A 230,686-nucleotide genomic window follows, 5' to 3' on the forward strand; every position below is an offset into this window, starting at 1 on the left:
AGGTGTGAAAAACGTAGAATTCTTTCTTTTTAGATTAACTACAATTTTTGCATAAACACAACTTTTAGGAATGATCCGTTTGAAGTACCATACCGACCTTTTTTTGACAAAAAGAAGTTATTTTGGTTATTTACTGCTTTCTCTTCTAATACTTTAACACAGAGTTCCGCTGAGATTACACGGAGACTCACAGAGTTGTTTTGACACGAATTTTTACGCTTACAGGATAACTAAAAGAGGGTATTTTTAAATGGTTGGCAAGAACGAGCTATAAAATAAAAAAACCTCCTGAAAATCAAACGATTAACAGGAGGTTTAGTACTGAAGACGGGACTTGAACCCGTACGTCCTAATGGACATTGGATTTTAAGTCCAACGTGTCTACCAATTCCACCACTTCAGCATTGGTATATTTTTAAGAAAGTTTCAGAGCGAAAGACGGGATTTGAACCCGCGACCCCCACCTTGGCAAGGTGATGCTCTACCCCTGAGCTACTTTCGCAGTCATTTTAATGAACGTGCAACATTGCTATTGCGGGTGCAAATTTAATACTTTTATGTAAATACCAAAGCCTTTTTTAAAATTTTTTCAATTTATTTTTAGGCTTGCTTTTTCTTCACGAGCATACGTTTGATTTCATTCAGTTTCATAAGCGCTTCTACCGGTGTAAGTGTATCAATATCAGTATGTAAAATTTCCTCCTTAATATTTTCTAATAAAGGGTCGTCTAAATTGAAAAAACTGAGCTGCATATCATCTTCTATCGATTTTACCTTATCGGTGAGTTCTTCGCTAGAATGTGACTTTTCCAACTTCTTTAAAATTTTATTGGCACGATGTAAAACCTGTTGCGGCATTCCTGCCATTTTAGCCACATGAATACCAAAACTATGCTCACTACCACCTTCTACAAGCTTTCTTAAGAAAAGCACGTTATCTTTTAATTCCTTAACCGATACATTAAAGTTTTTTATGCGTCCGAAGGTTTCACACATTTCATTCAACTCATGATAATGCGTAGCGAAAAGGGTTTTTGGTTTTGCAGGATGTTCATGCAAATATTCGCTAATGGCCCAAGCGATAGAAATCCCATCATAAGTACTGGTACCACGGCCAATTTCATCAAGAAGCACCAAACTACGATCGGAGATATTATTCAAAATCGAAGCTGTTTCATTCATTTCAACCATAAAGGTGGATTCACCCATAGAAATATTATCGCTAGCTCCTACTCTTGTAAAAATCTTATCTACCAACCCTATTTTAGCTTCTTTTGCTGGCACAAAACTGCCTATTTGCGCTAACAACACAATTAAAGCGGTTTGCCTTAATATTGCCGATTTACCAGACATATTAGGCCCGGTAATCATAATAATTTGCTGCGACTCACGATCTAAGAACACATTGTTCGCGATATAAGCCTCACCTAAAGGCAATTGCTTTTCAATAACGGGGTGACGCCCATCTTTGATATCTAAATCATGAGATTCATCAATTATTGGGTAAATATAATGGTTATCTTTTGCCAATTGTGAAAAGCCGCATAAACAATCCAATTGCCCGACGAGGTAGGCATTTTGTTGAACTGGCTTAATATACTGATTCATCCATGTAACCAAATCTGCAAACAGTTGCTGCTCGATGGCTTGAATACGATCTTCGGCACCTAAAATTTTGGCTTCATATTCTTTAAGTTCTTCAGTAATGTAACGTTCGGCATTGACTAAGGTTTGCTTTCTAATCCATTCTTCAGGCACTTTATCTTTATGTGTATTTCGAACTTCAATATAATAGCCAAACACATTGTTTGAGGCAATTTTAAGCGATGTAATTCCTGTGCGCTCACTTTCACGCTCCAACATATTATCTAGATAATCTTTCCCTGATTTAGACAAACCACGTAACTCATCTAATTCGGCGGAAAAACCTACCGCAATACTATTCCCTTTCAATACATTTACGGGTGCATCTTCATTTAAGGTCGTCTTTATTTTATCACGTAGAACATCGCAACTTTGAAGCGTATCTCCAATAATTTTCAAAGAATCATTGTCACAATTGGAAGCCATTTCTTTTATTGGCACAATAGCTTCTAAAGAATTTTTAAGCTGAATAACCTCTCGCGGATTTACTTTCCCTGTAGCTATTTTTGAAATTAAGCGTTCCAAATCGCCAATTTGCTTGATGTGATTTTGAATTTTCTGAAGCACAGATTCTTCCGCAGATAAATAACTCACCACTTCATGGCGCTGTTTTATCTTCTCAATATTCTTTAAAGGCAATGCTAACCAACGCTTTAGCAACCTTCCGCCCATAGGCGAAATCGTCTTATCAATCACATTTAATAAGGTAACTGCGTTGTTATTGGTTGAGTTATAAAGCTCTAAATTCCGAATGGTAAAGCGATCCATCCACACGTAATCGTCTTCAGCGATACGCGAAACCGAAGTAATATGCTGCAGTTTATGATGTTGGGTTTCTCCTAAATAATGTAGAATTGACCCCGAAGCGATAATGCCTTCGTACAAATCTTCAATTCCAAAACCCTTAAGCGTTTTGGTATCAAAATGTTTTATAAGTGTTTCGTAAGCATAATCGGTTTGATACACCCAATCTTCTAAATAAAACGTATGAAAATCGTCGCCAAAGGTGTTATTAAACAGACTGCGCTTTTGTTTGGAGACTAGAACTTCACTCGGACTAAAATTCTGAAGTAATTTATCAATGTATTCGGCATTTCCCTGTGAGGTTAAAAACTCTCCTGTAGAAATATCTAAAAATGAAATACCGATGTTCTTTTTATCAAAATAAACCGAACATAAAAAGTTGTTCGATTTAGACACTAAAACCTCATCATTAAGAGCAACACCTGGCGTCACCAATTCGGTCACTCCACGTTTTACTATATTTTTGGTTTGTTTCGGGTCTTCTAACTGGTCGCAAATCGCGACACGCTCACCGGCCTTTACCAGTTTTGGTAAATACGTATTTAGCGAATGATGCGGAAACCCGGCCAATTCAATTTCACTCTCACTCCCTGCACCACGTTTGGTTAAAATAATTCCTAAAATACCTGCTGTTTTTACGGCATCAGACCCGAAGGTTTCATAGAAATCTCCCACCCGAAACAACAATAAAGCATCTGGATACTTTGCCTTTATAGCATTGTATTGTTTCATTAACGGCGTTTCTTTTTTAGTTTTTTTCGTCATAATGCTGTTTTCATTCCCTTAGAAATTCACCCAAGGTCATGTTGTTTTTAAGTCTTATTTTTGCGGAAATTGCAAGATTGCTAATGTAGCGTTATTTTGATTTTTTATAAAATCATGACCTTACAAGTTATTTACAATTAAAAATAGATTTCAACAAAGATACAGGCTTGAACATAGCAGCACTTATCTTTTCATTAAAATGAAAACCATGCGTAAATTAAAAAATAGCGAATTAGACCGATTGACTGTAAACGACTTTAAAACTGCCGAAAAAACCCCAATCATAATCGTTTTGGACAACATAAGAAGCTTGAATAACATTGGTTCTGTTTTTAGAACAAGTGATGCTTTTTTAATTGAAAAAATTTACCTCTGTGGCATTACGGCCACACCACCTCACAAAGATATTCACAAAACAGCTTTAGGAAGCACCGATACGGTAGACTGGGAACACGTTGAAAACACAATGGATTTAGTTGAAAAACTTAAAGCTGATGGTGTAAAAATATGCGCCGTTGAACAAGCTGAAAACGCGACCATGCTCAATGATTTTAAAGTTGAAAAAAACACCACTTACGCACTTGTTTTCGGAAATGAAGTTAAAGGCGTTGCTCAAAATGTAGTTTCAGTAAGCGATACGGTTATTGAAATCCCGCAATACGGCACCAAGCATTCTTTAAATATTTCGGTGAGTTGTGGTGTTGTGGTTTGGGATTTGTTTAGTAAACTCAGTGCTAAGTCTTAATAAGTGACTAAAAAAACAAAACAACCTTGGCCAACCAAAGCGGTCATGGACCAAATCTACGACTTGAACCTTTGGGGCGGCAAGGAACATGATTTTTATTCTGGAGACGGCTCGCATAATCCTGAAATCATCAACCCGTATTTAGAGGCTGTTTCTGCATTCTTAAAAACCAAAAATAATACGCTCACGGTTTGTGATTTAGGCTGTGGTGATTTCAATATTGGCAAGCAACTGCTCCCCTTTTCAAAAAAGTATATTGCTATTGATATTGTTGAAAAACTTATTGACAGAAACGAAAGTCTTTATAAATCTGATAAGCTCGAATTTCACTGTTTAGATATCGCCAAAGATCCTTGGCCAAAAGCAGACTGTATCATTTTACGCCAAGTTTTGCAGCATTTATCAAACAAAGAAATACTACAAGTGCTTGAAAAAATTAAGGCTTACCAATACGTTATTCTAACGGAACACATCCCGGGAGGTGACTTCATCCCGAATAAAGACATCATTTCTGGACAAGGCATCAGGCTGAAACAAAATAGCGGGGTTAATCTTCTAGAAGCGCCATTCTTTTTGAAAATTAAATCTGAAATCTTATTAACCGAACACTTCCCTGAACAACACAAAGGACGTATTGTAACGAAATTATATACGCTTTTTTAAGACTTTTGATAAAGACAAGTAGTTACCTATAAATTTAAAAAGTAAATTTATAGTAGAATGTCAAATCGAGCGCAGTCGAGATTCTTTTTTTTATGAATGCATCGCTCTCGACTGCACTCGAGCTGACAACAGTGCTTTATTGAATGTTCTATTTTTAAATTAACACGAAGCAATTTGCTCCAAAACCCACAAATAATCGGCGCGGTTTCCAACAAAATCACGGTTAGAAACATCAATAATTTTGACATTAAAATCCGTTTGTGTTTTTAAGAACTCTAGATAACCGGCGTTGATTTTCTCCAAATAATCATTCTGAATATTTTGCTCGTAATCACGTCCGCGTTTTTTAATATTTTGCTGAAGTCTTTCTGTATTTTGATGTAAATACACGTATAAATCGGGTTTTCGCAACTCTTTATACATTAAGTAGAATAACTTACGATACAGGTTAAACTCATCTTCCGCTAGGGTGATTTTTGAAAAAATAAGCGATTTAAACACATCGTAATCGCTGACTATAAAATCTTTAAACAAATCTAACTGCGATAAGTCATCTGAAATTTGCTGATACCGATCGGCTAAAAAAGACATTTCTAAAGTAAAGGCATAACGATGTGCATCTTCGTAAAACTTAGGCAAAAACGGATTATCAGCATAGCGTTCTAATACAAGCTTGGCATTAAAATCTTCAGATATTTTTGTGGCTAAACTGGTTTTCCCAGAGCCAATATTACCTTCAATAGCCAGGTAATTGTATTTTGAAAGTTCAAACTTCTTACTTGGATTCTCTAAGCGCATCTCCAACGCTTCCAAAACAGAATCGTCTGGGCAAGCCTCTAACAACTCCGCAATTTTTGTCTTCAAAACAGGGTGTTCCTCATGAGCGGCTATATCATTTAATGGTAAGAGTACAAACTTTCGTTTCGCCATTTCAGGATGTGGCAGCTGCAAGGTTTCGGTGCTAATAATTTCAGCTTCAGCTAAAACAATATCCAAGTCAATCACTCGGGCTTCATAACCACTTTTTTGAGTTCTTACACGGCCTAAATCAATTTCAATTTTCAGCAGTAATTCTAAAACTTCTTGGGGTTCTAAAACACTTTTTAAAGCCAAACAGCAGTTTAAAAAATCGTCACTTTCAAAACCAAAAGCAGGCGATTTATACACTTTAGAAATACAAACCACATACCCAATCTGCTCATAAATGGCTTGAATGGCGGCTTGTAAATTTTTAAATTTATCACCTTTATTGCTTCCTAAAGCAATATAATATGTCATTGATTTTTGCATAAGAGCGGCAAAATAACTAAAACAATTTTTAATACTTTATATTTACAACACGTATTTATCCACAATCACTATGTCTTTAAGAGATAAACTTGCCGCACAACGTATTTATTTGCTTTTGGGTGGATTGTTTATAACGTCGTTAGTGGTTTCAAACTTAATCTTTCAAAAGTTTTTTTATTGGCACCCTATAGATATTGAAATTTTTGGTAGCAAACTTTTTGAAATTTCAGTTGGTGTACTGCCCTATCCCATCACCTTTTTAATAACCGATTTAATTAGCGAAATCTATGGTAAAAAGCGCGCTAATGATGTGGTGGTCGTTGGTATTTTTGCCTCGCTTTTTTCTCTTTTAATTATTCATGTTTCGAGTTTAGTGCCTGCTACACCTTGGTCTTACGTTGATGATACCATGTTTAATACTGTTTTTGGAAACACATCAATCGCCGTTTTTTCGAGCATGATTACTTATTTATTCGCTCAGTTTATTGATATTCAAATTTATCATTTCTGGAAACGCCTAACTTTTGGCAAACATCTATGGCTTCGCAATAATTTTTCGACCTGGTTTTCACAGTTTATAGACACGTTTACTATCGTGTTTTTACTGTGTTCTTTCGGAATTATTGAATGGGAAAATTTTAAAGGCCTCGTGCTTAGCGGTTTTTTATTTAAAGTTCTTATTGCCGCATGCGACACCCCGTTTTTATACCTGGGTGTTTTTCTGTTTAGAAAACGTTTCCGTTTAAAAGTAAATCAAGAAATAGACTTACTCTAAGGATTGCTTCAAAATGAAATGAGTTAATATTTAACGGTTATCAGCGTATGTGCTTTTCGCAAAACAACTAACTTTGTTCTCCCTAACCCAACATCAGATCTTTATTTATGAAGAAAATTCTAAAAATTGCTGGAATCATCCTAATTACTATAATTATCGCATTAATAGCGATTCCGTTTATTTTTCAAGGCCGCATTCAAGAGCTTGTAAAACAAACTATTAACAAGAACATCAATGCTCATGTAGAGTTTAGCGATGTTGACCTCAGCTTTATAAGGAATTTCCCTGAAGCAGGGATTAGTGTTACCGATTTGGTAATCACAAATTTTGAACCTTTTAAGGACGAAACTTTAGCCATTGCTAAAACCATTTCCTTTACCATGTCGGTTAAAGAGGTGTTTAAAAGTGCCGACGAAGCCATGGTAATAAACTCCATTTATATTGATGAAGCGCTTATCACTTTAAAAACCGATAAATTCGGAAATAGCAACTACGATATTGCAAAAGAATCAGAAGATGTTAACGCTTCCGCGGAAGAACAACCTAGTAATTTTGCCTTCAGCATTAAAGATTATCAAATCAAGAATAGTGCTTTCACTTATATTGACGAACTATCAAATACTACGGCTCATATTTCTGAATTCAATCATGAAGGCCACGGCACATTTACTTCCGAAGTTTCAGAACTAGATACTGAAACTGCATTAAATCTTAGCGTAACTATAGATAGCACCAATTATTTAAACAATAACCCCATAAAGTTAGATGCCTTAATTGGCGTTGATTTAAATAACAACAAATACACTTTCAAGGAAAATAAAGCGCAAATCAATCAGCTACCTATTCATTTTGATGGTTTTGTTCAGCTCCTTGATGAAGGTCAAAACATTGATATTACCTTTGAAAATCCGGAATCTGATTTCAAAAATTTCTTAGCGCTTATCCCTGAAACTTACTCTAAAAGCATTGAAAACGTTGAAACCACTGGTGATTTTATCGTAAAAGGTATGGTAAAAGGACAACTTACCGAAACCACAATCCCTACTTTTGATGTAAGCATCACATCTAACGACGCTTCTTTTAAATATCCAGACCTACCTAAAGCTGTAAAACATATTAGCATCCATACACTTATCAAGAATACTACTGGAAATGCAGATGATACTTATGTTGACATCAATAGGCTTGATTTTCAAATTGACCAAGATGTGTTTAAAGCTTCAGCACACTTAAAAAATCTAACCCAAAATATGTTAGTTGATGCCAATATCAATGGGGTTTTAAATCTAGCCAACATCAGTAAAGCCTACCCTGTAGATTTAGATCAAAATCTCAGTGGTATTTTAAAAGCTAAAGTGAATACAGCTTTCGATATGAATGCGATTGACACCAATGCCTATGAACGCATAAAAAGCAATGGCTCTGTAGATCTTACTGGTTTTGAAATGACTTCGGAAGACTTTGTAAAACCCATACAAATTTCACAAGCGAATTTAACCTTTAATCCAGGTACGGTATCTTTAAATCAATTTAAAGCAAAAACAGGCGAAACCGATTTAAACGCTACCGGAACAATTAACAACCTATTAGGTTTTGTATTTAGCGACCAAACTTTAAAAGGTAATTTTGATTTAAATTCTTATCTTTTTAAGGTGAATGATTTTATGTCTGAAACCCAAGAAGAAACAGAACAATCTACTGAAACTACAACGACTACCGAGGCTATAAAAATTCCAGCATTTTTAGATTGTACCATAAATGCTAAAGCGAATATGGTCGTTTACGACAATTTAAATTTAGAAGATGTTACAGGTACTCTAATTATAAAAGATGAACAAGTGACTCTTCAAAACGTGAGCTCACGTATATTTAACGGAAAGCTTGGTCTTTCTGGTAACGTATCTACAAAAACAGAAGTACCTAGTTTTAATATGGCTTTAGATGCCGATAGTTTTGATATCGCACAATCGTTTAAAGACCTTGAGTTACTTAGAAGTTTAGCCCCAATAGCGCAAATTTTTCAAGGAAAACTAAATACGAATATTAACATCTCAGGAGATTTAAACAATAATTTTACGCCAAAGCTAAACAGTCTTACTGGTCAAGCTTTAGCTGAATTACTTTCCACTCAAATTAATAAAGATGAAAACGGGTTAATAAGCAAGCTTGATAACGCTGTAGATTTTATAGATTTTGAAGATATTAATATCAATGATATAAAAACCAAACTAGAATTTGCGAATGGAAAAGTTAGTGTTTCACCTTTCGATTTAAATTATAAGGACATTGATATTACAGTTACCGGTGCACACGGTTTCGATAAAACCATTGATTACAGTGCCGTTTTTAACGTTCCTGCCAAGTATTTAGGAAGTGATATAAACCGCTTGATTGGTAAAATTGACGATTCTAAGGTAGATAATATGTCTATTCCAATTACAGCAAACATCACTGGTAGTTATACGAGTCCGAATGTAAAAACCGATTTAACAAGTGCTGCTAAAAACTTAAGCAATCAGCTTTTAGAAATTCAGAAAGAAAAATTACTTAATCAAGGTAAAGATGAAATCAACAATTTAATTGGTGATGTTATTGGCGGAAATAAAACCAAATCAGACTCCTTAAAGCAAGACCAAAGTAAACACGTTGAAGATGTTTTAAATGGCCTTATAGGTTCTAAAGAAAATACAGATACCACCTCAAATAAGACTAATGACTCTAAAAAAGTGATTAAAAATGTGTTAGACGGTTTCTTAGGCGGAAAGAAAAAAGAGTAAGTCAATTCAAAATAAGCTTAGTCTCCCTCTTTTAAAAGATTCAAAAAATACAAAAACCCTTCAAATTGATCAAAAATCAGTCACTTTTGTTCACTTTGAAGGGTTTTTCATAGCAATAAACGGATTTATTAGGTTTTTCGCCACAAAAAGCTTATGTTAAAGGTTCGACATAATCTTAAAACATCTACATGAGGCAATTAAAAATTACAAAGCAAGTTACCAACCGCGAGTCCAAATCTTTAGACAAATACCTTCAAGACATTAGTAAAATACCGTTAATCACCGCCGAAGAGGAGGTTGAATTAGCGCAAAAGATCAAAAAAGGGGACCAAAAAGCTCTAGATACACTCACAACTGCTAATTTACGTTTTGTAGTTTCAGTCTCAAAACAATATCAAAATCAAGGCTTAACTTTGCCCGATTTAATCAACGAAGGCAACGCTGGCCTGGTAAAAGCGGCGAAACGGTTTGACGAAACTAGAGGTTTTAAATTCATCTCTTATGCCGTTTGGTGGATTAGACAAGCAATTCTTCAAGCTTTAGCACAACAATCTCGAATAGTTAGATTACCTTTGAACAAAATTGGTTCTATTAATAAAATTAATAAAGCTTATTCATTTTTAGAACAAACCCATGAAAGAGCGCCTAGCGCTCAAGAGATTGCTACAACACTTGACCTTACCGTTAGTGATGTAAAGCAATCTATGAAAGTTTCTGGAAGACACGTATCCATGGATGCACCGTTGAAAGAAGGCGAAACTTTTAGTTTATATGATGTGGTTAAAGGGAATGAAGGTCATGCACCCGATTCCGATTTAATTAAAGAATCATTAAACGCTGAAGTAAATCGTGCTTTAGAAACGCTTTCAGATAAAGAGGCTCAAGTTATTAGATACTATTATGGTATTAGCGTAAAACAGCCTAAAAGCCTCGAAGAAATTGGAGATGCTTTTGGAATAACAAGAGAACGAGTAAGACAAATAAAAGAGCGCGGCATTCGTAGATTACGTCACGCTTCAAAAAGCAGAGTACTAAGAACTTATTTAGGGTAAAACCTAAATATTAAAATTATAATTTATTAAATACGAGTCATGTTAAAAATCATTGTAAAAGACGGCGAAAACATAGAGCGTGCCTTAAAACGCTACAAAAGAAAACACAGAAATATTAAAGTAATGCAAAACTTAAGAGACGGACAGTTTTTTACAAAACCATCTGTAAAAAGACGTCGTCAAGTTCAAAAAGCAGCTTATATTCAAGGTTTAAGAGATCAAGAAGATATATAAATCTTCACTCTAAAATTTATATTAAAACCCATTTATAATTTATTTTATAAGTGGGTTTTTAAGTTTTATTGAATTACAGAAATATTAACCACCAAACCTTCGTTAGCACGAACATTAAAAACAGTATCATCTTCAAAAATGAGATACTGACCTTTAATACCTACCAACTTTCCTGAATACTGGAGTTCTTTTTTAATATTTAAACTCTTTGGCTTCTCTGGGTATTGATGCACAGGAAAATCCAAATGCGTTTCCGAATTGTTCTGGATGAAATAATCTTTAGCTTCCGCAGGAATATAATCTGACAAACGTTCACGCCATTCTACTAAGTTTTCATCATCAATATCATTTTTTAGCATTTTACGCCAGTTGGTTTTATCAGCCACATGAGCTTTTAACGCCACCTCGGTAATACCTGCCAAATAACGATTAGGCACCTCTACAATTTCTATCGCTTCGTGTGCCCCTTGATCAATCCAACGGGTTGGCACTTGTGTTTTTCTAGTTACGCCAACCTTCACATTACTAGAATTCGCCAAGTATACAATATGTGGCTTGAGTTGCACGGCCTTTTCGTATTCTAAATCGCGATCTTCTTTACCCAAATGGGCCGTACTCAATTCAGGATGCATGATCCAATCGGCAGCCTGTGGCACCTCAAAAAAACACTGTTTATCAAAACCTTGTCTATAAATGGGCTTATCCATCCCACAGTTTAAACATTGGTATTTAACAAACTGGATGTTGATGTTTTTGTCCAACAATTGGTTCATATTCAAAAAGTCATTTTCGAACACTAAATAATATTGTATCGGACTAGAAAATTCCGTCTCCATTTTTGTCAAAACACCTTGGTAGGTCATAAAAAAAAGTATTATTTTTAAAGCTTAAAGATAAAATAAATTATGTCAATACCCATAGTTAATTCCATTGCATCTTGGTTTTTAAAAAAGCGTTTTCACCAAATAGAATTGTTTTTAAAATACCCAAATGAAGTACAAAACGAATTGCTATTAAATTTAATTGAATATGCCAAAGACACCGAAATTGGTAAAGAACATGATTTTGCATCTATAAAAAACTACAGAACTTTTGCCGAGCGTGTTCCCATAAAAAATTATGACGGTTGGCAAAATGTGATTGAACGCTCAAGACAAGGCGAAGGCAATATTTTTTGGCCAACTCCAATAAAATGGTTTGCTAAATCTAGCGGAACCACCAGAGCCAAAAGTAAATTTATTCCCGTAAGCGAAGAATCTCTTGAAGACTGCCATTACGCAGCTAGCAAGGACTTATTGTGCATGTATTTAAACAATAATGAAGACGCTCAATTATTCACAGGAAAAAGTTTACGCTTAGGCGGAAGCAAACAATTGTACAAAGAAAACGGTACGGCTTACGGAGATTTGTCTGCTATACTTATAGATAATATGCCCTTCTGGGCTGAATTTAGTAGCACACCAAGCAACAAAGTATCTCTAATGAGCGATTGGGAATACAAAATGCAAGCCATAGTTGATGAAACTAGAAACGAAAATGTAACGAGCCTGGCTGGGGTTCCTTCATGGATGCTTGTTTTGTTAAATAATGTTTTAGAAACCACAGGGAAGAAAAACTTACATGAGGTCTGGCCAAATCTGGAAGTGTATTTTCATGGCGGGGTAAGCTTTACACCCTATACAGATCAATACAAAAACATCCTCCCAAATAAAAATTTCAAATACTACGAAATATACAATGCTTCAGAAGGTTTCTTTGCCATTCAAGACCAAAACAATTCGAAAGATCTCTTATTAATGCTTGATTACGGAATTTTCTATGAATTCATTCCAATGAATATCTATGCGACTTCCGAAGAAAAGGCCATTCCGCTTAGCGAAGTTGAATTGCATCAAAATTACGCCGTAATCATCACGACAAACGCTGGATTATGGCGCTATAAAATTGGCGATACCGTAAGATTTACTTCTTTAAGCCCTTACCGTATTAGAGTCTCTGGACGCACAAAACACCACATTAATGTGTTTGGGGAAGAACTGATTATTGAAAACGCCGAAAACGCCCTAAAAACCGTTTGCAACCAAACAAATTCTGAAATTGTAGAATACACAGCAGCACCTATTTTTATGCAAGGCAAGGAAAAAGGCGCTCACGAATGGCTGATCGAGTTTAAATCACCTCCTAGCGATATGAACACTTTTAATGATTTATTTGATGACGCACTGAAATCATTAAATTCAGATTACGAGGCCAAGCGCTACAACAACATGACATTAAACAGACCTACCATACATATTGCTCGAAAAAATCTTTTTTATGATTGGCTTAAGCAAAATAATAAATTAGGAGGACAACATAAAATACCGAGACTTTCAAATACAAGAGAGTATATAGATGAACTTTTAACTCTAAACACATAGATATTGTAAATAAATACTTATAAATATTTCCGTATAACGATTTATGTCACAGTTAATCTATAGCATATTAATTTCACACCATACTACTATATCTTTACGGGGAACCAACGATTAACTTAACCCTTTTAATATGAAAACGAAACTTTGTTTTCTGGTATTTCTTGTTACTAATATAGTTATAAGTCAAGATACAACGATTAATTCTGCCCAGAGCTCATCACCATCACCTCCTACCAGTATTGGTGAAAACGGCTTTAATTTTGAAATTACACCAACTTTTGAGAACACCGAATTTTCTGAAATTGGCTCTGGATTCTTTAAAGAGAAATTTATTATGGTGTCCTCAAAAAAAATAGGTGGATTATCTAAAATTGATCATAAAACCGGTGAAGCTTACAAAGACTTATACTGTTTAGATATCAATGCCGAAGACGGACTAATAAGTAGACCTCTTTCTTATTCAAGAATTTTAAACACCCATTTTAGTGAAGATCAAATCACATTCTCTAAAAATGAAAATACTGTATACTACACCCGTAGTTCTCATGAAAACTCTTTAGAATTCAAGCTCTACAAAGCAGATTTAGAAGAAAACTCTAACGGGAACTGGATAAACGAATTGGCTTTAAGTGTTAATCAGCCTAATGTGTCCATTGAAACGCCTTTTACAAATCGTGCTGGAGATAAATTATTCTTTTCAGCCAATTACCCTGATAGCCATGGAGGGTTTGACCTATATGTTTCAGACATCAACCCTGACGGCACCCTAGGAACACCTAAGAATCTAGGCAACATTATAAATACATCAAAAGACGAAAAATACCCAGCACTTTCCATGGAAGAAAAGTACTTATTCTTTGCCTCTAAAGGCCATAATAATTTAGGTGGGTATGACATTTTTAGAAGTAAAATTTCTAACAGCGGCATCAAACAACCAAGAAACCTTGGCACTACAATTAACACCCCTAAAGATGATATCGCTTTCTTTCTGGCCACTAAAGAGCAAGGCTATGTATCATCAAACAAATCAGGTGGAATTGGCAGCTATGATGTCTATATTGTTACTAACCATGATGTGTTACAATCACTTAAAGGATCAGTATCAGATTTAGAAACGAACATAAAATTACCAAATGCCGAATTAATCTTGTTTGATGATGACGGAGTAGAAATTGCTAGAACATTATCTAACGAAGTAGGTGCGTTTGAATTTACCGTAACACCTTTTGAAGAATACACTATTAGCACCAGTAAATCGGGCTTTGTAACAAGTACAGAACCTTTCGTAGCAAACCATAAGGAAGATAAATACAAATATGCAAAAGAAGTTAAGCTTCAACCTACCGTGCCAGTTATCGTAGATTCAAAAATTGTTTTAGAAAACATTTATTTTGATTTCAATAAATGGAATATCAAAGAAGAATCGTTTGTGACTTTAAATAAAGTTGTTAAGATTTTAAACAATAATCCGGAGATGAAATTAGATATTCAGGGCCACACCGATAACAGAGGTAGCGCCAGTTACAACCTGTTATTATCTAAAAGACGTGCAGCCTCTACAGTGAAATACCTGATAGAACATGACATTGCAGCAAATCGCTTAAAATCTGAAGGATTTGGAGAAACAAAACCACTAATTAATTGTAACACCAACTGTTCTGAGGAAGAACATCACACCAATAGACGTATCGAATTTTTAATCGTGAAATAAACATAAAAACACAATCACGATAATTCTTAAACATAAAAAAACCACACGAAAACGTGTGGTTTTTTTTTAAATATAATTAAACTTTAAGATTAAGAAACCGCTTTTAGTTTCTTTAAAGTTGTTTTGGTTAATTTCTCTTCGGCGTAAGCCTTAGTAACATTTAACTTCTTCTCCTTACTAGAAGGTAATTCAAACATGGCATCGGTTAAAATCTCCTCACAAAGAGAACGTAAACCACGAGCTCCCAATTTATACTCAATTGCTTTACCTACAATAAAATCTAATGCACCATCAGTAATAGTAAAGTCTATATCATCCATGGTAAACAACTTCTTGTATTGCTTTATAATGGCATTTTTAGGCTCTGTAAGGATAGCTCTTAAGGTTTCAGCATCAAGAGGATCCATATAAGTTAAAACAGGCAAACGACCGATAATTTCAGGGATTAAACCAAAATCTTTTAAATCCTTCGGAATAATATATTGTAATAAGTGATCTTGATCTACAACATCATCAGACATTGATGCGCTATAACCAACGGCTTGCATATTTAAACGTTTAGAAATCACACGATCAATACCATCAAAAGCACCACCAGCAATAAATAAAATATTTTCGGTGTTTACTTCAATAAATTTTTGATCTGGGTGTTTTCTTCCGCCTTTTGGTGGTACATTAACAACCGTTCCTTCTAAAAGCTTTAAAAGTGCTTGTTGCACCCCTTCCCCAGAAACATCACGTGTAATAGACGGGTTATCACTTTTTCTAGCGATCTTATCTATTTCATCTATAAAAACGATGCCTTTTTCAGCATTCTCTAAATTATAATCTGCCGCTTGTAATAAGCGTGTTAGGATACTTTCAACATCTTCTCCTACATAACCAGCTTCCGTTAAAACAGTAGCATCAACAATAGCTAATGGTACGTTTAACATTTTCGCGATGGTTTTAGCCATTAAAGTTTTACCGGTTCCGGTTTGTCCCACCATCATGATGTTACTTTTCTGGATTTCGATATCATCCTTTGTAGCTGGCTGTAATAGTCTTTTGTAATGATTGTAAACGGCAACTGACATTACTTTTTTCGTAACATTCTGACCAATAATATATTCATCTAAGAAATCCTTAATTTGCTGAGGCTTTCTTAATTTTAATTCTGCAGATAGATCACTACTATCACTTTGCTTAGATTCTTCCAAAACAATACCATGCGCTTGTTCGATACATCTATCACAGATATGTGCATCAAGACCAGCTATTAACAAGTTTGTTTCAGGCTTTTTTCTACCACAAAATGAACATTCTAATTCTTCTTTCGCCATTTAATCTAAATATTTAAGAGATCAAATTATCATAAATCCCTCTATAACAATTCTTTAAAATTACAAATTTTTTATTTAATTACGAGCTAATATCTCATCAATCATACCGTATTCCTTAGCCTTGTCAGCCTTCATCCAGTAATCACGATCACTATCTTCATAAACTTTGTCGTAATCCTGACCAGAATGCTTACTAATTATTTTGTAAAGCTCTTCTTTTAAAGTAATGATTTCTCTTGCTGTAATTTCAATATCACTCGCTTGACCTTGTGCTCCACCTAAAGGTTGATGTATCATAACACGAGAATGAGTTAACCCACTACGTTTTCCTTTTTCTCCTGCACATAACAATACCGCGCCCATAGAAGCCGCCATTCCTGTACAAATTGTAGCAACATCTGGCTTAATAAACTGCATGGTATCATAAATACCTAATCCTGCATAAACACTTCCTCCTGGAGAATTAATATAAATTTGAATGTCTTTATTTGCGTCTGTACTTTCTAAAAACAACAACTGCGCTTGTACAATGTTAGCCACTTGATCGTTAATTCCTGTTCCTAAAAAGATAATTCTATCCATCATTAAACGCGAGAACACATCAAAAACAGCAATATTCATTTGGCGTTCTTCAATAATATTTGGAGTCAAGCTTTGAGGATACATGCTACTTATTATTTTGTTATAATATGTGCTGCTAATCCCTTGATCTTTTATCGCGAATTTTTCAAATTCCTTTGCGTAATCCATAGTTTTCCTTCTTATTGTTTTATTATACTATTGACTTACAGCAAACTACACTGAAAGCCTTTAAAAAAACGATTTTATGTTAATGCAAAATCGCTTAAACCTTCCGGTTTAAGCGATTAAAGATAAGCATTTATTCTTTTACTTATTTATCACCATAAACTTCTTTAACAAAGTTTTCGTAACTCAATTCTTTAACCTTAAGGTTTGCTTTTTCTTTATAAACGGACAATAATTTTTGACTAATTAATTGTTCTGAAATACGACGCGCCTCATCTTGGTTACCTAAAACACGAGCAGCAATATCATCTAACTCTTTATCAGAAGGGTTCATTTGACCAAATTGAGCCATTTGCCCTTTAATCATTTCTTTAGCGTGATTTTTAATATCGTCCATAGTTACTTGAACGTCATTATCGGTAATCAACTTTCCTTCAATTAATTGGTAACGTAAACCTTTTTCAGATTTTTCATACTCTTCTTTAGCTTGATCTGCATCAATTTCCTTTTCACCTGCAGTTTGCATCCATTTCGTTAAAAACTCTGCTGGTAAATCGAATTTTGTGTTTTCTACTAAATATTCAGTTACGTCGTTTAATAATTTTTGATCGGCTTGTTGCACGAATTGCTTTTCAGCATCTTCTTTAATTTTAGCTTTTAATTCTGAAACTGATTTTACTTCACCTTCACCAAAAAGTTTATCAAATAATTCTTGATCTAAATCTGCTAACTCACGGGCGTTAATTTCAGTAATTGTAAAATTTACTTCAATATCTAAACCATGAATATCGTCATGACTTAATTTTAAAGCATGCATTAATTCGTGATCATCGTCGTAAAGACCTTTTGTTTTTAATGTAATAACATCACCAACTTTAGCGCCAACAAATTGTTTAGCAGTGGCTTTTCCTTTAAATTTATCTAAAGTTAAAGTTACTGTGTTATCAATTTCTTTTTCTTCGTTAGTGAATGCTCCTGTGATTTCACTGTCTTTTTCAACAGCATCTTGAGGCACTAATTTCCCGTATTGTTTTTGAATACGTTCAATTTGCTCATCAATCATTTTATCATCAGCAACGATATTATATTGTGTGATGGCTTTTTTACTTTTTAACTCTACATCAAATTCTGGTGCAAGACCTAATTCGAATTCAAATGAAAAACCTTCAGCATCCCAATCAATTTCTTCTTGAGTTCTTGGTAATGGTTGCCCAAGTACGTCTAATTTTTCCTCGGTTAAATATTTGTTTAAAGCTTCTTGTAATAACTTGTTAACTTCATCAACTAAAACAGCTTTTCCGTACTGTTTTTTAACCATGCCCATTGGAACATGACCTTTTCTAAAACCTGGAATGTTTGCTGTTTTACGGTAATCGGTTAAGATTTTCTCTACTTTATCGCTATAATCTTCCTTAGCGATATCCACTTTAACAACAGCATTTAATGCATCAACGTTTTCTCTTGTAATATTCATTTTAAATGATATAAAGCCTTAAATCAGGCATTTAACAATAAGGTTTCTTCTAAAAACCTAAAAAATATAAATCCCTACTTTTCTGGGAAAGCCAATTTCAATTGAACTATAAAATTCATTTTTAGTCACTAAAATTGGGATGCAAAAATAATATATTTTTACATCCTATGCAAAGTTTTTAAAGGCTTGATTTTTAGTATGCTTTAATCGTCATTTAGAAGTGAATGCAGGATAGATTCTAGAATCGCTAATAGAACACTAAAAAGAATAGCAGTCCAAAAACCATCTACCTCAAAACCTGTTATGAGATTACTTGCAATTAAAATAATAAAAGCATTAATCACCAACAAGAACAAGCCTAGGGTTAGAACCGTTATTGGCAATGTGAATACAACTAATAAGGGTTTAACAAAAATATTAAGTACCGCTAAAATTACAGCTACGATAAGCGCAGTCATATAGGTATCAACTTGGACACCAGGTAAAATATTAGCTAAAACAACCACACCTAGTGCGGTAAGCAACAAGTTTAAAAATAATTTCATGATTTTAAAGTTTTTATGATTCTAAATTTACACAAAAGCCATCACCTCTGCATAAAAATCTTCTGGATTTTCTGCATGCAACCAATGTCCTGCATTAGAAATGGTTTTAATTCGCGCTGTTGGAAAATGCGTTTTGATAATACTTTCATCGCCAACACCAATATATTCTGAACGGTCTCCTCGTAAAAACAAGGTGTCTTTGTTAAAGGTAGCATGGCTTGGCAGGGCCTCGCCAACTTCAGCAACTTCGTTGTGTAGCACCTCTATATTTATACGTAAACCAAGTTGTCCTTTTTCAACCCAATACAGGTTTTTAAGCAAAAACTGACGGGTACCCAAATCTGATACATATTCACTTAGAATTTTATCCACTTGTCCTCTACTCTTAACCTCATCAAATTTAATCGCGCTTAAGCCGTTCAAAATCGCATCGTGATGTACTGGATAAAATCTTGGAGAAATATCGGCAACAATTAATTTAGAAACGAGTTCTGGGTATAAAGTTGAAAACAACATAGCCGTTTTTCCGCCCATCGAATGCCCGAGTAACACTATATCTTCCAAATTATGGTGGTCGCAATAGGCTTTTAAATCTTCAGCAAGTACTTCGTAACTAAAAGCATCATCGTGAAAACTACGTCCGTGATTACGCTGATCTACTAAATGCACTTCATATCCGGCCTCACTAAACTGTACACCTAAAGTTTTCCAGTTATCGCTCATACCTAAAAATCCGTGTAAAATAACAAATGGCTTTCCTTCTCCTAAAATAGTTGAATGTAATATCATTTTTTATGTCTTTATTTCCGCGAAAGCGAAAAACAATTTCAATTTCTTTTTTTATTTTTTGCCCGTCACCTTGAATTTAATTCAGGGTCTCATCGTCAATTATTGAGATGCAAAACTATTGAAATGCCAAATCAAGTTCGGCATGACGTAACGCACACCTTACTTCAGCTTATTCAAATACATTTGAATCACGTTCTCTACACCTAAATACAAACTTTCAGTAATTAAAGCATGCCCAATAGAAACCTCCAACAAGTTAGGAATTTCATCTTTAAAAAACTTAATATTTTCTAATGATAAATCGTGCCCTGCATTAAGACCTAATCCTAATTTACTAGCTAATTGTGCGCTTTCAATATAAGGTTGAATCGCGGCTTTATTCCCTAAGCTATACTGGTGCGCAAAGACCTCGGTGTATAATTCAATACGATCGGTTCCTGTTAATTTAGCGCCTTCAATTTGCTCCAAAACAGGGTCGACAAAAATAGAAGTACGTATCCCGTTATTTTTAAATTCCTTAATAACATCAACCAGAAAGTCTTTGTGTTTAATGGTATCCCAACCAGCATTACTAGTAATGGCATCTTCAGCATCTGGAACTAGTGTTACCTGAGTAGGTTTTACTTCCAACACTAATTTCAAGAAAGATTCTACAGGATTACCTTCAATATTATATTCGGTGTACACTTCTGGTTTTAAATCGCGGGCATCTTGATAACGAATATGTCTCTCATCTGGCCTTGGGTGAATGGTAATCCCTTCGGCACCAAAACGCTGTGCATCTTTTGCAAATTGCACGACGTTAGGCACATCGCCACCACGGGAATTTCTTAAGGTTGCGATCTTATTGATATTAACACTTAACTTTGTCATAAATACATTTTAAAAAACAAAAATACAAAGTAGAACAGCCTAACATACTTTTTTTTTGATTAATTTGCAGTCCAATTCAGCAGGAATCATGAAACTTTTAGAATTCATCATAAACGATATAAAACCGCTAAACATAAGCAGTAACGTGCGTGATTTGCAATTACTATTTAATCAGCTTACCTTTTCACACATACCTATTAAAGATGAAAACGGTATCTATTTAGGTACTTTTTCTGAAGCTGACGCCTATTGTTTTGAAAAAGAAAAACCTTTGGCTGAGTACAAATATTCATTGGAAAACTTTTTTGTTCGCGACACCACACTTTGGCTAGATGTTTTGGAGGTGTTTGCTACGAATTCCACGAATATCATGCCTGTACTTAATGAGAAAAACGACTATTTAGGATATTACGAGTTAAATGACATTATCAGTTTATTTAGTGAATCTCCATTTTTCACAGAGGCAGGAGGCGTTTTAGTCATTGAAAAAGGTACGAATGATTATTCCTTTAGTGAAGTAAGCCAAATAGTAGAATCTAATGGTGGAAAAATATTAGGGGCTTTTATTTCAAAAATGAATACCGATTTAACACAAGTTACTTTAAAAATTGGTCAAACAGGATTAACAGATATCATTCAAACTTTTAGAAGATACAGTTACAATATCGTGTCTGGACACGAAGAAGATGGCTATATTGAAAGCCTAAAAGAGCGTTCAGATTATTTAAAAAAATACTTAAATATTTAATATATGAAAGTTGCCGTTTTCGGACGATTTTACAATAAAAATACATCTGTTTCAGTAGAAAGATTATTTAATTATCTCTTGAAAAAAAACATTGATGCTTATATTGAAACTGAATTTTTCAAGATTATAAAAAAGGAATCTGCAAAAATAAATGATTTCAGTTCCTTTAAAACCTTTGAATCTTTAGATACTTCTTTTGATTTCTTGGTGAGTATTGGTGGAGACGGTACCATTTTAAGAGCCATTACTTTCGTAAAAGATATCGATATTCCTATTGTAGGTATAAATACTGGACGCTTAGGTTTTCTGGCAACTATTCAAGTGGATGTTATTGAAAGTGCTATGCAAAATATTATTGATGGTAATTATAAAATATCGCAACGGAGCTTACTTTCGGTAGAAACCTCTCCAAAAAACGAAGACATCGCTTCTTTAAGTTTTGCTTTAAACGAAGTGGCAGTGAGCAGAAAAAACACAACTTCCATGATTACTGTTGAAACCCATTTAGATGGTGAATACCTCACATCGTATTGGAGTGATGGGCTAATCCTTTCTACCCCAACAGGTTCTACAGGTTATTCTTTAAGCTGCGGAGGCCCTGTTATTACACCGAGTACGAATAGCTTTGTCCTTACCCCGATTGCCCCACACAATTTAAGCGCTCGTCCTTTAATCATTCCAGATTCTACAGAAGTTCACTTAAGAGTTAGTGGTCGTGAAGAAAATCATTTAGTCTCCTTAGATTCCAGAATCGCTACTTTGGATAACGGTACTTTAATTAAAATTAAAAAAGCCGATTTCAAGATAAAAATGATTGATCTTTTAGATGAAAGTTTCCTAATTACCTTGCGAAAAAAATTACTTTGGGGTGAAGATAACCGAAACAACTAACCTAACTAATCTATTCCTATAAAAGCAATAATTATTAAGAAATGCTGTTTTACATTAAGACATTTTAGCTCAATGTACTACAAACTAATCTAATTTATTATATTTGCAAACTTTTGAATTTTTATGAGGCATTTAACCCTATTGATAATAAGCATATTAAGTATCCAATTTGGCCAAGCTCAAATACACGAAATTGGAGCCTTTGCAGGAGGCAGTAATTTAATTGGAGATATTGGTGCTACAGATTATATTGCACCAAACGCACCTGCTCTGGGTCTATTATACCGTTGGAATAGAAGCAGCAGGTATTCTTGGAGGGCATCAATAATTTATTCTGATCTTAAGGCATACGATTCTGAATCTGATGACCCAAGACGTATTCAAAGAGATTATGATTTCGATTCTAACTTACTAGAAATCTCTGCAGGTATGGAGTTTACATTCATCGATTTCGATTTACATTCTGGAGAAAAAGTGTGGACACCGTATATATATACAGGAATAAGCTCTGCACGTCATGAAAATTATTATTACTTAAATGGCTCACAAACATCTGAAGGTGAATCAAGTTGGGCTTTTGGAATACCAATAGCTTTAGGTATAAAAGCTAGAATTATTGGCAACTTTGTTATAGGGGTTGAAGTGGGTGCGCGATATACTTTTTCAGACGAAATTGATGGCAGCATGCCAAAATCAGACGCTATAAAGCCGCAATATCAAATAGGAAATATAAACAATAACGACTGGTACATGTTTTCAGGTTTTACCCTAACATATACTTTTGGGGAAAACCCGTGTTATTGCGTAAAATAAAAATGGATTTAAAAAATAAAATACTAACCAATACCTTACCTAAACACATTGCCATCATCATGGATGGAAATGGACGTTGGGCAAAACAACAAGGAATGATGCGTGCTTTTGGCCATGAAAATGGCACAAAATCGGTTAGAACAACTGTTGAAGCATGTGCCGAACTTGGTATTGAAAACCTAACACTCTACGCTTTTTCTACAGAAAATTGGAACCGACCAAAATTAGAAGTAAAAACACTAATGAAGCTTTTAGTTTCTTCATTGACAAAAGAACTAAAAACACTTCAGAAAAATAACATCAAACTTTGCGCTATTGGCAACCTAAATTCATTGCCCAAAAAAGTTTTTAAAGAATTATCTGAGGTTATAGAAAATACAAAGGATAATACACGAATGACGCTCACTCTCGCCTTAAGCTATGGTTCTAGAGATGAAATCATAAACGCGGTAAAAGAAATTAGCATTAAAGTTAAAAATAATATAATTTCGCCCGAAAATATTGATGAATCAATTATTAATGAGCATCTTTACACGCAAAATTTGCCAGACGTGGATTTACTTATCAGAACCAGTGGAGAACAACGCATAAGTAATTTTCTATTATGGCAAATTGCATACGCCGAATTACATTTTACAAGTGTCTTATGGCCAGATTTTACCAGACAACATTTGTATGAAGCTATTATTGAATATCAAAAAAGAGAACGACGATTTGGGAAAACTAGTGACCAACTTAGTTAATAGAACTTCTATATTAACATTTTTGAAATATTGTACTTCTATAATTCTTTTTATAGGTTGCTTTAATGCTGAGGCTCAAGACCCTAACACGAAGTACGTTTTAGGTGAAATTACCGTAGCCGGAAACACCTCTTTTAACGAACAAACTATAATTACTTACTCTGGATTAAGCAAAGGCAAAGAAATATTTGTTCCAGGTGAGGAAATTAGTAATGCCATTAAAAAGCTGTGGGGCTCTAAGTTATTTAACGATATCGAAGTTTATGTTACAAAGGTAGAAGGTAACGTTGTTTCTATTGAAATTAGGTTATCTGACTTACCGCAACTTAATGATCTAAAAATTAATGGTGTTAAAAAAGGTAAGAAAGAAGATATAATCAAAGAAAACAACCTTAATAATGGGGTAAAAGTAACTGAAAACTTAATTACAACTACCAAAAATTTCCTAACCAAAAAATATAAAAAAGAAGGATTTTATAACACCAAGATTCATATTAATACCCTCGAAGTAAAAGACTCTATGACAACGCCTAGAGTTAATATGGTTTTAAATATTGATAAAGGTGAAAAAGTAAAAATTAAAGACATTACCTTTTTTGGTAATGAAGTTTTAGAAGATAAAAAACTTCGTGCCAGTATGAAAAGCACAAAGAAGAAAAATTTTCTTCGTGTTTGGAAACGTTCAAAATTTATTGATTCTGCGTATCAAGCCGATTTAGGTCATGTTATTGACACCTATAAAAAGAATGGTTATAGAGATGCACGAATTCTATCCGACAGTTTAATTGTAAACGACGATAAAACAATTTCTCTTGAAATTAATGTTACTGAAGGCGAACAGTACAAATTTGGTGAAATTACCTTTATTGGTAACACCGTTTATTCCGATGCTTATTTAAAAAGACTACTTCGCATAAACAAAGGTGACACTTACAACAGTATATTATTACAAGAACGTATTGCAGACAACTCTAAACCAGACGCTTTTGATATTACCAATCAATATCAAAACAATGGGTATCTATTCTCCAGCGTAAACTCTGTTGAAGTTAACGTTGAAAACCATGTTATTGATACAGAAATCAGAATTTCAGAAGGGAAACCAGCATATTTTAATAGTGTTACTGTAGTAGGAAACGACAAGACCAACGATCACGTAATTTATCGAGAAATACGTACGCGTCCAGGGGAATTATACAGTAAAGCAAATGTAGTACGTACGGTAAGAGAACTTGGTCAATTAGGCTTTTTCGATGCTCAAGAATTATCACCAAACTTCCTTAACCCAAACCCTGTTGAAGGAACTATCGATATGGAATATTCGGTAAAAGAAACAGGATCAAGCCAGATTGAATTACAAGGTGGCTATGGTGGGGGTGGCTTTATCGGTACACTTGGTTTATCATTTAATAACTTTTCAATTAAAGACATCTTTAAAAAGGACGCCTACAAGCCAATTCCAATGGGTGATGGACAGAAATTAGCACTGCGTTTACAAGCTAGTCAATTCTATCAAACCTATAGCTTCTCGTTTTCAGAACCTTGGTTAGGCGGTAAAAAGCCCGTTCAATTTTCGGCGTCATTATCGCATACAAAACAATTCGGACAGGATTTCACTGATTATTCTGTTGACAAAAGTAGAAGTTTTAACATTACAGGTATCACATTCGGTTTGGCAAAACGACTTAGTGTCCCAGATGATTTCTTCACATTGTCGCAAGCTATTGGTTACCAACGCTACGACTTAAATAATTACAATACCGGATTATTTGAATTTGGCGACGGTTACTCAAACAACTTATCATACACCATCGGACTAACAAGAAACAACACTAGTGTAGACCCTATTTATCCAACAGGAGGCTCTAGTTTCTCTGTTAGTGCTAAACTTACATTACCGTATTCAGCACTTAATAACGTAGATTATGAAGCCCTTAAAAACGAAAGGGATGAAAATGATGTCATTAGAAATGATGTGAACAGCAACCCTGATGAAGTATTAGCTGCTAATGACAGAATTTCAGAAATAGATCAAGAACGTTACAAATGGTTAGAGTTTTATAAGGTCAAATTCAAAGGTGAGTGGTATACACAAATCACTAAAGATTTGGTTTTAAGGCCAAGTACAGAGTTTGGATTCTTAGGAGCTTATAACAATGATAGAGGTGTCATTCCTTTTGAACGTTTCTTCGTTGGAGGTTCTGGTTTAGGAAACTATAGCTTAGACGGAAGAGAAAACGTACAATTACGTGGTTATCCAGACAACTCCTTATCAGGACAAGATGGAGGAACCATTTATAACAAGTTCTCTTTAGAATTACGTTACCCAATTACCTTAAAAGCATCTGCTAAAATATTTGTTTTAGGTTTTGCTGAAGCAGGTGCATCATATGATAATTTTAAAGACTATAACCCATTCGATTTATATAGATCCGCTGGTGTAGGACTTAGAATATTCATGCCAGCATTTGGATTATTAGGTATAGATTTCGGTTATGGCTTCGATGCTTTACCTGGAACAACGGTAAGCCACGGTTGGGAAACGCATTTCATTATTGGACAACAATTTTAATAGTTAATATTATTTTGGCACGGTATTTTCTAATAACACTTTAATGTTTTGCATGTGAATTAAAATTTTTAAGATTATATTTCGTTAATTTTGAAGATTGTATTCTAAAAACCAAATACTAAACATTAACCAAATGAAACGAGCCTTGTTAAAAAAAGTAAACCTTAATAAAAACAACATAAGCCCGTTGCGTGTTACCAATAATAGAAACATGTTGAAATACATTAATAACAACGTTCTTTTTTTACTGATATTAATTTTTACCGCAAGCAGCATAACATCACATGCACAACGTGGCGTTAGGATAGGCTATATCGATACGGAGTATATTTTAGAAAATGTACCTGAATATCAAGAAGCTTCAAACCAATTGAATCAAAAAGTTGAAAAATGGAAAAATGAAATCCATGAAAAACTAAAAGCTGTTGAACAAAAACGAAAAGATCTTACCACCGAAAAAGTACTTTTAACAGAAGAACTTATTCATGAACGTGAGGAGGATATCGACTTTGAAGAAAGTGAAATATTAGATTATCAACAAAAGCGATTTGGCCCAAACGGTGATTTGTTTATACAAAAAAAGCAGCTCATGCAGCCCATTCAAGATCAAATTTTCGCTGCAGTACAAGACATTGCTGAAGGTAAAAAATATGACTTTATTTTTGATAAATCTTCTGACGCAACGATGCTCTTTTCTGCAAAACGTTATGATTTAAGTGAACAGATATTAAGAAGCATTACTAGATCTGCTAAGAGAAATCAAGCACAAAACAGAGCTCAACGTAGAGCAGCAGAAGAAGAGGAATTAATTCCTGAAATTAATGAAGAACTAGATGCTAGAGAACAAGCTTTAGAGGATAAAAGAACAGAACGCGATAGTATTGTTGATGCACGTAGACAAGCTGCCTTAACTACTAGAGAAGCGAAAAAGCAAGCTGCAGCCGAAAGACGTCAGCAAATTATAGAGGAAAGAGAAAGAGCTCAACAAGCTAAAATTGATGAAAGAAATGGTGTCACTCCACAAGAAGAAACACCAAACTCTGAAGCTTTAAAAAGTGAGACTCCAAAAGATAACGCTCCTGAAACGAAAACTAGAGAGCAACTCATAGAAGAGAATAGACAAAAGAAGTTAGCCGATCGTGAAGCTAGAAAAAGAGAATTAGAAGAAAGAAAACGAAAAATATTAGAAGAACGCCAACGCGTAAATGACAGTATAAACCAAAACAAATAATCAATTTATAACACAATTAATACTATTTAAAATGAAACAATTAAAGAATCTATTTTTAGCAACTGCATTATGTATTGTAACAGTTAGTTTTACACAAGCACAAAGCAAGATTGCTCATATAAACACCCAGGAGTTAATTGCTGCAATGCCTGAAGCTAAAGCTGCTCAAACTGAAATTGAAACTTTAGGTAAAACTTACCAAACTGATATTCAAGCTTCAATTACAGAGTACCAAAATACAGTTAAACAATACGAAGCTGAAGCTGCAACTAAAACAGATGAAGAAAACCAAAAAAGAGGTTTAGAGTTACAAGAAAAGCAACAACGTATTCAACAATTTAGATCTGATGCACAACAAGACATCGCTAAAAAAGAAGCTGAATTATTTAAACCAATTCAAGAAAAAGCAATGAAAGCTATCCAAGAAGTTGCAAAAGCACAAGGATACCAATATGTCCTTGACAGAGCATCTGTAATCGTTGCAGATGGAAAAGACATCTTAGCTGACGTAAAGAAAAAAATGGGCATCTAATTAATAAGATTAGATTTCAAAATAAACTATAAAAAAAGCTGCCTTAATGGGCGGCTTTTTTATTTTTGTTAAACAATGAACACACAACCAATTGGCATTTTTGATTCTGGTGTAGGAGGGACTTCCATTTGGAAAGAAATCCAAACGCTTCTACCGTATGAAAACATGATCTATCTTGCCGATAGTATCAATGCGCCATATGGTCCTAAAGGGAAAGAAGCTATTATGGACCTTAGTATTAAAAATACTGAATACTTAATCAATAAAGGCTGTAAACTCATTGTAGTGGCTTGTAACACCGCCACAACGAATGCTATTGATTATCTTAGATCGAAGTATGATTTGCCCTTTATAGGTATCGAACCAGCCATCAAGCCTGCCGCATTACAAAGTAAAACACATACTATTGGTATACTAGCCACGAAAGGCACATTAAGCAGTGAATTGTTTCATAAAACGTCCCATTTATTTGCCAATAATGCGAACATTCTTGAGCAAGAAGGTCATGGTATTGTGGAACTTATTGAAAGTGGAAAGTTATATACTGATGAAATGAAAGCGCTTCTAAAAATCTATTTAAATCCTATGATAGAAGCCGGCATAGACTATTTGGTTCTAGGCTGCACCCACTATCCGTATCTCATTCCTTTATTAATAGAATTTTTACCTGAGCATATAAAAATAATTGATTCTGGTGAGGCGGTCGCCAGGCAAACCAAAGCCGTTTTAGAGCATCATAACTTACTAAATGAAAGTTCAATTTTAGGTAAAACTGATTTTTTTACTAACCGAAAGCCCGAAGTTATGGCTTCTCTTTTAGGTGAGTCACAAAAGGTTTCTTATCTCGATTTTTAGAATATAGCTTGCGTTAGCGGTTGCAGCGGCATCCTTTTTGTGCTAATCCTGAAATATCTCCAAACCAAAGTATAGATTCAATAACATTATATTTACAGGGATTCATTAAAAAGAAAGGCACAAAAAGATATAGCGGAAGACGCGACCCTTGTGGTAACGCCCAAACTAAATATATGCTTAGATTTTACTCCTTAAACCAACTGGAGTATTTAATATAATTATCGGCAATACGGTTTATTTCACCAGAAATGAGTGCTTCACTAATATCTTTTACTTTCTTCGCTGGCACACCAGCATAAATACTACCCGCTTCTACTCTGGTATTTTTAGTAACTACGGCTCCTGCGGCAATAATACTATTGCTTTCAACCACGCAGCCATCCATAACAATACTCCCCATACCAATAAGAACATTATCATGTATCGTACAACCATGAACTAAAGCATTATGACCAATAGAAACGTTGTTTCCAATATTAGTTGGAGCAGTTAAGTAAGTCGCGTGAATAACTGCACCATCCTGAACATTAACTTTGTTGCCCATTTTAATATAGTTCACGTCACCACGTATCACGGCGCTAAACCAAATACTACCTTGATTACCCATAGTGACATCACCAACAATGGTCGCATTTTCAGCGATAAAACAATCTTCTGGTATTTGTGGAGATTTTCCGTTTACTGGCATTAATACTGGCATAAATCAATTATTTTAGTGAGGTCACAAAGATAGCTTTTAATTTACTGCGGGACAATGACACTCATAACGTTTAGGAGCACAATTGAAATTATACCCTAAAGATAATTGATGAAATCCGCCATTAGTGAAAACCACATCATTTGTTTGATAAGTGTAGGTATAGGCAAACATAAACTGATTGTAATTAACACCAACAATTGGTGTTATTTGATTAAGTTTCTGACTATTTACACCTCCAGAATCGGTTAAGTATTCAGCACCATCTAAACTTTGTCTGTATGATAAACCCGCCCAAAATTGGCCGAAATCCATACTTTTATATGCCTTAGCATTAATATCGATAATACTTTCTTTGGTTCCAGATTTGTACTGATATAACACAGAAGGTTCAAAGGCCCATGAGCTTCCAAATTTATTATACACGTAACCGGCAGACAATAAAAAACGCCTTAAATTACTAGTAATTTGAAGATCGTTATTAACACCTGAGTTATTAAGTAAATTTTTTACGGTTGCATGAGCATAAAAATCTAAATAGTGGTATGAAAATCCGAAATCAAGATTAAAGTTCGTATCACTCTGAACAATGCCATCAATATTAGGGTCAAGAACTGGAATATCATTTAAGAATTCTGACTCATCCAATTGATATTGAATAAATCCAGCACTTAAACCGAATGAAAGCATATTCAAGTCGGTAGCACTTCTAGAAAACATTAAATGGTGCGCGTATGTTAGGTATCCACCTTTTTGAGAATGATAGCCATTTTTATCCGCGTAAACAATACCACCAATAGCAGATTGAGATTCCCCTAGTTTACTATTTACACTCAGTGTTAATAATTTTGGAGCATCTTCATGTCCAAACCACTGTTGTCTAGCCGTCACTCTAATTTTAGCACAATTTGCGGCGCCAGCCATTGAGGGGTGAATCAAGTAATAGTTATCACTTAAATAATCAGCATATATGGGCATGCCCTCTTGGGCGTAAATAACCTGAGCACTTAGTAGAGCAACAAAGGTAACAATGAACAATTTTAATTTCATAATATAGTTAAGTAGGTGGTTAGTTAAAATAGTTAACAAACATAGTAATTTAATTGTAGTCGTCTTCCTATGTTTCTGATTTTAACAGATTAAACCACTACACATATACTTATTATTGGTTGCCTTCTTGAGTTTTAACTTAAACAAAAAACAACTAAGTCCACAAAAGTCTATTATTTTGATTTTCTTAAAGTTAAAACCGATTCAAATATATTAATATCTCTTGTTTACTTTTAGTATTTTTGCCAAAAACAAACAAAATGAACACTTTCAAGGTTTCCGTACAAGAAACGACCAATAATGCGATTGTTAAATTTGAAGTCAATCACTTTATTACACAGCACCAAAGTTTCGAATTTAATAATATAGATGAAGCCAAAACATCGCCTTTAGCCCAACAATTATTTTATTTGCCTTTTGTTAAAAAGGTATATATATCTGGAAATTTTATCGCTGTTGAACGTTATAATATCGTAGAATGGAATGACGTACAAGATGAAGTTGCCGAACAAATTGAAGCCTATCTTAATGATGGCGGTATTGTTGTGGAAGACACAGCGGCACCTAAAAAGGTACCTGTTACCGTCTATGCGGAAAGCACTCCAAACCCTTCTGTAATGAAGTTTGTGGCAAACAAAAAGATAGTCAATGCGCTTTTTGAATTTACATCTATTGACGAAGCTAAATTATCGCCATTAGCGACTGAGTTATTTCATTTTCCGTTTGTAAAGAGTGTGTTTTTAGACGAAAACTACGTATCTATTACAAAATACGACATGGCCGAATGGCAAGATATAACCGTAGAAGTACGTGAATTTATTAAAACCTATATTGAAAACGGGAAAGAAATTGTAGCTCCAAATGCTGCTGAAAGTCTTGAGAAATCAAACGAGCAATTGGATACTCACTTTGACTCCTTAGACGATACTTCAAAAGAAATTATTAATATTCTTGAAGAATATGTTAAACCTGCTGTGGCTAGTGATGGTGGTAATATTCAATTCATCTCCTATGATGCTGAAACAAAAAATGTAAGCGTGTTATTACAAGGCGCTTGTAGTGGTTGTCCATCTTCTACCTATACTCTAAAAAGTGGGATTGAAAACATGCTAAAAGAAATGCTTCCAGGAAAAGTATCTATGGTTGAAGCTATTAACGGATAATAAAAAAGCGTTCCTTTACTGGAGCGTTTTTTTTGTGCGCTATTTTCAAATCAAATACGACAATATGACTATTACTACAGCCGTTCTTATCACTATAATTGCCTTATTACATTTTTACTTTTTAATTCTAGAAATGTTTTTCTGGGATAAGCCAAAGGGCATTAAAGCCTTTAAGTTAGAATCGCAGGAATTTGCTAAAAAAACAAAAGTGTTAGCCGCAAACCAAGGTTTATATAATGGTTTTTTAGCTGCGGGCTTATTGTTTTCAATTTTTGAAAGTAATTTAAGAATCGCCTCTTTTTTTCTTTTTTGTATTTTTATTGCCGGAATTTATGGCTTTTATTCTACGAAAAATAAGGTCATCCTTTTTGTACAAGCCCTACCTGCTATACTTGTTTTTTTGTTTTTTACCTTTTTTTAGTAAATCTTAACCATTTTTTCATCATTTAATAGATGAATTGTTCATAATTGTTAATATTTTTGAACTAAACTTAATTTTAAACAACATGATGGAATTCGAAGAAATTGATATTGAAAAATGGCTAGATTTAGCACTAGAGTACGGACTTAAACTCCTTGGAGCTATAGTCATATGGATTATAGGGTCTTGGATAATCTCAAAACTATTAAAAGGTATTAGAACTGTAATGGCCAAAGGCAATTACGATGAGAGTCTACAGGGTTTCTTAACCAATCTTGCGGGGTGGGCTTTAAAAATCGTTTTAATAATTGTCGTTCTAGGCACTTTAGGTGTAGAGACCACTTCATTTGCTGCCATTCTTGCTGCCGCAGGTTTAGCTATTGGTTTAGCATTGCAAGGTTCGTTATCTAATTTTGCTGGTGGTGTTTTAATTATGATTTTTAAGCCATTTAAAGTAGGTGATTTAATTGAAGCTCAAGGAGAAATTGGTGGCGTAAAAGAAATTGCCATTTTTACAACTAAACTTACTGGTTTATCTAATAAAGAAATCATCATTCCTAACGGTTCGTTATCTAACGGGAACATTGTAAACTATACTGTTGCAGGAACACGTCGTGTGGACTTAGTTTTTGGCGTTGATTATGCAGCAGATATTAAAAAGACCAAAGAGGTTTTAATGGGCGTTTTAAAAGCACATCCTTTAGTAATAAACGACCCTGAGCCAACGGTGAATGTTTTAGAATTAGCAGACAGCTCAATTAATTTTGCAGTAAGACCATGGTGTGCCTCTGGAGATTACTGGACGGTTTATTTCGATGTTACTGAAAACGTAAAAGAAGCACTTGATGCGGCTGGAATTGAAATTCCTTACCCACACCAAGTTGAAATTCATAAAGAAGCTTAAGACTTTGGTTTCGGCTTTAAAGCCACAAAATCTTTTAAGTAATAAGGTTCAAAATAAGCGACATCTTCGGTGTCGCTTTTTTTATACTTACTATTAGCGATAGCACCCATATCATTTGACGACGGTAATTTACCTTCTACAAACCTTGCATTGGGGTGCTTAATAAGTGTTTTTGTTTTTTCTACACCAGTACCAACAAAATAAACCAGACCTTTATCTAGATAATCACAAAAAGCGCTTTCGTCTAAAATTTCAGCTTGCGTTTCGCGTATTTCTTTATAATCAGAATTGTAAATAGCTGAATAAACTTCCATACGCCTGGCATCTAACATAGCTACAATAACGCCACCTTCTTCTGCTTTAACTTGATGTGCTAATGCTTCTAAAGTAGGCACAGAAATTAAAGGCTTATCTAAACCATAACATAATCCCTTGGCCGCAGAAACCCCAATACGCAAACCGGTGTAAGAACCGGGTCCCTTACTTACAGATACGGCTGCAAGCTCCTTGGACGTTATTTGTTCTTCTTTTAAAACCGCATCAATATAAACATGTAAACGTTCAGCATGAGAATAATTTTCATCGTTATCCTCTTTTAAAACTATAGTTTCGCCGTCTTTAGAAAGTGATACCGAACAATTCGTTGTTGCAGTTTCAATATTAAGTATGTAAGTGTTCAAATTAATCTGTTATTGGTTTTCCCATGTAAAAGTCTAAAACTTTTGTCTTAAAAACAAAATCATATTTTGCATTTATTAAAGAAGACTGCGCATTGACATATTTCACACGTGATTGTTCTAAATCAAAAGACGTAATAATACCTGCATTAAAACGTTCTTTTGTGTTTTCAAGGGCAATTTCCTGAGCTTCTAACGCCTTTTTAGACGCCACATAAGATTTAAAAGCGCCTTGGGCATCGGTAAAAGCGCGTTGTATATTAGATTCTAAATCAATTTTAGCTTGGTTCAAATTTAACAAACTATTTTCTTCATCAATTTTCGACTTTGCAACATTCGTTTTATTTTCAAACCTAGAAAATATTGGAATGTTAACGCTTACTCGGAATCCATTAGATTTCTGAGAGTCAAGTTGATCAAAAAAAGCCGGCTCGTCATCTGTTAGATTCGAAAAGAAGGCGCTTGAACCAAAATTATAACCACCTGTAACACTCGGGTAATATCCACTCTTAGAAATCTCTGAATTCAATTGTGCAATTTCAATGTTTTTTTCGGCTACTCTAATTTCATTTCTGTTTTCTAAGGCATAGTCTAAAACCGGCTGAACATCATTATAAAGTAAAGTACTAGACGGTAAATCAACATCCATAACAGCCACTTCAAAACCATTATAAGACACTTGTAAAAGCTGTGATAAACTTAATAGCGCTAAATTATAATTGTTCTCTGCCAAAGTCACTTCCTGAGCATCTAAACTTACAGTAGCTTCAGCATCGTAAATATTAGCTCTTGGTTGCACCCCTGCCTCTACCAAGTCTTTAACCTGAATTAATTGGTTGGTGCTAAAAGCTTGTTGCGCCTTTGCTATTTCTAAACGTTCTTTATTAAAAAGCACATTCAAATAGGCATTAACCACATTTAATGAAATATCATCTTTTATGCGGTCAAGCTCTAACTGATTGCTTTCTAAACTCAACTTGGATTGTCTATACAAATTGGTTAGTCTAAACCCATTAAAAATAGTCTGATTTAAGCCAATACCAACATTGGTACTATTTGATGTTCTATTTACAAACTGTCCAGAGAACACCTCTTCGCTACCAAAAGTCGTACTGTGCCCCATACTTCCGCTTACACTTGGTAAAAACTGACCTTTAGCAGCAATGACATCTTGTTCGTTTTGTAATAAATTATTTTGTCCTTGCTTTACAGTAATATTGTTCTCTAAGGCATAATCAACACATTCTTGAAGCGTCCAAATTTTTTGTTGCGCAAAAGAAACCGAAGCAGCTAAAAGAAAACCTACTATAATTTTATTTTTTAGTACTTTCATAATTAATGTTTCTTACCTTTTTTGCCTTCTTCTTCATTATCCTCTGAAGCCTTATTCCATACTTTTATCTTATCACCTTCTTTTACGCCCTTTACGATTTCAACATTGATACCATCAGATAAACCCAATTCAACATCTTCTTTTTTGTAGTTGTTCTCACCGTCTAAAATTTCAACAAAAGGTTTTTCAGTGATGCGGTTATACTGTAAAAGAGCTTCACGAATAGCCAAGACTTTTTCCTTATTTTCTAAATCAATTTCTGCATTGGCACTATACCCCGCCCTAATATTCGATTTTAAATCAATTTCTACATCGGCTTTAATTGTAAACTGAACGGCACCATTCTCTTCAACACCTTTAGGTGCAACAAAAGTTAATTTTGCAGGGTATTCTTTATCTTGAATTGCCCCTAACACCACTTTAATGGCTTTACCTTCTTGTATTTTCCCTACTTCAGCTTCATCAACTTTACCTTCAAAAATCATTTTACTCATGTCGGCAATCGTGGCAATGGTTGTTCCGTCATTGAAGTTATTACTTTCAATAACTTGATTTCCTTCGCGAACAGGAATCTCTAAAATAGTACCCGAAATTTGTGCAACAATACTGGTATTTGCAGAATTTCCGCCAGAAACAGATCCTTGTTTAATAATTTGATAATCATTTTGTGCCTGTTGATAAGACTCTTTGGCTTGCATGAAAGATAATTCGCTATTCTCAAAATCTTGTTTTGAAATTACACCTTTATCAAACAAGCTCTTATTTCTATCGTATAAGATTTTCGAATTTTCAAAAGACAATTTAGCGGTCGCAATTCTACTTTTTGCACTTACTAAATTTTGTTCATTAGGCACCACGCGAATTGTAGCAATTAAATCACCTTTTTTTACGATATCACCTTCTTCTACCTTAATTTCATCTACAATTCCAGAAATTTGAGGTTTTAGTTCAATCTCCTCCTCTGGATTTAACTTTCCTGTAGCCACAGCCTTGGTATTTATAGACGTGTAAAATGGCTCTTCCACCTTGTATTCTGTAATATCTTTTGAGTTGGAATCTTTAAAATACTTTAATACAAAAGCTAATAGTACGATAACTACTATGGCTAAAATAATTTTTACGGTTTTATTCATTGTGTTGCTAATTTATTCTTCTCTTAATGCTTCAATTGGTTTTATGCTGGTGGCCTTAGTTGCTGGAATTAAGCCTATTAATGTTCCTAAAATAACGAGTATGAGTAGTGCTGCAAAAACAACACCTATAGACACCGAGGCATTCACGATAGCTGCATCATCGCCTTGGCCGAAAAAGTGATCCAATGCAATTAATATCCAGCCTCCTGATATGATTCCGAACAATCCTGCTACTAATGTGATAAAAACGGCCTCCACTACAATTTGTCTTTTAATCTCGAAAGGTGTAGCGCCTAACGCTCTTCTTAGTCCGATTTCCTTGGTACGTTCCTTAACAGTAATTAAAAGGATATTTCCAATAGCAAAAACACCTGCTATTAAGGTGGCAATCCCAACAAACCAAGTTAAAAACTGCATTCCTGTTAAAAAGCCCGTCATTTTAGCAAACTCCTTCCCTAGATTAAAACTACCAAAAGCTCTGGAATCATCTGGGTGAATGTGATTTAAGTTCTTTAATAACAATTTAGAATCTTCTTCTATCTGCTTGATGTTATATTCCGGTTTTCCTGTAATCATCATCCATCCAATTTCATCACCGCGGTTATATATTTGCTGAAAAGTAGTAAATGGTATATGAACATCTGTTGAAGGTCCCATATTAACATTACCAGTTTCGAACATACCGACCACCTTAAAATTGATACCGTTAACTTCAATGTATTTTCCAATAGGATCTTCATCTACTTCGAAAAGCTGCTTGTAAGCGTCTTCAGAAATGACAGCGATTTTTTTCCTATCGTTTATATCATTTTGGTTAATAAAACGTCCATGAATTAACTTTTTCTTCTGTAATTGATCTAGCAAAGGATAGTCGCCTGCCATTTGAAAACTACCTGATAAGAAGTTTCTAGTAATTATAGTGGACTGCTGACTCCTAGGAAGTACAAACTCTATGCCTTCAACATTATCTTCTATTTTTTTAGCATCGGTAAGTGATAATTTTACGCGTCTGCCTTCTTGAAAACCTTTAAAAGGCATTCCCGTACTTTGACCCCATACAAAAACACTGTTTGTAGCAAAGCTTCCGAAGAGTCTGTTAAATGAGTTTTCTAGTCCTCTAGCCGAACCCAACAAACCAATTAAAAGCAGGATACCCCACCAAACACCAACCATAGTAAGAATAGACCTAAGTTTATTTTTACTTAAGCTATCGAAAACTTCTTGCCAGGTATCTCTATCGAATAAAAATCTAAGCATAATTAATCGTTTCTTAGGGCTATAATTGGTTTAATCTGTGATGCTTTTTTTGCTGGTAAATAACCTGCAATGGCTCCGGCAATAATCAAAGTAAGCGTGGCTCCAAAAACCAAACTATTACTAACTCCTGGGTCTTTTATAAAGTAAACTTCTAGACTCGGGCCAACAAGTTCTAAGACCCCAACACCTAAGAGGAGTCCAACATATCCAGCTATGGTTGTGATAATAATAGATTCAATTAAAATGATGGATATAATGGAGCGCGGTGTAGCTCCTAGTGCTTTTCGTATGCCTATTTCTTTAGTACGTTCTTTCACAACAAAAATCATGATATTACTTATACCCACAATTCCCGCAATTAAGGTTCCGAAACCTATAACCAAAATGATCATCGTTAAACTTGTAGTCATTAATTCGACCTGCTTAGTACCTTCAGCCATGTTCCACATCCTAATGGCACGTTGATCATCCCGCGCTACATCAAATTTGTCTTTTAAAACTTTTGTGATGGAATTACCAAAGGCTAGAGCTTGGTCATTACTCATTTCAGGGTTATAAGTTAAATGTAATAAATCTACAAAATCATTATTCCCATATACAAATTGAGTTGTGGTAATGGGCATGTAAATAACACTCTCCTCACTATCACCTTCATCATCGGTAAACACTCCAACAATTTTATATTGAATTCCACTAAGGTTGATATACTTTCCTATCGGATTTTCCTTGTAAAACAATTCATCTTCTACAACTTTACCTATAACAACAACTTTGGCGTTGTTATTTAGGTCATTTTGATTGATGTAGCGCCCTGATTTAACGACATTATTCTCGATAAACATATATTCAGGATAAACGCCACGAAGTTCATAATCATTCTTTTTTCCTCTAAAAGAAGCACTAATACTTTTATTTACTTTTGAAGTAATAAACTGCACTTTATCACCATACTTTTCTTTTATTAACGCTCTATCTTCATTCTTAAATTGAATTTTCCTACCTGCCTGAAGCCCCTTATAAGCCTTAGTTGTTTTTCCTGGAAAAATAATGATGGAGTTGTTAGCATCGGTACCAAAAGCTTCTTTAAATGTGTTTTTCAAACCATTTGCAATACCAAATAAAATCGCAAAAAGTAAAATGGCAAAAGCTACGGTAAAACCAGACATTAAACTTCGCGTTCTGTTTTTATTGATACTCTGAAATATTTCGCGCCAAAGATCTATATCAAACATATTGCTCTGCTCTTACCTGATTTACTTTAGTGTCTTCCAGAATGATTCCATCACGTAATCGTACAATACGCTTACACATATTGGCTATATCTTCCTCATGCGTTACCATTAAAATGGTTTTTCCTTCATCATTTAAATGCTGAATAAAGGCCATAATTTCATGAGACGTTTTAGTATCTAAAGCCCCAGTAGGTTCATCGGCTAAAAGTAATTTTGGATTTGCGGCTAGAGCTCTGGCAATCGCAACACGTTGTTTTTGTCCTCCGGAAAGTTCTTTTGGTAAATGGTGCCCCCACGCAGAAAGACCAACTTTTTCTAAGTGATATGATGCTTTTTCTAAGCGTTCTTTACGCTTTAAACCTTGATAGTATAATGGCAACGCGACATTTTCTAAGGCATTTTTATAGTTTATCAAGTTGAAAGATTGAAAAATAAACCCTAAAAACTTATTTCTATAAACGGCTGCTTTTTTCTCGGTAAGATTTTTTATGGGTAGGCCGTCAAGAATATATTCACCTTCGTCGGCTTCATCAAGCATACCAATAATGTTGAGTAATGTTGATTTTCCAGAACCTGAAGATCCCATTATGGCAACCATTTCACCTTCTTCAACAGAAAGATCAATACCTTTTAACACATGCAAACTGGAATCTCCAATTTTATAGGATTTATGGAGTTGGTTAATTTTCAACATTTCTTAAAGTGGTTTTTGGTAATAGCTTTACAATAAGACTAACTACACAAAGAAATGTTACAATTATTAGTAAAAAAATTAATTGTTATTTCTTTAACGTATTATATTTCTTATATACAAAATAAATCATGCCCGCTACTAAAATATAAGGGAAAGCCATAAGGTACACAATACCGTCGTTAATACCTTCAGCGGTTGATTGCCCTTCTTCACTTTCTAAAACAGCGCGACACATGGCACACTGTGCATGCCCTTGAACAAAACTAAAAAGCGTAAAAACGAATATAACAAGACGTGTTTTCATATAAAATAACTTAAACGTAATACGGTGAAATCATGATATATACAATAACACCAGTGACAGCAACATACAACCATAACGGAAATGTAATTCTTGCGATTCGCTTGTGTCTTTCTACCTGATTAGTAATCCCTCTAACAAACGTAATGAGTACAAAAGGAATCACAACAATAGATAAAATGATGTGTGTTATTAATATAAAATAATAAATATACTTCACAAAGCCCTCGCCACCAAACTTCGTAGAATCACTGGTCATGTGATAAGCGACGTACATCACCAAGAACAATGCTGAAAGCACCATAGCTGTGGTCATGAGTTGCTTGTGAAGTTTTACATTTTTTTTCTGAATGGCTATAAATGCAAAAACCAAAATTAAAGCTGTAAGCGCGTTTGTTGAAGCATAAATTGGAGGCAAAAAAGACAAAGGTTCTACATTAGGTATTTTTACGCCGAACAAAACAGCAACGACCACAGGAATAAGCACAGACAAAGCGATAATTAACTTGTTGTATTTCTTTTCGTTTAATACTTGTTGTTCTTGACTCATGATATTGGGACTCGGTTATTCTATTTATTCGTTTAGTAATTTTTTAATATCAGCTTTTAGAGCACTAATTTCTTCTTGAACGCCATCTTCATCAATTTGTTCTTTTTCTGAAACCACACCTCGATAATAGATAATAGGGTTTCCGAATTCATCTTTTCTTGAACGGATAAAACCATTTTTATCAATTAGTGCAAAATTCCCTGAATGTTCAAAACCACCAACCACATCGGCGTCTTCAGCACTATATAAATTAAAACCTTCATTCGATAATTTATAGATGGCTTCTTTATCGCCAGTCATTAAATGCCAATTGGGGTTTGTAATGCCATAAGTTTCCGCGTAAGCGTTTAAAACCTCCTGGGTATCATAATCTGGATTTATGGTGAATGATGCAACGCCAAAATCATCAAAACCTTCAAAGGCATTTTGAATTTGAATCAGGTTGGCATTCATACGCGGACAAATTGTTGGGCAGGTTGTAAAAAAGAATTCTACCACATAAACTTTGCCTTCGTAATCTTTATTCGTTATGGTTTTTCCCTTGTGATCGGTAAATGAAAACGCAGGCACTTTTTTAGCTTCTCCATTGATTTCAATAAAACTTAAATCTGAAATGTTTCCAGTTTTTTCTGAAGCCAAATCACTTCTACTCTCATTTCTTATCACATCTTTATTAGTAATTCTATCTACAATTTTCGGAATAAAAAGAATTCCGAAAACAAGAATAATGAACGCTATGCCTATGTATGAATAATTATTTTTCTTCATCTTGAGTATTTAAATCGTTAGCACGTCTGGTATCCGAATTAAATTCGCCTTTTCGTTTTTGTCTGTACTCGGTAAAAACAATACGCAAATCGTCGCTCATTTTATTTTTAATTTCAGCAACTTCAATACAATCGTAGGCATTTAAAGTGTAAACCGGTTTGTTTTTTTCAAGCTCTCTATCGGTTCTATCGTCTAAACGACCACGTTGGTTTAAGTCTTTGTCGACAATAAAAATATAATCGGTAGATAAATCTGGTTTCAAGTCTTCTCTACTTTTCAAACTAAAAAACACACGCTTTATATCGCTTGGCTTTCCGAAAACAAAATGCCAGAATCTTAAATCTTCATAAGAGCTAATTTCGGCTTTTAAATCCTTTACAGCATCTTCCGTGCCTTGAGGCATAAGAATAACTATTTGAAAGCGTTTAAAACCCTTAAACTTGTCGTAAACCAGTTCTTTTAAGTTAGATGCCGCAATAGTTTGATTTATGGGGTTTTCTCCTAAAAAGCCAAGTATCGTAATATGGTCTTTTAAAAGCACTTTCTCTTCAGTATCTGAAGTGAATTGCTCTAAATCTATAACCGATTCGTTCACGATATCAAGTGGTTGATAATTATGTGTGGCTGGATATAAAAACAACAGAAAAGTCACTGGAAGAAAGAATAGCACTGCTAAAATCACGTATCTACTTACTTTTTTATAATCCATTGAATAATAGTCTTTTTATTTGCTTTTACGCCGCCGCAAAAATAGAAAAAGGTGGTTAAAAAACCACCTTTACATCCTTATTTAACACTTAATCTGTACCTGAAATGGGTACAAACAATATCTTTAAAAATCTGTTTTGATATATCCGTTATCGTATACATCGAATACATAACCACCTTCTTGTAATAAGATGAATACTAAGTAAGCAATTAAGAAGATTCCTGTCCAAACTACAGCACGTCTTAATCCTGGAGTTTCATCACGCATGTGCATAAAATCCCAAGTAATGTAATAAGCTTTAACTATGGTTAGAATGATAAAAATCCAGTTTAAAGCTTTCATACCTAAAACTTGACCCATTAAAATTTCTGGTTTAATAATACCTAGAATTACTTCGATTACCGTAACAATGGTTAAGAATATTAAAACTCCCCAAATTTTTTGAGTATTTGATTTGAATTTTAATGCGCCTCTAAAAATCTCTAATTTATGTTCGTGTGCCATTTTTTTTATGATTTAAAAGATTTCCTTCTACAAGGAAATGACAAAAAATATTAATTATTAAACTAGGTAGAAGAATGTAAATACAAATACCCAAACTAAATCTACAAAGTGCCAGTATAAACCAACCTTTTCAACCATCTCATAACTTTTACGTTTTTCGTAAGTTCCAACAACTACGTTGAAGAAAACAATGATATTTAAAATCACCCCTGAAAATACGTGAAATCCGTGAAACCCTGTAATGAAGAAAAAGAAGTCGGCAAATAACGGAGAACCATATTCGTTCTCTTGTAGATTAGCCCCCTCAACAACCTTTACGCCGTAAGTTTGGATTAATTTAATTGATTCATCTCTAGATAAAACAGTTTTATGACCTTCTTCGGTTAACTTTTGAGTTCTAACCAAAACGTTATCATTAGCTTTTAAACCGCTTAATACTTCTTCAACAGTAAAACTTGGTAATGTTCCTTCAGAAACAAACCATAAACCATTTTTATTCTCTTGTTGAACACGTTCAGCATGTGCATCTGCAATGGCAAAATCACCAATTGCAACACGATGTCCTTCAGTATCTACAAATTGTAAAATGTTACCACCTTTTGTTTTTACAGCACCGTACTCACCTTTAATAAATGTATTCCACTCCCAAGCTTGAGAACCCACGAAGATTAAACCACCTATAACGGTTAAGAACATGTAAATAGTTACTTTACTTTTATTTAAATGATGACCTGCATCTACAGCTAGTACCATAGTTACAGACGACATAATAAGTACGAACGTCATAAAAGCCACATAATACATTGGTGCATCTACACCGTGTAAAAATGGAAAGTGAGTAAAAACTTCATCGGCGATAGGCCATGAATCGATAAATTTAAATCTTGAAAATCCATAGGCTGCTAAGAACCCTGAAAACGTTAATGCATCTGAAACGATGAAAAACCACATCATCATTTTACCATAACTTGCTTTTAAAGGCTCGTTACCCCCTGTCCAAGTCTGGTTGTCTGGTCCAGCGTTTACAACTGTAGTACTCATATATAATGGTTGTTATTTAAAAGTTGCACAAAAATAATCATTTTATTCATCTGACGAAATATACACCTTGAAATTTTAAACTATGATAAATATCAGTTTCCCTGAGGTTTAATCGTTAAAATTATCAAAAATTTCAAAAAAAGAATCCTTTTATCTTACAAAGTATAGAAATAAAAAGAGGTAAACCCATAGAATATCAATGAAGTGCCAAAAAGTAGCGGCCAATTCAAATCCTAACATATTTGTTGCGCTATACTTCTGTTTAAATTGATTAAAAATTACAACCAATAAACAAATAAGTCCGACAAGTACGTGTATAATATGCACTAAGGCTATTAAATAAATGTAAGACATAGTTACATTACTTGTTGGCCCAGTAAAATTATATCCTAAATCAATAATTTGTTGAAATCCTGAAAACTGATTATAAATAAATACAATTCCTAAAACAAGTGTAGTTAGCAACCACAACATAGCTCCTTTTGAAGAACCTGATTTAAGTGCTTTTTTGGCTAAAATAAAAGTAAAACTACTTAATACAATAACTGCCGTACTAATTAAAAAAGCACTAGGCAACTGAAAATCTTTTAACCAATCGGGTCTGCTACTACTCACAACGAATGCACTGGTCCAACCAGCAAAAGACATCACTAATGAAATGATTCCAAACCAGAGCATCATCTTTTTTGCTCTGCCAATTTTTTCTTCTTTAGTTCCTTGCGTTAAATCCATGGTTATCTAATAAATTTATCTAAAACATAAACAATTTGAATCAATGTTATGTACAACACACTAACTAACATCAACTGTCTTGCCGCTTTTTCGGTCATTTCTTTAAACAATCTCAATGCATAATGCAGCATGAATAAGCCCAACAAAAATACGATTACCGCGGCTACGATAGACAATTGTAAGGCACCTGTAAATCCAAATACAGGAATTATAGACACAATTATAGTCCAAATAGTGTACCTGATAATTTGCCCAGCAGTACCTTTATCTTGCTTCCCTGTTGGCAACATAAAGAAGCCTCCTTTTTTATAATCTTCAAACAAAAACCAACCAATAGCCCAAAAATGAGGAAATTGCCAAAAAAACTGCAAGGCAAAAAGTGTTCCTGGTTCTATTCCAAAATTATCTGTAGCCGCAACCCAACCTAACATAAACGGGATAGCCCCTGGAATAGCACCAACAAAAACAGAAATTGGTGTTTTTGTTTTTAAAGGGGTATAAACACAGGTATACAGAAATATAGAAATCGCACCAAACATAGCGGTTTGCTTATTGATGGTGTATAAAATGATTATTCCTAGTAAAGTGAATATGGATGCAATAACAAAGGCTGTATTTACAGACATACGTCCTGCAGGGATAGGTCTGTTTTTAGTGCGATCCATCAACGCATCTAAATCCTTTTCAATAATTTGATTGAAAGCATTTGAAGCACCAACCATAAAATACCCACCAAAGGCAAGCAAAGTAAGCACTTTTAAATCGATAACATCAACACCTAATAAATAACCAGCAAGCGATGAAAACACCACACTTAAAGACAAGCGCATCTTGGTGATTTCTTTAAAATCGGAAATAACTGTAGGTTCTTTAATGGCTGTATTGGAGCGACTCAATGTAAACTTTGTTGATGGTTTTGCTAATGCGAGTGCAAAGATACTCTATAAAAGCATTTTAGCAAGCCGAATAAAGTTAAAATAGCTGTACTGTAAACCGGAAGCTTTCTTAAAAATCGAAATACCAATTAAACAAGTCGGATCGCACACCAAAAGTAAACCATACGGTATTGTTTTTATAGGTCGTAGATGTCGTTGCTTCTGGATCAAAATCCCTAAAGGTCACATCACCAAAAATCTTCATATTTGAAGCAGCATTTAATAAATATCCCGCTTGGAAGTTCCCGTTGAAAATATTGGTTTTAATACCTTGACCTACTTCCACCCCGGTATCGAACGGACGATCGTTATAATTTCTATAAATATCACCACCGTAACTATAGTTATCAACACCATCATTAAAATCGAAACCACGAACCCCAAAAATAAGTTTAGCATTAGCAAACCAACGTTTATAATGGTATCGCCCTATTACAATCGCTTCACTAAAATTCGAGTTCCATAAATGTGCCATCGTCTGATTGCTATGTGCATAATTTAAAACAATGGTGTTATGAGAATAGGTATAAGGTCGCACACGATTATATTCAAACTGAAGTAATAAATTATCAACTTTAAAAGCATCGTAATATTTAATTCCTAACTGATAACCGTACTTATTCTTCCAGCTTTTTTCGCCTCCCGTGATATCACCAAGAGAAAATTCATCTAAAACAAACTGGCCATAAATATTAATATTGTCATTCCATTTATACTTTGCTGTAGCACCCATAAGTGCATTTCCAGCACCCTGTCCAGTTTCAAACTCTACAGCTCTATAGAATATAATAGGGTTTAAGTAATTAACATCAAAACCTCTGTTATTAGCATTATCCCATACAACAGATTCAAAAAGGCCAACATTTAAACGTTTAGACACGTTCCAGCTTAAGTAGTGATTAGCGATATATTTTCTTTTGAAAGCTTTGTCCTCTTCAACTTCTGGACGCACGTCTGTTAACCACATCCAGGTGTTTGTATATTTCATTTTCCAAAACGTAGTGTTTATTTTGAAAAAAGGGTGCGGACTTGCAACATCACTTAAAACAAGCGAACGGTAACCATCCCCTATAAAATTTTTACCATGACCGAACTGAAAATTAAAATAATTTGATGGCGTATATGACAGATAAGCCTCGGCTACGGGATAATCGTATGCATCGGTTTTATAACGCTTAGCAATCCCTCTACCAGGGATAATCGCTGGGTCTGGACCAAAACCTTTAATACTTTCAGCATAACGATTAAAGTAATCAGCAAATCGGCCTTGACTTTCTAAAAAGGAGGTATAAAAACTAAATTTATCCCCAAAACCACCCTGGATAACAAGACCTCTAGTATTATTATAAGTGTAATTAAAATCGGCATCGGTATCTTTTCCAACTTGTAAATCAAAAACGGGATCGATGGTAAACCAATAATTATCGGTTTGGAGTTCTACAAAATGTTCATTCCAAAGCTTACGCCCCACCCAAGTTTTTCTATCCTGAAGTAATTTTTCATTTTCAGCATTAAAATCGTAATACTTCGCGACTTCAGAGTAAATAAAAGGCTTAGCCCCAGTATGACTATTAGTTCCAACGAGATTCATCTCTTTGTCAAATTTCGCGTACTGACTATGTACAAAAGGAATATTTAACTGACTTTTATAATTAGGCTTATCAAATCGACGCGTTTTTAATGTAACACTATCAAACTCACGTTTCGCTTTTTCTTCTAAAGCACTAATTTTATTAACCTTTGCTAAGTCTTGAGAGGACACCTTATGATTTACTAAAGGAATTTTTATAGGAAAAGAATACTGTTTAAATGTTTTTCTTGAGCTATGTGTTGCTGGTTTTACTGTAGGAAATTCAGAAAAAACACGAATAGTTTCTTTCTTCAATTCCTCATAAAAAGCATCAATATAAATAACACGAAAAGCACCTAATGTATCTACTTCAAAAAGCACAACGACTTCACCTTTATAATTTTCGTTATAAACACGTTCTGGAACCTTGAAATTATTATAGATATGATTAAAAACACTTTGATCAAAACACTGCTGTAGTGAATCTATTGAAACCGATTCACATTCTGGAAAAATGGGTGGTCTTTCTTTTGAAAATGTTTGCTGAGCGAAACTTTTAAGCTGAACTATAAGTAGGAGTAGTACAATGAATTGCTTCATGTTTGTTTAGATCGGATTGTTTTAGAGGCGAAAGATACTATATTTTTTATATTCCTAATTTAAAGTTAAAGCATTAAGTCAAATTACGGAATAAAAAATGCTAGAAGCCTATCAAAAAAGAAATCCCGTTACAATAATTGTAACGGGATTTTATATTTAAGCTTTAGAGATGTTCTAAGCGCTAGAATCTAAGTTGTAAATTAATCTTGAACTTGGAAAATAATTGGTAAAGAATATGGAACGTTTACCGGTTTACCACGTTGCTTACCAGGCTTCATCTTTGGTAATAAATTAATTACACGAGCAGCTTCTTTTTCTAAACCTGGGTGCGGCGCTCTTGCTCTAACTCCAGTAATAGAACCTGTTTTATCAATCTTGAAAATCACATTAATACGTTGTCTTCCTGATAAACCTAACTCACTAGCTAACTCTGTGTTAAACTTTTTATTTACAAATTGAGAAATCTTTTTAGACATACAGTCTCTTTTCTCATTGTTACTACCTTTTTCACATCCAGGAAAAACTGGTACGTTTTCAATAACTGAAAATGGTACATCAATATCTTCTTCTACTTCTTCAACCTCTACTTCTTCAACCTCTACGATCTCAGTTTCTTGATCTACTTCTGTAGATTCGATTACAGTTTCTTCAACCTCTACCTCATCTTCAACGATTTCGATTACCTCTGGTGCCGCTGGTGGCGGTGGTGGTGGCGGTGGTGTTTGTATTTGTTCTGTTAATGGAATATCTTCTTCTAATTCCTCATCCATATTTACCATTCCAATATCTATATCTTCCTTGTCGTAAGATTTATAGTTTATTGCATAATTCGTAAGAAATAGCATTAATGCTAGGCCAACAGCAAAGTATAATGAACTGTTACGTCCAACGTTTGCTTTAGGATTTTTTTTAAGTTCCATAATTTAATTCGTTTATCAAGATTGCTAAAATAACTATTTATTTACCAAAATAACAAGCGTTTCAAAAGTTTTTAACGCAGGATTTTGTTTTTAACCATTAGTAACAGAGATGCTAATAAGGCGCCAATTGTATTTGCGACCATATCGTAAACATCCAAAGCTCTAGAAACTGTCATTGTATCTTGCAGTACCTCAATAAGTATACCAAAAATTACTGCTAAAATGAGGGCATACAAAATGGCTTGTTTTTCTTTAAAATTAAAATTTAGAAAGAAAGTACCAAACCATAACATGGTTAACAGCCCGTAAGCTAAAAAATGAAAAATCTTATCACCAAAAGAAACACCAACATCTGGCAGGTCTTTAATAGTAATAAGACATACTGTTGCCAACAATATGGTATATCCCACTGTTGCAACAGGAACAATAATTTTAAGCACCAATAAGAGCTTTATAATCATCGGCAGACATCAAGCCTTCTGCTTGAGAAAGATCTGAACATTTCACCTTAATCATCCATCCTGCACCGTAAGGATCAGAATTTACATTTTCAGGTTCATCTTCTAAAGATTCATTAAACTCAATGATTTCACCTGATAATGGTAAAAACAAATCAGATACCGTTTTAACGGCTTCTACCGTTCCAAAAATCTCATCTGCGTCTAAGGTTTCATCTAGAGTTTCTACCTCCACATATACAATATCTCCTAATTCACTTTGTGCAAAATCTGTAACGCCTATTGTAGCGATATCGCCTTCTAATTTAACCCATTCGTGATCTTTAGTGTACTTTAATTCTGAAGGAATGTTCATCTCTAATATTTTAAGTTAATAATAAACAACAAATGTATTTATTCAAATGTTAAATTCAAATAGCATATATGTTAATTCCCGAAATTATATCGGATAGTAATACCCGATCGCACAGTTGTTTGTGGGAATGCCGTTGAAATAGCATAGTCGGAGAAGGTATAATCGAAATAAAAGATACCTGTTAGGTTTTTGCTAAACGCATAATCGGCGGTATATTTCACACCCCAAATGGTCTGGCCAGATGTAATTTGATTATTATCCAAATCCAAATACCTTACAATCGTTTTATTATCTCTTACCGAAACATCGGCTTTCATATTTAAATCACTAATAATACGCTTTTGTGGACCAGCTAATTTCGAGCGGATTCGTAGATCTTTGATACGATACCCTAAACCTAAAATGTATTCGTTACCATGAACTTCGGTCATTAAATTATTATCAAAACTTAATGATAATAACCTATCTTTTTTCATCTCAGCAAGAATTTTAACCGAGTTATTCATTTCCATATCAAAACGAAACAAGGGGCTAAACATTTCAGTTAAATTGATATTCGTGTATAATGTTTGGTTTTTATAATTCCCTGATTGATCTAAAGCTTCTTGTGGCTGATTTGCATAAGGAACTCCCGGAATAGGTTTTTCATTAGCTGCCGAATCTAAATTCAAATTTAAATTAGTCGAAAACTGGTTAATAGTATAGGTAGATCTGTAACCATGAGTTAACGAGAAACGTTTAAAGTTTTTCTTAAACCATGAAAATTTCATAAACCCAGTATACTTTAAATCCCAGTTTGGAATCGGCACGTCTCTAAAAGACTCTGTAGTAATACTCTCGGCATCTTTTCCCTGATAAGCTGCTAAAAACGATGGCAGCAATACTTTTTGGTTACTCTTACCAAACCCTAAAGGATAGCCTTCAGCATCTCTTGCATAGTTATTTGTACCATAAAACTCTTGAGCTAAACGTTCTGCTATTTTTAATCGATTTGTTCTAAAGTCACTAAAGGCTTCAGACGTGTTCTCGTCACTAGGCTGAAATGCTGTTTTAATTAATAAGGTTGAGATATTAAAATTACCAAACGTATTTGGGGTTAATTCGTAATACTCATAATTTTCAATTTTATAATTTTCAGCATAATTATTATAGTATGCACGCGAACCAACGATGTCAATTTTTAAATCACGAACTGGTTGTAAGCTTGCAGAGACATCTAATTGCTTCGTTTCTGTTGTGGTGTACTGCTCATTAAATTCTGGAAAAACAGTAAGCCAACCATTTCTTGCCGCCAAATGCCTTACATCATTCTGTCCTCCAAAAATAAATCCAACACTTGGTTTTAAGGTCCCTACAAAACCTGGAGACTGAAGATACCCTGGTAAATAAGTACCATTGTTTTCAGAATAGTTTATTTGAATACGCTTGACGCTTGTTATTATATCGATTCCTGCATTTAATATTTTAGTACCCGTTTGGCCGCTTGATTTTGGTTTTGAATTATCTTTAGACTCACCCTGTTCATCAACTGAAGGTCCACCAGGAGTACTACGTCTTCTCGCTCTGCTTATTGGTTTTTTAGTTAAACCAATATATTTATATAAACGATTCATATCCATTGATGAATTAATATTATGAACATTGGAGTTCTGAATCGTGTTTCCTAAATCATAAAATGCGCCATTAAGCTCTACATTCCCATACAGATCGGAACCTTTTTGCCATTGAAAACTTCCTGTGTATTGATAGGTGACGTCTAAGAAGCTAAAGGTTGGTATTTTATTAAAAGGCAATTGGTAAGTAATCCCTAAGTTATTTGATTGCCTATTAGGATCCCCAAAATCTAACATGCCATCCCAGACACCTAGACTATTATCTTGTTCGCCCGCTATTAAATCGTCATTAACAAAATAGTTTCTTACAATATTATTGTTTGTGGCTGTAAAATTAAGTTGTAGCGATTTGGTTAAATTATAATTAATAGCATATTGAAAATCGAACATATAGTTTCTTCTATATAATTCTTCGATTGCTATATTACTTCCAGTAAGATCTACTTCTCTAAATTTTTGCCTATTAAATTGTCTGTTTAAATCACTGTTAACCGTAAAACTGGCAGGAAGGAGATTGAAATTAAAATCTTTTAAAATTTTCCAATACTTCCCTACAAACAAGGAGTCGTTCTTTTTAAAAGGCTCAACAACTAAAGGCTCGAAATTATGCGCATAATTAGCTCCTAAACGCAGTGTTTTATTGACTGAGTTTTCAATTTCAAAATCACGATGCTCTACTTTGTTATAAGAATAGTTAAGTGTTAGATTCTCTACATCATAAAACCGTGGTTTAGCATTTGTGGTTCTTACTTTTCGGACACCAATAAAATTGATACTTTGCCTGCTGGTATGATCTTCAGACTGTTGTTTAATATTCTCTTTTTCAGTATCACTATTTGCAGCATCTAATCGAGATTCTAAAGTTAAATCTTTATACAACTGATCGTATTTAGGTGTGATCAATTCTTCACTTTGACCATAGTTAAAAGGTACTTGTATACCCCATGTTTTAGGCAATAATTGTCCAACATTAACATTAGTAACAACATCGTATTGCTGTACATCTTCCAAACTACGTTGACTAGGTCCCTGCTCTAAAGAACCAAAACCAGACGTACTTTTTCTTCCTGTAGCGCTAACATTTGCAAAATCTGCAATATTAGAATCCATACTTAAAATAGCCGCCCAACCTCCTTCATTTTCTAAGTCTGACAATCGCAATTCATTAAACCAAATTTCGCCGCATACATCAATTGAACTCGTATTTTTAACACCCACCATGAGTGTTCTAATATCTCCAAAGTTCGGATTACCTTTAATCGCTATACGGTGTTGCCCTAACACATAACCCGAGAAAGGATCACTAACAGGTACGACATCATCTCCCACAACATCGTAAAATGCTAAGTCGGAATTTCCATTAGATATACTTTCGGCTTTAATTCTACCAAGCATATCAATAGCAAGATTAATCTCGTTATTTTCTGGCCATAATTCGGATCCAGAAACTTGCAACGGAACCTCTATTTGATAATAGTTTTCTGTAAGATCATTACCCATTCGAATGAACCCTACCAAATCTCCATCACCTAAACTTCCAACAGCTACATCTTGATCTTCAGCATGGATAAACATACGCATACGTTTGTATTGACGCATATCTAAATCAATATTCTTATAAACTCCTCTAGAATCTTCAACTTCTAAACCACAAACCTCTACCACTAATGATTGTTCATTCTGACGCACAACTGTGTTGTTGTTAAACAATTGTTCTGGCTCAATACCTGGAGGGCTTTCGTAGCGCCCTTCATTTTCTAAAGTTCCAATAACACCAACAGAAAACTCGGTATTTGGATCTGATGGATCGGCATCATTTTCATCTAATGGTAAAGTATAACGTCTCCAGTCAGACCTAACTAAATCTAAAGTTCCAAAGCGAAAAACTGTAGGTTCAGTAAACTCCTTTAAGTATATTCTCGAAAAACGCACCGATCTTAAATCTGAAATATTCCCTACGGGTTTGGCATGCGCGCCTTCAACAGGTACCCTAAACTGATACCATCTCACGTTAGCCGATTGCCCATTGGGTAATTGACGAGGACGCTCCTTATAATCTCTCAAAAATTGTTTTAAAGGATTACTATCTGGTATGTTATTAAACTCAGCCTCTGTAGTTGGCAAGTTTTGTCTGGTTAAGTCTAACTCATATTCAAAATAACTATCAATCGTATTCATGGTGTTATCACGATTAATGTCCTCAACATCAGGTTGGGTATTTGCTCCTCTATCGGTATTAGAAAAACCATCAGGTGTATTACCATCTACACCGTTATACTTTTTATAACGATCGAAAATATTTCCATCTGTATTTAAAAAGTAAGTATAGTTATCATTTGATGGATCTTCACCAAACTGGGCTCCAAACGCACTAGCTTCTTCAGCATCGCTATAACCATCATAACCAACGTCTTGGTTTGTTCGTTCTTCACCTGTACTATCAAAAGCATATACTAACGATTGATTTTGCGGTGTTACCGTTCCCCAAGCAGTAGGTTGTAAAAAAGTAATATCGCCATCTTTGGGTAGTCCGTTTTCATAAAGCTTTTTACCATCTTTGATAACATCCTCTGAGATATTCCCTAAGTTGAAAACCAACTTTCCACCTGGGTTATTTGGGTTTTCTTGAAATGGATCTTGTACCCAAAAATCGATATACTCAACATTTTGCTGTTCAAAATCGGTTGATGTAATTTGTCTTGTTATCCCGGCCCAGCTATCTACTGGATTACTAATTACACCACTTGCAGCATTAGGGTCAAAATTATAAGGCCCTCTTTCATTAGGATAATACGCTAAATCTAGTGTGAATAGTACGGTGTTCTGACCCTGTACTAAATCTCTATCTGGGAAAAGCTCGTTTATAAAAACACGACTGGTATACAAACCTGAGACATCATCATCAGTCATACCGTCTGGTCGCTGACTACTATAAAAAACAGGATCGATAGAGTACCAGTTTAATAGGCCTCTTTGATAACCATTTTGAATGCCATTATCATCTTCATTCGGGTTACTAGGAACATTTAAATCTAAAGGTCTGCTGGATAGAAACCATGAAAGCTGTGATTTTAAATCGATACCGTTTTGGGAACCTTCAAAATCATCTACATAAGAAGTAGCTTCTCCATTTAAATCAGTACCCTTAGGCGCCCCCGGGGATAAATATGCAAATTCACCTCTAACCGACACATTAGATTCTACATCGGTATCGATATTTGGTAATTTATTGACTAAACGTGTTAAAAAAGGCACCTTAGTCGCATAATTTCCATTAACACCAAAAATAGAGTTGTTAATGGATTCTGTACCGTAATTCGCTTTTTGTGTTACTGGACGCTCATTTAGATTCAAGAAGGTACCACCTAAAATAAAATTTTCATTGAATTTATGTTCTACATTTAATCCAGTAAAACGTCTTGTTTGTTGCCCAAAAACAGCATTATTTTCGGTTGAAACTTCAATAGGCGTATTGGAGGCTTTTAAAGCTTCATCTAATATTTGAACCCTTCCTAATTGATAATTTACGGTATAATCTATGCCTTCAACTAAAACACGCCCGCCAGCCGTAACACGTACCGACCCACGTGGTACATTAAATGAACCAATTGGAATTCCGTCACCTCCTGTAGATTTATAACGTCCTTTTAATTTGAACTTATTTTTTTCTACAGACTCTAAAGCCCTTGTTTTAGTATCCTTATAAAGGATATCGTATACATATTTTTTCTGGTTATCATTATAAGTAAGGTCATCACTATAATCTCCACCTCCTAAAATATCAAATAAATATTCACCAAAAGGCTCTGCACTAGTAAACACAATTTTTCCATTGGTAGGAATAACAGTTATACCAGGAACAAAATCGAAGAAACCATCACCTCGTGTTTGTGGATCGTTATTAAAATTTAACTTATCTAAATTAAAAACTCTTAATAATGGTACATTTTGAATTAAATCCTTTTCATCTGTATTTGGACCAATCGGATTTCCATTAATATCGTTTGCAAAAGATCCGCTTACCGGTGTTATATAGTTTAAAGGAGATGCTTCGTTATAAAAAATATTTAATTTAAAATCCTCTTCCGATAAATTATATGCCCCTGTATCGTAGATATTTTTCATCATTAAATCCCAAACCGGCTGATCGACATTCGTAACACTACTCTTTAACATTTTAAGAACCAAACTCGAGTTTACGACATTTGTAACATTACCGTTGGCATCAGTATCTACATCGGTGGCATCAACGCCATCATTAGCGAACTCTCCAACTTGATACACTTTCCCTGAAATGGTATATTGAAAGGCCACGGCTAAAACTTCGTCATTACTCAATCGTTGATTTAGCGAAATATACCCAAGTTCAGAATTTAAGGTAAATTCTTGTCCTTCTGTTAATTTTCTAGCATTTTCTAGTTTCGCATAATCAGCCCCTTCGTTAACGTTAGGCACTAAAATACCTGCTTGTGCTGTTGCTATATCTCTAATAGCCTCTGTAAGTTGCGAGCCTGCACCACCAATGTTTGTAGGGTCAAAATCATTATTAGGGTTATCAGGAAACGCATTTGGATTAGTCACATTTACAAAACCTGCTGGTGGCGTTTGTAAACCAATACGCCCAGCCTCCCCTAAATCTTGAAATGCAACAACATTTCTCACATTTTCAGTTCGGTTACTTCTATTTGTTACCCAAACTTCCAAACGTTTTATTTGCAACCCCTTATTGTTTATAAACGGATAATTTGCTAAAGATGCGTCGTAAGTATCTCTAAAATATTGTGCTAAGTAAAAGTGTCTATTTTCGTCGTAATCTCTAATAAAAACATCAAATTCTTCTAATGTTCCACCTCCTTGAGCAACCACGGTATTTGATTGTGATTTTTGCTCGGAAAATACCCCAGTAACCGTTGTTTTTCCAAACTGAAGCTGTGCTTTTACACCAAATAAACTTTGTGCCCCAGTAATTAACGAACTACTTAAAGGCATACTAACGTTTCCAACTTCTATTTTCTGAATGATGTCATCTTCGGTTGGCGTATATTCTAATTTGATTAAATTCTGAAAATCAAAGGTAGATTGTGTATCATAATTCGCGTTAATTTGTAGGCGTTCTCCAACCTTTCCTACCAAACTCAAGCTAATTCGTTGATCGAAATCGAATGTAAAATTACTCCTATTTCTAGGTGAAAACGAAGGGTTATCTTGTCTGGAATATAAAATTCCTAAATCCATTTCTACCGAACCTTGAGGAATAATTTCTATGGTATTTCCACCAAAGATAGATTCAAAAAGGCCTGAGTTTATATAAAATTCAGGTAATAAATTTTTACGTCCTTCTTCCGAACCATCTTTTTTACCATCAAAAGCATCTATTTTTTCTTTATAGTAGGCTCTTAAATTTTCTCTGGCAACTAAAGCGTAATATTCTTTAGGAGATAATATTATTGGAAAGCGAAGATTATACTCTCCAATTTTTTCGGTGTAGATATATCGGTTTGAAACAGGATCGTATGTGTATTTTGATTCGACACTAGAAGGTGTTGGTGTTTTTAAATTACCAACATGATATCCAGGCTGTAACGAATCTTGAGGTGTTTCTTGAGACCACACACCTGTTGTGAAACAAAGCACAAAAATGAATAAAAAACACGATTTAATTGATTTATAAAATTGAAGGTTAGTTATTTTCAAAATGAATTATAAATTTTTTAAAGCCTGCTTAATGATGGTTTCGACATTAGCATCTGGTTGGGCTATCATAATCTTATCTACTACACGTTCGGCTTGTTTTTTAACAAAACCAAGCACTTCTAAAGCAGATAACGCTTCATCTTTGTTGGTATTGCCTTGTGAAACAGAAACTTCATCAATATCATAAATCTTTATGATCTTATCTTTTAGTTCGATAATAACACGTTGTGCTGTTTTAGCACCAATCCCTTTTATAGATTGAATCAATGCCACATCTCCAGTAGCAATTCCTTCTCTTACTTGCTTAGGTGTTAAAGAAGATAGCATCGTACGGGCAATGCTTGATCCAATACCACTTACAGAAATTAATAGTCTAAATATTTCACGCTCAGCAAGACTAGAGAAACCATACAAAGTATGCGAATCTTCTTTGACCTGAAGGTGTGTGTATAACTTTAATAATTCGCCTTCTGGAATTTGAGAATAAGTGTGTAGAGAGATATTAAGCAAATAGCCCACGCCGTTACAATCTATAACAACGTGGGTTGGGTTTTTCTCTGTGAGTTTACCTTGTATGTGGGTTATCATTTATGTCAGTTGGTTATCGACCAAATGTAATAAAATTATTTTCAATGGAAAGCCTAAGAATTACCCTTTTCAGCATCTCGTCGTTCTTTTTGCTGCGCATCAATCACTGCCATAGCGGTCATATTTACAATTTCGTCTACACTAGCACCTAATTGAAGAATATGAACAGGTTTACGCATCCCCATCATGATTGGTCCGATAGATTCTGCTTCATTCAATTCTTTAAGTAATTTATAGGTAATATTAGCCGAATCCAAATTTGGAAAAATTAAGGTATTTACCTTTTCACCAACGAGTTTAGAAAATGGAAATTTCTCTTTTAGCATTTCATCGTTAAGTGCAAAATCGGTTTGTAATTCACCATCTACAATCAAATCTGGATTAAAACGATGTAAATTAGCCACTGCTTCCCTTACTTTAGAAGCCTTAGGACTTGGTGAAGACCCAAAATTAGAATACGAGATCATCGCGATCACAGGCTTCATCCCAAACATTTTCACCACTTTAGAGGTCATTTGAGCTATTTTTGTAAGCTCTTTAGCATCTGGGTCGATATTAATTGAGGTATCACTTAAAAATAAAGGTCCTCTTTTAGTCATCATGACATTGGTAGTCGCCACTCGATTCACACCTTTATCCATCCCGATAAGCTCTAACATTGGTTTTACAACCGTTGGATAATTTCGAGAATATCCTGAAATGAGAGCATCAGCATCCCCTTCATTCACCATCATAGCAGCAAAATAGTTACGCTCGCGCATTAATCGTTGTGCTGCATAGTAAGTTACGCCTCTACGTTTGCGTTGCTCCCAATATACTTTGGCATATTTATCTTTTCGTTCGTTTTCTTCTTCAGACTTCGGATCTATAATAAGGACGTCTTCAGCATCGAATTCAATTTCAACCATTAAGTTTTTTATCGTTTCTCTTCTTCCTAATAAAATAGGAATAGCAACACCTTCTTCATAAGCAATTTGTGCTGCCTTAATCACTGCTAATTGATCGGCTTCAGCATAAACAACACGTTTAGGGTCTAGTTTAGCTCGGTTTAATAACAGCCTTACTAATTTATTATCAGAACCTAATCGCTCTCTTAATGTATCTTTATACCCTTCCCAATCGGTAATTGGTTCTTTTGCCACACCGCTTTCCATCGCAGCTTTAGCTACTGCTGGTGGTACTTCTGCGATTAAACGTGGATCGAATGGTTTTGGAATAATATAATCTTTACCGAAGGTTAAACGTGTTTCACCGTAAGCGATATTTACTTGTTCTGGAACAGGCTCTTTGGCCAATTGTGCTAAGGCCTTTACGGCCGCCATTTTCATGGCTTCGTTAATTTTTGTAGCTCTAACATCTAAAGCACCTCTAAAAATAAAAGGGAAACCAAGCACATTATTTACCTGATTAGGATGATCACTTCGCCCAGTAGCCATAATAATATCTTTACGCGTGGCAATAGCGATATCATATTTCACTTCAGGATCTGGGTTAGCCATTGCAAACACAATGGGCCTTTTGGCCATAGCCAAAAGCATTTCTGGTGATACGATATTAGCCATAGACAAACCAATAAACACATCGGCATCCACCATAGCTTCATCAAGTGTATCTATTTTTCTATGTGTAGCAAACTCTGCTTTTTCCGAAGTTAAATTATCGCGATCATCACGAATAACACCTTTACTATCTAGCATTACCATATTTTCACGCTTCGCACCAAAGGCTTGATATAAACGTGAACACGAAATGGCGGCAGCTCCCGCACCACTAATAACTATTTTTACTTCTTCAATTTTTTTATCTGCTATTTCTAAAGCATTAATTAAAGCGGCCGCTGAAATAATAGCTGTACCATGTTGATCGTCGTGCATGACTGGAATATCAAGTTCAGCTTTTAAGCGTCTTTCAATTTCGAAAGCTCCGGGCGCTTTTATATCTTCTAAATTAATACCTCCAAAAGTTGGGGCTATGTTCTTTACAGTAGCGATAAACTCCTCAACATTTTCTGTATCCACTTCAATATCGAAAACATCAATATCAGCAAATATTTTAAAAAGCAAACCTTTACCTTCCATAACAGGTTTTGAAGCTTCGGGCCCAATATTACCAAGACCTAAAACGGCAGTTCCGTTGGAAATCACGGCAACCAAGTTTCCTTTAGCCGTATATTTGTATGCGTTTTCTTTATCTTTTTCAATTTCTAAACAAGGTTCGGCAACACCAGGAGAATAGGCTAACGACAAATCTCTTTGCGTGGCATATTTTTTTGTTGGAACAACTTTAATCTTACCAGGAGTTGGTTCGGCATGATATATAAGGGCTTCTCTACGTTTACTTTCTTCGCTCATTAGAATTGTATTTTGTGACTAACAAATATAACAATCCTAAAAAAGAATCGCTCATTCTTTGAGAAAATTGATATTTCTTTTTAAGCCTAAAAACTTGGTGCGTTTTACTGGAGATTTTTTAAATACTTTTTGAAAGGTGTCTTCTGTAATTTCTTCCCAATCTTTTTTGGTCATGGAAAGTAATTCTGGGTGCGGATTAAACAAAGGTTCGCTATGCGCTTTTGAAAACCGATTCCACGGACAAACATCTTGGCACACATCGCAACCAAACATCCAATCGTCAAACTTATCTTTAAAATCCGTTGGGATATTTTCCTTGAGTTCGATAGTGAAATAAGAAATACATTTACTACCATCAACCACATAAGGTTCGGTAATGGCCTGGGTAGGACAAGCATCAATACAGGCAGTACAGCTACCGCAATGATCGGTGACTCTAGCGTCGTAGTCTAAATCTAAATCGATAATTAATTCAGCAATAAAATAGAAAGACCCCACTTGTTGTGTTAATAAATTACTGTGTTTTCCAATCCAACCTAAGCCTGATTTTGCAGCCCAAGCCTTATCTAAAACAGGTGCCGAATCAACAAAAGCACGGCCTTCAACTTCACCAATTTCATCTTGAATAAAATGCAATAATGATTTAAGCTTGTCTTTGATTACGAAATGATAATCGGTACCATAAGCATATTTTGAAATTTTAAAACTATTGGTGTTTTGTTTTTCTTCTGGATAATAATTTAGCAATAATGACACTACACTTTTTGAGCCTTCCACCAATTTGGTAGGATCTAAGCGCTTATCAAAATGGTTTTCCATGTATTGCATTTCGCCATTCATGTTGTTATTCAACCATTTTTCCAATCGAGGTGCTTCATCTTCTAAAAACTGGGCTTTACTAATCCCACAAGACAGAAACCCGAGTCGTTTGGCTTCGGCTTTAATGAGTTGTGTGTATTTAGATTTGTTTTCTAACATAAAGGCCTCAATCGAATAAAACGAAATTTTTTAATGTAAAAAAAATAGTATATATTAAAATTACAGACCCAATAATCTAGCATCAACAAAAAATTCTGATCTAACATTTATTTTATGATCTGAAGTAATAATTTGGTCGGTTACTGTGGCAAGTCTTAAGCTAAATTCATCTTTTTTAAGATAGTTTTGCAAATCGTCATTTGAGGTGTCTAATTCAATGACTGTACTACCATCTTCGTGAATAATGTCTTTCCAAGCGATAAGCACTTCTTCCTCATTTTCAGCAGAAATATATATTTCAATCGCATTAAGAAAATCGAAATTACCATGATCTGGACTATCTATGTTTAGCGTCATTTTAGTCAACTCAATATACTCTATAAGGTCTTTCGCTGTATTATTGTTTTCGAATTTAGACTCAGTATTCGAGCTAATTTCAGGAGTAAAGGCATTAAATGGTAAATCTATTACTGTTGAAGATTCAATAACTACTTCCTCATTGTAAACAATGGTGAACTGCGTTAATTCATCAATTTTATCACATCCGAACAAGAGTGTAAACAATAGGAATGAAGTAACTATTTTGAAATATTTCATTTGAAATGTAGGTTATCTGGAGTTATGATTTTTAAGGACATGAACTTACGAACTAAAACAGACCGCCTTGTGTTGGCCCTTTTACACGCCCTAAGTGTTTATAGGCTTCTTCGGTGACTTCTCTCCCACGTGGCGTCCGCATGATAAAACCTTGCTGGATTAAAAAAGGTTCGTAAACTTCTTCAATGGTTTCAGGGCTCTCACTTACTGCTGTAGCAATAGTTGTAATACCAACGGGACCACCTTTGAATTTATCAATGATGGTTGACAAAATTTTATTATCCATTTCATCTAGACCGTGCGCATCCACATTTAAAGCTTCTAAGGCGTATTTAGCAATTTTGATATCAATACTACCATTTCCCTTAATTTGGGCAAAATCACGAACGCGACGTAGTAATGCATTGGCAATACGCGGTGTTCCTCGACTTCTACCAGCTATTTCAATTGCTGCTTCCATGGAAATAGGAACATCTAAAATGCTCGCACTTCTTTGAATGATCGTGGTTAATAGATCCGTTTTATAATATTGCAAGCGACTTTGAATACCAAAACGTGCACGCATAGGCGAGGTTAACAATCCAGAGCGCGTTGTTGCCCCAACTAATGTAAACGGATTCAAATGAATTTGAACGGTTCTTGCATTAGGTCCAGATTCAATCATGATATCAATTTTGAAATCTTCCATGGCTGAATATAGGTACTCTTCTACAATCGGACTTAAACGATGAATTTCATCTATGAACAATACATCACGTTCCTCAAGATTTGTTAGAAGCCCTGCTAAATCACCAGGCTTATCTAAAACAGGTCCTGAAGTGATTTTAATACCTACACTTAATTCATTGGCCAGAATGTTAGCCAAAGTCGTTTTCCCTAGACCTGGAGGGCCATGGAATAAGGTATGATCTAAAGCTTCACTTCTTAAATTAGCAGCTTGAACAAAAATTTGTAAGTTCTCTAAAACCTGATCTTGACCGGTGAAATCATCAAAAGATAGTGGTCTTAACTTTTTTTCTACATCAAATTCTTCAGGAGAAAGGTTCTCGTTTGTTGGATCAAGGTTTTCGTTCATGGGCACTTCCTATAAAAACAGGAATCTTATTAGTTTAACCAGAGGCTTCTTTCATCATGTAAAAAGTATCCCCTGTACTTTAATATCATACTCTAAAACACAAAAATACGATTTATCAAATATAATAGCATTAACCAATTAAAATAACTGGTATAAACAAAAAGCCTCTCCAAATTGGAAAGGCTTTATATATTGTTATGGAATTCTATTTTAGAACTTCCTTTAGTTTTAATTAGTGATGTAGAGCCACTTCACCTTCCTTAAAAGGAACATTTTGAGGAACGAAATCTACATCGTAACCTGGTTTACTGTAATCGTAAGCCCAACGGTAAACGTGAGGAATTTCTCCTGGCCAGTTTCCATGAATATGCTCTACTGGAGTAGTCCACTCTAAAGTCGTAGCTTTCCATGGGTTTTGAGTAGCCTTCTTTCCGAAGAAAATACTACTAAAGAAATTGTATAAATAAACGATTTGAACAACACCTCCAACTAAAGCAAATATTGTAATAATAACATTTACATTGGCTAAATCATCAAACAATGGAAAGTTACTGTTTGTATAATATCTACGTGGTAATCCAGCCATTCCAATAAAATGCATTGGGAAAAATACGCCATAAGCACAAACTGCTGTTAACCAAAAGTGAATATACCCTAAGTTTTTATTCAACATACGACCGTACATTTTAGGGAACCAATGGTAGATTCCTGCAAACATACCGTAAAGTGCCGATATACCCATTACTAAGTGGAAGTGAGCTACTACGAAATAAGTATCGTGAACATTAATATCTAATGCTGAATCTCCAAGAATTATACCTGTAAGACCACCTGTAATAAACGTTGATACAAAACCAATTGAGAACAACATCGCAGGATTCATTTGAAGGTTTCCTTTCCATAAGGTCGTAATCCAGTTGAAGGCTTTCACCGCAGATGGAATCGCAATTAATAAGGTTGTAAATGTAAATACAGAACCTAAGAACGGATTCATACCTGAAATAAACATGTGATGTCCCCAAACAATAGTTGAAAGGAAAGCAATGGCTAATATCGAAACAATCATCGCTCTATATCCGAAGATAGGTTTACGTGAGTTCGAAGCCATAATTTCAGAAACCAGACCCATTGCAGGTAAGATTACAATATATACCTCTGGGTGACCCAAGAACCAAAATAAGTGTTCGAATAATACCGGTGACCCCCCTTGGTAATGTAATACTTCACCTTGAATGAAAATATCTGATAAGAAGAATGAAGTTCCAAAACTTCTATCCATGATCAATAATAAAGCTGCCGACAACAATACTGGGAAAGAGACAATACCAATGATAGCGGTTACAAAAAACGCCCAAATAGTTAAAGGTAATCTTGTCATAGACATCCCTTTTGTACGTAAGTTCAAAACAGTAACCACATAGTTAAGCGATCCTAATAATGACGAAGCAATAAAGATAGCCATAGATACTAACCAAAGTGTCATACCCATACCTGAACCACCCTGTGCCATAGGTAAAGCACTTAACGGCGGATAGATTGTCCAACCAGCTGCTGCTGGTCCTGCTTCAACAAATAATGAAATAATCATGATTACACTTGATAAAAAGAATAACCAATAAGATACCATATTTAAGAAACCTGAAGCCATATCACGTGCTCCAATTTGCAATGGAATTAATAAGTTACTAAACGTACCACTTAATCCAGCCGTAAGTACAAAGAATACCATGATGGTACCGTGAATGGTCACTAAGGCTAAATAAATATCTGCATCCATTACACCATCTGGTGCCCATTTACCTAATAATGCTTCAAACAATACATTAGGCTCTTCTGGCCATGCGATTTGCATACGAAACATCATAGACATTAAAACTCCAATAACTCCCATAATAGTACCTGTTACTAAGTACTGCTTGGCAATCATTTTATGATCCATACTAAATATATATTTAGTAACGAAAGTCTCTTTATGATGATGTCCGTGGTCGTCGTCGTGAGCGTGAGTATCTGCGTGTGCTGACATAATCTTATATCGGTTTGGTTTCTTGTTTAATTAGTTAATTAGAGAATTCTTGAATTCCTTTTGTTCTGCAATCCAAGCGTCGTATTCTTCTTGAGTTTCTACCACAATCTTCATTTGCATGTTGTAGTGTGATTTACCACAAATCTTATTACAAATAAGTAAGTAATCAAATTCATAACGTTCTAAAGGCTCTTCTCCTTTAGCTACAAGTGGTTTACTGTTTTCAACTCTAATGTCGTTAATGCGTGCCACTTTTTCTTGAATTTCAGCCGTTTGACGCATCTCAGCCGTCGTCTTTGTAGGTGTAAACCCAAACTGAGTAATCATTCCAGGTACACAGTTCATTTGCGCTCTAAAGTGAGGCATATAAGCTGAATGTAAAACATCTTGCGAACGCATTTTGAACAAAACAGGCTGTCCTACAGGTAAGTGTAATTCAGTAGTTATGATATCATCTTGAGCATTAGGATCAGCTTCATCTAATCCTAAAATATTAGCACGATCAATATCAATTAAACGCACGTTAGCTTTACCTAAAGTATTATCGGCTCCTGAATATCTAGCTTTCCAGTTAAACTGTTGTGCATATAATTCAACAACTAAAGGATCTTCACTTTCATCAATACTTGTAATACTAATCCAAGTGTTCAATCCATAGATAATTAAACCAGCTAAAACAATTACAGGAATGATTGTCCAAATCATTTCCAGTTTATTGTTATCAGCAAAGAAGAAAGCTTGTTTTCCTTTTTCACCTTTATATTTAAAAGCGAAGTAGTGTAACAAGAATTGAGTTATTGTTTGAACGAAGAAAATTAAAACTAATGAAATAATCATTAGGTTATCAATTGTTGCTCCGTGTTCTGATGCTGCATTTGATAAAAGTGGTAAATCACCCCATTTAACAACACAAACAATAGTTATTATGTAAATGAAAGCTAAAAAGCCCATCATTAAATAACCATTTAAGGTATTATCTTTATCAGTGGCTACTTGAGAGTTTTCTGTTTTAGCTTGTGCTAAATCAAAAATCTTAACCATTTGCCAAATGGCAATTAAAATAAATACTAAAACTATAATTGTTAATAAAGTAGTCATGTGGTTCTTCTTTCTTCTTTATTTAAATCTTATTAATAATGGAAATCTTCACTTTCTTTCATAAATGGATATCCTTTTGCAAGTAATGACGTCTTAGATAAAGACGTGAATACAACAAATATGAATAAACCACTGAACAATAAGACAGAGCCAATTTCAGGAATTCCTATAAACCATCTATCTCCAACGGTAGCCGGCATGATCATATTGAATATATCAATATAATGTCCTACAAGAATCACAACACCAGTCATAACAACAAACCAGTTCATACGTTTGTAGGTTGCATTCATTAACATTAATAATGGGAATACAAAGTTTAATACAACCATTCCGAAGAACGGTAATTTATAATCATTAATTCTAGTGATAAAATAAGTTACCTCTTCAGGAATATTAGAATACCAGATTAACATAAATTGTGAGAACCATAGGTAAGTCCAAAAGATACTAATACCAAACATAAATTTAGCAATATCATGTAAATGGTTTTCATTAACAAAAGCTAAATATCCTTTAGATTTTAAATAGATGCTCATTAAAGCTATAACAGTAATACCACTTACAAACATAGAGGCAAATACATACCATCCGAATAATGTAGAGAACCAGTGCGGATCAACACTCATGATCCAATCCCAAGACATCATAGATTCTGTATAGATAAAGAATACTAAGAACCCAGCAGTAATACGGAATGACTTTTTAAAGTTGCTAATATCACCAGGTTCTGCGTTATCTTGAGCAATTGAGAATTTACGAGCAAAGTGACGGTAAGCCGCCCAACCGGCGATAAAAATCAAACCTCTAATAGCGAAACCTCCAATGTTTAACCAACTTGCTTTACCTTGAATTAAAGCATCATGAGCCACAACATCTGGGTCCATCCATATAAATATGTTGTAATGTCCTATGGTACCAGAAGCAACCGCGATAATTAGAACAATTAAAGCGCCAGGCAGCATGTAAGCCGTAATGGCCTCCATAACTCTAAATAAAACTGGTGACCAACCTGCTTGAGAGGCAATTTGTATTGCATAAAAAGCTAAAACGCCTAGTGCAATCATAAAAAAGAAAAATGCGGCTACATATAAAGCAGACCAAGGTCTATTTGCTATTTGGTGTTGTACGTGAGTGATGTGCTTAGCATGTGCGTCTTCAGCGTGTACTGTTTCACCATGGGCAGCATCTCCATGAGCCTCTTTGCTTGGTGCTGCATGATGTGCATCGGCTTGACCATGTCCACCACCGTGATGTGATTCTTCTGCAAGTAAGTGTTCAACTTCCTCAAAAGATTTATGAGATGTCATAAAACCATATCCAACACCTAATGCTCCTAAAATCATTAGAATGAAAGAAAATGTCTTTAATTTATTTGAAAATGTATACATATCTATAATAATCTTATCAATCTTACTTTTCTAAATCTGCCTTTAATTGTAACACATACGCTACTACTTGCCAACGTTCTTCCTCTTGCAATTGGTTTGCATAAGATCCCATGGCATTCTTTCCGTAATAAATCGTGTGATAAATACTTCCAGCATTAATCGCTCTACCGGCATCATCATAACTAGGGATACCTAATATTTTTTCGCGTTTTACAAGGTTACCTTGTCCGTCACCTTTTCCACCATGACAAATTCCACAGTAAATATCGTATAATTCTTTACCTCTGTTTAAATCAACTTGTGTAGAATCTAAAGGACTCATTAACGTTTCTTTAGCCAAAGCATAGCCTTCTGTTGAATTTTCAATATCAAAAGGGATAAAACCACGAGCTACAGAACCCTCAGCAGGTAATTGTGCTTCAAAGCCATCTTTAAACGCTGCTTCACCATAAGTTTCATATCCTACAGATTCATACATGTTAGGCATGAACTGATAGTTTGGTGCTGTACTCTTGTTACAAGAAACAGCTACAAAAACAACTGCTACTACTAATATTTTAATTAAGCTTTTCATTTGTAAACTTATATTGTTTTTTTGTCAAATGTAATTCGCAAAACATTTTATTTATAAAAATCTAAAAATAAAATTAGTTTATGCTCATTTCATATGTTTTATTAATGGGCTTTATCAACTAAATTAACTTCTACTGCTCCCGTTCCTGCAAGCAATGTTTCAAGGGCCTCTTGGTTACCATCAACGGCAATTTCCATTAAGAAATGATCGTCGGTAGTTCTTGGGTCTGGATTTTCAGCTTCTTTAAAAGGCCAAATTCTACTACGTAAGTAAAAAGTAAGCACCATTAAGTGGGCTGAGAAAAATACCGTAAGCTCAAACATAATAGGTACAAAGGCTGGTAAATTTTCTAAGTAGCTAAAGCTTGGCTTACCTCCAATATCTTGAGGCCAATCTTCAATCATAATGTAATTCATCATGACTGTAGCTACAGTTAAACCTATTAAACCATAAATAAACGCAGTTATGGCAATACGTGTTGGTGCCAATCCCATAGCATGATCTAGTCCGTGAACTGGGAAAGGTGTATAAATCTCTTCTATATGATAACGTTCTGCCTTTACTTTTTTAACAGCAGACATTAAAACGTCATCGTCGGTATAAATAGCGTGAATTACTTTTGAAGCTTCCATATGCTACTTTTAGTTTTTTGGTTCTTGATTAATCGGTCCTGAAGTTCTTGGATCTGCACCAGTTCCAGATAAACTTTGTCCGCTTTCTCTTAATGTCTTGTACTTGTCTCCTGAAGATTTTAAGATAGTCTTAACCTCTGCTTGTGCAATTACAGGGAATGTTCTTGCATACAATAAGAAAAGTACAAAGAAGAATCCTATTGTTCCAATGAAAATTCCAATATCAACAAATGTAGGTGAAAACATGGTCCATGATGATGGTAAGTAATCACGGTGTAACGAGGTTACAATAATTACAAAACGCTCAAACCACATTCCTACGTTTACTACAATAGATATAAAGAAAGAGAACATGATACTTGTTCTTAATTTCTTGAACCACATAAATTGTGGAGAGAATACATTACAAGACATCATCATCCAGTATGCCCAAGCATAAGGACCAGTTGCTCTGTTTAAGAAAGCGTATTGCTCATACTCTACACCAGAATACCATGCGACAAACAACTCTGTAATATAAGCTACACCCACTATAGAACCCGTAATCATAATTACAATATTCATTAGTTCGATGTGTTGTACTGTAATATAATCTTCTAAGTTAGCCACTTTTCTCATAATAATAAGAAGTGTGTTTACCATAGCAAATCCTGAGAATACCGCCCCTGCAACAAAGTAAGGTGGGAAAATCGTTGTATGCCATCCTGGAATCACCGATGTGGCGAAATCGAAAGATACAATCGTGTGTACAGAAAGTACTAAAGGTGTTGCTAAACCAGCAAGCACTAATGATACTTCTTCAAAACGTTGCCAATCTTTAGCACGACCAGACCAACCAAAACTTAATAAAGCATAAATTTTCTTTTGGAAAGGTTTAATAGCGCGATCTCTTAACATCGCAAAATCAGGTAATAATCCTGTCCACCAGAACACTAATGATACCGATAAGTAAGTTGAAATCGCGAATACATCCCAAAGTAATGGTGAGTTAAAGTTAACCCATAATGATCCGAATTGATTAGGAATTGGTAATACCCAATATCCTAACCATGGTCTTCCCATGTGAATAAGAGGGAACAATCCTGCTTGCATAACCGCGAAAATCGTCATGGCTTCTGCTGAACGGTTAATTGCCATTCTCCATTTCTGACGGAATAATAAGAGTACTGCCGAGATCAGGGTTCCTGCGTGACCAATACCTACCCACCAAACGAAGTTGGTAATATCCCAGGCCCATCCAACAGTCTTGTTAAGACCCCAGACACCAATACCTGTAGTAATGGTATAAATAATACATCCAACTCCCCAAAGGAACGCTACAAGTGAGATACCAAAAACTATCCACCATTGTTTATTTGCTGTTCCTTCTACAGGTCTAGCCACATCCACAGTAACGTCGTGGTATGATTTTTCGCCTGTAACTAAAGGTCTTCTAATAGGTGCTTCGTAATGAGACGCCATAATTATATAATTGTTCTTTAATTAGATTTATGCTTCCGTTGTATTTCTCACTTTTGTTTGATATTGTACGTTAGGTTTTGTTCCTACGTGCTCTAACAAGTGATACATACGATTATCTTCTAAAGTTTTTGCAACTTTACTTTCTTTATCATTGATATCTCCAAATACCATCGCTCCACTGCTACAAGCTGCAGAACATGCTGTTTGGAACTCACCATCTTTAATAACGCGTCCGTCACGCTTAGCATCAAGAATCGTTTTCTGTGTCATTTGAATACACATAGAACATTTCTCCATAACACCACGAGAACGTACTACAACATCTGGGTTTAAAACCATACGTCCTAGATCATCATTCATGTGATAATCAAACTCGTCATTCTCATTGTATAAGAACCAGTTGAAACGACGTACTTTATACGGACAGTTGTTTGCACAGTATCTTGTACCTACACAACGGTTATACGCCATATGATTCTGACCTTGACGACTATGAGAAGTTGCTGCCACAGGACAAACCGTTTCACAAGGTGCATGATTACAGTGTTGACACATTACGGCTTGAAATGCTACCTGAGGATTGTCAGAAGGCTCTTCCATTTCACCGAATCCACCTAGAGAACCTTTATCTCCAAATAACCCTGAGAACTCATCCTTTTTAATGTTATCGCCTTCAAAAGTTTCATCAGAAGAATAGTATCTATCAATACGCAACCAGTGCATATCTCTACTCTTTCTTACTTCTTCTTTTCCAACTACAGGAACATTGTTTTCAGCATGACATGCAATCACACAAGATCCACAACCTGTACAAGCATTTAAGTCGATAGATAAATTGAAGTGATGTCCAACAGAACGATCAAATTCATCCCATAAATCAACATCTGGAGAAGTTACTGGTGTTTCTTCGTGATTTAAAGAAACTACAGGAACCGCATTCCAATGTGCTTTATCTTTCGTATTGAATATCTCTAAAGTTGTTTCTTTGATGATATCGCCACGTCCCATTAATGTATTATGAAGCTGAACGCAAGCAAATTCATGCTCACCTGAAGCTGCTTCAACAGTTACATTTTGAGTGGAATTAAAATTGTGATATAATGCAAAAGCATTAACACCAGTTTGCATTTCTTCTTTTAAACCAGCTGTTCTACCATATCCAAATGATAAACCAACAGAACCTTTAGCCTGACCTGGTTGTATTAATACTGGTGCTTTAACAGTAACCCCATTTACAGTAACATTAGCATAACTACCGTTTAAACCACCGTCTGCAACGTGTCTATTCTTTAACCCTAGTTCCTCAGCATCAGCTTTTGAAACCGTTAAATAGTTATCCCAAGATACCCTTGAAATAGGATCTGGAAATTCTTGTAACCATGGGTTATTGGCTTGTTGACCATCACCCATTCCTGTTTTAGTATATAAACTTAATTCTAATCCTGTTGATTTTGCAGAAGCTGCTAGAGCTTGAGCCGCACCAGAAAAAGCAGTCTGTGTTGTTTCAGTATCTTCATCAACTGGAGCTTCTTCAGCAACTTCTTCTTTAGCTGAATTATTCACAAAGAACCCATCGTGTAAGGCTTTGTTATAAGAAGCGCCACCTAGAACACTTTCATTCCAAGTTGATTTGATATAATCGCTATAAGATGCCGAATTACCAGTCCATGCTAATAAAGCATCTTGGAATTGTTTCGTATCAAATAACGGACGAATAGCAGGTTGTGTTAAACTGTATTGTCCAGTCTTAATTTCAACATCACCCCAAGACTCTAAATAATGTGGTGCTGCAGCTAAATATTGCGCCTGTGAAGATGTTTCATCTTCTTTCATAGAAAACGCAATAGACAATTTTGTTTTCTTTAAACCTTCAGCAAAGTCTGCTGCATTGGCTAAAGTATATAATGGGTTAACGCCACTCATGATGATTGCACCAACTTGACCTGCTTTCATATCAGAAATTAGTTGCGCAACGGCATTAGCATTACCTTGTTTTGTTTTTATAACAACTTCTGGTTTAAACGCCTTACTAGCTAAATAAGCATTAAGCTCTAAAACAGTAGTTTGTGCATTCACATCCTGAATACCAGTAACGACAACCCCATTACTACCAGCCTTTTTAAGTTGAGAAGCAGCAGCTTTCACAGCAGCCTCAACATTTGCAGGTAAGCCTTTAACAGAAACATTGTTTCCAGTCACCAAGCTATATAATTTGGCTAGTGCTAATTTTTGTTGATTTGGTGTTGCCGGAACACGTTTATCAGCATTAGCACCAGAAAGTGACATATTAGATTCAAACTGAATATGACGTGACATTTTTCCGTTAGCCGGAATTCTGTTTTTAGCATAAGCCGCATCAAATCCGCCACCTTGCCAATCTCCTAAGAAATCAGCACCAACAGAAACGATAGTCATTGCTTGACTAAAGTCATAATCTGCTAATCCTCGTTTGTTATATTTCTTTTGAAAAGCTTGTACAGCTGCAAATTCAGAAACCGCATCATAAACCACATGATTTACATTGCCATAAGCTTCTTTAAATTCTGCAACCAATTTATTAGTTGAAGGACTGGCATACGTTTGTGTTAATAACACGATAGATTGACCAGACGCTTTTACACTATTTAAAGCTTTCGTTGTTTCAGCATTAAAATTACTCCAAGAAATAGAAGCACCATCTTTTTTAGGTCCTTGTACTCTTAGGCTGTCATACAAACCTAAAACTGATGCATTAACTCTTGCATTCGCACTACCATGACTAGGCGCCATAGTATTGTTTTCAATTTTTATTGGACGACCTTCACGTGTTTTCACTAAAACACTAGCAAAATCAAAACCATCTGCAATTGTTGTTGCATAGTAGTTTGCCACACCAGGAATAATCTCTGTTGGTTGTACAACATAAGGAATCGCCTTTTTAACAGGACCCTCACAAGCTGCTAAAGAAGCCGCTGCTGTACTAAAACCTACATATTTCAGGAAATCACGACGCGTAGTAGAACTAGCTTCTAACGTATCTTTATCTCCTAAAAACTCATCGGTAGGAATTTCTGCTACAAACTCGTTTTGTTTAAGCGCCTCAACAATAGAGCTATTTTCGTTTAGCTCTTCAACACTTTTCCAGTATTTCTTGTTTGATGACATATTATATAATTGAATTACTTCTTATTATTATTAATTTGTGTTTTCCGCTTTCGCAGAAGAAAAAGCGTTAGCCTAGTAGTGACATTTACCACATTCTAAACCACCCATTTCAGCAGCTGTTAAAGTCTCTACGCCGTACTTCTTAGATAACTCAGCATGGATTTTCTCATAATACGCATTATCCTTCACATCTACATCAGTATCTCTGTGACAGTTAATACACCAACCCATTGTTAATGGTGCATGTTGATAAACAACTTCCATTTCTTGAACAGGACCGTGACAAGTTTGACACTCAACCCCAGCAACAGTTACGTGCTGTGAGTGATTAAAGTATGCAAAGTCAGGTAAGTTATGAATACGCACCCATTTTACTGGACTAGATTCTCCTGTATATTTCTGATCAGCATCACTCCATCCAGCAGCTTTATATAATTTCTGGATTTCGCCGTCATAGAATTCTTTAGAGTATTCCGCTGAAGTTTCACCATTGTACTCATAAACTGACTTATGACAGTTCATACAAACGTTTAGCGATGGAATTCCAGAAGTTTTACTTACTCTAGCAGAAGAGTGACAGTATTTACAATCAATACCGTTATCACCCGCGTGAATTTTGTGTGAGAAATGAATAGGTTGCACTGGCTGATAACCTTGGTCAACTCCAACTTGCATTAAATAACCAAATGCGAAATATGCACTAGTAAGCAAAAAGAAGATAGCAACAACAATCATTAAAAATTGATTTTGCACAAACGCTTTCCATAACGGAGTTCTACTTGTTGCTGGTTCTAACTCGATATTTTGAGCAGCAGCAAAACGACGTAATGTTTTATTCACCAAATATAACCCGATGGCCAATAAAATAAACAAGATAGCTAAAGCCCCTAAGATAAGTTCGTTTGAAATACCATCAGAAGATCCTGCCGCAGCAACTGGAGCAGCACCCGCAGCCGGAGCTGGAGCAGCTTTCTTTTCTTCAGCAGTATACGCTAGAATATCATTTAAATCTTGGTCAGACAACTGAGGAAATGCCGTCATTGCAGCACCACCATACTCGTTGTAAACCTTGTTTGCATACGAATCACCAGACTTTATAACACCTGAACTGTTACGAATCCATGCATGAATCCAATCACGATCTAAACCCTCATCCTCAGACAAACGTGTTTCCACGTGACGTAAGGCCGGACCAGTCATTTTTTTATCCAATTGATGACAAGCAGCACAATTGGCATTAAATAAAGATTTCCCTTTTGCTGCATCGCCTTCCTGAGCTGAAAGCGAGCTTGTAAACGCTAATAATACAATTAAGCTTAAACGAAGAAAGTTTCTACTTAATTTACGGTGAATCACCTTTCTCATATTGTTGGTTAAATTAACTTCTTAACTTTTGGTATGACTTTTGTCATTTTATAAACGAAAAACCATAGCTTTAAAATCTCTCGCAAAAGTAATATTTAAACTCGATTACCAAAATACTAAAGAACTGTTAACAGTTAATTTAGAGAGATTCTAAATAATAATTTTACCCACTTTTAAGTTTAATAAATTTACATTTGTAGAAATACATTAGAAATATGATTTTGAAAAAATTTAGCTCGATATTTTATATAGGCGTATGCGCTTTATTTACAACATTTTACACGAATGCCCAGGAAGGCCAGGTTACCATTAACCAAGATGCAAACATTCCAAAATTACTAGAATTAAAGAAAAGTCTGAACGACGAAGATACCGATCGTTACAAAATTCAAATCTATAATGGTAATCGACAAGATGCATATACCGCTAAAAGCGCGTTTAGTTCAGTTTTTTCTGAATGGACTCCAAGCATCCACTTTGAGCAACCAAACTTTAAAATATGGGTTGGTAATTTTAGAACGCGATTAGAAGCGGATCGTGCCTTAAAAAAAATTAAAAAAGAGTTTTCAAGCGCTTTTATTTTCAAACCTAAAAAATAATAAAAACACATACAATATTAAATAAAAAGGAGGTCCTGATCTCCTTTTTTAATAGTATGCCCAAGCAATAAAAAAGGATTATTTAATAACTTATTCTTGCTTTTCATAATAATCAATTTTTAAAGGAATAATTTTCCCTTCGTCATCAAAAGTAATTTCATCAAAACATACCGATCTTCGGAAACCATTTTGAGATAATGTTTGATCATGGTAGAACACATACCACTTCCCTTGAAATTCGGTTATCGACCCATGATAAGTCCAAGAGTTCACAGGATCCATAACGCGACCTACATATTCGAAGGGTCCAAGCGGGTTATCGCCAATTGCATAAACAATACTGGATTCTTTACCCCACCCATTAGAATACGTAAAATAAAATTTTCCGTCACGCTCAAAAACCCATGGCCCTTCTCCGTACCAGCCTCTGCCTTCTGATTCTTTATCATTTTCAGCACCCTTAATCTGAATATTCATGATCCCACCATCTATTTCCATCATATTATCTTTCAATTTAACTACTCTAAGCTCACGACACCCAAAGTACATATAAGCTTGATTATCGTGAATTAGTAATCCAGGGTCAATAGGCTCTGGTCCTATTTCATGGACCTGATCAGTATTATCAATTAACGGTTTTCCCAACTTATCTACAAAAGGACCAGTAGGACTATCGCTAACAGCAACGCCAATTTTCGCGCGTTCTACAGGGTAATAAAAGTAATATTTCCCATTACGTTCTATCGCATCAGGGGCCCAAGCCCATTTATCTGCCCACGCAATATCATTAAGGCTAAATATAGGACCATGATCTGTCCATTCGTTTAAATTTTTTGTAGAAAAAACATGCCAATCTTGCATATTAAAATAAGTAGCAGTGTCTTCATCATGAGAAGTGTAAACATATAATCTATCATTAAAAACGCGTGCAGATGGATCGGCTGTGAATAAATGCTTTACTAGCGGATTTCCATCCCTCTTAAACTTGTAAGTACTTTTTACGCTATTTTCACATCCAATTAGTAGTATGAGGCAAATTATTGGCAATAAACATCTAGAAATTTTAACTGTGGTAGTATTCATTTGTCGTCTAATTTAATTTATGAAACCTAATTTAAAACCAATTGATTTAGAATTGAATGCTAGAAATTTTGAATCTAAAATTAGAACAAAGGCAATAAATCAATTACTACAAATGATCTAACATATATAACAAATGGACATAAAAACATAGATAAAGAAAGATAACCTAAGACAACTCGTTCATGTTCACTAAACCCATATTAGTTAAGCTCATAAAACATTAGAGATCTATCGAAAACAGAATACATTATAAAAAGAAAATCGCCTAAAAATTACTTTTTAGACGATTTTTTATTTATTTAGAAGATTGATCTTTTACTTCAACTTCTTCTTAACTTCTACTTCATGGAATGCTTCAATAACATCACCTTCTTGAATGTCGTTGTAGTTCTTAATTTGCATACCACAATCGTATCCTTTAGAAACTTCTCTAACATCGTCTTTAAATCGTTTTAATGATGTCAATTCACCAGTGTATACCACTACTCCATCACGTATTAAACGAATGCCTGCATTTCTAAGGATTTTACCATTAGTTACCATACAACCAGCAATCGAACCGATTTTAGACACTTTGAATATCTCTCTAATCTCTGCAGTACCAAGAATTTCTTCTTTAAGCTCTGGAGATAACATACCTTCCATAGCATCTTTAAGATCGTTAATCGCATCGTAGATGATAGAATAAGTTCTGATATCAATTTCTTCCTTATCAGCAATCATTCTAGCATTTCCAACAGGACGAACATTAAATCCAACGATAATCGCATCGGAAGCCGAAGCTAATAATACGTCACTTTCAGTAATCGCACCTACACCTTTATGTAGGATATTCACTTGAATTTCTTCAGTAGATAATTTTTGGAATGAATCGGTTAATGCTTCCACAGAACCATCCACATCTCCTTTAAGGATGATATTCAATTCTTGGAAATCACCAAGCGCGATACGACGACCAATTTCATCTAATGTAATATGACGTTGTGTCCTAACAGATTGCTCACGTTGTAATTGGGCACGTTTTGATGCAATTTGTTTCGCTTCACGCTCGTCTTCAAAAACATTAAACTTATCACCCGCTTGAGGTGCACCATCTAATCCTAAGATAGATACTGGTGTTGAAGGTCCGGCTGCAACGACATCATTACCGCGTTCATCATGCATGGCTTTTACTTTACCACTATGCTGACCAGCTAATACGTAATCACCAACTTTAAGTGTTCCTGCTTGCACTAAGATTGTTGAAACGTATCCACGACCTTTATCTAAGAATGCTTCTACAACAGTACCTTGTGCTATTTTATTTGGATTAGCTTTAAGCTCTAATAATTCAGCTTCAAGCAATACTTTTTCTAATAATTCTTTAACCCCTGTTCCAACCTTAGCTGAAATATCATGAGATTGTATTTTACCTCCCCAATCTTCAACCAAAAGGTTCATTTGTGCTAAACCATCTTTAATTTTCTCTGGATTGGCATCAGGTTTATCAATTTTATTGATTGCAAATACAATTGGCACTCCCGCAGCTTGTGCATGCGAAATAGCCTCTTTTGTTTGTGGCATGATATCATCATCGGCCGCTGCAACAATAATAGCTATATCGGTAACTTGAGCACCACGAGCACGCATCGCTGTAAAGGCCTCGTGACCTGGTGTATCTAAAAACGCAATTTTTTGTCCGTTTTCTAGTTCTACACCATAAGCACCAATATGTTGTGTGATTCCACCAGACTCACCAGCAATTACATTTTCTTGACGGATATAATCTAATAGCGATGTTTTACCGTGATCAACGTGTCCCATTACAGTCACAATTGGTGCACGAGAAATTAAATCTTCTGGTTTATCTTCGACAACTTCAATTGATTCTTCAATATCTGCAGTAACGAATTCAACTTGATATCCAAATTCATCAGCAACAATAGATAAGGTTTCAGCATCTAAACGTTGGTTCATCGTTACCATCATACCAAGCGACATACACGCCGATATAATTTGTGTCACACTAACATCCATCATCGTAGCCATTTCACTAGCCGTAACAAATTCTGTTACCTTGATGATTTTGCTTTCAGCTGCTTCGATTTGTTGATCGATTTCAGTCTGCTCTCTATGTTTATCTCTTTTATCTCTTCTGTTTTTGGCTCCACGACCTTTGCTAGATTTCCCTTGAAGTTTTTCAAGTGTTTCTCTAACTTGTTTTTTCACATCTTCTTCAGAAGGTTCTTCTTTTACAATGTTACGTCTGCCTTGACCTGGACCACCTGGTTTACCTTTAAAACGATCATTTCCTCCTGGTCTTCCTCCACCTGGTCTATTCTGACCTCCAGTGTTTGGCGCTCCAGCTTTACTGATACGACGTCGCTTTTTCTTAGCATCTCCAGGTTTAGAATCGGTTTTCTTCTCTACCTTCTTTTTAGGTTTATTAAACTGTGATAAATCAATTTTATCTCCAGCAATTTTAGGCCCTGTAAGTTTTTGGTATTGTGTTTTAACGCGCTCTTCTACTACTGGGTTGCCTTCCTCATCAACTTTACCTGAAGCTTCTGTTTTTGCAGCAACTTCTTCTTTAGCTGGAGGTGTTTTTGCAGGCGTCTCTTTTTTAGGAGCTTCCGCTTTAGCAGGTGCTTCTTTTTTAGATTCCACCTCAACCTTTTTATCGGCCACTGGTTTTAAACCAATTTTAGGTGCTTGAGCTTTGATAACTTCTGGCTCTTTTACAGGCTCCGGTTTCTTCTCAGCAACAGGTTCTGCTTTAGCAGGCGTTTCTTTTTTCTCAGCAGCAGGAGCTTCAGCAGCTTTCTTCTTAGGATCTAAGTCAATTTTTCCAACTTGCTTTGGTCCTGAAAGCGTATTTGAGGCTTTTATAACTTCCTCCTGTTTGGCTTTTTCTATGGCTTCTTGAGCTTTCTGCTTCGCTTCCAATTCTTTTTCACGCTTAATACGTAAATCTTCCTTTTCCTTTTGCTTAGCTTCACTAACTTCTTGCGACTTCACCTTCTTATTAGCATCCGTCTCAAAACCATCTGAAAGAATCTTATAAGTTTCCTCAGAAATTTTCGTAGTTGGACGCTTCTCTATTTCCACGCCTTTAGAATCCAAAAATTCTACGGCACGATCTAGAGAGATGTTAAGCTCGCGTAATACTTTATTTAATCTAATTGTTTCAGCCATAAATCGCCTTTAAAATACTCAAATATATACATTATACCGCATTGGGCATAACAAACATGCAAATCTGCACTTAATTTTTACTAGTCTTCAAACTCTTCTCTAAGAATTCGAATCACTTCATTTATTGTTTCCTCCTCTAAATCTGTTCTTTTCACCAAGTCGTTAACGTCTTGTTCAAGAATACTTTTAGCGGTATCTAATCCTGCTTTACTAAATTCTGCGATAATCCAATCTTCGATTTCATCAGAGAATTCACTTAATTCTACATCTTCTTCAGCCCCTTCTCTAAATACATCAATCTCATAACCAGTTAACTGACCAGCTAAACGAATGTTGTGACCACCACGTCCAATCGCTTTACTAACTTCTTCTGGTTTTAGGATAACCTCAGCACGTTTATTTTCTTCATCAAGTTTTACAGAAGTTACTCTTGCAGGGCTTAATGCTCTAGTAATGAATAATGCTAAGTTACTGGTGTAATTGATAACATCGATATTTTCGTTTCCTAATTCACGAACAATACCATGAATTCTAGAACCTTTCATACCAACACAAGCGCCAACTGGATCAATTCTATCATCATAAGAATCTACAGCTACTTTTGCTTTTTCACCTGGAATTCTAACCACATTTTTAATTGTGATTAACCCGTCAAAAACTTCTGGAATTTCTTGTTCAAATAATTTTTCTAAGAACACAGGAGAACTTCTTGACATGATAATTGTAGGTTTTGCGCCTTTAAGCTCAACACCATCAATAACACCTCTTACATTATCTCCTTTTCTAAAGAAATCTGAAGGAATTTGTTTGTCTTTTGGCAATACGATTTCGTTTCCTTCATCGTCTAATAGAATTACTGCTCTATGACGAATGTGGTGTACTTCTGCCGTATAAATCTCACCTACTAAATCTTTAAATTGCTTATAAATTATAGTATTATCGTGCTCATGAATCTTAGAAATTAGGTTTTGACGTAATGCTAAAATAGCACGTCTTCCTAAATCGATAAGTTTCACTTCTTCAGATACATCTTCTCCAACTTCAAAATCAGGCTCAATTTTACGAGCTTCAGTTAATGTAATTTCTTGGTTTGGTTCTTCCACCTCACCATCAGCAACCACAACCCTATTTCTCCATATTTCTAAATCACCTTTATCTGGATTTACAATAATATCAAAATTATCATCATCACCAAATTTCTTTTTTAAGGCGCTTCTAAATACATCTTCTAAGATTGCCATTAACGTGACTCTGTCAATTAGCTTATCGTCTTTGAATTCTGAAAAAGATTCAATTAACGCGATATTTTCCATAACTCTTTTAAATTAAAATTTAATCATAACTTTTGCTTCTACAATATCTTTATAAGGAATATGCGCTTCCTTTTCCACAGTTACTTTCCCCTTTCCTACTGGCTTAGGTTCACGAGCTTTCCATGTTAAGGTAATCGCTTCTTCAGTTGCTTCAGTAAGCGTTCCTTCTATTTCTTCAACACTTGTTTTTACTTTAAGTGTTCTGTCTAGATTTTTTTTATACTGACGATTGTGTGTTAACGGAGAGGCTGCACCTGCCGACATCACTTCTAACGAGAAATCTTCTTCCTCACGATCTAAATCAGCTTCAATGGCGCGACTTATAAATATGCAGTCTTCAACTAAAACTCCTGAATCACCATCAATAATCACTTTAATGTGATTCTCACTATTTATAGAAAAATCAATAAGAAACAGGTCCGATCTTTCAATCAGCGCTGCATCTAGTATTTCTGTAACTTTATTTTTAAACATTTTTAGTATAAAAAGAGGGGACTTTACGTCCCCTCATATCCTTAATTTTGCCTTTCAACGGTGCAAATATACAATATTTTATTGATTTTTAAAGGAATATTTCATATTTTAGAGCTAACTAACATTAAGAGCCCAAACTCTAGTCAGTAAAAACGAACCATTTTACCTTAATTTTAAATTCAATATTAAAATCGAATAAAAATTAATACTTATGAACAAAATACTAGTACCTACAGATTTTTCAGAGCAAGCTGAAAACGCTTTAAAAGTGGCAACGCAATTAGCAAAAAAACATAATTGCGAAATTCACTTGTTACACATCCTTGATCTTCCTATGCATCAAATTGACCCAGTAAACGCAACAAGCTTCTCTTCTGGTCCAGAAGCCTTATTCTTTATGAAATTGGCAAAAAAAAGATTTGATGATTTATTAAACAAAGACTACCTAAAAGGTCTAACCGTATTTAGTACGGTAGATTTTCATGAAATTTATAGCGGTATTTCCGATCAATGTGAAAAACACGATATTGACCTTATTGTTATGGGTTCAAATGGCTCTAGTGGTATCGAAGAAATACTTATTGGTAGTAACACAGAAAAAGTCGTTAGAAATTCTGAAGTTCCTGTTCTGGTCATCAAAAAAGAACATGAAAATTTTGAGATAAACAACTTCGTTTTTGCTTCAGATTTCACCGAAGAAAACCAGTCTGCCTACAAAAAAGCACTGAAATTCACAGAATTATGGCAGGCTAAAATGCATTTACTTTTAGTGAATACACCTAATAAGTTTGTGACTACTAAGGAAGCCAATGCACGCATTGAGAAATTCACAAGCACATTAAAACCCGGAAACCAAACGGTAAATATTTATAATGATGATACTATTGAAAAAGGCATTATCAATTTTAGCTACGCCATAGACGCCGATTTAATTGGCATGAGCACACACGGCAGAAAAGGCATCTCCAATTTCTTTAACGGAAGCATTAGTGAAGATTTAGTAAATCATGCAAATCGCCCCGTTCTAACATTTAAATTATAACGAGTAACTATAAAAGTGAATAAATAAAAAAAGTCTTCCTAAAAGGAAGACTTTTTTGTTGGCCTACTAGGGCTCGAACCTAGACTCTTTGGTACCAAAAACCAACGTGTTGCCAGTTACACCATAGGCCATTCGTGTAATGAGGGTGCAAATTTAGAATAAAGTTTTAGTTCTGCAAACATTTTTTTAAAATTTTTTTCTCAAAAACTTAAGCTTTGTATAAAATCATTTGCGATACCATATTTATTCTTAAATTCGCAATGCAAAAAATAATAGATATACATGGCACATTTTGACTATAAAAAATGGAATACCATTTTAGGTTGGTTTTCTTTTTTAATAGCACTTATAACCTACAGTTTAACAGTAGAACCAACAGTAAGCTTCTGGGATGCTGGGGAATACATTTTAACATCGGCAAAACTAGAGGTAGGACACCCACCGGGAGCGCCCTTATTTCAAATGCTTGGAGCCTTTTTCTCCATGTTTGCTTTAGAACCTTCGCAAGTAGGTTTTATGATGAATATGATGAGTGCTGTAGCCAGCGCCTTCACCATATTATTCATGTTTTGGACCATCACCTTACTTCTAAAAAAGATGGTATCTAACGATGAAACACCTTCTAAAAATAAAGCCATAGCTATTTTAGGAAGTGCTTTAGTAGGAAGTTTAGCCTTTACTTTTACCGATTCTTTCTGGTTTAACGCCGTTGAAACGGAAGTTTATGCGATGGCAACATTAATCATGTCCGTTTTATTCTGGTTAGGTTTACGTTGGGAACAAGATATGCACAAACCACGAGGTAACCGTTGGTTGATTTTAATTGCTTTCATAATCGGACTCTCTTTTGGAGTGCACTTTATGGGTTTATTAACCATTCCTGCCATTGGGTTAATTTACTACTTTAAAAATTATAAAACAGTCACCGTTAAAAACTTCATTATTGCGAATGTAGTAGCTGTAGGTATCTTATTATTTGTATTCAAATTACTTGCACCAAATATTCTTAAAATTTTCAGTGTTTTTGAAATCTTCTTTGTGAACACAGTTGGCATGCCGTTTAATTCGGGATCTATCATTGCAGGAATTTCATTAGTAGCCCTTATTTATTTTGCTTTAAGATATACGCGGGACAAGAATTACGTGCATTTAAACACGGGCATTCTTTGTGTGACTTTCGTGATTATAGGTTTTGCTACTTGGATTATGTTACCTATTCGCGCCAACGCCAATGTGGTTGTAAACGAAAACAACCCAAATAGTGCTAGAGAATTATTAGCGTATTATAACTTAGAACAGTATCCTGAAACACATTTATTCTATGGCCCGCAATTTACAGATCAGTATGCTTATTTGGATGAAAACAACCCTTACATAGATGATAAACCAAATTATGAAAAGGATGAAGAAGCAGGTAAATATGTTATTGTAAACGATTATAAAAACGCAAGACAGAACTATAATTCAAAACACGCTTCTATCCTACCCCGTATGTGGAGTGGTGAGCATGCCGAAAACTATATGATGTTTTCTGGTTTTTTAGAATTTAAACTAAAACCAGAATATCAAATGGAAAATGAATTACGTAGAGCCGTTTCTAATTTTAGAAACGATGTTGCACAAGGCAATGTCGATTATGAAGATTACCATAACTTCTTAAAACAGTTTAAAGATTACATCGATATAGAAAAGCCATCGCTTTTTAGTAATATCACTTATTTATTTGAATACCAACTGGGTTATATGTACTGGCGCTATTTCATGTGGAATTTCACAGGAAGACAAGATGATATTCAAGGCCGTTACGACAACCACGGCAACTGGCTTTCGGGAATTAATTTTATTGATGAATGGCATTTAGGCTTGCCTCAAGAAAACTTACCAAGTGATGTTGAAAACAATAAAGCGAGAAATACGTATTACTTTCTACCACTTATATTAGGACTACTAGGTTTCTTCCTTTTATTTAATAAAGACAAAAAAATATTTTGGGTCATGTTGGTCTTCTTCCTGTTTACAGGAGTTGCCATTCAAGTGTACACGAATGTTAGACCGTTTGAACCTAGAGAACGTGATTATTCGGTAGTAGGTTCATTTTATGTATTCGCCATATGGATTGGTTTTGGGGTTTATAGCATCTATGAATTTGCTAAAAACTACATCCCTAAACAAATGGCAGCACCTATAGTAACCGCTATTTGTCTTATACTCGCACCTATTAATTTAGCAGCTAATAACTGGGACGATCATGACCGTTCAGGAAAATATACCGCCAACTCCATGGCTAAAATGTATTTAGATTCCTGTGCCGAAAACGCTATTTTATTCACCATTGGAGATAACGACACCTTTGCGCTTTGGTACGCTCAAGAAATTGAAGGTTACAGAACCGATGTGCGTGTGGTAAATACCAGTTTGTTTCAAACGGATTGGTACATCGACCAAATGAAGCGTAAAGCTTATGAAAGTGACCCGGTACCCTCACAACTTACACACGACTTATACCGCTATGGTACGAATGATTATATTATCATTCAACCGGTGATTAAAGACACCTTACAGGTGAAACAGTTTTTAGATTTTGTTGGTAGTAACAACCCAAAAACAAAATACAAATACGTTTTACAGCAACAAGGTGTAGATCTTTCTAAAGTTAGAAGTCAAGATGCAAATGCGACGTACTTGCCAACCCCACATTTACGTATTCCTGTGAATAAGGAAAACGCATTAAAGTCTGGTGTAGTAAAAGCCAAAGATGCTGATAAAATTGTACCGCATATCGACATTACCGTAAGCGGAGGCGCCTTATACAAAAACAGGTTACTTATGTTAGATATCGTCGCAAACAACGAATGGAAACGCCCTATCTATTTCACAGGAGGAAGTTTTGGTGACGACGATTACCTGTGGATGAAAGACTACCTACAACTAGATGGTGTATGTTACAAATTAACACCTATTAGAACGCCTATAGACAAATCAAATCCTTTTGACATGGGGCGTGTAGATAGCGACTTAATGTATGATTTAGTTAAAAATTGGGATTGGGGTAATAGCGGAAGTCCAGACATTTATCACGATGTTGAAACTAGAAAGAACTCCATCACTTACCGTGGAAACTTAGCCCGTTTAGGTGAACAATTAATTAACGAAGACAAACTAGATAAGGCTGAAGAAATAGCAGACATTGCTATGGAAAACATGCCGGTAGCCTACTTTGGGTACTACACGCTTTTAGAACCTTATATCAGTTTATATTACGAAGTAGGAAACCAGGAAAAAGCACGTCAGTTATTTAAAGATGTAGCGGCTAAATACCAAGAAAACCTAACTTATTATAGTGGTTTAAAAGTTGACAAACAAGAACGTTTATTTGAAGATATTTATACAGATATTCAACGTTATAAAGGTTTAATTGATGTTTTAATTGCATACGATGTTAAGTTTGCTGAAAGTGAAGGCGAAGTTTTCAATAACCACTTACGTGCTTTCAACCATTTTTATGGAGACGAAGAGCCAGAACCTGATGCGATTGAAACCACAATTCCAGAAGAAAAAAACGACGGCTTACAAGTTATAGACACCATCAAATAATTTATAAATTAAGGTTATGCCCTTAATTCCTGCAAAAGTTCCGTTAGTAGCAAAGAAGATGTTCCCAAATTATATTTGGGACATCCCTACTAGCGAAAAAACAATTTACCTCACTTTTGACGATGGCCCTACTCCAGAAATTACCCATTGGACTTTAAACGTTTTGAAAAAACATAAAGCCAAAGCCACTTTCTTTTGCATTGGTAATAATATAGAAAAGCATCCTGACATTTTTCAAGATATTCTAAAAGAAGGCCATGCCATCGGTAACCACACCTATAATCATGTTAAAGGTTGGAAAACAAAAACACCCGAATATATTGAAGAAGTTTTAAAAACCCAAGACATCATTGATTTTGAAACCAACACAACCAAGTCTACAAATTTATTCAGACCTCCTTACGGCAGAATAAAATCCAGTCAAGGCAAAAAACTTTTAGCCTTACACTACAAGATTATCATGTGGGATATTTTATCTTTTGATTGGGACCAATCAGTAAGCCCTGAAACCTGCCTAAAAAACGTCATTTCAAAAGCCACTAACGGAAGCATCATTGTATTTCACGACAGCGTAAAAGCTTCAAGAAACATGCAATATGCACTCCCTAAAGTTTTAGAATATTATAGTCAAAAAGGATTTTCATTTAAGGCCTTAGCCCATTAAATGTAGTCTTGAATAATACCAATAAGCGTATTGGCATCTTGTTCGCCGCTATGGCGCCATTTCATTTCACCATCTTTATAGATGATTAGGGTTGGTAACGCTTTTACACGTAAAGCATCAGCAAGCTCCTTATTTTTTTCAATATCAATTTTAATTACTTTAGCCTTATCGCCCAAAGCTGCAGCCACATCTCTTAAAGTAAGGTGCATGGCTTCCGATTGTTTATTCCATTCTGTGTAAAAATCTAACAAGACTGGAATTTTCACATCTATAAGTTCACCAAATTTTGACATACTTTCTAGTTTATTAATCAGATACATTAACTGAAAATTTAGCCATTTAGTCTTTACGAGACCAACAACTTTGCGCTATTCCTTTTAATGCATTACTATAAAAATAAGCAATTTCTATTCAATAGCAACATTTATAGGTAATTATGCGGGTGCTGTACCCTTTTTTAGCTCAATAACCGTAATTTCAGGCCAAATACCAACACGGCCGGGGAAGGCCAAGTAACCAAATCCGCGGTTTACATTAATGAATTGCCCCATTTCCTCGTAAATCCCTGCCCAATACTTATAACGCCACTTCGCAGGGCTCCAGCGAAACCAACCTGGAATTTCAATACCAAACTGCATACCGTGGGTATGTCCGCTTAAGGTTAAATGGTAATGATAATCGTCTTGAATCACTTTCTTTTCCCAGTGCGTTGGATCGTGACTCATAAGAATTTTAAAATCGTCTGCCTTAACATATTCCGAAGCCTTCTTTAAATCACCAGCCTGTTTAAAGCCGCCCGAGCCCCAGTTTTCAACACCAACTAAAGCAATACGTTCGCCGTTTTTCTCTAAAAACTTAGTTTCATTTAATAACATATTAAAACCTATTTCTTTTTGAATAGCCTTTAATTCGTCTAAATTCTGTTTTTGAGCAGCATCAGAGTCCCACTTCACATAATCGCCATAATCATGATTTCCGAGCACCGAATACAAGCCATCTTTCGCTTTTAATTTTCCAAAAACAGGTTTGTAGGGCAGTAATTCTTCTGCCTTATTATTCACCATGTCACCCGTAAAAAGAATAACATCACTGGCCTGCTCGTTAATTAACTCCACAGCATATTTCACCTTATCCATATCATCAAAACTCCCTGAGTGAATGTCACTGATTTGTGTGAGTTTATAACCGTCAAACGCGGCTGGCAAATCTTCAAAATACATGGTGTATTTTAAAACCTTATAATTGTAACGTCCTTTATAAATACCATAAATTATAGATGCCAGAGGAATGGCCGCTATACCCAAAGCGAGCTTACTTATAAATTGACGTCTTGATGTAAAGAAATCGCCTTTAGCAGCATCTCCAACCGTAAAATATCTGTAAATGGCTTGTGGTACCCGGAAAACATCTTCCATAAACATCATACCTACTAAAAAAATAAAGGGTACCATGGTGGCAATTAAAAACCCTACGGCGTAACCATGAGCATGCGAAAAACCATCACTTCTATTAAACCCATAGAAATGAAAAACGAAATTACCAAGAACAAAAAGAGTGATTACCCAATATAGTATTTGAAGTATGTTATTTTTGGTTACCGTTTTAAACGCTTGAAAGGCATAGAAATCGGCTACTAGAAAAATGACAATAAAAATAATCCAACGCAACATTTTAATTTTTTGCTAAAGATAGTCGTAATATAAAGGAATAGATTACGAACGGTTTGTATTTAACGAATCGTTAAGAATTAACAATGAAAAGTGAATAATGAAAAATGACGGGAGACCGAAGACGGAAGTTGTCGTTCCTGACGAAAGGCAGAATCGTTTAAATTAAAAATTAAAAACGGTTTAAGTATATTAAAAGTTAACTTACTATTACACGATTCAACAGATAAACAGTTCCAGTCGCAGTTTTCAGTCACAGTCCCAGTCACACGGTTAAACGGTTAAACGGTTAAACGGTTAAACAAATAAACGCATAAACAATTTTCAAATAAAAGGGAATAATGAAAAATTGACGTATTGTCAACGGTCTCCCGTCTTCGGTCAAAGTTTTCAGTTCGATCTCCCCGGTCTGCCAACAGGAAGGTTCTGAATGACAAAATCAAAATATTCTTAGTTATATGTCCATTCACAGAAACACAGAAATTTACTTATCCGCAGTAAAGCTCCACAATATAAACCATCATTTTAAGCCTAAGTTTTTGTAGTTTTGATTTTCTATCAAAACAAACAAAATGTCAGATCAAAAACGTCTTTTTTTAGTCGATGCTTACGCATTAATTTTCCGTGGTTATTATGCTTTTATAAAAAACCCAAGAATCAATTCTAAAGGCGAAGATACCTCTGCCATTATGGGTTTTATGAATTCATTATTGGACGTTATTAAGCGTGAACGCCCAGATCATTTAGCAGTTTGTTTTGATAAAGGCGGTAGCGCCGATCGTGTTGAAATGTTTGAAGCCTACAAGGCCAATCGCGACGAAACCCCTGAAGGCATAAAAACGGCAGTGCCCTATATCTATGAGATTTTAAAAGCCATGCACATTCCTATCATGGTGAAAGAAGGCTACGAAGCCGATGACGTTATCGGAACTCTAGCCAAACAAGCTGAAAAAGACGGTTACCAAACTTTCATGGTGACACCTGATAAAGATTTTGCACAGTTAGTTTCTGAAAATATTTTCATGTACCGCCCCGTTTTTGGTGGTGGTTACGAAACTTGGGGCATCCCAGAAGTACTGAAAAAATTTGAAGTTACAGATCCCCTACAGGTGATTGATTTTCTAGGTATGATGGGCGACGCCAGTGATAACATTCCTGGATTACCAGGTGTTGGTGAAAAAACAGCGAAAAAGTTTATAGCACAATTTGGCAGTATGGAAGGATTATTGGCCAATACCGATCAGCTTAAAGGCAAGATGAAAGAGAAAGTGGAAGCGAATGGTGAATTGGGTTTACTGTCTAAAAAACTAGCGACAATTATGCTGGATGTTCCGGTGGATTTTAATGCTGAAGACTTTGAAATGTCTGAACCTGACATCCCAAAAGTGACGGAGATTTTCCAAGAATTAGAATTTAGACGATTAATCGATAATTTTGTAAAAACCTTCGCGACCGAAGTTCCTACAACAGCAACTTCTAGTACTACTAAAGCTTCAGAAGTTACGGAAACAAAGGAAACACCAAAAGAAATAAAATCTGCTGGAGCAGGGCAATTCTCATTGTTTGGAGGAGGTCCCTCTTCCCTGACTACCGACAAGGCAGGCGCGGAAGCGCCAACAGAAAACACCTTCGAACGTAAAAACTTAACAAACACATCGCATTTCTACCAAAGCGTGGCGTCGGGAATGGCTACAAAATTGTTTATTAAAAACTTAATGAGCCAAACCAGTGTATGTTTCGATACCGAAACCACGGGTTTAAACCCGCTAACAGCAGAATTGGTGGGTATTGCATTTTCATGGGAAATTGGCAAAGGTTTTTACCTGCCGTTTCCTGAAGATAAAGCCGAAGCTCAAGAATTGGTAGAACTTTTGCGACCATTTTTTGAAGACGAAGCCATTGAAAAGGTTGGTCAGAATTTAAAATACGACATTAAAGTTTTAGCGAAATACAACTTAACCGTGAAAGGTAAACTGTTCGATACCATGTTAGCGCATTACTTAATAAATGCCGATATGCGTCATAATATGGATGTTCTAGCCGAAACGTATTTGAATTATTCACCCATGCCTATCGAGGCTTTAATTGGTAAAAAAGGTAAAAATCAATTGTCAATGCGTACTGTTGATTTGGAAAAACAAACGGAATATGCCGTGGAAGACGCCGATATTACCCTGCAGCTCAAAGAACACTTTAAAAACGAATTGGGTGAAGCCAACACGCAAACCCTATTTGACGATATTGAATTGCCTTTATTACGCGTTCTAGCAGCCATGGAATTAGAAGGTATTAATTTAGATATCCCTTTTTTAAATTCCTTATCGGAACAACTAAACAAGGATATCATAGATTTGGAAAAACGCATTTATGAAACGGCTGGTGAAGAATTTAATATCGCCTCACCAAAACAGTTGGGTATTGTTTTATTTGAAAAAATGAAATTGGTTGATAAACCGAAAAAAACAAAAACGGGACAATACAAAACCGGCGAAGATATTTTAAGTTACCTAGCCAAAGATCATGCGATTATTCAAGATATTTTAGATTTTAGAGGTTTATCGAAACTGAAAAGCACCTATATCGACGCCTTACCCAATCAGGTAGATGAAACCACTGGGCGTGTACACACCGATTATATGCAAACCGTTGCAGCTACGGGACGTTTAAGTAGTAACAACCCCAATTTACAAAACATCCCAATTCGTACCGAGCGCGGCAGACAGGTACGGAAGGCCTTTGTGCCACGCAACGACGAGTATACCTTACTCGCTGCCGATTACAGTCAGATTGAACTGCGTATTATCGCGGCTTTAAGCAAGGAAGAAACCATGATTGAAGCCTTTAAGAATGGCGAAGATATTCACGCCTCAACGGCTTCTAAAGTTTTTAATGTGCCTTTAGAGGAAGTGACTCGCGAACAGCGTAGCAACGCCAAAACCGTTAATTTCGGAATTGTTTACGGGGTTTCCGCCTTCGGACTAAGCAATCAAACCGAACTCTCTCGTGGTGAAGCCAAAGAGCTTATCGATACCTACTATGAAACTTACCCAAAGCTTAAAAAATACATGAGCGAACAGGTCGATTTTGCACGCGACAACGGTTATGTGCAAACCCTTTTAGGGCGTCGTCGTTATTTAAAAGACATCAATTCTAGAAATGCCATTGTTCGTGGTGCCGCAGAACGTAATGCCGTTAATGCTCCTATTCAAGGTAGCGCCGCCGATATTATTAAAATTGCCATGATTAACATCTACAACAAACTAGAAACTGGTGATTTTAAAACCAAAATGCTCCTACAGGTGCATGATGAATTGGTTTTTGATGTGTACAAACCCGAACTAGATACCATTAAAGATTTGGTGAAAACCGAAATGGAACAGGCTTACAAACTGGAAGTGCCGCTGGATGTTGATTTAGGAACTGGTGCTGATTGGTTGGAGGCGCATTAGGGCTATTGAAGCTTCTCCATTTTAACTAAATTGAAAATGATGAACACATTTAAAGCTTTAGATGTTGAATATTTAAGATCTTCGAGGACGATCGAAACCATATTGGTTACAAATAAAAACTTAAGTGAGATTTTTTTCGTTTATAATTATGAAGGTGTTTCTTATCGTGTTTTTAAAACACATTTAGATTTAATACACTTTTTCCAAGACCACACAGACAATAGCATTCACTTTAGTACCGAAGATGAACTCGATGACTTTTTATCTGAAGTAAAATTGGCCGCTTAGTCAAAAAGGATTTCCTATGAAAATCATTCCCGTTACATGTGCTATCATACAGTTCGAAGAAAAAGTTCTAGCTGTTCAAAGAAGTGAAACCATGAAACTTCCTCTAAAATGGGAGTTTGCAGGCGGAAAGGTTGAACCAGGTGAAACAGAAGCTGATTGTATTAAGCGTGAAATTCTTGAAGAGTTAAACATTAAAATAAAAGTTGAAAAAAGATTGACGCCTGTAATTCATGAATACCCTGATTTTAAAATTAAACTCATTCCTTTTATGGCTGAATTTGTTTCTGGAGAATTAAAACTTAGCGAACACCGTGATTTTGTTTTAGCCGATAAAAAAGATTTAAGTAATTTAGATTGGGCTGAAGCTGACTTACCAATTTTAAAAGAGTATTTACTTCAAAGCCGTTAACTCTTCTATTCCAATTTCTTTTAAATAATTATAAGTCCCATCATAAAAATGACTTGGTCTGGTGTGGTCTAACCCTGAACCTTCAGGTATAAATATCACCATGCCTTGTCGTGCACGTGTTAACAAAACACGGTATGTATTTTTAAGATATTCTTTACTAATTTCTTGGTTTATATTCATCCACTTGCTTCCCTTAAAACTTTGATAGTTCCATTGGCTACCACTAATGTAGAAATTTGCTCCCCAAACCAAACATGTCCTATCTATTTCTAGACCTTGTATGTCGAATTCTGTGGCTATGTCTTCAAGAAAGGAAGAAGACCTAATATCTTCTGGGTCATTTAAAAACCAATTAGGAGCAGAAATTTCATTCTTAACATCAACACCTATTGCTCTAAGCCTCCGAGCCCCTGAAGAAGCTATTAAACCAATTCTTTCAGAACCTTTACTTTCCTTCCTTAACCAGTTTTTGGCAACTTCTAAATTTCTAGTAACATAAATTGGAAAGTCATTTTTAATTTCTGAAAAAAGTTGTTTGGCTCTATTTGTATTTAAGTCTAAAAGTTCATGAACAAACTCTGAAAGTTTCTCTGACCTAAAAGAGCGTATAGAAACCGCTAAATGCAATTCTGAGACTGGTACAGCATTTATAAAAAGCCATTCTTTTTGAGTTTTTGTTTTAATATAATTTGAGCTATCAACTATTAAATTAGAATAATGCACCTCCCAATCTTTGTAATTGTTTTCAAAAGACCGAATCCACTCTTCTAGCCCTGCTTCTCCTGTATTAATTTCTTGTCCTCCACCAATAAGACAAACAATTGTACACCAATCTTTATGACGATTCATGACATCAATCAAAAATTCAGGTTCAGACATTTCGAAATTCTCAATACCCTTCTTTCTTTTCATAAACGAAGCCACCTGCTTTTTAGTCCAAGCTCTTTGGGCTTCATCAAACACTACAACTTTTTCCGTAGGTTCAATATCATGCTTCAGATATTCATCTCTAAAATGATGAATATTTTGAATGAATGCATTGGTTCTTCGTTTCGCATTATCTTTGGTAACCCGCTCTCCATTTTCTTTTGATGTTTTAACAAGATCTCTTGCTAAAGCTTCTCTTAAAACATCTACTAAAGGACCGTTTCCTGAAAGAAAAACGGCATGTTCCTCTTCATCAGATTTCATTCTTTCATTAGCAACATTTAAACCTGCTAATGTTTTCCCCGCTCCAGGCACCCCCGTGACAAAACAGATAGATTTCTTTCTATTAAACTTAGAATCATCAATGACTTTATTAATATAATCAGATGTTTCTGTTAAGTTTATTTTATCAGCATCATGACGAGAAATTTCTTTTACTTGATGGCCTTTATAAAGCGCCTGAGCTACTTCTATTATAGTAGGAGTGGGCTTGTAAATTGAATTCTCCCATATATCAACATCAATTTTATTACTTGAAAATTGAGTAAATTTTTCAATCACTACACCGATACCATTTTTATTACATTTCGCTGCACAATAATGTTCTATAACATCCTTTATATCATAGGAACCACACGATGCATTCGTAGCTACTAAAACTGGAATTAGTTTTACAAAGTGACTTCCTTCGTGAAAATTTTTCAAATCCAAACAATAATCAATCACTTGAATTTCTGCATGTTTTAGATAACTAGAATCTCCAACTTTAAACTCAACAACAAAAACACAATCATCTACAATGATTATGTTATCAACCCTTTTTCCCATCCTCGGGATTTCAAATTCAAAATAAATAGAACCTTTGATTCCTATTAATTGATTCTTTAAAATTTCAATCTGCTTCACCCAAGCATTCTTTTGTAGATCTTCTAAAGAACGATTAGTATGATTTAAGCTTAATTCTCCCAATATTGAATTAGAATCGGTCGATAAAAACTCTAAAATTGAGTTGCTATAATACGCTCTTTTCATTTAACTATCAGATTTGAATTTATAATCTTGATAGCTAAGTTTAGGATTCTGATTTTTGAAGTTTAACAAATCAGAGATGTCCATTTCAAAAGCTTTTGAAAAGACCGCAATGTTGGTTAAGGATATATTTCTTTCACCACGTTCTATCATACCTATGTATGTGCGATGAAATCCCGTTATGAATGAAAGTTTTTCTTGACTTAAATTATTTTTAAGTCTTAAGTCCCGAATTTTTAATCCAAATTCTTTTAGAAGAAATTTATTTATCATTTATCGAAACTATACTTATTGTATGCAAAAATCAACATACAATAAGTATCATAACTTTCAGTCTAGTATAACCCAAAAAAAATCCAGAAGCTCTCTCTTTCTTCTGGATTTTCGGATTGAAATATAAATAGCTTAGTTAATGAAATTGTTTCTCTAATTTAATAGCTTGTGGGAATAAAATATTATTCTCTAAATGAATGTGGGTATGTAAATCTTGCTCAAATTCTTCTAGCATGGCATAGGTTACTCTAAAGGTATTACAAGCATCTGCTGGCGGATTGTAGTTATTGGTTAACTCGGCAATTTTTCTAAAACGTACGCCTTCATTATCGTGTTCTTCCATCATCATGGCAATTGGGTTTTCAACGGTTCCAAAATGTGGCGCCTCAACAGCAGCTTGACTTAAAGTCGCAGCTACCATTTTTTTAACAAATGGAAAAAGAACTAATTCTTCTTTCTTTAAATGTGAAGCCAATTCCCCTGCCGATGCCATAAACAAGACGTTAATTTCTAACAATTCTGGATGTCTTTCTCCATGAACTTTGCATAACTTGGCTAAAAACTGACGTAAAACCGGGATTTTTTCTTCCACATAACGGTGGTGTTTTTTCTCTATATAATCGGCCAATAAATCTAAAGGCCAAGATTTATAATCAATTGCTTGTCCGTTTTGAGAACTAGTAACCGCTTCTAATTTATCTAACAATTCGTTAGTATCAATATTGTTTTTCTCACACACCTCTTCTACCGAACGGTTTCCTCTACAACAAAAATCGATACCGTAATTACTAAATACAGCGGCTGTTCTAAAATCTTCTGCTACGAATTGCCCAACTTCTTTTTGAGCATTGTTAATTAATACTTCCATAATATTGCTTATTTCGGATAAATTTATCCTATTTATATTCAAATTTTTTTAAACCTTCAAAAAGGCGTCTCCAGATTTTATATTAAGCGCTAACTCCTCTAAAGAAGTGTTTTCCAACATATCTTTTAACCCCGCCCTTACGGCTACAAACTTATCATGAACTGAACAAGGGTGGCTCGCATCACATTTATGAAGCCCTAAACCACAACCCTTATAAATACTATCGCCATCAATAGCATTAACCACCTGCGATAATTTGATACTACTTAACTGGTTTCTATCAATTTCAAAACCACCATAGGCTCCTTTCACCGAAGTCACCAAATCGTTTCTCACTAAAGCCTGTAAAATTTTTGCTGTAAACGCTTGTGGCGAGTCTATTTCTTCTGAAATGGCTTTCGGACTCACACGCTTGCCTTCATACGATTGTGTTGCGATAAAAATCGCGGCTTTTATACCATATTCACAAGCTTTTGAAAACATATACTAACTGATTACACCACAAAGGTAAAGAATATTTTTTAATTCGGATAAGTTTATCCTTATTAAATTTTTTTGTGCCTGGTAAAGCCATAAAGTTCCTCGCAAAGGCGCAGAGACGTAAAGTTGCAAAATTCAACGTCAGCCCAAGTCTTCCGTCACCCGTCTTCGGTCTTCGGTCAAAATTTTCAATTCAACCAATAATCAATAATGATTCTTATACCACACCTTTTGCCACTCACGTTTTAAAATTAAAAACGCCACGTCTTCGGCTAACTGAACCGTATCATCACCATCAAGGGCTTTGACTTGGTTTTCAGAAACATCAACGATATAAAGTAAGTTTAAGTATTCGGCGAACTTCTCTTGAATGAGTTTGTAAACCGCTTCATGAAGTAAGAGTTTCAAACTGGTTGGTAGAATATCTTCATGAAAATCTAAATCGATATTAGCCAGCAGAAAGTCCTTGTTAAGTTGTTGAATCAACTTTGTATACAAATCCAATTGATGGGCTTCAGCAATTAAATTATCAAAAGTAGTAGGCAGCTGCATTATACCGTTCTATTCATTAAATTATTTCCAAACGCCTTCAATAACGCTTTTTTGTCTTCCGAAATATCTAAAATATCTAACACTTGAAAAGCCTTATTAGTGTATTCCAAAATGGCTTTTTTTGTCGCTTCCGCGGAACCTGAAGTTTGAAAAATAGCTTTGGCGCGTTCAATTTTAGATGATGAATCCTCTACAGTTGAAGCAAACAATTCTTGTAATTCTACTTTTTCTGAAGCTTCCGAAAATTCTAAAGCTTTCAAATACAAATAGGTTTTTTTGTTTTCAATAATATCACCTCCAACTTGCTTTCCGAAGGTTTTCGGATCACCAAAAGCATCTAAATAATCATCTTGAAGCTGAAATGCAATCCCTAAATACCTTCCGAAATCGTAAATACCTGTTTGATCTTCTTCCGAAGCATGCGCCACGATAGCGCCCATTTTCATCGCTGCACCTACTAATACCGCCGTTTTGTATTCAATCATTTTCAAATACTCGGGAATAGTCACATCGTTTCTTGTTTCAAAATCGATATCGTATTGCTGACCTTCGCAAACTTCTAAAGCCGTTTTACTAAACAATTTAGCCAAAGCCTGAAAAACATCAGCCTCATAAGTTTCAAAAAGTTGATACGCCATAATCAGCATGGCGTCTCCAGAAAGTACCCCCGTGTTGATATCCCACTTTTCATGCACCGTTTCTTCACCTCTTCTTAAAGGCGCACCATCCATAATATCATCATGAACTAAAGAAAAATTATGAAAAACCTCAATACTCAAAGCAGCATTGAGCGCTTTTTTGTAGTCGCTGCTAAAAATATGAGCCGTCATTAAAGTGAGAACTGGTCTTAAACGTTTTCCGCCTAAGTTTAAAATATATTCTATAGGTTGATAAAGTCCTTTAGGCTCTTTAACAAATGAATAATCTTTTAGGAATGTTATAAATTCCTCTTGGTATTTTTCTATCGAAAGCATCGAACAAAAATAAACGAATTCGTCGTATTATGAAGTATCCATGTAAAATTACTATTAATTTAACTTTAAAACTTCGGAAACTTTATTTGTTTTTAAAGTTTCCATACCTATATTTGCACCGAATTTGAAAATGAATGAAAGATAAAATTATTATTAAATCGGCTGAGTTATTCTTAAACCTAGGGTTTAAGAGTGTCACTATGGACGATATTGCGAATGAAATGGGCATTTCTAAAAAGACCATTTATAATTATTTTGATACCAAAACAAAACTTATAGAGGCTGCTGCTATTTATAAGTTTGAATGCATATCCATGTCCATTAATGATATTGTTTGTTTAAATGCTAATCCAGTAGAAGAGCTTATTAAAATAAAAGAGTTCATTTCTACGTACATGAGCAACCTCAAAGAGTCTCCAGATTTTCAATTAAAAAAATATTACCCACGAATTCACAACCTACTTAGAAATAAGCAATTTGAAGTCATGCAAGACTGTGTAAGTGATAATTTAAATCGAGGCATTTCAGCGGGCTTATACCGAAAAGACTTAGATGTCGATTTTATTTCTAGAATCTATTTTAGTTCTCTGGGCGCGCTCAAGGATGACGATGTTTTTCCTAATAATCAATTTACACTAAAGCAATTACTAGACAATTATTTAGAATACCATTTACGAGGCATATGCACACCTTTAGGCCTAGATTTATTAAATAAAAAGAATACAATAATTAATAACGAATAATGAAAAACAAACTAATTACACTATTTAGTTTATGCTTAAGTATGATGGCCTTCGCCCAAGAAGTTCCCACATCATTTAGCTTACAAGAGGCCATTGACTACGCCTTGATTCATAATAGAACAGCCAAAAATGCTACCCGCGATATAGAAATGGCTGAAAAAGAAAAATGGGAAACTACTGCTACCGGTTTACCTCAAATTAATGCCGCTGTTGATTACCAAAACTGGTTAAAGCAGCAAGTATCTCTACTACCAGCCGAAATAACAGGTGGTACACCTGGCACATTCGTACCTGTAGAGTTTAGCCCTAAGCAAAACATTGGTGCTACGGCTACTTTAAGTCAGTTATTATTCGATGGTTCTTATTTGGTAGGTTTACAAGCCTCCAAGGTATATTTAGAAATTTCTGAAAATGCCAAAATAAAAACAGACCTTGAAGTAAGAAAAGCGGTAATTAATGCCTACGGAAATGTGTTAGTTACTAATGAAAGTTTAACCATTTTAGAAAGTAATAAAGCTATTTTAGAATCGAACTTAAACGAAATTCAAAAAACTTACGATAACGGATTAGAAGAAGAAGAAAGTTTAGAGCAAATTAAAATTTCTTTATCGAGCTTAGTTAGTGATTTAAACAATGTGAAACGTTTAAAAGTGCTGGCTTACCAAATGCTGAACATCACTTTAGGTATTGACCTTAATTCGGACATCGTGCTTACAGACAACCTAGAAATGTTAAGTCTTCAATACACCTCACTTGAAGCCTTAGCGGCCGATGATAGCGTTGAAAACACCATTGATTACCTCATTGCTGAAAATGAAGTAGAAAGTAAAGATCTTATGGTAAAACTAGCCATGAGTAAAGGCATGCCAACACTTAGCGCCTTTGTTAACGGTGGTTACAGTGCCTTTGGTGAAGATTTCGGATTTGTAAGAAGTGATCAAAAATGGTACGCCTCATCAATGTTTGGTGTGAGTTTAAACATTCCTATTTTTAGTTCATTAGGACGATCGGCGGCCACACAACAGGCGCGTATCGACCTAGAAAAAGCCAATGAAACTTTAATTGACACCGAACAACAACTGATGCTTCAAATTTCAACAGCAAAAAGTGAATACCAATTTGCCATAGAAGATTATGCCAATAAAAAGCAAAATTTAGATCTAGCAGAACGTATAGAACGTAAAAATGAAACTAAATTCTTTGAAGGTATTGCTTCAAGTTTCGACTTGCGTCAAGCACAAACGCAATTGTATCAAGCGCAGCAAGAATACTTACAAGCCATGATAGACATTATCAACAAAAAAGCAGAATTAGACGCCATTTTAAATACTACAAATTACTAAACAACACAACATGAAACATATATATACTATCGCCGCTTTTACATTCCTTTTAATTTCCTGCGGAGGCAAAGAGCAATCTGTAGAGCAAATATTAGCCGAAGGCAATATTGAAACCATTCGTACAAAACGTACCGAATTAGAAACGGAAAAAATTAAATTAAGCGAACAAATTAAATTAATTGATGAAAAATTAGAAGAACTAGACGATACTAAAAAGTTACCTTTAGTAACCACGGTTAAAGCAAAAACTGAAAATTTTGTGCATTATTTAGAATTACAAGGTAGTGTTCAAACAAAACAAAATATTGTTATCTATCCTGAAACTTCTGGTATCCTTCAAAAAGTTTACGTAAAAGAAGGACAACAAGTATCTAAAGGGCAAACTTTAGCTAAAATTGACGATGGCGGCTTAGAGCAACAAGTTTCTCAAATGGAAATTCAACTGGCTTTAGCGCAAACCACTTTCGAGCGTCAAAAACGCCTTTGGGATCAAAAAATAGGAAGTGAAATTCAATTCCTTCAAGCTAAATCTAATTACGAAGCGCAAGAGCAGTCTGTAAATCAGTTAAAAACACAACTCGCCAAAACAACAATTACAGCACCATTTACAGGGGTAATAGATGATATCATTACAGATCAAGGGAGTGTGGTTATGCCTGGACAATCACAATTAATTCGTATCGTAAACCTAAGCGATATGTATATAGAAACTGAAGTTCCAGAAAACTACATTACAGATGTTGTTAAAGGTAAAAAGGTCAAAGTAGAGTTCCCTGTTTTAGGAACTTCTGTAGACACCGAAGTACGCCAAGCAAGTAACTTTATTAACCCTGCCAACCGTACCTTCAAAGTTGAAATTGCTGTGCCTAATAAAGACAAACACATTAAACCAAACTTAACAGCGAAGCTTAAAATTAATGACTATTCTAGTAAAAACGCTGTATTAATTCCGTTAAGTATTATTTCTGAAAATGCCAATGGCGAACAATATATTTATGTGATTAAGAATAAAAACAACGAATCTGAAGCCGTTGCAGAACGTGTAATCATTACCACAGGTAAAACACAAGGGGATATCATCGAAGTTCTAAGTGGTATAGAAGCCAGTGCCGAAATTATTAATGAAGGAGCGCGTAGCGTAAGAGACGGGCAAACGGTAAAAGTTATTAAATATTAAGCCATAATCATGACAAAAAAGAAAAAGAATATCGACAAGGAATTTGGACTGTCGTCGTGGGCTATTAATAACAAAACCACGATTTACGTGATCATGGCCGTAATTTTCTACTTAGGAATTACCGCTTATTACCACATGCCACGTGAAAATTTCCCAGAGGTTAAAGAAACCAAGATTTATGTAAGCTCTGTCTATCCAGGAAATACAGCCGAGGATATCGAAAAACTGATTACAGATCCGCTTGAAGACAGGTTAAAAACCATCAGTAATGTGGTTGAAATTACCTCTACATCGCAAGAGGATTATTCTATGATTATCGTAGAATTTGACGCAAACATAGCGGTAGAAGCTGCTAAGCAAAAGGTAAAAGATGAAATAGATTCTGAAACCGCTGGTGAAGACTGGCCTACGTTTAACGACGCCAAAGTAGAACCCAACGCTTTCGATTTAAACCTATCGGAAGAAATGCCCATTCTGAACATTAATATTTCTGGGGATTATCCTGTTGAAAAATTAAAAGATTTTGGTGAATACCTTCAAGATGAAATTGAAGACCTTCAGGAAATTAAACAAGTAGACATTCGTGGCGCCCAAGAAAAAGAAGTTGAAGTCGCTGTAGACATCTACCAAATGATGGCTGCCCAAGTAAGTTTTAATGATGTGATTAACGCCATTCGTGGAGGGAACGTCACCATGTCGGCCGGTAATTTAATTTCAAGTGGTCAACGTAGAACCATACGTATTTTAGGTGAAGTTGAAGACCCTCAAGAACTTAATAATTTCGTTATTAAGTCAGATAACGGCAATCCTATTTATTTAAAAGACATTGCTAATGTTTCTTTTAAAGAAAAAGATAGAACTACATACGCTCGTGAATTTGGACACCGTGTGGTGATGCTAGATGTTAAAAAACGTGCTGGAAAAAACATGGTGGATGCTGCAGAGCAAATTCAGCAAATTGTTGCAGATACCAAAGAGAATGTGTTTCCGTCAGACTTAACAGTAACCATAGCAAACGATCAATCATCTGTAACTATTGGTCAAGTTGACGACCTCGTAAATAATATCATTTTCGGTATTATTCTAGTTGTTACAGTACTGATGTTCTTCTTAGGGTTTAAAAATGCGCTGTTCGTAGGTTTCGCCATACCGATGTCGATGTTCATGTCTTTAATGATTTTAAATCTTTTAGGCTATACATTAAATACGATGATTCTTTTCGGACTTATTATGGGTCTAGGAATGCTTGTAGATAACGGTATTGTGGTTGTTGAAAACGTGTACCGCTTGATGGACGAAGAAGGCATGAGTAGAAAAGAGGCAGCCAAAGTAGGTATTGGTGAAATTGCCTTTCCTATTATCATTTCTACGGCAACAACAGTAGCCGCCTTTATTCCGCTAGGACTTTGGCCAGGTGTCATGGGACAATTTATGATGCTTCTTCCTATAACTTTATCAACCGTTTTAGGGTCTTCTTTAATTGTTGCGATTTTCTTCAATTCAGTATTGGTTTCAAAATTCATGACTACCGAAGACAAGGACATGCCTTTAAAAAACATCGTAGTCATAACTGGAATTATTTCAGCCATTGGACTGCTTGTTTTAATTTTTGGTGGTGCTTACCGAGGCTTAGGCGGACTTATGCTTTTCACAGCTGTCATGCTTTGGATTTACAGGTTATTTTTAAGAAAAATGGCTAACAGATTTCAAACAAAAACCTTAGTAAAACTTGAAAATTTATATGAACGTGAGCTGCGTCGTGCATTAAGCAAAAAATGGCCGGCTTTTATTACGGTAACTACTTTTGTATTGCTTATCGTTGCTTTTGTCGCCTTTGGTGCATCTCTCGCGTCACAACGTACTAAAGTAGAGTTTTTCCCTGATAATAAACCAAATCAGATTATTGTTTATATCGAATACCCTGAAGGTACCGATATCGAAAAAACAAATGCGATTACTAAAGAAATTGAGGCCAAAGTATATGATGTTTTAGATGATGACATGTACAAGGATGGTGATTATAACTTTTTAGTTGAAAGTGCCGTTTCGCAAGTTGGTGAAGGTGCTGGGAATCCGCAAACTGATGGTGGTTCTGCTGCAGAAATGCCACATAAAGCTAAGATTACCGCGTCCATGCGTGAATATAAATACCGTAAAGGCGCCGATAGTGAATTGCTTCGACAAAAAGTACAAAAAGCGCTTGTAGGTATTTACCCTGGTGTTTTAATTTCGGTTGAAAAAGATCAAAATGGACCACCTGCTGGTTCTCCTATCAACATTGAAATTGAAGGTGATGATTACGCACAACTTATCGGTGTAGCCGAAAATATGCGTGATTTTATCAACGAAAAAAACATCGCTGGTATTGATGAATTAAAAATTGATGTAAACAAAGACAAACCAACCATGATGGTTGAAGTTGACCGTGCCAAATCTGGAGAATTAGGGGTAAGCGCCAGTCAGGTTGGAACACAGTTACGTAATTCTATTTTTGGTAGTAAAGCGGGCGTTTACAAAGAAGATGGTGACGATTTTGATATCTATGTGCGTTTCAATGAAGCGAATAGATATAATACCAGTGCTATTTTTAATCAGAAAATTACCTTTAGAGATAATACGGGGCAAATTAAAGAGATTCCGGTATCTGCTGTAGCCAAGCAAAATAACACATCGGGCTATAATGCGATTAAACATAAGGACACGAGACGTGTTGTTACTGTGTATTCGGCACTATCTCCTGGTTTTACAGATGCAGCGGCCATAGTTGGGCATATTCAAAGAGAAATGAAAACCTTTGAAAACTTACCTCAAGGCGTGAAAATTGATTATACAGGTCAAATCGAAGAACAAAATAAGCAAATGGCCTTTTTAATGGGCGCCTTTTTCACAGGGTTAGCGCTTATCTTTTTCATATTGATTTTCCAATTCAACTCGGTTTCAAAACCAGGAATCATCATGTTGGCGATTTTCTTAAGTTTTATTGGTGTATTTGGCGGACTAGTAGTCACGGGAGATGCTTTCGTAATTATGATGACCATGATGGGTATTATTTCACTCGCTGGTATTGTAGTAAATAACGGTGTGGTACTTCTAGATTACGCCCAACTGCTTATCGACAGAAAGAAAAACGCCTTAGATCTGGATAATGATGCCTACTTAAGCCTAGATGATTTATACGAATGTATTGTTCGTGCAGGTAAAGCACGTTTACGTCCGGTATTACTAACGGCCATTACAACCATTTTAGGCCTTATCCCTCTGGCTATCGGATTAAACATTAACTTCTTTACTTTGGTTAATGATTTTGATGCCAACATTTATATGGGTGGTGATAACGTGGTGTTCTGGGGACCATTGGCATGGACGGTAATTTACGGATTAGTTGTGGCAACCTTCTTAACCCTTATTGTAGTTCCTGTGTTTTTCTACTTGATAACACGATTTAAAATGTGGTTGTTTAAAGACCGTGTTGGTGCTACCGAAAAGTTAGAGGCTTAAAAATATTGACATATCATTTTTAATTGTGTGACTAACTCGATTAATAGCAAGAGAGCTTCAGTTTAATTACTGAGGCTTTCTTTTTTGTTAGTTGATGGTTATTAGTTTTTGGTTTTTGGTAGCTTACTCTTGCGCTAGGTTTCCTAGACACAGATTTCACGGATTTCACAGATTTTTGCGCAATACATCTTTGCGACCTTGCGTCTTTGGGAAATACTTTTTGTCTCTCTGAGAACCTCTGCGAAACCTCTGTGTATCTCTGCGTAACAGCTATAAAAATCTATTTTTAACAACGCTAGCGCTCGTTTTTAACGAGTGCCGTCATGAGTAAGAAAAGACAAGAGTCTATATTTTAAAGACAGTACTATGGAAGTCCGAGTTACAAACTCGAACTAGCGCAGTAGCGAGATTTTTTTCGCTAGTGAGAATTCTTATTCATTCTGCCCGAAACCAACTTATTCAACAGAAAAACAAGAATTAGGAATGATCCAAATAAGTCCTAAATAATTGATATAACTTCACTAAATTTGCACCTCAATTTTTCATTATGTACAGAAGTCATAACTGCGGTGAATTAAGGGCCGCACATATAAATACAGAAGTTACTTTAGCTGGATGGGTTCAAAAATCTAGAGACAAAGGGTTTATCGTTTGGGTTGATTTAAGAGACCGTTACGGGATTACCCAATTGGTTTTCGATGAAGAACGTACTTCTAAAACCCTAATTGAGCAAGCACAACACTTAGGTCGTGAGTTTGTCATTCAGGTTAAAGGAACCGTTATCGAACGTGCTTCAAAAAATGCTAATATTCCAACTGGTGATATCGAGCTTTTAGTTACTGAATTAAACATTCTTAACGAATCGAAATTGCCACCGTTTACTATCGAAGACAAAACCGATGGTGGTGAAGATATTAGAATGAAATATCGTTATTTAGATATTAGAAGAAATCCTGTAAAAAACAGCTTGATCTTCCGTCATAAAGTCACTCAAGAGGTTAGAAATTATTTATCTAACGCGGGCTTTATTGAAGTTGAAACCCCATACTTAATCAAATCAACACCTGAAGGGGCTCGTGATTTCGTGGTGCCTTCAAGAATGAATGCCGGACAATTTTATGCCTTACCACAATCACCACAAACCTTTAAGCAATTGCTTATGGTAGGTGGCATGGATAAATATTTCCAAATTGTAAAATGCTTTAGAGATGAAGATTTACGTGCCGATAGACAACCAGAATTCACACAAATTGACTGTGAAATGGCTTTTATCGACCAAGAAGATATTTTAAATGCTTTTGAAGGGTTAACACGTCACTTACTTAAAGAAGTGAATGGTGTTGAAGTTGAAAAATTCCCGAGAATGCTTTACGACGATGCCATGCGTTTATACGGAAACGACAAACCAGACATTCGTTTTGGTATGGAGTTTGGCGAATTAAACGAAGTAGCGCAACATAAAGATTTTGGTGTTTTCAATAATGCTGAATTGGTTGTTGGTATCGCTGTTCCTGGCGGAAATAGTTTCACAAGAAAAGAAATTGACAAATTAATTTCATGGGTTAAGCGTCCGCAAGTAGGTGCTTTAGGCATGGTGTATTCACGTTGTAATGATGATGGTTCATTTAAATCTTCAGTAGATAAATTCTACGATCAAGACGATTTAGCAAAATGGGCAGAAGCAACCAACGCTAAGCCAGGTGATTTAGTTTGTATCCTTTCAGGAGATAAAAACAAAGTACGTGCACAATTAAGTGCTTTACGTATGGAATTAGCAGAGCAATTAGGTTTACGTAAGCCTGACGAATTTGCACCACTATGGGTGATGGACTTCCCGTTATTAGAGTGGGATGAAGATACTGAACGTTACCACGCCATGCACCACCCATTCACCTCGCCTAAACCAGGACAATTAGAATTACTTAAAACAGATCCAGGTGCTGTAAAAGCCAACGCCTACGATTTAGTATTGAATGGTAATGAAATTGGTGGAGGTTCTATTAGAATTCACGATAAAGAAACCCAGTCTTTAATGTTTGATTATTTAGGATTCACGCCTGAAGAAGCTAAAGCACAATTCGGTTTCCTTATGGATGCTTTCCAATATGGGGCACCGCCACACGGAGGTTTAGCTTTCGGACTAGACAGATTGGTTGCTATTTTAGGCGGACAAGAAACAATTCGAGATTTTATCGCTTTCCCTAAAAACAATTCGGGACGCGATGTGATGATTGATGCACCTGCTGCCATTGACGATGAGCAACTCACAGAACTCAGTTTAAAACTAAATTTAAAATCATAACTTTATAAAATCCTGCTTCTTGCAGGATTTTTTGTAGATTTAATCATGCCAAAAAGAACTCTTTTTAAACGCTTCCTTATTTGGAGGGCGAAACATATTTCCCATAAACAGTTTGTTTATATTTTAAGCGTAGTCATTGGGTTTGCGGCAGGAATGGGTGCGGTAGTTTTAAAAAACCTCACGCACTATATTCAAAGTTTATTAGAAGGCAAACTGATTGAGCAGTACCATCATGCTTTCTATTTTTTGTTTCCTATTTTAGGGCTTAGTATCGTGTTCCTGATCATGAAATATGTGATTCGCCACAAAGTAAGTCACGGTATTCCATCAACTTTACTCGCCATTTCAAAGCGAAAAGGCATCATGAAACGTTACCAAATGTTTGGGTCTATTTTAACCGCACCAATTACGGTTGGTTTTGGAGGTTCGGTTGGTTTGGAAGGCCCAACCGTGGCAACAGGAGCTGCTCTTGGTTCAAATATTTCGCGAATGTTTCACATGAACCAAACCACCAGAACACTACTTATTGGATGTGCTGCTGCAGGTGCTATGAGTTCGATTTTTAAAGCGCCCATTGCCGCTATTATTTTTGCCATTGAAGTGTTTAGTTTAGATCTTACCATTGCTTCCATGTTACCGCTTTTATTAGCATCTCTATCAGCGATTCTAACCTCTTATTTTTTCTTCGGAAATGATGTCATTCTACCCTTTAGAATTGAAGATAAATTTTATATTTCTGATGCACCATTCTACATGCTTTTAGGTGTTATAGCTGCTTTTGTATCTATTTATTTCACCGAAGTTTACGATCGCATCCAGAAGCTTTTCGATAAATTAGAATCACCAATCAAGAAACTCATTGTTGGTGGTGTTGGTATTGGTGTTCTTGTGTTTTTAATTCCGCCATTATATGGTGAGGGTTTCGATGTAATAAATAACCTAATTGTTGGAAACCCTGAAAAAGCCTTAGAAACGAATTTATTTAGCTTAGACTTAAACAACATTTGGTATGTAATTTTATTACTAATCGGACTCTTACTTTTTAAAATTGTGGCTAGTGCCTTAACTTTTGGAGCTGGCGGTGTTGGTGGTATTTTTGCACCTGTGCTTTTCATGGGAAGCATTATGGGCTTTTGCATGTCTAAAATTGTAAACCATTGTGGTTTATTTAGTCGCACCATTTCCGAGAGTAATTTTACCCTAGTTGGGATGGCAGGTTTACTCGCAGGTGTTTTACACGCGCCACTAACCGCGATTTTCCTTATTGCTGAACTTACGGGAGGTTATGAGCTTTTTATCCCGCTTATGCTTACCGCAACCATATCCTTTGGCATTACAAAATACTTCAAACCTCATTCTGTTTACACCATGGAATTAGGAAGAAAAGGAGAACTTATTACACACGATAAAGACCATGCGGTTTTAACGCTCATGGACATTAATAAAGTTATTGAAACCAATTTTATTGCTATTAACCCAGAAATGAATTTGGAAGAAATGATTAACAAGGCCGTAATCAAATCGAAACGAAACATCTTCCCTGTAGTCCATAAAGAAACAAAAAAACTAAAAGGTATAATATTATTAGATGATTTACGTCCTATTATGTTCGACCGTTCATTATACAAGGAAGTTCATGCCACACATATCATGCAAAAACCACCAGCAGTCATTCTGCTAGACCAAGATAAAATGACCGATATCATGCAAAAATTTCAAGACAGTAGCGCCTGGAATTTACCTGTAACTAAAAACGGTGTTTATTATGGTTTTATCTCAAAATCTAAATTACTAACAGCATATCGTCGTCAGCTAATAAGCTTACAAGTTGATTCTTAAAATGTATCACTAGAATTATCCTATGAAATACCTCTTACTCATATTAACCATCGCCGTGTTCACCAGCATCGTTCTAGGCTTTGTATTAGACGTCGATTACACCGAAAAATTGATTGGTTTTGGTGTTGCAGGTCTATTTTTTATTGTATTTCCGCTTTTTTCATACATCCATTGGAAGGACAAAAAAGTAGAAGATTACATGCTCACCAAAGAGAATTTGGATAAAATGCGTGAAAACCAAAAACGCAAGAAATAGGTTTTTCTAGCTGTGACGCAGAGATTCACAAAAATCATAGACACAGATTTCACAGATTAGCACAGATTAGCACAGATTAAAGCACGTGAAATCTGTATGATTTGTATTTAAAAATTACAACGTAATCATCAGAACACTCCCCTAAGTAGTAATCTCAAAAAAAATCTGTGTAAATCCGTGAAATCTCTGTCTAGAAAATTTAGCGTAAGAGTCAGCACGCTAGTTCGAGTTTCTAGCCCGGACTTCCATTCTTGACGGCACTCGTTAAAAACGAGCGCTAGCATAGTAAATACTTGTCTAAAAAGAGCTCTGTGAATCTCCGTGTAATCTCAGCGAAACTCTGTGTAATAATTTCTCGCAAAGGTACGAAGTCCCAAAGATGTATTGCTCAAAAAAAATCAGTGGAATCTGTGTCTAAAAAATATAGCGCATGAGTAAGCCTCCAAAAACCACCAACTAACATCCATTAACCAATATCTAATTCAAGCCACGACGCTCAATAAAAAAGCGTTTCATCAAATTACCTGATTCTTCCGCTAACACACCACCTTCAATAACCGTTTTAGGATGTAATTTGGTGTTCAAATGAATGCAACCACGCTCTAAATCTCTCGCACCATAAACAATTTTAGAAATCTGACTCCAATACAAAGCCCCGGCACACATTTGGCAAGGCTCCAAAGTCACATAAAGCGTACAATTTTGAAGATATTTTCCGCCTAAAAAATTTGCTGCTGCGGTAATGGCTTGCATTTCAGCATGAGCAGTCACATCGTTGAGCATTTCAGTTAAATTATGTCCTCGTGCTATCACTTTATTATCAATAACAATAACAGCCCCAACTGGAATTTCTCCCTTTTCAAAAGCAGTTTCAGCTTCTTGAAGGGCTTTTTTCATAAAATAAGTATCATCAAAAGGTTCTAACATAATAAGCGCTTAGGTTTTCAAAATTACAATTTCAAAAATGTTTAATACCAATTTAATTGTATAATGTCGTATTCTTAATTTGAATTATTTTTTGTTCAGATGAAATAGAAAATACAAGTACAGCCTTAGCTACGGTTTTATTTTATATTGAAATATGGGCAAAAAAGAAACTACTTGTATGCGACATTATATGGTTAAAATGGCATAACCCAATAAATTTACTATAACAAAAAAGGTCTGTGAAAATTCATTCACAGACCTTAAAAATCATCCATTTTTGATATTATTGGACTCTTGTAAAAACATCGGTCCAAGCTTCACCATCATCTTCTCCAGAAAGGTGTAATTCATTTTCAAAAACTTCAACATCTAATTCTACTTTTTCATTAGAGAGAAAAGAGCCCAAAAACCACATTATTTAAACTGGAGAATAATAAAATATGTACTTTTGTGCGGTGCAAAATACACTATTACAATCCGTTCATTCTCCAAAAGATTTACGTCTTTTAAATCAAAAAGACTTGCCGCAACTCGCCCAAGAATTACGTGAATTCATCATTAACATTGTAGCGACTAAAGAAGGCCATTTAGGTGCCAGTTTAGGCGTAGTTGAGCTAACTATTGCTTTACATTATGTTTTTAGCACCCCAGAAGACCAATTGATTTGGGATGTTGGCCATCAGGCTTACGGACACAAAATACTCACGCGACGCAAAGACATTTTTCATACCAACCGCCAACTGGGTGGTATTAGCGGATTTCCAAATAGAGCTGAAAGCACTTATGACACCTTTGGAGTGGGTCACGCCTCAACTTCTATTTCAGCAGCTTTAGGCATGGCAATCGCCTCGCGACTTAAAGGTGATTTAGAAAAACAACACATCGCCGTAATTGGAGATGCCAGTATCGCTGGAGGTATGGCTTTTGAAGGTCTAAATCATGCAGGTGTTTCTAAGGCCAATTTGTTAGTTATTCTAAACGATAATGCCATTGGCATCGACCCCAGCGTTGGGGCCTTAAAAATGTACTTAACCAACGTTAAAAAAGGCACCCAAAAACAAGATAATATCTTTGAAGCTCTAAATTTTGACTATTCAGGGCCTATAGACGGCCATGATATGGATGCTGTGATTTCAGAATTGAAACGTTTAAAAACCGTTCAAGGTCCGAAATTTTTACACATCATTACCACCAAAGGCAAAGGCTTAAAGCAAGCTGAAAAAGACCAAGTCAAATACCATGCACCAGGTAAATTTGATGCCAAAACCGGTGACTTAGCTGCAAAATCAACCGAAATACAAGCTCCGAAATATCAGGATGTATTCGGACATACCATTGTCGAATTAGCCGAAAACAACAAAAAAATTGTTGGCATCACTCCTGCGATGCCTACAGGAAGTTCGTTAAAGTATATGATGGAAAGTATGCCCGATCGTGCTTTTGATGTTGGTATTGCCGAACAACACGCTGTAACCTTAGCTGCAGGCATGGCTACACAAGGTTTAATTCCCTTTTGCAACATCTATTCGACTTTTTTACAACGGGCTTACGATCAGATTATTCACGATGTGGCTTTACAAAACTTACCAGTCATTTTCTGTTTAGACCGTGCTGGTTTGGTTGGTGAAGATGGCGCTACGCATCACGGTGTTTACGATTTAAGTTATTTGCGCTGTGTTCCAAACCTCATCATCTGTGCACCAAGAAACGAAATGGAATTGCGAAACATCATGTACACGGCTCAATTAGGTTTAGACCACCCTATTGCGATTCGCTATCCCCGAGGACGTGGAAAAACCATAGATTGGAAACAGCCTTTTTCAAAAATTAATATCGGGGAAGGTGTGCAACTCAAACAGGGTGAAAACATCGCTGTTTTAAGCATAGGAAACATGGCTTATAATGTATCTGATGCCATTGAAGACTTAAACATTTCGCATTACGACATGCGTTTTGTGAAACCATTAGATGAAAAACTACTGCATTACATCTGTAAAAACAACAGTACAATCATCACCATAGAAGACAACAGTATAAACGGTGGTTTCGGATCTGCTGTCTTAGAATTTATGGCACTAAACAATTATAAAAACGATATCAAGATTTTAGGTATTCCCGATGCTTTTATAGAACACGGTAAAGTTACGGAACTGCAAGAATCAATAGGGTTGGATGCTGGGAGTTTGAAGCGTTGTTTTTCTGAATTATAGGGTGATATTCATTAGTTTACTAGGGACTTGTAGCACACTAGCACTAGTCAAAACCGTTATTTATTTACCCTTTTTCTAACAATTTCTGGACTCCTACGCGAATGTAAAACTCCAAAAACAATGACTCTCTCCTTTTCCTTTTCAAATAAATAGAAAATAGCATATGGAAAACGAGTCACTAAAGATTGTCGGAACTCCTTATATTTACACTGATAATGCTGTGGGTATTCTGCTATATAATCAATTTCCTTATTAACTTCTGTTTTAAAAGCTTCTGCTAACTCAGAACTTTTATCAGAATACCATTTTTTAGCTTTTCGTAAATCTACTTGTGCAGCTGGCAGAAACTTAACTTTATAAGGCATTACCAATCATTTTTTACATCTTCCCAATTCAATAAATCTTCAGGAGTGTCTTTATAGCTTTTTAGGCGATTGTTCAATTCTTCTTTTTGTTCTGAAGATATGCCTTGATGTTGTTCTTTCTCCCTTTTTAACACCTGTTCTAAGACGTCAATAATACTTTCTTTATCAATACTAAAGAGTTCCTTTATAAAAAGATATTTTCTTGCTTCTAAATCCATGGCTAAGGAATTGTAACTATAACAAATGTACAATTTATGTTTTAAATATTCTTTTATACAACGAATTAGAACCGGTAATAAACCTATTAACAACTTGAATTTAATCAAGCTATCATCTCAAAGAAACCAAAAAACCCAAATTTGAACGGCGTCAAACTTGGGTTTTATAATTTTTTACGAATGTGTATTATAAAATTCAGCTAATCTTGAGAAGCTTCTTTTCTCACTGTCCTTGCTGCTTCATTACGTTCAATTTTATGCTCTGGGCGTGTCCATCTTGGTTTTTCACCTAAAGCTTCAATTTGTGAATCTTGCGCTTCAACCGTTGCCGGTTGCACTTTTTTAGTGAATGGTTTTTGAGGAATCATTCCTAAAAGCTCAAACATTTTCATGTCTTCGTTCACATCTGGGTTTGGTGTCGTTAATAATTTATCACCCGCAAAAATAGAATTCGCACCCGCAAAGAAACACATCGCCTGCCCTTCTCTAGTCATTTGTGTACGCCCCGCACTTAAACGTACTTGGGTTTCTGGCATCACAATTCTAGTGGTTGCTACCATACGAACCATATCCCAAATTGAAACTGGTTTTTGGTCTTCAAGAGGCGTTCCTTCAACAGCCACTAAGGCGTTTATAGGCGTTGATTCTGGTTGCGGATTTAATGTTGAAAGCGCCACAAGCATGCCTGCACGGTCTTCAATATTTTCTCCCATACCAATAATACCACCACTACAAACGGTAACATTGGTTTTACGCACATTATCAATCGTATCTAAACGGTCTTGATAACCACGTGTTGAAATCACTTCTTTATAATATTCTTCTGAAGAATCTAAGTTATGGTTGTAAGCATATAAACCAGCTTCAGCCAAACGTTTCGCTTGGTTTTCGGTTACCATACCAAGGGTACAACACACTTCCATATCCAGTTTATTAATGGTTCTTACCATTTCTAAAACCTGATCAAATTCTTCGCCATCTTTTACATTACGCCAAGCGGCTCCCATACAAACACGAGAACTCCCTCCAGATTTTGCACGTAAGGCTTGCGCCTTCACTTGCTGCACAGACATTAAATCGTTGCCTTCAATATCGGTGTGGTATCTAGCTGCTTGCGGACAATAGCCACAATCTTCTGAACATCCGCCAGTTTTTATAGATAATAACGTAGAAACCTGAACGGTATTGGGGTCATGATGCAAACGGTGTACCGTTGCTGCCTCATAAAGCAATTCCATGAAAGGTTTATTGTATATCTCTAAAATTTCTTCTTTGGTCCAATTGTGTCTCATCTCACTCATAATAGCCAACGCTTAATTTTGGGTCAAAAATACTAATAATATGGGAATGGTTTTACGATTTACTTATTAAAATGGAAACCGCGTTACCACCAAAGCCTACTGCGTTTACAAGAATATGTTGTATTTTTTTTGGTGGCGTTTGTGTTTTCGCAAACGGAACTGCAATAAATTCTTGTTTTTGAAGCATCAAAACAGCTAACTCAACACTCAAGGCTCCAGAAGCCCCAAAGGTATGTCCGATTTTCCATTTGTTGGTCGTTAGTGCCGGTTGTTTGTTAGTAAAAACTTTTTCAATGGCTTTCACTTCTGAAAGATCGCCTTTTATGGTTCCTGGAGCATGCATCACAATCACATCAACGTCATCGGGATTTAAATCACCCAAGGCCATTTTCATCGATTTCTGAAAACACTGGGCATCACTAGAAATAGAAATGTTATGTTTTAAAATTTCGGTGGCATAACCATAACCACTAATAATAGCTAAAGCGTTATCTTGAATACCAGATTCTAAACAGGCTACTGAAGCCCCTTCACCTAAAACCATGGTATTTTTAGTTTTATCTAAATCGAAAGCACGACAAGGATAATCCGTTTGACCAGGTTCTTGTTGCGCATAAATTTTTAAAGCTTGCATTTGTGCAATCGTAAATGGCGTTAACGGGGCTTCACTACCGCCCACTAAAAATTTATTACACATGCCCGAATTTATCCAAGCTATACCATTTAACATCGCATGCAAAGCTGTAGAACAAGTAATAGAATGGCTTATTTCTGGCCCTTCAGTTTGTAAATCGTGCGCCACCCAAGAAGCAATATTCCCTAAAGTTGTTGTTGGTGAACTTAAGGTTTCGGCCTTATTGGTTTTTAAAAAAGAATCGTAATAGGTTTCAAAAAGTTCGGTGGCACCACGGGATGATCCCAGGTTGATTCCGAAATTATCTGAAGCCTTCCAATTGGCTTGTTTTACCGCTAACCTAGAAGCGTAAATAGCATATAAAACAGAATTATCTAGAGATTTATATTTCTGATCGGATGCTTTTAAAATTTCAATATCCTGTTTAGCCTGTTCAGGGATTTCGGCCACCGTAATGACTTTATCTAAAACGGTTTTTGCAGTGAAACAATGTGTGTTGTTCAAGTAACTTTGCCAAATGTCATCGGGTGTTTTTCCTAAGGAAGAAATAGATGAAATGGCTGTAATTGAAATAGGTTGTTGCATACTTTTTAGTGCTGCTGAATGCATTTCAGCATTTCATATTTTTGTTTAAAAGAAACCTGAATTTTATCAAATTATCTGTCACCGGCAAAAGTACTATTTATGCGTTAGGGATAGAAGCGGCATCCTTTTTAATTTCCTAAAAAATTAAAAAGATATAGCTGAAAGCCCGACCCTTGTGGTAACGCCCAAATTTGAAGATTGTTTTAAAACGCGGCTTAGACTATAAGCTATCTCCCACAATCTTATTGAAAACACACTATCAGACCTAAATGAGTCAATAATAATTGTTTATGAATCACAATAAACAAATTATCAATTGCATTTTTGAAAGAAACGAACAAATGGAAAATATATTAGTAGCCGGTGCAAACGGCACAACTGGAAAAAAAATAGTGAATTTACTTAAAGGTTCTCAATACTTTACCCCAGTAGCGATGGTTAGAAAAGAGGAACAAATAGCCCAGTTTAAAAATGACGGCATTGAAACGGTATTGTGCGATTTAGAGAAAGTGGTTTCACATACCACTATAGGTATTGATAAAGTCATTTTTGCAGCCGGTTCGGGCGGAAAAAAAGTAGTTGAAGTTGATCAAGAAGGTGCCAAAAAATTAATCGATGCTTCTAAAGTAGACGGCATTACAAAATTCGTAATGTTGAGTTCTATGGGAGCCGATAACCCTGAAAAAGCAGAAGATTTACAAGACTACCTTAAAGCCAAACATCATGCCGATGAATATTTAAAAACAAGTGGTCTTAATTATACCATTGTTAGACCAGGCCGATTAACTAACGACAATGGAACCGGTCATATTGACCTTGAAAAAAACCTTAACCGCAGAGGCGCTATAAGCAGAGATGATGTGGCGCAAACCTTAGTGAGATCGTTACACGACGACGCACCTCACGATACTACTTTTGAAATTTTAGAAGGTGAAACGCTTATTGGCAAGGCTTTAAACGTTGTTTCTTAGTACTAAGCTTTTGTGAAAATGAATATATCTGAAAAATATAAAAGCGTAAGAGCCCAAACAATCAATTTTTGCAGTCATTTACAACCTGAAGATTTTGCTATACAAGTTGTGGATTTTGCTAGTCCGGCAAAGTGGCATTTGGCCCATACGACATGGTTTTTTGAAACTTTTATTTTAATTCCGAATGTTGAAAATTACAGCGTTTTTAATTCAAGCTTCAATTTCCTTTTTAATAGCTATTACAACAATGTTGGCGATAGAATGCTTCAAGCTAACCGAGGAAACTTGTCACGCCCAAGTACAACTGAAATTTATGATTATAGAAGTTATGTAGATGAAAATATGCTAAACTTCTTAAAAAACGTGAATGATAAAGCTGTTTTAGACCAAGTTATTCTAGGCTTAAACCACGAACAGCAACATCAGGAATTATTGGTTACAGACGTGAAATACATGTTGGGACATCATCCGCTTTTTCCTGTTTTTCATGAGGATTACAACCTAGTAAACACTTTTAATTCTAATAATGATAGCATAAAAGTAGCGGAAGGTATTTATGATATTGGTTACCAAGGTTATGATTTTTGTTATGACAATGAATTAGGCGTACATCAAGTATATCTTCCAAGCTTCGAAATAAGCAATAACCTAGTAACCAATGGCGAGTATCTTGAATTTATGGAAGCTGGAGGTTATCAAGATTTTAATCTTTGGCTAGATGATGGGTGGTCATGGATCAATTCAAATCAAATAAAAGCTCCAATGTATTGGCATCAAAAAGATGGCGCATGGTTTTATTACACCCTTGCTGGTTTACAGAAAGCAGATAACAATGCCACTCTTTGCCATATCAGTTATTATGAAGCTTGCGCCTATGCTGAATGGAAAGGCATGCGACTTCCCACAGAATTTGAATGGGAAATTGCTTCACATCAATTAGACTGGGGAGAACGTTGGGAGTGGACTAACAGTGCGTATCTGCCCTACCCGAATTTCAAAAAAGAAAAAGGAGCCCTTGGGGAATATAATGGCAAATTTATGTGTAACCGTATGGTGCTTCGCGGTGCTTCAGTAGCAACATCAAAAAATCATAGTAGAAATACCTATCGCAATTTTTTCACACCAAAAGAAAGGTGGCAATATACAGGAATCAGATTAGCAAAATAATTATGAATACGAGCTTTAAAAACGAAGTCCATGAAGGTTTATTGTTAAATCAAAAAGCCCTTCCATCAAAATATTTTTATGATAAAAAAGGCGATGCGCTTTTTGTAGAAATAATGAACTTACCGGAATACTATTTAACACGTAGCGAGTTAGATATTTTTAGAAATAAAACCGAAGATTTAATTCAGTCTTTAGAAGTTAAACCAGGTTCCTATTTTGAACTCATTGAACTAGGACCTGGAGATGGTACAAAAACCAAAGAACTATTAAAGGTTTTAAATCAAAAAAAATACAATTTCGACTACTTTCCTATTGATATTTCGGGCAATGCTTTAACGCTTTTAAAAGAAGATTTAAGTATTAAAATGCCAAATCTAAATGTAAAACCCCAGCAGGGCGATTATTTTGAGATGTTGGCTTGCTTGAAAAAAAGCAAACAACCTAAAATCGTATTATTTTTAGGATCGAGTATTGGAAATTTAGACGATGCGTTGGCTACTAAATTTATCTATAACCTTGGAGCTAATTTACGCGCTGGTGACAAAATTTTATTAGGTGTCGATTTGATTAAAGAACAGCACATTGTCTTGCCTGCTTATAACGACACGCAAGGGGTTACAGCAAAGTTTAATCTTAATCTTTTAGACCGCATAAATAATGAATTAGGTGGTAATTTTGACCTCAACCTATTTGAGCATCAGCCCGAATATGAAGAAAAAGAAGGGGTTGCTAAAAGTTTTATTGTGAGTACCGAAAATCAAATTGTTGAAATAGAAGCCACACAATCTTCATACACCTTTAAAGCAGGTGAAAGAATTCATACCGAGATTTCTAGAAAATATAACGACCAGTTGATTGAAAAAATAATTGCAAATACTGATTTTAGTTTACAGACAAAAATACTAGACAGTAAAGCATATTTCGCAGATTATGTTCTAAAAAGAACCTGAATCACATAATGAACGCCCCACTAAAACTTTAAGAATTAAGAATACTTTTAATAGTAATGTAGGTAATGCTTGAAAAAAATAAACTCGGACTTTTAGGCTTAGGAAACCGTTCAACGCTTTTTTATATAAACGGCTTGAACAGTGTTTTTAATAAAACTACTGGAGGTTATAGTACCTGTCCGTTTACCATGATTAACACTAATTTTGACGCTATTAATTTGCGGTTGCCAGATGTTTCAGAAGCGTTAAGCGAAATCGTTCAAGCTTATATTTCTGAAATTGAAAATATGGGAATTACATATTTATTAGTCCCAAACATCACACTTCACGAAACTATAGATGGACTAAAACATAATTTAACCGTCCTTCACCCTGTTAAAACCTGTATAGCAAAGCTGAAAGAAAACCATTGGAAGCAAGTTGTTTTATTTGGTTCTATGCATACCATGCAATCAGGATATATTCGAAGTCAATTTGCTCAAAATAACATTGAAACACGGCTTCCTGAGAAACAAGACATGTTACTTATTGATCAAGTTAGAACGGCTGTATATGCCGAAACACAAACGGAAACCTTAATAAATGAATACCGCTATATATTGAATAAGTATGCACAAAACCACCCAGTAGTATTAGCTTGCACAGAATTATCAGTTATCGAATCGAATCAAGAAAATGTGATAGATATGGCGCAGTTACAAATTGAAAAGGCAGTCAACACCGTGCTATAAAAACATCTTCCGCCGAAAAAAGTTACTCAGAATATGTTGCTCATTTAGTTTCAAAAACCACGGGCTCGTTTGAATTAAATGAGTCAAAAATAATTGTTTATGAAATACAACTAACTGATTTTCATTTGCATCTTTAGGAAACACAAAAAATATCTCTTATCTATAGATTTATAAACTTAACTCTAGATCATGAATAAAACACTTTCTATACTTAATCTGATATCAGTAGTTGTCGCGGTGGGTATTAATTACGTTTCACAAGCACTTCGATTTAATGACACAACGATTAGTGAAATGAGCAATCATTATGATAATTTGTTTACACCAGCGCCTTATGCATTCTCTATTTGGGGTTTGATATATTTGGGACTTTTTGCGTACGCGGTTTTTCAGATTAGATGTGCTTTTAAAAGCTCAAAATCTAGCGAATTCATTACGCAAACCGGTTATTGGTTTATTATAGCCAATACTCTTAACAGTTTCTGGGTACTTGCCTTTGTATATGATTATATCGGACTCTCGGTGCTACTCATGTTTGGTATCTTGTTTTCTTTAATTCAAATTATTTTGAAAACCAATATGGAACGTTGGGATGCGCCACTTCCTGTAATAGCATTTCTCTGGTGGCCTATTTGTTTATACACGGGTTGGATTAGTGTCGCAACTATTGCTAACATTTCAACCTACCTAACTAAATTAGGCTGGCAAGGCGGTTTTTTATCTGCTGAAAATTGGACCATAATCATGATTATAGTAGCAGCCTTACTCAATATTATTGTGGTTTTCACTAGAAATATGCGTGAATTTGCCATGGTTGGTGTTTGGGCCTTAGTAGCGATATTTATAAGGCATCATGAATCTAACAATATTATTGCGTATACAGCATTAATTGCTTCTATTGCGGTGTTTGCTGTGATTTCATGGCACGGGTACATTAACCGGCACAAAAACCCTATTTTCAAGAAAATCCTTAACTAAAAACTAGTAGCTTTAAAAGCATAAATTAATTTAGAATGGCCTCTATTTATAGTCTTCTGAAGAAATAATTCTGGCTAATCATAGCGTCATCAAAACATAAAAAAGAAGCTGTCTAAAAAGTAAAGTTTTCGTCAACCTGAACTTAATTCAGGTTCTCATAATGATTGGTTATCAAGATGATGCGATTCTGAAATGAATTCAGAATGACGTACTTTAATACTTTTTCTACAGCCTCTTTTTTCTAACGCTCTAAAAAAGCATTTATTTTTCAAAATTATTCTCGAGATGACTATTATCTGAACTTCCTAAACTGTGATGTCTATTTTCTTCATCACTTAAATTTCCGTCAGGCTTAGCTTTAGATTTTGATCTACCAGGAATATCTAAATCTTTACCTTCAAAATCCACTGGTTTTGTTCTATCTTTTAGATATTTATCTTGACCACCATCGGTTCTTAAATGCTTGGTTTTTTCATCTAAGGCCTTCAGATCTTCTTTAGTCACATCTGAATTGTATTGTTTTTTATCTTTTGTATTCTGTTCTTTGTTTTGCTCTGTTTTCATAATTTTAAATTTTAGATTATTATTTACTAAAGATTAAAGATTTTGCATTCACAAACTCTTTAATACCAAATCCACCGTGTTCTCTTCCAAAGCCTGAATCCTTAACGCCGCCGAAGGGCATCACTGGATCGGCAAGACCAAATGAATTTATAAATACCATACCGGTATCAAAATATTTACTAGCAAGTTCTGCGGCCTTCTCTTCATCTTTAGAGAAAATACCACCGCCTAATCCAAATTGGCTATCATTGGCAATTCGCATAGCGTCTTCGGCATCTTTTGCTTTAATTAAAGAGGCAACGGGGCCAAAAAGCTCATCATCATAAGCAGGCTGTCCTGGTGATACCTTATCTAGAACCGTAGCAGGGTAGAAAAACCCATCGCCATCTTTTAGTATTCCACCGCATAAAATTTCAGCGCCATTGGCCACACTTTTTTCGACTTGTTCATGCAAGGTTTCTCGTAAATCTTCTCGTGCAATTGGTCCCAAATCAACATCTTCTGTGGTAGGGTCGCCCATTTTTAAAGCTTCCATGGCTTTGACAAAGGCAGCTTTAAATTTATCATACATGGACTCAACGACAATAAATCTTTTAGCCGCGATACAGGTTTCTCCGTTATTGTAAATACGCCCCATAACCGATTTTTCTACTGCTAATTCTAAATCAGCATCTTCTAAAACAATGTATGCATCGTTACTTCCAAGTTCGAGCACTACTTTTTTGAGTGCGGCACCGGCCTTTTCAGCTATACCTCTCCCCGCCTCTGAGCTTCCTGTTAAGGTAACTCCTCGAACTCGGTCATGTTTGATAACTGTATCAGACTGGTCGTGACTAATAATTAGTGCTTGAAATAAATGTTCAGGCAAACCAGCCTCGTTAAATATTTTCTCTAAGACTTGTCCGCAACCCGTAACATTTGAAGCGTGCTTTAATAACACAGCATTACCAGCCATTAAACTGGCAATGGCATATCTTACCACTTGATAGGCTGGGTAATTCCACGGCTGAATCCCGTAAACAATACCAATAGGCTGATAGGTTATGATGCCTTTTCCTCCATTGACGAGCTCACGTTTTTCATCTTGTAAGTCTTCCAGCCCTATATCTGCAGTATATTCACATATAGCTGCACATAAATCTATTTCTTGATGACTTTGAGACAGAAGTTTCCCCATTTCTTCAGTCATTAATGCGGCTAATGCCTCTTTGTGCTTTTTTAAATTTTCACCAATAGCTTTTATGATTTTTGCTCGTTCGTCTAAACTTTTGTGACGCCAATCTAAAAATGCCGTATGACTGTTTTGAATTTTCTGTTCCAAGGTTTCATTAGAGAGGTAATCATAAGAAGTAATCTCTTTTCCTGAAGTTGGGTTTATAGTGGTGATTTTATTATTTAATGACATACTATCTATCTTTTAATTCATCACAATATCTTGTTTATTATCAAGAATCGTTGATGCAATCAAATGATAGATTAACCTATACCATGAGAACAGAAGCGTTTAATGAAGTATACACGCTATTACTACAATATGATGAGTTATGTATGCTGTAAAAAGTAAATTAAAAGCGCTTGCCAATGAAAATCATTGGGATTAAAAAGGTTATTTCATGCGCGGTCAAACACATTTTCATCACTAGAAATTAAAACTAAACCGTTTCTAAAGCCTTCTCAATCACATCATAAACTTTACCCAGTTCCACGTCGGTAATCACATATGGCGATTGAATGTAAATGGTACTGCCAAGCGGACGTAAAAACACGCCATTGTCCATGAAAAATTTAAAAAGCTGATCACGAAGATTACCATAACGCGCCATTTCAATGTTTAAATCGAAAGCAAATATGACCCCGTATTGTCTAATGGATTTTACTTTTGGGTGATTTTTTATACGTTCTCCGAAGGCTTTATGCGACCTCATAACACGTTTAATGTCTTTTTGAATGGCTCCTGATTGCAACAACTCCACACCAGCCAAAGCTGCCGTGCAAGCTAGAGGATTCGCCGAATAGGTATGCCCGTGAAACAACCCTTTTCCAATATCATCGCTATAAAACGCATCATAAATATCTTGAGTACAAGTCGTCAAAGCCATAGGCAACAGACCTCCTGTAAGCGCTTTACTCAAACACATCACATCTGGCTTGGTTTCCATGTGTAGCGATGCAAAATGTTTTCCTGTTTTTCCAAAGCCAGTCATCACCTCATCGGCTACAGTGATAATGCCATGATTTTTGCAGAATTTTAAAATGGCATCTAAGCCCTTTGCATCATGCATTTTCATCGCTGCAGCGCCTTGCACCAATGGTTCGTAAACAAAACCTGCGACTTTATTTTCTTTAATTATGGTTTCTAACTGCTGTAAAATAGCTTCTAAATTATCTCCATTCGGAACAGGAATACGCTTAACATCTAGAAAAAACTCTTCAAACGGACCGTTATAAACCGATAAACCCGACACACTCATCGCGCCAAAGGTATCGCCGTGAAAACCATCTTCAAAAGCAATTAAGGTGTTGCGTTTTTCACCGCGATTAAAATGGTATTGTAGCGCCATTTTAATTCCGATTTCAACACTAGTAGAACCATTATCACTAAAGAAAATCTTCTGTTGATTTTGCGGAAGAATGTCCATTAAAGCTTCCGATAATTTTATGGCAGGCTCATGTGTAAAACCACTAAAAACAACCTGGTCTAACCGTTTCATTTGTTCGGAAACACGACTGGTTATAAAATCGTTGCAATGCCCATACATACAGGTGTACCAAGAAGCTATAGCATCAATATATTCGTTACCATTTTCATCGGTAAGCACACAATTTTTAGCTTTTGAAATTGCTAAAGATTCCGGGTGAATTTTATGCTGTGTTAAAGGATGCCAAAGGTGTTTTTTATCGCGTTCTTGTAAACTCATATTTTTTCTATTTCCGCGAAAGCGAAAGTCTTTTTTAAAATTGAATTTTTAGTAATTATGTCAGATCGAGCGCAGTCGAGATCCAATTTTCAAACGAAAAGTTCTCGACTGCGCTCGAACCGACAATAGTACTTAATTTAATATTCTTATTTTCAAATTCATAATAAATTATAAATTTGACCTAAACTTATCAGCATATTCTTTAATCACATTCTTATCGAAATACGGCTCTTCATCGATGCGTCCAATAATTGGCACGTTTGTCATTTTTTTAATGATAGTCTCGGTGGTTTTATGTTCGTTTCCGCTAAAAATGATGGAAACATCAAAACCTTTTTCTTTGAGTAAATTTACCGTTAAAAGCGTATGATTGATGCTTCCTAAATAATGTCTGGAAACCACAATGACTTTATAGTTTGGTTTGATAAGGCCTAAAATAGTTTCCGAATCGTTAAGTGGCACCAACAAGCCTCCAGCGCCTTCAACCACCAAATGATTCTTGGTTTTTGGTGGATTTACCTTATTGACATCAATTTGAACACCATCAATTTCAGCAGCCGCATGCGGACTCATTGGCGAATTTAAAGCATAAGCATTCGGGTGAAATTTAGATTGCGTATTTGATATGAGTTTTTCAACCTTTTGGGTGTCGCCATAATCTAATTCGCCTGCCTGGATGGGTTTCCAATAATCGGCTTCCAAGGCTTCAGTCACTATGGCTGAAGCTACCGTTTTACCAACCTCAGTGGATATACCTGTTATAAAGTATGTGTTCATTTTAAATTAAATTCGGTAGCACACATTTCACATCTATATTTGTGTTTCATATAAAAGGGCAGTGCGCTAAATAAAACGCCAAAAATAAACCAGAATAATGATTTAGCATCCTTAATTGTTGAAAAGAGTTCGACTTTCTTGCTCTTACAATTGGGGCAAACCATAGTTTTACCTTCGTCATCAATCGCATATTTACTAATAGATTCTAAAATATGTTGGGCTTCTAAAGCTTGAACCGATAAGACTTTCAGCTTCACGCCTCCAATGGCATTGCTCACTAGAGGGTCGGTATCTATGGTTAAGGCATCTGATAAAAACACCTGAATCCCTTCGGCTTCCAAACCTCCTTTTATAATTTGAGCTTCGGTAGAATACTGAAAACGTGCTATGGTTTTAAACTTATCACTCATGATTTTAAAGTTTTGGCTAGCAAGTTTAAAACTTCGGAAATTTCGGCTTCGGAATTATAAGCGTGCAAACAAAAACGTAAACGTTCCTGCCCTTTTGAAACCGTTGGTGATAAAATGGCTTTCACGTCAAAACCTTTATTCTGAAGGTTCGCCGACATGCTTTTCACCCTATCATTTCCAGAAACCACACAACACTGAATGGCCGATGCACTGGCAATAAACAAGTGTTCAAGTTCATTTTTAATAATCTCCAACTGAAAAAACTGAATGTTTGCATTCAATGCTTTTCGACTTTCAGTAGTTTTCAAGGCCTGATACCCTGCATGAATACTTGCCAAACTGTGTGGTGACAAGGCCGTAGTATAAATTAAACTCCGTGAGAAATTCACCAAATACTGTTTGAGTTTTTCACTACCCAAAATGGCAGCACCGTGACAACCCAAGGCTTTTCCGAAGGTGACAATACGCGCAAAAACAGCAGTTTCAAGGTCTAATTCTTGTATGAGTCCGCAACCTTGATTTCCAAAAACACCAAGGGCATGCGCTTCATCAACCACAAAAAAGGCTTGATATTGGTCACAAAGTTCGGCTATAGCTTTTAAATCAGGGGTATCACCATCCATTGAAAAAACAGACTCCGTAACCACGTAAATACTTGGTTTTTCAGCTGAATTTGTGGTATCAGGTTGAGAATGTCGTTTCAGTAATTTTTCTAGATCGGCAACATTATTATGCCTAAACTTATAGGATTTGGCGTGGTTCATAGCCATACCATCCCGAATGGAAGCATGAATATAGGCATCATACAAAATCACATCACCACGCTGGGGGAGTGATGCAAAAAAACCAAGATTAGCATCGTAACCCGAATTAAAAATCAAAGCCGATTCACTATTATGAAATTGGGCTAACTGCTTTTCAACAAGTGGATATAATTTATGATTTCCAGAAAGCAGTCGCGAACCTGTGGCGCCGTTTTGAAGCATATTCTGCGCCCTCAAAAAATTATGACTATCATTAAAAATAGCTTCGTTTTTAGCAAAGCCTAAGTAATCATTGGATGAAAAATCTATCAATTGATTTTCTGAGCCCAATTGCCTTAAGGCGTTTTCAGCGTTACGAATTTCTAATTTTTGTTGTAATTTTTCGGGAAACATGCCGTAAATATACTCCGAAATTTAAGCATTCTCATAAATTATAACCTCATGATTTCCTTTAGTACAATTTCTGTACTTTTGAAGTCATTTACAACAACTTATGAAATCTTATCTCTTTATTCTTTTATTCTCTTTTTCACTTATCGGTTTTGCCCAAGACAACCACATTGTAAAAACAGATGATGGCCGACGGGTTTTACTGAAAGCCGATTTCACCTGGGAATATATTGACGCGAAAGCCCCTGAAGAAAATGCTATTGAAGCGGCTGTCGCTAAAAACGAAAATGCTTGTCAAATTACCGCCGATTATGAAGAACCTAAACTGAATGGCAAGATACAAGCACAACTCAAAAAAGGCCGTGCCACGATAGATCATGTTAAGGAAAAAGTGGCTAGTGATTATGAATGCCAAGCTAGTGATGTGCTCCTTTTATGGGTAAAGGAGCAAAAATCTAAAGCCGTTTATATGTTTTGCGCCAATGGAACAAAAGTGAAATACAAACGTATGGGAAATTCGATTATTGAGGCTGGGAAGTTTTTTTAACTTGCTCTAGTTTAGAGCGTTTTTCGAAACTTTAAAAAGAGATGTTAATATTGCTTATACCCCTGAGATAAAGGAGTTGCATTGAGCAACCAACTTAAAATTAATTCCTCAACTCTTGGGTGTTTTTTGTTGAAATTTATTCTGTTTCTTTTTTTAATATCTTTTCAATCTTAGACAAAATAACTTCATCATTACAATCTAGTATAAATTGTATGATTTCAAGTTTTATTGCATTCATTTCAGATTTTGTCATAATTATTTAGTCTTCTTTTCTGGATTCTGCCAAGTATTGAATACAGAATATACAATTACTTTATTTTTATCGATTTCATAAACAATTAAAAATGGAAAGCGTTTTATAAACGCTTCTCGATAGGGTTTTCTTTTTAAAGGAAAGTGTTCTGGGTTCGCTGTGATTCTATCAAAATACGTCTCTAAGTGTTCTAAAAATGCTTCTCCTAAACCTATACGCTTTTCTTCATAATAAAGGTAAGCCTCTATGGTTTCTGAGTTAGCTTCGTCTTTAACTTCTAAATCATATTTCATTAACTAGCAGCGTTTCTTGCGTTTTCTTTAACTTGTTCCCAAGTAAACGATTTGCTCTCCCCTTTTAAATGGGCTTCTCTTCGCTTATCAATAATTTGGTACTGCTCTTCGCTTAATGACAGTTCTTGTTCATCTTCCTGATAGCTTTCCGCCAATGCTTTTATCATTTTTAACAATCTAACATCAGCATTATTTATGTACTCTTTAACAGCTTCTCTTAATTCTAATGTTGCCATAATATTTTTTGTTTCTTATTGTAAAGATACAATTTCTGTTTCATCTTTTATTTTATCCTATTGAATCCTATTTATTAACAGCTTCTTGAAAATCGCCTAAGTCGTTGACTAAGCATATTATGCTGAAAATTCTATTGACTCCCATTACCGCCTTCTATTTGGCAATAACGGCGGTGGTTCTCCCGAAAAAGGATTCCAACGACTAATACTTTTAGCTTCCATCCCTGCTGCATTGATAACAGACCGATCGCCATAGCGTTCGCGCATTCTATCTATAGCTTGTGATAAATGCAATTGTTTTTCATTGTCTTCAAACAAGTTAATTTGATGCCCTCCAGAAACCAGATGACTAAATTTCACACCAATAAGCCGCACTAATAATCGGCGGTTATACAGCTTCCTAAACAAATCTAAAGCTATCGGAATAATGGTATGATCCATGGCACTATACGGAATACGCTGCTGTTGGGTGTAGGTTTGAAAATCGGAATACCTAATTTTAAAGGTAATACAAGCCGTGAGCTTATCACCGCGCCGCAATTGATAGGCTAAATTTTCGGTCATTGCTACGATGATTCCCCTAAGTTTTGCTACATCAATGGTGTCTTTATTAAAAGTGCGTTCTGTTGAAATAGACTTACGCTCATGGTACTGCACCACAGGGTTATTATCAATACCATTAGCCTTTCTCCAGATACTCAATCCGTTTTTACCCAACACCCGATGCATCATATCCATAGGCATATCCTGCACAGTTTTAATCTGTTTCACACCCAAATCGCACAAGGTTTTATAAGTCACCTCCCCAACCATAGGGATTTTTCTAACGGAAAGTGGTGCTAAAAAAGGTTTTTCATTTCCTGTTAAAATCCGAATTTCATTATTAGGTTTGGCTTCACCTGTCGCAATTTTAGAAACCGTTTTATTCATTGACAAACCAAAGGAAATAGGCAACCCCGTTTCTTTTATAATACGTTGCCGTAACTCGGAAGCCAGTTTATGGCAGCCAAAAAACTTATCCATTCCTGTAAGATCGATGTAAAATTCATCAATAGAAGCTTTTTCGTAAAGCGGGACACTTTCGTTAATCACATCGGTAACATCTTTAGAGAAATTACTATAAACCCCCGCATTACCACGAAGCACCACAGCTTCCGGACAGAGCATTTTGGCCATACGCATGGGCATGGCTGAATGCACACCAAATTTTCTAGCCTCATAACTGCAGGAGGCCACCACCCCACGATCGGACGTCCCTCCAATAAGCACAGGGCGTCCAATTAAACGACTGTCTAGCAGACGTTCGCAAGACACAAAAAAGGTATCTAAATCCATATGAACAATGGCACGATCTTTTAACATACTGCTGGTATTTCTTTTTGAGGTTCCACATATCTAGGATCTTGAACTATCGCGCTTTTAAACATAGAAGTCACTTCGATATGAATACACCCAAATTCTTCTAAAACCTTCCCAGTAAGGGTATAAACCCCTTTCCCTCTAAAAGGAAACTGACGCGCTACAGGCGGAAAATGAACCGTATCTATAAAATGACCTTTCCCATCTAAAAAGGTTCCGAAATACATAACTTTCTGATTTTTGGTAACCGTATGTTTCGTGGTCACCAAATAGCCATCTATAGTGATTCGTTTTCCTATGAAATTTGATAAATCTGAAGCTAAAAACACCATACTAGATGGTTTTTCTAACAATTTAAAAGGATTGCAAAGCGGAAAACCTAAAAGCTCTAATTCTTCAAAAGCATTTTCCAATAGTGTACTTGGTAGTTTTGGCATTTTATAATGAACTTTTTCAGATTGAAATAAGGTCGCACGCGGGCTTTCAACCTTTATTTTTCGAATTTTTAAATGGGCTTCCCAAAGCAATTCCCGCTTGTTAACGCCTGTAAAACGAAACCCATTAATTTTTATAAGAATAGAAATTTGTTCTATGGAAATAGGCACGCGAGTTATAAAATCATCTAAACTCTTAAAAGCACCATGGGCTTGACGTTCGCGCAGTAATAACTGAATGGTTTTAGCTTCTAAGGCATGCAAAAACATAAAGCCTAAAAAAATGGTTTTACCTTGAATAACGGCTTCAGTAAAACTTCTATTAACACAAGGCGCTTCAATAATACCACCATGCATTCTAGCTTCATGTGCATAAAAATCGGTTTGATAAAATCCACCAAAATTATTAAGCGTAGCCACCATATATTCCAACGGATAGTAAGCCTTTAAAAACAAGCTCTGATAACTCTCAACCGCATAAGACGCGGAATGCCCTTTGGCAAAAGCATACCCCGCAAAACTTTCTATTTGATTCCAAATTTGATGAATAACGGCCTCCGGCTCTCCTTTTTGCTTACAATTATCAAAAAACAACTGTTTAACGCTTAAAAATTCTTCCCTAGAACGAAATTTACCAGACATCCCTCGGCGTAATTTATCAGCTTCAGCTAAAGAGAGTCCGCCAAAATAATGCGCCACTTTTATAACGTCTTCTTGATATACCATAACTCCATAAGTTTCGGGCATGATATTAAGCAGTACGGGATGCGCTCTTTTTCGGTATTCCGGGTAACGGTGCCGTAAAATATATTCACGCATCATACCTGACTTCGCCACCCCAGGACGAATAATAGAACTCGCAGCCACCAAACCTAAATACGTATCTACCTGTAATTTTTTAAGCAGCATACGCATGGCTGGCGATTCCACATAAAAACAACCAATCGCTTTAGCATTTCTAAGCAAATCCTTAATTTTTTCATCTTGCTTAAACCGTTTAATATCATGTATATCTACAGGTGGTTTTTCAGGGTGATTGTATTTAACAATATCAACAGCATCCTTGATTTTCCCTAGTCCGCGCTGACTTAAAATATCAAATTTGTACAAGCCAATATCTTCGGCTGTAATCATATCAAACTGTGTGGTTGCGAAACCTTTGGGCGGTAAAAAAGTAGCGGTATAATAATGTATGGGTTTTTCTGAAATGATAATACCACTGGCATGAAGTCCTAAATAATTAGGAAAGCCTTGAATGTACTTGCTATACACCAAAACGAGTTTAGAAAGTTTATCCAAATCTTGCTCCTGATAACGCCCTTTGGTCAATTTATCAATTTCTTCCTTCGGAAGACCAAAAACCTTACCCAACTCACGCACCGAAGCCTTAAATTTAAAGGTATTATAAACAGCAAGCAAGGCGGTGTTTTTAAAATTTTTAAAAATGAATTGCGTGATATCGTCACGATCTTTCCATGAAAAATCGATATCAAAATCTGGCGGATTTTTACGGTATAAATTAATAAACCGCTCAAAATACAAGTCTAATTCTATGGGATCTACATCTGTAATACGCAGCAAATAGGCTACAATACTATTAGCACCACTACCACGACCGACATAAAAATAATCTTGAGACCGTGCATATTCTAAAATTTTCCAGTTGATTAAAAAGTACGACACAAAACCTTTTTCTTTAATAATTTCTAACTCTTTTTTTATGCGGCTATCAATGGCTTCATTAGGATTTTCGTAACGGTAACTTATCCCTGCATAGGTTAATTTTTTCAGCAACTCGTAATCTGAATCTTCACTTTTAGTATAGGCTTTTTGATTATTGGGTACTTCGTTTGAAAAGTCGAAATCTACATGACAATCGTTTAAAATGGCTGCTGTATTATTTAAAAGCTCTGGAAATTCTTGATAGGTGTCACACAAATCTTTATACGATAACATACAGTCTGTTTCCACACCTTCTTCACTTTTAGGCAACTTGCTCAATAAAGTATTATTATCTATAGCTCGTAATAAGCGGTGGGTATTAAAACCTTTTTTATTTTCGAAAGACACGGTTTGCAAAACCACGAGTTTATCTCTTAAATTTTTCCATTTAGAAAACTTAAGCGCATTAAGATCTTGCGGTTTGATGCCTAAAAATTCATTCTGTTTTAGATGCCATTCCTTTTGAGATTTATAAGGATAAATGACAAAAACATCTTCTAATTGAGGAGCAATCTCAGGAATCTCTAAACGATTGTCATGTAAAAACTGCGACAAGTAAGCGTTTATATTTTGAAACCCTTTATTGTTCTTGGCCAGCAAGACAAATTGCTGATCTGCCCCATTTCTAAAATCGACACCCAACACAGGCTTGATTTCATATTTTTCAGATAATCTCGTAAAATCTAAACATGCTGAAGTATTATTAATATCAGTTAAGGCTAAAGTTTTAAAGCCATTTTTAGATGCTATAGCAAGCAACCTTTCTGGTTTTATGGTGCCATAACGCAAGCTGTAATATGAGTGACAATTGAGATACATAGTTTAGCAAAATTAACTACATTTAGTAGTAAATGTTGCTTAAATTTGTAGCAATTTACATAGAAGGGAATGAAAAGTTTGCAGATAACCTTAAGAGCCAAGAGTCTCAGTTTTGAGTAGTGCAGTGCTCGATTACACAGTTAAACGATTCTACAAATAAACAGTTCACGCAATAGTCAATAATCAATCTCAGGCATTATCATTTATTCTTTCCTGGATATTGTCTTGTATCAAAAACCCTTGTGATATAGATTTTGGTTTTACCGTTTCGGTAAGTGATTTTATAATTGTCGTAGAAAATTTTTCGATATTCTTGTTTCAGATGACTAAAAGATTCATCTATAGAACCAATATTTTTAAAATCGTAGTTTGAGTTTTCTAAAATTTTTGGAGCATCAATAACGTTATGAGCTATTTCCAAGGCTTTCTTTTTTCCTATGGTTTTAGAATTAAATACTGATATTTTATTTAAATCTTTTAAAGCACGTTTCGTCCAAACAACTGGCTTTATTACAGGTCCCAACTATCAGCAATTTTATGTGCTTCTTCAGTATTATAAACCCTACCAGCCTTTATATCTGCTTCGGATTCAGCCATAAATACATCTTCACGCATTTGCTCTAAAGATGTAGCTTCCTTAACCTTTTTCATAGACTTTATCATGTTTTTCACAGCTTCCACAAACGTCGGATCTTTGGATTCTAACAACGCCTTTTCTATCCATTTTATTTCTGCCTGTATGTCCATGCTATTTCTCTTTTACTCCTGTAAAGATACAATTTCTGTTCTACATTTTTTAATTTCAGTTATCGGTTACACAATTAAACAAATAAGCCAAGAGTTTCAATGTCATGTTTAGTCTTCCGTCAATATTTTCAACTAAACGGCTAATCAATATCAAACTTAATGCCTTGTGCTAAGGGCAACTCTGTGGTATAGTTAATGGTATTTGTTTGTCGGCGCATATAAACTTTCCAAGCATCGGAACCTGATTCGCGACCGCCACCGGTTTCTTTTTCACCACCAAAGGCTCCACCAATTTCGGCACCTGAAGTTCCTATATTCACATTAGCGATCCCGCAGTCGGAACCTTCAACCGAAAGAAAACGTTCAGCTTCACGTAAATTATTGGTCATAATCGCTGAACTTAATCCTTGTGCCACACTATTTTGAATATCCAAAGCATTTTCAACGTCACCAGTATATTTCATAACATATAAAATAGGCGCAAAAGTTTCTTGTTGTACCATTTTAAAATGTGACTCCACGGCAACAATGGCCGGCTTGACATAACAACCACTTTCAAAGCCTTCACCTGCAATTACACCGCCTTCAACAAGCACATGACCGCCTTCTTTTACTACTTGTTTTAAGGCTTTCGTGTACATTCTTACAGCATCATGGTCTATAATTGGCCCAACATGATTGTTTTCATCCAAAGGATTTCCTATACGTAATTGTTTGTAAGCTTCAACAATGGCATTTGTCACTTTATCGTAAACCGATTCATGAATTATTAATCGGCGCGTCGAGGTACAACGTTGGCCGGCCGTTCCAACCGCACCAAAAACGGCTCCAATAACCGTCATTTTAACATCGGCATCAGGCGTTACAATAATGGCATTATTACCTCCAAGTTCTAATAAACTTTTGCCTAATCTGGCCGCCACTTCTTGGGCTACGGTTTTACCCATTTTAGTAGAGCCTGTTGCAGAAATTAACGGAATTCTGGCATCTTTAGTCATAAAAGCACCCACCTTAGCATCGCCATTAATTAAGCAAGAAATACCTTCTGGCAAATTGTTTTCGGCAAAAACTAGAGCTGCTATATTCTGACAAGCAATACCACAAAGGGGTGTTTTTTCGGAAGGCTTCCAAACACAAACATCACCACAAACCCAAGCCAAAGCGGTATTCCATGCCCAAACAGCTACAGGAAAATTAAAAGCAGAAATAATCCCTACCACACCAAGCGGATGGTACTGCTCATACATACGATGTCCCAGACGTTCACTGTGCATGGTGAGTCCGTGAAGCTGACGCGAAAGCCCTACCGCAAAATCACAAATATCAATCATTTCTTGAACTTCACCCAAACCTTCTTGGTAACTTTTCCCCATTTCATAGGACACTAATTTGCCTAGCGCTTCTTTCTTCTCGCGTAATTTATCGGAAAACTGACGTACCACCTCCCCGCGTTGTGGTGCGGGTACTTTTCGCCATATTTTAAAAGCAGCAGTCGCTGTTTCCAAAACAACATCATAATCGGCCTTTGTTGTGGTTTTTACTTTCGCAATTAATTGTCCGTCAACTGGCGACAAACTACGAATTACACTTCCGTTTGAAAATGGTTTCACCCCTGTAGAAGTTCCTGCGTTTTCTGGCAGTATTCCCAAAATATTAAGTGCTTTATCTATACCAAAATCTAATACCTTTTTACTCATCGCTCATAAAATTATGCGTCTTTCCGCCGTTTTTACTAAGGTAAGATTAAAAATATTAAATTTCACCTTAAGTGTAATGGCTAAAAATTTTTATGTTTTTATAATTCATAAAAAAACCTGCTACATTTTATAAATGCAACAGGTTTTGGAGTATTTTTAATATAGACTTGAGCCTTATTTTTTCAAAAAGATAAACGAATAATAATAAACACCAGCATCACTTTTATTGGCACCAATACCGATATGTGTAAAATCTGCCTCAATGTTGTTTTTATTCCCAGAATGATTCAACATAGCCTCTAGAACCTCATCGGCTGTTTTGTATTTCGAAGCCACACTTTCTGCAATCTTACTAGGGTTTTCAGCTTTAATTAATAAACTAGCACGTTCCTCTAAGTTGTCGTAACTCAATTTACCTTCTGCTGCCATGTACAAACTGTGTTTGTTAGCTAAAGTGGTTGCATAGTCATTCGTAATCAAGGCTGATTTTTCTATACTCGATCGATGGTCATTTAACGCGTTTAAAACTTGCGTGCTTAAAGTAGCATCTACTTGTTGTTCTTGCTCTACTTGACTTTCTGAATCATCACTTGATGAACAAGATGCACTACAGATAATCATGGTAAAACAAACCAAGGCGAACCAGGGCTTTAAATAGGTGGTTTTCATATTTTTTTTAGATTTGGGTAAACCAAATATACATTTATTTATTAGCCAAACTACTCATCAAACTAGCAAATCACAAAAATTAATGATTTATTATTCCTACTCTATTGTAGTTTTTAGAGCACTTTAATTATGCTAAACACATAAAAATCATACGTCTAAATGTTAAATATGACAAATATCGCGTTTTTCATCGAAAATAAAGTCTAACAGGTTAGAGGTTACATATTTAAAAAGTAATTTCGCAGCGTATTTTTTTAAAATAAATACAAAGAAGAATAAATTAATAGCATCTCTCTCTCTCAAATCTTATGAAAAAAATCTACACGGCTTTTTTTAAGTCTCTTTTGGTACCCTTATTTTTAGTGGCTAATGCTTATTTTGTTGGGGGGCAAACCTCTAAACCTACTAACATAAATAGTAATTCTCAAGTAGGAATCACAAACTTCTCAATTACTGGCGATTCTGGATCTTCTATAACAAATAGTAGCCCTCAAAATGAAAATTATGGCAACTATACATCACAATCTGTAAATGTCTCTATAGGAAACACCTATACTTTTTCAACAACAAACGTAAACGGAAGTTGGAACAATAACGTAAAAACAGTATTGTGGATAGATTATGACGGTACTGATAAGTTCGTTAAAGTTTATGACTCTGGTCAATTTACGACCAACCTAAATCAATCGGGGAGTTTTGAAATCACTCAGAGAATTGAAAACACTGCTGTCTTACGTGTAGTGTCCTTTTATTGTCCGACTTGTGATCCACAATATGATACAGGGCCTAGCGACTTCAATGGGAAAATTGCAGAAGTAGAAGATTACACCCTAAACTTCCTATTTCCTGACACCCCAGAAGCTTTTGACGACGAACTTCTTGTAGCAAAAAACTCAAGTGGTATTAGTAATCAAATTAATGTAGGCGCAAATGATAATATCAGTGTTGAGCGAGGAGACGGAGATGATTTTTCTGTTTCAGTATCACCTTTTAACGGCACAATCACAGAACCATCTGATGGCGTCTTTGAATATACGCCAAACAATAATTATGTAGGCAAAGATAGCTTTACTTATTCTTTTTGTGACAGCGCTGGTAATTGTAATACCGCAACAGTTAATATCGTTGTTAATTTAGGTTCCTGTACACCCATATCTAATTCAAATGGTAACGTATATATTACCAATGTTACACTTACCGAGGAATCTGGGGAATCCTCGCTCATTGATAACGATTCTGGAGATGATGGCGGTTATGGTAATTATTTAAATACGCCTGCTGCAGATTTGTTAATGGGTAACACCTATACAATCACTATATCCGCAGCAGGTTCAGCTCAATCAAGAGGGCTCTTCATATACTACAATCAAGAAGGTATATTTAATAATACATCTAACGAGTTTTTTCGCGTAAAAAACACAAATAATATTACCTTCACTATACCAAATAATGCATTGGAGGGTAAAACTGTTATGAGGGTAGCTGCAGCCCAACCTGAGTGGTTTCAGGATAATCCATGTGGTATTGATTACCACCCCCAAGAATTTGAAGACTATTTCGTTAACATTTACTCTGCCAATTCTCCTAGAATAGAAGTTACTGGGAATACTAATGATATTGCGAATAACTCTATAGTAACAGCTACCGAAAATAACACCAATTTTGGTAGTACCGACACAGGAACTCCTATTACAAAAACGTTTACCATTACAAACAATGGTACGGAAGCCCTCATATTATCAAATATTGTGTTATCTCAAAGCAGTGACGATTTTAGAATCGTTTCTCAACCTGAAAGCTCGACTTTATCAAGAGGTGTGTCTACAACGTTTGAAGTTGAATTTAATCCGAGTTCATCAGGACTTAAACAGGCTAAAGTTGTTATAGAAAATAACGACCCTATAAAAAAACCTTTCACCTTTTTAATAGAAGGTTTTACCAAAGAAGAAATACCTACATCCACCGTATACCCAGACACCGATGGTGACAGCATTACCGATAACATCGATTTAGATGATGATAATGACGGGGTGCTAGATAATATCGAAAACAACCATTGTAGTACAAATCCATATGCTACAGTTGCAAAAACGGTTTTCTTATATGAAACTTTTGGCACTGGAACTACTCGAGCAAGAATAGACGAAAATTTTTCTGCTGCGAGTACAGAGTATGATTTTGCCCCTAGTGGCAACGTTGTTGATGGTTTATACACCGTTTACCACAACGCTCAAGACATAGCAAGCTGGGCAGACGAATATTGGTATAAAGGTGACGATTACACATCTGGTGACACCAATGGAAGAATGGCTATTTTTAATGCAGAAAATAAAGCCGGTGGAATATTTTATGAAAATCAAATCACAGGAGTTACACCAAATGTCACGGTAAGCTACAGCTTTGCCGCTATTAATTTAGACCGTGTAGATGACGACAGCAGAAGCAAACCAAAATTCTTAATGCAAATTATAGCGACAGATGGCTCTATAATAGCCACTAAGACTACAGAACCTATTGGAGGCTCAAACAATACAGGCTGGGTAATAAACGAACTTACTTTTATACCTGCCTCTTCAGATTTCACAGTAAGATTAAGCAATCTTGCAAATGGTGGATTTGGAAACGATCTCGCTATTGATGACATTCTCGTAGAACAACTATTTTGTGACTCAGACGGTGATGGTATTGCTAATAGCATTGACCTAGATGATGATAACGACGGTATTCCAACTGTTGTTGAACTAGAGCTTTCTGATACCGACCGTGACGGGACTTTATTTGGTAACGGTTGGGCAGACACTAATAAAGATGGTCTTCATGATGGTTTCCCTGTCTCAACTGGCGCACCGCAATTAGATTTTGATATTGATGGTGTACCTAACTATTTAGATCTAGATTCCGATAACGATGGTATTTTTGACACTTACGATTATGACGGATTTGGAGATATCGATATCACAGGAAACGGTGTAGGAGATGGTACCGATAGTGATGGCGATGGTATTTTAGATAGGGATGATGATAAAGATGGCTTCGGACTTACAACCTACATCTCTGGAACCTCTAATTATTTAAACACACAATCGGATGGAACGAACGATATTTTAGCCATAATACACTTATACCCTGGTTTACCTATAAAAGCTAATGGCTCCATAGATGACAATACAGACATTGATGGCGATGGTATTCTAGATGTTATAGATGGTGACACCACCACTTTTGGTTCTCCAAGAAACATAACAGGATCGTATGCCTTATATTTTGATGGCCGCAATGATTATGTTGCTGAACCTACAGTTATGGATGGCTGGACAGAAGCCACCTTGATGTGCTGGATAAAGATAGACGATGACGCTACGGGTAACCGATTTATCATGGGGCAAGATAATTTCTATATGGAGCTGGATGATTCTAACTATTTACACACTTATGGCGGTGGAAAATCATTAAAAAGTGAGGAGCCGTTAACTACAGGAATTTGGATACATGTGATTGCACGTTTAGGAGACCATTTATGGCTCTATTCCAATGGAGAATTTGCTACTGAAAAAGATAGTGCAGGAAGTTTAGGTACCTCAACTTCAAGCTTCAGTATTGGACGTACTCCTGATACAGACAGCAACTATTTTAAAGGTGAAATTGATGAAGTTCGTGTTTTTAACGAAACTCTAAACTCAAACCAACTAAGAAAAATGGTTTATCAAGAATTAGATGAAACCAAAGCTTATCAAGGTATAATTATTCCCAAATCTATAGCCCCAATTGTATCTTCTTCAATAATGCGCTATTATAGAATGGACGATTATCAAGATGATAAACTAAACGATCTTACAGGAAAAAACAGTACAGGTGCATCCATTTATAATGTAAAAGAGATACTACCTCAAACAGCACCAATGCCTTTTGTAACCAAAAGCACTGGGATCTACGACTGGAACAATATTAATGCATGGGAACACGGGAGTGTTTGGGACATACATAAAGAATCCAGTAACAAAGACTGGATTATTGTAAATATAGCAAACGAAATAACCACCTCCAACTCGCACACTACTTTAGGTTTATTGATAAATAACGGAGCAAAACTATCTATTGATAAAGATAATGAACTAACAAATGAATGGTATCTAAACATTGAAGATTCAGGAGAAATTGATTTAATAGGTGAATCTCAACTCATACAAACGGAAGATAGCACACTTGGTACTGGAACTGGAACCTTAGAGCGCGATCAACAAGGCGAAGCCAATAAGCACAATTACAACTATTGGTCATCACCAGTAAATTCAGGCACAAATACTGACGGTACTAAAACGTATACCGTAGTCAGTGTTTTAAAAGATGGGTCCAATGAAGACGCTCCAATAGATATTAGTTTTATTGGTGGTTATGACGGTGTAAAAACAGAGTCTTCAATTTCTATTGCAGAATATTGGATCTGGAAATACACCAATAAAAAAAGTGATACTTATTCAGAATGGCAACACACAAAAAGCTCGGGAAAATTAGTAGTTGGTGAAGGCTATACCATGAAAGGCCCAGGGCAAAAAGCAGTTGGGGAAGATCAAAATTACACCTTTAAAGGCATCCCTAACAATGGAGACATTGAACTAACTATACATGCCGGAAACGAATATTTAGTTGGAAACCCATATCCTTCAGCATTAGACGCCCATGCATTTTTAGAAGACAATAAAGATGTTTTAAACGGCACTATTTACATTTGGGAGCATTATGGTGGTGGCTCACATTATTCAGCAGATTATGAAGGTGGTTACGCCATGTATAATTACTCGGGAGTAACTCCATCGGTATCAAAATCAGTTGAGCACTTAAAAAAAGAACCAACCCAACATATCCCTGTGGCACAAGGTTTCTTTGTAAAGGCAGATCATGAAGGTACCATTATCTTCAAAAATTCACAACGTATATTTGTAAAAGAAGAAAGTGGAAATTCAATATTCATAAAACAGTCTAACTCAAAAACAGCTAAAGAAGACGCTTCAAAATACGAAGACCTGCGTCCGAAAATTAGAATCGATTATAAATCACCTAAAGGCTATGTGAGACAATTACTAACCACCGTTGACGAGAATGCTACGATAGGCTACGATTGGGGTTACGACGGCCAGTTAAATGAAACCAACATAGAAGACATGTATTGGAATGTTGAAAATGCAGAATATGTTATTCAAGGCATTGATACTATTACCAAACAAACCGTATTACCATTAACTGTAAAAACAAAATCTGGTGGTTTAATTGAAATAAGCATTAATGCTTTAGAAAACGTGCCTGACGATGTGGATGTTTACTTAAAAGATTATGATACTTATCACGACCTTAAAACGGCATCATTTTTCGTAAATGTTGATGCCGGTATAACAAGTGACCGTTTTGAAATTGCCTTTTCTAATAAATCTTCAACTTTAGATATTATTGAGGAAAGCAAAAACGTACTACAATTATTTTATAACACTCAAAATTCAAGCATCGTAATTAGAAACCTGAATGCTAAAAATATCGAAACACTTAAGGCTGTTAATATGCTTGGGCAAGTGGTTTTTGAAACTCAAATTCATGCTTCAGACAAAGAAATAACAGTTCCAACAAACCTAGCAACGGGTATGTATGTGTTTTCAGTAAATACTCCAGAAACCGAGATTTCTAAAAAAATGGTGATTTCGGAATAGTATCCATAGTCACAAAAAATCTAACTTACTATTTGGGGCTGTATTATGAAAATAATACAGCCCCAAATGCTTTATATAGAAACAGTTCTTTATCCAAGTTAATCTTAATAACCTCTGGAACATATTTTTATTTATAGGTTCACTTCAATTGAACTAGGCAGAAAAGTAGCTTCGATACGAAAAAATAAAAATATCCCCTAAAATATTAGGTACATCGCAATTTTCATCGAAAAACAGACCTACTACCTAACAGACCTCATTTATTATACTATATTTGAAAATTGGTTAACCAATTATAAGACAATCATTGCTAGGTAAATACGACAAATCACCCCGGTATCAATGAACCTATCATGATAAACTCTCATTTCTATGATAAAAAACGACCTACTTTTTTATAAGCCGCTGTGCGTACTTTTGTTCTTATTAATCACTAGTCATTTCATTCATGCACAAACTAATATAGTAGCTGGAATCATCCCTACCATAACTGGAGATGGCACGACAGAAACGTCTAAACCTACTGAAAGTGGCATTGATAAATTAACAGATAACGACCCAAATACCTATTGGGCATATGAAATGACCAGCGGAAACGTGAATGATGGCACATCGGTAGCCGTTGTGACTTTCGATTTAGGAGGCTTTTATTCTTTAAACAATATTGTAGTTGAACAAGCGAATAACACAAGAGCATACCAATACATCGTAGAATCGTCTACCAATGGCACAAACTACATCCAGCAGGTAGACAGAAGTTCTAACACAGACACAACAAGCCCTTGGAGCGACTCATTTTCCATAAACTACGTAAGATACCTAAGGGTTACTTTTACAGGAGCAGCTAATTACAATGATGAATGGATTAGTATTAGCAATATGGAAGTCTATACCTCTAGCGTTGGTGTTTTCGCAGACACCGATGGCGATGGTGTTACGGATAATATTGATATAGATGATGATAACGATGGAATTTTAGATAGTGTTGAAACAGACATTTGTGAGACAAGAACTACTACTGCTTCCTATGTAGAAGTTGTGGTATTAAACGAAGATTTTGGATCGGGTACCGATCAAGTTGCTATAAATAAAAATTACAACGGAGCAAGTTCTGATTATGCTGTAGAAAACGACGATGGAGACAATGTAAGCAATGGAAAATACACGGTATATCATACTGCTAATTCCTTAGACGTAGCTACATGGGGACCTGCCGATTGGGGAGCAGCTGTAGACCACACCACGGGGGACACGAATGGCCGAATGGCTATTTTTGATGGTAAAAGTGGCTCCGAATTAACAGCTTATGAAATAAGAGTTGATAATCTAGATGCTGGATCTGAAACCGAATTTAGTTTCTATGCGGTTAACTTAGATATAAAAAACCCGCCTCAAACTGCTAGAAAATCTCCAAGAATAAGAATGGATATTTTAGATCCTAATAATGGTAATATTCAAATTACAGCAGCTACATCTGTAACCCTTCCAAAACACACAGAAGGAGTACTTATAGACCCTAAAAAATGGACGCTAACTACAGGCAAAATTCCCGCTGGTTTCACTTCTATTATTGTACGATTAACCGATGAAATAATAGTAGCAGAAGGAAACGATTTCGCTATTGACGATATTCGTGTGGTACAAAAATTCTGTGATAGTGATGGAGATGGCATTGCAGACATACTCGATATCGACGACGATAACGACGGTATTCCTAACATGGTTGAGTTAGGTATTAGTAGTGAAGACACCAATAGCGATGGCACTCTATACGGGGACACTGACTGGGTAGACAGTAATGGTAACGGTATGCGTGACGATTTTGAATCTGGCCAAAGTAATTATTTAGATTTTAATAGTAATGCTGATTTAGATTTTGATGGAGATAGTGTACCCGATTACTTAGATTTAGATTCAGACAACGACGGTATTTTTGACACACTAGAGTATGATGGCTTTGGCGATATAGATATTACAGGAAATGGTGTTGGCGATGGTACAGATACTGATGGCGATGGTCTGCTTGACATTAAGGATACATTAGATGGTTTTGGGCTAAACGGCTACCCAGATCCTATCGAAACTACTTCTGGAACCCCAGATTACTTAAATGTACAATCTGACGGCACTAATTATGATATTTTAGCCATAGAACACTTATATCCAGGTTTAGATTCTCCTACTGTTGATGGTGTTATCGATGACACAACCGACGCCGATCAAGATGGTATCATGGACGCCCTAGATACGGATACAAGTAATTTTGGTTCACCAAGAGCTATAGACGGCAGCTACAGCCTATACTTTGATGGTTATAATGATTATGTGGAAACAACATCTTTCTTAAACAACACCAATGAAGGCACAATGATGTGTTGGGTGAAAATAGACCCTACAGCAACAGGTGGAGAGTATATTATGGGCCAAGAAAATATTAGCTTTATTTACACGGGAACTAATATTGATTTTTTTGTTGAATCTAATCTCATCGGACAAGCTACGGTTACTAAAGGAAAATGGATTCACCTCACAGGTACTTACTCGAGCACTAATGGCGAAAGCTTCTATATTAATGGCCAAGAAGTTAACAATACCACAAATAATAGTGGTGTTGACGGTTCTGGAACAAACTTTATTATTGGTCGTTCCCCTAGTGCTCTAACTAGTTTTTTCAAAGGCGAAATTGACGAAGTTCGGATATTCAACGAAGCCTTAAGCCAAGAAGACATTCAACGTATGATGTGTCAGGAACTGGATGAAACTGCAACTCCCAAATTTAGTTCAGGTAAAATTATTCCTAAAGAAATAAAATCAAATCTAAATACTTCCTTAATCCGTTATTACAGAATGGATACTTATCTAGATGATCAATTGATAGATTTATCTAACTCCGCTGTTGATGCTACCATTTACAATGTAAAAAACATTTTTTCACAAACGGCGCCTATGCCTTATGTTACAAAAAGCAATACTGGTAATCCACATTGGGGCGACCCTAACAGCTGGATGCATGGTGATGTTTGGGACATCCCCAACTCAGAATCTGTTATAGTAAATATAAAACACGATATTACAAATCGACCTGGAACTGGTGGAAATGGAGGACCTGGTGAACCTTTAACTCACCTAGGCTTAATTGTAGATCCTAATACTAATTTTGAAGTACATTCTAATAAAGAACTTAAAAACACCTGGTACCTAGATATAGGTGATGATGGTTTAATCGATTTACAAGGTGAAGGACAGCTCGTTCAAACCGAAGAAAGTACTTTGGGCAATGGTAACGGTGTTATAGAACGTGACCAAGAAGGAACCACAAACAAATACAGTTACAATTACTGGTCATCACCTGTAAATTCCAACCGAACTAATAGCACTTATACTGTTAGTGATGTGCTATGGGACACACCAGGCAATCATAGAGATATTTATTCTATAACTTTTAATGACGATAATAACTTTTATGATGGTGATGACAAATCCAATGATATTACCATTGCTGGTCGTTGGATTTATATTTACTCTAACAGGCTTAGTAATAATTATTGGCAATGGCAACAGGTTTTCAGTAAAGGAACCATCAAAGTGGGCGAAGGCTATACCATGAAAGGGGTTGGCGGTGGCGCCATTAGCAATACCAAGAGCTATGTTTTTATAGGCTCACCAAACAATGGCCTTATAGAACTTGATATAACTACAGGTAACGAATATTTAATAGGAAACCCTTACCCTTCAGCTATTGATGCCAATTTATTTATCACTGATAACCAAAGCGTCATCACAGGGAGTTTATATTATTGGGATCATGTTGGTGGCGATTCACATTATTTAGCTGATTATGAAGGCAGTTATGCCACCTATAATTTATCCGGAACAGCACCAAGTGTAACAGCACCAAGTTCACCACCTGCAATTGCGGATGATATGGCAACTTCAAAAACAGCTGAACGATACATTCCCGTGGCACAAGGCTTTTTTGTTGAAGCAAGTTCAACAAGTGGCAAGATTACGTTTCAAAACTCACAACGGGTTTTTGAAAGAGAAAACCTTACAAATTCAGAATCTACATTCATAAAAGAAACGAGCACTAAAACATCAAAAACTACAATTACAAAATTAGGTGATATAAGACCAAAAATCAGGTTAAAATACAGCTCACCATTGGGTTATCAAAGGCAATTACTCACTACCGTTGATACGAGCGCCACCAAAAATATAGATTGGGGCTACGATGCCAGACTAACTGAAGTTATTCCAGAAGACTTGTCTTGGGAAATTGAAAATGGTAAATACGTAATTCAAGGTATTAATAAAATTGATGAAACAACCATATTACCGCTCATTGTTAAAACCAGAACAAAAGCCAGTGATAGTGGTGGTATAATCACCTTTAGCATCGATTCTCTTGAAAACGATGCGCAAAATTATAACGTCTATTTAAAAGATTTTGATACTTACCATGATTTAAAAAAAGCACCTTATGATGCCACTGTTGGAAAAGGAGAAACTTCTGGACGATTTGCTCTAGCTTTTTCCGATCAAACTTTAAACATCGAAGACGAAAATAACAAACTAGGCGTGCAGTTATTTTACAAAAAACAAAATGCCCATATCATTATCAACAACCCTAACAATACTAATTTAGAAAGCTTAACTGCGGTTAACACTTTAGGGCAAATCGTGTACAATAAACAAATAAACAGTACTCAAAACCGCCTTGAAATCCCTATACATCTCGCCGATGGCTTGTATGTGTTCTCAGTGAAAACAGGTAACACCGAGGTTTCTAAGAAAGTGATTGTGGCGGAATAACTGTTTATGTGTTTAATCGTTGGACATAGGGCTAAGAACCGTAACCACGACTAAGAATTGTTTATTGATGTGTTGTCATTCAGAAAGAGGTACGACTGAAGAATCTTTTCATATTACATATTTATTTGAAAACTTTGACCGAAGACGGGAGACGGAAGACCGTTGACAATACGTGAATTTTTCAACTTTTCATTATTCATTTTTAATTGATGAAATATTGATTCGTTTAACCGTGTAATCGTGGGCTTTACTACTGAAAAAGAGAAACATCAACCGTTGGAACATGCACTGACTTCTAACTTGGTGAAATTTTTCATTTTTCACTGAAAACAACCGTTTTTATCATCTCATGATCAGATTCAGAGGAAATTATTTTTTCAGAATCTAAAACTTCTAAATCCTTAGACACCCAAATATGATCAATGGATAGAAGCGGAAGCCCCCAAGGCCAGGTTTCTCTAAAACCATTGCCTTTTGATGAAAACCAATGATTAAAATGATCTTTAATTTCTTCAAAATAGAGAGATTCATAAGGCAAATTAAAGTCACCTAAAACAATACTTCGCTCCAGAAACTCTAAATGTTCATCTACATAATCTAATTCCCAATGCCGTGGTACATCTTTACTACCGGTCACATCAACGGCATAAAATTGGAGATTACAAGTTTCAAAGTGTACGACTGATGTATGGTAATGGGAAGTAACATCCGAAATGATTTTCATTGGATGTTTAGAAAAAATAGACAACTCTCTAGTCGATTTATAAAAACTATAATCGGGATATTTTGCTTGAAGTTCTTTAAAATCGGTATCACTAGCTTCAGCAAGCACCATCACATCAGGGAATTCACCGTATTGGGCAATGGCATCTTTGAACGTATGAACTCTTGATGTATTCCAAAACACGACTTCAACGTCAGAATCTTTAATCGGTTCAGCGAAGCTAAATCTAAAACTACGACCTAACCAAACAACTAATAAGATACCAGCGAGTATTAAATTATACTTTCGTCGCTTTCCTAGAAAAATAGAAAGCCCTAAAATAATCCCGATAATTACAGGCAAAGGAAAAGGGTAAAACCATAAAGACAACTCATAAGTGCGGTCTTTGATTATAAAATGTAGCATCAATAAGGTAATAATGATGGTAACATTCAAAAAGAGATATAAACCTTTAATAAATTTCAGCATTATCTCAAGTGGTAACCTTTAGCTGCCCACCACGGGTGCACTTCAACTTCTAACCGCTTTGCTTTAACCATTGGATCGTCATTAGCTAAACGTTCTGCCATTTTTTTAGTTGGTACATTATAAATGGTAATGCCTCGAAAATCGGTATCGTCACCAAAAGGTCCTGAAATATCTGCGTGTCCTTCTTCGTACATTTTTCCTAAATACTCCAAATGTTGTTCTTGCAGATCTAAAGCTTCCTCTTCATTTTGTCCGCGAATAGCGCCCGACTTTAAAAATGCAATAAAGTACTGCTGCATTAAAATAGTATCTTGAGTTTTTTCATCAACAAAATCGAAAGTTTTATACCCTTTCTTTTTAAGCGCTTCTTTGATTTCCTGATGTGTTTTTTTAGCAGCCTCCTCCTCAATATAAGCATTATACAAGGAATCTTTCACTTTATTAACTGCAATTTCTTCAGGTGTTAATACAATAGGCTCTGGCACCTTTTCCGCTTCATCTTTACAAGCTAAAATTGTTAGCATGATTAAAAAAACTGGGGCTATTTTTTTTATTATTTCCATAATTTAAACGGGTTTTTACTTAATTGGGAATTGTAATATTTTATGTCTCCGGTAACCTCTTGGGCTAACCACTCAGGTTTTATATACGGTTGTGTTTCGCTTTTCAGTTCAACTTCAGCAACAATCAATCCTTGGTTCTCTCCAAAAAACTCATCAACTTCATAGACGTGTTCGCCAACCTGTACTTCATAACGTATTTTATCAATGACGGTTTCTTCACAAAGCTTTAAAAGCGCAAGAGCTTCGTCTTGGTCAATTTCTCTTTCCCACTCAAAACGGGATAAACCAGATGGCGATGACGGCCCTTTAACTGTAATATAGCCCAAATCACCTTTAATACGAATGCGCACGGCACGATCTTTATTAGAATTTAGATATCCTTGGCAAATACGGGTTTGCTTAAAAGCCTCATTTTTAAAAGCTTCGGAATGCACTAAAAACTTACGTTCTATTTCTATCATATATGTAGCTTCTCAAAAAGAAGTAAAAAATCTATTATTCTGTTTAATTCTGAAGCCATACGATTATTGACTGCTCAGGAATTCATAAATTTACAGTATGTTATCCGATTTACCAATAAGAAAAATAATTCATGTCGATATGGATGCTTTTTATGCATCGGTAGCACAATTGGATAACCCAGAATTAAAAGGTAAAGCAATTGCGGTTGGTGGTTCTGGAAACCGAGGTGTGATTAGCGCCGCCAGTTATGAAGCCCGAAAATTTGGTGTTAAAAGTGCCATGTCTGGAAATTTAGCCGCTAAACTTTGTCCGGAACTCATTTTTGTGAAAACCGATTTTGAACGCTACAACGAAATTTCAAAAAAGATTAGAACCATATTTTTTGATTACACCGATTTAGTAGAGCCCCTATCACTAGACGAAGCCTATTTAGATGTCACCCAAAACAAAAAGGGAAACCCCAGTGCCTCATTAATTGCTGAAGAAATTCGCGAACGTATTTTTAAGGAAGTAGGCTTAACAGCTTCCGCAGGTATTTCAATCAATAAATTTATAGCCAAAGTAGCAAGCGATTATAACAAGCCTAACGGACAAAAAACCGTGAATCCCGAGGAGGTGCTTGAATTTTTAGAAATCTTAGATATTAGAAAATTTTATGGCGTAGGTAAAGTGACGGCCGAAAAAATGTATCAAAAAGGTATTTTTACTGGACTGGACTTAAAAAATAAATCTCTTGAATATTTAGAGGAACACTTCGGAAAATCGGGGCGTTACTATTATTATGTAGTAAGAGGTGTTCATACCAGCGAAGTAAAACCAAACCGTATTAGAAAAAGTTTAGCCGCCGAGCGTACCTTTAGCGAAAATTTATCTTCGGAAGTCTTCATGCTTGAAAAGCTAGACCTTATTTCTGAAGAAGTATCGAAACGACTTTCAAAAAATAAAGTTGCTGGAAAAACGGTAACACTTAAAATTAAATACAGTGATTTCACTTTACAAACTAGAAGTAAAACCTTGCCTTATTATATTAACGATAAAGACCTCATTCTAGAAACCGCAAAATCTTTATTATATCAGGAGAAATTAAATAATTCGGTTCGACTTTTAGGTATTTCAATGTCAAACTTAAATACAGAAACCAAAAAAGCTCCAGAGAAAAAAAGCGTGAGTGTTCAGTTGAAAATTGAATTTTGATGGTTGTTGGTTGTTGGTTTTTGGAGGCTTACTCTTTAGAGGTTGTTAAACGGAGAAGCGCAGAGGATTTCATAGAGATTCGCTCAGCTTTTTTTTGACACGAATTTCACTAATTACCACTAATTTTTGCGTGCTACAGCTTGGCGACTTAGCATCTTGGCGAGAAATTATGTTGGTTACTGTGGAGGCCTACTCTTGATAAGTTGTTACACGGAGATACACAGAGGATTTCGCAGAGGCTCACAGAGATTTAATATTGATTATTGGTTTGCCATATAAACTGTTTAACTATAAACTGAAAATTATTACAAGAAAGAAATACAACTTTCTTCAGGAACGTCGACTCAACTTGGAACCTGAAACTTCAAACAATTCACCATCTTCTGTCTTCTGTCTTCTGTCTTCTGTCTTCTGTCTCTATAAAATTTTTCACTTTTCATTATCCAACAAACTTTTTAACATAATCCACCAAATTTTACCCAATTTCGAGCAGAATTTCCGACAGAACAAAAACATTATTAGTATTAATTCTAAATAATATTTAGATTAATTCTAATTTAACATCATAAATTTTAACACTTTCTTCAAATTTTAGCCTAAGAGTAAAATATACTCAAAAATAAAACACTTATTTGTAACTAGTCTAAATAAACATACTTTTGTTAAAATTTTTATAACGTCTGTTTTGAAAACATATTTAACATCAATATTCCTCTTATTATTTAGTCTATTTGGCTATAGCCAGAATGGTCATTTATACGGTGAAATCGCATTTAATAATGATGAGCCTGTACTTGGAGCACAAGTGGTATTAAGAGGGGGTAGCATTGAACGGATTACTTCATCGGGTATTGATGGCGAATTTGCTTTTAAAAACCTCCCTTATGGTACCTATACCATCGAAACGCATTCTTTAGAAGCTAAACCGCACACTATAGAAGCCGAAATAAATGCTGTTGAACAAACCTTAAAATATGTTTTAGAAATTACAGAGTTTCAAGATTTAGAGGAAGTTCACCTACGAACGAAAACTAAAAAAGAAAAAATAGAAGAAGGTGGTTTTGCTGTAGCTATTATAGATACAAAAGAAGCTTCTTTAAGAAATCTAACCACAAACGAACTATTAGATAGATCGGTAGGTGTTCGTATTAGGCAAAATGGAGGTATTGGATCTAATGTTGAATATAACCTAAACGGTATGTCTGGTAGCACCATTGGAATATTTATTGACGGTTTAGAACTATCAACTTACGGTCAATCCTTCAACCTTAATAATATACCAACTTCTATGATTGAGCGTATTGAGGTTTATAAAGGTGTTTTGCCTTCACATCTTACAGGAGATTACGCTGGAGGAGCCATAAATGTTGTACTAAAAAAAGACGTTTCTCAAAACAACATCAATTTAGCCACTTCTTATGGCTCATTTAACACCTTTCAATCAGATGTTGGCGTGACTCTTAGAGAGAAAAAGACAGGACTTTCTTTTAGGGGAGCAGCTTTTTATATCTATACCGACAATAGTTATGAAACTTGGGGTCGTTCAACTACTTATGTAAATCACCTAGGCCAAATTACAAGACCTTATCGAGCGAAACGATTTAATAACACTTACAAGTCTATTGGTGGCCGATTTGAAGCTGGATTTACTGATACCAAATGGGCAGATCAATTTTTTATAGGCTACAACGGATCTAGTAACTATAAGGAAATTCCTCATGGGGTTACAATGGCTGTGCCATATGTTGGTAGATTTAATGAAACCGCAGCTAAAGTCATCTTGCTAAATTACAGTAAGAAAGATTTCCTAACCGAAAATTTAGCACTAAATATTAATGGTGCACAAAGTTATCGAAATACCTTTTTACAAGATACAGTTGGAATTGCCTATAACTGGGATGGCACTATGCGAGAAGTTATTGAATATGGTGAAAGAGTTCCTCTTAAAACACTTCAAGGAGGACAACAAGGGGAAAAAACGATGCTTGATATAGACAGAAGAATTACCAATATACGATCAAATTTGGGGTATATGGTGGCTCATAGGCATCGCGTATCTCTTAATCACAAATATGAAGGCACTAAGCGAACAGACGAAGATTTATTAAACGCTATTAATCAAGATCTCGCAACAAAAAGTATTATATCACAAAATATCGTTTCGCTTAATTATGAGGCGGAAACTTTTAATAGAAAGCTAAAAACAAACCTATTAGGTAAATACATCAGCAACAGAACGAAACAAACAAAGTCCGATATCGTGGTAATAAACGAGGAAAATACTGTTGTAACAAAAGACACGCTTACCACAAACTCAAATTTCGGTTATGGAGGAACCTTATCTTTTAATGCTTTCACCGATTTTTATCTTATTGCTTCAGCAGAAAACTCATTTATAGCCCCATCGGAAAATCAATTATTTGGAGCTCCAGAAATAAACATCCTACCGAATACAAATTTAAATCCAGAACAAAATATTAATTACAATTTAGGTTTTAGATTTGGCACTTTAGAAATTGACAAACACAAATTTTCTGTTTATGCCAATGCGTTTTGGCGCAACGGATACGACAAGATTACCCAACAGGTCGTTGACGAGTCCGAAATTGAAGAAGAAGCCGATGCCGATATTCAAACTACAAGGTACGTGAACCTAGGTAAAACACAAGCCCGAGGATATGAAGCAGAACTAATTTATATTTATAATAACAGATTAAATACATCTTTTAATTTTTCAAAATTTAACAATGTATTTAAACAAGAATTAGATGAAAATGGTGATGAGCATTCTCTGTTAGGCCAACAAGTACCTAACGAACCGTTTTTTACAATAAATGCTAACATACAGTACAGATTTGATAATCTGTTTCAGAAAAAATCTATTCTTAACACCTACTATACCATAGGTTATGTAGGTGAATACTATACCGTTTGGGGCCAGCCAGAATGGTCAAAAACACCAAGCCAACTCACACATGATTTAGGAGTGAGTTACCATTTTCCTTCTCAAAATCTCATTGCCAGTATAGATGTAAAAAACCTATTTAATGCCGAAGTCTACGACAACTTTGCCATACAAAAACCAGGAAGAGGAATCTATTTCAAGTTAAATTACATAATCAATAATTTTTTATAATCAAATTAACTATTAACATGAAAAAAAATCTAATTAACATAGGAGTATTAAGTCTCATCTTAGCTTTTACTAGCTGTAGCAGTGATGATGTTCAATCGGAAGGTGAAGGAACACCACCAGAAGAGGACAGTACGCGATGGATAACCATTACAGGATCTTTCCCTGACGATAATGGAACTGGAGGGAATGGAGGTACACGTGCCTTCGCTTTAACAGAAGAAGATGCTGCAGACCCTACTTATGAACTAAACCTTTTTAAAATAGAAAACGGAAATTTTGTTGAAGGGATTGGCTTAAAATCTAGCCGTACAGCTCGTGTACAAGCTTCTGAAAATGGTGAATTTTTATACAACATCCAGTACACAGGTACTGAAGGTGGTGTATTTAATAAATATGCTGTGAACGGAGAAGCCGATTTCGAAGAAGTAGGTTACGAATTAAATACCGCTGCGATTTTAGGAACCGCACCTCGTTGGATGAAAGCTGCGGAAGGTATTGGTATTGGTGTTTACGCAAGCACATACGATGTAGAATATGAAGGAGAAGCTCCAAACTTTGACTTTATAGCTCACGATAGTGAAGTAAAAATAGCTTTATTAGATCTAGAGAATACAGCTATCACAAACACAGCTATTTTTGACTTCCCTTGGACTGACGAAGAAAGAGCTGCTGGTTATAGTGTAGGTCGTGTAGATGTGCCTATTTTAAATGAAGCCCAAACGAAACTTTTTATTGGATGTAGAGTAAGAAAATTAGATCCTACTGCTACTCCTGAATTAGATGAAGACGGTAACCCAAGCTGGCCTAGTGACGATATAAACGGGACAAAAACTTTAGTGGTAGATTTTCCATCATTAAGAAACCCTACTTATATTACGTCTACGCTTTCAACAGAAGTTAACAATGCATATCGCACCATGACACAATATATTGGTAGTGATGGACACATTTATCAAGCCACTGCTACAGGTGGTGCAGAAATTTTACGTATCAATAGCACCACTAGCGATTACGACTCAAGTTTCTATTTTAACTTAAATGACGTTTTAGGACTTACAGGAGCAAGAATTAGAGCTTGGAGATATGTAAAGGATGGTATTGGTGTTGTGTTATATACTTCTGACGATGCTGAAGGTGGATATATTGCATTAATCGATTTACACAATCCTGCTAACTCTGTTAAATTATCTACAGATGTAGAATCAGACCCAGAATTAGAAAGTACTTTGGGACAATTCCAAAACATTGGTCTTATTGGAGATATAGCATACGTTCCATTAACACCATCAGGTAAAGAAGGCGCTATTTACGTTATAAATACAGTTACAAAAGAAATAAAAAAAGGCGCGCAGTTAAAAACCATTTCAGGAAGCTATTACTTAGGAGCTTACTAAAACTTCGGTATTTTTAATATATTATTACAAAAGAGAGACTGCCTTTTCAGGCAGTCTCTCTTTTGTATATATAGAAATTAAAGCTAAAGATTAGACACAAAAAAAGGTTCCGAATATAAAACTCGGAACCTTTTTTTAATATATAAAGACTATTAATTTAAGCCTTATTCTTAATTTCAGTAACACGTAAGGTGTTTACCATCCCTTTCTCTTGAATTGGCATAGCGGCTAAACTAATAACCATATCACCGGCTTCTAAATAACCTTTTTCACAAGCTATAGCGTTAACATCTTCAATAGTATCATCTGTACTAACAAATTTATCGTAGTAAAACGCACGAACACCCCAAAGTAAACTTAGGCGGGTTAACAATTGTTTATTTGATGTAAATACTAAAATGTGACATGAAGGTCTCCAAGCCGAAATTTGAAAGGCTGTATAACCACTATTGGTTAACGTAGAAATGGCCTGAGCACTGATTTCATTGGCCATATTAGCCGCGTGATAACAAATTGATTTTGTAATGTAACGGTTTGTACGAATATGCGGAGGCAATTGAGGCACTTGAATTAAAGCAGAGTTTTCTACACTTTTTAAAATGTCAGACATTTTTCTAATAACCTCAACTGGATATTGTCCAACAGAAGTTTCTCCTGAAAGCATTACCGCATCGGCACCATCCATTACAGAGTTGGCAACATCATTTACTTCAGCACGTGTTGGAGTTAAACTATCAATCATAGTTTCCATCATTTGCGTAGCGATAATAACTGGAATTCTGGCTTTTTTAGCACGTAATACCAATTGCTTTTGGATAAGTGGCACTTCCTCTGCAGGAATTTCTACACCCAGATCACCACGAGCTACCATTAAACCATCACAGTGTGCAACAATTTTATCGATATTTTCAATAGCCTCTGGCTTTTCAATTTTAGCTATAATTGGAATTTTTTCATCGGTATGTTCAGCAATTAAATCACTCAACTGCATTAAATCTTCTGCATGACGCACAAACGATAATGCAATCCAATCTACTTTTAAACTAATTGCAAAAATAGCATCCTCGATATCCTTCTTAGTTAAAGCAGGTTGAGAAATATTGGTATTAGGAAGGTTTACTCCTTTTTTAGATTTTAAAGGTCCACCTTGAATCACTTTAGTTTTTACTTCAGATTTATTATCGGTAGAAACAACTTCAAAAAGTAATTTACCATCGTCTAAAAGTACGCGTTCGCCTGGTTTAGCATCTTGAGGAAATGTTTTATATGTCATATAAACACGATCCCTAGTTCCTACAAAACGTTCACCTGTAGCAAATGTGATTTCATCACCTGGTTTCACTACAACACCATCTTCCATAACGCCTACACGAAGTTTTGGCCCTTGTAAATCGGCAAGAATAGAAGCGGTAAAACCATATTCTTCATTTAAATCACGAATCATTTGAACACGTTCTGCAACGTCTTTATAATCGGCGTGAGAAAAATTTATTCTGAATACGTTTGCTCCTTCTTCAAGCATACGCTTTAAAACTTCTTTAGAGCTTGTAGCAGGTCCTAGGGTAGCTACTATTTTGGTCTTTTTTGTTGTTGCCATTAGTTAAAAATTAAATTGTCTTTAGATTTCAATATGCTGGAATCAATACTGTAAGCCGTTGCAATTTGAGGTATTTTTAAAATATGATCTAAAATATACTTCGTTTTACTTGAACTAAATTCGCTTTCTATTTTTAAAAGAAAGTTTACAGTTTTATATTCTGGCAATAAATGAAATGTTTTTATTATTTTTTCTTGAGTGTCGAATAATGTTTCAAAATTCCGACTTTGAAACGCCTCGATTTTACAAATATTAGAGACTAAACTCCATGTTATTAATTGCTTTTCATCTTCCCATTGGTAAATGGAATATTTAGCTTGACTGTTGCTGTAATCTAAATCTTCTTTTCTTCTTTTAAGCGTAATCCCTAAACTTTGGTTTATAAGATATGCTAAACGATAATCTTCAAGCCTACAGTGTATACCTATTAAGGTATATGCTGTTTCCTCAAAAGCATCATCTAAAACAAATTTTTGAACAGCCATAACTTACATTCAAACTTCACAAAGATAATATTATATCATAGCGAAATGAAAATATTGCCCATTGTTAACAATAAACATTACTAAAACGTTGTAGTTTGATCTTAATAAAAATAAATGGTTAAATCATTTTAGACATGGTACTCTGAAATGCAAAAAAGGCCCGTTTTGAGGCTTTTTCTTCAGCCTTTTTCTTTGAAGTTGCTCGCGCTTTCGCTACCACTTTGTCGTCTATGGATAACTTTACTGAAAAATGACGTAGTTCATCATTCCCAGTATCATCATAAACATTATAATTGAAAGTCTTTTTTTCCTTCTGGCACCACTCGATTAATAAACTCTTATAGCTAATTACCTTACCTTCTAAAGTTTCAATATCGACGTGCGGTATAATAACACGTTTGGTTATAAATTTTTCACAATATTTATAACCACGATCTAAGAAGATAGCCCCTATTAAAGCTTCGAATAAATTACCGTGGATATTATCACCAAATTGGCCTGCAGGAATTTTACTTTCTACTAAATCGATAAGTTTAAGTTCTCTACCCAATTCATTTAAATGCTCTCTACTTACTATTTTAGAACGCATTTTTGTAAGGTAACCTTCATCGCCTCCAGGTACTTCAAGATATAAATGTGAGGCAATTACCGAACTTAACATGGCATCACCAAGAAACTCTAAACGCTCGTAGTTGAAAGCGTTTCCTTTACCATCTTTGATATTCATGGATCGATGCGTAAAAGCTCTTCTATAATGCTTAATTTCTTTAGGCTTAACGCCAAGAATCTCAGTTAATCGCATAAAAAAATTCCCGTTGCGTTTAAAACGGGAATTTAATATGTTGCGAATACTTTTCATCTGAGATCTAATATACTATTTTAATGTCAGATGTAATAAACCATGTTTCATTTTACTGTAAAAATTAATTTATCGTTATGGTTTATTGCATTCGGGATTTAATCTATCTTTTTGAATACTACACAAGCGTTGTGACCGCCAAATCCAAATGTATTACTCATTGCTACTTTTACGTCGCGTTTTTGTGCCTTATTCAAGGTTAAATTTAATTCAGGATCAATTTTATCATCTACAGTTGTATGATTAATGGTTGGCGGTACAATACCGTTTTCCATAGCCAAAATAACCGATATCGCTTCAATCGCTCCAGCAGCACCTAATAAGTGACCTGTCATTGATTTTGTTGAATTGATATTTATAGATTTCGCATGATCACCAAAAACCTCTGAAATGGCTTTAAGCTCTGCAACATCACCTAGTGGTGTAGATGTACCATGTGTATTAATATGGTCAACATCTTCAGGTTTTAAACCTGCGTTGTGCAAACAATTTTTCATTACTGCTATAACACCAATACCATCTGGATGTGGCGCTGTCATATGATGCGCATCAGAAGACAAACCGCCCCCAATAAACTCAGCATATATTTTAGCTCCTCTAGCTTTTGCATGTTCATATTCTTCTAGAATAAGTGCTCCCGCACCTTCACCTAAAACAAAACCATCACGTGTTCCATCAAATGGACGAGAAGCTGTTTCTGGGCTTTCATTTCTAGTTGATAAAGCATGCATGGCATTAAAACCACCCATTCCTGCAATAGTAACTGCTGCTTCACTACCTCCGGTAACAACCACATCTGTATGTCCTAAACGTATAGAGTTTAAGGCATCAAACATAGCGTTAGCTGAAGAAGCACAGGCAGAAACCGTTGTATAATTAGGCCCCATAAAACCATGTTTTATAGAGATGTTTCCTGGTGCAATATCAGCAATCATTTTAGGAATAAAGAAAGGGTTAAACCTTGGTGTTCCATCTCCAGAAGCGAAGTTTAAAACTTCATTCTGAAAAGTTTCTAAACCACCAATTCCTGCACCCCATATCACACCAACACGTAATTTATCGACAGTATCTAGATCTAATTTAGAGTCTTCAATGGCCTCGTCTGCAGCTACCATAGCGTATTGTGCAAACCTGTCCATTTTTCTAGCCTCTTTTCGATCTATAAAATCGGTAACGTTAAAGTCCTTCAATTCGCAAGCGAATTTTGTTTTGAACTTTTCGGTGTCATAATACGTTATAGGCGCAGCCCCACTTTTTCCACTCACTAGGCCATCCCAATATTCATCTTTGGTATTTCCTATTGGTGTTAAAGCTCCTAATCCTGTGACTACAACTCGCTTTAATTCCATAAAGTATTTTGCTTGTTATTGCTTATTTTGCTGCTTCTATGTAAGAAATAGCTTGACCAACTGTTGCGATGTTTTCAGCTTGATCGTCTGGTATTTGAATATCGAATTCTTTTTCGAATTCCATAATTAATTCTACAGTATCTAAAGAGTCTGCTCCTAAATCGTTTGTGAAGCTAGCTTCAGTAACAACTTCGTTCTCATCTACTCCTAATTTGTCTACGATAATCGCTTTTACTCTTGATGCAATGTCTGACATAACTTTTAATTTTAAAATTTTAATTTAGGCTGCAAAAATAAAAAACTTTATTTTTAAAACACGTCTTTAGTTTAAAAATGTGTCTGTAATTTACTAAAATTACTTTTAAGTATTTATATAATCGCTTCTAATTGTTAATAATTATTCTTTTTTTTGCCGCAACAAATATAAGTCTATAAGTCTGTAATCAACCTGAACTTCTTAAATAATTAACAAGAATTCTCCTAAATTGAAGCTCAAAACCGTTTACAGCAACTTTAAAACACCTTATAATAGATGAAACGTATTGTAATTTTTGCATCAGGAAGTGGCTCAAATGCCGAAAATATAATCAGGTTTTTCGAAAACAGCAATACAGCTTCAGTGGTTCAGGTACTCACCAATAATCCGCAAGCGAAAGTATTAGATCGCGCTAAAAACTTAAAAGTAAGCGCATTTTCATTCAATAGAGTAGCCATTACAAAAACTGACGACGTTCTTAACCTATTAAAGGCGTCAAAACCTGACTTGATTGTACTCGCAGGATATCTTTGGAAATTCCCAGATAACATTTTAAATGCATTTCCGAACAAAGTTATCAATGTACACCCTGCGCTATTACCTAAATTTGGAGGAAAAGGCATGTACGGCATGAACGTTCATCAAGCGATTGTAGAAAATAAGGAGACAGAAACAGGCATTACCATTCATTATGTGAATGAGCATTATGATGAAGGCGCTATCATTTTTCAAGCGAAATGTAAGGTCGAATCTACTGATTCTGCTGATGATGTGGCTTCAAAAATTCATGAATTGGAAATGGAACACTTCCCGAAGGTGGTGGAAGAATTGTTGAAGAAATAGAGCAAGTGTACTATAATAATCAGTGAGAATCTGTGAAATCTGTGCCTAGAATACAACTTAAATTCATGAGATTTCCGCCTTCGCGGAAATGAAAAAAATGGCAAAACCTAAAAAGAAATATTACGCCGTTTGGAAAGGCCACAAAACAGGAGTTTTCGACTCTTGGAGCACTTGCAAATCTTTAATTAAAGATTATCAAGGTGCCCAATACAAATCATTTCCAACTTTTGAAGCTGCAAAAAAAGCCCTAGACGGTAATTATTTTGATTATGTTGGAAAGAACAAATCTTTTAAAAGCGGATTAAGTTCTGAACAACTCAAAAAAATAGGCCAACCCAATTATAATTCAATTTCAGTTGATGCCGCTTCTAGCGGAAACCCAGGCATCATGGAATACCGTGGCGTAGACACCAAAACCAAGAAACAGCTTTTTATCCAAGGGCCTTTTGAACAAGGCACCAACAATATAGGTGAATTTCTCGCACTTGTTCACGGTTTAGCTTTGCTGAAAAAAAACAACAGCAGCCGTATTATGTACACCGATTCTAGAACAGCCATGAGTTGGGTGAAAAAGAAAACCTGCAACACCAAACTAGAACGCAACGCCAAAAACAAACCCGTTTTCGACTTAGTAGACCGTGCTGTAGACTGGCTAAAAAACAATACTTACGACACAACTATCGTAAAATGGGAAACCAAAGCATGGGGTGAAATTCCTGCCGATTTCGGAAGAAAATAACATTCACGAAGACAATCATTTATTGGTGGTTTCGCGGTATAAGCAGATTTAACTTTATTGGAAACAATCAGAATTATAGGGGATTGAAAAAAACTTAATCTATACTTAATTTTTTGTATCTTTAAATTATGAATAAGATATGGTATAACGATAGAGACTTAATGCAACAGCTAGCAATAATTCCACCTGTTTTGTTGTATGGGCTGTATTTTTCCAAAGCATTTAAAAATTATGAAAAGTCAATTTTTGTTTTATTCTATGTATTTCTATTTCTCTCTTTTATTATAATATTTCATTAATCTCTTCATAAACAATATTTTCAAGAAGGCTTACGGTTAACAACTATGGCCGCCTTTGGTTGTGACTATAAATAACCTTAATTATATTCCCTACCATATTTTTCAACTATTTTATTCAAAAACAAGCTAACCCGTTAACTGTCAATACCAACATTCATCACCTCCAAAGTAGATTACTCTCCCAAACTGAGTGCCTTTTGCCCTAAATATAATCGTTCGAATAGGCAAAAAGACTTATATTTGCACAAAAATTATCAGGTCTCCTTATATGAGTAAATTAGTAATTGTTGGCACAGTAGCTTTTGACGCTATTGAAACGCCTTTCGGGAAAACCGATAAAATTCTAGGTGGCGCCGCAACTTTTATTGGTCTTGCTGCCTCTTATTTTAACATTGATGCTGCTGCAGTTTCTATTGTTGGTGGCGATTTTCCTCAGGAATATTTAGATTTATTAGCAAACAAAAAGATCGACATTTCTGGTGTTGAAATCGTTAAAGATGGTAAAACCTTCTTTTGGAGTGGACGCTATCATAACGACATGAATTCTCGTGATACTTTAATCACAGAATTAAACACCCTTGCAGATTTTAACCCTGTAGTTCCAGAAGATTATAAAGATGCCGAAGTGGTTATGTTAGGAAACTTACATCCTATCGTCCAATCAAGTGTTTTAGATCAAATGACAGCCAAACCTAAAATGGTTATTTTAGATACCATGAACTTTTGGATGGATTGCGCGTTAGATGACTTATTAAACGTTATTAAACGTGTAGACGTGATCACTATTAACGATGAAGAAGCCAGACAATTAACTGGTGAATACTCGTTATTAGTTGCAGCAGAGAAAATTCAAACGATGGGACCAAAATATGTGGTGATTAAAAAAGGCGAGCACGGTGCTTTATTATTTCATAAAGACCAAGCATTCTATGCGCCTGCCCTACCATTAAAAGAAGTATTTGATCCAACTGGTGCTGGCGATACTTTTGCAGGTGGTTTTGCTGGACATTTGGCAAAAACCAACGATTTTTCTTTTGAAAACATGAAACAAGCTGTGATTTATGGTTCAACTTTAGCATCTTTTTGTGTTGAGAAGTTTGGAACCGAACGCACACAAAATTTATCGAATGAAGAAGTTCATGAACGACTGCTTCAGTTTAAGAAGTTAACACAATTTGATATAGAATTAGCATAAAACAACGCGCTCGTAAAAGAGTGCGTTTTTAATTATAAACCTTTTAGAATTCAGCATAATTCAAAAATTCAGTAAAAACAAAACCTGAATTGACGAATAAAGCGAAAACATTTATATTATGAGTGATGCCTTAAAACACGAATGTGGAATAGCTGTTATCCGACTTTTAAAACCTTTAGAATATTATAAAGAAAAGTATGGCAGCGCATTTTATGGGGTAAATAAAATGTATTTAATGATGGAAAAACAGCACAACCGTGGTCAAGACGGTGCTGGTCTTGCAAGCATCAAACTAGATACAAAACCTGGAGAACGCTACATTAGTAGAGTACGTTCTATAGCACAACAACCTATTCAAGACATTTTTGCTCAAATTAACGAACGTGTTAATAACGAGTTTAAAGCACATCCTGAATATATGGATGATGTTGCTGCACAGAAAAAGAACATCCCATACATTGGTGAGGTTTTATTAGGACATGTACGCTATGGTACCTTTGGAAAAAATAGTGTTGAAAGTGTACATCCTTTTTTAAGACAAAACAACTGGATGCACCGTAATTTAATTATGGCTGGAAACTTTAACATGACCAATGTTAAGGAACTTTTCGCTAACCTTATTGAATTAGGTCAGCACCCAAAAGAATACACCGACACCATTACTATAATGGAGAAAATTGGTCATTTCTTAGATGATGAAGTGAGCAAAATCTATAAAGAACTCAAAAAAGAAGGCTACAATAAACAACAAGCCTCTCCTCAAATTGCCGAACGTTTAAAAGTGGCTAAGATTTTAAGACGTGCAGCAAAAAACTGGGATGGCGGATATGCGATGGCAGGGCTTATTGGTCATGGTGATGCCTTTGTTTTAAGAGATCCAGCAGGCATTCGTCCAGCCTATTATTACCAAGATGACGAAGTTGTAGTTGTTGCATCAGAGCGTCCTGTAATCCAAACCGTTTTCAATGTAGACTTTGACAATGTAAAAGAATTAGACCCAGGACAAGCTATCATTATTAAAAAATCTGGCGAAGTTCGATTCAAAAAAATATTAGAACCTTTAGAAAGAAAATCATGTTCTTTTGAGCGTATTTATTTCTCTAGAGGATCGGATGCTGAAATCTATCAAGAGCGTAAAAAATTAGGTAAATTATTAATGCCTAAGGTTCTTGAGGCTATTGACAACGATACGAAAAATACCGTATTCTCATACATTCCTAATACCGCTGAAACCTCATTTTTCGGAATGATTGAAACCGCTGAAGCTTACATTAACGAACGTAAAACTGATGCCATTCTAAATGGCCAACGTTCATTATCGGCCGCCAAAGTAACCGAGATTTTATCGGAACGTGCTCGTGTTGAAAAAATCGCTATTAAAGATGTTAAACTAAGAACTTTTATTACTGAAGACAGCAGTAGAGACGACTTAGTAGCGCACGTTTACGATGTGACTTATGGAGTTATCAAGCCAAATGATAATTTGGTTATTATTGACGATAGTATTGTTAGAGGAACCACTTTAAAGAAAAGTATCCTTAAAATGCTTGACCGTTTAAAACCTAAAAAGATTATTGTAGTATCTTCTGCACCTCAAATTCGTTACCCGGATTGTTATGGTATCGATATGGCAAGGTTGGAAGATTTAATTGCCTTTAGAGCGGCTTTAGAACTACTTAAAGACCAAGGTAAATACGATATTGTTAAGGAAGTTTACGAAAAGTGTATCACACAAACAGAGTTGGCAGATAAACATGTTCAGAATTTTGTAAAAGAAATTTACGATCCGTTTACAGACGAGCAAATTTCAGATAAAATTTCAGAATTATTAAGTGATGAAAGCGTAAATGCTGAAGTTAAAATTATTTTCCAACCTGTTGAGAACCTGCATAAAGCTTGCCCTGAACATTTAGGAGATTGGTACTTTACAGGAAACTATCCAACCGTTGGAGGTAATCGCGTGGTAAACAGAGCTTTTATTAACTTTTTTGAAGGAAATAGAGAACGTGCTTATTAATAAATTGAAAAAATAAACCCATAGGCTAAAGCCTACTTTTATACATTTCATCGCACAAAAAAACATTTAATCTTATAAATTTACCGTTCGTCTAATAAATATATAAGTTACAGGAATTACCTATAAATTGGTAAGACCATAACATAAGTAGGTTAAGTTCATGGTAGATTTGGGGCAAAAAAGGTGGACATCTGTTCACCTTTTTTATGCGCTATACTTTCCTATCATAATACTGTAATTCAATGTATTAGATTTAAATTATCACATAATAAGATCGGTTAAGCCAATATTTAAGTAGTTCAGCTAATTTATTTCAGCAGCACTCTTTTCAATTATATATTTGTGCCACCATAACATAAGTAGGTTAAGTTCATGGTAGATTTGGGGCAAAAAGGTGAGCATTTATGTTCACCTTTTTCATTTTCATCGGATTGGTTGGTTTTTGGATACTTACACTTTCGTGGTTATTACACAGAGCTGCGCGGAGGTTTCACAGAGAGTCGCAAAGATTTTTTTAGACACGGATTGCACTTGTACTATTTCTGAAAATAAGCGTAAGATTAAGTCTAACAACTAGCAACCAATAAATTCTAGACACAGATTTATTAGGCTTCTAAGCTTACTCTTATGTGATTATTACAATCTAAACCATTCAGTAATATGAAAATTTTTACTTGTGGTTAAATTTATTAAACCAGGACCTGAATGTCCATAATCAGAGGGATTATTAGTATAAGCAACTCTATCATTAATAATTAACTCCTAAGCAGGGAAATTATTATGCACTCCTTTTACTTGTATATCAATAGGTTTGTTAGTTAAATTTTTAAAAAGTTCAATTTCTAATTCAAAATCAATATTAGGGGAGAAAGGTTCTGCAAAAGGATACCCCGCAGAAGCAGAAACCTTAATTGTTGTGGTGTCATTCCCTTCATCAGAAAAAGAATGCTTTTTTGAATTATTAATTGATACATCTAAAGGGACTTCGTCTGAACGGTCAGAATGCAACTCATTACAAACACCAATATATATATCTTCACCTGATGCACGAGGCATATCATCATAAAAAGGAATTCGTTTTATATATGCCTTTACTTGATGACTTGATCCTGAGTGTTGATTGTTGTTATTTCCCATTGTTCCGTCTAAATGTGAAAAGTGTTTAAATATTTCACTTTTAAAACTATAATTTCCAATTTTAGTTAAATCAATTTCCGCATTTATTGCTAATCGAGTACTATGCTCGCCATGATGATGAAACATTTCTACATTATCAGTGGCATAATAATTAGATAAAGAACCTGGCTCAGGAAGCCAAGTATGCTTTTGAATATTAAAACTTCTTAATTGTCTTATAAACTCTTCTTTATTGTCAAGTAACCTAAAACGATTTGTATTTTCAAAATAACTTAATAGAGGTTTGCCAAGTGACTTGGGTATAAATGCTTGAAATTTTATTGAAAGTGGGAACATTTATTGTGTTTATTTTGTTAATTCTTTATATTGACTATCCAATTTGTAGTATTTCATATATTTTTGATTTAATTCATGTTTATCTGGAGGGTAATTTTTATAAGGATTTTTATTATATTTTTCTTGAAGAATATTTTTTTCCCCTTTATTCATAAAGTAATTATGATAAATTTTAGGCTTTGTAATTACAAAAATCATTAATGGATAATAATCGAATCCTGTAAAATAAACATATTTTTCATTAATATTATTCTCCCATTTAAAATCAGAAGCTTTATTAATTTCACCTTTTAAATCATTTTCATAATAAATTTTTAGTCCACCTTTATTACGATATGTTTGTTTTGCTCCTAGAAAAGGGATAGCATTATTATGAAATTTAAATTGAGTTTTGGCGATACCTGTTGTATCTACTTCTATTATTCGTGATGCTCCTATTCCTAAAAAACCTCCAGTCCATTTTTCTTTTTGTCCATTAGGTCTATCATATTGTATAGCAACAACACCTTCATAATTTTTGGGAAGAATAATAGTTTGTTTATAAGGTCTCCAAACATACCAAGAGGCTAATAATACATAGATAAATGGTAAAATAACTAAACTAAAATCCCAAAGTCGTAATTGCTGTTTAGTTAATTTTGTTTCTATTCTATTCTTTTTATAGACAGTTTTTAATAAAAAATAAATTAGAAGTAATACTATTCCAATTATAGATATCCTCCATAGGTTCGTGAATATAAAACTAATCATAAGTAAAAAACCAAATACTGTATAATATATTCCTATGTTTCTTAGTCTTTTCATTTTGCTTGTTTTGAACTCAGTTTTTTTTTAAATAGTTGTCACCAAACAAATAACTATAGCAGTTAAAATAATACTATAAATTACTTGTGACTTTTTACCATGTTTAAATTGATGCACCTCAGAAGTGCTATCCATAATTTCCTTTGGAAAAATCTGTTTCATATAAATTATTTATACAACACATCTTCCATTAAGTAATCCCAAATTTTAAGAGAGAGTGATTAACAGCAATTGAACTATTTTTCTACGCAAATGAAAAGAAAAAAAACTACACAATAAAGTTTTTTCTTACTTAATTAAAACAAAAAAATCGCCTAAAAAGAAATACTTTCTAGACGATTTAATATTATAAAGTTTATAAAAAAGCTAATTGATTTACTTCGCTGCTGCGTAACGCTTTTCAGCTTCATTCCAGTTAATTACATTAAAAAATGCGTTGATATAATCTGGACGACGGTTTTGGTAGTTTAGGTAATAAGCGTGTTCCCAAACATCAAGACCTAAAATAGGTGTTCCTCCACAACCAATTCCTGGCATTAATGGATTGTCTTGATTTGCTGTAGAACAGATTTCAACTTTTCCACCTTTGTGAACACATAACCAAGCCCATCCTGAACCAAAACGCGTTGCTGCTGCTTTAGAAAATGCTTCAATAAAAGCATCTTTAGATCCGTAAGCCGCCTCAATAGCATCTTTTAATTCTCCTGATAAGTTCCCTCTTCCTTCTGGGTTTAATACATCCCAAAATAAAGAGTGGTTGTAAAATCCACCACCGTTATTTCTAACAGCCGCATTACTTGTATCTAAGTTAGCGAGAATATCTTCAATAGATTTTCCTTCTAAATCTGTTCCTTCAATTGCGTTATTTAAGTTATTTGTATAACCTTGGTGATGTTTAGAATGATGAATCTCCATTGTTTTTGCATCAATGTGTGGTTCTAAAGCATCATAAGCATATCCTAATTTCGGTAATTCGAAAGCCATAATTTTTGTTTTTAATTAATAATATTTGATTTCACCAAATTTACACATAAAAGCGGGCAATAAAAAATAATAAATAGCTATCAAACCATCGATAGTTTTTATCTTGTATCCAAATTTCCCATTATGCAACCCACGGCACCTTTCACCATATATAATGCTTCGGCAGGAAGCGGTAAAACATATACCCTTGTAAAAGAATATTTAAAAATCTTATTTGAAGCACCTTATAAGGACCAATTTAAACGCATTCTAGCCATTACTTTTACTAATAAAGCAGTTGCTGAAATGAAAGAGCGTATTATCGAAACTTTAAAACGCTTTGCTAACCCAGAGGTTTTAACAAGCAACGACAGTATGTTCTTGTCTATTTGTGAAGAACTTAAAATTGAACCTGAAGACTTACATAAAAAATCGGAAGCTTTATTAAACAACATCATCCATAATTATGCTGCTTTTGATATCTCAACGATTGATGGCTTTACGCATAAACTGATTAGAACTTTTGCGCACGATTTAAAACTTCCTTTAAACTTTGAAGTCGAACTCGACCAAGACGCGCTACTCTACGAAGCCGTGGACAGCCTCATTACAAAAGCTGGAACCGATGCCGAACTCACCAAAATTTTAGTTGATTTTGCTTTAGAAAAAGCCGATGACGACAAAAGTTGGGATGTGTCTTTCGATTTCAATAAAATAGCCAAGTTGCTCACTAATGAAAACGATATTCCATTTATTGAAAAGCTAAAAGATAAAAGTTTAGAAGACTTTAAGCTTTTAAAGACACAACTAAAAAAAGAAATATCCACATCAGAAAATAAAATATCAAATCTGGCTCAGCAGGTTCTTGATTTAATTGAAAATTCAGGCTTAGAAACTTCAAATTTTACCAGAAGCACACTTCCTAACCATTTTAAAAAAGCAAAAGCACTAAACTTCGACAGGCTATACGATAATAAATTAGAAGAAAACATTACCGAGCGAAAAGGCATTTACACCAAAACACTCGATGATAAATTAAAAGATTTAATTGACAGTATATTACCAGAATTAGAACTGAAATACAAAGCCATTAAAGCAAAAGTGTTTCATCTAAAATTTCTAAAAGCCTTTTATAGAAACATCACCCCTTTATCCGTTTTAAACGCCATAAACACCGAGTTAACCGAGTTAAAAGAAGCTCAAAACAAAATGCTTATTTCGGAGTTTAATGCGATTATTAGTACTGAAATAAAAGAACAACCCACGCCTTTTATCTACGAACGTATTGGTGAAAAATTCAAACACTATTTTATAGATGAATTTCAAGATACCTCGGTGATGCAATGGGAGAATTTAATTCCGCTGTTAGGGAATTCTTTATCAACTCTAGGCGGCACCACCATGTTGGTAGGCGATGCCAAACAAGCCATATACCGTTGGCGCGGCGGAAAAGCAGAACAATTTATAGGTATATTCAACAATGAAAATCCGTTTCATATTGATAAACAAGTTGAAAATCTACCTTCTAACTTTAGGAGTTTTAAGGAGGTTGTAACCTTCAACAATGGCTTATTCCAATTTTTGTCACATCATGTTTTTAATCATGCAGATTACCAATCTTTATACAAAAACGCTGCACAGAATGTTACTCAAGAAAAAGAAGGTTACGTGGAACTCTCTTTTCTAGAGATTGAAAAAGAAGATGTTAGAGATGAATTATTTCCAGAAGTCACATTAGAAAAAATTAAAAACTGCCTAGAAAATGGTTTTAAGCTGAAAGAAATATGTGTTTTAGTTAGAAAGAAAAAAGAAGGTGTTGCCGTGGCCAATTATTTGAGTCAGCATAACATCCCTATCATTTCTTCGGAAACCTTACTCATAAACAATGCACCTGAAGTTGGTTTTATAAATAACCTGCTTGCCCTTTTAATTCAGCCAAAAAACAATGAAATAAAAATTAAGGTTTTAAACTTTCTAACCGATCATTTTCAAATTGAAAATAAGCATGCGTTTTTCATAAACCACATCAATCTGCCTATTTCAGATTTGTTTAAGAGTTTTGAAACTTTCAACATCTATATTTCAAATACAAGTTTATTACAACTTCCGCTTTACGATTTAGCCGAAACTCTGGTAAGAACGTTCAACTTGGTTAAAAACTCCAACGCCTATGTGCAGTTTTTCCTAGATATTATTCATGATTTTTCACAAAAGAAAGGTTCAGATATTTCTGGTTTTTTAGAATATTTCGATAAGAAAAAAGAAAGTTTGAGTATCATTTCTCCAAAAGGACAAGATGCTGTACAAATTATGACCATCCATAAATCTAAAGGTTTAGAATTTCCTGTGGTTATTTTCCCTTATGCCGATTTAGACATATACCGAGAAATTGAACCTAAAGAATGGTTTAAAATTGACGAAGAAAAATACAACGGACTTTCACACACCCTATTAAATTATAATAAAGACTTTGAACATTTTGGTGATGAAGGTTTAAACATTTTTAATCGGCATCAATCGGAACAGGAATTAGACAATATCAACTTACTGTATGTCGCTTTAACGCGAGCTGTAGAACAATTATATGTGATCTCAACTAAAGATATTTCAACCAAAGGTGAAGTGAATTCTAAAAAATATTCTGGACTCCTTATTAATTACTTACAACATTTAGGGATGTGGCAGGATTCTGAACTAATATACCCCTTCGGAAACCAGCAAAAAACATCGGAAGCAGCTTCAGAAATAAGAGATACTGAGTTTCAGCAAGAATTTATTTCAACTGCAAAAGAAGACCATAATATTAAGGTAGTCACGAAATCTGGATTTTTATGGGACACTAATCAGCAAGAAGCCATTGAAAAAGGGAATCTTATTCACGATATTATGGCGCTTATAAGTACAGAACAAGATGTAGATGCAGTTATTTCAGATTATTTGAAATCGGCTATAATTAACCCCGAACAAGCAAGGTTTTTAAAAGACACCGTTTTCCGCATAGTAAGCCATCCAGACCTAAAACAATATTATTCAGAAATCCACACCATATATAATGAACGTGACATTATTACAAAAGAAGGATTAGTATATAGACCAGACCGGGTGGTTATTAATGATAAAAACGAAGCGGTGATTATAGATTATAAAACTGGGGCAGAAGACAAAAAACATGCCCAACAATTACAACTGTATCAAGATGTACTCGAAGACATGAAAATAACCGTAAAAAAGAAGATTCTTATCTACACAGATTATGATATTACCGTAAAAGTTGTTTAATTTTGCATAAAATTCAACGAAATGTACGGAAAACTGAAAAATCATCTACAAGAAAAAATTCAAGAGATAAAAGATAACGGACTTTATAAAGAAGAACGCATTATCACCTCTGCGCAAGGTGCTGAAATCACGCTAAATACGGGAGAAACGGTTTTAAACTTTTGTGCCAATAACTATTTAGGTTTATCATCCCACCCAGAAGTCATCCAAGCCGCTAAAGACACTATGGATACTCATGGTTTTGGAATGAGTTCGGTACGTTTTATTTGTGGAACACAAGATATACACAAAGAACTTGAAGAAAAAATAGCCAATTTTTATCAAACTGAAGACACCATATTATATGCAGCCGCATTTGACGCCAACGGTGGTGTGTTTGAACCATTACTAGGAAAGGAAGATGCGATAATTTCCGATTCATTAAACCATGCCTCCATTATAGACGGTGTGCGCTTATGTAAAGCAGCAAGATACCGCTACCAAAATAGTGATATGGAAGATTTAGAAAATCAACTAATTGCAGCTAATGCCAACGGTGCTCGATTTAAAATTATTGTTACTGATGGTGTATTTTCTATGGATGGCTTGGTGGCGCCATTAGACAAAATTTGTGATTTAGCCGATAAATATGATGCCTTAGTCATGATTGACGAATGCCATGCTGCTGGATTTATAGGAGCAACTGGTCGAGGCACTCTAGAAGAGAAAAATGTACTAAATCGTATCGATATTATCACCGGTACATTAGGCAAAGCATTAGGTGGCGCTATGGGTGGTTATACCACTGGAAAAAAGGAAATTATCGATTTATTACGTCAGTTATCAAGACCCTATTTATTTTCAAATTCATTAGCTCCAGCTATTGTAGGCGCTTCAATTAAGGTGTTTGACATGTTAACAACCAACACCCAATTAAGAGACACATTAGAATGGAACACCAATTACTTCAAAAAAGGCATGAAAGAAGCTGGTTTTGATATCATAGATGGTGACTCAGCTATTGTTCCTGTTATGCTTTATGATGCAAAATTAGCACAAGAGATGTCAAAGTTGCTTTTAATCGAGGGAATTTATGTAATTGGATTCTTTTTTCCAGTAGTCCCAAAAGAAAAAGCAAGAATCCGTGTACAACTTTCAGCTGCGCATTCTAAAGCCCACTTAGACAAGGCAGTTAGCGCTTTTATCAAGGTTGGGAAGGCTTTAAATATTATTTAAACTCGGTCTTAACTAGGGTTTAAGCCTATGTAAACTTAAGTTCCCGTTAACTATATCTCCAATATTTTTATATATTTGTCTTTGTTAATAACAATTAACAACTTACTTTTGTTTACAATTAACACTTAAAATTTAAACTTTTGAATATGAAAAATCTTAGCAGATTATTGTTCGCTATGTTGCTTGTACTTGTTTGTAGCAACGTTAATGCGCAAGACAAAAACAATCCATGGCAAATTTCCATCGGTGCAAACGCAGTAGACTTTTACCCTGTAGGTGAAGATGCTCCTCAAGGTGAATGGTTCGACGAATTTTTTAACGCGACTGACCACTGGAACATTTTACCTTCTCTATCAACTCTTTCGGTTTCGAGATATGTAGGTAGTGGTCTTACTTTTGGTGTAGCTGGTTCATTAAACAAAATCTCTAAATTTGGAGATGATGAAGATGGAATGTACAGTGATGATTCTTACTATGGTCTTGATGGTACAATTAAGTACAGCTTTTTAGAAGGAACTACAATCGATCCATTTATTGGACTTGGTGGTGGTTACACTTGGGTTGACGAAATCGGTGCTGGTACTGTAAATGGTACAATTGGTGCTAATGTTTGGTTTACTGAAAACATTGGTTTAACAATTCAGACAGCTTATAAACATGCTTTCGAAGATTACTTATATTCTCACTTCCAACATACTGCTGGTATTTCTATCAGATTTGGTGGAGCTGATACTGATGCTGACGGCGTATACGATAAAGATGATGCGTGTCCTCACGTACCAGGTTTAAAAGAATTTAACGGATGTCCAGATGCTGATGGTGATGGAATCGAAGATAGTAAAGATGATTGTCCTAACGAAGCTGGTTTAGCTGAGTACAATGGATGTCCTGATACTGACGGTGACGGAATCTCTGATAAAGATGATGCTTGTCCAACTGTAGCTGGTATTAAAGCATTAAACGGTTGTCCTGATGCTGACGGTGACGGTGTTGCTGATGGTGATGATAAATGTCCAGATGTTGCAGGCCCTGTAGCTAACGCTGGATGTCCTTACCCTGATACTGACGGTGACGGTGTATTAGATAAAGATGATCAGTGTGTTGATACTCCAGGTACTGTTGCAAACAACGGATGTCCTGAATTATCTGAAGCTGTACAAAAATCTTTAAATGCTTACGCTAAAACAATCTTATTTGATACAGGTAAATCTACTATCAAAAAGCATTCAGCTGAAGTATTACAAAACATTATTGACATCTTAAATGAGTACCCTAACGCTAAATTTACAGTTGAAGGTCATACTGATAGTGTAGGTAGCGAATCATTGAACCTTAAATTATCTGATTCTAGAGCTGCTTCTGTAAAAGATTATTTAACTTCAAATGGAATAGATGCCTCAAGATTATCTTCTAAAGGATACGGAGAATCTAAACCTATCGATTCTAACAAAACTCGTGCTGGTAGAGCAAATAACAGACGTGTTGAAATTAACTTAGTAAAGTAATTAAGAGACTTTAAAAAGTTATAAAATAGATTAAGAAAAACGCTTCGGGAAACCGAAGCGTTTTTTATTTTTATAACATGACAACATTTATCCTTGACGTACTACAAGATTTAAAAATAAATCAAACAAACTTCTCTGAAGTTACATTTGTATTGCCCAGTAAACGTGCTGGTGTATTTTTAAAAGACCAACTCCCGCAAGTTCTAGAAGAAACACTTTTTGCACCCAGAATTATTAGCATCGAAGAATTCGTTGAGGAAATCTCTCAGTTAAAAAGTATTTCGAATACCGAATTACTTTTTGAATTCTACAATTCATACCTTGAAATTTCGAAAGGTGATGAAATAGACACTTTTGAAACCTTCTCCAAATGGGCTCAAATATTGCTTCAAGACTTTAATGAAATAGATCGCTACCTCATTCCGCAAGAACATATTTTTGAATATCTCGCAGCTATTGAAGATTTAAAACACTGGTCGCTAGAAGAACCTAAAACAGAATTCGTTAAAAACTATTTAGCATTCTGGAATAAGCTATTCGATTACTATAAGCACTTCACGAAACACCTTATTGAAAACAACCTTGGTTATCAAGGTCTAATATACAGAAAAGCAGCCGCACGTATAGAGTCTTATATCCAAAGCAACAACAAGACACAACATGTATTCTTAGGCTTTAATGCCTTAAATACTGCCGAAGAAATTATCATTCAAGCCTTACTTGAACATGGCTTAGCCAAAATATACTGGGATATAGATCAAGTCTTCCTCGAAAACAAATTACATGATGCCGCCTTATTTACAAGACAGCATAAAAAAAACTGGAACTTTTTTAACACCAACCCTTTTGAGTGGATCACAGATAACTATTCCAAACCTAAAAACATTTCTGTCTTTGGGGTTCCTAAAAATATCGGACAAGCGAAATACATAGGTACGCTATTAAACGATTTACAAAAAGAAAATCCTGATTTAGAAAATACGGCTGTGGTTTTAGGCGATGAAAATTTACTCATTCCCGTATTGAACTCCATCCCAAACACTATAAATGCCTTAAATATCACTATGGGGTTTCCGTTAAAATCGATTCCCTTAGCGTCACTTTTCGATGCCTTATTTAATCTGCATAAGACAACTTCAAAATCGTTTTACTTTAAGGATGTCGTTAAAATCATATCCCATCAATACATAAGGCCTCTTTTTTATATTGATGATGTGGATTACGCTACAATACTCATAGAAACGATTGATACTAATAATCTAGTATATCTGAATATTTCCCGTTTAAAGAAAATCGCCGATCAGCCTTTAGAAGTATTAGAATTACTTTTTTCAAACTGGAATACTTCAGTCGATAAGGCCTTAAACAATTGTTCCAAACTCATTTTAACCATTAAAAAATGTTTAGATGAAGATACCGAATCAAACATTTTATCTTTAGAATATCTATTCCGATTCAATGAACTGTTTAATGCACTAATCAGTTTAAACACCACACACAAACACATTTCTGACATTTCAACTTTATACAGTGTTTACAAAGAATTATTAAGTTCAGAATCCCTAGATTTTCAAGGTGAACCCCTACAAGGTCTACAAGTGATGGGGATGCTAGAATCTCGTGTTTTAGATTTTGAAACGGTTATCATTTCATCTGTAAATGAAGGTGTCTTACCTTCCGGAAAAAGCAACAATTCTTTTATTCCGTTTGATGTAAAAATTGAAAACAAATTACCGACATACAAAGAAAAAGACGCCGTTTACACCTACCACTTTTACAGGTTACTGCAACGCGCAAAAAATGTATTTATATTATACAACACCGAAGCCGATGTCTTAACCGGAGGTGAAAAAAGTAGATTCATTACCCAATTGGAGCTTGAAGGCATCCACGACATAAAACAGCACATTATAGCGCCTCAGGTGCCTATTATAGAACAAAAGCTCAATGTGGTAAAGAAAACACCTAAATTAAGCTTAGCGCTCGCCGAATTAGCAGGAGAAGGCTTCTCGCCATCCTCACTTACTACTTACATGAGAAATCCGATAGATTTTTATTACCAGAAAATCTTAAAGATTAGAGACCATAACGATGTGGAAGAAACTGTTGCAGCAAACACATTAGGAACTGTAGTTCACAACACACTTGAAGACTTCTACGATCCTCTAAAAAATACTTTTATAACTGTAGACATTATAAATGCCTTAAGATCAAAAATTGAAGAACGTGTCTCCTATCATTTTAAAAAAGAATATAAAGAAGGAGATATTACTAAAGGAAAAAACCTCATCATTTCTGAAATTGCAAAACGTTATGTTTCGAACTTTTTAGATTTAGAAATTAAAAGTTTAAAAGCTGGTAACAAAATAAAGATTATTGCTATTGAAGCTGATAACAATGTCTTAATAGATATTCCAGAATTAGATTTCCCAGTGAAACTACGCGGAAAAGTAGACCGAGTTGACGAATGCAATGGAATCATAAGAATTATAGACTATAAAACAGGAAAAGTTGATCAGAATCAAGTAGAAATTGTAAATTGGGAAGACATCACAACAGATTACAAAAAATTCAGTAAAAGTTTTCAAATTCTAGCTTATGCCTATATGATGCAACAATCCAGTCAATTAAAATTACCTATTGAAGCTGGTATCATTTCATTTAAAAATTTGAGTTCAGGATTTTTGAAGTTTTCAAAAAAAGAAAGTGGTAGCCGATCAAAAAACACGCTGATTTCAGAAGAAACCATTTCAGCTTTTGAAACTGAATTAAAAGCACTCATTCTAGAAATTTGCAATCCGAATATAGATTTCACAGAAAAAGAAGTTTAGTATGAAAATTACGAAGAACATCACAATAGCAGGCAAACATGGTAAACCCATTCTAACGGATGTGTTTTTCATCGAAAACCAAAAACCAAAACCTATACTTATCTTTTGTCATGGGTACAAAGGTTTTAAAGATTGGGGCGCGTGGGACCTTATGGCAAACGCTTTCGCGGAAAATGGTTTCTTTTTTATTAAATTCAATTTTGCCTTTAACGGAGGAACACCAGAACAACCCATCGATTTTCCAGACTTAGAAGCTTTCGGAAACAATAATTACACTAAAGAATTAGACGATTTAGAAACCATTATTAATTGGATTTCAGAAAATTCAGTTTATAAAAATGAAATAGACACAAACAGCATCAATGTTATGGGACATAGCAGAGCCGGTGGTATCGTGTCTATAAAATCTGAAAAAGATTCACGCATTAAAAAAGTAATTAGTTTAGCTGGAGTAAGCGATTATGCCAACCGCTACCCTATTTCAGGAGATGCGGAACAATGGAAAAAAGATGGTGTAAAATATGTTGAAAACGGTCGAACCAAGCAACAAATGCCACATTTTTATCAGTTTTATGAAGATTTCATCACTAATTCTGAACGCCTTGACATCAAACGTGCTGTATCAAAATTAAAAAAACCATTCCTCATCATTCATGGTGATGAGGATACCAGCGTTCTTATTGAAGAAGCTAATAATCTTCATTCTTGGAAACCTGATAGCGTCTATAAAACTATTGAAGGTGCTAATCATGTGTTTGGTGCATCTCATCCCTGGGAAAAAAGTAGTCTCCCTACACATTTAAAGGAAGTAGTAGAAACTACCAGTCACTTTTTAAAATAAGAAAACTAAAAAAGTCCGTTTCATGTATGCCAAAAACTGAATCACCGTTTTCCATATTAAACAGAAAGCATCAAATAAAAAAACTACAATCTAACACTTTTGATTTAGCCATAATTGGTGGTGGTATTACAGGAGCCGGCATTGCCTTAGATGCGGCTTCAAGAGGCATGAACGTTTGCCTTGTTGAAAAAAATGACTTTGCATCTGGAACCAGTAATAAGTCAACAAAACTCATTCATGGCGGGTTACGGTACTTAAAGCAATTTGAAGTAGGTTTAGTTCGTGAATCTGGGTCGGAACGTGCTATTGTTCATAAACTAGCCCCTCATTTAGTCACATCAGAAAAAATGCTTTTGCCTCTTAGTGAAGGTGGCACTTATGGTAAAATAATGACTTCCATAGGCCTGAAAGTCTATGATTTTCTAGCAGATGTTCATGGTGATGATAGCAGAATTATGCTAGACAAAGCTGAAACATTAGAAAAAGAACCTTTATTAGATAAAACAGTTACTATCGGAGGTGCAGTATATGCAGAATACCGTACTGACGATGCGCGTTTGACCTTAGAAGTATTAAAAAAAGCAGCATCATTTGGAGCAACAATTATTAATTACTGCGAAATGCAGGATTTCAATTATAACGTACATTCCAAAATTGAAAGTTTAAACTGCATAGACTATAATTCCAATCACAGTTTTACAATTGCTGCCAAAAGTTACATTTCAGCAACGGGTCCTTGGGCAGATATAATTAGAACCAAAGACCACTCTATAAACCACAAACACTTACATTTAACCAAAGGCGTGCACCTTGTATTTCCGCAGGATAAATTACCAATAAAACAATCTATATATTTTGATGTTGATGATGGCCGAATGATTTTTGCTATTCCTAGAGGACGCGTCACTTACGTTGGTACGACAGACACCAATTACACAGGCAACAAAGACCGTGTTGTAGCTACTAAAAGCGACGTGGATTATTTATTAAATGCTATTAACAAAACCTTCCCTGAAATTCATTTAACCGTGAACGACGTGGAATCTAATTGGGCGGGATTAAGACCATTAATTCATGAAGATGATAAAGCGCCTTCAGAATTATCAAGAAAAGATGAATTATTTGTATCAGATACCGGGTTAATTTCAATTGCAGGCGGAAAACTCACTGGCTATAGAAAAATGGCTCAACGCGCTTTAGACGCTGTTTTAGACCAGTTAAATTCCGATGAAAAAGACAAATTAGTGGCTTCACAAACAGAGCATATCACTTTGGTAGATCCTAAACTACATACAGATGAAGACGTTCTTGATTTTCGAAATAAACTAATAGATCAACTAAACGACTTAGGGGTATCTGACCCTTATCACGCCTGGTATTTTTGTTCAAACTACGGAAGTCAAGCAGATCATATTTTAAGCAAATCAAAAGACTTTGAAAACGAAAACATTCTTGAACGCCTAATTAGAGCCGAACTTTGGTTTTCTATAAACTATGAAATGGTAAACAGCTTAAGCGATTTTTTTGTGAGACGAACGGGGCGCTTATATTTTGATATTTCAAGTGTTGACAAGTACCGTGATATTATTTTAACCGATTGTATCATGTACTTAAATTGGGACAACCAAAGAGTGATGTTAGAGAATGAAAAACTGGAGAAATTAATCCAAGATGCCACCACATATTATGATAAAGAATTCGAGTAGCAGAAGGCAAAATGAAATCAAAAAAAAGAGGGCGCTGAAATAAAATTCCACTACCCTCTCAAACTTAAAAATCAAACTTTCAAATTGCTATTAATCCCATTCTAATTTCTAATTAACCGTTATCTTAAAAACTTTTATTAACCTTAGCACTTGTACTTTAATTACTCTACAAATTTACGATAGTATATGTCTTTGTATTGCGACATACTGTGTCATAGGTACTTATAATTCTTTTAGAATTTCTTTTACCAGCGCTTCTTCTTCAGCCGATAACGCATCATCTTTTATAAAATTCAAAAGATTGACCATCTTGTTCAAAGAAAAATCGGAAATATGCTCCGACTTATAGTCAATTTGAAGCAATAAGTTTTTCACACTTGAAGCTGCTTTTAACTGCTCCACATTGCAATTCCCATCACGTGCTATGGTGTTTTCTATTTCTTTTATTTTACTTAAAATTATATGCATACTACAAATATCAATGCTTAAATATTGGAGAATAATGGCCAATTCATTTTTAAGGCTGGCTAGGCACATATATTAAACTATACGTTGCATCCTTTCTAAAATTAATCATCCATTGCACCAATAAATCTTCTGCTTTCTCTAAAGAAATCATAAACAAACTCGACAAAGCAGGCCCTGTACCATATAAATCATTTTTTCTAAACTTAGAAAGCATATGCAGATATAAGAAAACACTGCGCTCTAATGCCGTAATTGGTCTATATTTGTTACTTTTTATATTTTGATCCATCGTAATTGGTATAAGGAAACCCAATAGGGCTTGATTTACTAAACACAAAACTAAGTTCTAATACCGATTATCATTGCGACATGAAATGTCATGATGATATTTTAGTTATATTTAATGACCATTTTAAATTTTTAATGAAAAGATATTACTCCATAGGCGAGCTTTTTTGCGATTATCGCGAGTTTAACGACCTATCTCAAACAGACTTCGCCGCAAGTATTAAAGTTGATTTAAGAACCATACAACGTTGGGAAAAGAATCTAACTTTAGTGAAATCTGAAAAAGAAGAAGATATTGTTTTGGCTACTTTAATGCCTTATCAGCTCATTCATAACTTGAATGCCACCATACCCATACCAACATATTATAGTTTTAAGACTAGAAAATATTCACTTTCTGAACAAAATAACAAGCTTCCAAGTTTGTCTTGGTATAAAGATCAGATAGACCTTACTACACAAAATATTCGAACTATTGATTGTGATTTAGACCTTAAACACATCGATCATTTCATAGATTCTCAATATAAGGATGATACCTATGTAAATAATGATTTAATTACAGAAGCGGTAAGATTACTACCTGAACTTAATTTTGTGTTTGCGGGTAAAACAGGTTATTACGCCGGCCATTGCATTGTTTTACCTCTAAAAGAGGATACCTACCAGAAACTAAGAAATAGAGAAATATCAAATAAAAATCTACGTGCAACCGATTTAATTAACCCCACTCACGTAGAACGCCCTATTTATTACCGTTATGATATTACAGGCGATTGTAACGAAACCATTTTTTATGTAATGGCGCAATTTTTTAGATATTTTAGAAATCTAGAAAACAAAAACTACGTGTTATGTGGCTACACGGAACGTGATGATAATTACAATTTAAATCTAGAAATAGGATTAAAAAACGTTTGGGAAGATAAAGTGCTGCAAGAGCAATTGAATTTAGATTTCCCACCACGATTTGTTGAAGGAAATTTTAATCATTTTTTGTTTGATGATTAACGAACGTTAATCAAAAACGCATAAAATATCACTTTCTGGATATATTTTTTGAATCCAAAAGAGCTCATCAAATGTTTCTAAAAATTGAACGAGGGATTTAAATGCTTCTTGACTCACAAACACGTCATAACCTAGTAATTTGGAATCAACAACTAATAGATTGGTTGGTGTGTCGTTATAAGCATGGTAATTCATTAGAAATTCAAAACAGGCATTTCCTGCAATATTTTCATTTCTAATCACCCAGGATTTGACTTTGGATGCATCGTGTTTAATAGCATTATAATCATTCAATTCACCTAAAGCATAAGCTTCATATTTCTCATAATGCGAAAATTCTAAAAGTTTATCATACAATGTTACAAAAAGATAAGCATCTGGCTTTGTATCACAAGAGCAACAACCAGTAAATTTATGCTGGCAACCAGAATTCGGGCAATGCCAATTGTATTTTACATCTTTATAAAAAGCCTCATATTTCAAGAGCCAGGCTTGCACGTCTTTAAATGAAAAAAGACCTTGGGTTTGTAGATTTTTGAATTCAGTTAATGCGGTTAACTTCATAAATAAATTTAGTAATTAGCTTCTTGCATATAAGTATTCAACGACTTTCTTCTTATAATATTATATTGCTCTACTTGTTTAAACGAAGGAAGTGTGCCAAGTTTATATAACATATCATGAAGTGCTATAGCAAACCATTTTTTTTGTTCAACAGTTAATTGTTCAAGAACAGCATAAGCTTCGTCATCTGCTCTCGATGCGTATTTATGCACATATTGTTTTTTAATATCAAATCCAATGGCATCAAATTGCTCATGTATATAATTATACATTTTCAAGTTTAATTCATGTTCATCAGCCATCATAACCATCAAAAAGGAATGCACCATCGCTTCCATCTGCTCATTATTTAAACTCATGCTTAATGCTTTAACATTGGTATTCGTTTGAAAACCTAGTTCTTCATGCTTACTTCTTAATAAATTAACCACAGTATAAATGTTTTTATTCTACACAAAATTAACTTAAACTACAGATTATCAGCACGACATGACGTGTCGGCAATATCTTTCCATACATGAAATACATTTACACTACGCAAGACATATATATTTCAAAATGAGTGGTTTTTTGAAGTAAGCATAAGCCTACTTTTAATCACTTAAAACTTTTAAGTGATTAAATCATTTTGTATATTGTATTCTTGTATTGCATTAATTTTTAAATAATAAATATTATGAATGATAATGGTAACACATTTTTAGGACTTTTAGCAGGAACTGCAATTGGTGCGGTTTTAGGAATTTTATTTGCTCCAGATAAAGGCGTAAATACAAGACAACGTTTAAGTGACGAGGCTGATACAGCGAAGCATAAAATATCTGATTTAGCACACGAACTTAAAGAGCAAGCTATGAGTACAGCTTCTACACAAAAGAAAAGTTTAGATGAACATGTAGAATCTATTGTTTCAGATGTAAGCTACAAAGCAGACGATATTATTTCAACGCTTGAGAAAAAACTAAAAGATCTTAAAGAGAAAAACAAAAACTTACAAAAATCATAACCATTTATGAGTTTAAACGACTCTTTAGCCGATACAAACAGAAAAGCAAAAGCAGTAAGTGAGAAGTTTTTTAATACCACTTACGATTATTATAAACTTAAAATATTCCAACAATTAACTGCCTCTTTTGGTATCGTTTTTAAAACTATATTCATTGGAAGCATGTTAATGATTGGTTTAACATTTATCGCTATAGCAGCGGCATTTCTTATTGGTAAAGCTTTAGGAAACTATACCCATGGTTTTTTAATTGTTGGAGGCGTTTTTATTCTACTTTCTTTAATTGCTTTTATGCTAAGAAAACATATGAGCAATTTTATAGTCAAAACACTCTCTGAAAAGTTTTTTAATTAATATGAAATCATATAAAGATACAGAAAGCCTAGAGCGCGATTTAAAGATTTTAGATTTAGAACGTAAGATTGCCTTGGAAGAATTTAAAACCTTAAAACATGACTATACAGAAAGTTTAAATCCCGTAAATTGGATTCCTACGAGTTTGAGATGGTTGGTTACCAATTATTCTACAAAATATCTTGTTAAGAAAATTTTCAATAGGTAAATCATATCTAAAAACGAAGGCGTTTATAAAATACAAAAGCTGTTGTGAGGAAACTTACAACAGCTTTTTTTCGTACTTAATATTGTTAATTTATAATCTTTGTTCTTAAACTTTCACCATTTGAAAACTGTACTTGAACAACGTATATCGCATGGCTCAAATGACTTATATCTACCTGTGTTTCGGATGCGTTTATTTCCAAATCAGCTTGTAAACGCCCTAACATGTCATAGATTTGGATATTTTCTATTTCGATGTCTTTGTTATTTGTATCACACATTAACTGGTTTTTGGTTTGCCCCAGAAAAAAGTTAGGCACAGCTGTTTCAACTTTTTCAACTGACAAAGCATTTGCATTAAATACAATTTGGAATCTATCAGAGAAATCACCTGTAACATCACTAACAAAAGTATACCCCGAATCGACCAAATTATGCTTGACATTCAAAGCTTTATCTAGTAAATAAATAGGCGAAGCGCTTAAAAAGTGTCCTTGTAGACGATCTAGGCTAATGGTAAATTCTGTTTGCTCTATAATATGATTATCAAAACCTAGAGCTATACTTTCATGAATATCAATACTCTGTTTTGCTTTTCCTTGAATTTTAAATTTAGAAGCATCGTTTGGTATCTGGGTATAAAGCGTGGCAAACTTTTTATTGTTTAATAGTTTAGCATCGTAAACTTCGCCATCGAAACCATTTGTAGCTCCATCTACGTATGCAATTAACACCTGACTGAACACGCCGCTATTAGAGGTTAGATTAATCCAAAGTTTATCGTTTACAACTCCTACCTGCTTACTGTTGGAAACTTTAAAAAATTGTGTATTATCATATGTATCACCGCGCATGCTGTTTTTAAAAACTACATCGCCTGAATTTATAGCTGCAACAAAAAAGCTTTGCCCAGAGGCTATATAGCCATTTGGATGAACACCAGAATTGCCGGCCCCTGCTGTTCCAGTACCTCCTGAGAGATTATAAAAAGCGTAATCGTCTTGAGAGAAATTTTGCTGCTCATTTCCTATAGTTCCAGCATCGGCAGCTGTAACCTGATCCCAGAAATATATAGTACCGTTTAACAGTGATGTATTTTCAGTTAAAAAATCATCGGCCGAAATAGCGCCAGGATATGGGTTTCCTATTAAATTCCAATTGGTATAACTTGGGCTGTTTGCCACAACGGGAACGGTTATTTCTGCCGTATTAAAAGTACCTACAAAATCATAATCGTTACTTCCCGACTTTGGAAAAGAAGCATAACCCACACCAGGAATCATCGCACCACTAGCACGCTGCCAATCATCTCCATCATCATCAATATCATCTTGCCCAGCTACATAAACACCAGCATTACCAGATTGTTCTGCTAGTAGATCCTCAAAATTAGCAGCATTAAACCAATACCGTCTTCCGGATGGCGTACCTGCTAAAGCATTTTCAATAGTGGTATTTTCCACTGGTGAACTCCAATACGTATATTCCACATTACTGTTAGAAACTTTAGTTTTTGTAAGTTTCACTCCTCCAGAAGAATTATCGGTAAAATTGCCTAAGTAATAGTTTTGCACAAAATTCGATTCGCTATCTACCTCTAAATTCCCGTCTACTGTTACATCATGATCAACTTCTACATAGGCACCTTCACGAACTCTCAGCGTAGCTCCAGCATTAATAAATAAAGAACAGGTTTCTAAAGGTCCATTTACAAAAGTGTCATAATCTGCCGTTAAAATAGCAGACTCGTTAATTGTAGGTACTACTCCGAGAGACCAATTGCTCCCATCCCATATATTACTAGGGCAGCATGAATAATTACAACCACCAAGAGGGAGGTAAACTGGAGGATCTGTTGAAACCGTTCTTCGAGGAAGTAAATTCCAGTTATTTTCAACAGCAATTTCGGTTTCAATATCTGAGATACCAATAACCGTAGAACAATCGTAAGCCCCTGAAGTATTATTTCCATAGTAAATAGCCGATGGACCATCGGTTAAACCTGGAGGAATATCAGAGAACTGAGCATCCGCAGCAGCTGTATCTCCCCACCCCCTTGCGCCATACATGATCGCATGAACCATAACTGGACTGCTAAAATTTCCATCAAAGGCAATAATCTGATCATTAACCCCTTGTAAACCGAATCCATTATCTGTTTCGGTTGCCGTACCAAAAGTGCAAGTCCAATCACTTTGATTCACTCCTGTTCCTGTAAACAAAAACACTTCCGTACCACAATCAATACCAGTCGCAGGCGCTGTCCATTCTAAAACCCCTTCAGCATTACCGTTACCTCCCCCAGAAATGAACCTGTTTAACGAATTAGACCATCCTATATCAGTAAATTTAATTATTCTACCAGGGTCAATATCGGTTAACACAACAAAAGTAAACTGGTCAGCACCTTTATCATCAGCATTATACCCTGTAATCATGACTTCATTAACACCTAAAACCGTTTGGCCCTCAACCAAAGCAAGGCCACTTATAAACATAAAAGCTATTAAGAAATTCTTTATCATAAAAAAGCAATTTTTATTATTCTAAGCGAAATACCAAAATTAGCGCAGCATGACCTTGCCGAACAGATACATATTAACCAATTTGCAGTCTCAATTATCCAATCACCAAAATCAACATTATAAAAAAAAATTCAAGAAATTAGCACATCAAATTTGTTTATCGTAATATTGCAATATACAAATACAAAGTACTATGGGCGTATCAAAAACAGAAATGTTTACCGACTTACAAAACGAAATTTCTATAATTTCAAAAGCATTTAGTCATCCTGCTCGGGTTACTATTTTACAATATTTATTTAAAATCGACTCTTGTGTTTGTGGAGATTTAGTCAACGAAATTGGTTTAGCTCAGCCAACCATTTCACAGCATTTAAAAGAACTCAAGCATTTAGGTTTAATTAAAGGGAATGTTGAAGGCACCAGCGTTTGTTACTGTATTAACCATGAAAAGTGGGCTACAATGAAAACAGTCATGTCTGAGTTTTTAGACCAAGACATCCCTAAGAAAAACGACTGTTGTTAAAAAAAAATTTACATTTATTAATCGCGATATCGCAATAAACAAATATAGTTATGAAACTTTCAGAAGTAAAAAACAAGTTAAGTACTTTAAACAAAATTGCATTTCAATTGCCTAACGGCACTCTAGTTCCAAGTCATTTTCACGTGACCGAAGTTGGAAAAATCACAAAACACTTTATAGATTGTGGTGGCACAGTAAGACATGAAGAAGTGGCTAATTTTCAACTATGGAATGCCAATGATTATGATCACAGATTACATCCCGAAAAGCTATTAAACATTATTGAACTTTCTGAAAAAGCTTTAGAAATAGGTGATTTAGAAATTGAAGTGGAGTATCAAGATTCCACTATTGGCAAATACGGATTGGATTTTGACGGTACCAATTTTCTGTTGACCACCAAGCAAACCGATTGCTTAGCAAAAGACAACTGTGGTATTCCTGAAGAAAAACCAAAAATAAAATTATCGGAAGTTGAAGCTTCATCATGTTGCTCACCAAGTAGCGGTTGTTGTTAATCAACACAAGATATTTTAAACAACCATGTGCTAAATAAGCATCAGCATCACATCATTCATAACATACAATCAAACAAAAAATGAGCCTTTTTAAGAATATTGAAACCACGATTTCAACACTAAACGTTGAAACCATTTCGAAGGAACGTAAAGAAACTTTACAGCCTTTAGTTGATTTTATACAAACTAAAGTTGATGCGAATCAAGACATTCGTATCAACTTTATCTGTACACATAACTCACGTCGCAGTCATTTATCACAAGTTTGGGCACAAACATTAGCCTATCATTTTAACATTAAAAATGTGTTTTGTTATTCTGGAGGCACCGAAGCTACAGCCCTTTTCCCTATGGCTGCCGAAACTTTAGCAAACACAGGATTTGAAATAGAAACTCTTTCCGAAGAAAAAAACCCAGTGTACAGCATTAAATACACAGCTAATGCACATCCTATTATTGGATTTTCTAAAAAACTAGATGCAAACTTCAACCCATCATCTGAATTTGCTGCAATAATGACCTGCTCACAAGCTGATGGCGGTTGTCCATTTATCGCTGGTGCGGAAAAACGTATCCCAATTACTTTTGAAGATCCAAAAGCTTTTGACAATACGCCGCAACAGGCTGAAAAATACAACGAACGAAGCTTGCAAATAGCAACTGAATTATTTTATGTATTCAATCAAATAAACGCTTAAAATGGCTTCAAATAAAAAACTGAGTTTTCTAGACAGTTACCTGACCCTTTGGATTTTTATCGCCATGGCTATAGGTGTTGGTATTGGCTATTTCGTACCATCATTTCCAGATGTAATCGATTCGTTTAGCGTGGGCACCACAAATATTCCTATTGCCATCGGACTTATTTTAATGATGTATCCGCCACTAGCAAAAGTGAATTATGCCTTACTACCGAAGGTCTTTAAAAACACAAAGATCTTATCCATTTCCCTTATTTTGAACTGGATTGTTGGTCCTGTTTTAATGTTCTTTTTAGCCATTACGTTTTTACGTGATTACCCTGAATATATGGTAGGACTTATTCTTATTGGATTAGCCCGGTGTATTGCCATGGTTTTAGTATGGAATGACCTTGCCGAAGGCAATGCCGAATACGGCGCTGGATTAGTAGCCTTGAACAGTATTTTCCAAGTATTTGCGTATAGCTTCTATACTTGGATTTTCATCACAGTTTTACCGCCTTACTTTGGGTTTGAAGGTGCCATTGTAGATATCTCCATTGCAACTATTGCTGAAAGTGTTGCCATTTACTTAGGTATTCCTTTCTTACTAGGAATTTTAAGTCGTGTGGTTTTAGTGAAATTAAAAGGTGAAGATTGGTACAACAACAAATTTATTCCAGCCATTTCACCCTTAACCCTAATCGCGCTTTTATTTACTATCGTCGTGATGTTTTCACTAAAGGGAGAATTGATTGTTGAAATTCCAATGGATGTGTTAATCATTGCCGTGCCTTTACTCATCTACTTTGCCCTTATGTTTATCATTGGTTTCTTTTTCACAAGAGCCATGGGTGCAGAGTACGATAAAACAGCCGCAGTAGCTTTTACAGCTGCTGGCAACAACTTCGAATTGGCCATTGCAGTTGCCATAGCCGTTTTCGGATTAAATTCCGGACAAGCATTTACGGGAGTTATAGGACCTTTAGTTGAAGTTCCCGCCTTAATACTCTTAGTGCGTGTATCGTTTTGGTTACGTAAAAAGTATTATGGAAATACACTTAAAAAAGCATAAAAATTAATTTCACGCTCTCGATTAGAAATAATATATTTCTATGATGTTAAAAAGCTCCTAAAAGTTAAACTTTATAGGAGCTTTTTTTAATTACTAACTAATCTTCCTTCTTCTTATTTAAAACCCATAAAGTAATAAATGTGTTACAAGCGATCCTAAACTCACTATAAATAAGGTTAGGTAAACGAACTTAAACAAATTGTATCCTAAAATTTCAGTTTCATTATCTAATTGTAAATTATTGTGTAAAGTATTCATGATTTTGAGGTTTTTTATTAAGTACAAGTCTATCCGAAACATCTTGATAAACAATCGGGTAAGTTGTATTAATCTATGTTATTGCTATACCCTAAATTTACACTTGATAAAGGTTTATTTATACGACATACCATGTCATGTATTTAAAACACATTATTTAAGAGAGTTCGTACGCTTATTTCTATATATTAGCCCCACTAACCATTTAAACCAAAACAAAGTCATGAGAAAAAATGTAACCATTATTGTAATCTGTTTATTTGCATCCTTTGCCTATTCCCAAAAAATAAAAGTGGAAACAGGAAGTTTTAAAGATTTAAAAGATATAAAAGCTTACGCACTAACTTTCGATTACAGCAACCTAGAAATTCCGAAATACGACTCTGAAGAAGCTTTTCTAGAAGATAAAATGGCTAAAAGAGAAGAAAAAGAAGCTGGAGCTGGAGAAGTATTTAAAAAATCTTGGTTTGCAGATAGACCAGACAGATACGAACCAAAATTTATTGAATCTTTCAATAAGAGATTTGATGATGGCGAAGTAAAGGTAGCTAAAGACACCGAAGCCCAGTATACCATGCTTGTAAAAACAACCATGATGTATGCAGGATATAACGTAGGGGTTATGCGCCAAAATGCAAAAATTGAAGCCACTATTTCAGTTTATGAAACTAACAACCCTAGTGACGTGTTATTCTCGGCAGACATCACTAAAGTTGAAGGAAACGGTGCTGGTGGTTACGATTTCAACTCTGGATACCGTATTTCTGAAGCTTATGCCAAGCTTGCAAAAGAATTTGCTAAAAAAATAAATAAAGTCATCTAATTCACTTTAGAATTACAAAACATACAAATATAGCATTGGTTAAACCGTTTTAGGGTATTTAATCAATGCTTTTTAATTAGAAAACTATTCAAATAATAAATAGTTTTTCACATACAGCCCCTATGTTTTTCTTACGAAAAAAGGTGTCGCAATCGCTTACTTTTTAGACTCTATAAATCTTCCTAGTATAAAATCATTTATTATTCTAAATTTGCACACCAAAATAACTACTTTACAGGCCGTTATTAAAAGATTATTTTACGCACAAAAACAAGATAGATGTTAAAACTAGATGGTACACTTAGGATTGAAGAATTTTATAAGATTATTTTTGAAAACAACCCTTTAGAAATTGATGCGAGTGTTTATCAAACCATAGAAAATAGTTTTAACTTTTTAAAAGATTTTTCGGAAAACAAAACCATATACGGCGTAAACACTGGGTTTGGCCCCATGGCTCAATACAAAATTAACGATGCCGATCGTATAAAACTACAATACAATTTAATTAGAAGTCACGCTTCAGGCACAGGAAATATTATACCCCCACAATACGTAAAAGCAGCAATGCTTGCCCGTTTAAACACCTTATCATTAGGGCATTCTGGGGTTCATAAATCGGTTATCGAATTAATGAATCAACTGATTAACAGAAATATTATTCCGTTAATTTACGAGCATGGTGGTGTTGGTGCTAGTGGCGATTTAGTACAATTAGCACATTTAGCGCTTGTTTTAATAGGTGAAGGTGAAGTGATTTACAAAGGTGAATTAACACCAACCAAAGACGTTTTCGAAATTGAAAACTTAAAACCTATTTCTGTGGTTTTACGCGAAGGTTTAGCCTTAATGAATGGTACTTCTGTCATGACGGGAATTGGTATTGTAAATACGATAAATACAAGACGATTATTAAATTGGGGGATTTTATGTTCGTCTGCAATTAACGAAATCATGCAGGCGTACGATGATCATTTATCATTAGAATTAAACCAATCAAAAAAACATAAAGGACAACGTGAAATCGCTAAATTGATGAGAAATCATTTAAGCGATAGTCAACTAACAAGAAAACGTGAAGAGTTCCTGTACAATAAAAACCCTGACGTTAAAATTTTTGAAGAGAAAGTTCAAGAATATTACTCGATCCGTTGTGTGCCTCAAATTTTAGGACCAGTTTTAGATACCCTAAATGATGTGGAACGCATTTTAATGGAAGAAGTCAATTCAGCAAACGATAACCCGATTGTTAGTGTTGAAAAACAACACGTGTACCACGGTGGAAACTTTCACGGCGATTATGTGTCTTTAGAAATGGACAAGCTAAAACTGGTAGTAACTAAAATGAGTATGCTTGCCGAACGTCAACTTAACTATTTATTAAACCCAAATCTTAACAATACCCTACCAGCATTTGTTAACTTAGGAACTTTAGGTTTAAACTTTGGTATGCAAGGTGTTCAATTTACAGCAACCTCAACAACAGCTGAAAACCAAACGCTTTCTAACCCAATGTATGTACATAGTATCCCTAACAATAACGATAATCAAGATATTGTAAGTATGGGTACCAATGCAGCGCTAATCACTAAAAAGGTGGTTGAAAATGCTTATGAGGTTATGGCTATCGAATTAATTACAATTGTTCAAGCCATTGAATTTTTAGACGTTCAGGACAAAATTTCTTCAAAAACTAAAAAAGCATACGAAGCCATTAGAAAAATAGTTCCTGCATTTAAAGAAGATATTATCATGTATCCTTATGTAAATGAAGTTAAAGCATTTATTATGAATCATGAAAATAATATCGTATAATGAAAGAGAAGAATGATATGACAAAATACGCATTAGTAACAGGAGGATCTAGAGGTATCGGTAAGGCCATTTGTATTCAACTGGCAAAAGATTCCGATTACCACATCATTATAAATTACAACAGCAATAAGGAAGCTGCTTTAGAAACTTTAAAATCTGTTGAAGAAGCTGGAGGAAAAGGCGAAATATTAGGATTTAATGTCTCTAATCTTTCAGAAGTTGCTCAAGCTTTAGACGCTTGGCAAGAAAACAACAAAGAGGCAATTATAGAAGTGATTGTAAACAATGCAGGCATTACAAAAGATGGCTTGTTTATGTGGATGAAACCAGAAGATTGGAATGATGTGATAAACACCAGTCTTAACGGTTTCTTTAATGTAACCAATCACCTTATTCAGAAATTATTAGTCAACAAATATGGTCGTATCATTAATTTAGTTTCGGTTTCCGGACTAAAAGGCACACCTGGACAAACCAATTATTCTGCCGCAAAAGGTGCTGTAATTTCAGCAACCAAAGCATTAGCTCAAGAAATTGCAAAAAGAAATATTACCGTAAACGCTGTGGCACCAGGGTTTATTAAAACAGATATGACGGGAGAATTAAATGAAAAAGAATTAAAAAAATTAGTGCCAGCCAACCGTTTTGGAGATGCTGAAGAGGTCGCACATTTAGTATCCTTTTTAGCTTCTAAAAAAGCTTCTTACATTACAGGAGAGGTTATTAATATTAACGGCGGTATTTACTCCTAAACAAGTAAAATATGAGAAGAGTTGTTATAACAGGCATGGGAATTTATTCCTGCATCGGGAAAAATCTAGAAGAGGTAAAGACATCTTTATACAATGGCACTTCAGGAATTATCTATGATGACAAAAGAAAACCCTACGGTTATCGCTCCTGTTTAACTGGTATGGTGGATACGCCAGACCTAAAAAAGCAGCTTGGAAGAAGACAACGTATTAGCTTAGGCGAAGAAGGTGTTTATGCTTATGTAGCCACCAAGGAAGCCTTAGATAACGCAAAAATAACGCAAGACTATCTAGACAAACACGAAGTGGGTATCCTCTACGGAAACGATAGTACAGCGAAATCGATTATAGAATCGGCTGATTTAATAAGAGAGAAAAAAGACACCAATTTAGTAGGCTCAGGGGCTATTTTTAGAGGCATGAACTCCTCTATTACCATGAACCTTTCAACCATATTCAAGTTAACAGGCATCAATTTTACAGTTAGTGCCGCTTGTGCTAGTGGCTCTCATGCTATTGGTATGGCGTACCAACTTATAAAAAGCGAACTACAAGACTGTATTATTTGTGGTGGCGCTCAAGAAATTAACGAACTGGCCATGGGTAGTTTTGATGGCTTAGGGGTGTTTTCTGTAAATACCGATGAACCAGGTAAAGCTTCACGACCATTCGATAAAAACCGCGATGGTTTAGTACCTAGTGGTGGTGGCGCAACACTTATTGTTGAAAGTTATGAATCTGCGGTTAAACGTGGTGCTCCTATTTTAGCTGAAATTGTAGGTTATGGTTTTTCTTCTAATGGCGAGCATATTTCCACACCTAATGTGGAAGGCCCTGCACGTGCTATGAAAAAAGCCCTTGCTCAAGCAAATATTCCTGCTGATAGCATCGATTACGTAAACGCACATGCCACTTCTACACCGGTTGGAGATAGCAATGAAGCGAAAGCTATTTTTGATGTTTTTGGTGAAAATGGCCCACATGTGAGTTCTACAAAATCCATGACCGGACATGAATGTTGGATGGCTGGAGCAAGCGAAGTGATTTACTCGATGCTTATGATGCAAAACTCGTTTGTTGCACCTAATATTAATTTAGAAAATCCTGATGAGGACGCCAGTAAATTAAATTTAGTAAGCAAAACGCTAGATAAAAAAATTGATGTATTTTTGTCGAATTCCTTTGGTTTTGGAGGAACAAATTCAGCATTAATAATAAAAAAATTGTAATACAGAGATGGAAAAAGGAGTTATTATTGAAAAAATAAACAACTTTCTTGTTGATGAGTTTGAAGTTGAATCGGAAGACATATTACCTGAAGCAAATCTTAAGGAAACCCTTGAACTTGATAGTTTAGATTTTGTAGATTTAGTCGTGGCTATTGAATCAAATTTTGGTGTAAAATTGGTGAGTGACGATTTTATAAACGTAGATACACTTCAGGATTTTTACGATCTTATTGAAAATAAATTAAGCTAGGTTTTAGCTGAATTTTTTAACTAAACGCAGTTAGAAAGTCACATTAACCTTAAAATGAAATACAGAAAAGCATCTATTGTCACGATAGATGCTTTTTTTATTATATTACTAAATTTACGCAGAGCTCGAATGCTTTAAAATGTAATAGTATATTTGTATAAAATATTGATTTGATTTCGCTGGATAAATCAAATGTCAACCAACAATGAAGGAGACCCTAACACATAATACATCAACCACTTTATCTTGTTGCGTTATTATACCAACTTATAATAACCAAAAGACATTACAGCAGGTTATTAAAGGTGTTTTAGAACATACTAAAAGTATTATTATAGTGAACGATGGAGCAACCGATGCCACATCAAGTATTCTTCAACAATATCCAGAGGTACAACAAATTCATTTTACTGAAAATAAAGGCAAAGGTCAAGCCTTACGTGCTGGTTTTAAAGAAGCTTTACGTTTGGGTTATAAATATGCCATTACTATTGATTCGGATGGGCAGCATTTCCCAGAAGACATTCCTGTGTTTATAGAAACCTTAGAGAAAGCAGAAAACAAAAATCTCTTGTTAATAGGCGCACGAAACATGAATCAGAAAAGCGTGCCTAAAAAAAGCAGCTTCGGAAATAAGTTTTCTAACTTTTGGTACAAACTAGAAACAGGCATTGAACTTCAAGACACCCAATCTGGATTCAGACTCTACCCGATTCACCAACTTAAAGATCTAACATTTTATACGTCTAAATTTGAATTTGAAATTGAAATTATTGTAAGAGCCGCTTGGAACGGGATTGATGTAAAAAACATTCCAATAAACATTCTATACGATGAGGCAGAGCGCGTATCGCACTTCCGCCCGTTTAAAGATTTTACACGTATAAGCATTTTAAATACTTGGTTTGTGATCATTACCTTTCTTTACATAAAACCTAGAGATTTATTCAGAAAATTAAAAAAAAAAGGCGTTAAGCGTTTTCTAACAGAAGATTTGTTAAGTCATAACGACTCGCCAAGAAAAAAAGCCTTATCCCTAACTTTAGGTGTTTTTATTGGACTTACCCCTCTGTGGGGCTTCCACTCTGCACTCACTATTTTTTTAGCGGTCATTTTTAAATTAAACAAAGCGATAGCATTCGCTTTTTCTAACATAAGTATTCCACCATTTATTCCTTTTATTGTTTTTTTAAGCGTTGTGTTAGGCAACCTTATCTTAGGACAAAATGAAACCTTTAACCTTAAAGAAATCACCACAGATTTTGAAGTATTAAAACACCTTAAAACCTATATTGTTGGAAGTTTTAGTCTGGCCACAATAGCCGCATTAATCGTAGGTCCTTTAAGTTATTTGCTTTTTTCGGTGTTTCAAAAGAAAAAAGTACCAGCAGTAAATGCATAATTTATTTTTTAACATACACACCTACTTCCTCACGAGAAAACCATTAGGTTTTGGGTTATTGATTCTTATTTTCTCCTGCTTAATTTTCATGGCTTCTAAAATTGAATTTGAAGAGGACATCACAAAACTTATCCCAAGTACCACTGAAAACTCTGAAGCCCAAAAGGTTTTAAAAAATGTAAATTTCACGGATAAAATTATCGTGAATATTACAAAATCTCCCGATGCTTCCGTTGATGATTTAACCCAATACGCCTCACAATTTATAGACAGTATATCTCAAAATTCAGGAGATTACATCAAGCACATTCAAGGTCAGGTAGAACAAGCTGAAATGCAGCATACCATAAATTTCGTTTATGAGAATCTGCCTTTATTTCTAGAAGATTCAGATTACGAAAGTATCACAAACAAAATTGGCAAAGACAGCATAGATGCCATAACTTTAAACAATTATAAAACCTTAATTGCGCCTTCCGGAATTATAGCCAAAGACTTCATATTAAAAGACCCCTTGGGTATTTCATTTATTGCTTTAAAGAAATTACAAGATTTAAGTTTTGGTGAAGATTTCACTCTAGAAAACGGTTTTCTAGTAAGTAAAGACAAATCGCATATTTTATTGTTTATCACGCCAGTTTTAGATGCCAGCGAAACATCACAAAACACGCAATTTGTCGAAAATTTATATGCTACTAATTCTAAATTGAATACTGCTTTTAAAGGCAAAGTAAATAGCGAATACTACGGTGGAACCCTAATCGCAGTCGCTAACGCCAATCAAATTAAAAAAGACATTCAGCTTACTGTTAGCATTGCGTTAACTGTTTTACTGCTTATTTTCATCGTATTCTATAGAAAGTTAACCATTCCTATTATTTTATTCATTCCAACAATTTTTGGCGGATTATTAGCCATTGTTATTTTGTTTTTGGTTCGAGAAAAAATATCAGCGATTTCGTTAGGTATTGGGTCGGTACTTCTAGGTGTGACTTTAGATTATTCCTTACACATATTAACGCATCTTCGAAGCCATAATCATGTAAAAAACTTATATAAAGAAATTTCGAAGCCTATTTTAATGAGTAGTTTAACCACGGCTTTGGCTTTTTTATGCTTACTCTTTATAAACTCTCAGGCGCTACAAGATTTAGGACTTTTTACCGCAATAAGTGTCATGGGCTCTTCAATTTTTGCTTTGCTTTTTATTCCGCATGTATATAAAAAATCAACTAAAAAAGTTAAGAAAAACACCTTGCTGGATAAGATTGCCTCTTATAATCTGCATCAAAAAAAATGGGCTATTATTGGCTTGGTTTTACTTTGTATTGGGAGCCTATTCACCTACAACAGTCTAAAATTCAACAATGATATTAGTCAGTTAAACTACCTACCAGATCATTTAAAATCTGCCGAGTTACGTTTAGACAAACTTATAAACAGCAGCTCTAAATCTATTTATATCGCTGCCTATGGCAATTCCGAAGAAAAAACACTTCAAGTTAATGACGCCATTTTAAAGAAACTTAAAACTTTAAAAAGCAATCAGGACATTCTCAACTACAGTTCGGTAGGCACTTTAGTACATTCCGAAAAGCAACAAAACCATAAAATTGCTAAATGGCATGCCTTCTGGGATATTGAAACCATTGAAAACACAAAAAACAACATTATTGAAAGTGGTAACACCTTAGGTTTTAAACCCAAAACTTTTAGTGCGTTTTACAATTTACTCGATCAAGATTTCAACAGCTTAAAAAGCCAAGATTATAAAGCTTTAAAATCAATTTCGGTTGATGATTACATTTCAACAAAAGATGATTTTACAACCATAACTACTTTGGTGAAAGTTGAAGATGAAGCTACCATATTAGAAGCCTTTAAAAACCAAGACCAAGTACTCCTAATCGATAGAAAGCAAATAAATGAAACCTTTTTAGGGCATCTAAAAAGTGACTTTAACAAGCTTATTGGCTATTCATTAATTGCGGTTTTAGTACTACTGTTTTTATTCTACAAAAGCTTTTCACTTACCTTGGTTACAAGTTTGCCTATTTGCCTTACTTGGTTGTTAACCATCGGGGTTATGGGGCTGTTTCATATTGAATTTAATATTTTTAATATTATCATTTCAACCTTTATTTTTGGTTTAGGTATCGATTACAGCATTTTTATCACCAACGGATTACTGCATGAATACCGTACCGGTGAAAAAGCTTTAACCACACATAAAACATCTATTTTACTTTCTGTAATTACCACTATTTTAGGCGTAGGTGTTTTAATTTTTGCTAAACATCCGGCGCTGCATTCCATATCGCTAGTAAGTTTGATAGGCATTTTATCTGCGGTACTTGTGGCTTTTACAATTCAGCCCTTATTATTTAAATTATTTATAGGCAGTAAAAATAAACGCCCGGTGTCTTTACGCGTTTTTCTTTATTCCATTGTATCATTTACCTATTTTGGCTTAGGCGGACTATTACTATCACTTTTCAGTGTAACGATCTTGAGAATTATTCCCCTTCCGAAGAAAACAAAAATGAACTGGTTTCATGTGCTCATTTCAAAATTCATGAAATCGGTACTTTATACACAGCTTTTCTTAGGCAAGAAAGTGATTAATCTTAACCAAGAAGATTTCAAAAAACAAGGCATTATCATCGCGAATCACACCTCATTTTTAGACATTTTAGCCATCGGAATGCTGCATCCAAAAATTATATTTTTAGTAAACGATTGGGTTTATAATTCACCTGTTTTTGGAAAAGCCGTACAACTGGCTGGTTTTTATCCGGTATCAAATGGTATTGATAACGGATTAGATCACTTGCAGAAAAAAGTAGATCAAGGTTACACCTTAATGGCTTTCCCGGAAGGGACACGGTCTAAAACTCACAAAATTAAACGCTTCCATAAAGGCGCTTTCTATCTCGCGGAACAATTTAATTTAGATATTATTCCTGTACTTATTCATGGGAATTCAGAGATTATTCCCAAAGGAGAATCTATGATTAGAGATGGCCAGATTACCTTGAAGATTTTAGATAGAATTTCACCAAACGATACGCGTTTTGGAAAAAACTATTCGCAACGTGCCAAAGGTATTGGCGCTTACTTTAGAAGTGAATTTAACAACTTAAGAAAAGAAAAAGAAGGCCCAACCTACTTTCATAAAATACTTTTAGACGATTACAGATATAATGGCCAAGCGTTATACAAAAAAGTACGCGAAGATATTAACACCAACAAGGACAACTACCAAACCATATTAGATGCTGTTGGCGACAAAGACAGCATTGCGCATATCTCCAATGATTCCGGTCAACTTGACTTTTTATTAGCATTACATGGCGTAGATAGAAAGATCATTTCTTATATTGAAAATCAAAACGATAGGACCTTAGTTAAAAACAGCTACATTACCAATACACGACATATAACCTGTGTAGAAAGTATTGAAGCCTTAGTGGTAAATCCAGCAAATGTTTTAATTTTAAACACGAGCCAAATACATGATGAAGCGATTTTAAAGCCCTTTCTTAACACGGTAAATCAAATTATATTATTAAAAGAAAGCAGGTTCCTAGATATTTCAAACATGTGTAATCAGGGCTTTCAACCTAGCTATCAAAACAATAGCGTTATAATCTTAAGCAAAACAGTAGAATAATAAATGAAATCACATTACGATATTGTCATTATTGGAAGTGGATTAGGTGGTTTGGTTTCTGCTAACATTCTAGCAAAAGAAGGTTATAAGGTTTGTGTTTTAGAAAAAAACAATCAATACGGTGGTAACTTACAAACCTTTGTTCGCGATAAAACCATTTTCGATACAGGCGTTCATTATATAGGAGGCTTGAGTGAAGGCCAGAACTTATATCAGTATTTTAATTATCTCGGTATTATGGATGATTTAAAGCTGAAAAAATTAGATGAAGATGGCTTTGATATCGTGACTTTTGATAATGATCCCACCGAATACAAACACGCTCAAGGATATGACAAATTCATCGAACAATTGGTGGCTCAATTTCCGGATGAAGAAAAAGCCATTACAGCCTATTGCGATAAACTAAAAGCCTTTTGCGGAAAATTTCCGTTATATCGTTTAAAACTTGGTAAACCTTACCATGAAAACTCAGATATTTTCAGCCTTAAGGCCAAAGATTATATCGATTCCATCACCACCAACGAAAAATTACGTGCGGTGCTTGCGGGTTCAAACTTTTTATATGCTGGCGATTCTTATCGCACACCGTTTTACGTACACGCCTTATCCATAAACTCCTTTATTGAGAGTTCCTACAGATGTATTAATGGTGGCAGTCAAATCTCCAAACTTTTAATTAGAAGGTTGAAAGAAAACAATGGTGAAGCTTATAACCATCAAGAAGTCGTAAAGTTTAATTGTGAAGACAAAAAAATAACATCAGTTATTACAAAAAAAGGAGATACCATTTCTGGCGATCTATTTATTTCTAACATTGAACCCAAACTAACGATTCAAATGGTTGGCGAAGATCAATTTAGAAAGGTTTATGCCAATCGCATTAAAAATATAGAACCGGTTATTGCGGGTTTTAGCCTTTATATTGTTTTAAAACCCAATACGTTTAAATACCAAAATTGTAATTTCTACCATTTTAAAAACGAAGAAATGGTCTGGAAGAGCCAAGACTACACCAATGCAAGTTGGCCAGATAGTTATATGATTTCCATGGGAATCAACAAAAAAACAGACGTTTATGGTGATAGTTTAACCGTTTTAACTTATATGCGTTACGAAGAGGTCGAACCTTGGGCAAACACCACAAATACGGTGGTTAACAAAAATGACCGAGGCCAAACTTACGAACAATTTAAAGCAGAAAAAGCAGAGATACTCATTTGTGAATTAGAGAAGAAATTCCCAAATATTAGAGCATGTATTCAAGAAACTTACACCTCAACCCCACTATCGTACAGAGATTACATTGGTTCTCATAATGGTTCCATGTATGGTTATGTTAAGGACGCCAACAACCCGTTAAAATCATTTGTATCGCCAAGAACAAAGATTAAAAATCTATTATTAACGGGACAAAGTTTAAATATGCATGGTATTTTAGGCGTTACTATTGGAGCGGTACTAACCAGTTCGGAAATCGTTGGTATGGAAACCCTAATAAGCAAGATACAGGAAGCAAATAAAATTGAAGATAACACTTTAAGTTAATGGCATGGGACAATTTAAAACAACGCCAATCACCAGAGTTAAAAGTATTAGTAAAGCAGACTTTATTGAACACTATTACAAACCTCAGCGCCCTGTTTTAATCGAAAACCTAACCTCCGATTGGCCTGCTTTTAAAAAGTGGAATTTAGACTATATTCAAAAACGTGCGGGCGATCAAATCGTACCATTATACAACAACAAACCTGCAACTGGGAAACAAAGTGTTTACGCCCCGGTTAAAAAAATAAAGCTCTACGATTATATTGAACTGCTAAAAACAGAACCGACCGATTTACGCATTTTCTTTTATAATATTTTAGACAGCATGCCCGAGCTGCTTAAAGACTTTAAGTATCCAGATATTGGGTTGAAATTCTTTAAACGCTTACCGGCACTATTTTTTGGAGGCGGCGACTCTAAAGTTTTTATGCATTATGATATTGACCTACCAGATAGCATGCACTTTCATTTTCACGGCCATAAAAGTGTAACCCTATTTTCGCCAGAGCAATCGAAATATCTATATCAAGTGCCTTTTTCCATTCATAATTTGGATAAAATCGACATGGATGATCCAGATTTTGATAAATATCCCGCTTTACAATTCGCCGAAGGCATCCATGCCGAAATGAAACATGGCGATGCACTTTATATGCCAAGTGGTTACTGGCATTACATAAAATATTTAGATGGCGGATTTTCAATGACGCTAAGAGCGCTACCCAAGCGCCCAAAGAAATTTTTAACCATGATGTACAACGTCTTCATTATGCGTCATTTTGATAATGGTATGCGCCGTTTTTATGGGCAGAAATGGTTAAATTACAAAGAGGAACTTGCCGTGAAGAAAGCAGATAAAACGATAAGGAAAAATGCCTAAAACGACTTTTAAAGCCCTTTTGTATAGCATCATTTTCCTTGTATTGGCTTCATGTGGCATATCAAACTCATTGCAAGATGTACCAAACGTTAGTGCTTACAACGACTCCATCCCAAAACGCACACAATCAAACGATTCAAGCTTTGTTTTAGGCAACAATTCGCTTAACAAAAACAAACAAGGCCTGTGGGAGCTTTATGTTGAAGGCGATCCTTATGAACGCGGATTAATTACAGGAAGCCTCACCAAAGAATTATTTCAAAACCAAGAGCGCTATTTCTTATCTAAAATTGATGATTTAGTGCCTTCAGAAAACAGTCAGAAATTTTTACGTCATTTTTTATCCTGGTACAACCGTAAAATGTATTTACATGTTCCTAATGAATATAAAACAGAAATTTACGGCCTCTCAAAATACGCCATAACCGATCAAACACCCTTTGCAAACAGCTATCTTAGAGGGCTATACTTTCACGGTGCGCATGATATAGGTCATGCCTTACAAGATCTCGCTTTAGTGGGCTGCTCTTCATTTGCTGCTTGGGGCGATAAATCTGAAGACGGCAGTTTAATTATTGGTAGAAATTTCGATTTTTACGCTGGAGATGATTTTTCAAAAGATAAGATTGTCAGTTTTATAAGTCCCACGACTGGCTATAAATTCATGTCGGTGTCTTGGGCGGGCATGATTGGCGTGGTTTCAGGCATGAACGAACATGGTTTAACCGTAACCATTAACGCAGGAAAATCAAAAGTACCCTTAATAGCAAAAACACCAATTTCCATAGTTAACCGAGAAATTTTACAATACGCCACAAACATTGAAGAAGCCATTGCCATTGCAAAGAAACGTGAAGTTTTTGTTTCAGAGTCTATTTTTGTAGGCAGTGCAAAAGACAATAAAGCCGTGATTATTGAGGTGTCTCCAGATAATTTTGGGGTTTATGAAGTGGAGAATACTAATCAGTTAATTTGTTCGAATCACTTTCAAAGTAACGCTTACGCGGAAGACAAAAACAACCAGAAACATATTACTGAAAGTCATTCCATGTACCGATACCAGCGCATGGAGGAACTTCTAAATAAACAAACAAAAATAACACCACAAATAGCGGTAGACATTCTAAGAAATAAAAAAGGCCTCAATGGTAAAACGATAGGCTACGGAAACGAAAAAGCACTAAACCAGTTATTAGCACATCATGCGGTGGTTTTTAAACCTGAGCAACGCTTAGTTTGGGTATCTTCAAACCCCTATCAATTGGGAGAATTTGTAGCTTATAATCTAAACAATATTTTTAATAATCCACAGAAAACAGATTTTTCAAATACCGCTTTAACCATTGAAAAAGACCCGTTTCAGTTCACCGAAGCTTATAAAAATTATCAAAGCTATCGCAAACTTAGATCCCAAGTCATTAGTGCAATAAACAACAAAAAACAACTTGACGATGTGGTACTCAAGCAAATAAAAGCTGCAAATCCAGAATTTTGGGAAGCATATTATTTAGTAGGTTTGTACAATTACAATAATGGTTATTATACAGCAGCACTCGAAGCTTTTGAGACAGCCCAAACCAAAGAAATCACTACGGTTCCAGACCGTGAAAGTGTTGCAGGCTACATTAAAAAATTAAAAAGAAAATTACGTTTATGATTCCAGATATAGAAAAAGCATCTACCGCCGAGATAAAGGCTTTTCAAGAAGTGCAATTAAAAATACTTCTTAGCTATTTAAACACACATTCTACGTTCTATAAGCGTCTTTTTGAAACAGAAAACATAGATATTAACAGCATCAATACGTTAGAAGATTTAGCTGTTATTCCAACAACAACGAAGGACGATTTACAACAATTTAACGAAGACTTTATTTGTGTACCAAGACATAAAATTATCGACTACGTAACCACATCTGGAACTTTAGGCGAGCCCGTTACTTTTGCCTTAACAGATAACGATTTAAACCGTTTGGCGCATAATGAAGCCATTTCTTTTGCCTGTGCTGGTGTTAAGCAGGAAGATGTCATTCAGCTCATGACTACCATAGACAGACGTTTTATGGCAGGGTTAGCCTATTTTTTAGGCGCGCGAGAACTTGGAGCTGGAATCATTAGAGTAGGAAACGGCATTCCTGAATTGCAATGGGATTCTATAAAAAAATTCAAACCTACCTACGTCATTGCGGTTCCGTCATTTTTACTAAAACTTATAGAACATGCCGAACAGCACGGCATCGATTTAAATGCTTCTTCTGTAAAAGGCGCTATTTGCATTGGCGAATCGCTGAGAGAGCAAGATTTTTCATTAAATATCTTATCTAAAAAAATTAAAGAAAAGTGGAATATTGAGTTGTTTTCAACCTATGCCTCTACAGAAATGAACACCGCTTTTACCGAATGTGAGGCGCAACAAGGCGGTCATCACCATCCGGAATTGATTATCATTGAAATTCTTGATGAAAACAATCAACCTGTAGCTCCCGACGAATCTGGTGAATTGACGATTACGACTTTAGGGGTTGAAGGCATGCCATTACTCCGATTTAAAACCGGTGACATTGTAAAAGCACATCACGAAAAGTGCAGCTGCGGCAGAAACACCACACGTCTAGGACCAGTAATTGGTAGAAAGAAACAAATGATAAAGTATAAGGGCACCACCTTGTATCCACCAGCCATGCATAACATTCTGAATGATTTTAACGAGATTGAATCGTACATCATCGAGATTTCACACAACAGCATTGGTACCGATGAAATCCTTCTTAAAATAGCCACTTCTAACCCAACCGATCACTTTTTACAGCATATAAAAGATCATTTTAGAGCCAAACTAAGGGTACTTCCTAAAATAGAATTTTGTGATAGAAAAGAAATTCAAAAGATTCAATTTCCGAAAATGAGCAGAAAACCTTTAATGGTTATTGATCGTAGGAATTAGTGTTTTTGTTAGTTTAAAATTTCCGTGCTCAGTAGCTAAATGTGTTAAACATTCACTGTTGTCAGTTCGAGCGCAGTCGAGAACGTTTCGATGTCAAAAAAAGCAATCTCGACTGCGCTCGATTTGACATGCTACTAAAGATTCAAATTTAGAAATCATTTTCCGATAAATTCGGAATCACTTAAGGTATGCATAAAGGCCATCAACTGATCTTTTTCAGTTTCAGAAAGCGGAATACGGTTGTTATTCTCTTTTAAAATAGGATCTAGGTTATCGGCTTCTAAAACACCATTATCAAAATAATCAAGAACAGCTCTTAAGGTTTCAAACTGTCCGAAACTACCGTAAGGTTCGGTGTGTGCAATATTGCGTAATGAAGGCACTCGAAAACGCATAAAATCTTCTACGGCACCTGTCACACGGCTTCTACCCGCCTCTTCATGGTCTGAGTTTAAAGGAAACCCAATGTTTCTAAAACTCTGATCGGTAAATAACTCGGTACTGTGACAGCTCACACATTTATCCTGAAAAACTTGATAGCCCAAAGCTTCAGTTTCCGTAAAGGTCTCCCCTGCTTCTCGAATTACTTTATCGTACTTGCTATTAGCAGAAATTAAGGTGTATTCAAATTGTGCAATACTGTTGTAAATACCATCGGCGGTAATACCTTCGCCATTAAATGCTTTGTTGAATAATTCAATATATTCAGGGTCTTCTTCAAGCTTCCCTATCACTTCTAAAATGGAAGAATCCATTTCAAAATGTGTGATTATGGGTACCAGTGGCTGGTTTTCTAACACACGAATGTTACCATCCCAATTAAACACCTTCATAAAGGCCATATTTTGCACAGGCGGTGTATTTCGGAGTCCGATGCGACCTTCAATACCAATCCCTTTAGCATTACGATCCGCAAAAGCATGTTCTTGAATGTGACAACTCGCGCAGGAAACACTATTATCGGCACTGAGCCTAGTATCCTGAAACAACTTCTCTCCCAATGCCACACCATATTTAGTGGGTTTGTTGGTGTAAACCGAATTATTAAACTCCGGAAAACCAAAAGGCACCTCTAGCTCTAGCTCCGGATTTTCATATGAAATAAGAACCGTATCCTCACGGCTACAAGCGGCAAGCAAAGCAAAAACAAAAAGGCTTCTGATTAAATTCTTCATTGGAAATAAAAGCTTTAGGGTTTAAAATTAAGGTTAGTAGTTAGTTGGTATTTTGTTGAATGTTAAAGCGCCAGCGGGATTAGTAACAGCATTAACTCGATGTTCGAATTTTTGCTTTGCAGACCTTTCAGGTTTCAAAAACCTGAAGGGTCTTATCACATCAATGATTGCGCCATCGAGAACGCTTCGGAATCAAAAACCCAATCACAACTGCATTTGATTTGACATCCCACTATAAATTCGACTAACTACTAACCTCAATAATTTTAGTTTTCTACTTCTGAAACAGAGAACATCCCTGTGATATCAGAAGAACCGTTTCCACCGATATTATCTACATATTGAGACATAGAAACCGAAGTGTGCGCGCTAGGCGTAGCATTGGAATCATCTAGTAAAATTTTGTTTGTTTTTCCGCTTAATAAATGATCAAAATCAGCTTCAATAACAATTTTAGGACTGTGTTCACCAACTTTAGCCATTGCAGGTAAATCTAAAGTAATTTCTCTGTAGGCATCAAATCCTGGCACGTTAATGTTTTCGTCATCTTCAGAAGCTTTAACCGTACTTCCTGAGTGAAAAGACAGTGCTTTATTATCGGTATCATAAAATCCTTCAATTTTTGTAAAACGGTAGCCTGTCCCCCATTCCCAGTGCATTTGAGTATCGTTTGCTCCTGCTTCGGCGTAAAATCCTGGATTGCTTACCTCATCTAAAGTGTTTAAATCTGAACGCACCCCTAATCCGAAAATAATTTGAGCATAATCATCCGTTGGAATATCGTTTAAAACATATTCTAAAGTTTCTTCTTTAGATTGGTCAATTACGGTAGCCCCTTCATCTAAATCGTTCACGTTATACGGAATTTCAGTACCATCTTCTTTAACTAAAATGATATTGCTTATCACATATTTTAATTCTGAAAAATGGTGTACTTGACCTTCTACGGAAGTATTAATCGTAGCATCTGAACTAGTCGCATCACCAAGTACGATAGTTTTACCATTAAAGGTGTTATTGAACTCTAAGGTTACATCGTTAGCCACAGGCACATCGTCATCACTACATGATACAAAGGCTAAAGCGATAGCAGGTAATAAAAGGAATTTTTTCATGTTTTCTAAGGTTTGTGTTTTCATTGTTTTTTGTATTTAATGGTTTGTATTAATTGTTATAAATTTATTTTTAAAGACGTAAAAATATTACGTCCCATTCTTGGGATATTCCCCCAGTCGGCATAGGTGCTGTAATAGGTGTTGAAAACATTTTCGGCACCTATTTGAACGACTGTTTTGTAATTATTGATGTAAAAACTATAATCTGCTGAAACATTTAAATTGGTGTAAGACGGTGTTTCGTCTTCACCGTATTCCGGACTGTAATTCACTTGCATGGCATCACCGTTTAATTCGGCTTGAAGCCTGAAATCACCAAGTTTATAATGCAAGGCGGTTTGATAGCTCAACGGACGAATAAACGGCAAATTGTTCTGATTATCATCAAGGCCACGGGCATAGGTAAGCGTCCCATTCCAATGCAAATTGTGCAGCAGGTGGTAATCAGCTTGCAAAGAAAAATTAAACAATGTGGCAAAATCTAAAGAGGTATAGCCCTTCACGCCCACCGATTGATAATTCATTGGACTTCCGGCACTCAAAATTCTACCAATAATGTAATTCTGAATGTAGAAATAGTTCACTTTTGCCTTCACGTGACCTTTACTATGCGTAAAACCGGCACTGGCATTCACTTCATAAGAAATTTCATTTTCTAAATCGGGGTCACCAATATAATCGTAGCGGTCAAAACTGTTATAGATATAATAGCCATAACCTTCAGAAACCGACGGTGCACGATGTCCATAACCTGCACCCATAGCAATATCAAATTTCCCAGGATACCACTGGTAGCTCCCATACAAACTCGGTAGAAACCTGGTTTTTTCTTGTGAAGCGCCTGGATGAAAAATTCTATTGAATTCAACATACTTAGAGTAGTTGTAATTCACACCCAAGGTGCCACCAAAATTCAAAACACTACTATCAGAAACATCTAAAGCATTGCTCATTGAAAGTCCGACGTAACGTGTGGTCACCCACGGCCAACTGTAAGCGAACATGGTTTGTTCATTGCGGTCTTGCGGATACATGCGCATTTCAGCAATAGATAAATTATCATAAGCATTAAGCTGAATTTCGGCCGAATAATTAGCACTTTTTAGGTTTACTTTTGAAACCAATCCGTAAGTGGTACTCCAGCCCGGCATGTCCATATGCACTAAATTTTCAGGGCGCGTGGTATCATCCATGTAGTGTTCCACGGCATTATAATAGACTTTAGAATCCCAAACCTTTAGGAGTTTGTTTTCAAAAAACTGCTTATAAGAAGCCGAGGTAATTAGGGCTCTTGAAAGCGACAAATCCATTGGAAGTGCTGGGTAGCCCACATCTTGTGCCTTATCAAAAATAGCATCGACACGCAAAGACGACAAGTCACTGGTTTTATAGGCAAGACCCAAAGAGGTATTAAACTTAGTGAATTGCGAATGGTCAACTTCATCGTTGTTGCCATCATAATAATCATCAGCTTTTCGATGTGATATACTGGCATCAACCACCAATTTATCATTTGAATACGAGGCATTGGCCAAATTAAAAAACTGCTTATTGTTAAACTCAAAACCGGTTTGATAGGCGCCATCCCATGTTTTTGCACGCCCGAAAGCAGAACTTTTTCGCTTCAAATCGATACTTCCGGCTACCGTAGCCCCTTGTAAACTTCCTTCTTGCCCCGATTTGATATCAATATCAGACAAATTATTGCTTTCAACATAAGACGTCACAGGGTCCATTTTATCGGTACAAGCACCAAAAATATGCATGCCATCAATAGTTATTATAGAGCGCTCAGAACTCATATTATTCAGCAAAGGTTCCCAAGCATAGGCGCCACGTTTAATGAAACTGATGTTTTCCGAAGAAGCCAAAAATTCATCAACCGATACCGCCATTTTCATATCGGTTTCAATTTTAGCCTTTTTAGCCGCAACGATTAAAACTTCGTCTAAGACCACATCTAAGCTATCGCTTTCTACAGGCCTGTCCTGGGCATGAGCCCAAGTTCCTAAAACCAATAATATGATAAGTGTAAATAATCGCATTTAGAATAAGATATCGATATAAAGTTCACTTTTTACCCCTTCAATACCTGGTGTAAAATCTGTTGGAACTTCAGTCCCTTTTATGGTTTTTCCATTAGCGTCCTGAAAAATGAAATTCAGCGTCCAATTGCCTGTCATGGTATAATTCACCACCCCGTGATAGCGTTCGTCATTTTGCTGCGTCAAATCTTCATTATTAGGTGAAGAATGATTCCCCATAGAAGGTTCAGGCATTCTTGGGTCTAGCAGCAAAGTATGGTCATTCACGACGGCATAAGTAAACTGCGACGGGTCAGGAAAATCACCAGCAGCTTGCGTGGGTTCAATGTATTTATAAATACCCGCTACCAAATCATTTTCAGCCACATCGGGACGTTGGGGAGCTACTAAAGCAATAAAATACTGCACATTATCATTTCCTGTAAAGGCTGTCATGTTTAGGTTTTTATTCACTTGTTCTTCAACCGAAACACTTTCAACTAAAGCATTCGAATTATTACTAATTGTAAAATCGATATACAAATCCCAACTTGAAGTTGTGCTACTTTCATCGGTAAAAACAGAGTAGCCTAGATAATAATCGTTAGTCGCATCATAACTCAAGGTGTATTCATGCGGACAAGAAGACTTATTACCATTGGCATCTGTTAAGATGGGTAAAAAAGTGACGTCTGCATTTTTTACCTGCTCATCAGTCTGAGCATTCACTATATTAATGTGAATTTCATTATAACCTTTGTACAGCGTACCGTTTAAAGCCTCAATAGTCAAATTGTAATCACCACTTTTTATGGTAGTTACTTCTTCAAACTCGAAGTATTCGGTGGTATCGGTAGCGATTTCAGCTTCGTAGTCTGTTTTCTCAACAGTACAAGCAGTTACCATCGCACTGATAGCAAGCAGCAAATAGATTGCATATTTCATGATTTAAAAACTGTTTTTCTTGTTTTACACACATAACAAGCGCCTTATTATATGTTCATCACCTCATAAGGTGGCCTTAGAGTTTGCTTCTTTTTAGTTTTGAAATCTTAGTATATGCTATCCAAAAAACCTTCAACTGTTTAAAAATTGTTTCGTTCGTCATTCTGAATATATTTTCAGAATCCTATCATATGGCGTACCAATTGTGATTGGAACCTGAAACAAGTTCAGGTTGACGCAAGTTTATCTTTTAAAACAGTTTATAGTTACTGAATAACACCTAAAAAAGAGTTTCAAACTAAGGAAAATAACTTGTGGTTTTTAGAAGTAAGCGTAGTAAGACAGCCGTAAAAATATAAATAGACGAACCGCTATCGATATAAATCAACAGTGCTTTATTCTAAAAAAAGGGTGTTATACCAAATTAACCATATAATGTCGCATATAATTTGTTTCTTTTTCGCCCATATTTCAATATAAAATAAAACCGTAGCTAAGGCTATGCTTGAATTTTATATTTCATCTGAACAAAAAATAATTCAAATTAAAAATACGACATGATACAGTTAAATTGGTATTAAACTTGAGGTGGGTGAAAAACAGAATCTAGATTTAAATAAGAATATTCTAGATTATAATCTGTAGATATAGTGTTTTTATTGAAGAATACAAATGGTGTGATCAGTTGAGTAACTATGTCTTGATAAAAAACAACCATGGTTTCAAAAGCCATTTGTTTTTCATCATTTCCATTATCTGGTGCTTCGGAAGCTTTAGCCATTTCTTTAGCTAGGTGACACTTTCCGTTACACTGCATTTCAACTATTTCTTTGTTTTCACAAAGTTCATTTTTTATGTAATCGTAGAAAACAGCGTATTCCACCAATGGAAGCACTGGCTTAAAAAGCAGAAATAAGGCAAAAAAAAGTGTTGCTGTTTTCACGCCGCGAATTTCAAGCTTTTTTTTAAAACTTCCTAATTATTAAGTGTTAATGGTTGGTGTTACAATTACGACACTCACTAAAGCAGACGCTTAATAGGTTTAAAACTAAAAACCCTTAAGATTGTAAAACAAGCTTAAGGGTTTAATTGAATATGTAAAAAAGTTTTTTAATCTATACTATTTCTGAAATCCGTTTTGTAAAGCTTCTCGAATACCATCAAGGTTTTCAGAAAACGACATCATTTGCGAAAGCAATTGTGCCATTTCATTTTTATCTCCGAATTATACATAATAGTAACGGACAATTAATACAAGAATCCTTATTAAACCAAAGAACGAAAATGGATATTTCGCAATTAAGTGCTAGAATCTATTTATATCGCATTGAAAATGATCAAGAAAATAGCACTGGAAAATTCATTAAAAAGCAGAAATTAGTTTTCAGTCGCAGTTATTATGTAATAGGGAATTAAAATAAATCCCAAGTTACCGAATACACAGTTAAACAAACAAATTTCAGTTGATATTGGCATTCCATAATTTATAAGATTTTATTATGCTTGAATATAATCATTCAACACCAAATTTGTAAGCCATTAAAAACGAAGCTCATACACTTCAAATCAAAAAAGTCAAAATAGATACTTAATTAGTTCAACAAAGGTAATTACGGACTATAAACAGGTAAATACGAGACATTTATAGTAAAAATATGAAGTATTTTTACTACATAACTAATTTTTAACAAAATGAAACATTTAAACACCTTTAAAAAAGTGGGTAAAATTGTTTGCGTTTCTGCTATTCTGACCACCACCGGAATGCTTCACGCACAAAAACCTACAAAAACTGAAAACCCCAACGACCAATGGCAGATTAAATGGAATGCCTCCGACGAGTTTAATAGTGCTTCTCCCGATTGGAGTAAATGGCAAAAAACTTCTGGACTTCCCAACACTACGGCATGGAAATGGGACAATCAACGAAATGTAGAAAACAACAACGGCATTACCTCCCTAACCATGCGACAAAATGCTAATAATGCTTCTGATGGAAACACTTACTTTAAATCGGGAATCTTAAAATCGTATGCCACTTTTACTTATGGTTATTTTGAAGCAAAAATAAAAGGTGCCGATATTGGCGAAGGCGTGTGCCCTTCGTTTTGGCTTTACAGTAATTTTGATCGTAGCGTTTCTAATGGACAAACCATATATAGTGAAATCGACATCGTAGAATTACAACAATTTGACTGGTACGAAGGCCACCAAGACGATATACGCGATATGGACTTAAACCTACACGCTGTAGTTAAACAAAACGGACAAGATGTATGGCGTAGACCAAAAGCCTATCCAGACGCGCAATTAAATAAATGGCGCGCCCCTTGGGATCCTACAAAAGACTTCCATATTTATGGCTGTGAGGTAAACGAACAAGAAATTATTTGGTATGTAGATGGCGTAGAAGTGGGCAGAAAACCAAACACCTACTGGCACCGCCCAATGAACGTGACTTTATCACTCGGCCTTAGAAAACCTTTTGTAGAATTCTACAACAACCGAAATAACGCAGTAAACCCAGAGACCAATGCAGCTGCTAGAGCAAAACTAAACGGAATGCCAACCACTATGTATGTGGATTACGTTCGTGTTTGGGAAAAATCAGGAACTTCAACTACGCCACCAAATACTGGCATGGGAAAATTAGAAAATGAAGGATTTGAAACGGGAAACCTAAACAAGTGGGACGCTAGCGCTGGAGCTTCTGCAGTCGTTAGCAACAACCAAAAATCCGGTCAACATGCTGGTTCGATTAACAACTCTAGTATTGCACAATTGGTTACCTTAAAAGCAAACACAACCTATACAATTTCTGCTTTTGGAAAAGTAACTTCTGGAAATACCGCTTTTATGGGTATCAATAAGCATGCTACCAATGCTGTTGTAAAAAACCACGAATTCTCAAGCACTTCCTATTCTAAAGGAGAATTTACCATTACTACTGGAAACCAAGAAGAAATTTATAGAATTTGGTTCTGGTCTTCTGCCACGGCTTATTGCGACGATTTTACGCTTACTGAGGGTGGTAGTAACAACAATGATGATGATGATAATAACAACACTACAATAAAGGTTACAGGAGTTACCTTAAGCAACAGTAATCTTAACTTAAACGTTGGGGATACAAAAACTTTGAATGCTACTATTTTGCCTCAAAATGCTTCCAATAAAAATGTGACATGGTCGGCTGGAAACACCGCTATTATTTCCATCAATCAAAACGGACAAATTCAAGCCCTAAAAGACGGCACTACTACCGTTTTAGTGAAAACAGCTGATGGTAACTTTTCTGCAAATTGCAGCATCACGGTTAACTCCAATAACGATAATGAAAACGGAAGTGGAACATCAGGACTTCCACAAGCAGGACAAACCATATCTCTACAATCAAATGCTGGATTATACTTGACGGTAAACAAATCGTCGGGCACAGCTATACAAGCCACAAAAAATGCTGTAAATGCATTAGAAAAATTTGTGGTCGTTAAGGAAGACGGTTTCTACGGATTACAATCGGTTTCAACTAGCAAATACGTAACAACAGCAAGTGACAATAGTTTGCGCTGTGGTGCATCTGATATTTTTAATCGACAAAAATTTACCATAGAATCCAATGGCTCCGATGGGGTGTTCATTAAATCGAAAATCAACAACAATTACTGGGTGCTAAACGGGAACAAATCTATTTCAGCTACGGCTAGTAACAAAAGTCAAGCCTCTGTGTTTTACTGGAATCTAAGCAGCGCCACTAATAAGTCAAACGACCTAAGCAAGGCTATTTCAGATAAAAATATAGAATTTCAAAACGAAGTAAACATCTACCCAAATCCATTTACAAACGGTAATCTAACTATCGATTTTGGAGCTTCTTTTTCCGGAAAATTTACACTTTATGATTTAAATGGCAGAATTATCTTAACTGAAAATATAGATACTCAAAATGTCTTAACCATTAACAAATCAAACCTTAACCAAGGTTTATACTTAATCAAAATTAGCAATAAAGACACATCAATAACTAAAAAATTGATTGTAAAATAATGTAATACTTTAATTTACATTTACTACCACTAATGCATAGGCCTTCAATATATGGAGGCCTATCTATTTATAAGTAATTCAATCCCAGGCTTCTGCTCAATTTTAAGTTTTCAAATTCAAGAAATAATTAAAAAGGGTAATTCCAAACCATAAGTAGTTAATTTCATACTACTAAACGCAAGGCTTAGTTTTTAATTTTACCATTCAACAAATATTACTTAACCCATGATGAAACTTAACTCTTTTAAAATTTTTGGTAATTTATTATGTACTACAGCCCTAATATGTAGCGCTACAATACATGCCCAAAAACCTACAACAACCGAAAACCCGAACGATCAATGGAACATTAAATGGAATGTTTCTGATGAATTTAACAGCGCCACTCCCGACTGGTCTAAATGGCGAAAAACAGAAGCCCTTCCAAACACTACTGCTTGGAAATGGAACAACCAACAAAATGTTGAAAATGATAACGGCATTACTGCATTGACCATGCGACAAAACCCAAATAACGCCGACGATGGTGGTACCTACTTTAAATCAGGTATTTTAAAATCGTATGCCACTTTTACTTATGGTTATTTTGAAGCAAAGATAAAAGGTGCCGATATAGGTGAAGGGGTTTGTCCTGCTTTTTGGCTGTACAGCGATTTTGATCGTACAGTTAGCAATGGTGAAACTGTGTATAGTGAAATTGATATTGTAGAACTACAACAATTTGATTGGTATGAAGGCCACCAAGACGACATTCAAGATATAGATCTTAACCTACATGCCGTGGTAAAAGAAAACGGGCAAGATGTATGGCGAAGACCTAAAGCTTTTCCAGATGCGCAATTAAACAAATGGCGTGCCTCATGGGACCCAACAGCCGATTTCCACATATATGGTTGTGAAGTTAATAAAAATGAAATCATCTGGTATGTAGATGGTGTAGAAGTAGCTAGAAAACAAAACTTATATTGGCACAGGCCAATGAACGTGACTTTATCTCTAGGTTTAAGAAAACCTTTTGTTAAATTTTACGACAACCGAAACAATGCGGTAAACCCAGAGGTAGATCCAGATGCTCAAGCGAAATTGGGCGGTATGCCAACTACTATGTATGTGGATTACGTTCGTGTTTGGGAAAAAGACGAAACAGCAACACCGCCTTCAACTAGTGTAGGGCTAATTAAAAATAGTGGTTTTGAAATGGGCGATTTAACCAACTGGGATGCCAGTGCAGGTGCTTCAAATGTAGTAAGCAATAACCAAAATTCAGAACAACATGCTGGTTCGGTAAACAATTCTAGTATTGCACAATTAGTTGCCTTAAAAGCCAATACGACATATACGGTTTCGGCCTATGGCAAAGTTGCAGCAACAGGAGCTTCCGCTTTTTTAGGCGTGAGCAAACATGACGGTAATGTGCTAGTAGAAAACTTTGAATTTACAACCACTAGCTATTCTAAAGGGGAAATCACCTTTACTACTGGCAGCCAAGACGAAACTTATCGATTCTGGTATTGGTCTCAAAACACAGGATACTGTGACGATTTTTCATTGACTGAAGAAGCGCTTTCGAATACAGATTTAGAATTTAAAAATGCCGTAAGTATTTATCCAAACCCATATACTAATGGAGAACTAACTTTTGATTTTGGCAGTGTATTTTCAGGTGTCATAGAAATAAGTGATATTAATGGAAGAACTATTTTAAATCAGAAGATAACGGCTTTAAACACTTTTTCCTTAAATCAGACCCAGTTACCTATAAACAGTGGGTTATACCTTATTAAAATTAGTAATAATGAAAAAGCAGCAACTAAAAAGCTACTTATAAAATAATTGAGAAACAGGCAGGCTTTGGTATTTCACTAAACATACTAAAGTATTGTCGCACTACTTATACTAAGTGTTTTTCAATTTGCTACTATTATTTATAAGCGCAAAAGCCTCCCTAATTGGGGGCTTTTGGTTTTTAGTAAATTCATAAAGATAATTTTAATAAATATTTACCCTTATTTGAATAACGCATGTAAGCCTTACTTAATTAAAAATTATTCTTAAAAATTAAAACCACAGGAGGTTCCACTCTTGAAAAGATAGGTAAAGAAAAACTATATCTTAATCATCGGTTAATGACCGTATTGGGGGAATTTTACATGAGAAAACCAAAAAAGCTCCCAATTTCTTGGAAGCCTTATAAACATTGGTGGAGAATACCGGAGTCGAACCGGTGACCTCTTGACTGCCAGTCAAACGCTCTAGCCAGCTGAGCTAATCCCCCATTGATTTTTATTGTAAAATCTACTTGGTAAATGTATAAATTAATTATGTATAATTTATAACTATTTTTTCTTTTTATACTTGCGTCCGTACCAAATTAAAAAGCCCGTAATCGGTAAACTTGCTATTAATAAACTTGCCAAAAAGGCTAGTATTTTGGTTGCTAAGCCGCCAATAGCACCTACGTGTAAATCGTAATTGAGCGCTTGTATTTTTTCACCGTTGTTTTTATCAGAAAAAGTAAAAGTATCTAGTAGTTCGGCCGTAGTTCTGTCAAAATACAATTCGGTACGCTTATAGTTTTGTTCGCCTTTTTTATAAACACGAACAATGTACGGAATACTAGGTTTAGGGTGTTTACGTATTAACAGAAACTCATACTCAGGATAATCTTTTATGACCGAATTTAATATCACATCAAATGGTTGTTCTGGGTTTGTTTTTTGTACGGGTTTAGAAAGTGCCGCGTACGGGATTGTTTTTCCGCCGTTAGCTACCCATTTCACAGAACTATTAAAACTTTTTGAGGCCCACATTAAACCAGTTAAGGCTAGAATTAGAGCAATAGAAAGCATGTAGAAACCAAAAATGCGGTGTAAATCGTAGTTTTTACGTCGCCATTTCGAGCTTTTCTTCCAGCGAAAGCTAAAGCTTTGTTTACGCTGTGATTTTTTGGGCCACCATAAAATTAAGCCAGAAATGAGCATAAAAACAAAAGTCCATGTGGCTCCTGCGATAATATAATGACTTACGTCATTGTAACCCATGAAGAAATTCATATGTATAGCTAAAGCGATATTAAAAAACTCCCATTTGGTGTTTTCTATAAAAATTATTTTTCCGCTGTAGGGATTTAAGGAAACGGTTTTATAAAACTTCATGTAATTATGATAACCAAAAACCGTATTATCAACCTCTGTAAAGCTAACGCTTACGGCATGATTGGGGTCATCTGGAATAATTACATTTTGAAAGCTGTAAGTGTTGTTAAAAGCGCCTTCAGCAGTTTCTATTAGCTGAGATATGGGTGCTCTAGTAGGGTTTTCAGGAATTGAAACGTGATGCCTGTCTTTATAGACAACATCTTTTATTTCATATGAAAACACATAAATACAACCTGTAATAGCCACAACAAACACAATCAAGCCAGAGGCCATGCCTAGCCAAAGGTGTAGTTTGTGGAGTATATTTTTTAGTCGTGCTTTCATAGAAAAAACAAACCCCAACCCAAATAACATCGTTGGGTTGGGGCTCGCAAATATTCAAAATTTAACTGGATTATATAGCTATATAAAAGTTAAAAATCTTTATAATTAGTTTACTTTTTGCAGTACGTCTACATACACATTACTACCATCTAACTTCGCTCCTTTTGTAAAGCCATTAGCACCACCATCAATATTAATTTCATAGATATTAGCCTCGCCTCCAGCAATACTTACAGGGATATAGAAGTTACCATTTTCAACGCAGTCTAAGGTGAAAATATTCACGAACGGCGCTTTAGGTAAATTCAATTCAGTTATGGTTTCATTATATAAGTCAATTTCAACTAAAGTACCTGTGTTTTGTGATAAATCACCCCACTCAGGAGCATCAGCAGCACGTACTACATTAGCATAAGCAATACCATTTTCTGCATACCAAGCATTCCAAATAGTAACAGGCTCACCAAAATGTGCAGACACATCTAATACATAAGAATCGTCATAATCACCATTCGCAATTTTCACAAACACAGAAGGCTTATCGGCAACTTCTTCATTTCCGTACCATAATGGACTAGTAATGTTGTATTGGTATAAATCACCAGTTTCAGTAGCAAAAGTACCGTTAGTTCTGTACCCAGCAGTCATTCCAGCAGAAGCAGAAGACTCTAAAACCTCAGGGTTTGTGATAGATGGGTAATCAAAAGCTACTGTAATTAAATTCTCTTCTAAGTTTGCCCAACTAGCATCACCATATAAAGAACCAAAGTAGATTTTACCATTTTGAACTAAACCATTAGCCCATAAATTCACTTTACCATTTACTTCTGGAAATTCAATAAACCCATTACCTGCAGCTGTAAAAGTATCTAAATCAATAATCCCGTAAGGCATTTTACCACTTTCTTTCTCAGGACTACTTGATAAGAATAAATCACCGTTATCAGTAGCTTGGATATAACGGAAGAAAGCTCCTGGAGCTAATACAGCATTAGAAATCGCATCTACTTTTACAGGACCATTTTCGGTTAATTCAAACTTTTCAGTTAATCCTTCTGTATTGTTAACGATATACAAATAACCATCTACAGTTACAGATATAGACGCCCAACCTTCAGCTCCATTACCTTGAATAGATAAAGAACCAGATGTAATATTATCGGTTGTAAAATAATAACCTTCCTCATCAACGGCTGCACCTACTAAATACGACACATCTTGAGTTGAGTCTCCATCATCAGTACTATCATCGTCATTGCTACATCCAAAAAATGCAAGATTTAAAGCGATAAACAAACAAGCTGTTACAGCTTTCCAAGTTTTATTAGTTTTCATAAGTTTTAAATTCATGTTTATAATATTTATTAATTTCTGATTTATAGTTTTCTATAGGAATTGGTAGTTTAATTTTAAGAAAATCGCTCGACCGGGTTTTTGCAGTAAAAAGTTATCATAGACCTGCTCGTTTAAAAAGTTTGAAAAATCTACTGAAACATTCAGTTTTTCATTTGGAAACGTATAGCCTAACCCCGCATCAAAAACCAATTGGGTTGGGATTTTATTTTTGGTATCTTCATTTCCTAGACTTGACCAATTGAGGAAAAAATCGTGCACATAACTCGATTGCAAGTACATAAAAAGCTTAGATTTTTTTTGAATAACATCTTCTAAAGTATACTCTACACCAGCATTAGCCATGAGATAAGGTTCGTTTTTAAGGCGGTCGCCATAAATGATATTGTCATTACCATTCTCATCAACTTTTAAGGTATTTCTGAAATCTAAATAAGTTCCATTGATATTGAATTTAAATTTCTGATTCAAATCATAAACAACATCCAATTCAACACCCGTTCCAGAAACCTCTTTTATATTTTCAAATATGCCTGTTGCCTGTCCGCCTTGAACATTCATCTGAAGTTTATCTGTTGTGTTTCTGTAGAAGGCATTCATTTCTAATTTTATACCTTGGCTTCCCCCTAGCGGAAGTCTGCCTAATATAAAACCTACATTGGCATTAAAACTTTGTTCTGGTTTGATATCAGGGTTATTGGTAATCGTCACGCCATTACCTAAAGCTTCGGTAGCATTTGGTAATCTCGTGGCTTGTTCTAGAGAAGATTTCAGTAAAAACCTTTGAAAAAGCTTATAGGACATCGCAAATCCACCACCCCAATTAGAAATATTGCTCGTGACAGGCCTTACCTCATATTCAGTAGTATAAACCACTTCATTTATGGAAGAGTCAAAACCATACCACTTTACAAAGGCATTTGCCCGAAGTCTGTTATTGAATTTAATCGTTTCTAAAGATAGTCCTGCAAAATGCGAAGCTATATTTTGAGGGTCGAAATAAGCCAATCTATGTGGTGGAGAAAAAGGATCTTCTCCAGTGCGGCTGGTACTGGTATATAAATAATTAAATCCTAATTTGAAATCTTTAGGCAACTGGTAGGTGCCGTTAAATCTAGCAATAACCGAGTTATCTGTTTGGGTATATAAAGAGCGCCCATTTCGGCTAGTTTCTCCTCCAGAAGGATTGGTGCCTATCACCTCACCTCTCCAATCGTAACGTGCAGTGGTAGTATCAATCACCTCTGCTTTGGTATGCGAATACGCCGCAAAGGTACTCACATCTAGACCTTTTGTGAAGATATCCTTTTTCTTGTAGGTTAAACTAGGCATGAGCACTTGTTCATTATTGCGCATTTCACCGTACACATGCCCCATGGTTTGTCCTGTTTGCACGCCTTTTTTAAGATCTGAACCCAAAATGCTTAAGAAGAGCTGATCGGCCCATGATTTATTAGTAAACCCAACATCGAGTTTTGTACTGAAGGTTTGAAAATCGTCATTAAAACGTTCGGCGGGATTGTCTTTGGTAAACTCAATGGCCTTTCCCGTGTCTTCTTCGCCATAATAAACACCTCTTCCCCAAACGTTATAATTATTATCAGAATAGGTATAAAAACTAGACAATCGTGTTGTAAAACCGGAATCGAATTTCCACTGCCCATTAAAGGCTACTTTATGCGTATTAAAAGAACCGAAGGAATAAGACACTTCAGCAAAATTTTCAACCTGTTCTTTAGTTACCAAATTTATAGCGCCACCCAAAGCATCGGACCCTAACTCTACAGGAACCACTCCCTTGAAGATATCAATACGATCAATAAGTGCAATTGGTAAGTTATTTACAGAGTATGATGAACCAAAATAATCCATAGGAATACCATCAATAAAAAAACGAATAGCATTTCCCGACATACCATTTAAGGAATATTCAAAATCAGAGCCTACTCCTCCGGTAGTCCTTACACGTACCCCAACGGAATTATCCAAAACAGTGTTAATGGCTATACTTTGGGTTTTTATCTTTTGTGTTTCTATAGCATTGACACTAAAGCCTACTTCTTTAATTTTTTCAGCTTTGGTTTTCCCTACCACATAGACTTGATCGAGCTCAGAAGTATCTTCTTTTAAAACAAAGTTTTTAACGATGTCTTCTTCTGAATTTACCGCTACATCAATTTCCTGAGTTTGGTAACCAATGGCAGAAATTTTCAGGGAATAATTTCCGTAGCGCACTCTATTTAAAACATAGTTGCCGTCTAAATCGGTTGCAGCACCCTGACTAGTATTATTAAGCAGTACCGTTACGCCTAATAGCGTTTGCCCGGATTCATCAGTAATCTGTCCTACAATTTGCCCAAATTTAGATTGGGCTCCAGCGAACATACTGAGCATCACAAAAAACAATACTATAAAACGATTCATTTATTTAGACTTATTACAAATAGCTGCAAAAATAAATATCCTAGCTTACATCTGCAAGTTATTTAAATCAATTATAAATAAAGAATTTTTAGCCCAAATCACACAGAATAAACACCGTATAACCCAAGATATAAGATCAAAAAATCAGAATAAACCAAAATATAGTATCATTTAAATAATTTAAGACAAAAGCTTTAACCTTAAGTTTTCCCTCAAATCAGAATTCTAAACCAAATAAAATAAAGAATAAATTAAATGCCACAAAACGTAATACTATATTTACATTTTAATAATTTTTGTACGCCCTTAAGTCTATGAAACCGAAAATCACGTTCACCTATACCTTATTCCTATTACTGCTAGCCTTTCAAACAACCGCACAAAACCCCTTTGGTGTTAACCTAGCCGGTGCTGATTTTGGAAAAAACATGCCCGGAACTTTTGGTGTCGATTACACTTACCCTACCGAAAATGAATTAGATTATTACAAAAGTAAAGGGCTTACTTTAGTTCGTTTACCTTTTAAATGGGAGCGTATACAACCTAGTCTAAATGGAAGTTTAAATTTAAATGAATTACAACGTATAAAGGCCGTTTTAAATGCTGCTGAAAATCGCGATATGGAAGTCATTCTAGATTTGCATAACTACTGTCGTTATAAGTTAAACGGACAAGAAGTGATTATTGGTTCGAGTCAATTGAGCATGGCGCATATCAAAGACCTCTGGACAAAATTAGCCATTGAACTCAAAGACTATTCAAACATTTGGGGTTACGGTATCATGAATGAACCTCACGACCTTCTCGTCAATGCACCTTGGTTTGATACCGCCCAAGACATTATAAATGGTATACGAACTAACGATACGCAAACAAACATTATCGTTGGTGGAGACAGTTGGAGTTCGGCCGAACGTTGGATGCAGTTTAGCGATAACCTAAAGAATCTAAACGACCCCGCTAACAAGCTCATTTTTGAAGCCCATGTGTATTTTGATAATGATGCCTCAGGAACTTATAGTGGAAGTTATGATACTGAAGGCGCTTACCCCAATATTGGCATAGACCGTGTTTCACCTTTTGTAAATTGGTTACAAGCCAATAATCTCAGTGGTTTTGTTGGTGAATATGGTGTTCCTGCAAATGACAGCCGTTGGTTAACCGCATTGGATAATTTTTTAAAACATTTAAAACAAAACTGCATCAACGGCACCTATTGGGCTGGAGGTCCGTGGTGGGGAAATTACATTCTTTCTGTAGAACCTGATGGCTCAACAGACAAACCACAAATGGCTATTTTAGAAAAACACTTGAGTACGGCATCAGCTTGTAGTACATTAAGTTCAAACAACATAGAAAGTGATATTAAGTTTCAACTGTTTCCTAATCCGTTTATAGACCATATTGTTATTAAAGGCCTTAAAACTGGTGCTATTATTAACATTTGGGATTTGCAAGGGCGATTGGTTGCTTCACAAGTGGTAGAGAATTCTAAAATCTCGAATTTAGGCGGACTTCATTCAGGGGTTTATATTCTGAAACATGAACATAAGTTTATTGGACGGGTGGTTAAATAGTTTTCAATTTACCAACCAAACGATTATGACGCTAAAACCGATAACAATTCAAAATATTGTATTATTAAAATCGTAGGCTTATATTCACAAACTAAACCGCTTTGTATTTTTTTAAACTCATACACCCCAATCAAAATTACCATGAAATACCCTATAACTATTATACTTTGCCTAGTATTTAGCTTCTCCTTTTCACAAGAAATAACCGAAAAAAAAGTCAGTTCTAAAATAGAAGAAGTCACTGTATTCATTAATGGTGCACAAATTCTTAGAAAAAAATCTGTTGATTTAAAACCAGGCACCACTATGATTAACTTTACAAACCTCTCTCCTTTTATAGAGTCTAAAAGTGTGCAAGTAAAAGCTAATAGCAACATAACGGTATTGTCTGTAAACCATCAGCAAAATTTTATTGACAAACTAGACAAACAACAAGAATTAATTGATTTAGAAGCTTCGCTTGAAAAAAATCAAAACCTGTTAACTTTAGAAAAAACACATTTAGACATACTAAAAGAAGAACTCAATTTTTTACAAGAAAACAGACAAATTGGTGGGAAAAATCAAGAATTGAGCGTAACTAATCTTAAAGAAGCTTCTAACTTCTACAGCACTAAACTGACAGATTTAAAACTTAAAGAAATTGAACGCCATCAAACTATTTCAAAGCTTGAAGAAAAGCAGAGTGACATACAAAACCAAATTAATAGCATGACTAGCAAAAAAAAATATGCTAATGGGGAAATATTGGTTAAAGTTGAAAGTAAAAAAACAACAAAAGTAGAATTTGAAATATCTTATGTGGTTAGCAACGCAGGGTGGCTCCCAACCTACGACATTAGGGCAAAAAATGTTAATGAACCCATAGAACTTGTTTATAAAGCCAATGTAAAACAAGACACCAAAATAGATTGGAAAAATGTAAAACTGCGATTATCATCAGCTAACCCAAATTTATCGGGTGTGGCTCCAGAATTGAAAACCTATTACCTCAATTACAATACGGCACCTCCTAGATATAATCGCGACATAAATCAAGTATCTGGACAAGTATTAGATGAAAACTCTCGCCCAATACCTGGCGTTAATGTTATTATCAAAGGATCCACCATAGGCACAACCACAGATTTTGATGGAAACTATGCGCTTACAATCCCCGAAACTTCAACACAGCTAGAGTTTTCGTATTTAGGTTATGAAAACAAAATCATAAATATAACCGATGCCATTCATAATGTTAGGCTTGTTGAAAGTATGGAAGCATTAGATGAAGTTGTCATAGTAGGCTATGGGACAAGAAAAAGAAAATCAGTTTCTAGGGACTTAAAAGGGACGGTTTCAGGAGTTTCCGTTGATAATTCTATTCCTGTGGTACAAACTGAGAACCAAACTACCGTAAATTTTGAAATTGATTTACCTTATTCCATTTTATCTGATAATAAAAGCTATTCGGTTGATATGGTTAAATACAACCTTCCTGCAGACTATCAATATTACAGTGTTCCTAAAATAGAAAATGAAGCCTTTTTAATTGCTAGCATTCAAAACTGGGAACAATATAATTTATTAGAAGGTGAAGCGAATATCTTTTTTGAAGGCACTTACGTTGGCAAAACAATACTAGACGTACGTTACGCTTCAGATAGTTTACAAATCTCACTAGGGCGCGACAAAAATGTGATTGTAAGTAGAGAAAAAATTTCTGATTATGCTTCTAAAAAGCTTATCGGAAGTAAAAAAGAAGAAAATCGCGACTGGAGAATCACTGTGAAAAACAACAAATCTCAAAGTATTAATATGCTTATAATGGATCAAATTCCAGTATCAAATAATGACGAAATTAAGGTAGAATCATTCGAGTTATCAAACGGAAAACAAGACCCTAACACGGGAGAGATACGCTGGGAGTTTTCATTAGAACCAAATAAAAGTAAAATTATAGATTTGAAATATGCGGTGAAATATCCTAGAAACAAAACCTTAATTATTGAGTAAAATTTCAATTTGAAAACTTCAACCATTAATTACAACCCAACCAAAAACACCATGAAAAATCTTTTCTGCATAGTATTTCTATGCCTAACGAACCTCATCACATCACAAGAAGATTATAACATAGAAATTAACGGAGAAACCTTTGAAATCGCATTAGATAAAGCCTATGAATTTAATGTAAAAAACAAGGTCTATAAGGTAAAAGTTAAACAAAAAGACACCCTTATATATGATGATGAGGCTTTCAGCTTTAAGTTTCTTAAAGATCATAAAGTCTCTAAAACTGTAGTGGACCAAGGCATAGAACAATTAATGATGATGACTGCAGAAGGCTCTGGGTTAATTATTCAAAAATATTCTACACTGAACCCAACTATGCTCAATGAACTTATGATTAATGAGGTTACAAAAGAAAGCATTAATTATGGTTATACTTTAGAAAGGCAGGATTACGAAAGAACCTTATCCTCAGGAAAAAAGATTAATGTGAACAAAGCGGTTCTCACATATAATGACGAAATCAATATTTATGAAATAGCCACTTCAGGAGAAAAGGATCAAGGCGTATTAATTATGACAATGAAAATGGATGGTTCTAACAGTTCTTCAGGAGCGAAACTCATTCAATTAACCTGGGATACCTTAAAAATTAAATAACCCTACACTTTCCCAAAACCAAACAAAACGTTAAACATTTTTTTATTTCTAAACGATTGTTTAGTTTTGTAGTGTATTTAAAAGGTATGGCGAGAAAGAAAGCATATATAGAAGAAGAGGTCATAGATAAAGCGATGCATTTGTTCTGGAAAAATGGATATGAAACCACCTCTATGCAGATGCTTGAAAAAGAAATGGGCATTAATAAATTCTCTATCTATTCTAGCTTCGGAAACAAAAACGGTGTTTTTCTTGAAAGTTTAAAATGTTATAAAAAGAAATTAAACACTTTAATTGACGATTTAAAATCGAAGTCTAACGGTGTTTTAGGAATCAAAGAATATTTCTATAATTTTATTGAATTCACTAAAGAAACCGAATTTGGTAAAGGATGTTTAGTGACCAATACGGCTAACGAATTAGGTGCTCATGCAGAAGACCGCATAAAAAATGTGCTTTCGGCATTTACTGATGATGTTAAGCAAACATTCATTGGAAGCCTAAAACAGGACCCGACAAAGGATCAGGCCACCATTACCCAGCAAGCCGATTTTTTACTTATTGCCATGTTCGGATTAGCATCTGCAACCAAGTTATTTAGTAAACCTCAGCTTGATAACTATATTGAAAACACCTTTAAAAACATTTAACAACTATTTTTTTAATCATTAACTAAACGATTGTTTAGTTATAAGAAACTTAAAATTTAAAATTATGAGCAATTCAAAAGAAACATTTACAATTCACGATGTAGCATCTGCACCAGCAGATAGTAAACCATTATTAGAAAACTCTGAGAAGGCTTATGGCTATATTCCAAACTTACACGGCGTACTTGCAGAAGCACCTGGCTTATTAGAAGGTTACCAAGTATTACATGAATTATTTTCAAACTCTTCATTTAATAATGATGAGCTTACCGTAGTATGGCAAACGATTAACGTAGAGCACGCATGTCACTATTGTGTTCCTGCACATACAGGTATCGCTAAATTCATGAAAGTTGATGATGCCATTACAGATGCATTAAGAAACAAAACTGAATTACCTAATGCCAAATTACAGGCCTTACATAACATGACCCTATCGGTAACTAAAAACCGTGGTAAGGTTTCAAAAGAAGAAATGGAAACCTTTTTTGAGGCTGGATACAACCAAAGACATTTATTAGAAATCATACTTGGTTTATCTCAAAAAGTGATTAGTAATTATACCAACAGTATCGCTGAAACACCAGTGGACGAGAGTTTCCAACAATTTGCCTGGGAGAAATAAAAAATCATAGACACTATGCAAAAAAGTGCCAGCCTCAAAACTGGCACTTTTTTTTGCTTCATAATCTAGCAACAAAAATTAATTTGTACTTCTAATTTTAAAGCTTCCAAGGTCTCTATCCACAATTTTATCAATACTTTTACACTCTATTTTAAAAACTTAGAAAGTGAAAAAATTATTAGTTATTGCTGCCGTTCTTGCGGTATCGTTTGTAAATGGACAAGCTTTTTCAGGAAAAGGCGATCAAAAATTTCAAGTTGGTGCTAATCTTCAATCAGAAGCCACTGGTATAAACCTAAGTTACGACTATGGTTTAGGTGAAAACATCTCTATTGGATTAAGTTCTAGCTATGCATTAGGTATTTCAGATGAATTAGCACTTATTGATGAACCAGATTTTGGAGAGCGTTTTGATCTGAAAGCACGTTTCAACGCTAACATCGGTAATGTGATTAACATTGATGACAATTTTGACTTATATCCGGGCTTAAGCTTAAGTCTTAAGAATTTAGGCGGGCACGTTGGTGCGCGTTACTTCTTCACATCTGGCTTTGGCATATTTACAGAAGCACAATTTCCTATTGCTAAATATGACAACAACCTAAGTCCTGCTGAAGAAATTCACAATCAGTTTACAATGAATGTAGGAGCAACCTTCAACCTTCAGTAAACAAATACTATAGTCAAGCCTGTCTAAAACGTAAAGCATTCGCCAACCTGATCTTGATTCAGCTTAGCGAGTTTTTCTATCTTTCAGACAGGCTTTTTTATGGCCAATAATCAAGAATTTGAGCAGGTAAATTTCTTATAAACCTATTTCCCATCTTTAAAATTAAAATTTACGCTTCACCTTAAAACCAATATTCCCATTTAGAATAGTAGTTTTGCAAACCAATTAACGCCTTGGTTATTTTATAATGCAGAGTACGATTAACTTAAAACAGATAAACAAACTGGCGATTCCCGCCTTAATTGCAGGAGTTTCAGAACCTATATTATCCCTTACCGATGCCGCTATAGTTGGTAACATCCCAATTAACGCCACCGAATCACTGGCAGCTGTTGGTATTGTAACCACGTTTATTTCGATGCTTATTTGGGTATTGGGTCAAACACGAAGCGCCATATCATCTATAGTGTCACAATATGTGGGGGCTAATAAAGTAGAGCAAATAAAAAACCTGCCAGCTCAGGCTATTTTTATCATCACTTCCTTAAGTTTACTCATCATTTTATGCACCTACCCTTTTGCAGAGGGTATTTTTAAACTTTATAACGCTAGTGACCTAATTTTAGATTACACCGTGGTCTATTATAAAATACGTGTATTAGGGTTTCCTTTTACGCTATTTACCTTTGCTATTTTTGGTGTGTTTCGTGGCTTACAAAACACCTACTACCCTATGATCATCGCCACCATAGGTGCTACGACTAACATTATTTTAGATGTTATTTTTGTTTACGGCATCGCCGGTTACGTCCCGGCCATGCATATTGAAGGTGCTGCCTATGCTAGTGTAATTGCTCAGATGTTAATGGCAATTTTAGCCGCCTATTTTTTGTTGAAGAAAACCAATATTCCTTTGACGCCAAGATTTCCATTTAATCCAGAAATTAAACGTCTTATTTTCATGATTCTTAATCTTTTTATAAGAACCATAGCGCTTAACGTTACCTTGTACTTGGCCAGTGCCAAAGCCACAAGCTATGGACCTGAATATATTGCAGCCTATACCATAGCCATTAATTTATGGTTTCTTGGCGCCTTTATTGTAGATGGTTATGCTAGTGCGGGCAATATTCTATCCGGCAAACTATTCGGTGCTAAAGCTTATGATACGCTCATTCTTTTAAGTAATAAACTTATTAAATACGGACTTCTAGTAGGCCTCTTACTTTCCGGCTTAGGCGCTTTATTTTACTATCCAATTGGGCGCATATTCACTAAAGAACCTGAAGTTTTAGAAGCTTTTTATAACGTATTTTGGATTGTACTCGCCATGCAACCACTCTGCACTTTGGCCTTTATTTTTGATGGTATTTTTAAAGGACTCGGTAAAATGAAATACCTGAGAAACGTATTGCTATTTGCAACCTTTGTAGTTTTTATTCCTATTGTATTTTGGTTGGATGCCTTAGATTACAAGCTCCACGGTATTTTTATCGCTATCGCATTTTGGATTATCGCCAGAGGCGTTCCGCTTATCGTAAAATTTAGAAAAACCTTTATTCCTCTAGCACAAAACACCTAACTTTGTCATGCAGTAAAGACCACCCCAATGAATATATGCATCAACCTTCTTCAGCAAGTTAATATTGAAGAGAAAATAAAAGACGCCCCAGACCGTTCTTATGAAATAGGAGTGTTTATTGGCGCGATGCTACCTTTTCTTGTACTTGTCACTATTGCTTATATCATATATTATTTTAACAAAAAAAAGAATCAATAGAACCTTATGGATATCATGTCATTTTTAAGCGGAAACGGTTTGTTTCTCATCTTAGCCCTAGTATTAATTATCGTTTACATCGTAAACCGTAAGCGCCGCCCATAAAAACTGTCCCCTAGAGGGGACCACAGGGGTGTTTTTTCGCAATATTCAAGAGCCCGCAAATCAGCACGTCTTCAACCAACCCGTTAAACTCAAACGTTCCGTTTTTACGGGACGCACTTCGTGCTCGATTATCTGACTTTCAAAAATAAACTAAACCTGATTTAAGTTTTAAAACAGGTCAATAGATTCTATGTAAAAACACCTTTAATGTTTTATCAACTTTCGAGTTAAAATTCCATGATCTGTATTGATTCTTAAGATATACATACCAGAATCTAAATCACTTAAATTCAAATCAGTATCATTCCAAATAATTGTTTTTACTATTTTTCCTGCATAGTCAAAAACAGTTACATCCGTTATAACCAGATTATTTGAATTAATACTCAATAAATTTTCAACAGGATTCGGATATATATTAATTGTATTTTGCTCAAAATCTTCTGTGCTTAAAGAGCCATCAATATCAAGAGCGTATGATCTTACCGCACCATTCATAAAAAGGAGTAAATTGTCAGTATCATCTGCATAAAAGTAGTCTTCATTTAGGCCATTCATTCTATAGTTTTTAGTTAATGGCAGCCCAGGGAGCTCAGGAGATTCAATTTCTACCCAATTATTTCCATCAAACTTTTTAACCAATCTTTTAGAGTCATGTAAAGTGTTACTACTTATATTCACATTGCTTGCAAAGGTTGCTTCAGGACCATGATCTATATAACACAAATATGGTGTATTCTCACTATCAAAAGCTAACTCGCCATATTGAGACCAATAGTTTGAAACATTAGTTTGCCCCACGGTTTGCCAACTGTTATTTGAGAATGCCTTTACCGTTAATCTAGAATCTTCATAATTACCCGTAATAATCGCTACGTACGGCTTATCATTTTTATCAGTTTTAATATCTACAATTCGACCATCAACTAGGTCATCTTCGGCTAAAACATCCCAGCTATCATCAGATGCGTTTAATTTAAAAACCTTACTCTGGAACACTCCAGGAGATACACTAATAGGAACATGTACATACAAATTATTCATACTATCTACCGCCAAATCAAATCTAAAATTATCTCCAAAATCAGGATGTGTGACAACACTCCAATTTGTACCATCAAAACGCTTTAAAACATTAATAAAATTCTCGTAAACTAGAAGATAGGGCATGTCGTTATGATCAAGAATTAATTTTGATGTAATACTAGTTTTGGGACTAGGTGTCCCTACAAACTCCCAACTAGTTCCATTAAATTTTCTAACTTCTGTATACGATCTACTCCAATCATCTGTATTTCTGTATACCAAATAAGGCACACCATAACTATCTACCACTATATCCTGTGCAGAAATAGCATCTCCATCAAAATCGGTATCACCTACTGCCGACCATTGTCCGTTTTCAAACTTTTTAACTCGAACTCTTTGATTACTATCACTACCTATGGTGTAGGCTACATATCTGATATCCTTATAAATAGCTGAAAACACAGTGTTATAAGTAGTATTTGTTTGGTTTTCATCAAAATAACCAGTTTCTTCTGTAGTGAAACCAAAAGTCCCCAGATAATCCCAAGTATTTGAACTGTTTAATTTATGAATGCCATTCATATAGGATTCTGTATTATAAACCAATGGTACGTTATTGCTATCGTAAACCAGTTTCAAATCTTTATACGAATCAAGAATCACCTGTGATAAATTCCAAATAAAGCCATTAAACTTGTATATACCACGCTCATCATAATCGTCTTTGTTTTCTGCAAGAATAGAAGGAATGTCGTTTTCATCTATTACAAAAGGAACTTCTCCCCCTGACGAAGTCGAGTTTAAGCTAGCAGGATCACCAAGATAGGTCCAAATACCATTACTGTTTAAATACTGCACAGATATTTCATCCCAATTGTAAACATAACCACTCTCTTTATAAGCCACATAAGGAACATCTGTACTTGAAAATTCTAAATTGAAATGACGTGGCTCCTTTTCGGTAAAATCTAGGTTACCAACTGTTTCCCAAGTTGAACCATTAAACTTTCTAACAATTCCTTTGGTTTCAGGGTCGCCAAAATCAATATCAGCGTAAGCGACATGCAATACATTTTGGCTATCCACCGCTATATCGGCTTCATAGAACTCACCAGGAATATCTACCCAAAATGCACCATTAAAAGTTTTAATTTTAGAGTACCTGGCAGAACTACCACCTTCATCATTTTCGAAAAGCACATAAGGCACATTGTTGTGGTCTAGAATTAATTTTAAAATGGGGGTTTCTCTTACGTTACTATTTATAATTTTATCTCCAACCGTTTCCCAATCGGTACCATTATATTTTTTAACTACTATGGTATTAGATCTTTCAGAACCACCGTTATAACTATACTCAACATAAGCGATATAAGGCACATCATTAGTGCTAAATTCAATATTTAAATTAGTATTGTAATTAGCATATACAGGTAAGTCTGAGATTCCTTCAGGGTTTCCAACATATTGCCATTGCCCATTCTCATATTTCTTCACACATGCTTTATAATATGTGGTGCGGGTTATAGCATAGGGTATATCCTTACTGTTTAAATTGAAATTAGACACATCATCTAATTGGTTATAATCCACTGGGCCGAGATACTCCCAATCTTGGGCATACGTATTACAGAGAGCAGCCATTGCAATACAGATACAAAGTAATTTTGTTTTCATAAGATTATCAATTTTTCTGATTATTCTTTAAATATTATTGCTATCAATTTAAGTTTCAGGAAAAATCTAATCTTGGTTTTATCTATAGTAGGGAATTTTTATTGAAAAGATTAAAGTAAAATAAAACACTCGTTCTTAAAGCATTAAAGATATAAAATAATTAATGCAATAACAATTCAATTATTTTAAGAAACACATATTATTTCATAATATGTGCTATATAATGTTAATTACCCATGCCCTAAAAACTGTAATACTAAAAAAACAATTTAAATATACTCAGCATCTAGTAATACATTAAGATGTTTTACCGCGTCTTCAACCAACCCGTTATACTCAAGCGTTCTGTGTTAACAGGACGCACTTCGTGCTCGATAATCTGACTTTCAAAAATAACAATACGTCCAGGGAACGGATAAATCACCTGCTCCACTTCTTGTCCGTTTTCGTTTAAATACAAGACCAATTCGCCGCCATTTTCTGGTAGCCAGCCATCTTCGTTTAGATAGCACACAAAGGATAATTTTCGTCGGTCGTCATTCTGGAAAGTGTCCAAATGCCTTTTATAAAACGTGTTTGTTGGGTAAATGGCATAGTGAAATTCTTTGTGTAAAATCCCCAAGAAACAGGTGCGATTCAGGTAACTAACCAAATCGTTAATTCTGTCAAAAAAGAATTTTTCTTTAGCCGTAGCTTTCGTTTCATCCATCCATAAAATCAAATCACCGCGAACAGCTGTTTCAATGGTTTCATTAAGGCGATTACCAATGGCTGCCTTTTTAAAACGGTCCTCCTCATACCTCATACTCATGGCTTGCCTCAGGGTTTCAACCGCTTCTAAAGAAAAGAAGTTTTCAATAACGCTAAACTGTTGTTTCCCGATGTCGGAAATAATCTGCTCATAAAGCGGATTTTCAACAAAATCAATAGACTCAAAGAGGTGATTCATAGTTTTCAAAATAACAGCCTATCTATCTGCAGATAAAAGCGCGCAAATGTAAACTAAAAATCGTTTGGTAAAACAAAATGAATATCTTTGTATCACCAACACAAAAAAACAATGGCAAACAACATTCGTATCACCAAACAATTCTCTTTTGAAACCGGTCATGCCCTTTACGGATACGACGGAAAATGTAAAAATGTACACGGTCACAGTTACAAACTTTCAGTTACTGTTATCGGAAAACCAATTACCGATAAAGCCAACGTTAAATACGGTATGGTAATCGATTTTGGCGACCTAAAAAAGATTGTGAAAGAAGAGATTGTGGATGTTTTCGACCACGCTACCGTTTTTAACAAAAACACACCGCATGTAGAATTGGCTAAAGAGCTACAACAACGCGACCATAATGTGTTGTTGGTAGACTACCAACCAACAAGCGAAATGATGGTATTAGACTTTGCCAGTAAAATTAAAAAGCGATTACCTGGCCACATCAAATTACACTCGCTAAAACTACAAGAAACCGATACTTCGTTCGCACAGTGGTTTGCTTACGATAATATTTAGGGCGTTACCACAAGGGTCGGGCTTTTCACTATATCTTTTTTATAACATGCTTCTTGAAACAAAGGGAGTAGCTATGTTATAAATAATGGTTAACCATCAAAGTTCGTTAATTTTAATAAAAAAGGATGCCGTTTCAATCCCTAACGCAGCAGTACGTTTACAGTTAAAATAAAACTTTAAAAAGTCATATATATTCTCTAAGTTAGTGCTGCAAAACTAACAGCACACATGAACCTATTTTTTCTAATCTTCTCAGTCGTGCTTATCATATTAAGCCTCCTGCCATTTAGTAAAAATCAGCATTGGTTTTTCCGTGTGCCCGAATTTGTTAAAATACAACTCCTCGGTTTTCAAATCATAGCTCTTGTTGGGTTATTTGCTTTCAGTACTAAAAACACTTGGTTTTGGATTATAGCAGCTGCACAAACCATTTTAATTATTTATCACATTTATATTCTTGCACGCTTTACCAAGTTTTATAAAAAACAAGATTACGGCGCTGAAGAAGCCAAAACCCTCAAGGTGATTTCTACTAACATTTACCAGTACAACACCGATTTTGAGCGTTTTAAAACTTTCATCAAAAAAGAAAACCCCGACATATTTATCACCATTGAAAGTAATTCCGATTGGGAAGTGGCCATGCGCGATTTAGAAGACAGCTATCCGCATACCGAAAAAATCACCTTAGAGAATACCTACGGCATGCATTTATATTCCAAAATGCCGTTTGAAAAAATAACCACCCATTATTTTGTGGCCGACGATATACCGAGTATAGAAGCGCATTTAAAAACAAAAGATGGTGAAGATTTTGTGCTCTTCTCGGTACACCCACCACCACCGAGCCCAACCGAAGAAGACACCTCTAAAGAACGCGATGGCGATTTGCTTTGTATTGCTAAACGCGTTAAAGCCTTAAAGAAACCTACCTTAGTTATTGGCGATTTTAACACTGTGGCCTGGTCTAATATATCGGAGTTATTTCGTAAAAACAGTGAACTTATAGACGGGCGAACCGGTCGTGGTGTATTAGCTACTTACCATGCCAAATATTGGTTTTTTCGCGCGCCTTTAGACT

General features: G+C 35.3%; 187 protein-coding genes, 4 tRNA genes and 3 pseudogenes (1 of these 194 cut by a window edge). 87 read left to right on the top strand and 107 right to left on the bottom strand.

Annotated features, from left to right (window positions below):
• Positions 1–319: 319 nt before the first annotated feature.
• The 3 genes from Q4566_RS12320 to mutS form a co-directional block, all read right to left on the bottom strand.
• A tRNA-Leu gene (locus tag Q4566_RS12320) sits at positions 320–403 on the bottom strand.
• A gap of 27 nt (positions 404–430) precedes the next feature.
• Positions 431–502 (bottom strand) — tRNA-Gly (locus tag Q4566_RS12325).
• A gap of 98 nt (positions 503–600) precedes the next feature.
• Entirely contained in the window at positions 601–3,213 is a 2,613-nt protein-coding gene (gene mutS, locus Q4566_RS12330) for a DNA mismatch repair protein MutS (RefSeq protein ID WP_303421586.1), read from the bottom strand.
• A gap of 208 nt (positions 3,214–3,421) precedes the next feature.
• Between mutS and Q4566_RS12335 the strand changes: the two genes are divergently transcribed.
• Together Q4566_RS12335 and Q4566_RS12340 are read left to right on the top strand one after the other, a co-directional pair.
• The gene (locus tag Q4566_RS12335) at positions 3,422–3,958 is read left to right on the top strand and encodes an RNA methyltransferase (protein ID WP_303421588.1); all 537 of its coding nucleotides are present in this window, start codon (positions 3,422–3,424) and stop codon (positions 3,956–3,958) included.
• A gap of 3 nt (positions 3,959–3,961) precedes the next feature.
• Positions 3,962–4,621: a class I SAM-dependent methyltransferase gene (locus Q4566_RS12340; protein WP_303421590.1), complete on the top strand. Its 660-nt coding sequence runs from the start codon at positions 3,962–3,964 to the stop codon at positions 4,619–4,621.
• A gap of 159 nt (positions 4,622–4,780) precedes the next feature.
• On the opposite strand, the gene folK is transcribed toward Q4566_RS12340, so the two are convergent.
• The gene (gene folK, locus Q4566_RS12345) at positions 4,781–5,911 is read right to left on the bottom strand and encodes a 2-amino-4-hydroxy-6-hydroxymethyldihydropteridine diphosphokinase (protein ID WP_303421592.1); all 1,131 of its coding nucleotides are present in this window, start codon (positions 5,909–5,911) and stop codon (positions 4,781–4,783) included.
• Between the two features lie 70 nt (positions 5,912–5,981).
• Between folK and Q4566_RS12350 the strand changes: the two genes are divergently transcribed.
• The 4 genes from Q4566_RS12350 to rpsU all read left to right on the top strand — a co-directional run bounded on the left by Q4566_RS12350 (position 5,982) and on the right by rpsU (position 10,749).
• Entirely contained in the window at positions 5,982–6,686 is a 705-nt protein-coding gene (locus tag Q4566_RS12350) for a queuosine precursor transporter (protein WP_303421594.1), read from the top strand.
• Positions 6,687–6,793: 107 nt separating this feature from the next.
• A complete protein-coding gene (locus Q4566_RS12355; protein WP_303421596.1) occupies positions 6,794–9,463 on the top strand; it encodes an AsmA family protein in 2,670 nt (889 codons plus the stop codon).
• A 188-nt stretch (positions 9,464–9,651) separates the two neighbouring features.
• Positions 9,652–10,515, top strand: a complete 864-nt coding sequence (locus tag Q4566_RS12360) for an RNA polymerase sigma factor RpoD/SigA (protein WP_303421598.1) — start codon at positions 9,652–9,654, stop codon at positions 10,513–10,515.
• Between the two features lie 39 nt (positions 10,516–10,554).
• Positions 10,555–10,749 (top strand): 30S ribosomal protein S21, encoded by a 195-nt coding sequence (gene rpsU / locus Q4566_RS12365; protein ID WP_216067376.1) that lies wholly within the window; start codon positions 10,555–10,557, stop codon positions 10,747–10,749.
• Between the two features lie 65 nt (positions 10,750–10,814).
• Here the strand turns inward: rpsU and Q4566_RS12370 are convergent, their stop codons facing one another.
• Positions 10,815–11,612 (bottom strand): DUF2797 domain-containing protein, encoded by a 798-nt coding sequence (locus Q4566_RS12370; RefSeq protein WP_303421600.1) that lies wholly within the window; start codon positions 11,610–11,612, stop codon positions 10,815–10,817.
• Positions 11,613–11,654: 42 nt separating this feature from the next.
• Between Q4566_RS12370 and Q4566_RS12375 the strand changes: the two genes are divergently transcribed.
• Together Q4566_RS12375 and Q4566_RS12380 are read left to right on the top strand one after the other, a co-directional pair.
• Entirely contained in the window at positions 11,655–13,169 is a 1,515-nt protein-coding gene (locus tag Q4566_RS12375) for a GH3 auxin-responsive promoter family protein (protein ID WP_303421602.1), read from the top strand.
• Between the two features lie 130 nt (positions 13,170–13,299).
• The gene (locus Q4566_RS12380) at positions 13,300–14,880 is read left to right on the top strand and encodes an OmpA family protein (protein WP_303421604.1); all 1,581 of its coding nucleotides are present in this window, start codon (positions 13,300–13,302) and stop codon (positions 14,878–14,880) included.
• Positions 14,881–14,969: 89 nt separating this feature from the next.
• Here Q4566_RS12380 and clpX read toward each other — a convergent pair whose 3' ends face one another.
• The 6 genes from clpX to Q4566_RS12410 form a co-directional block, all read right to left on the bottom strand.
• Positions 14,970–16,202: an ATP-dependent Clp protease ATP-binding subunit ClpX gene (clpX, locus tag Q4566_RS12385; RefSeq protein WP_303421606.1), complete on the bottom strand. Its 1,233-nt coding sequence runs from the start codon at positions 16,200–16,202 to the stop codon at positions 14,970–14,972.
• A gap of 75 nt (positions 16,203–16,277) precedes the next feature.
• Positions 16,278–16,952: an ATP-dependent Clp endopeptidase proteolytic subunit ClpP gene (gene clpP / locus Q4566_RS12390; protein WP_216067370.1), complete on the bottom strand. Its 675-nt coding sequence runs from the start codon at positions 16,950–16,952 to the stop codon at positions 16,278–16,280.
• 142 nt (positions 16,953–17,094) lie between these two features.
• A complete protein-coding gene (gene tig / locus Q4566_RS12395; RefSeq protein WP_303421610.1) occupies positions 17,095–18,423 on the bottom strand; it encodes a trigger factor in 1,329 nt (442 codons plus the stop codon).
• Positions 18,424–18,626: 203 nt separating this feature from the next.
• Positions 18,627–18,968, bottom strand: a complete 342-nt coding sequence (locus Q4566_RS12400) for a phage holin family protein (protein ID WP_303421612.1) — start codon at positions 18,966–18,968, stop codon at positions 18,627–18,629.
• Positions 18,969–18,995: 27 nt separating this feature from the next.
• The gene (locus tag Q4566_RS12405) at positions 18,996–19,757 is read right to left on the bottom strand and encodes an alpha/beta fold hydrolase (protein ID WP_303421615.1); all 762 of its coding nucleotides are present in this window, start codon (positions 19,755–19,757) and stop codon (positions 18,996–18,998) included.
• A gap of 159 nt (positions 19,758–19,916) precedes the next feature.
• Positions 19,917–20,630, bottom strand: a complete 714-nt coding sequence (locus Q4566_RS12410; RefSeq protein WP_303421617.1) for a pyridoxine 5'-phosphate synthase — start codon at positions 20,628–20,630, stop codon at positions 19,917–19,919.
• Positions 20,631–20,718: 88 nt separating this feature from the next.
• Between Q4566_RS12410 and Q4566_RS12415 the strand changes: the two genes are divergently transcribed.
• From Q4566_RS12415 to murI, 8 genes are all read left to right on the top strand, one after another.
• Entirely contained in the window at positions 20,719–21,378 is a 660-nt protein-coding gene (locus Q4566_RS12415; RefSeq protein WP_303421619.1) for an acetoin utilization protein acuB, read from the top strand.
• A 3-nt stretch (positions 21,379–21,381) separates the two neighbouring features.
• Positions 21,382–22,269, top strand: coding sequence for an NAD kinase (locus Q4566_RS12420; RefSeq protein WP_303421621.1), 888 nt, complete (start codon positions 21,382–21,384; stop codon positions 22,267–22,269).
• A gap of 123 nt (positions 22,270–22,392) precedes the next feature.
• On the top strand, positions 22,393–23,082 hold the full coding sequence (locus Q4566_RS12425) for a DUF6089 family protein (RefSeq protein WP_303421623.1): 690 nt from the start codon (positions 22,393–22,395) through the stop codon (positions 23,080–23,082).
• Between the two features lie 2 nt (positions 23,083–23,084).
• Positions 23,085–23,825 (top strand): isoprenyl transferase, encoded by a 741-nt coding sequence (locus Q4566_RS12430; protein WP_303422035.1) that lies wholly within the window; start codon positions 23,085–23,087, stop codon positions 23,823–23,825.
• Positions 23,758–26,397: an outer membrane protein assembly factor gene (locus tag Q4566_RS12435; RefSeq protein WP_303421625.1), complete on the top strand. Its 2,640-nt coding sequence runs from the start codon at positions 23,758–23,760 to the stop codon at positions 26,395–26,397. The genes Q4566_RS12430 and Q4566_RS12435 overlap by 68 nt, the downstream gene beginning before the upstream one ends.
• Before the next feature lie 133 nt (positions 26,398–26,530).
• On the top strand, positions 26,531–27,628 hold the full coding sequence (locus tag Q4566_RS12440) for an OmpH family outer membrane protein (RefSeq protein WP_303421627.1): 1,098 nt from the start codon (positions 26,531–26,533) through the stop codon (positions 27,626–27,628).
• A 31-nt stretch (positions 27,629–27,659) separates the two neighbouring features.
• Positions 27,660–28,160 (top strand): OmpH family outer membrane protein, encoded by a 501-nt coding sequence (locus Q4566_RS12445; RefSeq protein WP_303421629.1) that lies wholly within the window; start codon positions 27,660–27,662, stop codon positions 28,158–28,160.
• 75 nt (positions 28,161–28,235) lie between these two features.
• Positions 28,236–29,015, top strand: coding sequence for a glutamate racemase (murI, locus tag Q4566_RS12450; protein ID WP_303421631.1), 780 nt, complete (start codon positions 28,236–28,238; stop codon positions 29,013–29,015).
• Between the two features lie 184 nt (positions 29,016–29,199).
• On the opposite strand, the gene Q4566_RS12455 is transcribed toward murI, so the two are convergent.
• Together Q4566_RS12455 and Q4566_RS12460 are read right to left on the bottom strand one after the other, a co-directional pair.
• On the bottom strand, positions 29,200–29,715 hold the full coding sequence (locus Q4566_RS12455) for a gamma carbonic anhydrase family protein (RefSeq protein ID WP_303421634.1): 516 nt from the start codon (positions 29,713–29,715) through the stop codon (positions 29,200–29,202).
• Positions 29,716–29,751: 36 nt separating this feature from the next.
• Positions 29,752–30,762 carry a type IX secretion system membrane protein PorP/SprF gene (locus tag Q4566_RS12460; protein ID WP_303421636.1) on the bottom strand — a complete coding sequence of 337 codons (1,011 nt, stop codon included), beginning with the start codon at positions 30,760–30,762 and terminating at the stop codon, positions 29,752–29,754.
• Positions 30,763–31,022: 260 nt separating this feature from the next.
• On the opposite strand from Q4566_RS12460, the gene Q4566_RS12465 reads away from it, so the two are divergent.
• From Q4566_RS12465 to Q4566_RS12475, 3 genes are all read left to right on the top strand, one after another.
• Complete coding sequence (locus Q4566_RS12465) at positions 31,023–31,925, top strand: NifU family protein (protein ID WP_303421638.1); 903 nt, start codon at positions 31,023–31,025, stop codon at positions 31,923–31,925.
• A 64-nt stretch (positions 31,926–31,989) separates the two neighbouring features.
• Positions 31,990–32,346, top strand: coding sequence for a DUF1304 domain-containing protein (locus Q4566_RS12470; protein ID WP_303421640.1), 357 nt, complete (start codon positions 31,990–31,992; stop codon positions 32,344–32,346).
• Positions 32,347–32,434: 88 nt separating this feature from the next.
• Positions 32,435–33,250 carry a mechanosensitive ion channel family protein gene (locus Q4566_RS12475; protein ID WP_303422038.1) on the top strand — a complete coding sequence of 272 codons (816 nt, stop codon included), beginning with the start codon at positions 32,435–32,437 and terminating at the stop codon, positions 33,248–33,250.
• On the opposite strand, the gene tsaB is transcribed toward Q4566_RS12475, so the two are convergent.
• The 32 genes and pseudogenes from tsaB to Q4566_RS12635 all read right to left on the bottom strand — a co-directional run bounded on the left by tsaB (position 33,247) and on the right by Q4566_RS12635 (position 73,606).
• Positions 33,247–33,930: a tRNA (adenosine(37)-N6)-threonylcarbamoyltransferase complex dimerization subunit type 1 TsaB gene (gene tsaB, locus Q4566_RS12480; protein WP_303421641.1), complete on the bottom strand. Its 684-nt coding sequence runs from the start codon at positions 33,928–33,930 to the stop codon at positions 33,247–33,249. The genes Q4566_RS12475 and tsaB overlap by 4 nt on opposite strands.
• A 1-nt stretch (position 33,931) precedes the next feature.
• Positions 33,932–35,260, bottom strand: a complete 1,329-nt coding sequence (locus Q4566_RS12485) for a TolC family protein (protein ID WP_303421643.1) — start codon at positions 35,258–35,260, stop codon at positions 33,932–33,934.
• Between the two features lie 2 nt (positions 35,261–35,262).
• On the bottom strand, positions 35,263–36,393 hold the full coding sequence (locus tag Q4566_RS12490) for an efflux RND transporter periplasmic adaptor subunit (RefSeq protein ID WP_303421645.1): 1,131 nt from the start codon (positions 36,391–36,393) through the stop codon (positions 35,263–35,265).
• A gap of 12 nt (positions 36,394–36,405) precedes the next feature.
• Positions 36,406–37,650 carry an ABC transporter permease gene (locus tag Q4566_RS12495; protein WP_303421647.1) on the bottom strand — a complete coding sequence of 415 codons (1,245 nt, stop codon included), beginning with the start codon at positions 37,648–37,650 and terminating at the stop codon, positions 36,406–36,408.
• A 2-nt stretch (positions 37,651–37,652) separates the two neighbouring features.
• On the bottom strand, positions 37,653–38,882 hold the full coding sequence (locus tag Q4566_RS12500; protein ID WP_303421649.1) for an ABC transporter permease: 1,230 nt from the start codon (positions 38,880–38,882) through the stop codon (positions 37,653–37,655).
• Complete coding sequence (locus tag Q4566_RS12505; protein WP_303421651.1) at positions 38,875–39,576, bottom strand: ABC transporter ATP-binding protein; 702 nt, start codon at positions 39,574–39,576, stop codon at positions 38,875–38,877. The genes Q4566_RS12500 and Q4566_RS12505 overlap by 8 nt, the downstream gene beginning before the upstream one ends.
• Positions 39,577–39,661: 85 nt before the next feature.
• Positions 39,662–39,880, bottom strand: a complete 219-nt coding sequence (locus Q4566_RS12510) for a hypothetical protein (RefSeq protein ID WP_303421653.1) — start codon at positions 39,878–39,880, stop codon at positions 39,662–39,664.
• Between the two features lie 10 nt (positions 39,881–39,890).
• Positions 39,891–40,427, bottom strand: a complete 537-nt coding sequence (locus Q4566_RS12515) for a DUF420 domain-containing protein (RefSeq protein ID WP_303421655.1) — start codon at positions 40,425–40,427, stop codon at positions 39,891–39,893.
• Positions 40,428–40,451: 24 nt separating this feature from the next.
• Positions 40,452–41,195 carry an SCO family protein gene (locus Q4566_RS12520; RefSeq protein ID WP_303421657.1) on the bottom strand — a complete coding sequence of 248 codons (744 nt, stop codon included), beginning with the start codon at positions 41,193–41,195 and terminating at the stop codon, positions 40,452–40,454.
• Entirely contained in the window at positions 41,182–41,904 is a 723-nt protein-coding gene (locus Q4566_RS12525; RefSeq protein WP_303421659.1) for a hypothetical protein, read from the bottom strand. Before Q4566_RS12525 ends, Q4566_RS12520 begins: the two co-directional genes overlap by 14 nt.
• A 123-nt stretch (positions 41,905–42,027) precedes the next feature.
• Positions 42,028–42,408 (bottom strand): cytochrome C oxidase subunit IV family protein, encoded by a 381-nt coding sequence (locus Q4566_RS12530; protein ID WP_303421661.1) that lies wholly within the window; start codon positions 42,406–42,408, stop codon positions 42,028–42,030.
• Positions 42,409–42,465: 57 nt separating this feature from the next.
• Positions 42,466–43,449: a cytochrome c oxidase subunit 3 gene (locus Q4566_RS12535; RefSeq protein WP_303421663.1), complete on the bottom strand. Its 984-nt coding sequence runs from the start codon at positions 43,447–43,449 to the stop codon at positions 42,466–42,468.
• 150 nt (positions 43,450–43,599) lie between these two features.
• The gene (locus Q4566_RS12540) at positions 43,600–44,181 is read right to left on the bottom strand and encodes a cytochrome c oxidase subunit 3 (protein WP_303421665.1); all 582 of its coding nucleotides are present in this window, start codon (positions 44,179–44,181) and stop codon (positions 43,600–43,602) included.
• A 2-nt stretch (positions 44,182–44,183) separates the two neighbouring features.
• Positions 44,184–45,077: a heme o synthase gene (gene cyoE, locus Q4566_RS12545; protein ID WP_303421667.1), complete on the bottom strand. Its 894-nt coding sequence runs from the start codon at positions 45,075–45,077 to the stop codon at positions 44,184–44,186.
• A 109-nt stretch (positions 45,078–45,186) separates the two neighbouring features.
• On the bottom strand, positions 45,187–47,286 hold the full coding sequence (locus tag Q4566_RS12550) for a gliding motility protein RemB (protein ID WP_303421669.1): 2,100 nt from the start codon (positions 47,284–47,286) through the stop codon (positions 45,187–45,189).
• Positions 47,287–47,486: 200 nt separating this feature from the next.
• A complete protein-coding gene (locus Q4566_RS12555) occupies positions 47,487–48,206 on the bottom strand; it encodes an energy transducer TonB (RefSeq protein ID WP_303421671.1) in 720 nt (239 codons plus the stop codon).
• A 71-nt stretch (positions 48,207–48,277) separates the two neighbouring features.
• Positions 48,278–48,667, bottom strand: a complete 390-nt coding sequence (locus tag Q4566_RS12560) for a VanZ family protein (RefSeq protein WP_303421673.1) — start codon at positions 48,665–48,667, stop codon at positions 48,278–48,280.
• A complete protein-coding gene (gcvH, locus tag Q4566_RS12565) occupies positions 48,639–49,019 on the bottom strand; it encodes a glycine cleavage system protein GcvH (protein ID WP_303421675.1) in 381 nt (126 codons plus the stop codon). The genes Q4566_RS12560 and gcvH overlap by 29 nt, the downstream gene beginning before the upstream one ends.
• 71 nt (positions 49,020–49,090) lie before the next feature.
• A complete protein-coding gene (sprA, locus tag Q4566_RS12570; protein ID WP_303421677.1) occupies positions 49,091–56,326 on the bottom strand; it encodes a cell surface protein SprA in 7,236 nt (2,411 codons plus the stop codon).
• A 6-nt stretch (positions 56,327–56,332) separates the two neighbouring features.
• A complete protein-coding gene (ruvA, locus tag Q4566_RS12575; RefSeq protein ID WP_150936489.1) occupies positions 56,333–56,914 on the bottom strand; it encodes a Holliday junction branch migration protein RuvA in 582 nt (193 codons plus the stop codon).
• Between the two features lie 53 nt (positions 56,915–56,967).
• Entirely contained in the window at positions 56,968–59,265 is a 2,298-nt protein-coding gene (locus Q4566_RS12580) for an NADP-dependent malic enzyme (protein WP_303421684.1), read from the bottom strand.
• Positions 59,266–59,316: 51 nt separating this feature from the next.
• Positions 59,317–60,243, bottom strand: a complete 927-nt coding sequence (gene queG, locus Q4566_RS12585; protein WP_303421686.1) for a tRNA epoxyqueuosine(34) reductase QueG — start codon at positions 60,241–60,243, stop codon at positions 59,317–59,319.
• 60 nt (positions 60,244–60,303) lie between these two features.
• Positions 60,304–60,840: a hypothetical protein gene (locus Q4566_RS12590; RefSeq protein WP_303421688.1), complete on the bottom strand. Its 537-nt coding sequence runs from the start codon at positions 60,838–60,840 to the stop codon at positions 60,304–60,306.
• Positions 60,841–60,892: 52 nt separating this feature from the next.
• Positions 60,893–61,915 carry a Holliday junction branch migration DNA helicase RuvB gene (gene ruvB, locus Q4566_RS12595; RefSeq protein WP_303421690.1) on the bottom strand — a complete coding sequence of 341 codons (1,023 nt, stop codon included), beginning with the start codon at positions 61,913–61,915 and terminating at the stop codon, positions 60,893–60,895.
• Between the two features lie 232 nt (positions 61,916–62,147).
• Positions 62,148–63,941 (bottom strand): cbb3-type cytochrome c oxidase subunit I, encoded by a 1,794-nt coding sequence (locus tag Q4566_RS12600; RefSeq protein WP_303421692.1) that lies wholly within the window; start codon positions 63,939–63,941, stop codon positions 62,148–62,150.
• A 30-nt stretch (positions 63,942–63,971) separates the two neighbouring features.
• The gene (locus tag Q4566_RS12605) at positions 63,972–65,039 is read right to left on the bottom strand and encodes a cytochrome c oxidase subunit II (protein ID WP_303421694.1); all 1,068 of its coding nucleotides are present in this window, start codon (positions 65,037–65,039) and stop codon (positions 63,972–63,974) included.
• A 32-nt stretch (positions 65,040–65,071) separates the two neighbouring features.
• On the bottom strand, positions 65,072–66,430 hold the full coding sequence (locus Q4566_RS12610) for a quinol:cytochrome C oxidoreductase (RefSeq protein WP_303421696.1): 1,359 nt from the start codon (positions 66,428–66,430) through the stop codon (positions 65,072–65,074).
• A 22-nt stretch (positions 66,431–66,452) separates the two neighbouring features.
• Positions 66,453–67,004, bottom strand: a complete 552-nt coding sequence (locus Q4566_RS12615; RefSeq protein ID WP_303421698.1) for a cytochrome c — start codon at positions 67,002–67,004, stop codon at positions 66,453–66,455.
• Positions 67,005–67,105: 101 nt separating this feature from the next.
• Positions 67,106–67,636, bottom strand: a complete 531-nt coding sequence (locus Q4566_RS12620; protein WP_303421700.1) for a DUF3341 domain-containing protein — start codon at positions 67,634–67,636, stop codon at positions 67,106–67,108.
• A 30-nt stretch (positions 67,637–67,666) separates the two neighbouring features.
• Positions 67,667–69,097: pseudogene (gene nrfD, locus Q4566_RS12625) on the bottom strand (NrfD/PsrC family molybdoenzyme membrane anchor subunit); the annotation flags it as partial.
• Between the two features lie 27 nt (positions 69,098–69,124).
• On the bottom strand, positions 69,125–72,241 hold the full coding sequence (locus tag Q4566_RS12630; protein ID WP_303421704.1) for a TAT-variant-translocated molybdopterin oxidoreductase: 3,117 nt from the start codon (positions 72,239–72,241) through the stop codon (positions 69,125–69,127).
• A 72-nt stretch (positions 72,242–72,313) separates the two neighbouring features.
• Positions 72,314–73,606, bottom strand: a complete 1,293-nt coding sequence (locus tag Q4566_RS12635) for a c-type cytochrome (RefSeq protein WP_303421706.1) — start codon at positions 73,604–73,606, stop codon at positions 72,314–72,316.
• Between the two features lie 215 nt (positions 73,607–73,821).
• Here Q4566_RS12635 and Q4566_RS12640 point away from each other — a divergent pair, with 215 nt between their 5' ends.
• On the top strand, positions 73,822–74,205 hold the full coding sequence (locus Q4566_RS12640) for an SPOR domain-containing protein (protein ID WP_408056950.1): 384 nt from the start codon (positions 73,822–73,824) through the stop codon (positions 74,203–74,205).
• Between the two features lie 90 nt (positions 74,206–74,295).
• On the opposite strand, the gene Q4566_RS12645 is transcribed toward Q4566_RS12640, so the two are convergent.
• The 4 genes from Q4566_RS12645 to rimP all read right to left on the bottom strand — a co-directional run bounded on the left by Q4566_RS12645 (position 74,296) and on the right by rimP (position 80,249).
• Positions 74,296–75,288, bottom strand: coding sequence for a family 43 glycosylhydrolase (locus tag Q4566_RS12645; protein ID WP_303421711.1), 993 nt, complete (start codon positions 75,286–75,288; stop codon positions 74,296–74,298).
• Between the two features lie 315 nt (positions 75,289–75,603).
• Positions 75,604–78,462 (bottom strand): translation initiation factor IF-2, encoded by a 2,859-nt coding sequence (gene infB, locus Q4566_RS12650; protein ID WP_303421713.1) that lies wholly within the window; start codon positions 78,460–78,462, stop codon positions 75,604–75,606.
• An 80-nt stretch (positions 78,463–78,542) separates the two neighbouring features.
• The gene (nusA, locus tag Q4566_RS12655) at positions 78,543–79,775 is read right to left on the bottom strand and encodes a transcription termination factor NusA (RefSeq protein ID WP_303421715.1); all 1,233 of its coding nucleotides are present in this window, start codon (positions 79,773–79,775) and stop codon (positions 78,543–78,545) included.
• Positions 79,776–79,787: 12 nt separating this feature from the next.
• Positions 79,788–80,249 carry a ribosome assembly cofactor RimP gene (gene rimP / locus Q4566_RS12660; protein WP_303421717.1) on the bottom strand — a complete coding sequence of 154 codons (462 nt, stop codon included), beginning with the start codon at positions 80,247–80,249 and terminating at the stop codon, positions 79,788–79,790.
• Positions 80,250–80,460: 211 nt separating this feature from the next.
• Between rimP and Q4566_RS12665 the strand changes: the two genes are divergently transcribed.
• A complete protein-coding gene (locus Q4566_RS12665) occupies positions 80,461–81,291 on the top strand; it encodes a universal stress protein (protein ID WP_303421719.1) in 831 nt (276 codons plus the stop codon).
• A 58-nt stretch (positions 81,292–81,349) separates the two neighbouring features.
• Here Q4566_RS12665 and Q4566_RS12670 read toward each other — a convergent pair.
• Positions 81,350–81,422 (bottom strand) — tRNA-Gln (locus Q4566_RS12670).
• A gap of 151 nt (positions 81,423–81,573) precedes the next feature.
• Here Q4566_RS12670 and Q4566_RS12675 point away from each other — a divergent pair.
• Both Q4566_RS12675 and Q4566_RS12680 read left to right on the top strand, forming a co-directional pair.
• Complete coding sequence (locus Q4566_RS12675; protein WP_303421721.1) at positions 81,574–84,885, top strand: DUF2723 domain-containing protein; 3,312 nt, start codon at positions 81,574–81,576, stop codon at positions 84,883–84,885.
• 16 nt (positions 84,886–84,901) lie between these two features.
• The gene (locus Q4566_RS12680) at positions 84,902–85,549 is read left to right on the top strand and encodes a polysaccharide deacetylase family protein (RefSeq protein ID WP_303421723.1); all 648 of its coding nucleotides are present in this window, start codon (positions 84,902–84,904) and stop codon (positions 85,547–85,549) included.
• Here Q4566_RS12680 and Q4566_RS12685 read toward each other — a convergent pair.
• A pseudogene (locus Q4566_RS12685) lies at positions 85,546–85,878 on the bottom strand (thioredoxin family protein); the annotation flags it as partial. The gene Q4566_RS12680 and the pseudogene Q4566_RS12685 overlap by 4 nt on opposite strands.
• A 105-nt stretch (positions 85,879–85,983) precedes the next feature.
• Positions 85,984–87,219, bottom strand: coding sequence for a metallophosphoesterase (locus Q4566_RS12690; RefSeq protein WP_303421725.1), 1,236 nt, complete (start codon positions 87,217–87,219; stop codon positions 85,984–85,986).
• Between the two features lie 569 nt (positions 87,220–87,788).
• Between Q4566_RS12690 and polA the strand changes: the two genes are divergently transcribed.
• Genes polA through Q4566_RS12705 form a run of 3 tightly spaced genes read left to right on the top strand, consistent with a single transcriptional unit; the run spans position 87,789 to position 91,362 of the window.
• The gene (gene polA, locus Q4566_RS12695; protein WP_303421727.1) at positions 87,789–90,665 is read left to right on the top strand and encodes a DNA polymerase I; all 2,877 of its coding nucleotides are present in this window, start codon (positions 87,789–87,791) and stop codon (positions 90,663–90,665) included.
• 36 nt (positions 90,666–90,701) lie between these two features.
• Positions 90,702–90,953, top strand: coding sequence for a hypothetical protein (locus Q4566_RS12700; RefSeq protein ID WP_303421729.1), 252 nt, complete (start codon positions 90,702–90,704; stop codon positions 90,951–90,953).
• Positions 90,954–90,969: 16 nt separating this feature from the next.
• Positions 90,970–91,362: a (deoxy)nucleoside triphosphate pyrophosphohydrolase gene (locus tag Q4566_RS12705; protein ID WP_368506597.1), complete on the top strand. Its 393-nt coding sequence runs from the start codon at positions 90,970–90,972 to the stop codon at positions 91,360–91,362.
• Here Q4566_RS12705 and Q4566_RS12710 read toward each other — a convergent pair.
• The 6 genes from Q4566_RS12710 to Q4566_RS12735 form a co-directional block, all read right to left on the bottom strand.
• Positions 91,345–93,321 (bottom strand): DUF2075 domain-containing protein, encoded by a 1,977-nt coding sequence (locus tag Q4566_RS12710; RefSeq protein WP_303421731.1) that lies wholly within the window; start codon positions 93,319–93,321, stop codon positions 91,345–91,347. The two genes, Q4566_RS12705 and Q4566_RS12710, sit on opposite strands and share 18 nt — an antisense overlap.
• Positions 93,322–93,591, bottom strand: coding sequence for a helix-turn-helix domain-containing protein (locus tag Q4566_RS12715; RefSeq protein WP_303421733.1), 270 nt, complete (start codon positions 93,589–93,591; stop codon positions 93,322–93,324).
• 136 nt (positions 93,592–93,727) lie between these two features.
• The gene (gene ric / locus Q4566_RS12720) at positions 93,728–94,459 is read right to left on the bottom strand and encodes an iron-sulfur cluster repair di-iron protein (RefSeq protein WP_303421735.1); all 732 of its coding nucleotides are present in this window, start codon (positions 94,457–94,459) and stop codon (positions 93,728–93,730) included.
• Positions 94,460–94,507: 48 nt separating this feature from the next.
• Complete coding sequence (locus Q4566_RS12725; RefSeq protein WP_303421737.1) at positions 94,508–94,942, bottom strand: Rrf2 family transcriptional regulator; 435 nt, start codon at positions 94,940–94,942, stop codon at positions 94,508–94,510.
• A gap of 201 nt (positions 94,943–95,143) precedes the next feature.
• On the bottom strand, positions 95,144–95,491 hold the full coding sequence (locus Q4566_RS12730) for a hypothetical protein (protein WP_303421739.1): 348 nt from the start codon (positions 95,489–95,491) through the stop codon (positions 95,144–95,146).
• The gene (locus tag Q4566_RS12735; RefSeq protein WP_303421741.1) at positions 95,491–96,465 is read right to left on the bottom strand and encodes a polyprenyl synthetase family protein; all 975 of its coding nucleotides are present in this window, start codon (positions 96,463–96,465) and stop codon (positions 95,491–95,493) included. Before Q4566_RS12735 ends, Q4566_RS12730 begins: the two co-directional genes overlap by 1 nt.
• A gap of 134 nt (positions 96,466–96,599) precedes the next feature.
• On the opposite strand from Q4566_RS12735, the gene Q4566_RS12740 reads away from it, so the two are divergent.
• From Q4566_RS12740 to Q4566_RS12770, 7 genes are all read left to right on the top strand, one after another.
• Complete coding sequence (locus Q4566_RS12740; protein ID WP_303421743.1) at positions 96,600–97,208, top strand: TetR/AcrR family transcriptional regulator; 609 nt, start codon at positions 96,600–96,602, stop codon at positions 97,206–97,208.
• Positions 97,208–98,551 (top strand): TolC family protein, encoded by a 1,344-nt coding sequence (locus Q4566_RS12745; protein WP_303421745.1) that lies wholly within the window; start codon positions 97,208–97,210, stop codon positions 98,549–98,551. Before Q4566_RS12740 ends, Q4566_RS12745 begins: the two co-directional genes overlap by 1 nt.
• A 10-nt stretch (positions 98,552–98,561) precedes the next feature.
• Positions 98,562–99,728 (top strand): efflux RND transporter periplasmic adaptor subunit, encoded by a 1,167-nt coding sequence (locus Q4566_RS12750; RefSeq protein ID WP_303421747.1) that lies wholly within the window; start codon positions 98,562–98,564, stop codon positions 99,726–99,728.
• 9 nt (positions 99,729–99,737) lie between these two features.
• Positions 99,738–103,226: an efflux RND transporter permease subunit gene (locus tag Q4566_RS12755; protein ID WP_303421749.1), complete on the top strand. Its 3,489-nt coding sequence runs from the start codon at positions 99,738–99,740 to the stop codon at positions 103,224–103,226.
• 547 nt (positions 103,227–103,773) lie between these two features.
• Positions 103,774–105,528, top strand: coding sequence for an aspartate--tRNA ligase (gene aspS / locus Q4566_RS12760; protein WP_303421751.1), 1,755 nt, complete (start codon positions 103,774–103,776; stop codon positions 105,526–105,528).
• A gap of 45 nt (positions 105,529–105,573) precedes the next feature.
• Positions 105,574–107,367 carry a chloride channel protein gene (locus Q4566_RS12765; protein WP_303421753.1) on the top strand — a complete coding sequence of 598 codons (1,794 nt, stop codon included), beginning with the start codon at positions 105,574–105,576 and terminating at the stop codon, positions 107,365–107,367.
• 22 nt (positions 107,368–107,389) lie between these two features.
• The gene (locus Q4566_RS12770) at positions 107,390–107,623 is read left to right on the top strand and encodes a hypothetical protein (RefSeq protein ID WP_303421755.1); all 234 of its coding nucleotides are present in this window, start codon (positions 107,390–107,392) and stop codon (positions 107,621–107,623) included.
• Positions 107,624–108,100: 477 nt separating this feature from the next.
• Here Q4566_RS12770 and Q4566_RS12775 read toward each other — a convergent pair whose 3' ends face one another.
• The gene (locus Q4566_RS12775) at positions 108,101–108,550 is read right to left on the bottom strand and encodes a nucleoside deaminase (RefSeq protein WP_303421757.1); all 450 of its coding nucleotides are present in this window, start codon (positions 108,548–108,550) and stop codon (positions 108,101–108,103) included.
• A 283-nt stretch (positions 108,551–108,833) separates the two neighbouring features.
• Positions 108,834–108,956, bottom strand: coding sequence for a hypothetical protein (locus Q4566_RS12780; RefSeq protein ID WP_303421759.1), 123 nt, complete (start codon positions 108,954–108,956; stop codon positions 108,834–108,836).
• 34 nt (positions 108,957–108,990) lie between these two features.
• Between Q4566_RS12780 and dxs the strand changes: the two genes are divergently transcribed.
• Positions 108,991–110,760: a 1-deoxy-D-xylulose-5-phosphate synthase gene (gene dxs / locus Q4566_RS12785; RefSeq protein WP_408056951.1), complete on the top strand. Its 1,770-nt coding sequence runs from the start codon at positions 108,991–108,993 to the stop codon at positions 110,758–110,760.
• A gap of 56 nt (positions 110,761–110,816) precedes the next feature.
• Here the strand turns inward: dxs and Q4566_RS12790 are convergent, their stop codons facing one another.
• The 4 genes from Q4566_RS12790 to Q4566_RS12805 all read right to left on the bottom strand — a co-directional run bounded on the left by Q4566_RS12790 (position 110,817) and on the right by Q4566_RS12805 (position 113,863).
• Entirely contained in the window at positions 110,817–111,125 is a 309-nt protein-coding gene (locus Q4566_RS12790; protein ID WP_303421764.1) for a type II toxin-antitoxin system RelE/ParE family toxin, read from the bottom strand.
• On the bottom strand, positions 111,125–111,343 hold the full coding sequence (locus Q4566_RS12795) for an addiction module protein (protein WP_303421766.1): 219 nt from the start codon (positions 111,341–111,343) through the stop codon (positions 111,125–111,127). The genes Q4566_RS12790 and Q4566_RS12795 overlap by 1 nt, the downstream gene beginning before the upstream one ends.
• 200 nt (positions 111,344–111,543) lie before the next feature.
• Positions 111,544–112,644, bottom strand: a complete 1,101-nt coding sequence (gene bioB, locus Q4566_RS12800) for a biotin synthase BioB (protein WP_303421768.1) — start codon at positions 112,642–112,644, stop codon at positions 111,544–111,546.
• Positions 112,645–112,696: 52 nt separating this feature from the next.
• Positions 112,697–113,863, bottom strand: a complete 1,167-nt coding sequence (locus Q4566_RS12805) for a beta-ketoacyl synthase N-terminal-like domain-containing protein (RefSeq protein WP_303421770.1) — start codon at positions 113,861–113,863, stop codon at positions 112,697–112,699.
• A gap of 341 nt (positions 113,864–114,204) precedes the next feature.
• On the opposite strand from Q4566_RS12805, the gene Q4566_RS12810 reads away from it, so the two are divergent.
• The 5 genes from Q4566_RS12810 to Q4566_RS12830 all read left to right on the top strand — a co-directional run bounded on the left by Q4566_RS12810 (position 114,205) and on the right by Q4566_RS12830 (position 118,660).
• Positions 114,205–114,834 carry an SDR family oxidoreductase gene (locus tag Q4566_RS12810; RefSeq protein ID WP_303421772.1) on the top strand — a complete coding sequence of 210 codons (630 nt, stop codon included), beginning with the start codon at positions 114,205–114,207 and terminating at the stop codon, positions 114,832–114,834.
• A gap of 18 nt (positions 114,835–114,852) precedes the next feature.
• Positions 114,853–116,001 carry an ergothioneine biosynthesis protein EgtB gene (gene egtB / locus Q4566_RS12815; RefSeq protein ID WP_303421774.1) on the top strand — a complete coding sequence of 383 codons (1,149 nt, stop codon included), beginning with the start codon at positions 114,853–114,855 and terminating at the stop codon, positions 115,999–116,001.
• A gap of 2 nt (positions 116,002–116,003) precedes the next feature.
• A complete protein-coding gene (locus Q4566_RS12820) occupies positions 116,004–116,951 on the top strand; it encodes an L-histidine N(alpha)-methyltransferase (protein WP_303421776.1) in 948 nt (315 codons plus the stop codon).
• 65 nt (positions 116,952–117,016) lie between these two features.
• Positions 117,017–117,682 (top strand): aspartate/glutamate racemase family protein, encoded by a 666-nt coding sequence (locus Q4566_RS12825; protein WP_303421778.1) that lies wholly within the window; start codon positions 117,017–117,019, stop codon positions 117,680–117,682.
• A gap of 189 nt (positions 117,683–117,871) precedes the next feature.
• Positions 117,872–118,660 carry a tryptophan-rich sensory protein gene (locus Q4566_RS12830; protein ID WP_303421780.1) on the top strand — a complete coding sequence of 263 codons (789 nt, stop codon included), beginning with the start codon at positions 117,872–117,874 and terminating at the stop codon, positions 118,658–118,660.
• Positions 118,661–118,921: 261 nt separating this feature from the next.
• Here the strand turns inward: Q4566_RS12830 and Q4566_RS12835 are convergent, their stop codons facing one another.
• The 6 genes from Q4566_RS12835 to Q4566_RS12860 form a co-directional block, all read right to left on the bottom strand.
• Positions 118,922–119,224 (bottom strand): hypothetical protein, encoded by a 303-nt coding sequence (locus Q4566_RS12835; RefSeq protein WP_303421782.1) that lies wholly within the window; start codon positions 119,222–119,224, stop codon positions 118,922–118,924.
• A gap of 19 nt (positions 119,225–119,243) precedes the next feature.
• Positions 119,244–120,629 (bottom strand): NAD-dependent succinate-semialdehyde dehydrogenase, encoded by a 1,386-nt coding sequence (locus Q4566_RS12840; protein WP_303421784.1) that lies wholly within the window; start codon positions 120,627–120,629, stop codon positions 119,244–119,246.
• Positions 120,630–120,876: 247 nt separating this feature from the next.
• Complete coding sequence (gene bioA / locus Q4566_RS12845; RefSeq protein WP_303421786.1) at positions 120,877–122,142, bottom strand: adenosylmethionine--8-amino-7-oxononanoate transaminase; 1,266 nt, start codon at positions 122,140–122,142, stop codon at positions 120,877–120,879.
• Between the two features lie 168 nt (positions 122,143–122,310).
• A complete protein-coding gene (gene bioD, locus Q4566_RS12850) occupies positions 122,311–122,919 on the bottom strand; it encodes a dethiobiotin synthase (RefSeq protein ID WP_303421789.1) in 609 nt (202 codons plus the stop codon).
• Positions 122,916–123,329: a DUF2007 domain-containing protein gene (locus Q4566_RS12855; protein WP_303421791.1), complete on the bottom strand. Its 414-nt coding sequence runs from the start codon at positions 123,327–123,329 to the stop codon at positions 122,916–122,918. The genes bioD and Q4566_RS12855 overlap by 4 nt, the downstream gene beginning before the upstream one ends.
• The gene (locus Q4566_RS12860) at positions 123,326–124,486 is read right to left on the bottom strand and encodes an 8-amino-7-oxononanoate synthase (protein ID WP_303421793.1); all 1,161 of its coding nucleotides are present in this window, start codon (positions 124,484–124,486) and stop codon (positions 123,326–123,328) included. The genes Q4566_RS12855 and Q4566_RS12860 overlap by 4 nt, the downstream gene beginning before the upstream one ends.
• Positions 124,487–124,586: 100 nt before the next feature.
• Between Q4566_RS12860 and Q4566_RS12865 the strand changes: the two genes are divergently transcribed.
• A complete protein-coding gene (locus Q4566_RS12865; RefSeq protein ID WP_303421795.1) occupies positions 124,587–125,030 on the top strand; it encodes a DUF3157 family protein in 444 nt (147 codons plus the stop codon).
• Between the two features lie 255 nt (positions 125,031–125,285).
• Here Q4566_RS12865 and Q4566_RS12870 read toward each other — a convergent pair whose 3' ends face one another.
• The 8 genes from Q4566_RS12870 to Q4566_RS12905 form a co-directional block, all read right to left on the bottom strand.
• On the bottom strand, positions 125,286–125,576 hold the full coding sequence (locus Q4566_RS12870; RefSeq protein WP_303421797.1) for a type II toxin-antitoxin system RelE/ParE family toxin: 291 nt from the start codon (positions 125,574–125,576) through the stop codon (positions 125,286–125,288).
• Positions 125,576–125,812: an addiction module protein gene (locus Q4566_RS12875; RefSeq protein ID WP_303421799.1), complete on the bottom strand. Its 237-nt coding sequence runs from the start codon at positions 125,810–125,812 to the stop codon at positions 125,576–125,578. Before Q4566_RS12875 ends, Q4566_RS12870 begins: the two co-directional genes overlap by 1 nt.
• Before the next feature lie 144 nt (positions 125,813–125,956).
• Complete coding sequence (gene dinB / locus Q4566_RS12880) at positions 125,957–127,174, bottom strand: DNA polymerase IV (protein ID WP_303421801.1); 1,218 nt, start codon at positions 127,172–127,174, stop codon at positions 125,957–125,959.
• A complete protein-coding gene (locus tag Q4566_RS12885) occupies positions 127,168–130,146 on the bottom strand; it encodes a DNA polymerase III subunit alpha (RefSeq protein ID WP_303421803.1) in 2,979 nt (992 codons plus the stop codon). The genes dinB (Q4566_RS12880) and Q4566_RS12885 overlap by 7 nt, the downstream gene beginning before the upstream one ends.
• Positions 130,147–130,345: 199 nt before the next feature.
• Positions 130,346–130,669 carry a type II toxin-antitoxin system RelE/ParE family toxin gene (locus tag Q4566_RS12890; protein ID WP_303421805.1) on the bottom strand — a complete coding sequence of 108 codons (324 nt, stop codon included), beginning with the start codon at positions 130,667–130,669 and terminating at the stop codon, positions 130,346–130,348.
• The gene (locus tag Q4566_RS12895; RefSeq protein WP_303421807.1) at positions 130,657–130,893 is read right to left on the bottom strand and encodes a hypothetical protein; all 237 of its coding nucleotides are present in this window, start codon (positions 130,891–130,893) and stop codon (positions 130,657–130,659) included. The genes Q4566_RS12890 and Q4566_RS12895 overlap by 13 nt, the downstream gene beginning before the upstream one ends.
• 140 nt (positions 130,894–131,033) lie before the next feature.
• Positions 131,034–132,590, bottom strand: a complete 1,557-nt coding sequence (locus Q4566_RS12900; RefSeq protein WP_303421809.1) for an aldehyde dehydrogenase family protein — start codon at positions 132,588–132,590, stop codon at positions 131,034–131,036.
• 174 nt (positions 132,591–132,764) lie between these two features.
• A complete protein-coding gene (locus Q4566_RS12905) occupies positions 132,765–133,259 on the bottom strand; it encodes a CAP domain-containing protein (protein ID WP_303421811.1) in 495 nt (164 codons plus the stop codon).
• 308 nt (positions 133,260–133,567) lie between these two features.
• Between Q4566_RS12905 and Q4566_RS12910 the strand changes: the two genes are divergently transcribed.
• Both Q4566_RS12910 and Q4566_RS12915 read left to right on the top strand, forming a co-directional pair.
• A complete protein-coding gene (locus tag Q4566_RS12910) occupies positions 133,568–138,955 on the top strand; it encodes a choice-of-anchor D domain-containing protein (protein ID WP_303421813.1) in 5,388 nt (1,795 codons plus the stop codon).
• 372 nt (positions 138,956–139,327) lie between these two features.
• On the top strand, positions 139,328–143,767 hold the full coding sequence (locus tag Q4566_RS12915) for a LamG-like jellyroll fold domain-containing protein (protein ID WP_303421815.1): 4,440 nt from the start codon (positions 139,328–139,330) through the stop codon (positions 143,765–143,767).
• Positions 143,768–144,080: 313 nt separating this feature from the next.
• Here Q4566_RS12915 and Q4566_RS12920 read toward each other — a convergent pair whose 3' ends face one another.
• From Q4566_RS12920 to Q4566_RS12930, 3 genes are read right to left on the bottom strand one after another with little or no spacing between them, the layout of a single operon-like run.
• Positions 144,081–144,959 carry an endonuclease/exonuclease/phosphatase family protein gene (locus Q4566_RS12920; RefSeq protein WP_303421817.1) on the bottom strand — a complete coding sequence of 293 codons (879 nt, stop codon included), beginning with the start codon at positions 144,957–144,959 and terminating at the stop codon, positions 144,081–144,083.
• Positions 144,959–145,522: a YciI family protein gene (locus Q4566_RS12925; RefSeq protein WP_303421819.1), complete on the bottom strand. Its 564-nt coding sequence runs from the start codon at positions 145,520–145,522 to the stop codon at positions 144,959–144,961. The genes Q4566_RS12920 and Q4566_RS12925 overlap by 1 nt, the downstream gene beginning before the upstream one ends.
• Positions 145,513–145,983 carry a CYTH domain-containing protein gene (locus Q4566_RS12930; RefSeq protein ID WP_303421821.1) on the bottom strand — a complete coding sequence of 157 codons (471 nt, stop codon included), beginning with the start codon at positions 145,981–145,983 and terminating at the stop codon, positions 145,513–145,515. The genes Q4566_RS12925 and Q4566_RS12930 overlap by 10 nt, the downstream gene beginning before the upstream one ends.
• 97 nt (positions 145,984–146,080) lie before the next feature.
• Between Q4566_RS12930 and dinB (Q4566_RS12935) the strand changes: the two genes are divergently transcribed.
• The 3 genes from dinB (Q4566_RS12935) to Q4566_RS12945 all read left to right on the top strand — a co-directional run bounded on the left by dinB (Q4566_RS12935) (position 146,081) and on the right by Q4566_RS12945 (position 151,708).
• Positions 146,081–147,178, top strand: coding sequence for a DNA polymerase IV (dinB, locus tag Q4566_RS12935; RefSeq protein ID WP_303421823.1), 1,098 nt, complete (start codon positions 146,081–146,083; stop codon positions 147,176–147,178).
• A gap of 685 nt (positions 147,179–147,863) precedes the next feature.
• A complete protein-coding gene (locus Q4566_RS12940; protein ID WP_303421825.1) occupies positions 147,864–150,314 on the top strand; it encodes a TonB-dependent receptor plug domain-containing protein in 2,451 nt (816 codons plus the stop codon).
• Positions 150,315–150,331: 17 nt separating this feature from the next.
• On the top strand, positions 150,332–151,708 hold the full coding sequence (locus tag Q4566_RS12945; protein ID WP_303421827.1) for a hypothetical protein: 1,377 nt from the start codon (positions 150,332–150,334) through the stop codon (positions 151,706–151,708).
• A 157-nt stretch (positions 151,709–151,865) separates the two neighbouring features.
• Here the strand turns inward: Q4566_RS12945 and pyk are convergent, their stop codons facing one another.
• The 5 genes from pyk to Q4566_RS12970 form a co-directional block, all read right to left on the bottom strand.
• Positions 151,866–153,305 (bottom strand): pyruvate kinase, encoded by a 1,440-nt coding sequence (gene pyk, locus Q4566_RS12950; RefSeq protein ID WP_303421829.1) that lies wholly within the window; start codon positions 153,303–153,305, stop codon positions 151,866–151,868.
• Positions 153,305–153,790, bottom strand: a complete 486-nt coding sequence (locus Q4566_RS12955; RefSeq protein ID WP_303421831.1) for an IPExxxVDY family protein — start codon at positions 153,788–153,790, stop codon at positions 153,305–153,307. Before Q4566_RS12955 ends, pyk begins: the two co-directional genes overlap by 1 nt.
• Before the next feature lie 118 nt (positions 153,791–153,908).
• A complete protein-coding gene (gene rnc / locus Q4566_RS12960; RefSeq protein WP_303421833.1) occupies positions 153,909–154,649 on the bottom strand; it encodes a ribonuclease III in 741 nt (246 codons plus the stop codon).
• Between the two features lie 98 nt (positions 154,650–154,747).
• Positions 154,748–155,998 (bottom strand): beta-ketoacyl-ACP synthase II, encoded by a 1,251-nt coding sequence (fabF, locus tag Q4566_RS12965; protein ID WP_303421834.1) that lies wholly within the window; start codon positions 155,996–155,998, stop codon positions 154,748–154,750.
• Between the two features lie 22 nt (positions 155,999–156,020).
• Positions 156,021–156,254 carry an acyl carrier protein gene (locus Q4566_RS12970; RefSeq protein ID WP_007647141.1) on the bottom strand — a complete coding sequence of 78 codons (234 nt, stop codon included), beginning with the start codon at positions 156,252–156,254 and terminating at the stop codon, positions 156,021–156,023.
• 276 nt (positions 156,255–156,530) lie between these two features.
• Between Q4566_RS12970 and Q4566_RS12975 the strand changes: the two genes are divergently transcribed.
• The 4 genes from Q4566_RS12975 (at position 156,531) to Q4566_RS12990 (ending at position 161,347) form a co-directional block, all read left to right on the top strand.
• Positions 156,531–157,097 carry a phosphoribosylglycinamide formyltransferase gene (locus tag Q4566_RS12975; RefSeq protein WP_303421862.1) on the top strand — a complete coding sequence of 189 codons (567 nt, stop codon included), beginning with the start codon at positions 156,531–156,533 and terminating at the stop codon, positions 157,095–157,097.
• Positions 157,098–157,194: 97 nt separating this feature from the next.
• On the top strand, positions 157,195–157,836 hold the full coding sequence (locus tag Q4566_RS12980) for a ribonuclease H family protein (RefSeq protein WP_303421864.1): 642 nt from the start codon (positions 157,195–157,197) through the stop codon (positions 157,834–157,836).
• A 567-nt stretch (positions 157,837–158,403) separates the two neighbouring features.
• Positions 158,404–159,330: a PfkB family carbohydrate kinase gene (locus tag Q4566_RS12985; protein ID WP_303421866.1), complete on the top strand. Its 927-nt coding sequence runs from the start codon at positions 158,404–158,406 to the stop codon at positions 159,328–159,330.
• 118 nt (positions 159,331–159,448) lie between these two features.
• On the top strand, positions 159,449–161,347 hold the full coding sequence (locus Q4566_RS12990; RefSeq protein WP_303421868.1) for an amidophosphoribosyltransferase: 1,899 nt from the start codon (positions 159,449–159,451) through the stop codon (positions 161,345–161,347).
• Between the two features lie 762 nt (positions 161,348–162,109).
• On the opposite strand, the gene Q4566_RS12995 is transcribed toward Q4566_RS12990, so the two are convergent.
• The 3 genes from Q4566_RS12995 to Q4566_RS13005 form a co-directional block, all read right to left on the bottom strand.
• The gene (locus tag Q4566_RS12995) at positions 162,110–162,820 is read right to left on the bottom strand and encodes a hypothetical protein (protein WP_303421871.1); all 711 of its coding nucleotides are present in this window, start codon (positions 162,818–162,820) and stop codon (positions 162,110–162,112) included.
• A 9-nt stretch (positions 162,821–162,829) separates the two neighbouring features.
• A complete protein-coding gene (locus Q4566_RS13000) occupies positions 162,830–163,624 on the bottom strand; it encodes a hypothetical protein (protein WP_303421873.1) in 795 nt (264 codons plus the stop codon).
• A 375-nt stretch (positions 163,625–163,999) separates the two neighbouring features.
• Positions 164,000–164,608, bottom strand: coding sequence for a superoxide dismutase (locus Q4566_RS13005; protein WP_303421875.1), 609 nt, complete (start codon positions 164,606–164,608; stop codon positions 164,000–164,002).
• A 123-nt stretch (positions 164,609–164,731) separates the two neighbouring features.
• Between Q4566_RS13005 and Q4566_RS13010 the strand changes: the two genes are divergently transcribed.
• The 6 genes from Q4566_RS13010 to Q4566_RS13035 all read left to right on the top strand — a co-directional run bounded on the left by Q4566_RS13010 (position 164,732) and on the right by Q4566_RS13035 (position 175,964).
• Positions 164,732–167,866, top strand: coding sequence for an exodeoxyribonuclease V subunit beta (locus Q4566_RS13010; RefSeq protein ID WP_303421877.1), 3,135 nt, complete (start codon positions 164,732–164,734; stop codon positions 167,864–167,866).
• Positions 167,867–167,887: 21 nt separating this feature from the next.
• The gene (kbl, locus tag Q4566_RS13015) at positions 167,888–169,081 is read left to right on the top strand and encodes a glycine C-acetyltransferase (protein WP_303421879.1); all 1,194 of its coding nucleotides are present in this window, start codon (positions 167,888–167,890) and stop codon (positions 169,079–169,081) included.
• A 146-nt stretch (positions 169,082–169,227) separates the two neighbouring features.
• Positions 169,228–170,586, top strand: coding sequence for an OmpA family protein (locus Q4566_RS13020; protein WP_303421881.1), 1,359 nt, complete (start codon positions 169,228–169,230; stop codon positions 170,584–170,586).
• Between the two features lie 77 nt (positions 170,587–170,663).
• Positions 170,664–173,417, top strand: a complete 2,754-nt coding sequence (locus Q4566_RS13025; protein ID WP_303421883.1) for a PD-(D/E)XK nuclease family protein — start codon at positions 170,664–170,666, stop codon at positions 173,415–173,417.
• Position 173,418: 1 nt separating this feature from the next.
• On the top strand, positions 173,419–174,258 hold the full coding sequence (locus Q4566_RS13030) for a S9 family peptidase (protein ID WP_303421885.1): 840 nt from the start codon (positions 173,419–173,421) through the stop codon (positions 174,256–174,258).
• A gap of 26 nt (positions 174,259–174,284) precedes the next feature.
• Complete coding sequence (locus Q4566_RS13035; RefSeq protein WP_303421887.1) at positions 174,285–175,964, top strand: glycerol-3-phosphate dehydrogenase/oxidase; 1,680 nt, start codon at positions 174,285–174,287, stop codon at positions 175,962–175,964.
• A gap of 222 nt (positions 175,965–176,186) precedes the next feature.
• On the opposite strand, the gene Q4566_RS13040 is transcribed toward Q4566_RS13035, so the two are convergent.
• Positions 176,187–176,432 (bottom strand): hypothetical protein, encoded by a 246-nt coding sequence (locus tag Q4566_RS13040; protein WP_303421889.1) that lies wholly within the window; start codon positions 176,430–176,432, stop codon positions 176,187–176,189.
• A 49-nt stretch (positions 176,433–176,481) separates the two neighbouring features.
• Entirely contained in the window at positions 176,482–176,721 is a 240-nt protein-coding gene (locus Q4566_RS13045) for a hypothetical protein (protein WP_303421891.1), read from the bottom strand.
• Positions 176,722–176,855: 134 nt separating this feature from the next.
• On the opposite strand from Q4566_RS13045, the gene Q4566_RS13050 reads away from it, so the two are divergent.
• Positions 176,856–177,731 (top strand): DNA-binding transcriptional regulator, encoded by an 876-nt coding sequence (locus Q4566_RS13050; RefSeq protein ID WP_303421893.1) that lies wholly within the window; start codon positions 176,856–176,858, stop codon positions 177,729–177,731.
• A gap of 6 nt (positions 177,732–177,737) precedes the next feature.
• Here Q4566_RS13050 and Q4566_RS13055 read toward each other — a convergent pair whose 3' ends face one another.
• Positions 177,738–178,295 (bottom strand): hypothetical protein, encoded by a 558-nt coding sequence (locus Q4566_RS13055; RefSeq protein ID WP_303421895.1) that lies wholly within the window; start codon positions 178,293–178,295, stop codon positions 177,738–177,740.
• Positions 178,296–178,303: 8 nt separating this feature from the next.
• Positions 178,304–178,726, bottom strand: a complete 423-nt coding sequence (locus tag Q4566_RS13060) for a hypothetical protein (RefSeq protein ID WP_303421896.1) — start codon at positions 178,724–178,726, stop codon at positions 178,304–178,306.
• A 245-nt stretch (positions 178,727–178,971) separates the two neighbouring features.
• On the opposite strand from Q4566_RS13060, the gene Q4566_RS13065 reads away from it, so the two are divergent.
• The 3 genes from Q4566_RS13065 to Q4566_RS13075 are packed head-to-tail and all read left to right on the top strand — an operon-like array spanning position 178,972 to position 179,863.
• Positions 178,972–179,301, top strand: a complete 330-nt coding sequence (locus tag Q4566_RS13065) for a YtxH domain-containing protein (RefSeq protein WP_303421898.1) — start codon at positions 178,972–178,974, stop codon at positions 179,299–179,301.
• A 6-nt stretch (positions 179,302–179,307) separates the two neighbouring features.
• Positions 179,308–179,655, top strand: coding sequence for a hypothetical protein (locus Q4566_RS13070; protein WP_303421900.1), 348 nt, complete (start codon positions 179,308–179,310; stop codon positions 179,653–179,655).
• Position 179,656: 1 nt separating this feature from the next.
• Positions 179,657–179,863 (top strand): hypothetical protein, encoded by a 207-nt coding sequence (locus tag Q4566_RS13075; protein ID WP_303421902.1) that lies wholly within the window; start codon positions 179,657–179,659, stop codon positions 179,861–179,863.
• 85 nt (positions 179,864–179,948) lie between these two features.
• Here Q4566_RS13075 and Q4566_RS13080 read toward each other — a convergent pair whose 3' ends face one another.
• Positions 179,949–182,387 (bottom strand): T9SS type A sorting domain-containing protein, encoded by a 2,439-nt coding sequence (locus Q4566_RS13080; RefSeq protein WP_303421904.1) that lies wholly within the window; start codon positions 182,385–182,387, stop codon positions 179,949–179,951.
• A 193-nt stretch (positions 182,388–182,580) separates the two neighbouring features.
• On the opposite strand from Q4566_RS13080, the gene Q4566_RS13085 reads away from it, so the two are divergent.
• The 4 genes from Q4566_RS13085 to arsB all read left to right on the top strand — a co-directional run bounded on the left by Q4566_RS13085 (position 182,581) and on the right by arsB (position 185,186).
• Complete coding sequence (locus Q4566_RS13085; RefSeq protein WP_303421906.1) at positions 182,581–182,913, top strand: helix-turn-helix transcriptional regulator; 333 nt, start codon at positions 182,581–182,583, stop codon at positions 182,911–182,913.
• A 50-nt stretch (positions 182,914–182,963) separates the two neighbouring features.
• The gene (locus Q4566_RS13090) at positions 182,964–183,431 is read left to right on the top strand and encodes a DUF6428 family protein (RefSeq protein WP_303421909.1); all 468 of its coding nucleotides are present in this window, start codon (positions 182,964–182,966) and stop codon (positions 183,429–183,431) included.
• 80 nt (positions 183,432–183,511) lie between these two features.
• Positions 183,512–184,129, top strand: coding sequence for a low molecular weight phosphatase family protein (locus tag Q4566_RS13095; RefSeq protein WP_303421911.1), 618 nt, complete (start codon positions 183,512–183,514; stop codon positions 184,127–184,129).
• A 1-nt stretch (position 184,130) separates the two neighbouring features.
• Complete coding sequence (arsB, locus tag Q4566_RS13100) at positions 184,131–185,186, top strand: ACR3 family arsenite efflux transporter (protein ID WP_303421913.1); 1,056 nt, start codon at positions 184,131–184,133, stop codon at positions 185,184–185,186.
• A 117-nt stretch (positions 185,187–185,303) separates the two neighbouring features.
• On the opposite strand, the gene Q4566_RS13105 is transcribed toward arsB, so the two are convergent.
• Complete coding sequence (locus Q4566_RS13105) at positions 185,304–185,444, bottom strand: hypothetical protein (protein WP_303421915.1); 141 nt, start codon at positions 185,442–185,444, stop codon at positions 185,304–185,306.
• Positions 185,445–185,667: 223 nt separating this feature from the next.
• Here Q4566_RS13105 and Q4566_RS13110 point away from each other — a divergent pair, with 223 nt between their 5' ends.
• The 11 genes from Q4566_RS13110 (at position 185,668) to Q4566_RS13160 (ending at position 200,759) form a co-directional block, all read left to right on the top strand.
• Positions 185,668–186,267 (top strand): hypothetical protein, encoded by a 600-nt coding sequence (locus Q4566_RS13110; RefSeq protein WP_303421917.1) that lies wholly within the window; start codon positions 185,668–185,670, stop codon positions 186,265–186,267.
• Between the two features lie 279 nt (positions 186,268–186,546).
• Complete coding sequence (gene hutH, locus Q4566_RS13115) at positions 186,547–188,082, top strand: histidine ammonia-lyase (protein WP_303421919.1); 1,536 nt, start codon at positions 186,547–186,549, stop codon at positions 188,080–188,082.
• On the top strand, positions 188,082–188,834 hold the full coding sequence (gene fabG, locus Q4566_RS13120; protein ID WP_303421922.1) for a 3-oxoacyl-ACP reductase FabG: 753 nt from the start codon (positions 188,082–188,084) through the stop codon (positions 188,832–188,834). Before hutH ends, fabG begins: the two co-directional genes overlap by 1 nt.
• Before the next feature lie 11 nt (positions 188,835–188,845).
• Positions 188,846–190,063, top strand: coding sequence for a beta-ketoacyl synthase (locus tag Q4566_RS13125; RefSeq protein ID WP_303421924.1), 1,218 nt, complete (start codon positions 188,846–188,848; stop codon positions 190,061–190,063).
• 7 nt (positions 190,064–190,070) lie between these two features.
• Positions 190,071–190,313 (top strand): acyl carrier protein, encoded by a 243-nt coding sequence (locus Q4566_RS13130; RefSeq protein WP_303421926.1) that lies wholly within the window; start codon positions 190,071–190,073, stop codon positions 190,311–190,313.
• A 205-nt stretch (positions 190,314–190,518) separates the two neighbouring features.
• Entirely contained in the window at positions 190,519–191,715 is a 1,197-nt protein-coding gene (locus Q4566_RS13135; RefSeq protein WP_303421928.1) for a DUF2062 domain-containing protein, read from the top strand.
• An 88-nt stretch (positions 191,716–191,803) separates the two neighbouring features.
• Complete coding sequence (locus tag Q4566_RS13140; RefSeq protein ID WP_303421930.1) at positions 191,804–195,388, top strand: MMPL family transporter; 3,585 nt, start codon at positions 191,804–191,806, stop codon at positions 195,386–195,388.
• Positions 195,389–195,391: 3 nt separating this feature from the next.
• Positions 195,392–196,936 carry an NAD(P)/FAD-dependent oxidoreductase gene (locus tag Q4566_RS13145; RefSeq protein WP_303421932.1) on the top strand — a complete coding sequence of 515 codons (1,545 nt, stop codon included), beginning with the start codon at positions 195,392–195,394 and terminating at the stop codon, positions 196,934–196,936.
• Between the two features lie 4 nt (positions 196,937–196,940).
• A complete protein-coding gene (locus Q4566_RS13150) occupies positions 196,941–197,816 on the top strand; it encodes a cupin-like domain-containing protein (protein ID WP_303421934.1) in 876 nt (291 codons plus the stop codon).
• Positions 197,809–199,473 carry a C45 family peptidase gene (locus Q4566_RS13155; protein ID WP_303421937.1) on the top strand — a complete coding sequence of 555 codons (1,665 nt, stop codon included), beginning with the start codon at positions 197,809–197,811 and terminating at the stop codon, positions 199,471–199,473. The genes Q4566_RS13150 and Q4566_RS13155 overlap by 8 nt, the downstream gene beginning before the upstream one ends.
• Complete coding sequence (locus Q4566_RS13160) at positions 199,470–200,759, top strand: phenylacetate--CoA ligase family protein (RefSeq protein WP_303421939.1); 1,290 nt, start codon at positions 199,470–199,472, stop codon at positions 200,757–200,759. Before Q4566_RS13155 ends, Q4566_RS13160 begins: the two co-directional genes overlap by 4 nt.
• Positions 200,760–200,914: 155 nt before the next feature.
• On the opposite strand, the gene Q4566_RS13165 is transcribed toward Q4566_RS13160, so the two are convergent.
• The 5 genes from Q4566_RS13165 to Q4566_RS13185 form a co-directional block, all read right to left on the bottom strand.
• Positions 200,915–201,934 (bottom strand): cytochrome-c peroxidase, encoded by a 1,020-nt coding sequence (locus Q4566_RS13165; protein ID WP_303421941.1) that lies wholly within the window; start codon positions 201,932–201,934, stop codon positions 200,915–200,917.
• A 266-nt stretch (positions 201,935–202,200) separates the two neighbouring features.
• Positions 202,201–203,073 (bottom strand): MbnP family protein, encoded by an 873-nt coding sequence (locus tag Q4566_RS13170; RefSeq protein WP_303421943.1) that lies wholly within the window; start codon positions 203,071–203,073, stop codon positions 202,201–202,203.
• Between the two features lie 32 nt (positions 203,074–203,105).
• A complete protein-coding gene (locus Q4566_RS13175) occupies positions 203,106–205,094 on the bottom strand; it encodes a TonB-dependent siderophore receptor (protein WP_303421945.1) in 1,989 nt (662 codons plus the stop codon).
• The gene (locus Q4566_RS13180; RefSeq protein WP_303421947.1) at positions 205,095–206,018 is read right to left on the bottom strand and encodes a hypothetical protein; all 924 of its coding nucleotides are present in this window, start codon (positions 206,016–206,018) and stop codon (positions 205,095–205,097) included.
• A gap of 577 nt (positions 206,019–206,595) precedes the next feature.
• Positions 206,596–206,961: a hypothetical protein gene (locus Q4566_RS13185; protein ID WP_303421949.1), complete on the bottom strand. Its 366-nt coding sequence runs from the start codon at positions 206,959–206,961 to the stop codon at positions 206,596–206,598.
• Between the two features lie 257 nt (positions 206,962–207,218).
• On the opposite strand from Q4566_RS13185, the gene Q4566_RS17055 reads away from it, so the two are divergent.
• The 3 genes from Q4566_RS17055 (at position 207,219) to Q4566_RS13195 (ending at position 211,898) form a co-directional block, all read left to right on the top strand.
• Positions 207,219–207,434 (top strand): T9SS type A sorting domain-containing protein, encoded by a 216-nt coding sequence (locus Q4566_RS17055; RefSeq protein WP_368506596.1) that lies wholly within the window; start codon positions 207,219–207,221, stop codon positions 207,432–207,434.
• Between the two features lie 276 nt (positions 207,435–207,710).
• Complete coding sequence (locus Q4566_RS13190; protein ID WP_303421950.1) at positions 207,711–210,065, top strand: family 16 glycosylhydrolase; 2,355 nt, start codon at positions 207,711–207,713, stop codon at positions 210,063–210,065.
• Positions 210,066–210,290: 225 nt separating this feature from the next.
• Complete coding sequence (locus Q4566_RS13195; protein ID WP_303421952.1) at positions 210,291–211,898, top strand: family 16 glycosylhydrolase; 1,608 nt, start codon at positions 210,291–210,293, stop codon at positions 211,896–211,898.
• 365 nt (positions 211,899–212,263) lie between these two features.
• Here Q4566_RS13195 and Q4566_RS13200 read toward each other — a convergent pair.
• The 4 genes from Q4566_RS13200 to Q4566_RS13215 all read right to left on the bottom strand — a co-directional run bounded on the left by Q4566_RS13200 (position 212,264) and on the right by Q4566_RS13215 (position 217,324).
• A tRNA-Ala gene (locus Q4566_RS13200) sits at positions 212,264–212,340 on the bottom strand.
• Between the two features lie 61 nt (positions 212,341–212,401).
• Positions 212,402–213,577: a PepSY-associated TM helix domain-containing protein gene (locus Q4566_RS13205; protein WP_368506630.1), complete on the bottom strand. Its 1,176-nt coding sequence runs from the start codon at positions 213,575–213,577 to the stop codon at positions 212,402–212,404.
• Between the two features lie 75 nt (positions 213,578–213,652).
• Positions 213,653–214,882 carry a hypothetical protein gene (locus Q4566_RS13210; protein WP_303421956.1) on the bottom strand — a complete coding sequence of 410 codons (1,230 nt, stop codon included), beginning with the start codon at positions 214,880–214,882 and terminating at the stop codon, positions 213,653–213,655.
• Between the two features lie 51 nt (positions 214,883–214,933).
• The gene (locus tag Q4566_RS13215) at positions 214,934–217,324 is read right to left on the bottom strand and encodes a carboxypeptidase-like regulatory domain-containing protein (protein WP_303421958.1); all 2,391 of its coding nucleotides are present in this window, start codon (positions 217,322–217,324) and stop codon (positions 214,934–214,936) included.
• 314 nt (positions 217,325–217,638) lie between these two features.
• Here Q4566_RS13215 and Q4566_RS13220 point away from each other — a divergent pair, with 314 nt between their 5' ends.
• The 8 genes from Q4566_RS13220 (at position 217,639) to Q4566_RS13255 (ending at position 225,278) form a co-directional block, all read left to right on the top strand.
• Positions 217,639–218,901: a cellulase family glycosylhydrolase gene (locus Q4566_RS13220; protein ID WP_303421960.1), complete on the top strand. Its 1,263-nt coding sequence runs from the start codon at positions 217,639–217,641 to the stop codon at positions 218,899–218,901.
• A gap of 141 nt (positions 218,902–219,042) precedes the next feature.
• Complete coding sequence (locus Q4566_RS13225) at positions 219,043–220,896, top strand: mucoidy inhibitor MuiA family protein (protein WP_303421962.1); 1,854 nt, start codon at positions 219,043–219,045, stop codon at positions 220,894–220,896.
• A 9-nt stretch (positions 220,897–220,905) separates the two neighbouring features.
• Entirely contained in the window at positions 220,906–221,553 is a 648-nt protein-coding gene (locus Q4566_RS13230) for a hypothetical protein (protein WP_303421964.1), read from the top strand.
• An 86-nt stretch (positions 221,554–221,639) separates the two neighbouring features.
• Complete coding sequence (locus Q4566_RS13235; protein ID WP_303421966.1) at positions 221,640–222,203, top strand: TetR/AcrR family transcriptional regulator; 564 nt, start codon at positions 221,640–221,642, stop codon at positions 222,201–222,203.
• 64 nt (positions 222,204–222,267) lie between these two features.
• Positions 222,268–222,828, top strand: coding sequence for a carboxymuconolactone decarboxylase family protein (locus Q4566_RS13240; RefSeq protein WP_303421970.1), 561 nt, complete (start codon positions 222,268–222,270; stop codon positions 222,826–222,828).
• Between the two features lie 166 nt (positions 222,829–222,994).
• Complete coding sequence (locus tag Q4566_RS13245; RefSeq protein ID WP_303421973.1) at positions 222,995–223,498, top strand: DUF6646 family protein; 504 nt, start codon at positions 222,995–222,997, stop codon at positions 223,496–223,498.
• A 247-nt stretch (positions 223,499–223,745) separates the two neighbouring features.
• Positions 223,746–225,080 (top strand): MATE family efflux transporter, encoded by a 1,335-nt coding sequence (locus Q4566_RS13250; protein WP_303421975.1) that lies wholly within the window; start codon positions 223,746–223,748, stop codon positions 225,078–225,080.
• Positions 225,081–225,107: 27 nt separating this feature from the next.
• Positions 225,108–225,278 (top strand): hypothetical protein, encoded by a 171-nt coding sequence (locus Q4566_RS13255; RefSeq protein WP_303421978.1) that lies wholly within the window; start codon positions 225,108–225,110, stop codon positions 225,276–225,278.
• Between the two features lie 165 nt (positions 225,279–225,443).
• On the opposite strand, the pseudogene Q4566_RS17090 reads toward Q4566_RS13255, so the two are convergent.
• The 3 genes and pseudogenes from Q4566_RS17090 to Q4566_RS13265 all read right to left on the bottom strand — a co-directional run.
• Positions 225,444–225,530, bottom strand: a pseudogene (locus tag Q4566_RS17090) (oxidoreductase); the annotation flags it as partial.
• 57 nt (positions 225,531–225,587) lie between these two features.
• Positions 225,588–228,089: a T9SS type A sorting domain-containing protein gene (locus tag Q4566_RS13260; protein WP_303421980.1), complete on the bottom strand. Its 2,502-nt coding sequence runs from the start codon at positions 228,087–228,089 to the stop codon at positions 225,588–225,590.
• 307 nt (positions 228,090–228,396) lie between these two features.
• Positions 228,397–229,038, bottom strand: a complete 642-nt coding sequence (locus Q4566_RS13265; RefSeq protein WP_303421983.1) for a 2OG-Fe(II) oxygenase — start codon at positions 229,036–229,038, stop codon at positions 228,397–228,399.
• Positions 229,039–229,149: 111 nt separating this feature from the next.
• Between Q4566_RS13265 and Q4566_RS13270 the strand changes: the two genes are divergently transcribed.
• Together Q4566_RS13270 and Q4566_RS13275 are read left to right on the top strand one after the other, a co-directional pair.
• Positions 229,150–229,605, top strand: coding sequence for a 6-carboxytetrahydropterin synthase (locus tag Q4566_RS13270; protein ID WP_303421984.1), 456 nt, complete (start codon positions 229,150–229,152; stop codon positions 229,603–229,605).
• A gap of 228 nt (positions 229,606–229,833) precedes the next feature.
• Positions 229,834–230,686, top strand: partial view of an endonuclease/exonuclease/phosphatase family protein gene (locus tag Q4566_RS13275; protein ID WP_303421986.1) — the 5' portion only. 224 nt of this gene lie beyond the right edge of the window; 853 of the gene's 1,077 nt are visible here — the first part of the coding sequence; its start codon is at positions 229,834–229,836; the stop codon falls past the right edge of the window.

It is taken from the genome of Tamlana sp. 2_MG-2023 (assembly GCF_030548465.1).
Classification (GTDB): Bacteria; Bacteroidota; Bacteroidia; order Flavobacteriales; family Flavobacteriaceae; genus Pseudotamlana.

Coding starts and splice junctions, on each gene's coding strand:
- mutS (WP_303421586.1), bottom strand. CDS start 3,213: ATGACGAAAAAAACTAAAAAAGAAACGCCGTTAATGAAACAATACAAT.
- Q4566_RS12335 (WP_303421588.1), top strand. CDS start 3,422: ATGCGTAAATTAAAAAATAGCGAATTAGACCGATTGACTGTAAACGAC.
- folK (WP_303421592.1), bottom strand. CDS start 5,911: ATGCAAAAATCAATGACATATTATATTGCTTTAGGAAGCAATAAAGGT.
- Q4566_RS12350 (WP_303421594.1), top strand. CDS start 5,982: ATGTCTTTAAGAGATAAACTTGCCGCACAACGTATTTATTTGCTTTTG.
- Q4566_RS12355 (WP_303421596.1), top strand. CDS start 6,794: ATGAAGAAAATTCTAAAAATTGCTGGAATCATCCTAATTACTATAATT.
- Q4566_RS12360 (WP_303421598.1), top strand. CDS start 9,652: ATGAGGCAATTAAAAATTACAAAGCAAGTTACCAACCGCGAGTCCAAA.
- rpsU (WP_216067376.1), top strand. CDS start 10,555: ATGTTAAAAATCATTGTAAAAGACGGCGAAAACATAGAGCGTGCCTTA.
- Q4566_RS12370 (WP_303421600.1), bottom strand. CDS start 11,612: ATGACCTACCAAGGTGTTTTGACAAAAATGGAGACGGAATTTTCTAGT.
- Q4566_RS12375 (WP_303421602.1), top strand. CDS start 11,655: ATGTCAATACCCATAGTTAATTCCATTGCATCTTGGTTTTTAAAAAAG.
- Q4566_RS12380 (WP_303421604.1), top strand. CDS start 13,300: ATGAAAACGAAACTTTGTTTTCTGGTATTTCTTGTTACTAATATAGTT.
- clpX (WP_303421606.1), bottom strand. CDS start 16,202: ATGGCGAAAGAAGAATTAGAATGTTCATTTTGTGGTAGAAAAAAGCCT.
- clpP (WP_216067370.1), bottom strand. CDS start 16,952: ATGGATTACGCAAAGGAATTTGAAAAATTCGCGATAAAAGATCAAGGG.
- tig (WP_303421610.1), bottom strand. CDS start 18,423: ATGAATATTACAAGAGAAAACGTTGATGCATTAAATGCTGTTGTTAAA.
- Q4566_RS12400 (WP_303421612.1), bottom strand. CDS start 18,968: ATGAAATTATTTTTAAACTTGTTGCTTACCGCACTAGGTGTGGTTGTT.
- Q4566_RS12405 (WP_303421615.1), bottom strand. CDS start 19,757: ATGATATTACATTCAACTATTTTAGGAGAAGGAAAGCCATTTGTTATT.
- Q4566_RS12410 (WP_303421617.1), bottom strand. CDS start 20,630: ATGACAAAGTTAAGTGTTAATATCAATAAGATCGCAACCTTAAGAAAT.
- Q4566_RS12415 (WP_303421619.1), top strand. CDS start 20,719: ATGAAACTTTTAGAATTCATCATAAACGATATAAAACCGCTAAACATA.
- Q4566_RS12420 (WP_303421621.1), top strand. CDS start 21,382: ATGAAAGTTGCCGTTTTCGGACGATTTTACAATAAAAATACATCTGTT.
- Q4566_RS12425 (WP_303421623.1), top strand. CDS start 22,393: ATGAGGCATTTAACCCTATTGATAATAAGCATATTAAGTATCCAATTT.
- Q4566_RS12430 (WP_303422035.1), top strand. CDS start 23,085: ATGGATTTAAAAAATAAAATACTAACCAATACCTTACCTAAACACATT.
- Q4566_RS12435 (WP_303421625.1), top strand. CDS start 23,758: ATGAAGCTATTATTGAATATCAAAAAAGAGAACGACGATTTGGGAAAA.
- Q4566_RS12440 (WP_303421627.1), top strand. CDS start 26,531: ATGAAACGAGCCTTGTTAAAAAAAGTAAACCTTAATAAAAACAACATA.
- Q4566_RS12445 (WP_303421629.1), top strand. CDS start 27,660: ATGAAACAATTAAAGAATCTATTTTTAGCAACTGCATTATGTATTGTA.
- murI (WP_303421631.1), top strand. CDS start 28,236: ATGAACACACAACCAATTGGCATTTTTGATTCTGGTGTAGGAGGGACT.
- Q4566_RS12455 (WP_303421634.1), bottom strand. CDS start 29,715: ATGCCAGTATTAATGCCAGTAAACGGAAAATCTCCACAAATACCAGAA.
- Q4566_RS12460 (WP_303421636.1), bottom strand. CDS start 30,762: ATGAAATTAAAATTGTTCATTGTTACCTTTGTTGCTCTACTAAGTGCT.
- Q4566_RS12465 (WP_303421638.1), top strand. CDS start 31,023: ATGAACACTTTCAAGGTTTCCGTACAAGAAACGACCAATAATGCGATT.
- Q4566_RS12470 (WP_303421640.1), top strand. CDS start 31,990: ATGACTATTACTACAGCCGTTCTTATCACTATAATTGCCTTATTACAT.
- Q4566_RS12475 (WP_303422038.1), top strand. CDS start 32,435: ATGGAATTCGAAGAAATTGATATTGAAAAATGGCTAGATTTAGCACTA.
- Q4566_RS12485 (WP_303421643.1), bottom strand. CDS start 35,260: ATGAAAGTACTAAAAAATAAAATTATAGTAGGTTTTCTTTTAGCTGCT.
- Q4566_RS12490 (WP_303421645.1), bottom strand. CDS start 36,393: ATGAATAAAACCGTAAAAATTATTTTAGCCATAGTAGTTATCGTACTA.
- Q4566_RS12495 (WP_303421647.1), bottom strand. CDS start 37,650: ATGCTTAGATTTTTATTCGATAGAGATACCTGGCAAGAAGTTTTCGAT.
- Q4566_RS12500 (WP_303421649.1), bottom strand. CDS start 38,882: ATGTTTGATATAGATCTTTGGCGCGAAATATTTCAGAGTATCAATAAA.
- Q4566_RS12505 (WP_303421651.1), bottom strand. CDS start 39,576: ATGTTGAAAATTAACCAACTCCATAAATCCTATAAAATTGGAGATTCC.
- Q4566_RS12510 (WP_303421653.1), bottom strand. CDS start 39,880: ATGAAAACACGTCTTGTTATATTCGTTTTTACGCTTTTTAGTTTTGTT.
- Q4566_RS12515 (WP_303421655.1), bottom strand. CDS start 40,427: ATGAGTCAAGAACAACAAGTATTAAACGAAAAGAAATACAACAAGTTA.
- Q4566_RS12520 (WP_303421657.1), bottom strand. CDS start 41,195: ATGAAGAAAAATAATTATTCATACATAGGCATAGCGTTCATTATTCTT.
- Q4566_RS12525 (WP_303421659.1), bottom strand. CDS start 41,904: ATGGATTATAAAAAAGTAAGTAGATACGTGATTTTAGCAGTGCTATTC.
- Q4566_RS12530 (WP_303421661.1), bottom strand. CDS start 42,408: ATGGCACACGAACATAAATTAGAGATTTTTAGAGGCGCATTAAAATTC.
- Q4566_RS12535 (WP_303421663.1), bottom strand. CDS start 43,449: ATGAGTACTACAGTTGTAAACGCTGGACCAGACAACCAGACTTGGACA.
- Q4566_RS12540 (WP_303421665.1), bottom strand. CDS start 44,181: ATGGATTTAACGCAAGGAACTAAAGAAGAAAAAATTGGCAGAGCAAAA.
- Q4566_RS12550 (WP_303421669.1), bottom strand. CDS start 47,286: ATGAAGCAATTCATTGTACTACTCCTACTTATAGTTCAGCTTAAAAGT.
- Q4566_RS12555 (WP_303421671.1), bottom strand. CDS start 48,206: ATGGAACTTAAAAAAAATCCTAAAGCAAACGTTGGACGTAACAGTTCA.
- Q4566_RS12560 (WP_303421673.1), bottom strand. CDS start 48,667: ATGATTATAAAGCTCTTATTGGTGCTTAAAATTATTGTTCCTGTTGCA.
- gcvH (WP_303421675.1), bottom strand. CDS start 49,019: ATGAACATTCCTTCAGAATTAAAGTACACTAAAGATCACGAATGGGTT.
- ruvA (WP_150936489.1), bottom strand. CDS start 56,914: ATGATAACCCACATACAAGGTAAACTCACAGAGAAAAACCCAACCCAC.
- Q4566_RS12580 (WP_303421684.1), bottom strand. CDS start 59,265: ATGAGCGAAGAAAGTAAACGTAGAGAAGCCCTTATATATCATGCCGAA.
- queG (WP_303421686.1), bottom strand. CDS start 60,243: ATGTTAGAAAACAAATCTAAATACACACAACTCATTAAAGCCGAAGCC.
- Q4566_RS12590 (WP_303421688.1), bottom strand. CDS start 60,840: ATGAAATATTTCAAAATAGTTACTTCATTCCTATTGTTTACACTCTTG.
- ruvB (WP_303421690.1), bottom strand. CDS start 61,915: ATGAACGAAAACCTTGATCCAACAAACGAGAACCTTTCTCCTGAAGAA.
- Q4566_RS12600 (WP_303421692.1), bottom strand. CDS start 63,941: ATGTCAGCACACGCAGATACTCACGCTCACGACGACGACCACGGACAT.
- Q4566_RS12605 (WP_303421694.1), bottom strand. CDS start 65,039: ATGACTACTTTATTAACAATTATAGTTTTAGTATTTATTTTAATTGCC.
- Q4566_RS12610 (WP_303421696.1), bottom strand. CDS start 66,430: ATGTATACATTTTCAAATAAATTAAAGACATTTTCTTTCATTCTAATG.
- Q4566_RS12615 (WP_303421698.1), bottom strand. CDS start 67,004: ATGAAAAGCTTAATTAAAATATTAGTAGTAGCAGTTGTTTTTGTAGCT.
- Q4566_RS12620 (WP_303421700.1), bottom strand. CDS start 67,636: ATGGAAGCTTCAAAAGTAATTCACGCTATTTATACCGACGATGACGTT.
- Q4566_RS12630 (WP_303421704.1), bottom strand. CDS start 72,241: ATGTCATCAAACAAGAAATACTGGAAAAGTGTTGAAGAGCTAAACGAA.
- Q4566_RS12635 (WP_303421706.1), bottom strand. CDS start 73,606: ATGAGAAAGGTGATTCACCGTAAATTAAGTAGAAACTTTCTTCGTTTA.
- Q4566_RS12640 (WP_408056950.1), top strand. CDS start 73,822: ATGATTTTGAAAAAATTTAGCTCGATATTTTATATAGGCGTATGCGCT.
- Q4566_RS12645 (WP_303421711.1), bottom strand. CDS start 75,288: ATGAATACTACCACAGTTAAAATTTCTAGATGTTTATTGCCAATAATT.
- infB (WP_303421713.1), bottom strand. CDS start 78,462: ATGGCTGAAACAATTAGATTAAATAAAGTATTACGCGAGCTTAACATC.
- nusA (WP_303421715.1), bottom strand. CDS start 79,775: ATGGAAAATATCGCGTTAATTGAATCTTTTTCAGAATTCAAAGACGAT.
- rimP (WP_303421717.1), bottom strand. CDS start 80,249: ATGTTTAAAAATAAAGTTACAGAAATACTAGATGCAGCGCTGATTGAA.
- Q4566_RS12665 (WP_303421719.1), top strand. CDS start 80,461: ATGAACAAAATACTAGTACCTACAGATTTTTCAGAGCAAGCTGAAAAC.
- Q4566_RS12675 (WP_303421721.1), top strand. CDS start 81,574: ATGGCACATTTTGACTATAAAAAATGGAATACCATTTTAGGTTGGTTT.
- Q4566_RS12680 (WP_303421723.1), top strand. CDS start 84,902: ATGCCCTTAATTCCTGCAAAAGTTCCGTTAGTAGCAAAGAAGATGTTC.
- Q4566_RS12690 (WP_303421725.1), bottom strand. CDS start 87,219: ATGTTGCGTTGGATTATTTTTATTGTCATTTTTCTAGTAGCCGATTTC.
- polA (WP_303421727.1), top strand. CDS start 87,789: ATGTCAGATCAAAAACGTCTTTTTTTAGTCGATGCTTACGCATTAATT.
- Q4566_RS12700 (WP_303421729.1), top strand. CDS start 90,702: ATGATGAACACATTTAAAGCTTTAGATGTTGAATATTTAAGATCTTCG.
- Q4566_RS12705 (WP_368506597.1), top strand. CDS start 90,970: ATGAAAATCATTCCCGTTACATGTGCTATCATACAGTTCGAAGAAAAA.
- Q4566_RS12710 (WP_303421731.1), bottom strand. CDS start 93,321: ATGAAAAGAGCGTATTATAGCAACTCAATTTTAGAGTTTTTATCGACC.
- Q4566_RS12715 (WP_303421733.1), bottom strand. CDS start 93,591: ATGATAAATAAATTTCTTCTAAAAGAATTTGGATTAAAAATTCGGGAC.
- ric (WP_303421735.1), bottom strand. CDS start 94,459: ATGGAAGTATTAATTAACAATGCTCAAAAAGAAGTTGGGCAATTCGTA.
- Q4566_RS12725 (WP_303421737.1), bottom strand. CDS start 94,942: ATGTTTTCAAAAGCTTGTGAATATGGTATAAAAGCCGCGATTTTTATC.
- Q4566_RS12730 (WP_303421739.1), bottom strand. CDS start 95,491: ATGCAGCTGCCTACTACTTTTGATAATTTAATTGCTGAAGCCCATCAA.
- Q4566_RS12735 (WP_303421741.1), bottom strand. CDS start 96,465: ATGCTTTCGATAGAAAAATACCAAGAGGAATTTATAACATTCCTAAAA.
- Q4566_RS12740 (WP_303421743.1), top strand. CDS start 96,600: ATGAAAGATAAAATTATTATTAAATCGGCTGAGTTATTCTTAAACCTA.
- Q4566_RS12745 (WP_303421745.1), top strand. CDS start 97,208: ATGAAAAACAAACTAATTACACTATTTAGTTTATGCTTAAGTATGATG.
- Q4566_RS12750 (WP_303421747.1), top strand. CDS start 98,562: ATGAAACATATATATACTATCGCCGCTTTTACATTCCTTTTAATTTCC.
- Q4566_RS12755 (WP_303421749.1), top strand. CDS start 99,738: ATGACAAAAAAGAAAAAGAATATCGACAAGGAATTTGGACTGTCGTCG.
- aspS (WP_303421751.1), top strand. CDS start 103,774: ATGTACAGAAGTCATAACTGCGGTGAATTAAGGGCCGCACATATAAAT.
- Q4566_RS12765 (WP_303421753.1), top strand. CDS start 105,574: ATGCCAAAAAGAACTCTTTTTAAACGCTTCCTTATTTGGAGGGCGAAA.
- Q4566_RS12770 (WP_303421755.1), top strand. CDS start 107,390: ATGAAATACCTCTTACTCATATTAACCATCGCCGTGTTCACCAGCATC.
- Q4566_RS12775 (WP_303421757.1), bottom strand. CDS start 108,550: ATGTTAGAACCTTTTGATGATACTTATTTTATGAAAAAAGCCCTTCAA.
- dxs (WP_408056951.1), top strand. CDS start 108,991: ATGTACTTTTGTGCGGTGCAAAATACACTATTACAATCCGTTCATTCT.
- Q4566_RS12790 (WP_303421764.1), bottom strand. CDS start 111,125: ATGCCTTATAAAGTTAAGTTTCTGCCAGCTGCACAAGTAGATTTACGA.
- Q4566_RS12795 (WP_303421766.1), bottom strand. CDS start 111,343: ATGGATTTAGAAGCAAGAAAATATCTTTTTATAAAGGAACTCTTTAGT.
- bioB (WP_303421768.1), bottom strand. CDS start 112,644: ATGAGTGAGATGAGACACAATTGGACCAAAGAAGAAATTTTAGAGATA.
- Q4566_RS12805 (WP_303421770.1), bottom strand. CDS start 113,863: ATGCAACAACCTATTTCAATTACAGCCATTTCATCTATTTCTTCCTTA.
- Q4566_RS12810 (WP_303421772.1), top strand. CDS start 114,205: ATGGAAAATATATTAGTAGCCGGTGCAAACGGCACAACTGGAAAAAAA.
- egtB (WP_303421774.1), top strand. CDS start 114,853: ATGAATATATCTGAAAAATATAAAAGCGTAAGAGCCCAAACAATCAAT.
- Q4566_RS12820 (WP_303421776.1), top strand. CDS start 116,004: ATGAATACGAGCTTTAAAAACGAAGTCCATGAAGGTTTATTGTTAAAT.
- Q4566_RS12825 (WP_303421778.1), top strand. CDS start 117,017: ATGCTTGAAAAAAATAAACTCGGACTTTTAGGCTTAGGAAACCGTTCA.
- Q4566_RS12830 (WP_303421780.1), top strand. CDS start 117,872: ATGAATAAAACACTTTCTATACTTAATCTGATATCAGTAGTTGTCGCG.
- Q4566_RS12835 (WP_303421782.1), bottom strand. CDS start 119,224: ATGAAAACAGAGCAAAACAAAGAACAGAATACAAAAGATAAAAAACAA.
- Q4566_RS12840 (WP_303421784.1), bottom strand. CDS start 120,629: ATGTCATTAAATAATAAAATCACCACTATAAACCCAACTTCAGGAAAA.
- bioA (WP_303421786.1), bottom strand. CDS start 122,142: ATGAGTTTACAAGAACGCGATAAAAAACACCTTTGGCATCCTTTAACA.
- bioD (WP_303421789.1), bottom strand. CDS start 122,919: ATGAACACATACTTTATAACAGGTATATCCACTGAGGTTGGTAAAACG.
- Q4566_RS12855 (WP_303421791.1), bottom strand. CDS start 123,329: ATGAGTGATAAGTTTAAAACCATAGCACGTTTTCAGTATTCTACCGAA.
- Q4566_RS12860 (WP_303421793.1), bottom strand. CDS start 124,486: ATGTTTCCCGAAAAATTACAACAAAAATTAGAAATTCGTAACGCTGAA.
- Q4566_RS12865 (WP_303421795.1), top strand. CDS start 124,587: ATGAAATCTTATCTCTTTATTCTTTTATTCTCTTTTTCACTTATCGGT.
- Q4566_RS12870 (WP_303421797.1), bottom strand. CDS start 125,576: ATGAAATATGATTTAGAAGTTAAAGACGAAGCTAACTCAGAAACCATA.
- Q4566_RS12875 (WP_303421799.1), bottom strand. CDS start 125,812: ATGGCAACATTAGAATTAAGAGAAGCTGTTAAAGAGTACATAAATAAT.
- dinB (WP_303421801.1), bottom strand. CDS start 127,174: ATGTTAAAAGATCGTGCCATTGTTCATATGGATTTAGATACCTTTTTT.
- Q4566_RS12885 (WP_303421803.1), bottom strand. CDS start 130,146: ATGTATCTCAATTGTCACTCATATTACAGCTTGCGTTATGGCACCATA.
- Q4566_RS12895 (WP_303421807.1), bottom strand. CDS start 130,893: ATGGACATACAGGCAGAAATAAAATGGATAGAAAAGGCGTTGTTAGAA.
- Q4566_RS12900 (WP_303421809.1), bottom strand. CDS start 132,590: ATGAGTAAAAAGGTATTAGATTTTGGTATAGATAAAGCACTTAATATT.
- Q4566_RS12905 (WP_303421811.1), bottom strand. CDS start 133,259: ATGAAAACCACCTATTTAAAGCCCTGGTTCGCCTTGGTTTGTTTTACC.
- Q4566_RS12910 (WP_303421813.1), top strand. CDS start 133,568: ATGAAAAAAATCTACACGGCTTTTTTTAAGTCTCTTTTGGTACCCTTA.
- Q4566_RS12915 (WP_303421815.1), top strand. CDS start 139,328: ATGATAAAAAACGACCTACTTTTTTATAAGCCGCTGTGCGTACTTTTG.
- Q4566_RS12920 (WP_303421817.1), bottom strand. CDS start 144,959: ATGCTGAAATTTATTAAAGGTTTATATCTCTTTTTGAATGTTACCATC.
- Q4566_RS12925 (WP_303421819.1), bottom strand. CDS start 145,522: ATGGAAATAATAAAAAAAATAGCCCCAGTTTTTTTAATCATGCTAACA.
- Q4566_RS12930 (WP_303421821.1), bottom strand. CDS start 145,983: ATGATAGAAATAGAACGTAAGTTTTTAGTGCATTCCGAAGCTTTTAAA.
- dinB (WP_303421823.1), top strand. CDS start 146,081: ATGTTATCCGATTTACCAATAAGAAAAATAATTCATGTCGATATGGAT.
- Q4566_RS12945 (WP_303421827.1), top strand. CDS start 150,332: ATGAAAAAAAATCTAATTAACATAGGAGTATTAAGTCTCATCTTAGCT.
- pyk (WP_303421829.1), bottom strand. CDS start 153,305: ATGGCAACAACAAAAAAGACCAAAATAGTAGCTACCCTAGGACCTGCT.
- Q4566_RS12955 (WP_303421831.1), bottom strand. CDS start 153,790: ATGGCTGTTCAAAAATTTGTTTTAGATGATGCTTTTGAGGAAACAGCA.
- rnc (WP_303421833.1), bottom strand. CDS start 154,649: ATGAAAAGTATTCGCAACATATTAAATTCCCGTTTTAAACGCAACGGG.
- fabF (WP_303421834.1), bottom strand. CDS start 155,998: ATGGAATTAAAGCGAGTTGTAGTCACAGGATTAGGAGCTTTAACACCA.
- Q4566_RS12970 (WP_007647141.1), bottom strand. CDS start 156,254: ATGTCAGACATTGCATCAAGAGTAAAAGCGATTATCGTAGACAAATTA.
- Q4566_RS12975 (WP_303421862.1), top strand. CDS start 156,531: ATGAAACGTATTGTAATTTTTGCATCAGGAAGTGGCTCAAATGCCGAA.
- Q4566_RS12980 (WP_303421864.1), top strand. CDS start 157,195: ATGGCAAAACCTAAAAAGAAATATTACGCCGTTTGGAAAGGCCACAAA.
- Q4566_RS12985 (WP_303421866.1), top strand. CDS start 158,404: ATGAGTAAATTAGTAATTGTTGGCACAGTAGCTTTTGACGCTATTGAA.
- Q4566_RS12990 (WP_303421868.1), top strand. CDS start 159,449: ATGAGTGATGCCTTAAAACACGAATGTGGAATAGCTGTTATCCGACTT.
- Q4566_RS12995 (WP_303421871.1), bottom strand. CDS start 162,820: ATGTTCCCACTTTCAATAAAATTTCAAGCATTTATACCCAAGTCACTT.
- Q4566_RS13000 (WP_303421873.1), bottom strand. CDS start 163,624: ATGAAAAGACTAAGAAACATAGGAATATATTATACAGTATTTGGTTTT.
- Q4566_RS13005 (WP_303421875.1), bottom strand. CDS start 164,608: ATGGCTTTCGAATTACCGAAATTAGGATATGCTTATGATGCTTTAGAA.
- Q4566_RS13010 (WP_303421877.1), top strand. CDS start 164,732: ATGCAACCCACGGCACCTTTCACCATATATAATGCTTCGGCAGGAAGC.
- kbl (WP_303421879.1), top strand. CDS start 167,888: ATGTACGGAAAACTGAAAAATCATCTACAAGAAAAAATTCAAGAGATA.
- Q4566_RS13020 (WP_303421881.1), top strand. CDS start 169,228: ATGAAAAATCTTAGCAGATTATTGTTCGCTATGTTGCTTGTACTTGTT.
- Q4566_RS13025 (WP_303421883.1), top strand. CDS start 170,664: ATGACAACATTTATCCTTGACGTACTACAAGATTTAAAAATAAATCAA.
- Q4566_RS13030 (WP_303421885.1), top strand. CDS start 173,419: ATGAAAATTACGAAGAACATCACAATAGCAGGCAAACATGGTAAACCC.
- Q4566_RS13035 (WP_303421887.1), top strand. CDS start 174,285: ATGCCAAAAACTGAATCACCGTTTTCCATATTAAACAGAAAGCATCAA.
- Q4566_RS13040 (WP_303421889.1), bottom strand. CDS start 176,432: ATGCATATAATTTTAAGTAAAATAAAAGAAATAGAAAACACCATAGCA.
- Q4566_RS13045 (WP_303421891.1), bottom strand. CDS start 176,721: ATGGATCAAAATATAAAAAGTAACAAATATAGACCAATTACGGCATTA.
- Q4566_RS13050 (WP_303421893.1), top strand. CDS start 176,856: ATGAAAAGATATTACTCCATAGGCGAGCTTTTTTGCGATTATCGCGAG.
- Q4566_RS13055 (WP_303421895.1), bottom strand. CDS start 178,295: ATGAAGTTAACCGCATTAACTGAATTCAAAAATCTACAAACCCAAGGT.
- Q4566_RS13065 (WP_303421898.1), top strand. CDS start 178,972: ATGAATGATAATGGTAACACATTTTTAGGACTTTTAGCAGGAACTGCA.
- Q4566_RS13070 (WP_303421900.1), top strand. CDS start 179,308: ATGAGTTTAAACGACTCTTTAGCCGATACAAACAGAAAAGCAAAAGCA.
- Q4566_RS13075 (WP_303421902.1), top strand. CDS start 179,657: ATGAAATCATATAAAGATACAGAAAGCCTAGAGCGCGATTTAAAGATT.
- Q4566_RS13080 (WP_303421904.1), bottom strand. CDS start 182,387: ATGATAAAGAATTTCTTAATAGCTTTTATGTTTATAAGTGGCCTTGCT.
- Q4566_RS13085 (WP_303421906.1), top strand. CDS start 182,581: ATGGGCGTATCAAAAACAGAAATGTTTACCGACTTACAAAACGAAATT.
- Q4566_RS13090 (WP_303421909.1), top strand. CDS start 182,964: ATGAAACTTTCAGAAGTAAAAAACAAGTTAAGTACTTTAAACAAAATT.
- Q4566_RS13095 (WP_303421911.1), top strand. CDS start 183,512: ATGAGCCTTTTTAAGAATATTGAAACCACGATTTCAACACTAAACGTT.
- arsB (WP_303421913.1), top strand. CDS start 184,131: ATGGCTTCAAATAAAAAACTGAGTTTTCTAGACAGTTACCTGACCCTT.
- Q4566_RS13105 (WP_303421915.1), bottom strand. CDS start 185,444: ATGAATACTTTACACAATAATTTACAATTAGATAATGAAACTGAAATT.
- Q4566_RS13110 (WP_303421917.1), top strand. CDS start 185,668: ATGAGAAAAAATGTAACCATTATTGTAATCTGTTTATTTGCATCCTTT.
- hutH (WP_303421919.1), top strand. CDS start 186,547: ATGTTAAAACTAGATGGTACACTTAGGATTGAAGAATTTTATAAGATT.
- fabG (WP_303421922.1), top strand. CDS start 188,082: ATGAAAGAGAAGAATGATATGACAAAATACGCATTAGTAACAGGAGGA.
- Q4566_RS13125 (WP_303421924.1), top strand. CDS start 188,846: ATGAGAAGAGTTGTTATAACAGGCATGGGAATTTATTCCTGCATCGGG.
- Q4566_RS13130 (WP_303421926.1), top strand. CDS start 190,071: ATGGAAAAAGGAGTTATTATTGAAAAAATAAACAACTTTCTTGTTGAT.
- Q4566_RS13135 (WP_303421928.1), top strand. CDS start 190,519: ATGAAGGAGACCCTAACACATAATACATCAACCACTTTATCTTGTTGC.
- Q4566_RS13140 (WP_303421930.1), top strand. CDS start 191,804: ATGGCTTCTAAAATTGAATTTGAAGAGGACATCACAAAACTTATCCCA.
- Q4566_RS13145 (WP_303421932.1), top strand. CDS start 195,392: ATGAAATCACATTACGATATTGTCATTATTGGAAGTGGATTAGGTGGT.
- Q4566_RS13150 (WP_303421934.1), top strand. CDS start 196,941: ATGGGACAATTTAAAACAACGCCAATCACCAGAGTTAAAAGTATTAGT.
- Q4566_RS13155 (WP_303421937.1), top strand. CDS start 197,809: ATGCCTAAAACGACTTTTAAAGCCCTTTTGTATAGCATCATTTTCCTT.
- Q4566_RS13160 (WP_303421939.1), top strand. CDS start 199,470: ATGATTCCAGATATAGAAAAAGCATCTACCGCCGAGATAAAGGCTTTT.
- Q4566_RS13165 (WP_303421941.1), bottom strand. CDS start 201,934: ATGAAGAATTTAATCAGAAGCCTTTTTGTTTTTGCTTTGCTTGCCGCT.
- Q4566_RS13170 (WP_303421943.1), bottom strand. CDS start 203,073: ATGAAAACACAAACCTTAGAAAACATGAAAAAATTCCTTTTATTACCT.
- Q4566_RS13175 (WP_303421945.1), bottom strand. CDS start 205,094: ATGCGATTATTTACACTTATCATATTATTGGTTTTAGGAACTTGGGCT.
- Q4566_RS13180 (WP_303421947.1), bottom strand. CDS start 206,018: ATGAAATATGCAATCTATTTGCTGCTTGCTATCAGTGCGATGGTAACT.
- Q4566_RS13190 (WP_303421950.1), top strand. CDS start 207,711: ATGAAACATTTAAACACCTTTAAAAAAGTGGGTAAAATTGTTTGCGTT.
- Q4566_RS13195 (WP_303421952.1), top strand. CDS start 210,291: ATGATGAAACTTAACTCTTTTAAAATTTTTGGTAATTTATTATGTACT.
- Q4566_RS13205 (WP_368506630.1), bottom strand. CDS start 213,577: ATGTTATTTGGGTTGGGGTTTGTTTTTTCTATGAAAGCACGACTAAAA.
- Q4566_RS13210 (WP_303421956.1), bottom strand. CDS start 214,882: ATGAAAACTAATAAAACTTGGAAAGCTGTAACAGCTTGTTTGTTTATC.
- Q4566_RS13215 (WP_303421958.1), bottom strand. CDS start 217,324: ATGAATCGTTTTATAGTATTGTTTTTTGTGATGCTCAGTATGTTCGCT.
- Q4566_RS13220 (WP_303421960.1), top strand. CDS start 217,639: ATGAAACCGAAAATCACGTTCACCTATACCTTATTCCTATTACTGCTA.
- Q4566_RS13225 (WP_303421962.1), top strand. CDS start 219,043: ATGAAATACCCTATAACTATTATACTTTGCCTAGTATTTAGCTTCTCC.
- Q4566_RS13235 (WP_303421966.1), top strand. CDS start 221,640: ATGGCGAGAAAGAAAGCATATATAGAAGAAGAGGTCATAGATAAAGCG.
- Q4566_RS13240 (WP_303421970.1), top strand. CDS start 222,268: ATGAGCAATTCAAAAGAAACATTTACAATTCACGATGTAGCATCTGCA.
- Q4566_RS13250 (WP_303421975.1), top strand. CDS start 223,746: ATGCAGAGTACGATTAACTTAAAACAGATAAACAAACTGGCGATTCCC.
- Q4566_RS13255 (WP_303421978.1), top strand. CDS start 225,108: ATGAATATATGCATCAACCTTCTTCAGCAAGTTAATATTGAAGAGAAA.
- Q4566_RS13260 (WP_303421980.1), bottom strand. CDS start 228,089: ATGAAAACAAAATTACTTTGTATCTGTATTGCAATGGCTGCTCTCTGT.
- Q4566_RS13265 (WP_303421983.1), bottom strand. CDS start 229,038: ATGAATCACCTCTTTGAGTCTATTGATTTTGTTGAAAATCCGCTTTAT.
- Q4566_RS13270 (WP_303421984.1), top strand. CDS start 229,150: ATGGCAAACAACATTCGTATCACCAAACAATTCTCTTTTGAAACCGGT.